At 75.2% G+C, this 230,686-nt stretch carries 189 protein-coding genes, 1 tRNA gene, 1 pseudogene and 2 riboswitches (2 of these 193 cut by a window edge); of the genes and pseudogenes, 73 read left to right on the top strand and 118 right to left on the bottom strand.

The features are described from left to right. Positions 1-1,427 carry the 5' portion of an ATP-dependent helicase gene (locus AB2L28_RS08090; protein WP_370718236.1) on the bottom strand. Its footprint begins 685 nt before the window's first position, so only the first 1,427 of its 2,112 coding nucleotides appear in the window; its start codon is at positions 1,425-1,427; the stop codon falls past the left edge of the window. Between the two features lie 199 nt (positions 1,428-1,626). Here AB2L28_RS08090 and AB2L28_RS08085 point away from each other — a divergent pair, with 199 nt between their 5' ends. Further along, a complete protein-coding gene (locus AB2L28_RS08085) occupies positions 1,627-1,887 on the top strand; it encodes a mycoredoxin (protein WP_367639428.1) in 261 nt (86 codons plus the stop codon). A gap of 5 nt (positions 1,888-1,892) precedes the next feature. Continuing rightward, complete coding sequence (locus tag AB2L28_RS08080; protein WP_370718235.1) at positions 1,893-2,525, top strand: nucleoside/nucleotide kinase family protein; 633 nt, start codon at positions 1,893-1,895, stop codon at positions 2,523-2,525. Positions 2,526-2,541: 16 nt separating this feature from the next. Here the strand turns inward: AB2L28_RS08080 and nudC are convergent, their stop codons facing one another. Then, positions 2,542-3,513: an NAD(+) diphosphatase gene (gene nudC / locus AB2L28_RS08075; RefSeq protein WP_370718234.1), complete on the bottom strand. Its 972-nt coding sequence runs from the start codon at positions 3,511-3,513 to the stop codon at positions 2,542-2,544. Between the two features lie 41 nt (positions 3,514-3,554). Here nudC and AB2L28_RS08070 point away from each other — a divergent pair, with 41 nt between their 5' ends. Genes AB2L28_RS08070 through AB2L28_RS08060 form a run of 3 tightly spaced genes read left to right on the top strand, consistent with a single transcriptional unit; the run spans position 3,555 to position 6,084 of the window. Continuing rightward, positions 3,555-4,469 (top strand): macrolide 2'-phosphotransferase, encoded by a 915-nt coding sequence (locus tag AB2L28_RS08070; RefSeq protein WP_370718233.1) that lies wholly within the window; start codon positions 3,555-3,557, stop codon positions 4,467-4,469. Between the two features lie 5 nt (positions 4,470-4,474). Continuing rightward, complete coding sequence (locus AB2L28_RS08065; protein WP_370718232.1) at positions 4,475-5,302, top strand: endonuclease/exonuclease/phosphatase family protein; 828 nt, start codon at positions 4,475-4,477, stop codon at positions 5,300-5,302. Continuing rightward, the gene (locus AB2L28_RS08060; RefSeq protein ID WP_370718231.1) at positions 5,299-6,084 is read left to right on the top strand and encodes an NAD-dependent epimerase/dehydratase family protein; all 786 of its coding nucleotides are present in this window, start codon (positions 5,299-5,301) and stop codon (positions 6,082-6,084) included. Before AB2L28_RS08065 ends, AB2L28_RS08060 begins: the two co-directional genes overlap by 4 nt. A gap of 36 nt (positions 6,085-6,120) precedes the next feature. On the opposite strand, the gene AB2L28_RS08055 is transcribed toward AB2L28_RS08060, so the two are convergent. From AB2L28_RS08055 to AB2L28_RS08040, 4 genes are all read right to left on the bottom strand, one after another. Then, the gene (locus tag AB2L28_RS08055) at positions 6,121-9,504 is read right to left on the bottom strand and encodes an ATP-dependent helicase (RefSeq protein ID WP_370718230.1); all 3,384 of its coding nucleotides are present in this window, start codon (positions 9,502-9,504) and stop codon (positions 6,121-6,123) included. Continuing rightward, on the bottom strand, positions 9,504-12,977 hold the full coding sequence (locus AB2L28_RS08050; RefSeq protein ID WP_370718229.1) for an ATP-dependent helicase: 3,474 nt from the start codon (positions 12,975-12,977) through the stop codon (positions 9,504-9,506). Before AB2L28_RS08050 ends, AB2L28_RS08055 begins: the two co-directional genes overlap by 1 nt. Positions 12,978-13,044: 67 nt before the next feature. Beyond that, positions 13,045-13,953 (bottom strand): methylenetetrahydrofolate reductase, encoded by a 909-nt coding sequence (locus tag AB2L28_RS08045; protein WP_370718228.1) that lies wholly within the window; start codon positions 13,951-13,953, stop codon positions 13,045-13,047. Then, positions 13,950-14,309, bottom strand: coding sequence for an MGMT family protein (locus tag AB2L28_RS08040; RefSeq protein ID WP_370718227.1), 360 nt, complete (start codon positions 14,307-14,309; stop codon positions 13,950-13,952). Before AB2L28_RS08040 ends, AB2L28_RS08045 begins: the two co-directional genes overlap by 4 nt. A gap of 55 nt (positions 14,310-14,364) precedes the next feature. Here AB2L28_RS08040 and AB2L28_RS08035 point away from each other — a divergent pair, with 55 nt between their 5' ends. After that, positions 14,365-14,601: a hypothetical protein gene (locus AB2L28_RS08035; RefSeq protein ID WP_370718226.1), complete on the top strand. Its 237-nt coding sequence runs from the start codon at positions 14,365-14,367 to the stop codon at positions 14,599-14,601. 3 nt (positions 14,602-14,604) lie between these two features. Here the strand turns inward: AB2L28_RS08035 and AB2L28_RS08030 are convergent, their stop codons facing one another. Then, on the bottom strand, positions 14,605-15,402 hold the full coding sequence (locus tag AB2L28_RS08030; protein ID WP_370718225.1) for a DUF3152 domain-containing protein: 798 nt from the start codon (positions 15,400-15,402) through the stop codon (positions 14,605-14,607). Positions 15,403-15,569: 167 nt separating this feature from the next. On the opposite strand from AB2L28_RS08030, the gene AB2L28_RS08025 reads away from it, so the two are divergent. Then, positions 15,570-15,794 carry a DUF3107 domain-containing protein gene (locus AB2L28_RS08025; RefSeq protein ID WP_370718224.1) on the top strand — a complete coding sequence of 75 codons (225 nt, stop codon included), beginning with the start codon at positions 15,570-15,572 and terminating at the stop codon, positions 15,792-15,794. A gap of 274 nt (positions 15,795-16,068) precedes the next feature. Continuing rightward, positions 16,069-17,727 (top strand): DEAD/DEAH box helicase, encoded by a 1,659-nt coding sequence (locus AB2L28_RS08020; protein ID WP_370718223.1) that lies wholly within the window; start codon positions 16,069-16,071, stop codon positions 17,725-17,727. A gap of 75 nt (positions 17,728-17,802) precedes the next feature. Here the strand turns inward: AB2L28_RS08020 and AB2L28_RS08015 are convergent, their stop codons facing one another. From AB2L28_RS08015 to AB2L28_RS08005, 3 genes are read right to left on the bottom strand one after another with little or no spacing between them, the layout of a single operon-like run. Continuing rightward, positions 17,803-18,408 (bottom strand): MarC family protein, encoded by a 606-nt coding sequence (locus tag AB2L28_RS08015; RefSeq protein WP_370718222.1) that lies wholly within the window; start codon positions 18,406-18,408, stop codon positions 17,803-17,805. Next, positions 18,405-19,253: a PHP domain-containing protein gene (locus AB2L28_RS08010; RefSeq protein ID WP_370718221.1), complete on the bottom strand. Its 849-nt coding sequence runs from the start codon at positions 19,251-19,253 to the stop codon at positions 18,405-18,407. Before AB2L28_RS08010 ends, AB2L28_RS08015 begins: the two co-directional genes overlap by 4 nt. A gap of 46 nt (positions 19,254-19,299) precedes the next feature. Beyond that, positions 19,300-19,968, bottom strand: coding sequence for a DUF6758 family protein (locus tag AB2L28_RS08005; RefSeq protein WP_370718220.1), 669 nt, complete (start codon positions 19,966-19,968; stop codon positions 19,300-19,302). A gap of 121 nt (positions 19,969-20,089) precedes the next feature. On the opposite strand from AB2L28_RS08005, the gene AB2L28_RS08000 reads away from it, so the two are divergent. Then, positions 20,090-21,661, top strand: a complete 1,572-nt coding sequence (locus AB2L28_RS08000; RefSeq protein ID WP_370718218.1) for an aminopeptidase P family protein — start codon at positions 20,090-20,092, stop codon at positions 21,659-21,661. A 60-nt stretch (positions 21,662-21,721) separates the two neighbouring features. Here AB2L28_RS08000 and AB2L28_RS07995 read toward each other — a convergent pair whose 3' ends face one another. Together AB2L28_RS07995 and AB2L28_RS07990 are read right to left on the bottom strand one after the other, a co-directional pair. Continuing rightward, positions 21,722-22,525: a YflT domain-containing protein gene (locus tag AB2L28_RS07995; protein WP_370718217.1), complete on the bottom strand. Its 804-nt coding sequence runs from the start codon at positions 22,523-22,525 to the stop codon at positions 21,722-21,724. 140 nt (positions 22,526-22,665) lie between these two features. Next, positions 22,666-23,268: a Dps family protein gene (locus AB2L28_RS07990; RefSeq protein ID WP_370718216.1), complete on the bottom strand. Its 603-nt coding sequence runs from the start codon at positions 23,266-23,268 to the stop codon at positions 22,666-22,668. 64 nt (positions 23,269-23,332) lie between these two features. Between AB2L28_RS07990 and AB2L28_RS07985 the strand changes: the two genes are divergently transcribed. From AB2L28_RS07985 to AB2L28_RS07975, 3 genes are read left to right on the top strand one after another with little or no spacing between them, the layout of a single operon-like run. Continuing rightward, positions 23,333-24,640, top strand: coding sequence for a magnesium transporter MgtE N-terminal domain-containing protein (locus tag AB2L28_RS07985; protein WP_370718215.1), 1,308 nt, complete (start codon positions 23,333-23,335; stop codon positions 24,638-24,640). Then, positions 24,633-25,289, top strand: a complete 657-nt coding sequence (locus AB2L28_RS07980; protein WP_370718214.1) for a DUF1003 domain-containing protein — start codon at positions 24,633-24,635, stop codon at positions 25,287-25,289. Before AB2L28_RS07985 ends, AB2L28_RS07980 begins: the two co-directional genes overlap by 8 nt. Beyond that, positions 25,286-27,085 carry a GspE/PulE family protein gene (locus AB2L28_RS07975; protein WP_370718213.1) on the top strand — a complete coding sequence of 600 codons (1,800 nt, stop codon included), beginning with the start codon at positions 25,286-25,288 and terminating at the stop codon, positions 27,083-27,085. Before AB2L28_RS07980 ends, AB2L28_RS07975 begins: the two co-directional genes overlap by 4 nt. Before the next feature lie 41 nt (positions 27,086-27,126). Here AB2L28_RS07975 and AB2L28_RS07970 read toward each other — a convergent pair whose 3' ends face one another. Continuing rightward, a complete protein-coding gene (locus AB2L28_RS07970; protein ID WP_370718212.1) occupies positions 27,127-28,488 on the bottom strand; it encodes a Gfo/Idh/MocA family protein in 1,362 nt (453 codons plus the stop codon). A gap of 109 nt (positions 28,489-28,597) precedes the next feature. Between AB2L28_RS07970 and AB2L28_RS07965 the strand changes: the two genes are divergently transcribed. Then, entirely contained in the window at positions 28,598-29,752 is a 1,155-nt protein-coding gene (locus AB2L28_RS07965) for a P-loop NTPase (RefSeq protein ID WP_370718211.1), read from the top strand. 21 nt (positions 29,753-29,773) lie between these two features. On the opposite strand, the gene AB2L28_RS07960 is transcribed toward AB2L28_RS07965, so the two are convergent. Genes AB2L28_RS07960 through sigE form a run of 4 tightly spaced genes read right to left on the bottom strand, consistent with a single transcriptional unit; the run spans position 29,774 to position 32,882 of the window. Beyond that, the gene (locus tag AB2L28_RS07960; protein WP_370718210.1) at positions 29,774-30,163 is read right to left on the bottom strand and encodes a twin-arginine translocase TatA/TatE family subunit; all 390 of its coding nucleotides are present in this window, start codon (positions 30,161-30,163) and stop codon (positions 29,774-29,776) included. A gap of 9 nt (positions 30,164-30,172) precedes the next feature. Further along, positions 30,173-31,549: a S1C family serine protease gene (locus AB2L28_RS07955; protein ID WP_370718209.1), complete on the bottom strand. Its 1,377-nt coding sequence runs from the start codon at positions 31,547-31,549 to the stop codon at positions 30,173-30,175. Next, a complete protein-coding gene (locus AB2L28_RS07950; RefSeq protein WP_370718208.1) occupies positions 31,546-32,166 on the bottom strand; it encodes an anti-sigma factor family protein in 621 nt (206 codons plus the stop codon). The genes AB2L28_RS07955 and AB2L28_RS07950 overlap by 4 nt, the downstream gene beginning before the upstream one ends. Beyond that, positions 32,163-32,882 carry an RNA polymerase sigma factor SigE gene (gene sigE, locus AB2L28_RS07945; RefSeq protein WP_370718207.1) on the bottom strand — a complete coding sequence of 240 codons (720 nt, stop codon included), beginning with the start codon at positions 32,880-32,882 and terminating at the stop codon, positions 32,163-32,165. Before sigE ends, AB2L28_RS07950 begins: the two co-directional genes overlap by 4 nt. Positions 32,883-33,115: 233 nt before the next feature. Between sigE and AB2L28_RS07940 the strand changes: the two genes are divergently transcribed. After that, entirely contained in the window at positions 33,116-33,772 is a 657-nt protein-coding gene (locus AB2L28_RS07940) for an O-methyltransferase (protein ID WP_370718206.1), read from the top strand. Between the two features lie 29 nt (positions 33,773-33,801). Here the strand turns inward: AB2L28_RS07940 and AB2L28_RS07935 are convergent, their stop codons facing one another. From AB2L28_RS07935 to dapE, 7 genes are all read right to left on the bottom strand, one after another. Next, the gene (locus AB2L28_RS07935) at positions 33,802-35,376 is read right to left on the bottom strand and encodes a leucyl aminopeptidase family protein (protein WP_370718205.1); all 1,575 of its coding nucleotides are present in this window, start codon (positions 35,374-35,376) and stop codon (positions 33,802-33,804) included. A 107-nt stretch (positions 35,377-35,483) separates the two neighbouring features. Beyond that, a complete protein-coding gene (locus AB2L28_RS07930; protein ID WP_106210338.1) occupies positions 35,484-35,651 on the bottom strand; it encodes a DUF3117 domain-containing protein in 168 nt (55 codons plus the stop codon). A gap of 168 nt (positions 35,652-35,819) precedes the next feature. After that, on the bottom strand, positions 35,820-37,061 hold the full coding sequence (locus tag AB2L28_RS07925) for a putative hexosyltransferase (protein WP_370718204.1): 1,242 nt from the start codon (positions 37,059-37,061) through the stop codon (positions 35,820-35,822). Beyond that, positions 37,058-37,579, bottom strand: coding sequence for a hypothetical protein (locus AB2L28_RS07920; protein WP_370718203.1), 522 nt, complete (start codon positions 37,577-37,579; stop codon positions 37,058-37,060). Before AB2L28_RS07920 ends, AB2L28_RS07925 begins: the two co-directional genes overlap by 4 nt. After that, positions 37,576-37,854 carry a DivIVA domain-containing protein gene (locus AB2L28_RS07915; RefSeq protein ID WP_370718202.1) on the bottom strand — a complete coding sequence of 93 codons (279 nt, stop codon included), beginning with the start codon at positions 37,852-37,854 and terminating at the stop codon, positions 37,576-37,578. Before AB2L28_RS07915 ends, AB2L28_RS07920 begins: the two co-directional genes overlap by 4 nt. Next, the gene (locus AB2L28_RS07910) at positions 37,851-38,489 is read right to left on the bottom strand and encodes an LOG family protein (RefSeq protein ID WP_370718201.1); all 639 of its coding nucleotides are present in this window, start codon (positions 38,487-38,489) and stop codon (positions 37,851-37,853) included. The genes AB2L28_RS07915 and AB2L28_RS07910 overlap by 4 nt, the downstream gene beginning before the upstream one ends. Beyond that, positions 38,486-39,640, bottom strand: a complete 1,155-nt coding sequence (gene dapE, locus AB2L28_RS07905) for a succinyl-diaminopimelate desuccinylase (RefSeq protein ID WP_370718200.1) — start codon at positions 39,638-39,640, stop codon at positions 38,486-38,488. The genes AB2L28_RS07910 and dapE overlap by 4 nt, the downstream gene beginning before the upstream one ends. A gap of 43 nt (positions 39,641-39,683) precedes the next feature. Here dapE and dapD point away from each other — a divergent pair, with 43 nt between their 5' ends. Both dapD and AB2L28_RS07895 read left to right on the top strand, forming a co-directional pair. Next, entirely contained in the window at positions 39,684-40,682 is a 999-nt protein-coding gene (gene dapD / locus AB2L28_RS07900; RefSeq protein ID WP_370718199.1) for a 2,3,4,5-tetrahydropyridine-2,6-dicarboxylate N-succinyltransferase, read from the top strand. A gap of 1 nt (position 40,683) precedes the next feature. Then, the gene (locus AB2L28_RS07895; RefSeq protein ID WP_370718198.1) at positions 40,684-41,622 is read left to right on the top strand and encodes a hypothetical protein; all 939 of its coding nucleotides are present in this window, start codon (positions 40,684-40,686) and stop codon (positions 41,620-41,622) included. Positions 41,623-41,646: 24 nt separating this feature from the next. Here AB2L28_RS07895 and AB2L28_RS07890 read toward each other — a convergent pair whose 3' ends face one another. The 3 genes from AB2L28_RS07890 to fdxA form a co-directional block, all read right to left on the bottom strand. Then, positions 41,647-42,933, bottom strand: coding sequence for a citrate synthase (locus AB2L28_RS07890; RefSeq protein ID WP_370718197.1), 1,287 nt, complete (start codon positions 42,931-42,933; stop codon positions 41,647-41,649). Between the two features lie 60 nt (positions 42,934-42,993). Beyond that, positions 42,994-44,121, bottom strand: coding sequence for a succinyldiaminopimelate transaminase (gene dapC / locus AB2L28_RS07885; RefSeq protein WP_370718386.1), 1,128 nt, complete (start codon positions 44,119-44,121; stop codon positions 42,994-42,996). A 67-nt stretch (positions 44,122-44,188) separates the two neighbouring features. After that, positions 44,189-44,515, bottom strand: a complete 327-nt coding sequence (gene fdxA / locus AB2L28_RS07880; protein WP_370718196.1) for a ferredoxin — start codon at positions 44,513-44,515, stop codon at positions 44,189-44,191. Positions 44,516-44,614: 99 nt separating this feature from the next. Between fdxA and AB2L28_RS07875 the strand changes: the two genes are divergently transcribed. Then, positions 44,615-45,631, top strand: coding sequence for a GNAT family N-acetyltransferase (locus AB2L28_RS07875; protein WP_370718195.1), 1,017 nt, complete (start codon positions 44,615-44,617; stop codon positions 45,629-45,631). 10 nt (positions 45,632-45,641) lie between these two features. On the opposite strand, the gene AB2L28_RS07870 is transcribed toward AB2L28_RS07875, so the two are convergent. The 4 genes from AB2L28_RS07870 to typA form a co-directional block, all read right to left on the bottom strand. Next, complete coding sequence (locus AB2L28_RS07870) at positions 45,642-46,919, bottom strand: acyl-CoA dehydrogenase family protein (RefSeq protein ID WP_370718194.1); 1,278 nt, start codon at positions 46,917-46,919, stop codon at positions 45,642-45,644. Positions 46,920-46,983: 64 nt separating this feature from the next. Then, positions 46,984-47,095: riboswitch (SAM riboswitch) on the bottom strand. A 216-nt stretch (positions 47,096-47,311) separates the two neighbouring features. After that, on the bottom strand, positions 47,312-49,294 hold the full coding sequence (locus AB2L28_RS07865; protein WP_370718193.1) for an AAA family ATPase: 1,983 nt from the start codon (positions 49,292-49,294) through the stop codon (positions 47,312-47,314). Between the two features lie 167 nt (positions 49,295-49,461). Next, positions 49,462-50,529 (bottom strand): N-acetyl-1-D-myo-inositol-2-amino-2-deoxy-alpha-D-glucopyranoside deacetylase, encoded by a 1,068-nt coding sequence (gene mshB / locus AB2L28_RS07860; RefSeq protein ID WP_370718192.1) that lies wholly within the window; start codon positions 50,527-50,529, stop codon positions 49,462-49,464. Between the two features lie 178 nt (positions 50,530-50,707). Then, positions 50,708-52,600, bottom strand: coding sequence for a translational GTPase TypA (gene typA / locus AB2L28_RS07855; protein WP_370718191.1), 1,893 nt, complete (start codon positions 52,598-52,600; stop codon positions 50,708-50,710). A gap of 252 nt (positions 52,601-52,852) precedes the next feature. On the opposite strand from typA, the gene AB2L28_RS07850 reads away from it, so the two are divergent. Continuing rightward, positions 52,853-54,457: a BCCT family transporter gene (locus AB2L28_RS07850; RefSeq protein ID WP_370718190.1), complete on the top strand. Its 1,605-nt coding sequence runs from the start codon at positions 52,853-52,855 to the stop codon at positions 54,455-54,457. Between the two features lie 27 nt (positions 54,458-54,484). Here AB2L28_RS07850 and AB2L28_RS07845 read toward each other — a convergent pair whose 3' ends face one another. The 9 genes from AB2L28_RS07845 to ychF form a co-directional block, all read right to left on the bottom strand. Then, positions 54,485-54,916, bottom strand: a complete 432-nt coding sequence (locus AB2L28_RS07845) for a (deoxy)nucleoside triphosphate pyrophosphohydrolase (RefSeq protein ID WP_370718189.1) — start codon at positions 54,914-54,916, stop codon at positions 54,485-54,487. Between the two features lie 10 nt (positions 54,917-54,926). Next, positions 54,927-55,583: a DUF305 domain-containing protein gene (locus AB2L28_RS07840; RefSeq protein WP_370718188.1), complete on the bottom strand. Its 657-nt coding sequence runs from the start codon at positions 55,581-55,583 to the stop codon at positions 54,927-54,929. Next, positions 55,583-56,242, bottom strand: coding sequence for a thioredoxin-like domain-containing protein (locus AB2L28_RS07835; protein ID WP_370718187.1), 660 nt, complete (start codon positions 56,240-56,242; stop codon positions 55,583-55,585). The genes AB2L28_RS07840 and AB2L28_RS07835 overlap by 1 nt, the downstream gene beginning before the upstream one ends. Positions 56,243-56,345: 103 nt before the next feature. Beyond that, positions 56,346-56,504: a hypothetical protein gene (locus AB2L28_RS07830; RefSeq protein ID WP_370718186.1), complete on the bottom strand. Its 159-nt coding sequence runs from the start codon at positions 56,502-56,504 to the stop codon at positions 56,346-56,348. 96 nt (positions 56,505-56,600) lie between these two features. Further along, on the bottom strand, positions 56,601-58,337 hold the full coding sequence (locus AB2L28_RS07825; protein ID WP_370718185.1) for a dipeptide ABC transporter ATP-binding protein: 1,737 nt from the start codon (positions 58,335-58,337) through the stop codon (positions 56,601-56,603). Next, the gene (locus AB2L28_RS07820; protein ID WP_370718184.1) at positions 58,334-59,308 is read right to left on the bottom strand and encodes an ABC transporter permease; all 975 of its coding nucleotides are present in this window, start codon (positions 59,306-59,308) and stop codon (positions 58,334-58,336) included. The genes AB2L28_RS07825 and AB2L28_RS07820 overlap by 4 nt, the downstream gene beginning before the upstream one ends. Beyond that, positions 59,301-60,227 carry an ABC transporter permease gene (locus AB2L28_RS07815; RefSeq protein ID WP_370718183.1) on the bottom strand — a complete coding sequence of 309 codons (927 nt, stop codon included), beginning with the start codon at positions 60,225-60,227 and terminating at the stop codon, positions 59,301-59,303. The genes AB2L28_RS07820 and AB2L28_RS07815 overlap by 8 nt, the downstream gene beginning before the upstream one ends. 151 nt (positions 60,228-60,378) lie before the next feature. Beyond that, on the bottom strand, positions 60,379-62,031 hold the full coding sequence (locus AB2L28_RS07810; RefSeq protein WP_370718385.1) for a peptide ABC transporter substrate-binding protein: 1,653 nt from the start codon (positions 62,029-62,031) through the stop codon (positions 60,379-60,381). 595 nt (positions 62,032-62,626) lie between these two features. Continuing rightward, the gene (gene ychF / locus AB2L28_RS07805; RefSeq protein ID WP_370718182.1) at positions 62,627-63,712 is read right to left on the bottom strand and encodes a redox-regulated ATPase YchF; all 1,086 of its coding nucleotides are present in this window, start codon (positions 63,710-63,712) and stop codon (positions 62,627-62,629) included. Between the two features lie 90 nt (positions 63,713-63,802). Between ychF and AB2L28_RS07800 the strand changes: the two genes are divergently transcribed. After that, a complete protein-coding gene (locus AB2L28_RS07800) occupies positions 63,803-64,984 on the top strand; it encodes a DNA recombination protein RmuC (RefSeq protein WP_370718181.1) in 1,182 nt (393 codons plus the stop codon). Here the strand turns inward: AB2L28_RS07800 and AB2L28_RS07795 are convergent. Beyond that, the gene (locus AB2L28_RS07795) at positions 64,971-65,987 is read right to left on the bottom strand and encodes a 4-hydroxy-3-methylbut-2-enyl diphosphate reductase (RefSeq protein ID WP_370718384.1); all 1,017 of its coding nucleotides are present in this window, start codon (positions 65,985-65,987) and stop codon (positions 64,971-64,973) included. The two genes, AB2L28_RS07800 and AB2L28_RS07795, sit on opposite strands and share 14 nt — an antisense overlap. 147 nt (positions 65,988-66,134) lie before the next feature. Between AB2L28_RS07795 and xseA the strand changes: the two genes are divergently transcribed. The 4 genes from xseA (at position 66,135) to AB2L28_RS07775 (ending at position 69,773) form a co-directional block, all read left to right on the top strand. Continuing rightward, complete coding sequence (gene xseA / locus AB2L28_RS07790) at positions 66,135-67,394, top strand: exodeoxyribonuclease VII large subunit (protein WP_370718180.1); 1,260 nt, start codon at positions 66,135-66,137, stop codon at positions 67,392-67,394. A gap of 34 nt (positions 67,395-67,428) precedes the next feature. Next, a complete protein-coding gene (locus AB2L28_RS07785) occupies positions 67,429-67,656 on the top strand; it encodes an exodeoxyribonuclease VII small subunit (RefSeq protein WP_370718179.1) in 228 nt (75 codons plus the stop codon). A 16-nt stretch (positions 67,657-67,672) separates the two neighbouring features. Continuing rightward, the gene (locus tag AB2L28_RS07780) at positions 67,673-68,482 is read left to right on the top strand and encodes an aminotransferase class IV (RefSeq protein ID WP_370718178.1); all 810 of its coding nucleotides are present in this window, start codon (positions 67,673-67,675) and stop codon (positions 68,480-68,482) included. A gap of 70 nt (positions 68,483-68,552) precedes the next feature. Further along, positions 68,553-69,773, top strand: coding sequence for a saccharopine dehydrogenase family protein (locus AB2L28_RS07775; RefSeq protein WP_370718177.1), 1,221 nt, complete (start codon positions 68,553-68,555; stop codon positions 69,771-69,773). Here AB2L28_RS07775 and AB2L28_RS07770 read toward each other — a convergent pair. The 5 genes from AB2L28_RS07770 to AB2L28_RS07750 form a co-directional block, all read right to left on the bottom strand. Then, complete coding sequence (locus AB2L28_RS07770; RefSeq protein ID WP_370718176.1) at positions 69,751-71,715, bottom strand: chorismate-binding protein; 1,965 nt, start codon at positions 71,713-71,715, stop codon at positions 69,751-69,753. The two genes, AB2L28_RS07775 and AB2L28_RS07770, sit on opposite strands and share 23 nt — an antisense overlap. An 18-nt stretch (positions 71,716-71,733) precedes the next feature. Beyond that, positions 71,734-72,123: a dihydroxyacetone kinase phosphoryl donor subunit DhaM gene (gene dhaM, locus AB2L28_RS07765; RefSeq protein ID WP_370718175.1), complete on the bottom strand. Its 390-nt coding sequence runs from the start codon at positions 72,121-72,123 to the stop codon at positions 71,734-71,736. Further along, positions 72,120-72,752 (bottom strand): dihydroxyacetone kinase subunit DhaL, encoded by a 633-nt coding sequence (gene dhaL / locus AB2L28_RS07760; protein ID WP_370718174.1) that lies wholly within the window; start codon positions 72,750-72,752, stop codon positions 72,120-72,122. Before dhaL ends, dhaM begins: the two co-directional genes overlap by 4 nt. Then, entirely contained in the window at positions 72,740-73,765 is a 1,026-nt protein-coding gene (gene dhaK, locus AB2L28_RS07755) for a dihydroxyacetone kinase subunit DhaK (RefSeq protein ID WP_370718173.1), read from the bottom strand. Before dhaK ends, dhaL begins: the two co-directional genes overlap by 13 nt. Positions 73,766-73,961: 196 nt before the next feature. After that, positions 73,962-75,164 (bottom strand): osmoprotectant NAGGN system M42 family peptidase, encoded by a 1,203-nt coding sequence (locus AB2L28_RS07750; RefSeq protein WP_370718172.1) that lies wholly within the window; start codon positions 75,162-75,164, stop codon positions 73,962-73,964. 561 nt (positions 75,165-75,725) lie between these two features. On the opposite strand from AB2L28_RS07750, the gene AB2L28_RS07745 reads away from it, so the two are divergent. The 6 genes from AB2L28_RS07745 (at position 75,726) to AB2L28_RS07720 (ending at position 79,224) form a co-directional block, all read left to right on the top strand. After that, positions 75,726-76,079, top strand: coding sequence for a hypothetical protein (locus AB2L28_RS07745; RefSeq protein WP_370718383.1), 354 nt, complete (start codon positions 75,726-75,728; stop codon positions 76,077-76,079). A gap of 111 nt (positions 76,080-76,190) precedes the next feature. Beyond that, on the top strand, positions 76,191-76,421 hold the full coding sequence (locus AB2L28_RS07740) for a FitA-like ribbon-helix-helix domain-containing protein (protein WP_370718171.1): 231 nt from the start codon (positions 76,191-76,193) through the stop codon (positions 76,419-76,421). After that, complete coding sequence (locus AB2L28_RS07735; protein ID WP_370718170.1) at positions 76,408-76,800, top strand: type II toxin-antitoxin system VapC family toxin; 393 nt, start codon at positions 76,408-76,410, stop codon at positions 76,798-76,800. Before AB2L28_RS07740 ends, AB2L28_RS07735 begins: the two co-directional genes overlap by 14 nt. A gap of 248 nt (positions 76,801-77,048) precedes the next feature. Then, positions 77,049-78,185, top strand: a complete 1,137-nt coding sequence (locus tag AB2L28_RS07730) for a hypothetical protein (protein WP_370718169.1) — start codon at positions 77,049-77,051, stop codon at positions 78,183-78,185. Between the two features lie 141 nt (positions 78,186-78,326). Beyond that, the gene (locus AB2L28_RS07725; RefSeq protein WP_370718168.1) at positions 78,327-78,851 is read left to right on the top strand and encodes a nucleotidyltransferase domain-containing protein; all 525 of its coding nucleotides are present in this window, start codon (positions 78,327-78,329) and stop codon (positions 78,849-78,851) included. Positions 78,852-78,891: 40 nt separating this feature from the next. Further along, a complete protein-coding gene (locus tag AB2L28_RS07720; protein ID WP_370718167.1) occupies positions 78,892-79,224 on the top strand; it encodes a HepT-like ribonuclease domain-containing protein in 333 nt (110 codons plus the stop codon). 752 nt (positions 79,225-79,976) lie between these two features. On the opposite strand, the gene ngg is transcribed toward AB2L28_RS07720, so the two are convergent. From ngg to AB2L28_RS07705, 3 genes are all read right to left on the bottom strand, one after another. Continuing rightward, on the bottom strand, positions 79,977-81,704 hold the full coding sequence (ngg, locus tag AB2L28_RS07715) for an N-acetylglutaminylglutamine synthetase (RefSeq protein ID WP_370718382.1): 1,728 nt from the start codon (positions 81,702-81,704) through the stop codon (positions 79,977-79,979). 82 nt (positions 81,705-81,786) lie between these two features. Continuing rightward, on the bottom strand, positions 81,787-83,571 hold the full coding sequence (locus tag AB2L28_RS07710; RefSeq protein ID WP_370718166.1) for an N-acetylglutaminylglutamine amidotransferase: 1,785 nt from the start codon (positions 83,569-83,571) through the stop codon (positions 81,787-81,789). A 22-nt stretch (positions 83,572-83,593) separates the two neighbouring features. Beyond that, a complete protein-coding gene (locus AB2L28_RS07705; protein ID WP_370718165.1) occupies positions 83,594-83,959 on the bottom strand; it encodes an HIT domain-containing protein in 366 nt (121 codons plus the stop codon). A gap of 188 nt (positions 83,960-84,147) precedes the next feature. Here AB2L28_RS07705 and AB2L28_RS07700 point away from each other — a divergent pair, with 188 nt between their 5' ends. Continuing rightward, positions 84,148-84,669, top strand: coding sequence for a SigE family RNA polymerase sigma factor (locus AB2L28_RS07700; protein ID WP_370718164.1), 522 nt, complete (start codon positions 84,148-84,150; stop codon positions 84,667-84,669). Next, positions 84,666-85,787, top strand: a complete 1,122-nt coding sequence (locus AB2L28_RS07695; RefSeq protein WP_370718163.1) for a Gmad2 immunoglobulin-like domain-containing protein — start codon at positions 84,666-84,668, stop codon at positions 85,785-85,787. Before AB2L28_RS07700 ends, AB2L28_RS07695 begins: the two co-directional genes overlap by 4 nt. A 55-nt stretch (positions 85,788-85,842) precedes the next feature. On the opposite strand, the gene dnaJ is transcribed toward AB2L28_RS07695, so the two are convergent. Beyond that, positions 85,843-86,964, bottom strand: a complete 1,122-nt coding sequence (gene dnaJ / locus AB2L28_RS07690; RefSeq protein WP_370718162.1) for a molecular chaperone DnaJ — start codon at positions 86,962-86,964, stop codon at positions 85,843-85,845. 84 nt (positions 86,965-87,048) lie between these two features. Further along, positions 87,049-88,089 (bottom strand): heat-inducible transcriptional repressor HrcA, encoded by a 1,041-nt coding sequence (gene hrcA, locus AB2L28_RS07685; protein WP_370718161.1) that lies wholly within the window; start codon positions 88,087-88,089, stop codon positions 87,049-87,051. 114 nt (positions 88,090-88,203) lie between these two features. Between hrcA and AB2L28_RS07680 the strand changes: the two genes are divergently transcribed. Together AB2L28_RS07680 and AB2L28_RS07675 are read left to right on the top strand one after the other, a co-directional pair. Beyond that, positions 88,204-89,091, top strand: a complete 888-nt coding sequence (locus AB2L28_RS07680; RefSeq protein ID WP_370718160.1) for a DUF3097 domain-containing protein — start codon at positions 88,204-88,206, stop codon at positions 89,089-89,091. Positions 89,092-89,113: 22 nt separating this feature from the next. Continuing rightward, complete coding sequence (locus AB2L28_RS07675) at positions 89,114-89,527, top strand: DUF4870 domain-containing protein (RefSeq protein WP_370718159.1); 414 nt, start codon at positions 89,114-89,116, stop codon at positions 89,525-89,527. Positions 89,528-89,530: 3 nt separating this feature from the next. On the opposite strand, the gene AB2L28_RS07670 is transcribed toward AB2L28_RS07675, so the two are convergent. Both AB2L28_RS07670 and hemW read right to left on the bottom strand, forming a co-directional pair. Further along, positions 89,531-90,562 (bottom strand): LLM class F420-dependent oxidoreductase, encoded by a 1,032-nt coding sequence (locus AB2L28_RS07670; RefSeq protein WP_370718158.1) that lies wholly within the window; start codon positions 90,560-90,562, stop codon positions 89,531-89,533. Positions 90,563-90,585: 23 nt separating this feature from the next. Continuing rightward, positions 90,586-91,791 carry a radical SAM family heme chaperone HemW gene (gene hemW, locus AB2L28_RS07665; RefSeq protein WP_370718157.1) on the bottom strand — a complete coding sequence of 402 codons (1,206 nt, stop codon included), beginning with the start codon at positions 91,789-91,791 and terminating at the stop codon, positions 90,586-90,588. An 89-nt stretch (positions 91,792-91,880) separates the two neighbouring features. Here hemW and AB2L28_RS07660 point away from each other — a divergent pair, with 89 nt between their 5' ends. Genes AB2L28_RS07660 through AB2L28_RS07650 form a run of 3 tightly spaced genes read left to right on the top strand, consistent with a single transcriptional unit; the run spans position 91,881 to position 94,599 of the window. Then, positions 91,881-92,171 (top strand): metal-sensitive transcriptional regulator, encoded by a 291-nt coding sequence (locus tag AB2L28_RS07660; protein WP_370440473.1) that lies wholly within the window; start codon positions 91,881-91,883, stop codon positions 92,169-92,171. Further along, positions 92,171-92,386, top strand: a complete 216-nt coding sequence (locus AB2L28_RS07655; protein ID WP_370718156.1) for a heavy-metal-associated domain-containing protein — start codon at positions 92,171-92,173, stop codon at positions 92,384-92,386. The genes AB2L28_RS07660 and AB2L28_RS07655 overlap by 1 nt, the downstream gene beginning before the upstream one ends. Then, positions 92,386-94,599: a heavy metal translocating P-type ATPase gene (locus AB2L28_RS07650; RefSeq protein ID WP_370718155.1), complete on the top strand. Its 2,214-nt coding sequence runs from the start codon at positions 92,386-92,388 to the stop codon at positions 94,597-94,599. The genes AB2L28_RS07655 and AB2L28_RS07650 overlap by 1 nt, the downstream gene beginning before the upstream one ends. A 93-nt stretch (positions 94,600-94,692) precedes the next feature. On the opposite strand, the gene AB2L28_RS07645 is transcribed toward AB2L28_RS07650, so the two are convergent. From AB2L28_RS07645 to AB2L28_RS07620, 6 genes are all read right to left on the bottom strand, one after another. Next, positions 94,693-95,877 carry a glycoside hydrolase family 1 protein gene (locus tag AB2L28_RS07645; RefSeq protein WP_370718154.1) on the bottom strand — a complete coding sequence of 395 codons (1,185 nt, stop codon included), beginning with the start codon at positions 95,875-95,877 and terminating at the stop codon, positions 94,693-94,695. A gap of 1 nt (position 95,878) precedes the next feature. Further along, positions 95,879-97,570, bottom strand: a complete 1,692-nt coding sequence (locus tag AB2L28_RS07640; protein WP_370718153.1) for an ABC transporter ATP-binding protein — start codon at positions 97,568-97,570, stop codon at positions 95,879-95,881. Next, complete coding sequence (locus AB2L28_RS07635; RefSeq protein WP_370718152.1) at positions 97,567-98,508, bottom strand: ABC transporter permease; 942 nt, start codon at positions 98,506-98,508, stop codon at positions 97,567-97,569. Before AB2L28_RS07635 ends, AB2L28_RS07640 begins: the two co-directional genes overlap by 4 nt. A 5-nt stretch (positions 98,509-98,513) precedes the next feature. Then, positions 98,514-99,485, bottom strand: coding sequence for an ABC transporter permease (locus tag AB2L28_RS07630; RefSeq protein WP_370718381.1), 972 nt, complete (start codon positions 99,483-99,485; stop codon positions 98,514-98,516). Between the two features lie 83 nt (positions 99,486-99,568). Beyond that, the gene (locus tag AB2L28_RS07625; protein WP_370718151.1) at positions 99,569-101,167 is read right to left on the bottom strand and encodes an ABC transporter substrate-binding protein; all 1,599 of its coding nucleotides are present in this window, start codon (positions 101,165-101,167) and stop codon (positions 99,569-99,571) included. A gap of 113 nt (positions 101,168-101,280) precedes the next feature. Beyond that, positions 101,281-102,432 carry a LacI family DNA-binding transcriptional regulator gene (locus tag AB2L28_RS07620; RefSeq protein ID WP_370718150.1) on the bottom strand — a complete coding sequence of 384 codons (1,152 nt, stop codon included), beginning with the start codon at positions 102,430-102,432 and terminating at the stop codon, positions 101,281-101,283. 133 nt (positions 102,433-102,565) lie between these two features. On the opposite strand from AB2L28_RS07620, the gene AB2L28_RS07615 reads away from it, so the two are divergent. The 7 genes from AB2L28_RS07615 (at position 102,566) to AB2L28_RS07585 (ending at position 108,673) form a co-directional block, all read left to right on the top strand. Continuing rightward, positions 102,566-103,372, top strand: coding sequence for a DUF1206 domain-containing protein (locus tag AB2L28_RS07615; RefSeq protein ID WP_370718149.1), 807 nt, complete (start codon positions 102,566-102,568; stop codon positions 103,370-103,372). A gap of 162 nt (positions 103,373-103,534) precedes the next feature. Beyond that, a complete protein-coding gene (locus tag AB2L28_RS07610; protein WP_370718148.1) occupies positions 103,535-104,410 on the top strand; it encodes a GTP-binding protein LepA in 876 nt (291 codons plus the stop codon). A 29-nt stretch (positions 104,411-104,439) separates the two neighbouring features. Next, the gene (locus tag AB2L28_RS07605) at positions 104,440-105,426 is read left to right on the top strand and encodes an acetylxylan esterase (protein WP_370718147.1); all 987 of its coding nucleotides are present in this window, start codon (positions 104,440-104,442) and stop codon (positions 105,424-105,426) included. Beyond that, positions 105,423-106,118 (top strand): hypothetical protein, encoded by a 696-nt coding sequence (locus AB2L28_RS07600; RefSeq protein ID WP_370718146.1) that lies wholly within the window; start codon positions 105,423-105,425, stop codon positions 106,116-106,118. Before AB2L28_RS07605 ends, AB2L28_RS07600 begins: the two co-directional genes overlap by 4 nt. Position 106,119: 1 nt before the next feature. Beyond that, entirely contained in the window at positions 106,120-107,136 is a 1,017-nt protein-coding gene (locus AB2L28_RS07595) for an LLM class flavin-dependent oxidoreductase (RefSeq protein WP_370718145.1), read from the top strand. Between the two features lie 136 nt (positions 107,137-107,272). Continuing rightward, a complete protein-coding gene (locus AB2L28_RS07590; RefSeq protein WP_370718144.1) occupies positions 107,273-107,725 on the top strand; it encodes an STAS domain-containing protein in 453 nt (150 codons plus the stop codon). A gap of 156 nt (positions 107,726-107,881) precedes the next feature. Continuing rightward, the gene (locus AB2L28_RS07585) at positions 107,882-108,673 is read left to right on the top strand and encodes a GAF and ANTAR domain-containing protein (RefSeq protein ID WP_370718143.1); all 792 of its coding nucleotides are present in this window, start codon (positions 107,882-107,884) and stop codon (positions 108,671-108,673) included. 300 nt (positions 108,674-108,973) lie between these two features. On the opposite strand, the gene AB2L28_RS07580 is transcribed toward AB2L28_RS07585, so the two are convergent. Further along, complete coding sequence (locus AB2L28_RS07580) at positions 108,974-109,318, bottom strand: hypothetical protein (protein ID WP_370718142.1); 345 nt, start codon at positions 109,316-109,318, stop codon at positions 108,974-108,976. A gap of 1,058 nt (positions 109,319-110,376) precedes the next feature. On the opposite strand from AB2L28_RS07580, the gene AB2L28_RS07575 reads away from it, so the two are divergent. Continuing rightward, complete coding sequence (locus AB2L28_RS07575) at positions 110,377-110,766, top strand: hypothetical protein (protein WP_370718141.1); 390 nt, start codon at positions 110,377-110,379, stop codon at positions 110,764-110,766. Positions 110,767-110,853: 87 nt separating this feature from the next. On the opposite strand, the gene AB2L28_RS07570 is transcribed toward AB2L28_RS07575, so the two are convergent. Then, entirely contained in the window at positions 110,854-111,237 is a 384-nt protein-coding gene (locus AB2L28_RS07570) for a MarR family winged helix-turn-helix transcriptional regulator (protein ID WP_370718140.1), read from the bottom strand. Between the two features lie 182 nt (positions 111,238-111,419). Here AB2L28_RS07570 and AB2L28_RS07565 point away from each other — a divergent pair, with 182 nt between their 5' ends. Further along, positions 111,420-112,322 (top strand): alpha/beta fold hydrolase, encoded by a 903-nt coding sequence (locus AB2L28_RS07565; protein WP_370718139.1) that lies wholly within the window; start codon positions 111,420-111,422, stop codon positions 112,320-112,322. A gap of 125 nt (positions 112,323-112,447) precedes the next feature. Here AB2L28_RS07565 and AB2L28_RS07560 read toward each other — a convergent pair whose 3' ends face one another. The 13 genes from AB2L28_RS07560 to AB2L28_RS07500 form a co-directional block, all read right to left on the bottom strand. Then, on the bottom strand, positions 112,448-112,705 hold the full coding sequence (locus AB2L28_RS07560) for a phosphopantetheine-binding protein (RefSeq protein ID WP_370718138.1): 258 nt from the start codon (positions 112,703-112,705) through the stop codon (positions 112,448-112,450). After that, positions 112,702-113,952: an enterobactin transporter EntS gene (entS, locus tag AB2L28_RS07555; protein ID WP_370718380.1), complete on the bottom strand. Its 1,251-nt coding sequence runs from the start codon at positions 113,950-113,952 to the stop codon at positions 112,702-112,704. The genes AB2L28_RS07560 and entS overlap by 4 nt, the downstream gene beginning before the upstream one ends. A gap of 11 nt (positions 113,953-113,963) precedes the next feature. Further along, positions 113,964-114,992, bottom strand: coding sequence for an ABC transporter substrate-binding protein (locus AB2L28_RS07550; protein ID WP_370718137.1), 1,029 nt, complete (start codon positions 114,990-114,992; stop codon positions 113,964-113,966). Continuing rightward, positions 114,989-128,230, bottom strand: coding sequence for a non-ribosomal peptide synthetase (locus AB2L28_RS07545; protein ID WP_370718136.1), 13,242 nt, complete (start codon positions 128,228-128,230; stop codon positions 114,989-114,991). Before AB2L28_RS07545 ends, AB2L28_RS07550 begins: the two co-directional genes overlap by 4 nt. 41 nt (positions 128,231-128,271) lie before the next feature. Then, positions 128,272-129,054, bottom strand: a complete 783-nt coding sequence (locus AB2L28_RS07540) for a siderophore-interacting protein (RefSeq protein ID WP_370718135.1) — start codon at positions 129,052-129,054, stop codon at positions 128,272-128,274. A gap of 26 nt (positions 129,055-129,080) precedes the next feature. Then, a complete protein-coding gene (locus tag AB2L28_RS07535) occupies positions 129,081-129,296 on the bottom strand; it encodes an MbtH family protein (RefSeq protein ID WP_370718134.1) in 216 nt (71 codons plus the stop codon). Between the two features lie 16 nt (positions 129,297-129,312). Then, entirely contained in the window at positions 129,313-130,602 is a 1,290-nt protein-coding gene (locus AB2L28_RS07530) for a lysine N(6)-hydroxylase/L-ornithine N(5)-oxygenase family protein (protein ID WP_370718133.1), read from the bottom strand. Beyond that, the gene (locus tag AB2L28_RS07525; protein WP_370718132.1) at positions 130,599-131,153 is read right to left on the bottom strand and encodes an isochorismatase family protein; all 555 of its coding nucleotides are present in this window, start codon (positions 131,151-131,153) and stop codon (positions 130,599-130,601) included. Before AB2L28_RS07525 ends, AB2L28_RS07530 begins: the two co-directional genes overlap by 4 nt. Positions 131,154-131,182: 29 nt before the next feature. Further along, positions 131,183-132,913 (bottom strand): (2,3-dihydroxybenzoyl)adenylate synthase, encoded by a 1,731-nt coding sequence (locus tag AB2L28_RS07520; RefSeq protein WP_370718131.1) that lies wholly within the window; start codon positions 132,911-132,913, stop codon positions 131,183-131,185. After that, on the bottom strand, positions 132,910-134,304 hold the full coding sequence (locus AB2L28_RS07515; protein ID WP_370718130.1) for an isochorismate synthase: 1,395 nt from the start codon (positions 134,302-134,304) through the stop codon (positions 132,910-132,912). The genes AB2L28_RS07520 and AB2L28_RS07515 overlap by 4 nt, the downstream gene beginning before the upstream one ends. A 526-nt stretch (positions 134,305-134,830) precedes the next feature. Further along, positions 134,831-136,042 (bottom strand): MFS transporter, encoded by a 1,212-nt coding sequence (locus AB2L28_RS07510; RefSeq protein ID WP_370718129.1) that lies wholly within the window; start codon positions 136,040-136,042, stop codon positions 134,831-134,833. A 201-nt stretch (positions 136,043-136,243) separates the two neighbouring features. Then, complete coding sequence (locus AB2L28_RS07505) at positions 136,244-137,989, bottom strand: ABC transporter ATP-binding protein (RefSeq protein ID WP_370718128.1); 1,746 nt, start codon at positions 137,987-137,989, stop codon at positions 136,244-136,246. Further along, on the bottom strand, positions 137,986-139,785 hold the full coding sequence (locus tag AB2L28_RS07500) for an ABC transporter ATP-binding protein (RefSeq protein ID WP_370718127.1): 1,800 nt from the start codon (positions 139,783-139,785) through the stop codon (positions 137,986-137,988). The genes AB2L28_RS07505 and AB2L28_RS07500 overlap by 4 nt, the downstream gene beginning before the upstream one ends. A 73-nt stretch (positions 139,786-139,858) precedes the next feature. Between AB2L28_RS07500 and AB2L28_RS07495 the strand changes: the two genes are divergently transcribed. Genes AB2L28_RS07495 through AB2L28_RS07470 form a run of 6 tightly spaced genes read left to right on the top strand, consistent with a single transcriptional unit; the run spans position 139,859 to position 146,680 of the window. Further along, positions 139,859-141,427, top strand: coding sequence for an ABC transporter substrate-binding protein (locus AB2L28_RS07495; protein WP_370718126.1), 1,569 nt, complete (start codon positions 139,859-139,861; stop codon positions 141,425-141,427). Beyond that, positions 141,424-142,377, top strand: coding sequence for an ABC transporter permease (locus AB2L28_RS07490; protein WP_370718125.1), 954 nt, complete (start codon positions 141,424-141,426; stop codon positions 142,375-142,377). The genes AB2L28_RS07495 and AB2L28_RS07490 overlap by 4 nt, the downstream gene beginning before the upstream one ends. Further along, positions 142,374-143,189 carry an ABC transporter permease gene (locus AB2L28_RS07485; protein ID WP_370718124.1) on the top strand — a complete coding sequence of 272 codons (816 nt, stop codon included), beginning with the start codon at positions 142,374-142,376 and terminating at the stop codon, positions 143,187-143,189. The genes AB2L28_RS07490 and AB2L28_RS07485 overlap by 4 nt, the downstream gene beginning before the upstream one ends. Further along, positions 143,186-144,592 carry an ABC transporter ATP-binding protein gene (locus tag AB2L28_RS07480; protein ID WP_370718123.1) on the top strand — a complete coding sequence of 469 codons (1,407 nt, stop codon included), beginning with the start codon at positions 143,186-143,188 and terminating at the stop codon, positions 144,590-144,592. Before AB2L28_RS07485 ends, AB2L28_RS07480 begins: the two co-directional genes overlap by 4 nt. Further along, positions 144,586-145,062: a Fur family transcriptional regulator gene (locus AB2L28_RS07475; RefSeq protein WP_370718122.1), complete on the top strand. Its 477-nt coding sequence runs from the start codon at positions 144,586-144,588 to the stop codon at positions 145,060-145,062. Before AB2L28_RS07480 ends, AB2L28_RS07475 begins: the two co-directional genes overlap by 7 nt. A gap of 10 nt (positions 145,063-145,072) precedes the next feature. Further along, a complete protein-coding gene (locus AB2L28_RS07470; RefSeq protein ID WP_370718121.1) occupies positions 145,073-146,680 on the top strand; it encodes an FAD-dependent oxidoreductase in 1,608 nt (535 codons plus the stop codon). 206 nt (positions 146,681-146,886) lie between these two features. On the opposite strand, the gene AB2L28_RS07465 is transcribed toward AB2L28_RS07470, so the two are convergent. Genes AB2L28_RS07465 through AB2L28_RS07410 form a run of 12 tightly spaced genes read right to left on the bottom strand, consistent with a single transcriptional unit; the run spans position 146,887 to position 167,669 of the window. Continuing rightward, positions 146,887-147,645 carry a class I SAM-dependent methyltransferase gene (locus AB2L28_RS07465; protein ID WP_370718120.1) on the bottom strand — a complete coding sequence of 253 codons (759 nt, stop codon included), beginning with the start codon at positions 147,643-147,645 and terminating at the stop codon, positions 146,887-146,889. Further along, positions 147,642-148,328 carry an isochorismatase family protein gene (locus tag AB2L28_RS07460; RefSeq protein WP_370718119.1) on the bottom strand — a complete coding sequence of 229 codons (687 nt, stop codon included), beginning with the start codon at positions 148,326-148,328 and terminating at the stop codon, positions 147,642-147,644. Before AB2L28_RS07460 ends, AB2L28_RS07465 begins: the two co-directional genes overlap by 4 nt. Beyond that, a complete protein-coding gene (locus AB2L28_RS07455; RefSeq protein WP_370718118.1) occupies positions 148,325-149,422 on the bottom strand; it encodes an isochorismate synthase in 1,098 nt (365 codons plus the stop codon). The genes AB2L28_RS07460 and AB2L28_RS07455 overlap by 4 nt, the downstream gene beginning before the upstream one ends. Further along, on the bottom strand, positions 149,415-150,182 hold the full coding sequence (locus AB2L28_RS07450) for an SDR family oxidoreductase (RefSeq protein ID WP_370718117.1): 768 nt from the start codon (positions 150,180-150,182) through the stop codon (positions 149,415-149,417). Before AB2L28_RS07450 ends, AB2L28_RS07455 begins: the two co-directional genes overlap by 8 nt. After that, positions 150,179-150,373, bottom strand: a complete 195-nt coding sequence (locus AB2L28_RS07445) for a ferredoxin (protein WP_370718116.1) — start codon at positions 150,371-150,373, stop codon at positions 150,179-150,181. Before AB2L28_RS07445 ends, AB2L28_RS07450 begins: the two co-directional genes overlap by 4 nt. Beyond that, positions 150,370-151,605, bottom strand: coding sequence for a cytochrome P450 (locus tag AB2L28_RS07440; RefSeq protein WP_370718115.1), 1,236 nt, complete (start codon positions 151,603-151,605; stop codon positions 150,370-150,372). Before AB2L28_RS07440 ends, AB2L28_RS07445 begins: the two co-directional genes overlap by 4 nt. A 23-nt stretch (positions 151,606-151,628) precedes the next feature. After that, a complete protein-coding gene (locus AB2L28_RS07435) occupies positions 151,629-152,372 on the bottom strand; it encodes a class I SAM-dependent methyltransferase (RefSeq protein WP_370718114.1) in 744 nt (247 codons plus the stop codon). A 41-nt stretch (positions 152,373-152,413) separates the two neighbouring features. Further along, positions 152,414-153,184: a thioesterase II family protein gene (locus AB2L28_RS07430; protein WP_370718113.1), complete on the bottom strand. Its 771-nt coding sequence runs from the start codon at positions 153,182-153,184 to the stop codon at positions 152,414-152,416. Further along, on the bottom strand, positions 153,181-154,230 hold the full coding sequence (locus AB2L28_RS07425; RefSeq protein WP_370718112.1) for a Gfo/Idh/MocA family oxidoreductase: 1,050 nt from the start codon (positions 154,228-154,230) through the stop codon (positions 153,181-153,183). Before AB2L28_RS07425 ends, AB2L28_RS07430 begins: the two co-directional genes overlap by 4 nt. Further along, positions 154,227-155,450, bottom strand: coding sequence for an NAD(P)H-binding protein (locus AB2L28_RS07420; protein ID WP_370718111.1), 1,224 nt, complete (start codon positions 155,448-155,450; stop codon positions 154,227-154,229). Before AB2L28_RS07420 ends, AB2L28_RS07425 begins: the two co-directional genes overlap by 4 nt. A gap of 8 nt (positions 155,451-155,458) precedes the next feature. Further along, positions 155,459-161,008, bottom strand: a complete 5,550-nt coding sequence (locus AB2L28_RS07415) for a non-ribosomal peptide synthetase (RefSeq protein ID WP_370718110.1) — start codon at positions 161,006-161,008, stop codon at positions 155,459-155,461. Between the two features lie 43 nt (positions 161,009-161,051). Further along, entirely contained in the window at positions 161,052-167,669 is a 6,618-nt protein-coding gene (locus AB2L28_RS07410; protein ID WP_370718109.1) for a non-ribosomal peptide synthetase, read from the bottom strand. 147 nt (positions 167,670-167,816) lie between these two features. Here AB2L28_RS07410 and AB2L28_RS07405 point away from each other — a divergent pair, with 147 nt between their 5' ends. Then, positions 167,817-169,439, top strand: a complete 1,623-nt coding sequence (locus AB2L28_RS07405; RefSeq protein ID WP_432525672.1) for a (2,3-dihydroxybenzoyl)adenylate synthase — start codon at positions 167,817-167,819, stop codon at positions 169,437-169,439. Positions 169,440-169,449: 10 nt separating this feature from the next. Further along, positions 169,450-170,136 carry a 4'-phosphopantetheinyl transferase family protein gene (locus AB2L28_RS07400; protein ID WP_370718107.1) on the top strand — a complete coding sequence of 229 codons (687 nt, stop codon included), beginning with the start codon at positions 169,450-169,452 and terminating at the stop codon, positions 170,134-170,136. A 37-nt stretch (positions 170,137-170,173) separates the two neighbouring features. On the opposite strand, the gene AB2L28_RS07395 is transcribed toward AB2L28_RS07400, so the two are convergent. After that, the gene (locus AB2L28_RS07395; protein WP_370718106.1) at positions 170,174-171,268 is read right to left on the bottom strand and encodes a CobW family GTP-binding protein; all 1,095 of its coding nucleotides are present in this window, start codon (positions 171,266-171,268) and stop codon (positions 170,174-170,176) included. Positions 171,269-171,339: 71 nt separating this feature from the next. On the opposite strand from AB2L28_RS07395, the gene AB2L28_RS07390 reads away from it, so the two are divergent. Then, a complete protein-coding gene (locus AB2L28_RS07390; RefSeq protein ID WP_370718105.1) occupies positions 171,340-171,702 on the top strand; it encodes a hypothetical protein in 363 nt (120 codons plus the stop codon). A gap of 67 nt (positions 171,703-171,769) precedes the next feature. Here AB2L28_RS07390 and lepA read toward each other — a convergent pair whose 3' ends face one another. Beyond that, positions 171,770-173,638 (bottom strand): translation elongation factor 4, encoded by a 1,869-nt coding sequence (gene lepA / locus AB2L28_RS07385; protein ID WP_370718104.1) that lies wholly within the window; start codon positions 173,636-173,638, stop codon positions 171,770-171,772. Positions 173,639-173,789: 151 nt separating this feature from the next. Here lepA and AB2L28_RS07380 point away from each other — a divergent pair, with 151 nt between their 5' ends. Next, complete coding sequence (locus AB2L28_RS07380) at positions 173,790-174,734, top strand: DUF4349 domain-containing protein (protein ID WP_370718103.1); 945 nt, start codon at positions 173,790-173,792, stop codon at positions 174,732-174,734. 45 nt (positions 174,735-174,779) lie between these two features. Here AB2L28_RS07380 and AB2L28_RS07375 read toward each other — a convergent pair whose 3' ends face one another. Genes AB2L28_RS07375 through AB2L28_RS07365 form a run of 3 tightly spaced genes read right to left on the bottom strand, consistent with a single transcriptional unit; the run spans position 174,780 to position 178,193 of the window. Further along, positions 174,780-175,622: a transglutaminase family protein gene (locus AB2L28_RS07375; RefSeq protein WP_370718102.1), complete on the bottom strand. Its 843-nt coding sequence runs from the start codon at positions 175,620-175,622 to the stop codon at positions 174,780-174,782. Beyond that, positions 175,622-176,563, bottom strand: a complete 942-nt coding sequence (locus tag AB2L28_RS07370; protein WP_370718101.1) for an alpha-E domain-containing protein — start codon at positions 176,561-176,563, stop codon at positions 175,622-175,624. The genes AB2L28_RS07375 and AB2L28_RS07370 overlap by 1 nt, the downstream gene beginning before the upstream one ends. Positions 176,564-176,567: 4 nt before the next feature. Then, a complete protein-coding gene (locus AB2L28_RS07365) occupies positions 176,568-178,193 on the bottom strand; it encodes a circularly permuted type 2 ATP-grasp protein (RefSeq protein WP_370718100.1) in 1,626 nt (541 codons plus the stop codon). Between the two features lie 291 nt (positions 178,194-178,484). On the opposite strand from AB2L28_RS07365, the gene rpsT reads away from it, so the two are divergent. After that, positions 178,485-178,745 carry a 30S ribosomal protein S20 gene (gene rpsT, locus AB2L28_RS07360; protein ID WP_370718099.1) on the top strand — a complete coding sequence of 87 codons (261 nt, stop codon included), beginning with the start codon at positions 178,485-178,487 and terminating at the stop codon, positions 178,743-178,745. A 72-nt stretch (positions 178,746-178,817) separates the two neighbouring features. Here rpsT and holA read toward each other — a convergent pair whose 3' ends face one another. The 5 genes from holA to AB2L28_RS07335 all read right to left on the bottom strand — a co-directional run bounded on the left by holA (position 178,818) and on the right by AB2L28_RS07335 (position 185,374). Beyond that, positions 178,818-179,840, bottom strand: coding sequence for a DNA polymerase III subunit delta (gene holA / locus AB2L28_RS07355; protein ID WP_370718098.1), 1,023 nt, complete (start codon positions 179,838-179,840; stop codon positions 178,818-178,820). A 43-nt stretch (positions 179,841-179,883) separates the two neighbouring features. Beyond that, a complete protein-coding gene (locus AB2L28_RS07350) occupies positions 179,884-181,329 on the bottom strand; it encodes an amidohydrolase (RefSeq protein ID WP_370718097.1) in 1,446 nt (481 codons plus the stop codon). Between the two features lie 69 nt (positions 181,330-181,398). Beyond that, entirely contained in the window at positions 181,399-183,834 is a 2,436-nt protein-coding gene (locus AB2L28_RS07345) for a ComEC/Rec2 family competence protein (protein WP_370718096.1), read from the bottom strand. Then, the gene (locus AB2L28_RS07340) at positions 183,831-184,697 is read right to left on the bottom strand and encodes a ComEA family DNA-binding protein (RefSeq protein WP_370718095.1); all 867 of its coding nucleotides are present in this window, start codon (positions 184,695-184,697) and stop codon (positions 183,831-183,833) included. Before AB2L28_RS07340 ends, AB2L28_RS07345 begins: the two co-directional genes overlap by 4 nt. A gap of 95 nt (positions 184,698-184,792) precedes the next feature. Next, positions 184,793-185,374, bottom strand: coding sequence for a TetR/AcrR family transcriptional regulator (locus AB2L28_RS07335; RefSeq protein ID WP_370718094.1), 582 nt, complete (start codon positions 185,372-185,374; stop codon positions 184,793-184,795). A gap of 59 nt (positions 185,375-185,433) precedes the next feature. On the opposite strand from AB2L28_RS07335, the gene AB2L28_RS07330 reads away from it, so the two are divergent. Continuing rightward, positions 185,434-187,701, top strand: a complete 2,268-nt coding sequence (locus AB2L28_RS07330) for a glycoside hydrolase family 3 C-terminal domain-containing protein (RefSeq protein ID WP_370718093.1) — start codon at positions 185,434-185,436, stop codon at positions 187,699-187,701. A gap of 21 nt (positions 187,702-187,722) precedes the next feature. On the opposite strand, the gene AB2L28_RS07325 is transcribed toward AB2L28_RS07330, so the two are convergent. From AB2L28_RS07325 to AB2L28_RS07310, 4 genes are all read right to left on the bottom strand, one after another. After that, positions 187,723-188,235 (bottom strand): GNAT family N-acetyltransferase, encoded by a 513-nt coding sequence (locus AB2L28_RS07325; protein WP_370718092.1) that lies wholly within the window; start codon positions 188,233-188,235, stop codon positions 187,723-187,725. Then, on the bottom strand, positions 188,235-190,754 hold the full coding sequence (gene leuS / locus AB2L28_RS07320) for a leucine--tRNA ligase (RefSeq protein WP_370718091.1): 2,520 nt from the start codon (positions 190,752-190,754) through the stop codon (positions 188,235-188,237). Before leuS ends, AB2L28_RS07325 begins: the two co-directional genes overlap by 1 nt. Positions 190,755-190,965: 211 nt before the next feature. Then, positions 190,966-191,877 (bottom strand): GGDEF domain-containing protein, encoded by a 912-nt coding sequence (locus AB2L28_RS07315; RefSeq protein ID WP_370718090.1) that lies wholly within the window; start codon positions 191,875-191,877, stop codon positions 190,966-190,968. A gap of 108 nt (positions 191,878-191,985) precedes the next feature. Then, a complete protein-coding gene (locus AB2L28_RS07310; RefSeq protein ID WP_370718089.1) occupies positions 191,986-192,858 on the bottom strand; it encodes a shikimate 5-dehydrogenase in 873 nt (290 codons plus the stop codon). A gap of 47 nt (positions 192,859-192,905) precedes the next feature. Between AB2L28_RS07310 and AB2L28_RS07305 the strand changes: the two genes are divergently transcribed. Then, entirely contained in the window at positions 192,906-193,931 is a 1,026-nt protein-coding gene (locus tag AB2L28_RS07305; RefSeq protein ID WP_370718088.1) for an LLM class flavin-dependent oxidoreductase, read from the top strand. A gap of 88 nt (positions 193,932-194,019) precedes the next feature. Here AB2L28_RS07305 and AB2L28_RS07300 read toward each other — a convergent pair. The 5 genes from AB2L28_RS07300 to AB2L28_RS07280 form a co-directional block, all read right to left on the bottom strand. Continuing rightward, a tRNA-Ala gene (locus AB2L28_RS07300) sits at positions 194,020-194,092 on the bottom strand. 102 nt (positions 194,093-194,194) lie between these two features. Then, entirely contained in the window at positions 194,195-194,827 is a 633-nt protein-coding gene (locus tag AB2L28_RS07295) for a histidine phosphatase family protein (protein ID WP_370718087.1), read from the bottom strand. Further along, positions 194,824-195,204 (bottom strand): ribosome silencing factor, encoded by a 381-nt coding sequence (gene rsfS / locus AB2L28_RS07290; protein WP_370718086.1) that lies wholly within the window; start codon positions 195,202-195,204, stop codon positions 194,824-194,826. The genes AB2L28_RS07295 and rsfS overlap by 4 nt, the downstream gene beginning before the upstream one ends. A gap of 44 nt (positions 195,205-195,248) precedes the next feature. Continuing rightward, positions 195,249-195,902 (bottom strand): nicotinate-nucleotide adenylyltransferase, encoded by a 654-nt coding sequence (nadD, locus tag AB2L28_RS07285; RefSeq protein ID WP_370718085.1) that lies wholly within the window; start codon positions 195,900-195,902, stop codon positions 195,249-195,251. 17 nt (positions 195,903-195,919) lie between these two features. Then, positions 195,920-196,078: a hypothetical protein gene (locus tag AB2L28_RS07280; RefSeq protein WP_370718084.1), complete on the bottom strand. Its 159-nt coding sequence runs from the start codon at positions 196,076-196,078 to the stop codon at positions 195,920-195,922. A gap of 92 nt (positions 196,079-196,170) precedes the next feature. Between AB2L28_RS07280 and AB2L28_RS07275 the strand changes: the two genes are divergently transcribed. Then, positions 196,171-197,139: a glycosyltransferase family 2 protein gene (locus tag AB2L28_RS07275; protein ID WP_370718083.1), complete on the top strand. Its 969-nt coding sequence runs from the start codon at positions 196,171-196,173 to the stop codon at positions 197,137-197,139. Positions 197,140-197,142: 3 nt separating this feature from the next. Here the strand turns inward: AB2L28_RS07275 and AB2L28_RS07270 are convergent, their stop codons facing one another. The 7 genes and pseudogenes from AB2L28_RS07270 to AB2L28_RS07240 all read right to left on the bottom strand — a co-directional run. After that, positions 197,143-198,435: a glutamate-5-semialdehyde dehydrogenase gene (locus tag AB2L28_RS07270; RefSeq protein ID WP_370718082.1), complete on the bottom strand. Its 1,293-nt coding sequence runs from the start codon at positions 198,433-198,435 to the stop codon at positions 197,143-197,145. 63 nt (positions 198,436-198,498) lie between these two features. Continuing rightward, the gene (locus AB2L28_RS07265) at positions 198,499-198,885 is read right to left on the bottom strand and encodes a DUF8830 family protein (protein WP_370718081.1); all 387 of its coding nucleotides are present in this window, start codon (positions 198,883-198,885) and stop codon (positions 198,499-198,501) included. A gap of 36 nt (positions 198,886-198,921) precedes the next feature. Next, on the bottom strand, positions 198,922-200,034 hold the full coding sequence (gene proB, locus AB2L28_RS07260) for a glutamate 5-kinase (RefSeq protein ID WP_370718379.1): 1,113 nt from the start codon (positions 200,032-200,034) through the stop codon (positions 198,922-198,924). Between the two features lie 24 nt (positions 200,035-200,058). Next, the gene (gene obgE / locus AB2L28_RS07255; protein WP_370718080.1) at positions 200,059-201,609 is read right to left on the bottom strand and encodes a GTPase ObgE; all 1,551 of its coding nucleotides are present in this window, start codon (positions 201,607-201,609) and stop codon (positions 200,059-200,061) included. A gap of 98 nt (positions 201,610-201,707) precedes the next feature. Continuing rightward, complete coding sequence (gene rpmA / locus AB2L28_RS07250; protein WP_106207788.1) at positions 201,708-201,962, bottom strand: 50S ribosomal protein L27; 255 nt, start codon at positions 201,960-201,962, stop codon at positions 201,708-201,710. A gap of 6 nt (positions 201,963-201,968) precedes the next feature. Then, positions 201,969-202,280: a 50S ribosomal protein L21 gene (gene rplU, locus AB2L28_RS07245; RefSeq protein ID WP_179749490.1), complete on the bottom strand. Its 312-nt coding sequence runs from the start codon at positions 202,278-202,280 to the stop codon at positions 201,969-201,971. Positions 202,281-202,412: 132 nt separating this feature from the next. After that, positions 202,413-205,517 (bottom strand): annotated as a pseudogene (locus tag AB2L28_RS07240) (Rne/Rng family ribonuclease); the annotation flags it as partial. A 388-nt stretch (positions 205,518-205,905) separates the two neighbouring features. Next, positions 205,906-205,996, top strand: a riboswitch (SAM riboswitch). 240 nt (positions 205,997-206,236) lie between these two features. On the opposite strand from AB2L28_RS07240, the gene AB2L28_RS07235 reads away from it, so the two are divergent. From AB2L28_RS07235 to AB2L28_RS07215, 5 genes are read left to right on the top strand one after another with little or no spacing between them, the layout of a single operon-like run. After that, complete coding sequence (locus AB2L28_RS07235; RefSeq protein WP_370718078.1) at positions 206,237-207,616, top strand: ABC transporter substrate-binding protein; 1,380 nt, start codon at positions 206,237-206,239, stop codon at positions 207,614-207,616. Further along, positions 207,613-208,578: a carbohydrate ABC transporter permease gene (locus AB2L28_RS07230; protein WP_370718077.1), complete on the top strand. Its 966-nt coding sequence runs from the start codon at positions 207,613-207,615 to the stop codon at positions 208,576-208,578. Before AB2L28_RS07235 ends, AB2L28_RS07230 begins: the two co-directional genes overlap by 4 nt. Continuing rightward, positions 208,575-209,405, top strand: a complete 831-nt coding sequence (locus tag AB2L28_RS07225) for a carbohydrate ABC transporter permease (protein ID WP_370718076.1) — start codon at positions 208,575-208,577, stop codon at positions 209,403-209,405. Before AB2L28_RS07230 ends, AB2L28_RS07225 begins: the two co-directional genes overlap by 4 nt. 23 nt (positions 209,406-209,428) lie before the next feature. Next, a complete protein-coding gene (locus tag AB2L28_RS07220; RefSeq protein WP_370718075.1) occupies positions 209,429-210,814 on the top strand; it encodes an LLM class flavin-dependent oxidoreductase in 1,386 nt (461 codons plus the stop codon). Positions 210,815-210,854: 40 nt separating this feature from the next. Next, the gene (locus tag AB2L28_RS07215) at positions 210,855-212,027 is read left to right on the top strand and encodes an acyl-CoA dehydrogenase family protein (protein WP_370718074.1); all 1,173 of its coding nucleotides are present in this window, start codon (positions 210,855-210,857) and stop codon (positions 212,025-212,027) included. Between the two features lie 6 nt (positions 212,028-212,033). On the opposite strand, the gene AB2L28_RS07210 is transcribed toward AB2L28_RS07215, so the two are convergent. The 5 genes from AB2L28_RS07210 to AB2L28_RS07190 all read right to left on the bottom strand — a co-directional run bounded on the left by AB2L28_RS07210 (position 212,034) and on the right by AB2L28_RS07190 (position 219,147). Beyond that, entirely contained in the window at positions 212,034-213,995 is a 1,962-nt protein-coding gene (locus AB2L28_RS07210) for a DUF6807 family protein (protein ID WP_370718073.1), read from the bottom strand. A 61-nt stretch (positions 213,996-214,056) separates the two neighbouring features. Next, positions 214,057-215,124: a M24 family metallopeptidase gene (locus tag AB2L28_RS07205; RefSeq protein ID WP_370718072.1), complete on the bottom strand. Its 1,068-nt coding sequence runs from the start codon at positions 215,122-215,124 to the stop codon at positions 214,057-214,059. After that, the gene (locus AB2L28_RS07200) at positions 215,121-216,233 is read right to left on the bottom strand and encodes a mandelate racemase/muconate lactonizing enzyme family protein (protein ID WP_370718071.1); all 1,113 of its coding nucleotides are present in this window, start codon (positions 216,231-216,233) and stop codon (positions 215,121-215,123) included. Before AB2L28_RS07200 ends, AB2L28_RS07205 begins: the two co-directional genes overlap by 4 nt. Further along, the gene (locus AB2L28_RS07195) at positions 216,230-217,165 is read right to left on the bottom strand and encodes an NAD-dependent epimerase/dehydratase family protein (RefSeq protein WP_370718070.1); all 936 of its coding nucleotides are present in this window, start codon (positions 217,163-217,165) and stop codon (positions 216,230-216,232) included. The genes AB2L28_RS07200 and AB2L28_RS07195 overlap by 4 nt, the downstream gene beginning before the upstream one ends. After that, positions 217,162-219,147: an alpha/beta fold hydrolase gene (locus AB2L28_RS07190; RefSeq protein WP_370718069.1), complete on the bottom strand. Its 1,986-nt coding sequence runs from the start codon at positions 219,145-219,147 to the stop codon at positions 217,162-217,164. Before AB2L28_RS07190 ends, AB2L28_RS07195 begins: the two co-directional genes overlap by 4 nt. A gap of 397 nt (positions 219,148-219,544) precedes the next feature. On the opposite strand from AB2L28_RS07190, the gene AB2L28_RS07185 reads away from it, so the two are divergent. Genes AB2L28_RS07185 through AB2L28_RS07165 form a run of 5 tightly spaced genes read left to right on the top strand, consistent with a single transcriptional unit; the run spans position 219,545 to position 225,043 of the window. Continuing rightward, positions 219,545-220,858 (top strand): ABC transporter substrate-binding protein, encoded by a 1,314-nt coding sequence (locus AB2L28_RS07185; protein WP_370718068.1) that lies wholly within the window; start codon positions 219,545-219,547, stop codon positions 220,856-220,858. Positions 220,859-220,904: 46 nt separating this feature from the next. Further along, positions 220,905-221,852 (top strand): carbohydrate ABC transporter permease, encoded by a 948-nt coding sequence (locus AB2L28_RS07180; protein WP_370718067.1) that lies wholly within the window; start codon positions 220,905-220,907, stop codon positions 221,850-221,852. Beyond that, positions 221,845-222,756: a carbohydrate ABC transporter permease gene (locus AB2L28_RS07175; protein ID WP_370718066.1), complete on the top strand. Its 912-nt coding sequence runs from the start codon at positions 221,845-221,847 to the stop codon at positions 222,754-222,756. Before AB2L28_RS07180 ends, AB2L28_RS07175 begins: the two co-directional genes overlap by 8 nt. Before the next feature lie 59 nt (positions 222,757-222,815). Then, entirely contained in the window at positions 222,816-224,234 is a 1,419-nt protein-coding gene (locus AB2L28_RS07170) for a Gfo/Idh/MocA family protein (RefSeq protein WP_370718065.1), read from the top strand. Then, positions 224,231-225,043, top strand: a complete 813-nt coding sequence (locus AB2L28_RS07165; RefSeq protein WP_370718064.1) for a sialate O-acetylesterase — start codon at positions 224,231-224,233, stop codon at positions 225,041-225,043. Before AB2L28_RS07170 ends, AB2L28_RS07165 begins: the two co-directional genes overlap by 4 nt. Here AB2L28_RS07165 and AB2L28_RS07160 read toward each other — a convergent pair. Then, positions 225,006-226,595 carry a pectinesterase family protein gene (locus AB2L28_RS07160; protein ID WP_370718063.1) on the bottom strand — a complete coding sequence of 530 codons (1,590 nt, stop codon included), beginning with the start codon at positions 226,593-226,595 and terminating at the stop codon, positions 225,006-225,008. The genes AB2L28_RS07165 and AB2L28_RS07160 overlap by 38 nt on opposite strands. A 58-nt stretch (positions 226,596-226,653) precedes the next feature. Here AB2L28_RS07160 and AB2L28_RS07155 point away from each other — a divergent pair, with 58 nt between their 5' ends. The 4 genes from AB2L28_RS07155 to AB2L28_RS07140 all read left to right on the top strand — a co-directional run. Continuing rightward, on the top strand, positions 226,654-228,279 hold the full coding sequence (locus AB2L28_RS07155; protein ID WP_370718062.1) for a glycoside hydrolase family 43 protein: 1,626 nt from the start codon (positions 226,654-226,656) through the stop codon (positions 228,277-228,279). After that, the gene (locus AB2L28_RS07150; RefSeq protein ID WP_370718061.1) at positions 228,276-229,211 is read left to right on the top strand and encodes a DUF6807 family protein; all 936 of its coding nucleotides are present in this window, start codon (positions 228,276-228,278) and stop codon (positions 229,209-229,211) included. Before AB2L28_RS07155 ends, AB2L28_RS07150 begins: the two co-directional genes overlap by 4 nt. Next, positions 229,208-230,350: a Gfo/Idh/MocA family protein gene (locus AB2L28_RS07145; RefSeq protein WP_370718060.1), complete on the top strand. Its 1,143-nt coding sequence runs from the start codon at positions 229,208-229,210 to the stop codon at positions 230,348-230,350. The genes AB2L28_RS07150 and AB2L28_RS07145 overlap by 4 nt, the downstream gene beginning before the upstream one ends. Positions 230,351-230,436: 86 nt before the next feature. After that, positions 230,437-230,686, top strand: partial view of a 5-dehydro-4-deoxyglucarate dehydratase gene (locus AB2L28_RS07140; protein WP_370718059.1) — the 5' portion only. It continues 671 nt past the right edge of the window; only the first 250 of its 921 coding nucleotides appear in the window; its start codon is at positions 230,437-230,439; the stop codon falls past the right edge of the window.

The following is a 230,686-nucleotide window of genomic DNA, read 5'->3' as shown; positions in this document are numbered from 1 at the left end:
CCGGGCCGCTTCTGCGCGAGCTCGTCGGCCAGGACCACGAGGGCCTGCAACGACTCCCAGCGCTCGCGGGTCGCTCCGCCCGCCGTCGGCGCGGTCGAGGACCAGCCGGCCGAGCCGAGCACCGCGCGGGTCTCCTCCCCCAGGTCGTGCCCCGGCAGCGCGGACCGAGCAGCCCCGCGCAGCAGCACGACGGCGTCGCGCACCTCCTTGCGGGAGAAGAACCGCTCCCCACCCCGGACGACGTACCCGACGCCGGCGTCGGCGAGCGCCGACTCCAGCGCCTGCGACTGCCCGTTGGTGCGGAACAGGACCGCGACGTCCTTGGCCGACCGGCCGGCGCGGATCTCCGCGGCGATGCGCGCGGCGACCCCGGACGCCTCGGCCACGTCGTCGTCGTAGGCCGTGAACGACGGCGGCGGGCCGGAGGGGCGCTGGGCGATGAGTTCGAGGCGGGCGCGGGCGTGCAGGCCCGTGGCCTGGGACAGCACGGAGTTCGCCAGCTGCACGACCTCCGGGGTGGAGCGGTAGTCGCGCACGAGACGCACGACGGTCGCGCCGGGGTGGCGGCGCGGGAAGTCGAGCAGGTGCTCGGGCGTGGCGCCCGCGAAGGAGTAGATCGTCTGGCTGGCGTCGCCGACGACGCACAGGTCCTGCCGGCCGCCGAGCCACAGGTCCAGCAGCCGCTGCTGCAGCGGCGAGACGTCCTGGTACTCGTCGACGACGAAGTGGCGGTACTGCTCTCGGACGGTCGCGGCGACGTCCGGCCGCTCGTCGAGGATGCCCGCCGTCAGCAGCAGGACGTCCTCGAAGTCGATGACGGCGCGGTCGGTCTTGACGTCCTCGTAGGTCCGCACGAGCCGGGCCACGGTCGCCAGGTCCAGCCCGCCCGGCTCCCCACGGCCGGCCGCCGTCGCCGACCGCACGTAGTCGTCGGGGTCGACGAGCATGACCTTGGTCCACTCGACCTCGGCCGACAGGTCGCGCACGCGGGCCCGGTCGGCCTGGATGCGCAGGCGGTGGCACGCGTCGGCGACCAGCGGCGCCTTGTGCTCGACGAGGTTCGGCAGCGTGCCGCCGATCGACTGCGGCCAGAAGAACTGCAGCTGGCGCAGGGCGGCGGCGTGGAACGTGCGGGCCTGGACGCCCGCCACGCCCAGGTCGCGCAGCCGGGTGCGCATCTCCCCCGCCGCCCGCGCGGTGAACGTCACCGCCAGCACGCGGTTGGGGACGTAGGCGCCGGAGTGCACGCCGTAGGCGATGCGGTGGGTGATGGCCCGCGTCTTGCCCGTCCCGGCCCCGGCCAGCACGCAGACCGGCCCGTCGAGCGTCGTGGCCACCTGGCGCTGCTCGGGGTCCAGCCCCTCGAGCACGCCGTCGGCGTCCTGGTGGGTCCTCGGGGTCGTCGGGGTCGTCGTCACGTCCGTCATCGCCCGGGCATCTTCCCCCACGGCGCGGGTGCTCCGCCGCACCCGGGGCGGCGCGTTGTGGACGGGGGGTCGGACCGGACGCGGTCGCCCGGCGGGCCCGGCGGGGCAGGACCGGGGAAGATGCGGGTGGGCGCCGCCGTTGCAGGAGGCGTCAGCGATCCACAACCCGTGGTGAGGACGAGCGAAGGAGCGGGACGACGTGTCCACGATCGAGGCCCCGGCGGCCGGCAGCGTCACCATGTTCACGACGACGTGGTGCGGGTACTGCCGCCGCCTGAAGTCGCAGATGGACCGCGAGGGCATCAGCTACTCCGAGGTCAACATCGAGGAGGTCCCCGACGCGGCCGAGTACGTCATGCAGGTCAACGGCGGCAACCAGACCGTGCCGACCCTGCTGTTCCCCGACGGCTCCGCGGCCACCAACCCCTCGCTCGCCGAGGTGAAGGCCAAGCTCTCCTGACGACCGTGCCGACGAGCACCTTCCGGCCCACCGGTCCGCGCGAGTTCGCCGACCGGTGGGCCTCGTCGTTGCCGCCGGGGGCCCGGGTGGGCGTGGACGGGGCCGTCGACGCCGACACCCGCTGGTACGCCGAGCACCTGGCGCAGGCCCTGCGCGACGTCGCACGGCCGGTGCTGCTGACGACGTGGCAGGGGTTCTGGCGGCCGCGCTCGCTGCGGTTCGAGTTCGGCCGCGACGACCCCGACGCCTACCTCGACGGCTGGCTCGACGTCCCCGGCCTGTACCGCGAGGTGCTCGAACCCCTCGCCGCCCCGACCGGGCGGTGGTGGGTGCCCTCGCTCTACGACCCCGACACCGACCGCGCCTCCCGCGCCCGGCGCGAGGACGTCCCCGACGACGCCGTGCTGGTGCTCGCCGGGTCGTTCCTGCTGACGAACTCCCTGCGGTGGGGCTTCGACGCCGTCGTGCACCTGTCGACGTCGGAGGCGGCGATCCGCCGGCGGGTCCCGGCCGAGGACGCCGACCGCGTCGCGGGCGGCTGGCAGCGGTACCTGGCGACCGAGGACCCGGCCGACGCCGCGACGGTGGTCCTGCACTGCGAGGACCCCCGCCACCCCGCGGAACTGCTGCAGGAGTAGCGAGAACGCGGGCGGTTCAGACCCAGGGCCGGTCCTCGACGGGCAGCGGCCCGCCGTACCAGGCCTCGATGAGCCGGCGGGCGATCGAGACGCCCGGGGGCGGCAGGACCCCACCGGTCCGCAGCTCCTCGGTCAGTTCCTCCCGGGAGAACCAGCGGGCCAGGGCGATCTCATCGCCGTCGACCTTGATCTCCGTGGTCACCGCGCGGGCCGCGAAACCGACCATGAGGCTGGCCGGGAACGGCCACGGCTGGCTGCCGAGGTAGCGCACGTCGTCGGGGTCGGTGCCGACGACGATCCCGGCCTCCTCGAAGGCCTCCCGGCGCACGGTGTCCTCGAAGCACTCGCCGGGTTCGACGAAACCCGCGAGCACGGAGTAGCGGTTGGCCGGCCAGATCGGCTGGTGCCCCAGGAGCAGGCGGTCGTCCGGGGAGATGATCGCCATGATGACCGCGGCGTCGGTGCGCGGGAAGTGCTCGCGGCCGTCCGGCTCGGTCTTCACCCAGCCCGACGTCGTCGCGGTCAGCGGCTGACCCGTGCGCGGGGAGAACCGGGTCACGGCGTGCCAGTTCCCCATGGACAGCGCCTCGGTGAACAACCCCGCGTCGCGCGCGGGCAGCTGCTCGCCCACCTCGCGCAGACCGCGCCACTCCTCCCCGCCGGCCGCGCCGTCCGTGCTCTCCGGTTCGGCCTCGGTGGAGATGACGGCGACGTGGTGCACGCCGTCCTCGACGCCCAGGTACAGCTGGAGGTCCTCCGGCCCCGGTGCCGGGACCTCGGTGGGGGCGCGCAGCACCAGCCGGGGCCCCTCCGGGGTGCCCACGACGGGAGCGCGGCCGGCGTGCACCCGCAGGACGCGGGTGCCCGGCGAGGCCCACAGGTCGGCCAGCCGCGAGGCCGGCACGCGGTCGACCCCGTTGCGGTCCAGGTGCTGCCGGGACAGGGCGAGGTTGCTCAGCGGAGGGCTCGGGAGCGGCACGGGGGTCACACCTGCACCCTAAGCAGGCCGCCGCGCAATACCGTGGGGGCGTGCCAGCCCGCTCGCCCCGCGTCCTCGCCGCCCTCGCCACCGCCGCCGTGCGCAACCTGGACGTGGTCGCGGCCGGCCCGGTCGAGGCCGACGGCGCGGACTTCGACGTGGCGCTGGTGGTGGGCGCCGACGGCACCCGCTACGTCGTGCGCACCCCCCGCCGCGCCGCCGCGGCCGCCGCCCTCGACGCCGAGGTCGAACTCCTCGGGGGGCTCGTCGACCCGCTCCCGTTCGCGGTGCCCGAGGTCGCCGGGACCCTCGCGCTGCCCGACGGCGGGCGCTGCGTCGTGCACCCCGAGCTGCCCGGCCACCCGCTGGACCCGGGGTCCCTGCGGCCCGGTCCGGGACTGGCCGCCTCCCTCGGCACGGGCCTGGCGGCCCTGCACCAGATCGACGGGTCGGTGTTCAGCGAGGCCGGCGTCCCCGTCTACGACGCCGAGGAGTACCGGCGCCGCCGGTTGTCCGAGCTGGACCGCGCCGCCGGGACCGGGCACGTCCCGCCGCGACTGCTCACGCGCTGGGAGGCGCTCATGGAGGACGTGACGCACTGGCGGTTCGCGGCCACCCCCGTCCACGGCGACCTCGTGGGCGAGCACGTCCGCACCGACGGCGACCGGCTCACCGGCATCACCGGGTGGGTGGACGCCAAGATCGCCGACCCCGCCGACGACTTCGCGTGGCTCGCGGTGGGGGCCGACCCGGACGCCCTGGAGTCCGTCCTGGAGGCCTACGCGCACGCCCTGCCCGAACCCCCCGACCCCGACCTGCTGCTGCGGGCCCGGCTCGCCGGTGAGCTCGCCCTGGCCCGCTGGCTGCTGCTGGGGTTGCGCATCGAGGACCCCGAGATCGTCGAGGACGCCCGGCGGATGCTCGACGAGCTCGCCGCCCACGCCGACGCCACCCCCCTGGGCTGAACGACGTGCGCGTGCGCCTGGCCTCGGTGAACGCGGCCTCGGGGCGCGACCTGCGCACGGGCCGGATCGACACCGACGCCCTCGTGCGGGCGGTGGCGCGCCTGGACGCCGACGTCGTGGCCGTCCAGGAGGTCGACCACCTGCTGCCCCGCAGCGGCGGGGTCGACCAGACCGCGCTGCTGGCGGCCGGGCTCGGGGCGCACGGCTGGTTCGCCGCCACCGTCCACGGCACCCCCGGCGCGCCGCAGGGGGTCCGGGACGCCCACCGGACCGTCCCGGACGAACCGTCGTACGGGATCGCCCTGCTCGTGCGCGGCGGCCACGACACCGCCCTGGGGTTCCGGGAGTTGCGGATGCCGGCCGGGCGCGGACGGCTGCCCGTCCTGGACCCCGCGTCCGGTCCCCGCCTGGTGCCCGACGAGCAGCGGGCCGTCGTGGCCGCCGTCGTGGACACCCCGGCCGGACCGCTGAGCGTCCTGGGCACCCACCTGTCCTTCACGCCCTGGCACGCGGGCCGGCAGTTGCGCTCGGTGCGGGACTTCGCCCGGACCCTGCCCCGGCCGCTGGTCCTGCTGGGCGACCTCAACCTGCCGCCGGGGATCGTGCGGCGCGTCCTGCCGTGGCGTCCCCTCGTCACCGGCCCCACGTTCCCGGCCCCCTCGCCCAAGGTGCAGCTCGACCACGCCCTGGCCGACGGCCTCGACGAGCGGGTCCGCGTCGAGGCGCGCATCGAGCAGGTCGGGGGCAGCGACCACCGCGCCGTCGTGGTCGACCTGCACACCTGTAACCTCCCGGCACCCGGTCGCCGGGAGCGTGCCAGGGTGGGGACGTGACCGCTCCCCTGCTCCTGACCGGCGCGTGCGGGCGCGTGGCCCAGCTGCTGCTGCCCGGGCTGGGTGAGCGGCCGCTGCGGCTGCTGGACCGCACGACACCGGCCGACCCCGCCGACGTCCCCGCGGACGCGGAGGTGCTCACCGGGGAGCTGACCGACCGGGACCTGCTGGCCCGCGCGGTGGAGGGGGTCGAGGCCGTCGTGCACCTGGCGGGCGACCCGAGCCCGACCGCGACGTGGGAGGAGCTGCGCAGTCCCAACGTCGACGGGTTCGCGGCCCTCCTCGGCGCCGCGGCCGACCACGGGGTCCGCCGGGTCGTCTACGCGAGCTCGGTGCACGCGATGGGCAGGTACGAGGCGACCGGGCGGGTGCCCGTCGACCCGGCGTGGGCGCCGGCCCCGTGCTGCCCGTACGGGGCGACGAAGGCGTTCGACGAGGCCGTCGCCGGGGTGTTCGCCCACCGCTGGGGCCTGAGCACGATCGGTCTGCGGCTGGGGGCCACCGTCCCGGTCCCGACGAAGCGCAGCCAGCTCACCGGCTGGCTGGGGCCGCAGGACCTGCGCGACCTCGTGACGCGGGCCCTGACGGCCTCCGTCGTCACCGGGGTGTACCCCGCCGTGTCGGGCGCGGAGCGCTCGCACTGGGACCTGCGGCTCGCCGCGGACGAGCTCGGCTACCGGCCCTCGCTGGACTCGCGCGACCACGCCGGCGCCGTGGAGGACGACGGGACGGACGTGACGACGTGCCCGCCGCCGGACGTCCCGCGAGCGCCCGGCGGCTGAGTCCGGTCACCCCCCGGTCACACCGCTCGCCGCCGGTCACCCCCGCTCGCCGCCACCCACCGTCGGCACGGACCGGACCAGCCGTTCGAGGTCGTCCGCGTCCAGGAGGTCCACCGGCCGCACGGTGTCCCCCGTGGAGGCGTAGAAGAAGGCCGCGCTCACGTCCTCCAGCGGGACGCCGTGCCAGCGCGACCAGGCGAGCCGGTACACGGCGAGCTGGACGTCGCGGGCCCGCGCCGCGGCCCCCTCCGGGGGTCGGCCCGTCTTCCAGTCCACGACGTCCCAGCGCGTGCGCCCCTGCGGGCCCGACGCGGCGAAGACGGCGTCGATGCGCCCGCGGACCACGAGGTCCGCCACCGGCGTCTCCACGGACACCTCCACCGCGACGGGGTCGCGCGAAGCCCACTCCGAGGCGAGGTAGGTGCGCTGCATCGCCGCCAGGTCGCGGTCGTCGCCGGCGTCCTCGTCGGCCGAGCCGGGCAGGTCCACCAGGTCCAGCAGCGAGCTGGCGGTGAACCGCTGCTCGAGCCAGGCGTGGAAGGCCGTGCCCCGCCGGGTCGCCGGTCGCGGTTCCAGCGGCACGGGCCGGCGCAGCTGCAGCGCCAACGCGTCCGGGTCCTGCGCGAGGGCCACGAGGCGGGACGCCGACAGGTGCGCCGGCAGCAGCACCCCGGGGGTCTGGTGGGCCGCGGCCCGCTCGGCGAGCAGGAGGGCGGTCTGCTCGCTCCAGGCGCGCGCCTCCTCGTCCTCGGTCTCCTCGGTCTCCTCGGCCCCTCCCGCCAGCGCGGAGCGGACGAGCCGAGCCCCGGCATCGACGTCACCGCGCCGCGCGGCCAGCGGGTCCACGGGCCACACGACGCGCTGCGGGTTCGCCGTCCGCGGGTTGACCGCGTCCGGCTCGGGCCGCGGCGCCGGCGGCAACGACACCAGCCCCGGGACGGTGCCGGGCGGCGCCTGCAGGACCTCCAGGAGGAACCGCGACGGGTCCCGGGGCCTGGTGGCCTCGTCCCAGGAGGCCCCCGACAGCAGCAGCTCCTCCCTGGCCCGGGTGAACGCGACGTACGCCAGCCGGCGCTCCTCGGCGAGCTGGTGGTCCCCGCAGGCCGCGAGGAAGTCCTCGCGCGCCACGTCGAGCTCCTTCTGCGTCGCGGCCGAGGCGAGGGCGAACTCCGGCAGGCTCGCGCGGTCCCCGCGCAACGGGTAGGGCAGCACCCCGAGCGAGCTGGCGCCGCCCAGCCATCCCGGGGCGGTGTCGCCGGAGGCGGGGAAGCTCTTCTCCACCAGCCCCGGCACGGCCACGACGTCCCACTCCAGGCCCTTGCTCGCGTGGACGGTGAGCAGCTGCACCGCATCGGTCGCCACGTCGGCGGCGCCCGGTTCCAACCCGCGCTCGCGGACCTCGGCCGCGTCGAGCCAGGACAGGAAGCCGCCCAGGCCCGGCCGCTGGGCCCCGGCCGAGAAGGAGGCCGCGGCGTCGGCGAGGGCGTCGAGGTTGCCGCGCTCGGAGGACGGCGAGCTGCCCGGACGGGCCGCGACCTCCACGTCCAGCAGCAGCGAGCGCTCGACCTCCCCCACCAGGTCCGCGACCGGCAGGTGGGTGCGCGTCCGCAACCGCCGCAGCGTCCCGGCCAGGCGGGCCAGGCGGCGCAGGGCCCGCGGGGACAGGCCCCGGCCGTCCGGTCCCGTCCACCCGGCGGGCGGCAGCTCGTCCAGGGCCTCGACCAGGCTCACCGCCTCGACCTCGTCGGGCAGCACGACGACGTCGACGGGGTCGAGCAGGTCGACCGGGTCCGTCCCGTCCGGGTCACCGGCGTGGGTGCGACGGCGCTGCAGCTGCCGGGCCCACGCGCCGAGCGCGGCCACGTCCCGCGGGCCGAGCCGCCAGCGAGCGCCGGTCAGCAGCCGGGCCAGGTGGTCGCCGCGGCCCGGGTCGTGCAGGACGTGCAGCGTGGCGACGACGTCGGCGACCTCCGGGGTCGACAGCAGACCGCCGAGCCCGACGACCTCGACCGGCAGACCGGCCTCGCGCAGCGCGCGCTGCAGGACGACGAACTGGGACCGCTTGCGGCACAGCACGGCCGCGGTGCGGCGGGGCCGCACCGCGGCACCGGGCACCCGGCGGGCGGCGGCCAGGCGTTCGGAGTCGGCGCGCCACACCTCCGCCAGCCGTGCCGCGACCTCGGCGGCCTCCTCCTCCACGGTGGCCGCGAAGGCCGTGCGGACCCGGCCCGTGCCGGCGCCCGGGCGCGGCCTGAGCACCGCGACGCTGCCCGCGTCGAGGGCGTCGTTGAGCGGCCCGGCGACGACGTTGGCCGCGGCGAGGACCCCGACGTCGTTGCGCCAGCTCGTCGCGAGCGGCAACCGCGCGGCGGGCGTGTCGTCGGCGCGGCGGAAGTGCGCGGGGAAGCTCACGAGGTTGCCCGCGCTGGCACCGCGCCACCCGTAGATCGACTGGTGCGGGTCGCCCACGGCCGTCACGGGGTGCCCGTCGCCGAAGAGCGCGCGCAGCAGCGCCAGCTGGGCGTAGCTCGTGTCCTGGTACTCGTCGAGCAGGACCACGCGGTGCCGCGCCCGTTCGGTGGCGGCCACCGCCGGCACCTCCCGCGCCAGCCGGGCCGCGGCGAGCACCTGGTCGCCGAAGTCGAGCTGGTCGGCCTCGCGCTTGCGCCGCCGGTACTCCCGCAGGAGCGGCACGACCTGCTTGCGGGCCTGCTGGACCGCGAGCAGCGCCGAGACCTTGGCGTAGGGCTCACCGGGCACGCCCGCCCCGTACCGGGCGACGGCCTTGTCGTCCTTGGGCAGCGTGCGCACGAACGCCTCGACCTCGTCGACGAAGCCGACGAGGTCCCCGGGCTCGACGAGGTGCTCGGCGCACTCCCCGGCCAGCTGCAGGAGGGCCGCGGCCAGCGTCGTGGGGGCGGCGTCGACGGCGGGCAGATCCCCGCGCCACGTCTCCACCACCTCCGAGGCCAGCTGCCAGGCCCCGGCGTCGGACAGGACCGTCGACTGCGGCTCGATCCCCAGGCGCAGGCCGTGGTCGCTCACGAGCGAGGCGGCGTAGGCGTGGTAGGTCGAGACCACCGGTTCGCCCTCGCCGAGCCCGTCGGGCGCCGCCGCGCCCACCGCCCGGTCCGCCCGGGGAGCCAGGTCGTGGGCCCGCAGCGACCGCAGCCGGCGGCGGACGCGTTCGGCCAGCTCCCCGGCCGCCTTGCGGGTGAAGGTGAGCCCCAGGACGTCCTCGGGGGCGACGAGCCCGTTGGCGACGAGCCACACGACCCGCGACGACATGGTCTCCGTCTTGCCCGACCCCGCGCCGGCGACGACGAGCAGCGGCTCGACGGGGGCCTCGATGACGGCCACCTGCTCGGGGGTGGGCGCGGGACGGCCCAGCCGCTGCGCGATCTCCAGGGCGCTGAGCATCAGCGGTCCCCCTCGTGCACGACGCTGCGACCGGCGTCCTGCGCCGGGCAGGAGCCGATCACCGGGCAGGACCCGCAGTGCGGGCCCACGACGGCCTCGAAGGTGCCCGCCGCCATGCCGTCGGCCGCGCGGGTGAGGAGGTCGCGCGCCCAGCCGGGGTCCTCGTCGTCGTCGAGGGCGACCTGGTGCTGCTGGGGCGCCGTCTTCTGGGTCCCGCCGAGCTGGACCAGGGCGGCCCCGCCCGACCCCGCGGCCGACGTGCGCGTCGTGGGGAAGGCCCCCTCCTGGGCGGCGAGCTGGTAGACGCCGAGCTGGGGCAGCCGGGCGAGGTCGGCCTTCGACGGCTGCACCCTGCCCGTCTTGAGGTCGACCACGACGGGCCGGCCCGCCGCGTCGCGCTCGAGCCGGTCGACCCGGCCCCGGATGCGCGCCCGCCCGACGGTGACGTCGACGTCGAGCTCGACGCCCACGAGGGTGCGGCCCTCGCGGCGGGCCTGCCGGTAGTACTCGGCGAGCTTGTCGACCATCCGCTCGGCCCGGGCGCGGGCGGTGTCGGCGACCCACCCGTCGGGCAGGCCGAGGGTGGGCCACAGCACGTCGAGGCGCCGGCGCAGCTCGAAGGCGTCGGCCTCGGGCGCCTCGGCGGCGATGCGGTGCACGAGGTTCCCGATCGACTGGCCCGCGGAGTCCCCCGGCCGGGCGCCGGAGCTCTCCAGCAGCCAGCGCAACCCGCACCGCTCGAAGCTCTCCACGCGGGAGGGGGAGACCGCCACGGGGTCCTCCGGCGCGCGCAGCGGTCCGTCGTCGGTGAGGTCCTGCAGCCCGTACCAGTCGGCCGGGTCGGCGCCGGGGACACCGGCCCGGGCGAGCTCGGCCAGCCGGGCGGCGGCCGCCGCCCGCCGCTGCGGGGTGTGCAGCGCGGCGGGTGCGCAGACCACCTGCCGCAACCGGGCCACGAGCGCGGGCAGCGAGACGGCCCGCGGGACGGGGGTGAGCGGGCGCTCGTCCTCGCCGTCGGCCCCGGCGGGGGCGGCGACGGTCGCGAGGTCGGCGACGAGGTCGACGAAGGCGGAGGGCCGCTCGTCCTCGGCGCGCACGGCGGTCACGACGAGCTCCTCGCGGGCCCGGGAGACGGCGACGTGGAACAGCCGCAGCTCGTCCTCCAGGACGGCCCGGCGCGCGCCCGGCCCCTCGCTGTCGCGGCCCTCCAGGACGTCGACGAGCGCCTGGGCCCCCAGGAGGGACCCGCGCAGGCGCAGGTCGGGCCAGACCCCCTCCTGCACCCCGGCCACGACCACGAGGTCCCACTCCCGGCCCACGGCGCCCTGGGGGGTCGTCAAGGTCACGGCACCGGCGTCCGGGGCCCGGTCGGCGAGCGTGTCCGAGGGCACCTCGGCGGTCCGGAGCTGGTCCAGGAACCGCTGCGCGCTGCCCGTGCCGGGGAAGCGGTCGACGAAGCGCCCGGCCGCCTCGAAGAGGGCGAGCACCGCGTCGAGGTCGCGGTCGGCGCGACCGGAGTCGGCCCCCTCCAGCGCGCTGCCCGCGAGCGCTGACCGCTGCCACCGCGCGGCGAGGCCGGTGGCGTCCCACACCGCCCACAGGACCGTCTCGGCGGAGGCGTCGGGGGCCAGGGCGGCGCGGCGACCGGCGCGCAGGACGGCGGCGACGCGCCGGGCGGGCAGCAGGGCGGGGTCCTCGCCGGCCAGGCGGGCCAGGTCGGAGCGGGACCCGGCGTCCTCCCCACCGGAGGCCACGTCGTCCATGCCGTCCACGCCGTCCACGTCGTCCGCGCCGTCCGCGTCGGGCTCGGTCCACGGGTCGGCGAGGACCTCGGCGAAGGCGGCGGCCAGGACGACGTCGCTGCTGCGACCACCCCCGCCCGCCCGTTCGGCGCGTCGCAGCGACTGCCGCAGCCGGCGCAGGGCGACGACGTCGGCGCCGCCGACCGGGGAGGTGACGAGGTCGTGGGCGACGGTCCCGGTGAGCTCCGCGGGGTCGAGCACGACGGCGAGGGCGGCCAGCAGCGGGCGGACCGCCGGTTCGTCGCGCACGGGGACCTCGGCCAGCGGGACGGCCAGCGGGACGCCGGCGTGGGTCAGCCCGCGCCGCAGGGCCGCGGTGTGGCCCGCCGAACGGACCACGACCGCCATGCCGGACCAGGGGACCCCGTCGAGCAGGTGGCGCCGTCGCAGGCGCTGGGCGACCCAGGCGGCCTCCTGCGTCGGGGAGGCGAGCACCGCGACCTCGACGCGCCCCTCGCCGCCGCGGGTGGAGGTGGCGGCGCGCTGCGGGGCACCGCCGAGGGCGCCGACCCGCCCGGCCACCGCGCGGGTGAGGGCGCGCAGGCGGGGCCGCTGCCGGTGGTCGGTCGCCAGGACGACGGTGCGGGCCGGCTCGCCCCGCAGGGCGAAGCGGTCGGCCAGGAGCGAGGCCGTCCGCGCGTCCGCCCCGCGGAAGCCCTGCGTGACGCTGTCCGGGTCCGTCGTCAGCACGAGGTCGCGCCCACCGGCGACGGCCTCGAGCAGCCGCAGCCCGGCTTCGGACAGGTCGTGCGCGTCGTCGACCGCCACCAGGTCCCAGCGGTCGCGCTCGGCGGCCAGCAGCGCCGGTTCGGCGCGCAGCGCGACGACAGCCTCGTCCACGACGGCGGCCGGGTCGTACGCCTCGGCCCGACCGAGGGCGTTGACCTCCAGGTACTCCTGCAGCACCGCAGCCCCGGCGACCCACTCGGGCCGGCCGTGGCGGCGGCCGAGGTCGACGAGGTCGGCGGCGCGCAGCCCCCGTTCGACGGCGCGCATCAGCAGGTCGCGCAGCTCGTTGCGGAAGCTGCGCAGACCCCACGAGGCGCGGGGGACGTCGCGCGGCCACCCGGGCGCGGCGAGCGCGGCCGCCCGCGCCGGTGCTCCCCCGTCGTCGGGGTCCGCGCCGGGATCGCCGCCGGGATCGTTCCCGGGGTCCGCGTCGGGGAACTCGTCGGACGTGGCGTCCAGGTGGCCGCGGAGCAGGTCGGCGAGGATCGCGTCCTGCTCGGCGCCGGAGATGAGCCGGGGCGGCGGCACGTCCTCGTGGACGTGCACGCGCCGCAGCACGCCGAAGGCGTAGCTCTGGGGGGTGCGCGCGGCGGGCTGGCCCGTCGTGCGGCGCAGGGCGTCGGACAGGTCGTCGCGCAGCAGGTCGGCCGCTCGGCGGGTCGGGGCGAGGACGAGGACCCGGTCGGGGTCGACGCCGTCGCGCTCGACCCGGGCCGCGACGAGGGCCCGCAGGGTGCGGGTCCGTCCCGTGCCCGGCGCGCCGACGACCACGAGCGGGCCGCTGCCGGGGCGCGTGGCGACGACCTCGTCCTGGCGGGCGTCGGACGAGGACACGGCCGCGGCGACGGGTGCGGCGCGCCGCAGCCGCGGCACCGGCGGCCGGCGCGGTCCCCCGCCGCCGGTCCCGCCACCCGTCGCGCCCGCGTCCTCCACCCTCACCACCCCGCCATCGGACCACACGGGTCCGACACGGCACCGCCCACGGCACCGGGCGGGTCAGGCGGGCGGGTCAGGCGGGCGGGTCAGGCGGCCCGGCCAGGCCGAGCTCGGCGACGAGCCCCTCGACGTTGGAGGCGGCGTTGAGGGAGTACAGGTGCAGCACCTCCACCCCCTCGGCGAGCAGGCGCCGGCCGTCCTCGAGGGCCACCCGCATCCCCTCCTCGCGGAAGGCGCCGCGGTCGTCGAGGAACGGGTCGAGCCGGCGGTGCAGCCACGACGGCTCGTGACCGTCGGTCAGGCGCCGGGTCACCTCCAGCACCCGGGGGCTGGTGACGGGCAGCAACCCCGGCAGGAGGGGGGTCCGGCACCCGGCGGCGGCGAGCCGGTCGCGCAGGCGCAGGAAGTCCTCGACGTCGAACGTCAGCTGGGCGACGGCGAACCGGGCACCGGCGGCGAACTTGCCCAGGAGGTGGCGCAGGTCGGTGTCCAGGTCGGGCGACTCGGGGTGCCCCAGCGGGAAGGCCGCCACCCCGACGGTGTCCGCCCCGTGCTCCAGGGCCAGCCGGACCAGCTGGTCGGCGTGCTCCAGACCCTCGGGGTGGGGTTCCCAGGTGGCGCGCGGATCGCCGTCGGGGTCGCCGCGCAGGGCGAGGACGTCGCGCACGCCACCGGCCACCAGGTCGTCGAGGACGCCCGCGAGCTGCGCGGCGGACTGGCCGACGGCCGTGAGGTGGGCCAGCGGGCGGACCGGCGTCTCGCGCGCCAGCCGGGACGCCAGTTCGACGCTGCCGCCGCGGTCACCGCCACCGGCCCCGTACGTCACCGAGGCGAAGACGGGGCGCAGGGGCGCGAGCCGCTGCACGGCCCGCCACTGCCGGGCGGCCGTGTCCTCGTCGTGGGCGGGCGAGAACTCCACGGAGAAGCGGCGGCGCGCGGCGCGCAGGTCCTCCACCAGCGTCCGGCCCTCGACCTCGCTCACGGGGTGGGCACCTCCTCCTCCCAGGGCGCCGTCCAGGCCCCGGCGTCCCAGCGGGCCCGCAGGAGGTCCACCCGCACGTCGACGGGGTCGTGGGCGAGCCGGCGCAGCGGGGTGCCCTCGGCGCGCCAGCGGTGCAGCGCCTCGGGGGCCAGCGGCGGCGGCGCGCTGCCGTCGGCGCGCAGGACCCGCCACCACGGGGCGTCAGAACCGAAGCGGCGCAGCACGTTCCCGACGAAGCGGGGACCCCGGTCACCGACGCGGGCGGCGACGTCCCCGTAGGTCAGGACGTGACCGGCGGGGATGGCGTGCACCACCTCGAGCACCTCCTCGGCCCGGACGGGCAGCTCGCGCTCCACAGCCGGAGCCTGCCACGCGCACCGCGGTGCCGGACCCCCGGTGCAGGCTGCGGCCGTGAGCACCGCAGCCGCCCCTGCCGACCCCGGTCCCCGCCGGTGCGACGTCGAGCGCGCCGGCGCCGTCGAGGACGCCGACGTCCTGGCGGCCCGGCCGGCCGACCGGCACCCGCCGGAGCCGCCCGTCCTCCTGCGCCCGCACCCGGCCGAGGTCGCCCTCACCGAGCTCGCCGGGGAGCGGCTGCGCCCCACGACGTGGCGCGACGGCGCGGGGCTGCGGACGCTGACCCGGTGAGGCTCACGGGTTCGGCCAGGGGTTCGGCAGCGCCCCCCGCAGCCCCTTCGTCTGCTGCATCATCACCGGCGCGAGGCGCCCGGGACCGGGGGCGGGGTCGTGCCCGTGCCCGAGGACGTGACCGATCTCGTGGTTGACGACGTACTGCCGGTAACCGGTCCGGTCCTGGCCGTAGTCCGGGATGGCCTCGACCCACCGGTACCAGGTGAGGACGGCGGCATCGCCCGAGCGGCACGACAGCGTCCCCAGCGTGCGCAGCGGCCGGCACAGCGCGGCGGACGTGTCGGGCGTGGCGAGGACGAGGCGCATCTGCGCGTCGCCGTCGGTGCGGGCGAAGCTCATCACGCCCCCCGCGCCCCAGCCGCGCGGGTCGTTGAGGACGCCGAGGGCGAAGTCGGCGAACGCGACCGGGTCCAGCAGACCGGCGTCGACGAGGTCCTGCTCGACCTCGACGCGCACGGTGCGGACGCGGTCCGAGGGCGGGGCGGGCGAGGACCCGGGGACGACGGTGAGGACCCCGCCGCCGGACTGCGGCACCTGCCCGCGCAGCACCCCGGCGCGCACGTCCTCGGCCATGAGGCCGGGGGGCGGGGCGGGCGTGGACGACGTGGTGGGCGTCGTGGGCGTGGACGGCGTCGCGGGGGCGGGGGTCGACGGTGCGGCGGGGGCCGTGGAGGTCTCGGCCGGAGCCGTCGAGGACGGGGCGGCCGTCGGCGCCCCGCTCGTGCAACCGGTCAGCACCAGCCCCGCACCCCCCAGGAGCAGGGTGCGGCGGGCGGGACCGGGAACGGCGGGAGGCACCCGCGCAGCATGCCAGCCGCGCCCGGCGGGCGGTCGCGGAGCGCGCCGACCGTCCGCCGGCAGCGAACCGGGCGATCGCCGGGCGCGGGCGGCGACTAGCGTGGAGCCGGAGCCGTCTCGGGCGAGACGGCGGCAGGTCAAGATCGGCGACCCGGGAGGGGACTGCGGTGGAGGTTCGGATCGGCGTGCAGAACGTGGCGCGCGAGCTGGTGTTCGAGTCGGCCCAGACCAGCGAGGAGATCACGACTGCCGTCTCGCAGGCGCTGTCCGCGGGCACGGTGCTGTCGCTGGCGGACGAGAAGGGCCGGCAGGTCGTCGTCCCGGCGGCCTCGATCGGGTACGTCGACATCGGCGCGCAGGAGAAGAGCCGGGTCGGCTTCGGCCTGAGCTGACCGGCGGCGGCCGCGGCGGCGCGGGGGTGGCGGGAGGGCCCGTCACCCCTGCGCCGCGCCGCGGACCCGCCTGATCGTCACCCCGGCGACGCAGCCGGTTACGATGGCCGGGTTCAGGGTTGCCCGGTCGCCAGTCACGATCGGCTGCCGACTGCCGCGACGCGGCTGCACGCCCGCCTGACGACGTTCCCCGCCGGTGGCTCCGACTTCTCGCCGAGCCGCTGGGACGGGTCCTCCGCGGACGCGGCCGCGCTCGCCCCTCCACGGGAGACGCATGACCGACACGAGCACCACCAGCGACGACCTCGAACCCGTCGTCCCCGCCGACGAGGCCCCCGCGCCCCGCACCTTCGCCGAGCACGGCGTCGAGCCCCGCATCGCCGCGTCCCTGGCCGGTGCGGGCATCACGACCCCGTTCCCGATCCAGTCCATGACGCTGCCCGTGGCGCTGACCGGGCACGACATCATCGGCCAGGCCAAGACCGGGACCGGCAAGACCCTCGGCTTCGGCGTCCCGCTCCTGCAGCGCACCGCCGTCCCGGGTGACCCGGACCACGACGCGCTGCCCGCACCGGGCAAACCGCAGGCCCTCGTCATCGTCCCCACGCGCGAGCTCGCGACGCAGGTCGCCGGCGACCTCACCACCGCCAGCCGCTCCTACCCCGCGCGCATCCTCACCGTCTACGGCGGGCGCGCCTACGAACCGCAGATCGAAGCCCTCACCAAGGGCGTCGACGTCGTCGTCGGCACGCCGGGGCGACTGCTCGACCTGGCCCAGCAGCGGCACCTGGACCTGTCGCACGTGATGTGCGTCGTGCTCGACGAGGCCGACGAGATGCTCGACCTGGGTTTCCTGCCGGACGTCGAGCGCCTGCTCGCGCAGACGAACCCGGCCCGTCAGACGATGCTCTTCTCGGCGACCATGCCCGGCCCGGTCGTGGCGATGGCGCGCTCGTACATGCGCCAGCCCACCCACATCCGTGCGGTCGACCCGACGGACGACGGCGCGACCGTCGCCGCCATCACGCAGTTCGCCTACCGCACCCACGCCCTCGACAAGGTCGAGGTGCTGGCCCGGATGCTGCAGGCCACCGGCCGGGGTCTGACGATCGTCTTCAGCCGCACCAAGCGGACCGCCGCCTCCGTCGCCGAGCAGCTCACCGAGCGCGGGTTCGCCGCAGCCGCCATCCACGGCGACCTCGGCCAGGGCGCCCGCGAGCAGGCGCTGCGCGCGTTCCGGACCGGCAAGGTCGACGTGCTCGTCGCCACCGACGTCGCCGCCCGCGGCATCGACGTCGAGGACGTCACCCACGTCGTCAACTACCAGTGCCCCGAGGACGAGAAGACGTACCTGCACCGCATCGGCCGCACCGGTCGGGCGGGCAACACGGGGGTGGCCGTCACCTTCGTGGACTGGGACGAGCTGCCCCGCTGGAGCCTCATCGACAAGGCGCTCGGCCTCGGCTTCGGCGAACCCGTCGAGACGTACTCGACGTCGCCGCACCTGTTCGAGGACCTGTCCATCACCGCGGGCACGACCGGTCGGCTGCCGCGGACCCAGCGCACGCGGGCCGGGCTGGGGGCCGAGCAGGTCGAGGACCTCGGGGAGGTCGGCGCCGCCAAGGGCCGGCGCGCCCGCTCGGGCGGGTCGGGCGCGTCCGGTCGCGGCGGGCGCTCGTCGGCTCCGCAGGAGCAGGCCGAGGAGGGCGTCGTCGAGGAGCGGGTGGAGCGGCCCCGCCGCACCCGCACGCGTCGCCGCACGCGCTCGGGCGTCGAGGTGACGGGTGAGGTCGCCGCCGAGAGCGCGGCCACGGGCGGCGCGACCCCCGAGGTCGCCCCCGCGAGCGCCGGGGAGCCGCCGGAGAAGGCCCCCCGCCGCCGTCGCCGCACCCGCACGAGCGGTGCCGAGGCCGGCGCGGCCGACGCCGGCTGACGGGCGCGCCCGCACGCGCCACGGGTCCCCTCCCCGGCGGGGAGGGGACCCGTGGCGCGTGCGGGGGTGGCGCGCTCAGGCGCCGCCGACGACGAAGGTGCGGACGGCGTCCGCGACGAGCTGGACGGCGATGGCCGACAGCAGCAGACCGGCGACCCGGGTCACGAGCAGGACACCGGAGTCGCCCAGGACGCGGTGCACGATCCCGGCGAAGCGCATGGCCAGCCACAGCGTCACGTGGACGGCGACGACGCCCAGGGCGATGGCCGCGCGGTCCCCCCAACCCTGCGCCTGCTGCACGAAGACCATCGTCGCGACGATGGCACCGGGCCCGGCCAGCAGCGGCGTGCCCAGCGGCACCATCGCGACGTTGACCCCGACGGTGCTCGTCGGCTCGTCCCCCTTGCCGGTCAGCAGCTCCAGGGCGATGAGCAGCAGGAGCAGCCCGCCCGCGGCCTGCAGCGCGGGCAGGCTGATGTGCAGGTAGTCCAGGATGCGCTGGCCGAAGACCGCGAAGGCGACGATGACGCCGAAGGCGACGAGGACGGCCTGCCGGGCGGCGCGCGAGCGCTCGGCGGTGCTGAAGCTCGCGGTGAGCCCCAGGAAGATGGGCACGGTCCCGAGCGGGTCCATGATGACGAAGAGCGTGACGAAGCTCTCCCCGAACAGCTGCCAGTTCACGCCGGGTGCGCCAGGCGGGACGCGGCGGCGACCTCGTCGATGCGGGCGAGCGAGGCGGGGTCGGTCGTGTTCTCCCCCAGCAGGTTCCGCTTGCCCGCCCCGTGGTAGTCGCTGGACCCGGTGACGAACAGCCCGAGGGCGGCGGCGAGGTCGCGCAGGTGGGCGCGCTCGGCGTCGGAGTGGTCGCGGTGGTCGACCTCCAGGCCGGCCATCCCGGCCTGCGCCATCGCCTCCACCTCGGCGTCGTCGAGGCAGCTGCCGCGCTTGGAGGCCGCCGGGTGCGCGATGACCGGGACCCCCCCGGCGGCGCGCACGACGCGGACGGCTTCGACGGGGTCCGGGGCGGTCTGCGGCACGAAGTACTTGCCCCGCCCGGACAGCAGGGTCGCGAAGGCCTCGTCCCGGTCGGCGACGACACCGCGCGCCACGAGGGCGTCGGCGATGTGCGGGCGGCCGATGGTCGCGGTGCCGTGGACCTGCTCCTGCACATCCTCCCAGCGCAGGCCCGTGTCGGGCGTGAGCCGGTCGACCATGCGCCGGGCCCGGCTCTCCCGGGACGTGCGGGACTCGGTGAGCATCCGCACCAGGGCGGGGTCCTCGGGGTCGTGGAGGTAGGACAGCAGGTGCACGGACACCCCACGGAGCAGACAGCTGATCTCGACGCCCGGGACGAACCTCAGTCCGCGTCGGTCGGCTTCGGCCGTGGCCTCCGGCCAGCCCGAGCTCGTGTCGTGGTCGGTGAGGGCGACGACGTCGAGTCCGGCCTGCGCGGCGGAGGCGATCACGTCGGCCGGGGATTGTGTCCCGTCGGACGCCGTGGAGTGCGTGTGCAGGTCGATGCGCACCGCACGAGCCTACTCCGCGCGCCGGCCCTGCCCGGCCGCGCCGGGGTCAGGCGCGGGCGGGGACCGCCTGCCCGGCCCAGCGCAACCGCGGGGACAGCGCCCCGCAGGGGACGTCGAGCTCGTGGGCGGGGTCGCGCAGGTCCACCAGCTCGAGGTCGTCCAGCACCGTGACGCCCGCCGCGGCGGGCCACAGCAGCGCCCAGAGCCACACGGCCCCGGCCTCCCCCACGAGCACCGCCCGGTCCCCCTCGGCGGGTACCGACCACAGCGGCGTCGACGCCCCCGCCGCGTGCAGCCGGGCGGCGGGACGGCCCGTCACGAGACCCTCGCCCGGGTCGAGGTCGTCCCGGCCGGCGAGGTGCGCGCCCAGCCCCGTGCCGGGCTGCTCGGCGACGAGCAGGACGTCGGCCACCGGTGGGCACCCGGCAGGACCGTGGTGCGGGCCGGAGACGGCGACGACGACGGCCTGCGCCTCGTGCTTGTCGTCGCGCACGCAGCGGGTCCCGGTGACGAGCCAGCCGTCGGGCAGCGGCCACGGGAGCCACACGGGCACGTCGGCGTGGTGGGAGACCCACGCCAGGTGCTCGGCGTCGGCCGGGTGCGGGGGCTGCAGGGGGACCACCTCCCCGTGCACCGCGCAGGTGTGACCGGAGTGCCAGATGCTGGGTGCCCTCACCGCGCCGTCGCAGCGGGGGCACTGCGCTGTACCGCCCATGCTCCACGGTGCTCCCGGCGGCGGCCGATCGTCAACCTCCCCTCACGCAGCGTCGCCGGCCGGGCCCTGGACCCGCCGGGGTGGAGCGGCAGCGCGACCCGACCGGGGCGATGATGAGCCGGTGAGCTCGCAGACGACCGACCAGACCACCGGCCCGGACGTGGACCGGGGGGTCGAGGACCTCCTGGACCGCCGGGCCCCCGAGGGCGAGGGCCCCGTCGTGGGGGGTGGGGCCGAGGGTGAGGACGACACCGAGACGTCGCACCGCTCGACGCCGCGCTCGGCCGCCTTCCGGGCGTTCATCGCGCAGGGCTGGGGCCCGCGCCCGGCCGAGGACGTGCGGGCCGCCGGGTCGGCCCCCTTCGCCGCCCGCCGCCGCCAGGTGCTGTCCTCGCTGTTCCCGGGCGAGGTGCTCGTCGTCCCCGCCGGCCCGCTCGTGCAGCGGTCCAACGACACCGACTACCGCTTCCGCCCGCACTCGGCCTTCGCCCACCTCACCGGGCTCGGCACCGACCGCGAGGCCGACGCCGTCCTGGTGCTGCTGCCCACGGCCGACGGCCACGACGCCGTCCTGTACGTCCGCCCGCAGGCCACGCGCGACACCGAGGAGTTCTTCGCCGACGCTCGCTACGGCGAGCTGTGGGTCGGGCCCCGCACGACGCTGCCGGCCCTCGCCGCGCAGACCGGCCTCACCTGCCACGACGTGGCCGTCCTCACCGACGAGCTGACCGCCGGTCTCCAGGACGCCCGTGGGCTGCGCGTCGTCCCCGACGCCGACCCGGCCGTCACGGCCCTCCTGACCCCGCTGCGAGGGCAGGTGCCGGAGAAGGCCGACGAGGAGTTCGTCACGGCGCTGTCCGAGCTGCGCCTGGTCAAGGACGAGTGGGAGGTCGACCAGCTGCGGCAGGCCGTCGCCGCGAGCGCCCGCGGGTTCGAGGAGGTCGTGCGCTCCCTCCCCCGCGCCGTCGGGCACCCCCGCGGCGAGCGGGTCGTGGAGGCCGCCTTCGACGGCACCGCGCGCGTGGAGGGCAACGGCGTCGGGTACGAGACGATCTCGGCCGCCGGTGACCACGCCTGCACGCTGCACTGGATCCGCAACGACGGGGCCATCGCCCCGGGGCAGCTGCTGCTGCTCGACGCGGGGGTGGAGGTCGACTCCCTCTACACCGCCGACGTCACGCGCACCCTGCCCGTCGACGGCACGTTCACCCCGGCCCAGCGCCGGGTCTACCAGGCCGTGCTCGACGCCGCCGAGGCCGCGTTCGCCGTCGCCAGGCCGGGCGTGCGGTTCCGCGAGGTGCACGAGGCGGCCATGCAGGTCGTGGCGGACCGGTTGTCCGCCTGGGGGATGCTGCCCGTCGACGCGGCGACCTCGCTCGGTGAGGACGGGCAGTTCCACCGTCGCTGGATGCCGCACGGCACGAGCCACCACCTCGGCCTCGACGTCCACGACTGCGCCCAGGCCCGCAAGGAGATGTACCTGGACGCCGAGCTGCGCGAGGGCATGGTGTTCACCATCGAGCCGGGCATCTACGTCAAGGCCGAGGACGAGCTGGCCCCCGAGGAGCTGCGGGGCATCGGGGTGCGCATCGAGGACGACGTCCTCGTGACGGCCGACGGGGTGGAGAACCTGTCCGCGGCGCTGCCCCGCACGCCCGACGAGGTCGAGGCGTGGATGGCGTCGCTGCGCTGACCACCTCGACGCGGTCCCACCCGGCTCACGGGTCGAGCCGGGTGGGTCCGGTGGGTGGCGTCAGCGCTCGGAGCGCTCCCGGTCCTCGCGCTGCTGGTCCTCGCGCGCCTGGGCTTCGGCGGCACGCCGCTGGCGGCGCGCCTCCTCCATCTTCTCGGCGTACGTGGGACCGGACAGGTCGTGGACCGGTTCGGACTCGGGCGCCTTCTCGAACGAGGGCGGGGGCGGGGGCTGGTCCGCGGGCCCCGACCCGGGCCGCGGCGGCGGCATCGACGGCTGGGTGCCCCCGGGCGGCGGACCCCACGGGCGCTGCGTCGGGTCGGGCGCACCCCACGGCGCCTGGCCCGACGGCGAACCGCCGCCGTCGCGGCCCAGGCCGTTGGGCAGGCGGGACAGCACCTCGCGCGCCTGGCCGGCCATCTGCGGCAGGCACAGGACGGTGTACTCCCCGGCCACGATCTGCGAGGACGACGTGAAGTCGCGGCGGCCGCCGGTCAGGGCGTAGGAGATGACCCCGAAGAGCATCCCGAACCCGGCCCCGACGAGGATGCCCGTCAGGAGCGCACCGCTGCCGCCCGGCCCGAACACCGACAGCATGAGCCCGATGAGCAGACCGAACCAGGCACCGGAGGCGGCCCCGGCGCCCGCCGCGCGACCGTAGGTGAGCCGGCCCGTGACCCGCTCGACCATCTGCAGCCCGGTGCCGACGATCGTCACGTTCTGCACCGGGAAGTGCTCGTCGGAGAGGAAGTCCACCGCCCGCTGGGCCTCGGAGTACGTGGCGTAGCGGCCGATCGTCTCCCCCGAGGGGGGCGTCGGCGTGGTGATCCGGCGCGGACCACCCATGGGCCCGAGGTTCGACATCAGACTCCCTCACCTTCCTGGACCGTCCCGCGGCGTCGGCGCAGGATCGGCGACGGCACCTCCGCGGAGGTGCCGTCGTCCTGCTCAACGCCGCGGGGACGTGCTCGGTGCCCGGCGGGACCAGGACCGCCGGGCGGTGCTCAGGCGGACTTGCGCTTGGCGCCCGCGCGGCCGGCCTGCTGCTTGGCCTCGACCTCGCTGCCGGCCCCGGCGGTGGTCAGCTGACCGCCGGTGGTCTCCAGGTGGGCGCGGACGAACCAGTGGAACTGCTCGAGCTGGCCGGCCTGGGCGATGAGCATGTCCTGGGTGACGAGGTCGAGGTCGTCCGTGGCCTCGATGGCCTTGCGGTGGTCCTCGATGACGCCGCTGTAGACCAGGTCGAGCGCCCCCAGGTGCTCGATGGCCCCGGCGCGGCCCAGGGAGTAGTCGTCCCAGCCGCGGTCGGCGACGAGGGCCCCGGGCGTGCCGACGGGCGACAGACCCAGGGTCGCGATGCGCTCGGCGGTGGTGTCGGACATCTCGCGGACGGCGTCGACCTGCGGGTCGAGCATCTCGTGGACGGCCACGAAGTGCGGCCCCACGACGTTCCAGTGGATGTGCTTCAGCGTCAGGTGCAGGTCGGTGAGGGCGTTGAGCCGGTCCTGCAGGAGGGTCGCGATCTCCGCGCCCTGCTCCGTCGTCAGCCCCGGGATGGTGTAGAGCGGGGTGCCCTCGTTCTTCATCTTCTTGCTCTCCTTGGCCATGCCGTCACCGTAGGAGCCCAGGTCCGGCGCCGCGAGCTGGAAACCGCCCCCTAGATTGGAACGTGTGACCGGACCCACCACGCGTGTCTTCGCCGCCCGGCTGGCGGGAACCTCGGTCTTCGACCCGCAGGGCGACCAGGTCGGCCGGGTCCGCGACGTGGTGGGGATGCTGCGCCCGCGCGGGCCGGTCCGCGTCATCGGCCTGGTCGTCGAGGTCCCCGGCCGCCGCCGCGTCTTCGTGCCCATGACGCGCGTGACGTCCGTCGACGCCGGCCAGGTCATCACGACCGGCCTGGTCAACATGCGCCGCTTCGAGCAGCGCGGCACCGAGACGCTGCTGCTGGCCGAGCTCCTGGACCGCACGGTGGAGCTCGCCGACGGCAGCGGGGAGGCGACGATCGAGGACCTGGGCCTGGACGCCGTGCGCCCCCGCGACTGGCAGCTCACGCGGTTGTTCGTGCGCCGCGGCAGCGCACCGCGCGGGTTGTCCGGCCGGCTGCGGCGGCGCGGGGAGACCATGACGGTCCCCCTGGAGGGCGTCCTCGGGGGCGTCGTCGGGCTCGCCTCCCCCGACCTGGACCAGGGCGCCACGAACCTGCTCGCGGCGTTCGAGGAGCTCAAGCCGACCGACCTGGCCGAGGTCATCCACGAGCTGACGCCCAAGCGGCGCCGGGAGGTGGCCGCGGCCCTGGACGACGAGCGGCTCGCCGACGTGCTGGAGGAGCTGCCCGAGGACGACCAGGTCGAGATCCTGTCCGGTCTGGAGGGCGACCGCGCCGCGCACGTGCTGGAGGAGATGCAGCCCGACGACGCGGCCGACCTGCTCTCGGAGCTCCCGGCGGAGCAGGCCGAGCGGCTCATGGCCCTCATGGACCCCGAGGACGCCGAGCCCGTCCGCCGGCTGCTGGCCTACGACGACTACACCGCCGGCGGGCTCATGACGACCGACCCCGTCGTCCTGGCCCCCGACGACACCGTCGCCGAGGCGCTCGCGCACGTGCGCCGGATCGAGCTGAACGTCCCGCTCGCGACGGCCGTCTACGTCTGCCGGCCACCGCTGGAGACGCCCACCGGGCGCTTCCTCGGTACCGCCCACCTGCAGCGGCTGCTGCGCGAACCCCCGCAGACCCCGCTGGGGCAGCTGCTGGACGACGACATCGACCCCCTCGCCCCCGAGGAGACCCTGCAGGCCGTGACCCGGCGGCTGGCCGCGTACAACCTCGTCTCGCTGCCCGTGGTCGACGAGGACGGGCACCTCCTGGGGGCGGTGACCGCCGACGACGTGCTGGACCACCTGCTGCCCGACGACTGGCGCGACGCGGAGGAGGAGGTCTTCGAGGGGCCGACCGGACAGGAGACGACCCGTGGCTGAACCCCGTCAGAGCCGCCGCACCCAGCGCCGCGAGGCGGCGGTGTCGCTGGACACCCCGCGCGAGACCCGGCGCAAGCTGCTGTCCCGCCCCCAGGTCGACCCCGACGCGTTCGGCCGGGCCTCGGAGGCGTTCGCCCGCTTCATGGGCACGGGCCGGTTCCTCGTCTACATGACGGGGTTCGTCGCGATCTGGCTGGCCTGGAACACGTTCGCCCCCGAGTCGGCCCAGTTCGACCCGCGGTCGCTGAACTACACGCTGCTGACCCTCATCCTGTCGCTGCAGGCGTCCTACGCGGCGCCGCTCATCCTGCTCGCCCAGAACCGGCAGGACGACCGGGACCGCGTCCTGAACGAGCAGGACCGGGCCCGCGACGAGCGCGGCCTGGCCGACACCGAGTACCTGACGCGGGAGGTCGCGGCCCTGCGCATCGCGCTGCGCGAGGTCGCCACGCGCGACTTCGTCCGCTCGGAGCTGCGCTCGATCCTGGAGGAGCTCACCGAGGAGGGGGTCGCCCCGGCCTCGCCGTCGCGCGACGCCAAGCGCAAGGGCGGCAAGAAGCGCAAGCGGGTGGGCGAGCAGGCGGCGCCGGCCCCGGTTCCCGGGGCGGGCTCAGGTCCGGAGCGCGAGGTGCCGACACCTGAGGGGTGACGACTCTCGACGATGGCCCCGGTGCGGGCCCCGGCGTCCCGACCGCCACGACGCAGGTCCCCCTCCAGACCGGCGACCGGGGCGGCGACCAGGGCGGCAGCCAGGTCCGCAAGCGCCTCGGTGACGTCCTCGTCGAGAAGGGTCTGCTGGTCCCCGAGGACCTCGAGGTCGCCCTCGCCGAGCAGCGCACCGTCGAGGGCCCGCGCCGGCGCCTCGGGCAGATCCTCGTCGAGCTCGGGATGGTCTCCGAGGCCGAGCTCGCGCAGTGCCTCGCCGAGCTGCTGAGCCTGGAGCACGTCGACCTCTCGCGCATCACCCTGGCCCCGGACGTGGTGCGCGTCCTGCCGCGCGCCGTCGCCGAGCGCTGCCGTGTCCTGGTGCTGGACAGGACCCCGGAGTACCTGCTCGTGGCGGCCGCCGACCCCACGAACGTCCTGGCCCTGGACGACGTGAAGCTCTACACGCGCACCCCCGAGCTGCACGTCGTCGTCGCGATGGACTCCCAGATCCGCGACCACCTGGCGCGCGCGTGGTCGCTCACCGAGGACACCTCGCAGGTCTCGCGGATGGTCGAGGACGCCACCGACGACGAGGACGAGGACCCGCTGGCCGCGCTCAACGGCTCGGTCGACGACGACGCCCCCATCGTCAAGCTCGTCAACCGGATCCTGTCCGACGCCGTGCGCCTGCGCTGCTCGGACATCCACCTGGAGTCCCAGCGCGACCAGTTGCGCGTGCGCTTCCGCGTCGACGGCCTGCTGCGCGACGTCATGAGCGCGCCCAAGCGGGTCGCGCCCAGCGTCATCAGCCGCATCAAGATCATCTCCGGGCTGGACATCTCGGAGCGACGCATCCCCCAGGACGGCCGCACCCGCGTCGTGGTGGACGGCTCGGCGATCGACTGCCGCGTCTCGACGCTGCCGGCGCTGCACGGCGAGAAGATCGTCATCCGCCTCCTGACGCGCGGCGACGACGTCCCGTCGCTGCCGTCCCTGGGGTTCGAGCCCGAGCAGCTCGACATCTTCGAGAAGGCCCTCGGCGTGCCGCAGGGGCTCGTCCTCATCACCGGCCCCACCGGGTCGGGCAAGACGAACACCCTCTACGCCGCCATCCACGCGACGATGTCGCCGGAGAAGAACATCATCACGCTGGAGGACCCGGTCGAGGTCCAGCTGCCCGGCATCACGCAGGTCCAGGTGCACGCCAAGGTGGGGATGACGTTCTCGGCCGGCCTGCGCTCGGTCCTGCGCCAGGACCCCGACATCGTCCTCATCGGTGAGGTCCGCGACACCGAGACCGCCGAGCTGGCGCTCAAGGCGTCGATGACCGGCCACCTCGTGCTGACGACCCTGCACACGAACTCGGCCGTCGGCGCGCTGACGCGCCTGGTGGACATGGGCGCCGCCCCGTTCCTCGTCGCGAGCTCCCTGACGGCGGCGATCGCCCAGCGCCTGGTCCGCAGGCCGTGCGACTCGTGCGCCGACGGGTACATCCCCGACGAGAACACCCTGGCGCTGCTGGACCTGACGATCGAGGACATCCTCGACGCGACGCCGCTGAAGGGCACCGGCTGCCCCGAGTGCGGCGGGACGGGCTACCGGGGCCGGACCGCGGTCTACGAGGTGCTGGACGTCACGCCGAGCATGCGCAAGGTCCTCATGCACGACGCCACGGAGTCGGCGCTGCTGGCCGAGGCCGAGCGCATCGGCATGAAGACGCTGCGGCAGTCCGCGCTGGCCAAGGCCATGCGCGGGGAGACGACCTTCGAGGAGGTCATCCGCGTCACCGCGGGCTGACCGGCACCCCTCGTCCTGCGGGGCGCCCGCGCGGGGAGGGGTCAGGGCCGGACGAGCGCCGCGGCGGCGAGACCGAGGTCGAGGTCGTCGACGCGGACCGCCTGCCCCGTCTCCAGCGAGCGGTTGGCGGCGACCCCGACGACGACCGAGCGGATCCCGTCGCGCCAGGACGCCGTGCGGTGCAACGGGTCGGGGACGGGGCCGGCGAAGACGTCGCGCAGCAGCAGGGCGTCCCCACCGCCGTGTCCGCCCTCCCCGGCGGGGATCTCGACCTCGTGGGCGGCCTCGAAGTGCCGCTGGAGGAGGAGGCGCTCGCGGACCGGGCGGACGCCCGCCCCCTCCGCGACGTCCTCGGGGTGCATGCTCGGGTCGACCTGCCGGCGCCCCTCGGCCAGCGGCACCTCCCCGCGCTCGACGACGGTCAGCTCCGCGCGGCCGCGGGTGCCGTTGACGGAGACGACGTAGCCCTCCCACGGGGAGTGCGCGTTGAGGGCGTAGGACAGCGTCGCCGTCCCGCCCGGCACGGCGGAGTCGACGACGAGGGCGAGGTTGTCCTCGATGGTGATGCCCTCGTCGAAGACGTCCCGGTCTCGCAGGTACCCGTCGTGCTGCTCGTTCTCCAGGTACAGCTCGCGCAGCTTGGGGTCCGCGGCGAGGTCCAGGGAGAAGGCGTCGGCGCGCCCGGCCTCCGACGTCCCGCGCTCGGGGCGGGCCCCCAGACCGCGCGCGGCGGCGTTGGCGGCGCCGTAGAACCGCAGGCCCCCGCTGGCGAAGACGCGTTCGGGCACCCCCTGGGTCCACCAGTTGACGAGGTCGAAGTGGTGCGAGCTCTTGTGGACGAGCAGGCCGCCGGAGTTCTCCTTCTGCCGGTGCCAGCGGCGGAAGTAGTCGGCCCCGTGGGCGGTGTCGAGGACCCACTCGAAGTGGACGGAGGTCACGGTGCCGATCTCGCCGTCGGCGATCACCCGGCGCAGCGCGGTGTTCCGCGGCGCGTAGCGGTAGTTGAACGTCACCAGCACGTCGCGGCCCGTCCGCTCGACCGCCTCGGCGATGCGGCGCAGGCCGTCCCGCGTCGTCGTCAGCGGCTTCTCGACGACGGCGTCGGCCCCGGCGTCCAGGGCGGTGACGACGAGGTCGGCGTGGGTGTGGTCGGGGGTGGTGACGACCACGCGGTCGACGCCGAGGCGGCGGACGGCGTCGGCGAGCTGCGCGGGCTCGAGGACCTCGGGGGCCGGACGGCCCGCGGCGGCGTACCGGCGGGCGTGCACACCGGCCCGGCCGGGGTTGGTGTCGGCCAGGGCGACGAGCTCGCCGTCGCCGGCGTGCGGGCCGGCGAGCGCGTCCACGTACATGGTGGCGCGGGAGCCGGCCCCCACGAGGGCGTAGCGACGGGGGCTGGGCACGGGACGTCCTCCTCGACGACGGGAACGCGCCCACGAGTAGGCAAGCGCTTTCCCAACCACCCTGTCACCGCCCCGGAGCCAGGTCAAGAACCCCCCGTACGCTGGTCCCATGTCCGCCACCCCGCCCTCTCCCGGTCCCGAGAGCGTGCGCGAGGAGGTCCTGCGGGCCCTGCGCTCCGTCGACGACCCCGAACTGCACCGCCCCATCACCGACCTCGGCATGGTCGACGGCGTCGACGTCGACGCCACCGGTCACGTCGACGTCCGCGTCCTGCTGACGACGGCCGGCTGCCCCATGCGCGACACGCTGACGCGCGAGGTCACCGCGGCCACCCGCACGGTGCCGGGCGTGCACGCCGTCCGCGTCCACCTCGGCGAGATGACCCCCGAGCAGCGGCGCGAGCTCACCGCCAAGGTCCGCGGCACCACGGGCGCCGCACCGACGATCCCCTTCAACGACCCGGGCAACCTCACGCGCGTCTACGCGGTGGCCTCCGGCAAGGGCGGTGTCGGCAAGTCGAGCGTCACGGCGAACCTCGCGGCCGCCATGGCCGCCGACGGGTTGCGCGTCGGCCTGCTCGACGCCGACGTGCACGGCTTCTCGGTCCCCCGCCTGCTCGACGTCCAGGGGACGCCGACCAAGGTCGGGGACATGATCATCCCGCCCGTCGCCCACGGCGTGCGGGTCATCTCCATCGGGATGTTCGTGCCCGGCAACCAGCCCGTCGCCTGGCGTGGGCCGATGCTGCACCGCGCGCTGCAGCAGTTCGCCTCCGAGGTCTTCTGGGGGGACCTCGACGTCCTCCTGCTCGACCTGCCCCCCGGCACCGGCGACATCGCCATCAGCGTCGGGCAGCTGCTCCCCCGGGCCGAGGTGCTGGTCGTGACGACCCCGCAGGTCGCCGCCGCCGAGGTCGCCGAGCGCGCCGGGTCGGTCGCCACCCAGACCGAGCAGCGCGTCGTGGGCGTCGTGGAGAACATGAGCTGGCTCGAGCTGCCCGACGGGCAGCGGCTGGAGGTCTTCGGCTCCGGCGGCGGTCAGGCCGTCGCGACGTCGCTGACCGAGCGCCTCGGGACGTCGGTGCCGCTGCTGGCGCAGGTGCCGATGGACGTGGTGCTGCGCGAGGGCGGCGACGCGGGCACACCGGTCGTGCTCTCCAACCCGGACTCCCCGGCCGCGGTCGTCCTGCGCGACCTCGCGCGGACGCTGGCGCAGCGACCCCGCGGCCTCGCGGGTCGCCGGCTGGGCGTCAGCGTCGCCTGACCCGCAGGCCCCGGCGAGGCGTCAGGTGGCGTCCTCGTCGTAGGGCGCCGGGGCGGCCTTGGCCGGCTCGGCGGACTTCTTGCCGAGGTCGACCCCACCGCCCGTCGCCCCCGCGGACGTGGACTTCCTGGCCGGGGTCGCGTCGTCGTCGTCGTTCCACGCCTCGGTCAGCGCCTCGCGCACGATGCGCCGCGGGTCGTACTGCCGCGGGTCCAGCTTCTGCCAGTCGATGTCGTCGAACTCGGGACCGAGCTCCTCGCGCATCTGGGCCTGAGCCCCCTTGGCGAAGCGACGGGCGGACTTGACCAGACCTGCCAGTTGCTCGGCGTAGTGCGGCAGCCGCTCGGGACCGAGGACCACCAGCGCCACGACGAGGAGGACGAGGAACTCGCCCCCGTTGATGCCGAACACGGGGCGATCCTAACCGTCGGCCTCGAGGGTGACCGGCACGTCCACGCTCTCCGGCCCCCTGCGGACGGACAACGTCACCGTCTCCCCCGGTTCCCGGGCCCGGATGTCCACGATGAGCTCGGAGGGTTCGGTGACCGGGCGCCCGTCGATGGCCAGGACGACGTCGCCCGGCTGCAGGCCCGCGCGGTCGCCCGGACCGCCCGCCTCGACGGCGCCGGGCTGGTCGACGATCCGCACGCCCTGGCCGCGGTAGGTCCCGTCGAGGGAGACCTTGATGACGGGGTGCACCGCGCGACCGGTCCGGATGAGCTGCTCGGCGGTGCGCCGGGCCTGCTCGGAGGGGATGGAGAACCCCAGGCCGATGCTGCCCGTGGGGGCCTGCCCACCGAGGCCGGGCAGCGCGGCGATGGCCGAGTTGATGCCGATGACCTCACCGGCCGCGTTGAGCAGGGGCCCGCCGGAGTTGCCCGGGTTGATGGCCGCGTCGGTCTGGATGGCCTGGATGTAGGACGCGTCGTCCTGCGAGGCCCCCGCCGTCACCGGCCGGTTCAGCGCCGAGACGATCCCCTCGGTGACCGTCCCCTGCAGCCCCAGGGGCGCACCGACCGCGACGACGGGGTCCCCGACGACGACGCCGGAGGAGTCGCCGAAGGGCAGTGCGCGCAGACCGGTGCGCTCCACCCGCACGACCGCGAGGTCGTAGGAGGCGTCGGCGCCGACGACGCGGCCGGGGGCCTGCCGGCCGTCCTGGAAGACGACGACGACCCCGTCGGGATCGGCGCCGGCGATGACGTGGTTGTTGGTCAGGACGAAGCTGCCGCCGTCGGTGGGCGCGTCGAGGACGAAACCCGATCCCGTGCCGGCGCCCTGGGAACCCTGGACCTGCAGCGCCACGACGCTGGGGAGGGCGGCCGCGGCGATGCCGGCCACGGATCCGGCGGGCCGCTCGGTGGACCCGGCCGAGGGCGAGGGCAGCGACACCGCGGGGTAGGTGCCGTCCCGGGCCTCGGACAGCTCGTCCTGCAGCAGCCCACCGGCGAAACCGCCGACGACGCCCAGCACCAGCACCAGGGACCCGGCCCCGATCCACCGCGCCGGCGACCGGCGGGCCGGGGACGGGGAGGGCGGGTGGGGCTCGCCCCCGGGGCCGGGCGACGGGCCGAAGGCCTCGGTGCGGGCGGCGTCCGGCGCGGGGGGACCGGCGCGGTACGGGTCGTACGGCGGGGGGAAGGCGTCGTGCCCGGCGGGAGCCTGGCCCCAGGGGTCACCGGACCAGCGGCTGCCGCTGGCGGAGCGGTCCTCGTGCCCCGGGGCCGCCCACGGGTCGGGCCGGCCGTCCCCGCCGTGTCGCGACGCGTCCCCGGCCGGGCCGTGGGGCTCGCTCACGGAGCGGTCGAGGTGGGGCTCGCGGTCGGCGTCGCCGGACCGGTGGGCTGGACCCGGCTGACGGTGGCCGTCTGCGGCAGGGCGGGGACCGGACCGGGAGAGCCGGTGGTCGAGGCGGCCGGGGCGCTGGACGGCGTCGTGCGCAGCTCGGCGACCGGTGCCTGGCCGCCCCCGGGCAGACCGCCGAGGACGAGCACCCCGGCGACCCCGGCGCCGAGCAGGGACAGCGTCCCCGCGAGCGCCACCGCCACCGGGCGCCGGCGCGCGCGGCGGCCGGCCCGCCCGGCCGGTCCGCGGGTCGAGCGCGAGCGCACGGGGTCGGTGCGCGAGGGCGGGGCGGTGCCGACGACGGGGCGGGCCGGGTTGGCGATGGGCGCGTCCCGCGGGGGCAGCGGGCCGCAGGGACCACCGATCTGCAGCAACCGGACGACGAGGTCGTCGGACGGTTCCGGTTCGGCCAGCGCGCGCAACCGGGCCCGGACGAGGCGCTCGGCCTCCAGGGCCTCGGAGCACTCACCGCACGTCTGCACGTGCTCGTGGGCGCGGGCCTCGGCATCGGTCGCCAACCGCCCGTCGGCGAGCGCGGTCACCCGCGCGCCGAGGTGCGGTCCGCTCACGGCCGGTCCTCGCCGCAGACCAGTTGCGGGGTCGCGCCGGAGCGGGGCGCGCGGTGGGCGAGGGCGGCGCGCAGCTGGGCCCGGCCGCGGTGGATGCGGGAGCGGACCGTCCCGAGCTTGACGCCCAGGGTGGCCGCGATCTCCTCGTACGACAGGCCCTCGATGTCGCACAGGACGACGACGGCGCGGAAGTCCGGCGGCAGGGCGTCGAGGGCGCGCTGCACGTCGTCGTCGAGGTTGCGGTGCTCGTAGGCGCGCTCGGGCCCGACGTCGGTGCTGGCCAGCTTCTCGCCGGCGTCCTCGGCCAGGGCGTCGAAGCGGATCCGCTGCTTGCGCCGCACCTGGTCCAGGAAGAGGTTCGTGGTGATGCGGTGCAGCCAGCCCTCGAAGGTGCCGGGCTGGTAGCTCGACAGGGAGCGGAAGACGCGCACGAAGACCTCCTGGGTGAGGTCCTCGGCGTCGTGCCGGTTGCCCGTCAGGCGGTAGGCGAGGCGGTAGACACGCGTGGAGTGGTCGCGGACGACCTCCTCCCACGTGGGGGGGACCCAGGTCGAGGCGGCGACGGCCGGGGACAGCGTCGCGGGGTCCTCGACGTGCGGCAGCGCCGGCGTGACCGGCACCGGGCGACCGGTGGTGGCACCGGTGTCGTCGCTCACGGGGTTCCTCCTGGAACGGGCGGGGAAGGGGGCCGCGAACGGCACCGCCAGTGCTCCCATGCTCTCCCACTCCCATCGTCTCGGCCAGTCACCGCCGGCAGGTCCATCCGGTCGGCGTCGGAGGGTCCAACGGAGGTCTGACCTGCGCGGTTCCCGGCTCCGCCCGCGGACCCGCCGGACGGGTGCCCCGCACGGCTCCCACCCGGGCCCGGTGCACCACCGCCACCCGTCATCACGCCGAGCCACCGCCCGAGCACACCGGGTCGACGGAGCGGGTGCTCTACAGTGCGCACGTGCCGACGCCCTCGTCTCGCCCGTCCAGCAAGCAGCCCGCCAGCTGGGCCTACGCCGAGCAGTTCGTCCCCGAGGACGAGGTGCTGCAGCGGGCCAGGGCCCGGGCCGCGGACCTCGGCGTCGACCCCGTCTCCCCCGGCGTCGCCGCCACCCTCACGGTGCTCGCGGCGGCCGCCCGCGCCCGCACGGTCGTCGAGGTCGGCACCGGCACCGGCGTCTCGCTGCTGAGCCTGCTGCGCGGCGCCGGCGAGGACGGCGTCGTGACGACGATCGACCCCGACGGGGAGGCCCAGCGCGCCGCCCGCGAGGCCGTCGCCGAGGACGGCATCCGCAGCAACCGCGCCCGCTTCATCAACGGCCGGGCCCTGGAGGTCCTGCCCCGCCTCACCGACGCCGCCTACGACCTCGTCCTGCTCGACGGCGACGAGCGCGAGAACGCCGCCTACCTCGAGCAGGCCCACCGGCTGCTGCGGACCGGCGGGCTGCTCGTCGTGGACGACGCCCTGTGGCGCGGCCGCGTCCTGGACCCGGCGGCGCGCGACGCCTCCACGGCCGCCCACCGCGAGGTGGCCCGTGTCGTGCTGGAGGACGGCAACTGGTTCCCCACGCTCGTCCCCTCCGGCGACGGGCTCCTGCTGGCCGTCAAGAACGGCTGACCCACCCCCGGGGCGCTCCCACCGCCGGCTCACCGCCCCCGCGCGGCGACCGAGGTCTCGAGCCACTCCAGCAGCAGGCGCGCACCGTAGCCGGTGGCGCCCTTGCCGACCTCGTGCTCGGGGCCGTCGGCCCGGCCCGTCCCGGCGATGTCCAGGTGCGCCCAGCGCCGGCCGCCGGTGAACGGCCGCAGGAACAGCGCGGCCACGATGGACCCGCCCCCGTGCCCCGGCGTCGTCGTCACCTGGCGGGCGTCGGCGACGTCGGACTCGAGGGCCGCGGCGTAGTCCTCCACCAGGGGCATGTGCCAGACCCGCTCGCCGGAGGCGGCGGCCGCCGCCTCGAGCTGGGCGACGAGGCCGGCGTCGGGCGAGTACAGGGCGGCGTGGCGCTTGCCGAGCCCCAGCGTCGCCGCGCCCGTGAGGGTCGCGACGTCGACCAGGACGTCGGGGCGCAGCACGGCGTCGGCGTAGGCGAGGGCGTCACCGAGCACGACCCGGCCCTCGGCGTCGGTGTTGTTGACCTCCGTCGTGCGCCCGCCGTAGTGGGTGATCACGTCCCCGGGGCGGTAGGAGGCGGCGCCGAAGGCGTTCTCCGCCAGGGCGAGCAGCCCCGTCACCTTGACGGGCAGCTTGAGCCGGGCGGCCGCCGCGACGACGGCCAGCACCACCGCCGACCCGGCCATGTCGGTCTTCATGGCGACCATGCCCTCGCGCGGTTTGACGCCCAGCCCGCCCGTGTCGTACGTGATGCCCTTGCCCACGAGGACGACGTGCGGGGCGTCGGGGCGGGCGCGCGGGGTCCAGCCGACCTGGACGAGCGCGGGCGGGGAAGCCGAGCCCGCGCCGACGGCCAGCAGCCCGCCGAACCCCTCGCGGCGCAGCCGGTCCCCCTCGCGCACGTCGACCTTCAGGCGCAGCCCGGCCGCGACCTCCCGCACCTGGGCGGTCATCCACCGGGGGTCCTTGAGGTTGGACGGCGTGGCGGCGAGGTCGCGCGTCAGGACCGTCGCCCCGGCGCTCACCTCGGCGTGCCGGACGTCGGCCGCGTCGACGGCGCCGAGCAGCAGCAGGCGGCGCGGGGCGGGCGCCTGGGCGGCGCGCCGCCCGCTCACCGGCGGGGTGTGGGAGGCCAGGAGGAACCCCTCGACGAGGGCGCGGGTGCCCGCGCTGCCGACCCCGTCGGCGAGCGTGGTGGCGACGTCCCCCGGCGCGCCGGCGACGGCGCGGGCCAGGGCGGCCCCGCTGCGGCGCAGCGCCGTCGGGGAGGAGTCGCCGACGCCGACGACGAGGAGCCGGCGCGGGCTGCCCGCGGGGGCGGGGACGGGCAGGCGGGTCGTCTGGGCCGCGCGGCCCGTGAACCCCTCGGCGGCGCAGGCGGCGGCCAGGTCGATCCCGTAGCGGACGGCGGCGTCGGCGGCCCCGGGGCGCGGCTGGAGCGGGGCGTCGGCGCCCTCACCGGCCGCGACCGGGACGGCCAGGACGTCGAAGCCCGCCAGGTCGGCGCCCACGACACCGCCGCGGCGCACCTCGACGGTGGGAGCGGTCCAGCGGCGCAGCTCGGGGGCGGCGGCGGTCACGGTCCGGAGGTCTTCGGCGGTGTTCACGGGGCGGTCCTGACTCTCGCTGGTGGGCGCTGACGCGGGCGGCGGGGGTGGTGCGCAGACGTGTCGGGGCGGGTACCCCTCAGCAGGTACCCGCCCCGTGCCGTCCCTCAGCCCACGACCGAGGTGATGGCCTCCCCGAGGGCCTTGGCCTCGTCGGGCGTCATCTCCACCACGAGCCGGCCACCGCCCTCCAGCGGCATCCGCAGGACGATGCCACGTCCTTCCTTGGTGACCTCCAGCGGACCGTCCCCGGTCCTCGGCTTCATGGCCGCCATCGGCGTGCTCCCTCTCGTCGTCGCGTGCGCGCGCCACCCGCGGCCGGGTGCCGCGGGCAACGTCTTGGACAGCGTGTTGGGGTACATCATCCCCCACCGCACCCCCGCGGCGGGCGCAGGGGCTCGCCGGACGATCACCGGCAGGTCACGGGCGGAGGCGCCCGCGGGTCACGGCGGCCAGTCCGCCGGGGGTGAGAAACGCCACAACCACGCCGTCCAGACCACCTGCAGCGCCAGGCAGCACACGACCCAACCGGTCAGCGGGACGCGACGCCCGGGGCGCAGCGCGACGAGCGCCCCGAGCGGGAAGAGGAGGACGAGGTAGCGGAACAGGCTGGTGAACGGGTCCAGGACGAGGAGCAGGTACCCGACGTAGGCCAGGCACCAGGTGCGCAGCTCCGGTCCGAGCGCGCGGGTGCGGGGCGAGAGGAGCCAGGCCGCGTACGCGACGACGGCGGCCACGAGCACGAGCGGGCCGAGGGGCCCCAGGACGTACTGCGAGATCCCCCACCACGGCTCCAGCGGCACCACGTCGCCGCCGGCTCGCCAGGCGCCCATCGTCGCGGTGTAGGCGTCCGGCCGGCCCGTGAGCTGCCAGGCCGTGAACGGCCACAGCAGGCCCGCCGCCCCGGAGGCCGCGAGCAGCCCCAGGCCGCGCACGGCCTCCCGGCCCCCGAGGACCGTCCCCGCGCGGTGACCGGCCCACGCCCGCAGCCCCAGGTGCACCGCGACGACGACGGACAGCGGCACGGCGACGGGCCGCGTGAGCCCGAGCAGCAGCGCCAGCAGCGCGGCGGGCAGGTACCGGCCGCGCTGCAGGCACAGCAGGAAGCCCACGAGCAGGGCCAGCGCCGGCCCCTCGGTGTACGGCACCTGGTAGACGAGCGAGGGCGGGGCGAGGCAGAACAGGACGGCCGCGGCCCAGGCGCCGCGACGGGCCGCGGTGGCGCTCACGCGCCGGCGCAGCGTGCGGCGCAGCAGCGCCTCGATCCCGACGGCCGCCGCGGCGCCCGCGACGAGCGAGACGAGGGCCCCGGCGGCACCGAACGACAGGCCCGTGGTCGTGAGCAGGCGCGCCAGCAGGGGCGCGACGGGGTAGAACGCGAGCGCCGACTGCTGCGGGTCGCCGCTCGAGCCCAGCGGGACCGCGTCGGGGTATCCCTCGGTCGCGATCCGCTCGTACCAGGTCGCGTCCCAGAGCCCGAGCATGTCGCCGTAGCCGGGGTCCGCCGGGGTCCACGTGCTGGCCGGCTGGAAGCGGGCCACCTCGGCCAGGACCGCGGCGGAGAACAGCCGCGCCGCGACGTAGACGGCGAGGACGCGGCACGCCACGGGCAGCCGCAGCCACCGCAGCAGGAGCCGGTGGCGCACGGGCAGCCGGGTGCCGCCGGCGGCCTCGAGCGCCGTCACGACGGTCCGCGCAGGTCGTCCGAGGCGGTCCGCAGCACCGCCTCGAAGGCGAGCTCGCCGACGACCCCGGGCAGCGGTCCGCCGAGGGCGGCGAGCCGGGCCAGCCAGCGGGGGCGGACCAGGACGCGCTCGGTCCAGTCCACCCGGACGCGGCCGCCGCCGGCGGGGGCGACCACGATGTCGACGTCGCCGCCGAGGACGTCACCGGTCTTGACCACGCGGACGCGGCCGACCGCCCCCGGCCCCTCGGTCCCGTCCGGCGGGACGCGCTCGAGGACCTCCATGGCGTCGACGAGCGTGAACGGGCCGAACGTCGTCGTCCCGGCGAAGCGCTCCCCCACGGCCGCGACGGGGCTGCCCTCGGCGCGGGCGACGACGGTCGCCGGCACCCAGGCCGTCTGCCGCGGCCAGTCGGTGAGGACGTCGAACACGTGCCGGACGCGGCCGGTGACGAGGGCGGACGCCGTGAACTCCACCAGGTGCCCCCCGTGCCGGACCCGGGAGCGAGCGCGGCTCACTCCTCCTCCCGCCACGCCGCCAGCTCCTCGTCCCGTTCGCGGATCTCCTCGCGCAACCGGTCCAGCACCGCGTCCACCTCGTCCATCCGGTACCCGCGCAGCCCCAGGGAGAACCGGACCGCGTCGACGTCCCCGGCGCTCACGGGCCCCTCAGGCAGCCCCCGGTACGGGCGGGTGGAGGTGGCCGGCCCCATCGCACCGCCGATGCGCCCCGTGACGACGGCGACGACGGCCCCGATCGCCGCCAGCACGAGGACGAGCAGCAGCAGGGTCACCTCCCCGCTCCCCCGCCCGCTCCGGCCGGCCCGTCGGTGGGGAAGTCGGCGAACGAGCCCACGATCTCCGAGCTCGGCAGCGAGATCCGTTCCCGCGGAGCGCGTTCGAGGTGGTCCAGCGCCTCCTCGGGGTCGTCGGTCCAGCAGATGCAGTCGAAGACGAGGGGGCGGGCGAACCCGGAGTCGACGAGCTGGTCCAGCCACGTCCGCAGCCCGGCGTAGTGGCCCGCGCGGTCGAGGACGGCCAGCGGTTTCGTGTGCAGGCCGATGGTCCGGGCGACCCAGATCTCGAACAGCTCCTCCAGGGTGCCCAGCCCGCCGGGCAGGACGACGAAGGCGTCGGCGCGGGCGTCCATCTGCGCCTTGCGCTCGCGCATGTCGCCCGTGACGACGAGTTCCCCCAGGCCCTCGGGGGGCAGTTCCAGGTCCAGCAGGGCCTGGGGCATGACGCCGGTGGTGCGCGCGCCCGCGGCCCGGGCGGCGGCCTCGGCGGCCCCCATGACCGACGTCCCGCCACCGCCGTAGACGAGGTCGTGACCGCGTTCGCCGATGCGGCGGCCCACGGTCGCGGCCAGTTCCACGTGCACGGGGTCGATCCCGCCGGAGGCGCTGCCGTACAGGCAGATCGTGCTCACCGGGCGCCGTCCAGCAGCCAGCCGGTGAGGACCTCCAGGCACTGCTCGACCTCGGCCGTGCGGCAGCGCTCGTCGTCGGCGTGGGCGGTGGCGTTGTCACCGGGGCCGTAGTTCACGGCCGGTACGCCGAGCGCGGAGAAGCGCGCGACGTCCGTCCAGCCGTACTTGGGCAGCGGGGTGGTGCCGGTGCGAGCGACGAAGTCGGCGGCGGCCGGCAGGTGCAGGCCCGGCCGGGCCCCCTCGGCGACGTCGGTGACCTCGACGGCGAACCCGTCGAAGACCTCCCGCACGTGCGCCTGCGCGCCGGCGGCGTCCAGCGACGGCGCGAACCGGTAGTTCACGGTGACGGTGCAGCGGTCGGGGATGACGTTGCCCGCGACGCCGCCGCTGACGAGGACGGCGTTGAGGGCCTCGCGGAACACCAGGCCCTCGACGTCGACCTCGCGCGGCGCGTAGGCGGCCAGGCGCGCCAGGACCGGCGCCGCGTCGTGGATCGCGTTGTGCCCGCGCCAGGGTCGGGCCGAGTGCGCCGCCGTGCCGGTCGTCGTGACCTCGGCGCGCAGCGTGCCGTTGCAGCCGCCCTCGACGACGGCCGAGGACGGTTCCAGCAGGACGGCGAAGTCCGCGGCGAGCAGGCCGGGGTGGTTCCGGGCCAGCCGGCCCAGCCCGTTGCGGGCGGCCTCGACCTCCTCGTGGTCGTAGAAGACGAACGTCACGTCGCGGGCGAGGTCCTCCCCCGCGGCGGCCGCGCGGCGGGCCAGGGCCAGCTGCACCCCCACCCCGCCCTTCATGTCGCACGTGCCGCGCCCGACGAGGACGTCCCCGTCGACGGGGTGCTGCTCGCGGCGCACCGGCAGGTTCGGGGGGTCGGTGAGCGGAACGGTGTCGAGGTGGCCGGCCAGCAGGACGCGCTCGGGGCGGCCCAGCGTCGTGCGGGCCACGACGGCGTCACCGTCGCGCGTGACCTCGAACCCGGCCAGGGCGGTGAGCGCGGCCTCGACGGCGTCGGCCAGGGCGCGTTCGTCACCGCTGACCGAGGGGGTGTCGCAGATCCGCCGGACCAGCTCGACGACGTCGAGGCCCGGGTCGGTCAGGTCGGTCGGGTCGGTGCCGGGTCCGGCCGAGGGGGGCGTGGAGGTGGGGACGCTCACGCGCCTCACCCTAGCCAGGGGCCCCGCTTGTAGGGTCGGGCGCGTGAGCGAGCAGAGCACCCCGTCCCCCGACCCGACCTCCGCGCAGGCCGCTGGGCAGCGGCGCGCGTGGGGCCACGGCCTGGCCACGTACGCCGAGGACGGCACGGTGCTCGACGTCTGGTTCCCCTTCCCCGCCCTCGGCCCCGCACCGACGACGAGCTCCTACGGCGTGCCGGCCGAGCTGGCCTCGCTGGAGTCCGACGACATCCACCGCCGCACCCGCCAGCGGGTGCTGACGGTCGACGTCGACCTCGACGCGGCGCCGGCGGACACCGCCGACGCCTACCTGCGCCTGCACCTGCTCTCGCACCGCCTCGTCGCACCGCACGGCGCGAACCTCGACGGGATCTTCGGCGTCCTGACCAACGTCGTGTGGACCAACCACGGCCCGTGCGCCGTGGCCGACTTCGAACGGGTCCGGTTGGCGCTGAGGGCGAACGCCGGGCCGGTCACCGTCTTCGGGGTCGACAAGTTCCCGCGCATGACCGACTACGTGACGCCCGCCGGGGTCCGCATCGCCGACGCCGACCGCGTCCGCCTGGGTGCGCACCTGGCGGCCGGGACGACCGTCATGCACGAGGGCTTCGTGAACTTCAACGCCGGCACCCTGGGCACCTCGATGGTCGAGGGCCGCGTCTCCGCGGGCGTCGTCGTCGGCGACGGCTCCGACGTCGGCGGCGGCGCCTCGATCATGGGGACGCTGTCCGGGGGCGGCAAGCAGGTCGTGAGCATCGGGCAGCGGACGCTGCTCGGCGCGAACTCCGGCACGGGCATCAGCCTGGGCGACGACTGCGTCGTGGAGGCCGGGACGTACGTCACGGCCGGGACGAAGGTCAGCCTGCTGGGCGAGGACGGCACGGTCCGGCAGACGGTCTCGGCCCGCACGCTCTCGGGCTCGGACGGGTTGCTGTTCCGCCGCAACTCCCAGACCGGCCAGGTCGAGGCGCTGCCGCGCAAGGGCGTCCGGGTGGAGCTGAACCCCGCGCTGCACGCCAACTGAGGTGGCCCGGACCGCACCCCCGTCCCGGCGCACCCCGCCCGGCGTCCGCCGGACCCGCCGCCTGCGGCTGGTGACGGCGCTCGTCGCGGTGGGGGTCGTCGTCGCCGGCGGGGTCGTCTGGCTCACCCGCGACCCGGGGGCACCCGTGGTCGTCGAGCGCTGCCGCGCGAGCGTGGACGGGGAGTCGACGTCGATGTCGCCCGAGCAGGCGGCCAACGCCGCGACCGTCGTCGGCATCGCCGTCCGCCGCGGCCTGCCGGCGCGGGCGGCGACGATCGGGATCGCGACGATCGTGCAGGAGTCCGGGATGCGCAACCTCGACCACGGCGACCGCGACTCCCTGGGCCTGTTCCAGCAGCGGCCCTCGCAGGGCTGGGGGTCCCCGGAGCAGGTGCGGGACCCGGTGCACGCGACCAACGCGTTCTACGACGCGCTGGTGGACGTCGAGGGGTACCGGGACCTGCCGGTCACCGACGCCGCGCAGCGCGTGCAGCGCAGCGGGTTCCCGCTGGCCTACGGCGACCACGAACCGGAGGCGCGGCTCGTCGCCTCGACCCTGACGGGGTACACCCCGGGGGGTTTCACGTGCCACCTGCGGCCCGCGCCGGTCTCGCAGGAGTCCGGCGACGACGTGCAGCCGTCCCCCGTCGCGCAGCGCTTCGCCGACGCCGCCGCGACGCAGGTGACGACCACGACGCCGCAGGTCGTCGCGGGGACGCGCGGCCGGGCGCTGGAGTTCACCCTGACCGGCACCGACGCCGAGGCCGAGCGCCTCGCCTGGGCCGTCGCCGGGTGGGCGGTGGCCAGCGCCTCGGTCTACGACGTCACGGAGGTCAGCGTGCAGGGTTCGCGGTGGAGCCGGGACGAGTCCGGCCGCGGCTGGACGGCGACCGCCACCGGGTTGCCCCGGGGCGGGGTCCAGGTCCGGCTGGGCGTCTGAGCCGGCGCAGCCGCCGGGCGGGGGTCAGCGGGACTCGAGGGGGACGTAGTCCCGCGCGCCCTCGCCGACGTACACCTGGCGGGGGCGGCCGATCTTCGTGGCCGGGTCGTTGATCATCTCGCGCCACTGCGCGATCCAGCCGGGCAGGCGCCCCAGCGCGAACAGCACCGTGAACATCTTCGTCGGGAAACCCATCGCCTTGTAGATGATGCCCGTGTAGAAGTCGACGTTCGGGTACAGCTTGCGCTCGATGAAGTACTCGTCGTTCAGTGCGATCTCCTCGAGCCGCAGCGCGATGTCGAGCATCTCGTCGCGCTTGCCGAGCTTGGACAGCACCTCGTCGGCCGTCTTCTTCACGATGGCCGCGCGCGGGTCGTAGTTCTTGTACACCCGGTGGCCGAAGCCCATCAGGCGCACGCCCTTCTCCTTGTTCTTGACCCTCGTCATGAACGTGTCGACGTCGTCGTCGGAGTCGCGGATGGTCTCGAGCATGTCAAGGACGGCCGAGTTCGCCCCGCCGTGCAGCGGACCGGACAGGGCGTGGATGCCCGCCGAGACCGAGGCGAAGAGGTTCGCCTGGCCGGACCCGACGAGCCGCACCGTCGAGGTCGAGCAGTTCTGCTCGTGGTCGGCGTGCAGGATGAGCAGCTGGTCCAGCGCCTTGACCAGGACGGGGTCGAGCTCGTAGTCCTCGGCCGGGTTCCCGAACGCGAGCCGGGTGAAGTTCTCGACGAGCCCCAGCCGGTTGTCCGGGTACAGCAGGGGCTGGCCGAGGGACTTGCGGTGGGCGTAGGCCGCGATGGTCGGCAGCTTGGCCATCAGCCGGACGGTGGACAGCTCCACCTGCTCGTCGTCGAACGGGTTGAGCGAGTTCGGGTAGAAGGTCGACAGCGCGCTGACGGCGCTGGACAGGACGGGCATCGGGTGCGCGTCGCGGGGGAAGCCGTCGAAGAACCGCTTGAGGTCCTCGTGCAGCAGCGTGTGCCGCTGGATGCGGGCCGTGAAGTCGGCGAGCTCCGACTCCGAGGGCAGGTGCCCGTGGATGAGCAGGAAGCTCGTCTCGACGAACGTGGAGCCCTCGGCCAGCTGCTCGATGGGGTACCCGCGGTAGCGCAGGATCCCCTCGTCGCCGTCGATGTAGGTGATCGCGCTCTCGCACGAGGCGGTGTTCGTGAAGCCGGCGTCGAGGGTGACCAGCCCGGTCTCCTTCAGCAGGCTGCCGATGCCGAAGCCGGCGGCGCCCTCGGTGGCAGGGGACACGGGGAGGTCCAGTTCCCCACCGTCGTGCTTCAGCGTCACGGAGTCAGCCATGTCGCGACCGTACCCGCCCCCGTCGAACGCTCGCGACACAGGTCCTGCACGGGTGGACCCTCACGCGAGGTCGGCCAGCCGCTCCCCCGCGCGGGCCACCCGCTCGTCGCTCGCCGTGAGCGCGACGCGGACGTGCTGCTCCCCGGGCGGACCGTAGAAGTCACCGGGGGCCACGAGGACCCCGCGGTCGGCCAGCAGGTCCACGGTCGTGCGCGCCGGCTCGCCCCGGGTGCTCCACAGGTACAGGCCGGCCTCGCTGGCGTCGACGCGGAACCCCGCGCCCCGCAACGCCTCCCGCAGCACCTCGCGCCGGGCCCGGTAGACCTCGCGCTGCGCGGCGACGTGCGCGTCGTCGCTCACGGCGGCCTGCAGCGCCACCTGGACGGGCCAGGGGACGATCATCCCGGCGTGCTTGCGCACCTGCAGGACCTCGGCCACGAGCGCCGGGTCCCCGGCCAGGAACGCGGCCCGGTACCCGGCGAGGTTGGACTGCTTGGACGTGGAGTACGCCACGAGCAGGCCGGTGTGGTCGCCCCCGCACACGCGCGGGTCCAGGACGGAGGGGACGAGGCCACCGACCGTCGTGTCGTGGGCCGGGGCCCAGCCCAGCTCGGCGTAGCACTCGTCGGAGGCCACGACGACGTCGTGCGCCCGCGCCCACGCCACGAGGGCCGTGAGCTCGGCGACGGTGCGCACGGCGCCGGTCGGGTTGGACGGGGAGTTCAGCCACAGCAGCCGGATCCGCGCGCCGCCGTCCCAGGCGGCCTGCAGCTCCTCGACGGTGTCGGCGCCCAGCGGGGTCGCCCGGGCGAGCCGGGCACCGACGTCGTACGTCGGGTAGGCCACCGCGGGGTGGGCGACGACGTCGTCCCCGCCCAGCCCCAGCAGGAACGGCAGCCAGGCCACCAGCTCCTTGGAGCCGACGGTCGGCAGGACCCCGTCGGGGTCCAGCCCGGGGACGCCGCGGCGCCGGGCGAACCAGGCGGCGACGGCTTCGCGCAGCGGCGCCGTGCCGTGCGTCTGGGGGTAGCCCGGCGCGTCGGCCGCCGAGCGCAGCGCGTCGGCCACGACGGCCGGTGTCGGGTCGACGGGCGTGCCGACGGAGAGGTCGACGATCCCGCCGGGGTGGGACCGGGCGCGGTCCTTGGCGGCCGCGAGGGAGTCCCAGGGGAAGTCCGGCAGTGACACCCCGGCTGACGCGCCGACCCGGCCGCGGGCCCCGGACGCCGGCTCGTGGTGGGTCGGCGCGCTCACGTCAGTGCCCCTCGGCCTGCGGGGGCAGCGCGGTGACGACCGCGTGGTCGCCGGCGATGACACCCATCTTCGCCGCGCCGCCGGGTGAGCCGACGGTGTCGAAGAACTCGACGTTGGCCGCCGTGAAGGCCGACCACTGCTCCGGGACGTCGTCCTCGTAGTAGATGGCCTCCACGGGGCAGACCGGCTCACAGGCACCGCAGTCGACGCACTCGTCCGGGTGGATGTACAGCGACCGCTCACCCTCGTAGATGCAGTCCACGGGGCACTCTTCGATGCAGGCCTTGTCCTTGACGTCGACGCAGGGTTGCGCGATGACGTAGGTCACGGGATGTCCTCCTCCTCCGGCGGGCGGGCGGCCGGGACGCCCTCCGTAGTATCGCCGACGCCTGCGGCACACCGCACACGCACCACCCCCGGGAGAGCAGTGACCGACCCCACGCCCGAAGCGCTCGTCCGCCCGCTGACCGTCGGCGGGCGCGTCGTCGTGCGCCACCGGCTGCCCGACGGGTCGGCCACCGACGCCCTCGGGGACCTGCTGGCCGCCGACGAGCGGTCGCTGCGCATCGCCACGCGCCGCGGGGAGGTCGTCGTGGCCCGCGCGGACGTCCTGGCCGCCAAGCCCGTCCCGCCGCCCCCGGCCCGCAAGGGCCCGCCGCACACCGCGATCGGCACCGACGACCTCGAACGCGTCATGGCCGAGCACTGGCGGCCGCTGGAGCGCGTCGACCTCGGCGGCTGGCGGCTGCGCGCGAGCGAGGGGTTCACCGGCCGGGCGAACTCCGCCCTGGCCCTGGGCGACCCGGGGGTCCCGCTGCGCGAGGCGGTCGCCGCCGTGGTGGACTTCCACACCACCCGCGGGCTGCAGCCGCTGCTCGCCGTCGCCCACCCCGACGGCGGGCTGGGCGAGGGCACCGCGCTCGTCGACCTGCTGGCCGCCACCGGGTGGACCGTCCGGACGCCGACGGTCGTGCTGACCGCCGCGACCGACGACCTGCCCGGCGCCGCGGAGGTCCCGCTGCCCGGCGGCCTGCGCGTCGAGACGGCCGCCGAGCCGGACGACGCGTGGCTGGCGCGGTACCACTACCAGGGGCTGCCCACCGTGCCGCCGGCCGGTCGCCGGGTCCTCGTCTCGGCCGACGAGCAGGTGTTCGTCCGGGTGGTGGACGACCAGGTGGACGGCGGGACGACGGTGGCGATCGCGCGCGGGTCCCTGTCCCCCGGCTGGGCCGGCGTGACGGCCGTGGAGACGCTGCCCTCGCACCGGCGCCGCGGCCTCGCCCGGCGGGTGCTGGCCGAGGTCGCGGACTGGGCCCGCTCGCGCGGCGCCGCGTCGACGTACCTGCAGGTGCAGGGCGACAACGCGGCCGCGCGGGCGCTGTACGCGGGCGTCGGGTTCACCGTCCACCACGCGTACCACTACCGGGTCGCGCCGCCGCGCTGAGCGCCGCGGGCTACCGGCCGGGCGCCTCCTGGGCCCGCACCGCGGCCGGGTCGACCGAGGCGTGGGTGCCGATGTCCCAGACGAAGGGCGGCTCGGTCCCGTTGACCGAGAAGTCCCCCACGATCCGCTGCTTGTAGATCACCGGGTTGTGCGAGGCGACCGTGCGCGCGTTGCGCCAGTGCCGGTCCAGGTCCCGGCCCCGCGAGGTGCCGGAGGCGCCGAGCGTGTTGAACAGCAGGGTCGCCGCCCGCGGCACGGACTCCGAGAGCACGACCTGGGCCTGGGCCGTCCGGATCTCGGCCAGCACGTTGGCCTCGCGGTCGGCGTCCGTGCCGGGCAGGTGCGCGGTGTCCGCGGCGGCCTGGACGGCCTGCGCCGCGGCCCGCACGAGGGCGCGCGCGGTGAAGGCGGTGGAGGAGATCTCCCCGACGACCGACAGCACCTGCGCGTCGTCGCGCACCAGCGGGGTCAGGCCGTGCGTGTAGCTGCGCGTGCGGGCGCGCACCTGCGCGCCCGTGTCGCGCTCGACGGCCGCGGCGATGCCGGCCTGCACGGCGAGCAGCACGAGCTGGTACAGCGCCGTCTGGTAGCGGAACCGGTCGGTGAAGGGGGCGACGTCGGCGGGGTCGACCTCCACGTCGTCGAGGACGAGCGTGCCGGTGCCCGTCAGCCGCTGGCCAAAACCGTCCCAGTCGTCGGACACGCTGGCGCCGGCCCCGTGGACCGGGACGAGCGCGGTGACGACCTCGAAGCCCCCGTCCGGGAGCGCACGACGGGCGGTGGCGTCGGTCCAGTCCGCGAAGATCGTGCCGGTCGTGTAGTACTTGCGGCCGCTGACGCTGGTGCGTCCGTCCCGCGTGGTGACGACGGTCTGCTGCTCACCGGTGACACCGTCCCCGACCTCGCTCCAGGCGTTGCCGACGAGCTCACCGGCGACGATGCGCTCGACCCAGCGGGAGCGGTGCTCCCCCGGCGGCAGGGTCAGCACCTGCTCCACCCAGGCGATGTGCCCGCGGAACACCTGCGGCAGCGCCGAGTCCGCGGCCGCGAGGTCGACCAGGAGGTCGGCGAACTCGACGAGGTCCAGGCCCTCCCCGCCCTCGGCCACGGGCAGGCGCAGCCGGCCGAACCCGGCCTCGAGCAGCTCGCGCACCTGCGCGCGGGGCAGCTCGTGGTCCTGCTCGCGGGCGACGACACCCTCGGCGCAGCGGGCGAAGAGCGGGGCGAAGCGCTCGGCGGCGGACGGGGCGGTGGAGGGGGTGGGGGCGGTCAGCGTGTCACTGGTCACTGCGAGGTCTCCTCGGTCGCGGACGCGGCGGCGTCCGGGCGGGAGGACCGGCCGGTGCGAGGACCGTTCGTCCTTACCCGGGCCGGAGCACCAGGGTCAGGTCGTCACCCGGGGCACCCCACGACGAGGAGGGTTGCCGGCCAGCGAGCCGGGGCTTCGCGCTGGCGCTCATGACCTGGCAGCAGCAAAGCAGACCGCGCGCTCGGGTTCAAGGCGGTGCCCCGTCCAGCGCACGGCCGAACGGGAGCGGTGCACCCGGCCCCCCGGGGTGCCCCGCTCCCGCGCCCCGCTCGCGACGGCCGCCCCCCGGAGCCGGCCCCCGGCTCCGGTGCCGTCGCGAGGTCCTGCGCCGCGACCGGGACTCCCCTCCTGCGTCCCGGTCGCGACGAGCCTCAGACCCGCCGGTCGGCGGGGTCGCGCAGGTCGACGACCCGCTGCGGGGGAGCTGACGCGTGCTCGGCCTGCGCGGCCTCGAGCACGTCGGTGATCTCGTGGCCGATGAGCTCGTGGCGCTCCAGCAGCGCGTCCCGCAACGCCTCGACGAGGTGGCGGTGGCGGCCCAGGAGCTCGCGGACGGCCTCCTTCTGCTCGCTCAGCAGGTTCTCCACGAGGCGGCGGCCCTCGGAGTCGCCCAGGACGCGGGCGACGAGGTTGCCGTCGGCGAAGGCGCCCTGCTGGACGGCGGCGAAGGAGACGAGCGTGCCCGCCATGCCGGCGGACCCGACCATCTGCGCGGCGACCGACGTCGCCGACTGCAGGTCCCCGGCCGGGCCGGTGGAGACGTCGCCGAAGAACAGCTCCTCGGCCACCTGGCCGCCGAACGCGATCCCGATCATGCCGGCGAGCTCGGTGCGCGAGCGGGTGTAGACGTCCTCGGCGTCGCCGTGGGCGAGCAGGCCCAGGGCGCCGGCGCGCTTGACGATCGTGAGGATCTCCAGGCGCCGCTGCGGGGCGACGAGCCACGCGACGGCGGCGTGCCCGGCCTCGTGGGTCGCGATGAGGCGCGCCTCGTGGTCGGTGTAGGCGACCGGCTGGCCGAGACCGACCTCGGTGACGAGGCGGGCGTGCTCGAGGTCGGCCCAGTTCATCCCGTCGCCGCCGCGGCGGACGGCGTTGACCAGGGCCTCGTCGAGCAGGTTCTCGATCATCACCGGCGAGTAGCCGTTGGTGATGCCGGCCAGCGCGTCGCGCCGCTCGGTCTCGTCCAGGGGCGCCTCGTGGGCCTTGCGGGCCAGGAAGTGGTCGACGAGCTGGCGGCGGCCGGTCTTGTCGGGCAGGCCGAAGCTCATCCGGCGGTCGAAGCGGCCGGGCCGCAGCAGCGCCGGGTCCAGGGCGTCGGCGCGGTTGGTCGCGGCGATGAGGAGGACCTCGACGGGCTCGCCGACGGGGCGCCGGAGGCGGCGGTGGGCCGGCAGGAACCGGTTGGCCGCGTCGACGAACCAGCCCTGCAGCCGTTCGGTCGCGGTGGGCTCGTCGAAGGACTGCATCTGCACGAGCAGCTCGTTGACGACACCGCTGGCGCCCTCGCTGGAGGCGAGGCGCTCGGTCCGCAGCGCAGCGTGCCCGGTCGTCGTCCCGGTCCCGGTCCCGGACATCGGCAGGTTCGTCAGGCCGCCGCAGCCGACGACGCTCGAGTGGGCGGAGGTCGCGGCGGAGGTCGTCGCGCTCATGCCGCCGCGGGCTCCGGCGATCGCGTCGATCTCCTCGATGAACCCGATGGCCCCGCCCTCGCGGCGGGCGGCCTTGCGCAGGGCCTTGAAGTAGGAGCGCAGCTTGCGGGCCGTCGCGCCGTACCACATGGACTGGAAGCTGGTCGCGGAGACGAACAGGAACGGGACGCCGGCCTCGCGCGCCATGGCCTTGGCCATGTGCGTCTTGCCCGTGCCGGGCGAGCCCTCGAAGAGCAGCCCGCGGCGCGGGCGCCCGCCCATGCGGCTGCGGAACGTCCGCGAGCCGAGGAACAGGTCCAGGCTGCGCTCGACGTCCTCTTTCACCGGGTCCAGGCCCTTGACGTCGTCGAGGGAGACGTCGATCTGCTCGGGCCGGTAGACGACGTGCGGGGAACGGCCGGAGACGAGGGTCTGCCCGAGCAGCAGCGCGATCATCACGGCGAAGAAGAGGCCCACCATGACGTAGATCGGGTCGACCGCCGGCAGCGACGGGACGAGGGACCCGCCGGTGGCGAGGCGGACGTCGAGGACGAGCAGCACCGCGAGCACGACCAGCAGCAGCGTCTGCGTGCGGCGCCGGCGGTTGCGCTCGCGCAGCCGCCCGACGTCGGCGCTGTCGCGACCGGCGCGGGGCGCGCCGGGACGGTCGGGTCGCCCGGGCGCGGGCGTGCGCGGGGCGTGGGGGGCGCGCAAGACGTGGGCCACGGGCCGCTCCTCCTCGGGTCCCGCCCGGCGGGTTCCGGACGTGGGCCCAGCCAACCCCGCCCGCTCACACCCGACCACCCACCGTGACGCGTTCGGACGATCGCGTTCACCCGCCCGGAGCAACGGAGCGTGTCGGGTCGATCACCCGGCCCGGGCGTGCGCGTGCGCTACCCGGCGGGTGCCACGCCGGCGAAGAGGTCGGTCTCCCGGCCCTCGGGGTCGAACGGGCCCGAGGCCACCCCGTGCCGCAGGCGGAAGTGCTCGGCGGGCCAGACCGGTTGCGGCACACCGTTGGACAGGCGCATGACGGGCACCTCGGCGTCGAGGTCGAGCTCGACCTGGGTGGCGTGGGCCCGCAGGGCGGCGAGCTTGGCGGGCAGCTGACCCGTCCCGTCGACCGTCGTGGTGACCTCCCCGTCGGGCACGACGACGCTCGGCAGCGTCCCCTCGGGGTCCCCGGCCCCCGCGGCACCGGTCCGGGCCAGGGAGCGCAGCGCCACCCGGACGGCCGACTCCGGCTGGACGATCTCGTAGACCTTGGCCACCTGCCACGGGACCGCCTCGTCCTGCTGGTCACCGGCGGCGAGCACCAGGGCGCGCGCGGTGGCCTCGTGGACCCGGACGTGGTCGGGGTGCCCGTACCCGCCGCCGGGTTCGTAAGTGACGACGACCTGCGGGCGCACCTCGCGCACGACGGCGGCGATCTGCGCGGCGACCTCCTCGGGGTCGGCCGCCGTGAGCGCGCGCGGGTCGACGTCCCCGCCGTCCGTGGTCGTGGAGGCGGCCTGCCCCGGCGCGAGCCACACCATCCCCGAGTCCCGGTAGCCCGACCCGTCGGGACGCGTCAGGAAGCGGTGGTCGGTGACGCCGAGCGCCTCCATGGCCGTCGCGAGCTCCAGCGTGCGGTGCTCGCCGAGGGCGTCGGGGTCGAGGTCGGCGAGGTCGGCGGGGATGACCTCCCCCAGCTCCCCGCGGGTGGCGGTGAGCAGCGTGACGGTCGCCCCCGCCTCGGCGTACCGGGCCATCGTGGCGCCGGTGCCGATGGTCTCGTCGTCGGGGTGGGCGTGGACGAACAGGATCCTGCGCGGTTGGTCCAGGTTGTCCATCGCCGCGAGCGCCTCGGGGTCGAGCTCGCCCAGCGCGTCCTCGACGACGTCGGCCGCGATCTCCAGGGGGTCCCGCCCCGCCACCGCCGCGCCGGTCTCGTCGGGCCGTTCGGGAGGGTTGGTCGTCATGGCCCCATCCTGGCCCGCGCGCCCCCCGCCCGCGATCACACCCGCGCCCTCCCCCTCCCCGGGCGGGCCGTGCCCGCGCACCCGCCGAGGGTGACGCAGAGGTGACCGCCCCGGCGCCCGCCGCACCCGACCCGGGGACACCCCCGGGCCGGGCGCAGCGCTGCGGCGGCGGGGAGCTTCAGCCCTTCTTCGCCTTCGACGCCGCGCGGGCGCGCTGCGTCTGGTCCAGCTCGACCTTGCGGATCCGCACGGCCTCCGGCGTCACCTCGACGCACTCGTCCTCGCGGCAGAACTCCAGGGCCTGCTCCAGGGACAGCTTGCGCGCCGGCACGAGCCGCTCGAGCTCGTCACCGGTGGAGGAGCGCATGTTGGTGAGCTTCTTCTCCTTGGTGATGTTGACGTCCATGTCGTCGGCGCGGGAGTTCTCCCCGACGATCATGCCCTCGTACACCTCGGTGGTCGGCTCGATGAACAGCGAACCGCGCTCCTGGATGTTGGCGATGGCGAAGCCGGTCGCCGCGCCGGAGCGGTCGGCCACGAGGGAGCCGGAGGCGCGGGTGCGGATCTCACCGGCCCAGTGGTCGTACTGCGCGAAGAGGGCGTGGGCGATGCCGGTGCCGCGGGTCTCGGTGAGGAACTCCGTCCGGAAGCCGATGAGCCCGCGGGAGGGGACGTAGAACTCCATGCGCACCCAGCCGGTGCCGTGGTTGGTCATCGTCTCCATGCGGCCCTTGCGCGCGGCCAGGAGCTGGGTGATCGCCCCCAGGTACTCCTCGGGGGAGTCGATCGTGAGGTTCTCGAACGGTTCGAGCAGCTTGCCGTTCTCGTCCTTGCGGGTGACGACCTGCGGCTTGCCGACGGTCAGCTCGTAGCCCTCGCGGCGCATCTGCTCGACGAGGATGGCCAGCGCGAGCTCACCGCGCCCCTGGACCTCCCACGCGTCCGGGCGGGCGGTGGGCACGACGCGGATGGACACGTTGCCGACGAGCTCGGACTCCAGGCGGTCCTTGACCAGGCGCGCGGTGACCTTGGCGCCCTTGACCCGGCCGGCCATCGGGGAGGTGTTGGTCCCGATGACCATGGAGATGGCGGGCTCGTCGACGGTGATGAGCGGCAGCGGCCGCGGGTCCTCGGGGTCGGCGAGGGTCTCGCCGATGGTGATGTCCTCGATGCCGGCGACCGCGACGATGTCGCCCGGGCCGGCCTTCTCGCCGGGCACGCGGGTGACGGCCTCGGTGACGAGCAGCTCGGTGATGCGGACGCGCTGGACGCTGCCGTCGTGCTTGCACCACGCGACGGTCTGGCCCTTGACGAGCTCGCCGGAGAAGACGCGCAGCAGCGCGAGGCGGCCGAGGAAGGGGGACGCGTCGAGGTTGGTGACGTGCGCCTGCAGGGGCGTCTCGGGGTCGTACGTGGGCGCCGGGATGGTGTCCAGGATGGTCTGGAACAGCGGGACGAGGTCCTCGGAGTCCGGCAGACCGCCGTCCTCGGGCTGGTTGAGCGAGGCGCGCCCGTTCTTGGCGGAGGCGTAGACGACGGGGACCTCGAGCAGCGCGTCGGCGTCGATGCCCTCGGCGTCGGCGGCGAGGTCGAGCAGCAGGTCGTAGCTCTCCTCCACGACGGCGGCGATGCGCGCGTCGGGACGGTCGACCTTGTTGACGACGATGACGACGGGCATGTGCGCGGCGAGGGCCTTGCGCAGCACGAAGCGCGTCTGCGGGAGGGGGCCCTCGGAGGCGTCGACGAGCAGGACGACGCCGTCGACCATGGACAGGCCGCGCTCGACCTCACCGCCGAAGTCGGCGTGCCCGGGGGTGTCGATGATGTTGATGGTCATGCCGCCCTCGGGAGCACCGGGGCCGGAGTACCGGACCGAGGTGTTCTTGGCGAGGATGGTGATGCCCTTCTCGCGCTCGAGGTCACCGGAGTCCATGACCCGGTCGGCGACGTCGGCGTTGGCGCGGAAGGCGCCGGACTGCCAGAGCATCGCGTCGACGAGGGTGGTCTTGCCGTGGTCGACGTGGGCGACGATCGCGACGTTGCGCAGGTCCTCGCGGGTGCTCAGGGGCATCAGGTTCTCGATCCGCTTCTCGTGGTCGGGTCGTCGGCGTGCGCGACGTGCTCCACCCCGCTGCGCGGGGACGTGCGCGGCCGGGTCGGGAGGGTTGACGACCCAGTCTATCCGCGCCCCGCGACCCGCTGGACGGGCGAGCGGTCCTTGACCGTCGAACGACCCTCTGACCTGCGGGAACGCTCTCCGGGCGCAGCACGTTGGTCCTTCTCGGCTAGCCGCGGGCAGGATGTTCGTGCGACCCTCCCCCTCATGTCCGCACCTCCTGAGCACCGGAACGACACGTCAGCGACAGTCCCCGAGCAACCCTCGGACGGCCCCACCCGCTTTCCCGTCGACAAGGTCGTCTTCGGTGTCAGCGCCGCCGCGGTCATCGTCTTCCTCGCGCTGGCCCTGGCCTTCCCGAACGGCTTCTCGGACGTCTCCGGCAACGTGCTGGGCTGGCTGACCGGCAACTTCGGGTGGGCCTTCGTGCTGTCGGCGACGGCCTTCGTGGGCTTCTCCTTCTGGCTCATGCTGTCCCGGCACGGCAAGATCCGCCTGGGCCGCGACGACGAGACGCCGGAGTTCTCCACCGTCTCGTGGTTCGCGATGATGTTCTCCGCCGGCATGGGGATCGGCCTGCTCTTCTACGGGGTCAGCGAGCCCATCACCCACTTCCTCACGCCTCCCGAGGTGGGCATCGCCCCCGGCACGGACGACGCCGAGCGCGCGGCCATGACGTACTCGATGTTCCACTGGGCGCTGCACCCGTGGGCCATCTACGCCGTGGTCGGTCTGGCGCTGGCCTACGCGTGGTACCGCAAGGGCCGCACCGGCGGCTTCTCGGCCCCCTTCGCCCCCCTGCTCAAGGGCCGTCAGGGCCCGGCGAAGATCATCGACGTCCTCGCGATCTTCGCGACCCTCTTCGGCACGGCGACCTCGCTCGGCCTGGGGGCCGCGCAGATCAACGGTGGGCTGGACCAGGTCTTCGGCGTGGCCATCGGCCGCGAGGCCCAGGTGGCGATCGTCGCGGTCCTCACGGTCTGCTTCGTGCTCTCGGCCTTCTCGGGCATCGAGAAGGGCATCAAGTGGCTCTCGAACACGAACCTGCTGCTCACCGTGGCCCTGATGTTCTTCCTGTTCGTCGTGGGCCCGACGGTCTTCATCCTCGACCTGGCCCCCGCCACGGCCGGCAACTACCTGTCCGCGCTGCCGCGCATCTCCTTCCGCACCGGCGCGTACGGCGGCCAGGAGTGGCTGTCGGGCTGGACGATCTTCTACTGGGCCTGGTGGATGTCCTGGGCGCCCTTCGTCGGCACCTTCCTGGCCCGCATCTCGCGCGGTCGCACCGTGCGTGAGTTCGTCCTCGGCGTGGTGGCCGCCCCCAGCGTCGTCGCCCTGGTGTGGTTCTCGGTCCTGGGCGGCACCGCGCTGACCACCGAGCGCAACGGGACCGACCTGAGCCAGCTGGCCCAGGAGAGCCAGTTCTTCACGCTGCTGGACACGCTGCCGCTGTCCTCGATCAGCTCGGTGCTCGTGATGGTGGCCATCGTCATCTACTTCGTCACCAGCGCCGACTCCGCCTCGATCGTCATGGCCTCGCTCAGCTCCCGCGGGGCCGACGAGCCCAACAAGGGCGTCACGGTCGCCTGGGCGATCCTGACCGGCGCGACGGCGGGCATCCTGCTGTGGGTCGGCGGAGCCACCGGCGGCGGCATCGCGGCGTTGAAGAACGTCGCGATCATCGTCGCGTTCCCGTTCATGTTCGTGATGATCGCCCTGTGCGTGGCGCTGGTGAAGGACCTGCGCGCCGACCCGGCCTCCGCGCGCACCCGCCGCACCCCGGCACCGGCGGACCGGGCGCACCAGAACTGACCCGACCCGCCCCGCTCGGCCCCCCGCTCACCTCGAGCGGGGGGCCGACGTCGTGGTGCGGGCCGACCGCTCCAGCTCCGCCACGAGCGGCACGTCCCCCGGCAGCCAGTCGACGGCGCCCCAGGAGCCGCGTACCAGCCAGCGCAGCTCGTCGTGGTCCTGCAACGGGGCGGGCTCCCCCTCGACGACCACCCCCCACCACACCCGCATCCGCAGCGTCGGCGTGAGCGGCCACGCCCCGCCGGGGTGCGCGACCTCCGCCCCCAGCCGCACGGCGACCCCCAGCTCCTCGCGCAGCTCCCGGTGCAGCGCCTCGTGCGGCGTCTCGCCGGCCTCGACCTTGCCCCCCGGCAGCTCCCACCGGCCCGCCAGCGCCGGTGGTGCGCTGCGCCGCCCGGCCAGCAGCCGGCGGGGGGCGGTGAGGTCGTCGACGAGCGCGGCCCCCACGACGAGCGTCACGGGCGCTCCCTCACGGTGCGGGCAGCGGGGCGGCCCCGCGCTCGGACAGGTGGGACGTCAGGAGCTGCGCCTCGGCCTGCTGGCTGCGCGCGATGGCGTCGGCCAGGTCGCGCACCTGCTCGGTGGTGGCGTGCTCGGCGCCGTACCGGGCCATGTCGAGACCGCCGGCGTGGTGGCGCAGCATGAGCTGCAGGAAGTCGACCTCGAACTGCTCGCCGCTCTCGGAGTTCAGCCGCGCCATCTCGGCGGCGGTCGCCATGCCCGGCATGGTGCGTCCCTGCGCCAGCGCGCTCTCGTGCCGCTCGTGCAGGTCGGTGCCGGCCATCCACGCCATGACGGGCCGCCCGGCCGAGGACAGCGGCTGGTCCCAGGACAGCAGGAGCTGCTCCATGCGCCCCGTCTGGTTGCCCTGGGTGGAGGCGATGTCCACGGCGAGCTGGCGGACCTCGTCGGAGGGGGCTCGCTGCAGGGCCGTGTACGCCATCGAGACGGCCTGCGCGTGGTGGGTGGTCATGTCGCGGGCGAAGCCCACGTCGACGGAGTTGGCCCCCGGGGTCGTGGGCAGGGCCCGGCCGGCCAGGAGACCGACGACGGCGGCCGCCAGGAGACCCGCCGCCAGGAGCAGGACCCGTCGGGGAGCACGGGCCCGGGGGGTGCGGGCGGGCATCAGCCGGTCGGGGTCCCGACCCCGTTGGAGCACAGGGCCCCCGGTTCGGGGGTCTGCGCACCCTGCACGTACCTGGCCAGGAACGCCTCGACGCGCGGGTCGTCGGCCGAGTCCACCGCCAGCTGGTGGTTCCAGGCCGACAGCACGACCGGCGAGGGCAGCCCCTCGTACGGGGACAGCACCGTGTACGTCTCCCCGGCGACGGTGGCCTCCAGCTCCTCGACCTGCTCGGCGGGCAGGTCGGGCCGGTAGGTGATCCAGACCGCCCCGTGCTCCATGCTGTGCACGGCGTTCTCGTTCGGCACCGGCGCGTCGTAGACCCCGCAGTTCAGCCAGACGGGGGCGTGCTCGCCACCGACGGGCGGGTTCTCCGCGTAGTCGACGGGGGTGGAGACGTGCTGCCCGCCCTGGTAGTCGAAGGTGGCGACCGCCTCGAGCGAGGGGGGCGCGGGCCGGGTGACGAAGACGGCCGTCACGACGCCGGCCACGGCGAGGACGACCACCGTGGGGACCGCGACGAGGACGGCCCGCCGACGGCGGGCCCGGGCCTTCTCGGCCCGCTGCATGGCCGCGACGCGGGCCGCGCGGTCGGCGCGGCCCGTCCCGCGGCCCTCGGGGTGCCCGGGCGCCGTGGAGGCCGTGGGGGGCGTCTCGCTCAACGTGCTGGTCCTTCCCGTCGTGGCGCCTGCTGGCGTCGTCGTGTCCAACGGCGCGGACGACGGGTTGGTTCACCCCGCGGCCGCTGACCGAGGGTGAGGAGGGTCACACGTCGTGGCGACGGGCCGCCTCCCGGGCGCGGCGGGCGCGGTCCCCGTGGTCCCCGCGGGCGACCGCCGCCACCCGGTGGCGCGGGCTCGTGCGCCAGTAGACGACGGCGATGCCGACGACGACGGCGACCAGGACCACGGCGATGTAGTGCATCCACCCACGGTAGACCCCGCAGGCGCTGCGGCCCAGACCCGCGGACGGGTCCCGGGGTGGTCACCGGGAGCCGTCCGCGGAGGTCGTCCGGGTCGCTCAGGCCCCCAGCTGGAGGCTGCCCCCGGGGATCGCGTCCAGCAGAGCCCTGGTGTACTCCTGCTCCGGGGAGGCGAACACCTGGTCGACGTCGGCGTGCTCGACGAGCCGCCCCTTCTGCATGACGACGACGTCGTCGGCGATCTCGCGCACGACGGCCAGGTCGTGCGTGATGAACAGGTAGGTCAACCCCATCTCGGCCTGCAGGTCGTTGAGCAGCGTCAGGATCTGCCCCTGCACCAGCACGTCCAGGGCGGAGACCGCCTCGTCGCAGACGACGACCTCCGGCTGCAGCGCGAGCGCGCGGGCGATGGCCACGCGCTGGCGCTGACCGCCGGACAGCTCGTTGGGGTACCGGCGCAGGGAGCTCTGCGGGAGGGCGACCTTGTCGAGGAGGTCGCGCACCCGCGCCTCGCGGCTCTTGGCGTCCCCGACGTCGTGCACGCGCAGCGGTTCCTCGATCGAGCGGAAGATGCTCCAGCTCGGGTCCAGCGACCCGTAGGGGTTCTGGAAGATGGGCTGCACGCGGCGGCGGAAGGCGAACTGCTCCCTCCCGTCGAGGGTGGTGATGTCGACCCCGTCGAAGAGGACCTCGCCGGACGTGGCGGGCAGCAGGTTCAGGACCATCTGCGCCACGGTCGACTTGCCGGACCCGGACTCCCCCACGACGGCGAGCGTCGTGCCGCGCCGGACGGAGAAGCTGACGTCGTCCACGGCGAGCAGCTTCTCGCCGCGCACGCCGGACCCGCGCAGGACGAACTCCTTCGTCAGGTGCCGGACCTCGATGACGTCCTCGGGCTGCCCGGCGGCGCCCTCGGGCGCGGCTGCGTCGGCGGGGGCGCCGGCCTGCTGCGCGTGGGCCTGCGCCTGCTCGGTGACCTGGGCGCGGTGGCTGGACTGCATGCGCCGGGAGGCCAGCGAGGGGGCCGCGGCCACCAGCCGCCGGGTGTAGGGGTGCTGGGGGTCCTGGAGGATCTCCAGCGCCGGCCCGGACTCGACGACCTGGCCCTTGTACATGACGACGAGGTGCTCGGCCCGCTCCGCGGCCAGGCCGAGGTCGTGGGTGATGAGGAGCACCGCGGTGCCCAGGTCGGCGGTGAGGGAGTCGAGGTGGTCCAGGATCCCGCGCTGCACGGTGACGTCGAGCGCGGAGGTCGGCTCGTCGGCGATGAGCAGGCGCGGCCGGGAGGCCAGGCCGATGCCGATGAGCGCGCGCTGGCGCATGCCGCCGGAGAACTCGTGCGGGAACTGCCGGTAGCGGCGGGCCGCGTCGCCGAGGCCGGCCTCGCCGAGGACCTCGATCGCGCGCTTCTTCGCCGCGGCGCCCTTGGCGATCCCGTTGGCCTCGATGGCCTCCTTGACCTGGAACCCGATGTTCCAGACCGGGTTCAGGTTCGACATCGGGTCCTGCGGGACGAGCCCGATGTGCTGGCCGCGCAGCGCGACGTACTCGCTGCGCGAGGCGTGGGCGATGTCCTTGCCGTCGAACACGATCTGCCCGCCGACGACCTTGCCGGATCCCGGCAGCAGCCCGATGACGGCCATCGCCGACGTCGACTTGCCCGACCCGGACTCCCCGACGATGGCGACGGTCTGCCCGGGGTAGACGGTGAAGTTCGCCCCGCGCACCGCGTGGACGGCCCGGCCGCCGGAGGTGAAGTCGACCTGCAGGTCGCGCACCTCCAGGACCGGCTTGCTGCGGTCGACCGGCGAGGACGGGCTGTTCTGCGGGCTCATCGGGTGCGGCCCTTCGGGTCGAGGGCGTCGCGCAGGGCGTCACCGAGCATGAGGAAGGACAGGACCGTGATCGACAGGCCGATCGAGGGCCAGAGCAGCACCATCGGGTTGGTGCGCAGGGTGGCGCGCGCGTTGGAGATGTCCCCGCCCCACGACACGATGCTCGGCGGCAGCCCCAGGCTCAGGAAGGACAGGGTCGCCTCGGCGGCGATGAACGTCCCCAGCGAGATGGTCGCGACGACGATGACGGGCCCTAGGGCGTTCGGCACGACGTGCCGGACCAGGGTGGCCATCCGCGACAGACCCAGGGCCTTGGCGGCGGTCACGTACTCGTTGCTGCGGACCTGCAGCACGGCCCCGCGCATGATGCGGGCGATCTGCGGCCAGCCGAACAGGGCCAGGGTGAGGGCCACGGTCCAGACGTTGCGGCCCCTGATGGTCTGCAGCAGGACGATGGCACCCAGGATGAGCGGCAGGGCGAAGAAGATGTCGGCCACGCGGGACAGGAGCGCGTCGAGCCAGCCCCCGTAGAAGCCGGCCAGCGCGCCGACGATCCCGCCGACGAGGACGACCATGATCGTCGTGATGATGCCGACGCTCACCGACGCGCGGGCGCCGTAGATGAGCCGGGCGTACACGTCGGTGCCGCCGCGGGTGACCCCGAGGGGGTGCTCGGCCGAGGGGCCCTGCAGCGCGATGGACAGGTCCACGAACCGCGGGTTCGTCGAGGTGAACAACGACGGGAACAGCGAGACGACGACCAGCAGGAGGATGATGAGGCTGGCGACGATGAAGATCGGCCGCCGGCGCAGCTGCTTCCAGGCGTCGGTGAACAACCCCCCGGCGGGTGCGGACTCGTCGACGGCGTCGACGTCCGCCAGCGGGGTCTCCTCCAGCGGTGCGACGAAGCGCTCCTGACCGGGACGCACGGCGGCACCGGGGGCGCGGCCGGAGGTGGTGGGCTCAGACATAGCGGATCCTCGGGTCCAGGACGGCGTACAGGAGGTCGACGACGAGGTTGGCGACGAGGTAGACGAGCACCAGGATCGTCACCACCGACACCACGGTCGGCCCCTCCTGCCGGATGACGGACTGGTACAGCAGGTTCCCCACCCCGGGCACGTTGAAGATGCCCTCGGTGACGACGGCCCCGCCCATGAGGGCCCCGAGGTCGGTGCCCAGGAACGTGACGACGGGGATGAGGGAGTTGCGCAGCACGTGCACGGTCATGACCCGCGGCCGCGACAGCCCCTTGGCCGTCGCCGTCCGGACGTGGTCGGCCGACAGGCCCTCGGCGACGGAGTTCCTCGTCAGCCGCAGGACGTAGGCGAACGACAGGGCCCCCAGCACCGCCCCCGGCAGGAGCAGGTCCACGAGGGCCGGGTCACCGCCGACGGTGGAGCGGACGATGCCCCACTTCACGCCGATGAAGTACTGCCCGAGGAAACCCAGGACGAAGACCGGGATGCCGATGACGATGAGCGAGAGGAACAGCACCGTCGAGTCGAAGATCCCGCCGCGGCGCAGCCCGGCGATGAACCCGAAGACGATGCCGAAGACGGCTTCGATGACCAGGGCCACGACCGCGAGCTTGATGGTGACCGGGAACGCGCGGGTGATCTGGTCGATGACGGGCTGGCCCGAGAAGGACTGCCCGAAGTCGAGGGTGAAGATGCCCTTGAGGAAGAGCAGGTACTGCACGATGAACGGCTTGTCGAGGTTGTACTGCGCCGTGAGCGTCGCGCGCGCCGTCTCGCTGACCGGCTTGTCCCCGAACAGCGCCAGGATCGGGTCCCCGGGGAGCAGGAACACCAGGGCGTAGATGAGGAGCGTGGCTCCGAAGAAGACGGGAACCATCTGCAGCAGACGGCGCCCGATGTACCAACCCATCACGAGCCTCCTCGGGGGAACGGCCTTCCCTGGCCGCCCCGGTCAACAGGGACGAACACGGCGGAACACGGTGAGCAGGGTCGCGCACCGGGATCCCGACGCGCGAACGGGGGTGGGTCGCGCCTGGCACGACCCACCCCCGGACCCGACGTCAGGACTTGGTGATCTGGTAGTACAGCGGAACGCTGTTCCAGCCGAACTCGACGTCGTTGGCCTGCTCGCCGAAGCCACCGCTGGCGTTGGCGTACCACAGCGGGAGGACGGGGAGGTCGGAGAAGAGGATCGTCTGCGCCTGCTGCAGGATCGCGTTGGACTGGTCCTCGTCGGTGGTGCCCGCCGCCTGCTGCAGGAGGGCATCGAACTGCGGGTTCGAGTAGTCCCCGTCGTTCGACCCGGCGCCCGTGGCGTACAGCGGGGCCAGGAAGTTGTACAGCGCCGGGTAGTCGGCCTGCCAGCCGGTGCGGAACGCGCCCTCGATCGTCCGGTTCGTGATCTCGGTGCGGATCTGGGAGAAGGTCGGGTACGGCCGGCCCTCGGCCTGGATGCCCAGCACCTGGCGGATGCTCGCGGTCACGGCGTCGACCCACGCCTGGTGGTCACCGTCGGTGTTGTAGGCGATGGTGAACGTGCTGCCGTTCCACGGCGCGATGGCGTTGGCCTGGTCCCACAGCTGCTTGGCCTGGGCCTCGTCGTAGCTCAGGACCTCGTTGCCCGGGATGGTCTCGGAGTAGCCCGCGATGACCGGGGAGGTGAAGTCCTTGGCCGGGGTGCGGGTGTCGTTGAAGATCGCCTTGCAGACGGCGGCGCGGTCGAACGCGTAGCTGAGGGCCTGCCGGCGCAGCTTGCCCTCCTCGCCACCGAAGCCCGCCAGCCCCTCGGGGATGCAGAAGGACTGGAAGATGGCGGCGGGCTGGTTGACGGCCCGGTCACCGAGGTCGTCGCGGTACGTCAGCAGCGCCGAGCTGGGGATGTTGTCCAGCACGTCGAGGTCGCCGCCCTGCAGGGCCGAGTACGCCGCGTCGTAGGTCTCGTAGAAGATGAACGCCAGGGAGTCGTTCTGCGCCTCGCGCGGACCGCCGTACGTCTCGTTGGGGACGAAGTCGATCCGGACGTTGTGCTGCCAGGCGCCCTGCTCCCTGAGCTTGTAGGGGCCGTTGCCGATCGGGTTCTCGCCGTAGGCCGCGATGTCGGAGTAGGCGGACTCGGGCAGCGGGTAGAAGGCCGAGTACCCCAGGCGCAGGCGGAAGTCGGACTCCGGCTGCACGAGCTTGACCGTGAAGGTGGTGTCGTCGACGACGGCCAGCCCGGACATGGTCTGGGCGGTCGGCGGCTCGGCCTGGACGGCCTCGTAGCCCTCGATCGGCTCGAAGAAGTAGCTGGAGAGCTGGGCGTTGGTGCCCAGGGCCCCGTAGTTCCACGCGTCGACGAAGGACTTCGCGGTGACCGGCGTGCCGTCGGAGAACGTCTGGTCCGACTTGATCTTGATGGTGTAGTTCTGCGCGTCGGTCGACTCGATGGACTCCGCGACGTCCATCTCGGGGCTGCCGTCGGCCTTGTAGTAGACGAGACCGGCCCACAGGGAGTCGAGCAACCGGCCGCCGCCGACCTCGTTGGTGTTCGTCGGGACCAGCGGGTTCTGCGGTTCGGTGCCGTTGACGACGACGTCGCCACCGGAGTCGCCGGAGCCGCCCTCGCCCGAGCCGCTGCCACCGTCGTCACCGCCGCCGCAGGCCGCGAGCGTCGTCAGGGCGGCGATGCCCAGGACGCCCTTGAGGCCGTTGCGCCGGCTGAACGGGGACTGCAGGCCCCCGGTGACGATGCCGATGCGCTCGACGGCCGCGCGCTCGTCCTTCTCGAAGCTGCTCAAGGTGGAACTCCTCCTCGCAAGCGGAACTGGGGTGGGCAGGTTGCCCATCTGCGGCGACTCCTGACGAGCAGGATGTCCACCTCTACAGGTCGGGCAGCACGTTAACACCCGGTCAACGCATTTCCGGACGCCCGTGAACGGCGGCGGACGTCGAGGACGCCCACCATCGTCCAGTGTCCCCCGCGCCGCGACGCGGAAGACACTCCCAGTGACTCAGAGTCTTCACAGCATGACACGTCGTCGCAGGTCACCGTCGTGATCCCGCCCGTCGAGCCCCCAGGTAACGATGTGGTGTCGGTCTGGCCACCCGTGGACGGCGGCCGGCCCTCGACCCGCCGGCACCGCCCCGGGAACGTGAGAGCGGTGAGATCCCCGTCGACCTCACCGCACCGCGAGCATGACCCACTCCACCCGTTCACCCCAACGATTCCCGGGGTTTGCGGGCACATCGAGACACAATCGTTTCCGGCGCGCGTCCGTCGTGTTTCCGTGACGTTTCAGATCGGACACGGACGGGCAGTCCCGGACCGTTTCAGACGTTGAACCGGAACTCCACGACGTCCCCGTCGGCCATGACGTAGTCCTTGCCCTCGATGCGCACCCGGCCCGCGGCCTTGGCCTCGGCCATCGAGCCCGCGGTGAGGAGGTCCTCGAAGGAGACGACCTCGGCCTTGATGAACCCCCGCTGGAAGTCGGTGTGGATGACCCCGGCGGCCTGCGGGGCGGTCCAGCCCCGGTGGATCGTCCAGGCGCGCGACTCCTTGGGCCCGGCCGTGAGGTACGTCTGCAGGCCCAGCGTGTCGAAGCCGACGCGCGCGAGCTGGTCCAGCCCCGACTCGGTCTGCCCGACCGACTCCAGCAGCTCGGCGGCCTCCTCGGCCGACAGCTCGGCCAGCTCCGACTCCAGCTTGGCGTCGAGGAAGACGGCCTCGGCGGGGGCCACGAGCGCGCGCAGCTCCTGCTTGCGGGTCTCGTCACCCAGGACGGTCTCGTCGACGTTGAAGACGTAGAGGAACGGCTTGGTCGTCAGCAGCCCGAGCTCCTTGAGCAGGGCCACGTCGACGTCGTCGGCGGCGGTGGCGGCCGACAGCGGCCGGCCCGAGTCCAGGACGGCCTGCGCGGCGACGGCGGCCCGCAGCACGGCCGGGTCGGCCTTCTTGCCCTTGACCTCCTTCTCCAGGCGCGGCACCGCGCGCTCGAGGGTCTGCAGGTCGGCCAGCACCAGCTCGGTGTGCACCGTCTCGATGTCGTCGGAGGGGTCGACGGCCCCCGCGACGTGCACGACGTCGGGGTCGGCGAAGGCGCGCGTCACCTGGCAGATCGCGTCGGCCTCGCGGATGTTGGCCAGGAACTTGTTGCCCAGCCCCTCCCCCTCGCTGGCGCCCTTGACGATGCCGGCGATGTCGACGAAGGACACGGTGGCCGGGACGGTCTTCTCGCTGCCGAAGAGCTGCGCGAGCCGGTCCAGCCGGGGGTCGGGCAGCGCCACGACCCCGACGTTCGGCTCGATCGTGGCGAAGGGGTAGTTCGCCGCGAGCGCGTCGTTCTCGGTCAGTGCGTTGAAGAGCGTGGACTTGCCGACGTTGGGCAGTCCGACGATGCCGATGGTGAGAGCCACGGGAACGGCATCCTACCCGCCCGGGGCCCCCGTCCCCGTGCCCGAGGCCTCGCCCGGGGCCTGTCCGAGACGGGTGGCACAGTCCCCGGCATGGACGTCCCCGCTCTCCTGCTCGGTCTGCTCCTCGGCCTGCTCGTGGGCGTCGTCACGGGGGCCCTGCTGCTGCGGTGGCTGCTGCGCGCCCGGGCCGCCCCCGAGCAGGCCGCGCTGCGCACAGAGCGCGACCTGCTGAGCGCCCGCGTCGCCGAGCTGGAGGAGCGCGTCGCGACGGGCCACGCCCTCACGGCCACCGTGACGCCCGTCGCGGCGACGCTCGAACGGGTCGAGGCGCAGGTCGCGGCGCTGGAGCGGGACCGGGTGCAGCAGTACGCCCGGCTGAGCGAGCAGCTGCGCGCGGTCTCCGCCGGGACCGAGGCGCTGCGCGACCAGACGGCCTCCCTGGCCGGTGCGCTGCGCGCCTCCAGCTCGCGCGGGTCGTGGGGGGAGGTGCAGCTGCGCCGCGTCGTCGAGCACGCCGGGATGCTCGACCGGGTCGACTTCACCGAGCAGGCGACGCTGACGACCCGCAGCGGCGGCCGGGTACGCCCGGACCTCGTCGTCAACCTCCCCGGCGGCAAGCACGTCGTCGTCGACGCCAAGGCCCCGCTCGCGGCGTTCCTGCGCGCCGGCGAGACCACCGACGACGGCGAGCGCCGCCGCGAGCTGGCGGCCCACGCCCGCGCGGTCCGCGGGCACGTGGACGCCCTGGCCGCCAAGGAGTACCCGAGCGCGGTGGAGGACTCCCCCGACGTGGTCGTCTGCTTCGTGCCGGGTGAGGCGTTCCTGGCCGCGGCGTGCCAGGCGGACCCGGCGCTGCTGGAGCACGCGATGTCGCGCCGCGTGGTCCTGGCCACGCCCACGACGTTGCTGGCCCTGCTGCGCACGGTGGCCCTCACCTGGCAGCAGGACGCGGTCGCCGGCAACGCGCGGGAGCTGTTCGAGGTGGGGCGGGAGCTGTACGAGCGGCTCGGCACGCTCGGGGGGCACACGGCCTCGCTCGGGCGGACGCTGCACCGGGCGGTGGAGGACTACAACCGGTTCGTGGGCACGCTGGAGCGGCGGGTGCTCGTCTCGGCCCGGCGCATCCGCGACCTCGACCTGGCCGACGAGGAGCTGGCGCAGCCGGTGCCGCTGGAGGACGCCGTGCGGCCCCTCACCGCGCCGGAGCTGCTCGACGCGGTCCCCGGGGACGACGCCGGGCAGCGCACCGGCGAGGGGGTCAGACGGGGGTGACGGGCAGCGACCGGCGACCACCGGCGGCGGCCTTGAGGTCGCGGCGCAGGTCGGTCGGCAAGGCGAACTGCAGGTCCTCCATGGCCGTGGTGACCTCCTCGACCGCGCCGTAGCCGCGGTCGGCGAGCAGGGCCAGCACCTCCTGCACGAGCACCTCGGGCACGGACGCGCCGGAGGTGAGCCCGACGGTCGTGACGCCCTCGAACCAGGCGTCGTCGACCTCGCCGGCGTTGTCGACGCGGTGCGCGGCGCGGGCCCCGGCGTCGAGGGCGACCTCGGCCAGCCGCACGGAGTTCGAGGAGTTCGCGCTGCCCACGACGATGACGAGGTCGGCCTCGGGGGCGATCTTCTTCACCGCGACCTGCCGGTTGGACGTGGCGTAGCAGATGTCGTCGCTGGGCGGGTCCTGCAGGTGCGGGAACCGGGCGCGCAGGCGGCGCACGGTCTCCATCGTCTCGTCGACGCTGAGCGTCGTCTGGGACAGCCAGACGAGGTTGCCGGTGTCCTCGACCTCGATCGTGTCGGCGACCTCGGGGCTGTCCACGACGGTGATGTGCTCGGGGGCCTCCCCGGCCGTGCCCTCGACCTCCTCGTGACCGGTGTGGCCGATGAGCAGGATGCGGGCGTCCTGGGAGGCGAAGCGGACGGCCTCCTTGTGGACCTTGGTCACCAGCGGGCAGGTGGCGTCGATGGTCTGCAGCGAGCGGGCCGTGGCGGCCTCGCGCACCGCGGGGCTGACCCCGTGCGCGGAGAAGACGAGGTGGGCCCCCTCGGGCACGGCGTCGGTCTCCTCGACGAAGACGGCCCCGCGCTCGGTCAGCGTCCGGACGACGTGCTTGTTGTGCACGATCTCCTTGCGCACGTAGACGGGGGCGCCGTAGAGGTCCAGGGCCTTCTCGACGGCCACGACGGCGCGGTCCACCCCGGCGCAGTAGCCGCGCGGGGCGGCGAGCAGGACGCGCTTGCCGCCGTCCCAGGACCCGCGCTCGGCGGGGCGGGCCAGCAGCGAGGTGTCGCCGCAGTCGTCGGCCCCGTCGAGGACTGCGGTCGTGGCGGCTGCGGTCTCGGCGGTCTGGCTCACAGCACCCATGGTAGGTCGGCGCACCCGCCCCGGCCCCACCGCGGGAGCAGGCCGGGAGAGGATGCCCACGTGCCCGCCGCGCCCGCCGACCCGCCCCCGCGCCGTCCCACCACCGCCGGGGAGACGACCGCCGAGAACCCGTGGCCCGTGCGGCTGCTCGCCGCCAAGATGGACGCCTACATCGCGAAGATGCCGTGGACGTGGGTCGAGGGGCAGGTCGTGCAGGTCACCGACCGGCCCGGCTCCTCCGTGGTCTTCGTGACGCTGCGCGACGCCGACACCGACATGTCCCTGCCGGTGACGATCGCGCGCCGCGCGCTGGGCCGGCTGCGCGAGGCCCTGCCGGAGGGCGTGACCCACGGCACCCGCGTCGTCGTGCACGCCCGGCCGGAGTTCTTCGCCAAGCGCGGTTCGCTGAGCCTGGCCGCCGACGACGTGCGACCCGTCGGGGTCGGTGAGCTCCTGGCCCGCCTGGAGCACCTCAAGCGCGTGCTGCGCAGCGAGGGCCTGTTCGACGCCGACCGCAAGCGGCCGCTGCCGTTCCTGCCCCGCACCGTCGGCCTGGTCTGCGGGCGGGCCTCGGCCGCCGAGCGCGACGTCGTGGAGAACGCCCGCCTGCGCTGGCCCGCCGTCCGCTTCGAGGTGCGCGAGGTGGCCGTCCAGGGCCCGAACGCCGTCCCCGAGGTCGTGGCCGCGCTCGCCGAGCTCGACGCCGACCCCGCCGTGGAGGTCGTCGTCCTGGCCCGCGGCGGCGGCGGTGTCGAGGACCTGCTGCCCTTCAGCAACGAGACCCTCGTGCGCGCTGTGGCCGCCGCCCGCACCCCCGTGGTCTCGGCCATCGGGCACGAGGTGGACAACCCGCTCGTCGACCTCGTCGCCGACGTGCGCGCCTCGACGCCGACGGACGCGGCCCGCCTCGTGGTCCCGGACGTGGTCGAGGAGCTGGCCGGGGTGCGTCAGCTGCGGGCGCGGGCACGGCGCGCGGTCGCGGGCCGGGTCGGGCGCGAGGAGCACGCGCTGGCCGCCCTGCGCAGCCGGCCGGTGCTCGCCGCTCCCCACGTCCTGGTCGACACGCGCGCCGCGGAGGTCGACGGGCTGCGGGAGCGGGCGCGCCGGGCCCTGGCGGCCCGCCTGGACCGGGCGGCCGTCGACGTGGAGCACCTGCGCACGAGCGTGCGCGCGCTGTCCCCGCGCTCGACGCTGCTGCGGGGGTACGCCGTCGTGCAGCGCGCGGACGGGCCCCTCGTGCGCGAGCCGGCGGACGCCCCGGCCGGCACCGCGCTGCGGCTGCGGCTGGCCGACGGGGAGGTCGCGGCCACCGCGGGGTGACCGGCCGGGCCCGGCGGCTGGGTAGCCTCCCGGGGTGCCCGAGGAGACCACCCAGACCCTGCCCGACCCCGGCGAGCTGAGCTACGAGCAGGCCCGCGACGAGCTGGTGGACGTCGTGCGCCGCCTGGAGACCGGCGGCACCGGCCTGGAGGAGGCGCTGGCGCTGTGGGAGCGCGGGGAGGCCCTGGCCGACCGCTGCCAGGTGTGGCTCGACGGCGCCCGCGAGCGCCTGGACGCCGCCGGTGGGACCGACGACGAGTGACCCGCAGCACCGCGGGGTGAGCGCTCCACGACCCCGGACGGCGGTCCTCGGGACCGGCGAGGTCCCCTGGGACGCCCCGGTGGTGCCCGCCGACGACCCGGGGCTGCGCGGGGACGGGGTCTTCGAGACCCTCCTCGTCCACGGCGGGACACCGCCGCGCGTCGTCCGGCTGCCCGAGCACCTGGACCGCTTCGAGCGGTCGGCCGCGGTGCTCGGCCACCGGCTGGACCGCGCCGCGTGGGCGGACCTGGTGGTGGGGATCACCGACGACGTCCCCGCCGGCGCGGAGGCCGTGCTGCGGCTGGCGGCGTCGGCCGGGGTGTGCACCGCGACCCTGCGCCCGCTGCCGGCGGGCGTCCGGCGCGGCCGGGACGGCGTCCACGTCGTGACGCTGGCGCGCGGCGCGAGCACGGTCCCGGACGCGCCGTGGCTGCTGAGGGCCGCCAAGACGTCCTCGTACGCCGTGAACTCCGCCGCGCTGCGCGAGGCGCGTCGCCGCGGCGCCGACGACGCCCTGTTCCTCGACGGCGCCGGTGAGGTGCTGGAGGCCCCCACGGCGAACCTGCTGTGGTGCGCGCGGGGGCGCTGGTGGACCCCGCCGCAGGCGGGCCGCGCCGTCCTGCCGGGCACGACCCTGGCGGCCCTCGCCGTGGAGCTCGCCGCGCGCGAGGCGTCCTGCCGTCCCGCCGACCTGCTGCGCGCCGACGGGGCGTGGTTGCTGTCGAGCCTGCGCGGAGCCGCCCCCGTCCGTTCGCTCGACGGCGCGCCCCTGCCCGTCGACGCGACCCTCACCGGGAGGCTGCAGCGCACCGCCGTGGGGCTCTGAGCCCGGCGGTCCCCGGACCCGATCGCCGGGACCGCACCGGTCGCCGGGACCGACGGGCTAGCGTGCGGTCGTGGCTCGCGACGTGGACATCGTGCTGTTCGGCGCCTCCGGCTTCGTCGGCCGGCTCACCGCGGCCCACCTCGCCGCGCACGCGCCGGCCGGGACGCGGATCGCCCTGGCCGGCCGCTCCCGCGAGCGCCTGGCGGCCGTGGCCCGCGACCTGGGCCCCGCCGCCGCGGGGTGGCCGCTCGTGGTCGCCGACGCCTCCGACGACGGGTCGCTGCGCGCGCTCGCGGAGTCGGCGCGCGTGGTGGTCTCGACCGTCGGCCCCTACCTGCGCCACGGCCTGCCGCTGGTGCGGGCGTGCGCCCGCGCCGGCACCCACTACGCCGACCTGACCGGTGAGGTCCTGTTCGTGCGCCGCAGCATCGACACCGTCGAGGAGGAGGCCCGGGCCGGCGGGGCGCGGATCGTGCACTCGTGCGGCTTCGACTCGGTGCCCTCGGACCTGGCCGTGCTGCTCGCGCACGAGTGGGCTCGCCGGCGCGACGACGACCCGCTGGTGAGCGCCACGCTGGAGGTGCTGTCCGTGCGCGGCGGGTTCAGCGGCGGCACGGTCGACTCCCTGCGCCTGCAGCTGGACACCGCGCGCCGGGACCGGCGGGCGCGGGCCCTGGTGGCCGACCCGTACGCCCTGAGCCCGGACCGGGACGGCGAACCCGACCTGGGCGCCCAGCCGGACACGTTCCGCCCGCACCGGCGCGAGGGGGCCGGCGACTGGGTGGCGCCTTTCGTCATGGCCTCGTACAACACCCGGGTGGTGCGGCGCAGCAACGCCCTGCTGGACCACGCCTACGGGCCGCGGCTGCGGTACGCGGAGGTCGTGGCGTTCTCCGGGCGCACCGCGGCGCTGCGGGCGAGCGCGGTCACGGGGGTGCTGGCCGGGCTCACGGGTCTGCTGGCCGTCCAGCCCCTGCGCCCGCTGCTCGACCGCGTGCTGCCCTCCCCCGGTGCAGGTCCCAGCGAGCGCACCCGCCGCACGGGGCGCTTCCGGCTGCGCCTGGACGCGCGCACGGAGTCCGGACGGCGCGCCACCGTCACCGTGGCCGCCCAGGGCGATCCCGGGTACGCCGCGACCGCGGTCATGCTCGGCGAGAGCGCCCTGGCGCTCGCCCTGGACGGCGACCGCCTGCCCGCGCGGGCGGGGGTCCTGACGCCCGCCACGGGCATCGGCACCCCCCTCGTGGACCGTCTGCGCCGCAGGGGGTTCACGCTCGACGTGGCGGACTGACGTCCCGGCGCGGGACGCCGGGAGGTGTGCCCGGGACCCGTCGCGTCGTGAGCGCCGCGAGGGGGGCCCGCAGCTTCAGCAGCACCTCCGCGACCTCGGCGTCGGGGTCGGAGTCCAGCACCACGGCACCGCCGGCCCCGACCCGCCACTCCCGCCCCACGCGCACCGCGGTGCGGATGACGACGGCGAGGTCGGCGGCGCCGGTGAGGGAGAACCAGCCGAGGGTCCCGGAGTAGATCCCCCGCGGGCGCTGTTCGAGGGCGTCGACGATCTCGGTGGTCCGCAGCTTCGGCGCCCCCGTCATCGACCCCGGCGGGAAGCAGGCGCGCAGGCACTCGACGGCGGAGACGTCGGGGCGCAGCCGGCCGCGGACGGTCGTCACGAGCTGGTGCACGGTGGCGAGGGTCTCGGTCGCCATGAGGTGCGGGACGGTGACCGAACCGGGCGAGCAGACCCGGCCGAGGTCGTTGCGCAGCAGGTCGACGACCATGAGGTTCTCGGCGCGGGTCTTCGGGTCCGCGCGCAGCGCCGCGGGGTCGGTGTCCACCGGCGCCGTCCCCTTGACGGGCCTCGTCTCCACCTGCCCGTCCCCGCCGACGCGCAGGAAGCGTTCGGGGGAACTGCCGACGACCTCCACGCCACCGGAGCGCAGGTACGCGGCGTAGGGGGCGGGGTTCGCCCGGCGCAACCGCCGGTAGGCCGCCACCCCCGCGTCCGGGGACGGGTCCACGGGGACCCGGGCCTGCGTCGTGAGGCAGACCTCGTAGCTCTCCCCGGCCCGCAGCTGCTCCTGCGCGGCCACGACGTCGTCCCGGTAGCGCCCCGGCGCCGTGTCGAGGACGACGGGCAGGTCGGGGGCCGGGGCGGGGTCGGGCAGAGGTTCGAGGGCGTCGAGGGCGTCGGCCGTCCCCTCCAGCCACCCGGGCGTCGGGGAACCCTCCTCGGCCAGCGCGCACACCCAGGTGGCGTCCTCGTCGTGGTCCAGGGCCAGGAACCGGTCGACGAACACCCAGCGGGCCGCGGGCGTCCCGGCGTCGCGGGACCCGTCACGGGCGACGGGGAGACCGCACTCGTCCTTGGCCTCGTACCCGGCCCACCCGACGTACCCGCCCGCGAACTCGAACGGCACATCCTGCGCACCGTCGACACCGACCTCGCCCAGCCGCTCGGACAGCGCCGCGAGGGACGTCTCCGCGGGTCCGGTGAGCGGCCCGAGGAAGGAGAACCGGCCCGAGCCGGCGCCGCGGGTCGCCGAGTCCAGCCAGAACGCGTCGTCCCCGGCCAGCAGCCGCGCCAGCACAGCCTCGGCGTCGACGAGCCCCGGCCGCCGGCGGGCGTGCAGCCGGTACCGGCGGGGGTGGCCCCACCGGCGGCACCAGCGCACGAAGTTCTCCACGATCCGCGGGCCGCACGCGCTGGCGACCGACTCGGGGTGGAACTGCACCCCGACCTGCGGGCGTTCCCGGTGCCGCAGCGCCATGAGCACGCCGTCCTGGCCCCAGGCGAGGGGTTCCAGGACGTCCGGCAGGGGTTCGGCGACGCGGAACGAGTGGTACCGGGTGGCGTCGAAACCCTGCGGCAGCCCGGCCAGGACGGACCCGCCCGTGTGCCGGACGTGCTCGACGAACCCGTGCCGCGGCTGCGGTGCGGCGTCGACGACGGCCCCGGCCGCCAGCGCGATCCCCTGCATCCCCAGGCACACCCCGAGGACGGGCACCTGCGCCCGGGCCAGGACGTCGGCGGACAGCGCGAAGTCCCGCGGGACGGCCGGGTGGCCCGGTCCCGGGGAGACCACCACCCCGGCGAAACCCCCCAGGTCCAGCTCCCCCGGTGCCACGTCGTCGTCGCTGACGACGACCGGTTCGGTGCCCGAGGCCACGGCCAGCAGCTGCACCAGGTTGTGGGTGTAGGAGTCGTGGTTGTCCACGACGAGCCAGCGCACGGGGGGATCCTGCCAGGCTCAGCCCTTGCGCAGGTCCCGCGCGAGCTCGGCCTGCGCGACCACCTCGGCGAGCGCGGCGCCCGTCGAGGCCGTCACGACGGCGGCGACGGCCCCCTCGACGAACGGGGCGTCGACGAGCGCGACGGGCGCCTGGTCGGGCAGGTCGGCGAGCACGGTCCGGGCCGTGAGGACGGCGCTGCCGAGGTCGACGAGCACGGCGACCTCCGCACCCGCGTCCAGCCCGGCCGTCACGGCCGCTTCGAGGGCGTCGGCGTCGGTCCCGAGGCGGCCGTCCGCCGTCCCGCCCACGGGGACGACGGTCGCCGAGGGGGCCATCTGCCCGGCGAGGTCGGCGACGCCGCGGGCCACGTCGGCGCTGTGCGACAGGAGCACGACGCGCACGCTCACGAGCCGTCCTCCGCGGTCGACCCGGCGAGCGCCGCGAAGAGCAGCGCGATCGAGACGGCCCCGGGGTCGCGGTGCCCGATCCCCCGCTCGCCGAGGTAGCTCGCGCGGCCCTTGCGGGCCACGAGGTCGTCGGTGGAGGCGGCCCCGCGCTCGGCGGCCCCGGCGGCCTCCTGCGCGGAACCACCGGCCTCCAGCGCCTCGACGGCCGGGGCCAGCGCGTCGACGAGGGTCGCCTCGCCCACCTGCGCCCCGCCGAGGGCCGTGACGGCGTCCAGACCCGCCCGCAGCCCGGCCGCGAGCGCCGCCGCGTCGACGGGGTCGGCGTCCCCCAGGGCCTTGCCGGTCCGGCGCAGCAGCGTCCCGAACAGGGGCCCGCTGGCGCCGCCCACGGTGCTGACGAGGGTGGACCCCGCCTTGACGAGCGCTGCCCCCGGGGTGGCGGGGTCGGCGGCGTCGAGCGCGGCGAGGACGGCGTGCGTCCCGCGCTGCAGGTTCACCCCGTGGTCGGAGTCCCCGATGGGGCGGTCGAGGTCGGTCAGCTCGCCGGCGTGCTCGTCGACGGCGGTCGCGAAGCGCTGCAGCCAGTCCCGCACCCCGGCGGCGGTGAGCGCGGCGCTCACGCGCCCCACCGCAACGCCGGGGTGCGGACGGGGGCGTCCCACAGCTGCAGCAGCTGCGGGGTCGCGCGGCACACGCTCACCATGGCGCCCGCCATCTCCAGACTCGTGACGTGGTTGCCGACCAGGGCCCGCGCGATGCGCGCCCCGCGCCCGGTGAGCTCGGTGACGACGTCACCGGCGAGCACCTGCAGCTCCAGCAGCGGGGTGCCGCCCATCCCGTTGACGAGCAGCAGCAGCTCCTCGCCGTCCAGCGGCACGTCGTCGGCGATGGCGGCGACGGAGACCCGCGCCACCTCCCGGGCCACCCCGGTGGCCGGGACGGGCACGCGCCGGCGGCCGGGTTCGCCGTGGATGCCGATGCCCAGCTCCATCTCCCCGGGTTCGAGGTCGAAACCGGGACGGTCCGACCCCGGTGTCGTGCAGGGGCTCAGCGCCACCCCGAAGCTGCGGCTGCGGGCCACGACGTCCCGGCCGAGAGCGGCGACGTCGGCCAGCGCCATGCCCTGCTCGGCGGCGGCGCCGAGGACCTTCTCGACGAACAGCGTCCCGCCGGTGCCGCGGCGGCCGGCGGTGTAGAGGCTGTCGGTGACGGCGACGTCGTCGTCGACGAGGACGGTCTCGACGGCGATGTCCTCGTCGTCGGCGAGCTCGGCGGCCATCTGGAAGTTCAGGACGTCGCCGGTGTAGTTCTTCACGACGTGCACCACCCCGCCGCCGCTGGAGGCGGCCGTCGTCGCGGCCAGCACCTGGTCGGGCACGGGTGAGGTGAACACCGCCCCGCAGGCGGCCGCGTCGAGCATGCCGAGACCGACGAACCCGGCGTGCAGGGGTTCGTGCCCGGACCCGCCGCCGGAGACGAGGCCGACCTTGCCGGGCCGGTGGTCCCCGTGGTGGTCGTGGTTGCGGGAGACGACGTGGTGCTCGAGGTCGACGGTCAGCTCGGGGTGGACCGCGGCCAGCCCGCGCAGCGCGTCGGTGACGGCGTCGGCGGGGTCGTCGAGCAGCTTCGTGGGGACGTGCATGGGAGCTCCTTCGCCCGGGGGCGCCCAAGCTATCCCTCCGCGCCGGCGTCCGGAACCGCCCCCGGGCGTGCTCGACACGTCCCGCCGGTTCCGCGACGCACTCCCCGGCCGGCCCGGTGACGCGGTGCGGGCCGGTGACCTCCACCACCGGCAGGCGGCGCCCGGACTCCCCGCCGCGGCGGGACCGGGCGCCCGGTCAGTCCGCGACGACGGTCCGGTCGAGGGGTTCGGGGTCGGCCGGCTGCACGCTGAGGCTGGGGAAGTCGGCCAGGGAACCGGAGTCGGACTGGTCCCAGTCGTCGAAGGTCAGCCCGCTCTGGAGGTACACGACGAGCAGTCGCGCGAGGGCGACGAGCCCGTCGACGTGGGCGCGCTCGTGGCCGTGGCTGGAGTCCAGCCCGAACCCGAGCAGGGCGTGCCGGGCCTCGATCCCGGCCTCCAGGGCGGGGGCGGCGTCGGAGCGGTAGTGCCGGTAGACGTCCCGGACGGCGGGGATGTCGTGCTCGCGGGCCAGGCCCTGCAGGCGGCGGGACAGGTGGTAGTCGAAGGGTCCGGTCATGTCGAGCATGGCGACGCTGACCATCTCCTCGCGGGAGTTCTGCCCCTCGGCCACGACCGCGTTGTCCACGGCGACGAGTTCGGCCACGTCACCGGCGAGGCCGTGGGTGGCGCCGAACCCGACCTCCTCCCCGATCGTGACGAGGAACTGGGCGCTGACGGCGAGCGGCAGGTCCGCGTCCCGCAGCGCCTTGAGCGCCGCCAGGCACGCGGCGAGGCCGGCCTTGTCGTCGAGGTGGCGGGACTTGACGTAGCCGCGGCGGGTCAGCTGCGGGGCCGCGTCCAGGGCCACGTAGTCGCCGACCTCGACGCCGAGCGCGCGCACGTCCTCGGCGGAGTCGACGGGTTCGTCGATGCGGATCTCGACCTGCGGCCACCCGACGCCCTGGGTGTCGATCTCGTCGCCGAAGGTGTGCCCGCTGCTCTTCAGCGGCAGCACCGTGCCCGTGTACACGCGGTCGTGGTCGTCGGTGAAGATCGTCACGTGCGCCCCCTCGGAGAAGCGGGCGCTGTGGCTGCCGACGGGCACGACCTCGAGCCGGCCGGACGCCTTCACCCGCTTGACCATGAGCCCGATGGTGTCGGCGTGCACGACGACCGCCCGGCGCACCTTGTCCGTGCGCCCGCGCAGGGTCGCGCGCAGGATGCCCCGGCGGGTCAGGTCGAACGGGATCCCGAGGGCGGCGACGTGGTCGCCGACGGCCTGCATGACGGCGTCGGTGCGCCCGGAGGGGCTGGGGATCCGGAGCATCTCCATGAGGGTGCTCGTGAGGTACTCGACGTCGATCGGGGCGTCGACGGTCGCGAGGCTGGGGGCGCTGGTGCGGGTCTGGCTGCTCATCACGGGTGATGCTCTCAGGACTCCGGCGAGGACGTCCCGGTGGACCTCGTGGACGGGCCGAGGGGCCACCGGCGCCCACCGGGGTGACGACCCCGACCGTCCGCGAGCGCGAGGAGGGTGTCGAGCAGCTGCTGCGGCTCGGCCGCCCGCGCGGCGAGGGGACGACGGGGCGCGGCCGGGGCGGCACGTCCCACCCCGCGATCACCCGGTGGGGTCGTCCCCGACTGCACCGCCCTCGTCGTCCTCGCGACCTCCCCTCTCTGGCGGGGTCTGATCTGCGGCGTCGTCGCCGGCAGAGCGGTTCGGGCCGGTCGGCCCCGATCGAGTTCGAGACCGTCATGACCTCCGACGGTCGCTCCGCCCGCGTGACGCAGTCGTCACCTGATCACGCAGCAGGCCCGAACGCTGCCCAGTTGATGTCCGCGACCCGCCCCTGGCAGGGGCGGGTCAACGCCACCAACCATCCGGTCATCCCGCTGGCCATCGCTTCAGACGACCCGTCGACATGGCGGCGAAAAATCGGGGTGCTTCCACTGACGGCCTCGTAATCTCAGGCTGGTGATGAGAGCCGCCGGACGAAGCGCGCTGCACGCTCCACCACCCCACGTCCTCTTCGAGGCGCTGATCCGCCCCGACCAGGACCCGAACCGTTCCTGGCTGCTCCTGCACCCTGACGAGCAGCAACCGCGTGTCATCGCAGCCGAGGAACCCACCTCACTCACCTGGTCATCGTTGTGGCCCCGGTTACCCACTGCGCGCATCCACTTCGAGCTGTCCAGCGACCCTCGAGGGGGTCGACTCACCTGGACGCTGCTGTTGCAGGACCCCCTGGCCAACGCTGGCGAGGTCCGTCAGCTGCGGTACCGCATCGATCAGCTCGTCAACGGCAACCTTCGAGACCGCTTCGACAACTGACGACCGCGAGGTCACCCCGCGTGGCGCGTGATCGTCAGCGACCGGCGACGTCACGGCCTTGTCGGTGACCACGTCATTGTCCGGTGGCGCCGGCAGCGCCAGAATGGCGCCATGCCCAGCGTGCAGATCGAGGACGTCCCCGACGAGACGCACACCGTCCTGCGCCGCCGCGCGGCCCTGGCCCACCAGTCCCTCCAGGAGTACCTCCTGGCCAAGCTCATCCAGGACGCCAGCAGCCCTTCCCTCGACGAGGTGCTCGACCGCGCCGGCGGCCGAACCGGCGGCAGCCTGTCCTTCCGCGACGCGGTGAAGGCGGTGCACGAGGACCGTGATCGTCGTTGACGCCAGCGTCCTCGCCCCAGCCCTGGCCGACGACGGACCCGACGGAGACCAGGCCCGGGACCGGCTCCGCGGAGAAGTCCTCACCGCCCCGGAGGTCATCGACCTCGAGGTGGCCTCGGTCCTTCGCCGCGCCGCGAACGGAGGTCGTCTACCGGAACGTCGCGCCGACCTGGCGCTGAACGACCTCGTCGACCTGCCCCTGCGACGCGCCGGTCACCGGCCGTTGCTCTACCGCTGCTGGCAGCTGCGCCACACCACCACCAGCTACGACGCCGCCTACGTCGCACTGGCAGAGGCGCTGGGCGTCGTCCTGGTGACCGCCGACGCTCGCCTGTCCCGTGCACCGGGCCTCACCTGCGCGGTGGAGGTCCTGCGCTGATCACGGCGCTGAAGCCGCCGCTGAACGGGACGTCGGCGACGTCGCGCACACGTTGATGGCCGGCTGCTGCGTACGCGTGGGTCGACCGGATCTGGGCGCGGGCAGGCCAGCCACCAGGACGTGACGTCGACGTCACCTTCGGGCCGGCAACCGGGTGAACCACCCGGACACGGCCGCCGCCGATGCTCCCGCCGGGCACAGTGGAGCCGCCCTGCAGCGGCCAGGGCCCGGCGAAAGGGTGCTCTTCCGTGGTCACGGTGCTGTTCGACGACCAGGTCCCCGTCCACTACGGCTTCATCAACCTGCAACCCGACGACGCCGAAGTCGAACTGGACCACACCAGTTCCCGCGGTGGACAGGCGAACGGACTGTGCGGCGCGACCTTCCCGGGCCAACTGCACATGGTCACCGGACTGCACACCGGTCCGGTTGCCCTGCGCCTTGAACTGCACCCCGCTCAGCCGCCTGTTCCTGTGCAGTGGGAGGACGTCGTGGAGGTCCCCTTCACCGCCACCACCGGCTCGTACTGGCTCAGCGCCTTCGACTGGTGGCACGAGATCGGCATCCTCCCCGACACCTACCGCGTCCGTTGGTGCGCCAACGGCATGGACCAGGCCCACGACCGCACCCGCATGGACGGCGAGCCGACCCTGGACCAGTACCTGCTGCAGCTGTGGCCGGCGCCCTCGACCCCGGATGCGGTGATCCGCCTGGGCAGTCAGAGCGCCGCCTACTGGCACCGCGAAGCCGCCACGACCCAGCCGCCACCCACACCGCAGGAACGGGCTGCGCAGCGCGCCGAGCAGGAACAGCAGGAGCTGGCCGCCCAGACGCAGCGGGAAGCGGCTCAAGAGGTCGAGGAGTGGGGTGGGCGGGCTCCCACCGCCCAGCTGCGCGCCGTCGGCGGGCGCACCGGCCAGCTGGCCCACCTCGACCGTGACGTGGTCGACGCGCTGGCCGCCTTGAACGGCGCGCAGCAACGTGCGGTCGCGGTGTGGGCGGCCCGCCGAGCCTGCGACGTGGCCGGCATCACCACCCTGGACTGGATCGAGCAGGCCCTGGACTCCGCCTTGCGCGGTGAACCGCTACCTCAGGAGTGGGCCGACTTCGACCAGGTCTGGAACCGCCTGTTCCCGGCTCCAGAAAGCCAGAGCGAGGTCGAGATCGTCTACACCGGCCGCTACCTGGCCGCTGGTGAGGAGTACGTCCACGAGCCGCTGGCACCGGAGGCCACCGCGATCGACGCGGTCCTCCAAGCCGGCGAACAGGATGCGGCTCAGGCGGTCATGGGCGCGGTCGACGCGTTGGCCCGTGGTCACGTCGACCCAGCCGTCGTGCTGCTCGAGGTTCGACGACTGGCGGAAGGATCGTGGCCTTCTCGCTGAAGGCCCCCACCGGGCACTCCACGCGAGGTCACGGTCATCCCGCGTGGTAGGCGGCCTCGGGGGGCCAGCGACGACCCCGCACGGCGATTCCCACGCGCTCTCGTCGACGACCTGGCATCGACGATTCGCTATGATGATGACGTGCCCGTCATCGAGTCCGCCGGGATGTTGCTGAAGGACGCGCGTCGACGCGCCGGACTGACACAAGCCCAGCTGGGCCAGCGCGCAGGAGTGACCCAGAGCGTGATCAGCGCCTACGAGTCCGGGCAGCGTCAGCCCTCCCTGCCGACGTTGTTGCACCTGCTGCGCGCCAGCGGCCACCTGCTCGACGCCTCATTGATCACCGCCGACTCCCCACCCACCGCCCCGCTCTCCGGCCCTCTGGGACAGCGCCTGCGCCGGCACCGGCGCAAGGTCAAGACGATCGCGGCCACTCACGGCGTGCACCACGTCCGCGTCTTCGGCAGCACCGCCCGCGGGACCGAACGCCCCGGCTCCGACGTCGACCTGCTCGTGGACCTACCGGCCGGGACAGGGCTGTTCGCCCTGGGACGTCTACGACAGGACCTGGAGCACCTCCTCCACGCACCGGTCGACCTGGTCCCTGAGGACGGGCTCAAGCCCGACGTGCGGGCGAACGTGGAAGCGGACCTGGTGTCACTGTGAGCGAGACGACAGCGACGACGGGCAGGGCCGTGGTGTTCACGTGAGCCGGCACGCCCGCCAGCGACTGCTGGACGTGCAGGCGGCGCTGGAGGCCATCGACGCTCACACCCGCCGCGGTGACCTGTCCGACGGTCTCGTCTTCGACGCCGTCCGAGTGCGCTTGATCGAGATCGGCGAGGCAGTCAAAGCCGTCCCGGACGACGTGCTGACCGGTGAGCCGGACCTTCCGTGGTCGCAGATCGCCCGCATGCGGGATCACCTCGCCCACCGCTGCTTCGACACCACCCACGCCATCGTCGCCGCCACCGTCACCCAGGACCTGCCCGAGCTGCGGCGAGCTGTCGAACGGCTCCTCGAGGGCCTCGGCGACTGACACCGGAACAGGTGCTCATCTCTCGGTGCGAGAGCTGTCGCCGGCGGCCGCGCTGTCACCAGACCCCTGTCCCCGGCGGAACAGCGGGCTGAGGTCTGCTCGTTCAGAGTGGGTAGATGGCCAAGGCACCGCGGTGGAAAGCGACTCGGACCAAGAAGCAGTCCATCGGTCTTGGAATCGTGTGGGCCGTTCTGGCCATCGTGACGTGGCTCCTGGTGGCTCTACCCAGTGATGCCGGGTGGTGGTCGTACGTCCTCGGGGTCATCTTCACCGTCCAAGCGGTCTTCTACCTGAACTCCTGGCGCCTCTGGCGTCCTGAGTGGGACGCCGGGTGACAGACGCCGATCCCGGTTCACGCAACGCACGGTCACCCCGCGTCGTGGGCGTTGACGACGCGGTCTCGTCGTCGACCACACGTAGGGGTGTTTTCAGTCCCCTGGTCCTGGCGCAGGAGGCTGCCCCGTCTGCCGCACGTGCTCGATCACCGTGGACCGCCTCGACCTCCACGACACCGGTGACGCCGACGAGCAACTGCGCGCCGCCGTCATCGCGGCGTCACCGCGCGACCGGTCGGGTGGCTGCCCAGCGACGGCGTGGAGTGGGTCACCGGGCAGACCACCGCCTCCGGCGCAGGCTGGTCCGCGCGCTGACCTCCCGTGGGTGGGCGGTCGCGCGCACGTCCGACGTCGACGCAGCGGGGTCGGCACCGCCAGCCCGTGTTCCCGGACGGCCCGGACGGCCGACCCTCCCCGTCACCCGTTCCCGGCCCGGCGCGTCTCGGGGAACAGCAGGTCCAGGAACCGTTGCGCCGTAGGCCGGGGCGAGTGGTTCGCCAGCCCCGGCCGTTCGTTGGCCTCGATGACGACGTGCTCGGGTCCGGAGACGTCGGGGACGAGGAAGTCCAGGCCCGTGACGGGGATGCCGATGGCCCGGCTCGCCGCGACGGCCGCGTCGACGAGGTCGGGGTGCAGGTCGTCGGTGACGTCGTCGATGGTGCCGCCGGTGTGCAGGTTCGCCGTCCGGCGCACCTCCAGGCGCCGCCCGCGCGGCAGGACGTCGTCCATCGCGTACCCGGCGTCGGCCACGACGTTCTCGGTGGTGGCGTCGAGCGGGATGCTGGACTCGCCACCGGTCGCGGCCTGCCGCCGCCGGCTCTGGGCGGTGATCAGCGCGCGGATGTCGTCGTGGCCGGTGCCGATGACGGCGGCGGGCCGGCGCACGGCGGCGGCGACGACCTCGTGGTCGATGACGACGACCCGCAGGTCCTGGCCGGTGACGAGTTCCTCCACGAGGACGTCGGGGCAGTGCGCCGCCGCCGCCGCGACGGCCTCGCGCAGATCGGTCCCCCCGCGCACCCCGACGGTGATGCCCTTGCCCTGCTCCCCGCGGGCGGGTTTCACCACGACGGGTCCGGTCTCGGCCACGAGGCGTTCGCACTCCGCCAGTCCCTCGCCGTCCTGCAACGGGTCCTGGTCCAGTTCGACCGCCCGGGGGACGCGGACCCCGTGGCCGGCGAGGAGCCGGCGCGTGACGCGCTTGTCGTCGCAGCGCGACATCGCGACGGCGCTCGTGAGTTCGGAGAGGGATTCGCGGGTCAGCAGCGACCGGCCCGCGTACGTCAGCCGCACCTCGCCGGACGGCGCGTCGGTGACCTCCACCCGCACCCCGCGGCGCAGGGCCTCGTCGGCGATGATCCGGGCGTAGGGGTTGAGGTCGCCGAGCCCTTCGGGCTGGGGGGAGAACAGCGGCCGGTTGATGGGGTTCTTGCGCTTGACGACGACGGGGGCCGCGGGCCGGAAACCCAGCCGCCGGTACAGCGTGATGGCCCCGGTGTTGTCGTGCATGACCGACAGGTCCAGGATCGCCCGGCCCCGCGCGACGTAGCGTTCGGCCAGCACCCGGACGAGCGCCTCCCCCGTGCCGCGCGGAGCGGTCTGCGGGTCCGCCGCCAGGCACCACAGGCTGGCGCCCTGGTCGGGGTCCCCGAAGGCCAGGACGTGGTCGACCCCCGTGACCGTGCCGACGACCTCCCCCGTGCGGGTGTCCTCGGCGACGAGGTAGGTGAAGGTCCGCGTCCGGTGGTTGGCCCACATCACGTCGACGTCGGAGGTGACCATCCCGCACGCGGCGTAGATGCGGTTCACCTCGTCGAGCTCGGCACGCCGGCGGACCATGCGGACGAACACGTCGGGGTTGCGGTCCCGCGGTGCGCGGTAGCGCGGCAACGGCAGCCGGAACGTGATCGAGGGGTCCAGGAACAGCTCGTGCGGGGCCAGGCCGACGAGCACCTGCGGCTCGCGCACGTACATCGCGATGTCGCGCTCGCCGGTCTCCTCGGCCCGCAGGGCGTCGACGACGGCCCGCTGGTCGGTGAACGTCTGCCCCAGGACGAGCCGGCCCCAGCCCATGTCGAGGACGACGTCGCGCGTCATGTCCTCGGTGAACCACTGCGGGGGCCGCTGCCAGGTGCGCCCGGAGATGGTCGGGACGTCCAGGCCGCGTTGGCGTAGGCCCGCGACGGTGGTGCGGCGCTTGGTGTTCGACACGTGCGTCCTCCCCGCGTCAGCCGATGCCGTGCTGCTGCAACCACATCTCGAGCAGGCCCAGTTGCCACAGCTTGTTCCCGCGCAACGGGGTGAGCTCACCGTTGGGGTCGCCCAGCAACCCCTGGACGTACTCGGGGCGGAACAGGGCGCGGTCGCGCGCGGCCTGGCTGGACAGCGCGTCGCGGACGAGGCCGAGCACCTTGCCCTCGAGGTGGGTGATGGCCGGGACGGGGAAGTACCCCTTGGGGCGGTCGATGACCTCGCGCGGGATGACGCGGTACCCGACCTGCTTGAGGATCCCCTTGCCGCCGTTGGCGAGCTGCAGCTCCGGCGGGATCGCGGCGGCGAGCTCGACGAGCTCGTGGTCCAGGAACGGGACGCGCGCCTCCAGCCCCCACGCCATCGTCGTGTTGTCGACGCGCTTGACCGGGTCGTCGACGAGCATCACCTCGGTGTCCAGCCGCAGCGCCGCGTCCACGGCGGTGTCGGCCCCGGCCCGGGTGAAGTGGCGCTCGACGAACTCACGGGACACGTCGCCCGCCGTCGTCCACTGCGGGTTCAGCACCTGCGCCACCTGCGCGTGGTCGCGGTCGAAGAACGCCCGCGCGTAGGCATCGACGCCCTCGGCGGGGCTGAGCCCGGTCAGCGGCGGGTACCAGTGGTACCCGCCGAACACCTCGTCGGCGCCCTGCCCCGACTGCACGACCTTGATGGTCTGCGAGACCTGCTGGGAGAGCAGGTCGAAGGCGACGACGTCGTGGCTGACCATGGGTTCGGCCATCGCCCCGACCGCGTGCGAGAGGGCCCCGACGAGTTCGTCGCCGGTGACGCGGATGCGGTGGTGGTTCGTCCCGAACCGCTCGGCGATGACGTCGGAGTAGGCGAACTCGTCGCCCTCGCGGCCGCCGACGGACTCGAACCCGATGGAGTACGTCGCGAGGTCCTGCTGGCCCTGCTCGGCGAGCAGCGCGGTGATGAGGCTGGAGTCCAGGCCGCCCGAGAGCAGCACCCCGACGGGGACGTCGGCGACGGTGCGCCGGCGCACGGCGGTCCGCAACGACTCCAGGACGGCGTCCTCCCAGTCCCGCTCGGAGAACCCCGCGAACTGCTCGCGCCGCACGTGCTCGGGGGACCAGTACCGGTGCTCGCGGGAGGTCCCGTCGGGTTCGACGACGCGGACCGTCGCCGGCGGCAGCTTGCGCACGCCGGCCAGCACGGTGTGCGGGGCCGGGACGACGGCGTGCCAGGTGAGGTAGTGGTGCAGCGCGACGGGGTCGATGGTGGTGTCCACGTCGCCGGCCGCCAGCAGCGCGGGCAGGCTCGAGGCGAACCGCAGCCGGCCCGGCGTCTCGGCCAGGTACAGCGGCTTGATGCCGAGGCGGTCGCGCATCAGCACCACGCGGCCGGTGTCCCGCTCGTGGACGACGACGGCGAACATGCCGACGAGGTGGTCCACGACGTCGGCGCCCCAGCGGTGGTAGCCCTTGACGATGACCTCGGTGTCGGACGTGGACACGAACCGGTAGCCGTACCCGGTGAGCTCCTCGCGCAGCTGCGGGTAGTTGTAGATGCAGCCGTTGAAGACGGCCGTCAGCCCCAGCTCGGGGTCCTGCATGGGCTGGGCGCCGCACGCCGACAGGTCGATGATCGACAGCCGGCGGTGCCCGAAGGCCACCCGGCCCTGGGACCACACGCCCTCCCCGTCCGGTCCGCGGGGCGCCAGCGTCTGCGACATCCGCTGCACCGCCGCGACGTCGGCCGCCTTCCCGTCGAACCTGACCTCACCGCACAGACCGCACATGGCGCCCCATCCAACCCTGTGATCAGCCGGGCGGCCAGGTGAAGTCCCGGCCGCCGAGCACGTGGCCGTGCACGTGGAAGACCGACTGGCCCACCGCGGTGCCCGTGTTGAAGACGAGGCGGTGCTCCCCGCCGCAGCGCTCGTCGGCGATGCGCTGGGCCACCTCGACGAGCCGCGCGAGGGCCTGCGGCGAGGCCGCCGCGAGCTCGGCGACGTTCTCGTACCGCTCGCGCGGGACGACCAGGACGTGGACCGGCGCCTGCGGGTTCACGTCCTCGAAGGCGACGACGAGGTCGTCGGAGTGCACGATCGTCGCGGGGACCTCCCCGGCCACGATCTTGAGGAACAGGTCGTCGGGGGCGCGCTGCACGCGGGAGACCTCGGCCATGCCCCCGAACGCTACTCGCGCGGCCCCCGGGCCCGGGTCGTCGGCCCCTGGCTCCCGACGATCGAGAGCGAGGGGCCGACGGTTCGGACCCCGAGCCTGCGCGGTGCGGCGAAGATCTTCCGGTTGGATGTCAACCGTGACCCTGCGTGACTCGTCTACACGGTGTGATGGTGATGAGGGAGCGCGCGGTGGTCGCTGACGACCCGCGCTCGTGGTCGGCCGACGAGGCCGTCGGGGCGCTGTACGCGGCGCACTGGCGGCGCTTCGTGGCGCTCGCGACCTCGCTCATGGGCGAGTCCGCGAGCGCCGAGGAGGTCGTCGCCGACGCCTTCGTCACCCTGCACCGGCGCTGGGACCGGCTGGCGGACAAGGGGTCCGCGGTCGCCTACCTGCGCACGAGCGTCGTCAACGGGGCCCGGGACGTGCTCAAGCACCGCGTCGTGGCCGACCGGCGCCGCCCCCTGCCCGACCCCGCGCCGGAGGGTCCGGAGGAGCACGCCGTGCGCGCCTGGGAGCACCGCTCGGTGCTGGCGGCCCTCGACGGACTGCCGGTCCGGCAGCGGGAGGTCCTGGTGCTGCGGTACCAGGGCGAGATGTCCGAGCAGGACATCGCCGACGTCCTCGGCATCAGCCGGGGCGCCGTGAAGACGCACGCGCACCGCGGGCTGTCCGCGCTGCGCGAGGTGATGAGCGGGGAGGACCAGCAGTGAACGAGGTGACCCCGTCGGGTCCCCTGCCCGACCCCGACGGTGACGACGACCTGAGCCCCACCGCGCGGCAGCTGCGCGACGCCCTGGCCGCCCGCGCGGCCGCGGCACGCCCCACCGACCGTCTCGAGGAGATCCGCATGACCAGCCGAACCACCCGTCGCCGTTCCCGCGCCTGGGCCGCCGTCGCCGGGGTCGCCGCCGTCGTCGTCGTGGGCGGGGGCGCCTACGCCGTCACCCTGCGCGCCGACGACGACGTCAGCACGGTCGCCGCGAGCACGTCCGCCGCGCCCGAGTCGTCCTCCGCGGCCCCCTCGACGTCCGCGGCCACCGGCGCCGCCCCGTCGACGACGACGGACGCCCCCGCCACCTCCTCCGGCGCGGGGACCAGCGCGGGGACCGGTGCGGCCGCCGGGTCGCTGCCCTCCGGCGCCGCGACCGTCCCCGTCTACTGGGTGGGCGGGCAGCCGGCGAGGTTGTTCCGCGAGTACGTGGAGGCCGGGACCGGCGGGAACGACCCGACGAACGCGCTGCGCGCCATGCTGGCCGGCGAGCCGTCGGACCCGGACTACTCCAGCCCGTGGTCGGCGGACCCGGACGCGACCGTGACGTCCGGCGACGGCCGCCTCGTCGTGGACCTGTCGGCCGCGGCCGTCGGCGGCGGCGCCGGGCCCGGCGGCGGCGAGCTCGCCGTGCAGCAGCTCGTCTACACCGTCACCGCGGCCGCGGGTGCGAACGACCCGGTCGAGGTCCGCGTCGACGGGCGGGTCCGTCCGGACCTGTTCGGGACCAGCGTCGCCGAGACGGTCTCGCGCGCCCCGCAGGCCGACGTGCAGGCCCCGGCGTGGATCACGTCGGTCACCCCGGCCCGCGGTTCGGTGACGGTCGAGGGTGTCGGCACCGCCTTCGAGGGCACGCTGCTGTACACGCTCACGAACACGGCCGGCACCGAGGTCGCCCGGGACGCCGTGCAGGCGGGGGCGAACGGGACGTTCGGCGAGTTCAGCTTCACGGCGCAGGTGCCCGCGGGCACCTACGTGGTCGCCGTCTACGCCCCGGACGAGTCCGGTGGCGAGGCCGGCCCGGTGACCGGGGACACCAAGACGGTCACCGTCCCCTGAGCGGGGTCCGGCGGGTTCCCCCGGGGGGACCCGCCGGTCGCGTCCGGAGCCGGGGTCAGCGGCCGGAGAAGCGGTCGCGCAGCTTGGAGAAGACGCCCTGGTGCGTCTCGGACAGCTTCCCGGCCGGCCGGACCTCCCCGCGCAGCTCGGCGAGGCGGCGCAGCAGCTCCTCCTGCTCCTCGTCGAGGTCGCGGGGGGTGAGGACCTCGAGGGTGATGAGCAGGTCGCCGCGGCCCTGCGCGCGCAGGTGCTCGGCCCCCTTCTGCTTCAGGGTCACGACCTCACCGGCCTGGGCGCCGGGGCGCACGTCGACCTGCTCGTCGCCGTCGAGGGTCTCCAGCGGGATGCTCGCGCCGAGCGCGGCCGCGGTCATCGGCACCTGCAGCGTGCAGAGCAGGTCGTCCCCGGAGCGGGAGAACACCGGGTGCGGGCGCTCGTGGATCTCGACGTAGAGGTCCCCGGGCGGGCCACCGGCCGTGCCGACCTCGCCCTGGGAGGCCAGCTGGATGCGGGTGCCAGTGTCGACGCCCGCGGGGACGCGGATGGTCAGGGGGCGGCGCGCGCGCACGCGGCCCTCCCCCGAGCACTCCAGGCACGGCGAGGGCAGCACGGTGCCGAACCCGCGGCACGTCGGGCACGGCTGCTGGGTCATGACCTGCCCCAGCAGGGAGCGGACGACGCGCTGGACCGAGCCCTGCCCGTGGCAGATGTCGCAGGTGGCCGGGCTGGTCCCGGGCTGGCAGCAGGACCCCTTGCACGTCGGGCACAGGACCGCGGTGTCGACCTGGATGGCGCGCTCGCCGCCGAAGGCCGCCTCGGCGAGGTCGACGTCGACGCGGATGAGGGCGTCCTGGCCGCGCTGGGTGCGGCTGGCCGGGCCGGGACCGCGGCCGCCCCCGCCGCCCTGGCCGAAGAACGCGTCCATGATGTCGGAGAAGCCGAACCCGGCCCCGAAGCCGCCCGCCGCGCCGCCGGGCGCGGCGCCGCCCCGGTCGTAGGCCGAGCGCTTGTCGGGGCTGGACAGCGTCTCGTAGGCCTGCGAGACCTCCTTGAACTGCTCCCCCGCGTCGGGGTTGACGTCGGGGTGCAGCTTGCGCGCGAGCTTGCGGTACGCGCGTTTGATGTCCTCCGTGGAGGCGTCGCGGGAGACGCCCAGGACGTCGTAGTAGTCGCTCACGAGGTCGGGGTTCTCCTGTCGGTTCTCTTCCGGGTGCGGGTCGGGGGGCGGGTCACTACCGGGTCACCACCGGGTCACCGCCGCTCACGAGGCGAGGATCCGCGAGACGTAGCGTGACACCGCCCGCACCGCGGCCATCGTCGTCGGGTAGTCCATGCGGGTCGGACCCAGGACGCCGAGGCGGGCCAGGACCGTCTCGCCGCCGTAGCCGGTGGTGACGACGGACGTGCCGTCGAGGCCGAGGTGGAGGTTCTCCGCGCCGATCCGCACGCTCAGGGCACCGCGCTCGGTGAGGTCCTCCTCGGCCAGCTCCTGCACGAGCCGCAGCAGCACGACGTGCTCCTCCAGCGCCTCCAGGACGCTGCCCAGCGACAGCGACAGGTCGGACCCGGACCTGACGAGGTTCGACGTGCCGGCGATGACGACGCGCTCCTCCAGGGAGGCGGCGAGGCAGTCGCCGAGGGCGGCGGCCACCTCCGCGGCGATGGCGATGTCGGCCGGCGGCGTCTGCTGCACGAGGTCGGTGAGCGCCTCGCGGGCCTCGCGCAGCCGCTTGCCCGCGACCGAGGCGTTCACGCGCGTGCGCAGCGCCGCGAGCGAGACCCCGAGCGTCTCGACGTCGACGGCCGAGCGGACGTCCAGGACGCGCTGCTCGACCCGGCCGGAGTCGGTGATGAGCACGAGCAGCGCGCTGCGCCCGCCGACACCCACGAGCTCGACGTGGCGCACGCTGGCCCGCGACAGCGAGGGGTACTGCACGACCGCGGCCTGCCGCGTGATCTGGGCCAGCAGCCGCACGGTCCGGTCCACGACGTCGTCGAGGTCGTCGGCGCCGTGCAGGAACGTCTCGATGGCGCGCTTCTCGGCCGGCGTCATGGGCTTGACGTTGGCGAGGCGGTCGACGAACAGGCGGTAGCCCCGGTCGGTGGGGATGCGCCCGGCGCTGGTGTGCGGCTGGGTGATGTACCCCTCGTCCTCCAGCACGGCCATGTCGTTGCGGATGGTCGCCGGGGACACCCCGAGCTGGTGGCGCTCGACCAGCGCCTTGGACCCCACCGGTTCGTGCGTGGAGACGTAGTCCTCCACGATGGCCCGCAGCACTGCGAGCCTGCGGTCGTCGCTCATCCACCCCTCCCGGTCTCGCTGTTGGCACTCATCACCTGCGAGTGCCAAGTCTAGGACGTGCGCCCCGGCCGCGCCTCCACCCTCCGGCGCGGGTCGCTCGTTAGCGTGCCGCGGGTGAGCCCCACGCCCCGCGCCAGCGACAGCGCCCACGACCGGTACGGCACCGACGTGCTGTCGTCGGACCCGCACGCCCGCACCCGCGCCAAGCCCGTCCACCGCGACGAACCGGCCGTGCGCGGGCTCGTCGTCGAGGACGTCGACACCGGCTGGGTCGGGGCCGTGGTGCGGGTCGAGAAGAGCGGCGGGGTCCACGTCGTCGTCCTCGAGGACGCCAGGGGCCGCACCCGCACGTTCCCCCTCGGCCCCGGGTTCTGGGTCGACGGCCAGCCCGTCCGCCTCGTGGCGCCCACCGCCGCCGGCCCGGCCCGGCCCACCCGCACCGCCAGCGGCTCCGTCGCCGTGACCGGGGCCACCGCCCGCACCGCTCGCGCCTCCCGCATCCTCGTCGAGGGCCGGCACGACGCCGAGCTCGTCGAGAAGGTCTGGGGCGACGACCTGCGCGTCGAGGGGGTCGTCGTGGAGATGCTCGACGGCGTCGACGACCTCGACGCCGCGATCCGGGAGTTCGGGCCCCGCCCCGGCCGCCGCATCGGCGTCCTCGTCGACCACCTCGTGCCGGGCTCGAAGGAGTCCCGCCTCGTGGCGAAGGTCGCCACGAGCCCGCACGTCCTCGTCCTGGGGCACCCGTTCATCGACGTCTGGCAGTCCGTCCGGCCGCAGCGGCTGGGCTGGACGCGGTGGCCGACGATCCCGAAGGGACAGGACTGGAAGCACGGGATCCTCACCGAGCTGGGCTGGCCGCACGCGACGCAGGCCGACGTCGCGCACGGGTGGAAGCGCATCCTCGGCACCGTCCGCACCTACGCCGACCTGGAGCCGGCGCTGCTGGGCCGGGTGGAGGAACTCGTCGACTTCGTCACCGCCGACCTGGCGGACCGCTGAGCGAACCGGGAGGATCGAGACCGTGAGCCAACCGCCGTACCCCCAGCAGCCGCCGCACGTCCCCGCGCCGATGTCGCCGTCCGACGAGCGGATGTGGGGGATGTTCGGGCACCTGTCCGCGATCGCGGCGAGCTTCATCAGCCTGCCGTTCCTCGGCCCGCTGATCATCTTCCTGGTCTTCAAGGACCGCAGCGGGTTCGTGCGCGGGCACAGCGCCGAGGCGCTGAACATGACGATCTCGGTGATCGTCTACGAGCTCGCGCTGGGTCTCGTGCTAGGGCTCTTCACCCTCGTGACGTTCGGCGCAGGTTTCATCTTCTTGTGGGTGGCGTGGATCCCGCCCGTCGTGTTCCTCGTGTTCACGATCCTGGCGGCCGTCGCCGCGAACCGCGGTGAGGTCTACCGCTACCCGCTGATCTTCCGGCTGGTGCGCTGAGGCTCACGCCACGGCGCCCAGGTCCGCCACGGCGTCCGTGCCGAGCGGGACCAGCGCGACGGTCGTGACGCCGGCCCGCTCGTAGTCCGCGAGCCGCCGGCGCACGGCGTCGACGGACCCCACGAGGCTGGTCGCCTCCACCAGACCGGCCGGGACCCGCTGCACCGCCTCGTCCTTGCGGCCGGCGAGGTAGAGGTCCTGGACGGCGTCGACGGCCTCGCCGAACCCCAGGCGGCGGCCGAGGTCGGCGTAGAAGTTCGCCTCCTTCGAGCCCATCCCGCCGACGTAGAGCGCGATGAGCCGGCGCACCGGCAGTTCCGCGCGTTCGCGGTCCTCCCCCGTCGCGCCGGTCAGGACGAACGGCACCGACGCCGTGACCTCGAACCGCTCCGGGGGGCTCGCCCGGCGCGCGAAGCCCGCGGCCAGGCGCTCGGTGGACTCGGAGACGTTCTCGGGCACGAGGAACGAGGGCAGCCAGCCGTCCGCGATCTCGCCCGCCAGTTCCACGTTCCGCGGTCCGACGGCCGCGAGGTGGATCGGCAGGTCCGCCCGCGGCGGGGGTTGCATGAGCTTCAGCGGGATCCCCGGCCCGCCCGGCAGCGGCAGCGTGAGGTGCTCTCCCGCGAACGTCGAGTCCTGCCGGGCCAGCAGCTGCCGGACGAGGGCGACATACTCGCGGGTGCGGGCGAGGGGTTTGGCGAAGGGCTGCCCGTACCAGCCCTCGGCGACCTGCGGCCCGGACACCCCCAGGCCGAGGCGGAACCGGCCGCCGGACAACCCGTCGAGGGTGGCGGCCGTCATCGCGGTCGACGCCGCAGCCCGTGCGGGGACCTGCAGGACGGCCGACCCCAGGCCGATGCGGCTCGTCTGCCCGGCCAACCAGCCGAGGACGCTGACCGCGTCGGTGCCGTAGGCCTCGGCGACCCAGACGGAGGAGAACCCCGCGTCCTCGGCCGCGCGGGTCAGCGCCAGCGCTCGCGCGGCGGCGGGCCCGACCGGGCCGGTGAGGTAGCCGACGCTGAGCCCGAGGTCCATGGCCCGCACGCTACCGGCGCCGGTCAGTCCAGCAGCCGCCGCACCACCGCGTCGGCGAGCAACCGCCCACGGCGGGTCAGGGCGACCCGGCCCCCGGCGGCGGGGGCGAGCAACCCGTCGAGCAGGAGCTGCGCCGTCTGCGGCCGCACGCCCCACCAGGCGGGGTCGAAACCCTCGGCCAGCCGGGAGCGCAGCAGCACGTCCTCGACCCGCCGGTCGTCGGCCGACAGGCGTTCGCGGGCGTGGGCGGGGGACGTCGCCGCGTCCAGCCGTCCCGCGTAGGCGCTGGGGTGCTTGACGTTCCACCACCGCACCCCGCCGACGTGGCTGTGCGCCCCGGGCCCGATCCCCCACCAGTCCCCGCCGCGCCAGTAGGCGAGGTTGTGCCGGCACGCGAACTGCGGCTCGCGGGCCCAGTTGCTCACCTCGTACCAGCCGTACCCGGCGGCGGTGAGGGCGTCGTCGACGACCTCGTACTTGTCGGCCTCGTCGTCGTCGGAGGGTTCGGGGACCTCCCCGCGGCGGACCTGGGCGGCCAGCTTCGTGCCCTGCTCGAGGATGAGCGCGTAGGCCGAGACGTGGTCGGGGGCGCAGTCCAGGGCGGCGTCCAGGCTGGTGCGCAGGTCGTCGACGGACTCCCCGGGGGTGCCGTAGATGAGGTCGAGGCTGACGTCGAGGCCCGCCTCGCGGGCCCAGCGGACGGCGAGCGGGACGCGGGCGGGGTCGTGGGTGCGCTCCAGGACGGCCAGGACGTGCGGCACGGCCGACTGCACCCCGAACGAGACGCGGGTGAACCCGGCCTCGCGCAGCCGGGCCAGGCCCTGCGGGGTCACGGAGTCGGGGTTGGCCTCGGTGGTGACCTCGGCGCCGGGGGTGAGGCCGAACTCCTCCCGGACGGCGCAGAGCATCGTCGCGAGGTCGTCGGCGGGCAGCAGCGTGGGGGTGCCGCCGCCGAAGAACACCGTCTCGGCGGGGCGCACCGCCTCCCCCAGCACCCGCGCGGCCAGCCGGACCTCGGCGGTGGCCGTGCGCGCGTAGGCGGCCTGCGACGCACCGCCGCCGAGCTCGGTGGCGGTGTAGGTGTTGAAGTCGCAGTAGCCGCAGCGGACGGCGCAGAACGGGACGTGCAGGTAGACGCCGAACGTGCGGTCGCCGGCCCCGGCGAGGGCCTCGGCCGGCAGGGCGCCGTCGGTGGGGACGGTCTCGCCGTCGGGCAGGGTGCTCGGCACGCCCCCAGTGTCACCCCTGCCCTCGGGTGCCCTGGTACCCGTAGGGGGTAGGGGTTGCGAAACGTACCCCCGAGGGGTACCAAGGAGGCATGGAGCACGGACCGGGGTACGCCGGGGAGAAGGACGAGGTCCTCAAGCGGTTGCGCCGCGTCGAGGGCCAGGTGCGCGGGCTGCAGCGCATGGTCGAGGAGGACGCCTACTGCATCGACGTCCTCACCCAGGTCTCCGCCGCGACGAAGGCCCTGCAGGCCGTGGCCCTGTCCCTGCTCGACGACCACCTCGGGCACTGCGTCGCGCACGCGGCGGCCGAGGGCGGTGCGGTGGCGGACGAGAAGATCAAGGAAGCGAGCGCGGCGATCGCGCGGTTGGTGAGGTCCTGATGAGCACGAACCAGTTCCAGGTGAGCGGCATGACGTGCGCCCACTGCGTCGGCGCGGTCACCGAGGAGGTCTCGGCGCTGCCGGGCGTCGAGGCGGTCCAGGTCGACCTCGTCCCCGACGGCACCTCGACCCTGACCGTCACCAGCACCACCCCCCTCGAGGAGTCCGCCGTCGCGGCCGCCGTCGACGAGGCGGGCTACGAACTGGTGCGCTGATGGCCGCGCCCGTGGACGGGTTCGCCCCGGTCGAGCTCACGATCGGCGGGATGACCTGCGCGTCCTGCGCGAACCGCGTCGAGAAGAAGCTCAACCGCATGCCGGGTGTCGAGGCGAGCGTGAACTACGCGACCGAGAAGGCCACGGTCCGGCTGCCGGCGGGCACGGACGTGGCCGAGGCCATCGCCGTCGTGGAGAAGACCGGGTACACGGCCACCCTGCCGGACCCTGAACCCGCTGCGCCGCAGGACGACCCGGTGACGACCGAACTCGGCCGCCGGCTCGCCGCGACGGCGGCGCTGGCCCTGCCGGTGCTGCTGCTGTCGATGGTCCCGGCCCTGCAGTTCACGAACTGGCAGTGGCTCGCCTTCGCCCTCGCCTCCCCCGTCGCGGTGTGGGGCGCGTTCCCGTTCCACCGCGCCGCCGTCGTGAACGCGCGGCACGGCGCGGCCACGATGGACACCCTCGTGAGCATCGGCGTCGCCGCCGCGTGGTTGACGTCGTGCGCGGCCCTGTTCCTCGGCGACGCCGGGATGCCCGGGATGCACATGGAGTTCCGGCTCTGGGGCTCGACCGGCGACGAGCTGTACCTCGAGGTCGCCGCCGTCGTCACGGTGTTCGTCCTGACCGGCCGGTACCTGGAGGCGCGGGCCCGGCGCCGCTCCGGCGCCGCGCTGCGGGCGCTGCTCGCCGTGGGCGCCAAGGACGTCGGCGTCCTGCGCGACGTCGACGGGCGCAGGGCCGAGCACCGGGTCGCCGTCGCCGACCTGCAGCCCGGCGACGAGTTCGTCGTGCGCCCCGGCGAGACGGTCGCCACCGACGGGACGGTCCTCGACGGCAGTTCCGCGGTCGACGCGTCCGTCGTCACGGGCGAGTCCGTGCCCGTCGAGGTGGCCGCCGGTGACGACGTCGTCGGCGGCACGGTCAACGCCGGGGGCCGGCTCGTCGTGCGCGCCACCCGGGTCGGCGCCGACACGGCCCTGGCCCGCATCGGCCGGGCCGTGGAGGAGGCCCAGTCGGGCAAGGCCGCGGCCCAGCGCCTCGCCGACCGCGTCTCGGGCGTGTTCGTCCCCGTCGTGCTCGTCGGCGCCCTCGCCACGTTCGGCGCCTGGTGGCTGTCGGGGGCGAGCGCGGCCGGGGCGCTCACGACGGCCGTCGCCGTCCTCGTCATCGCCTGCCCCTGCGCGCTCGGGCTCGCCACCCCGACGGCGCTGCTCGTCGGCACCGGCCGGGGCGCCCAGCTCGGCATCCTCGTCAAGGGGCCCGAGGCGCTGGAGGCGACCCGGCGCGTCGACACCGTCGTGCTCGACAAGACCGGCACCGTCACCACGGGCCGGATGACCCTCGCGGCCGTCGTCCCCGTCGACGGGGTCGACGCCGCGGAGCTGCTGCGGCGCACCGGGTCCCTCGAGGACGCCTCCGAGCACCCCGTGGGCCGGGCCGTGGCCGCCGCGGCCCGCGAGGCCGGCCCGCTCGCCCCGGCCGGCGACGTCGTCGTGACCGCGGGCGCCGGGATCGCCGGCACGGTCGAGGGCGTGGCCCTGCGCGTGGGCCGGCCGGACTGGTCCGCAGCCGACCTGCCGGCCGGGGTGCGCGACGCTCTGGCCGAGCACGAGTCCGCGGGCCGGACGGTGCTCGTGGTGGTCGCGGACGAGCGGCCGGTGGGCGTCCTCGCCGTCGCCGACGCCGTGCGCCCGACGAGCCGCGACGCCGTCACCGGGTTCCGGGCCCTCGGTCTGCACCCCGTGCTCCTCACCGGCGACCACGAGCGGACGGCCCGCACGGTCGCGGGCGCGGTCGGGATCGACGACGTCGTGGCCGGGGCCCGTCCGGAGGACAAGCTCGCCCACGTCCGGTCGCTGCAGGCGCGGGGCAGGGTCGTCGCGGTCGTCGGGGACGGCGTCAACGACGCCGCCGCGCTGGCCGTCGCCGACCTCGGCATCGCCCTGGGCAGCGGGACCGACGTGGCCGTGGAGGCCGGCGACCTGACCCTCGTTCGCGCCGACCTGCTCGCCGCCGTCGACGCCGTGCGGTTGTCGCGCCGGACGCTGGCCACGATCCGCGGCAACCTGTTCTGGGCGTTCGCCTACAACGTGGCCGCGCTCCCGCTCGCCGCGGCGGGACTGCTGAACCCCGTCGTCGCGTCGGCGGCGATGGCGTTCTCCTCGGTGTTCGTCGTCACGAACTCCCTGCGGCTGCGCCGGTTCCGCTGACCCTCCACCGCCCCGGGGCGAGAACGCCTCGTTGGCCCCACTCGGCCGATCACCGACCCCGTGGGGCCAACGAGGCGAACCCCCGGCCGGGCGTCAGGGCAGCGCGTTGGCCCGCGCCACCCCGCCGTACCAGTGGGCGCTGGGCTTGGGCGTGCGCTCGAACGTCTCCCGGTCCCACGCGACGAGACCGAACGTCGGCCGGTACCCCGAGGCCCACTCGTAGTTGTCGAGCAGGCTCCAGTGCAGGTACCCGCGCACGTCGATCCCCTCGGCGAGGCAGTCGTGGATCCCCTCCAGCGACGCCTGGGTGTAGGCGATCCGCCGGGTGTCGTCGGCCGTCGCGATGCCGTTCTCGGTCACCACCAACGGGACGCCCCCGGTGAGCTCCCACGCCGCGCGCAACCCGTCGGCGGCGGCCTGCGGGTAGAACTCCCAGCCCGTGAGCGTGGTCTCGACGTCCTCGCGCACGGGCAGCGGGCCGTCGGGCCCGACGAAGGTGCGGGTGTAGGCCTGGACGCCGACGAAGTCGTTGCCCTTGGCGGCCTCGAGGTACCAGTCGTCGCGCGGGTGGCCGTACTCCGCGGTCGCGTCGTCGGCGCCGGGCTCGCCGGTGCTCTTGAACGCCTGGGTCGCGACCGTCCAGCCAGTCTTCGCCCCCGGCAGCTGCGACAGCACGTCCCGCGCCCGCTCGTGGGAGGCGAGCAGCTGGTCGGCGACGCGCAGGTCCGGGTTCGGCAGGCCGTGCGCGACGAGGTTCGACGCGTCCTCACCGCCGGCGAGCATCGCGGCGATGTTCGGCTCGTTGACGGTGCAGATCCACTCCACGTCGCGGACGACGGGCAACGCCGCCTCGACGTACCGGCCGAACAGGTCGGGGGCGTCGTCGGCCCGCCAGAACCCGTCGCGCTCGAACCAGCGCGGCACCGTGAAGTGCATCAGCGTGACCACGGGGTCTACGCCGAACTCCCGGCAGGTGTCGACCATCCGCCGGTAGTGGTCGACGGCGGCGCGCGAGAAGAACCCCCGCTCGGGCTCGATCCGGGCCCACTCGATGCTGAACCGGTAGGAGGTCAGCCCGAGGTCGGCCAGGATCCGGACGTCCTCGCGGTAGCGGTGGTAGCTGTCGGCGGCGTCACCGGAGGGTTCCACGATGCCCCACGCCGCGGCCAGGGCCGGGTCGTGCTCGTGGACCCACCAGTTGCCGGCGACGTTGCCGCCCTCGACCTGGTGCGCGGCCGTGGCCGCGCCCCAGAGGAAACCGTCGGGGAAGGTGCGCATCTCAGGACTCCTGGCGGATTCGGGCGGGGTTCGGGACGGCGTCCAGCAGGGACACCGTGTAGGGGTGGGTGGGGTGCTGCAGCACCTGCGCCGTCGGTCCGCGCTCGACGACGCGCCCGGAGTGCAGGACGAGCAGGTCGTCGGTGATGAGGCGGGCGCTCAGCAGGTCGTGGGTGATGTACAGCAGCGACACCCCGAGGCGTTCGCGCAGGTCCTCCAGCAGCGCCAGGACGCCCGCCCGCAGGGTGACGTCGAGCATCGAGACGGGTTCGTCGGCCACGATGACCTGCGGTTCGCACGCCAGGGCGCGGGCGATGACGACGCGCTGGCGCTGGCCCCCGGACAACTGGTGCGGCAGCTTCTGGGCGAACTGCCCCGTCGGGGTGAGACCGACCGTCTCGAGCAGTTCGTGGACGCGGCGGCGCGCGTCCGCCCCCGTGAGCCCGGTGTGGTTCAGGACCGGTCGGGTGAGCGCGTACTCGACGGTGTGCAGCGGGTTCAGGGCCGCGTACGGGTCCTGGAACACCATCTGCACGCTGCGGTGCAGCGTCTTCACCTCTCGCCGCTTGAGCCGGCCGACGTCGAGGTCGCCGAACCGGACCGAGCCCGACGTGGGCGCCTCGACCCCGGTCACCATCTTGGCGATCGTCGACTTGCCCGACCCGCTGGCCCCGACGAGGGCCAGGGCGGCACCGGGTTCGAGGGTGAAGGAGACGTCGGAGACGGCGTGCACCTCCGCCTCCCCGCGCCGCGGCGGCGGGTACGTCTGGGAGACCCCCTCGACGACGACGGCCTCGCCGCCCGCCGGCGGGGCCGGCCGCGGCCGCAGCGACCGGTCCGGGAACCCGGGCAGGGAGACGGTCTGCGCGCGCGGGTCGGCGTAGTGGCTGAGCAGCATCCGCGTGTACTCGTCCTGCGGGGAGCGCAGGACGTCGTGCGAGGGCGCGTCCTCCACGATGCGCCCCTCGTGCATGACGAGGACCCGCTCGGTGGCCTCGAGCACGATCCCGAGGTCGTGGCTGATGAGGACGGCCGTGAACCCCTCGGTGCGCTGCAGGTCGACGATGGTGTCCATGACGGCGTGCTGGACGAGGACGTCGAGCGCCGTGGTGGGCTCGTCGAACACGACGAGCTGCGGGTCCAGGGACAGGGCCAGCGCGATGGACACGCGCTGGCGCATCCCGCCGGACAGCTCCCCGGGGTAGCGGTCGAGGACCTTCGGGTCCAGCTCGACCTTGGCCAGCAGCTCGGCCGACCGCTCCTCCCACCGCTGCTTGGGCACGTGGCCGTGCGCGCGGTAGATGTCGGCGAAGTGGTCACGGACCCGGCGCACCGGGTTCAGCGCGTTCATGCCGGACTGCAGGACCATGGCGAACCCGCCCTGGCGCTGGCGGCGCAACCCCTCCGCGTCCAGGTCGCGCACGTCGTGGCCGCCGAAGAGGATCTGCCCCCCGTTCGTGCGGGCCGGCGGTTTCTGCAGCCGGGTGATCGCGTAGCCCAGGGTCGACTTGCCCGACCCCGACTCCCCCACCAGCCCGACGAACTCCCCGCGGCGCAGGCCGAAGGAGACGTGGTCGACGGCCTGCACGGCGCGCTGCCCGTGCGACTCGTAGACGACGGACAGGTCGCGGACCTGCAGCAGGTCCTCCTGCACGGTGGTGGGGCTTCCGGTGCTCGTGGCCTGCGTGCTCATCGGTCCGCCTTCCGGGCCCGCGACCCCTCGCGCAGTCGCGGGTTGCTCACGGCGTCGACGCCGAAGTTGACGAGGGTGAGGGACAGGGCCAGCAGCGCGATGCACAGACCGGGCGCGAACAGCAGCGCCCACTGCCCCGTGAGCAGGGCGCTGGAGTTCTGCGCCCAGTAGATCATCGTGCCCCAGCTGACGACGGACGTGTCGCCGAGGCCCAGGAACTCCAGGCCCGCCTCGGCCAGGATCGCCGCCGTGGCCGCCCCGAAGAAGCTGCCGGCGATCAGCGAGGTCATGTTCGGCAGGATCTCCCGGAACACGATGCGCGGGGCGCTGTCGCCGGAGAACCGGGCCGCCTCGACGAAGTCGCGCGAACGCAGCGACTGCGTCTGCGAGCGCAGGACGCGGGCCCCCCAGGCCCAGCCGGTGATGACGATGACGGCGACGATGACGGCGACGCCGCCGTTCTGCAGGTACGCCGCGATGACGATCATGAACGGCAGGGCGGGGACGACGAGGAACAGGTTCACGACGAACCCGATGACCTCGGCGACCCAGCCGCGCGTGTACCCCCAGGACAGGCCGATGAGCACGGCGACGGCCGTGGCGAGCAGGCCGGCGGTGAACCCGACGAGCACGCTGGTGCGGGCGCCGTGGACGAGCTGGGACAGCACGTCCTCCCCGGCCGCCGTGGTGCCCAGCCAGTGCGCCGTGCCGGCGTCCTGGCTGCGGGGGAAGGTGTTGTCCTTCGCGCCGTACGGGGCCAGGAGGGGGCCGACGAGGGCGAGGAGCAGGAAGAACGCCAGCAGGACGAGACCGACGCGCGCCTTGCGGTTGTCCCACAGCGTCGCGAGGACGCGGCCGACGCTGCGCCACGCGCTGGGGGCGTGCTGGACGTCGGGTTCCGACGTCGACGGGGTCGTGCCCGTGTGCGGGGTCGCCACGCCGCTCACCTCCGGGTCCGCGGGTCGAGGAGGCCGTAGAGCACGTCGACGAGGAAGTTCGCGACGAGCACGCTGACCGTGATCATGAGGAAGAGCGCCTGCATCAGCGGGTAGTCCTGGCCGATGACGGCGTTGAAGAGCAGGTACCCGATCCCGGGGTACCCGAACACCTGCTCGACGAGGACGGACCCGCCGACGACGCCGCCGAGGGAGAGCCCGAACCCGGTGAGGTTGGGCAGGATCGCGTTGCGGGCCGCGTAGCGCAGGGCGACCGTCCGCCCCCGCAGGCCGTTCGCCTCGGCGAAGGTCACGTAGTCGTCGCCGAGGGTGTTGATCATCGCGTTGCGCATCCCGAGGATCCACCCGCCCAGCGACGTCAGCAGGATCGTGATGGCCGGCAGCGCGGCGTGGGCCAGGGCGTCGCCGAGGAACGCGAGGGTGAACCCCGGGGTCGTCGTGGCCGAGTAGGCCCCCGTCGTGGGGAACCAGTGCAGCACGAACCCGAGGAAGAACAGCAGCAGCAGCGCGGTCCAGAAGTACGGGAACGTCGACAGGAAGCTGCCCGACAGGGTCGGCAGCGCGTCCAGCCACGTCCCGCGCTTCCAGGCCGACAGCACGCCCACGAGGGTGCCGAGGACGAAGGCCAGGACGGTGACCAGCCCCACGAGCAGCAGCGTGTACGGCAGGGCCTGGGACACCATCGAGGAGACGGTCTGCGGGTAGAACGTGTACGAGACCCCGAAGTCCAGGGTCGCGACCTGTCGCAGGTACGACCCGTACTGCGCCAGCAGGTTCCCGTCGGGCACCCCGAGCTGAGCCTCGATGGCCGCGCGGGTGGCCTCGCTCACCGGGCCGTTCTGGGCGAGCTTGGCGACGGCCGCGTCGGCGGGCGTGCCGGGCATGAGCCGCGGCAGGACGAAGTTCACGGTGACGGCGGCCCACAGGGTCAGGACGAACAACCCGAGCCGGCCGAGCAGGTACCGGCCGGGGAAGGACCCCCGGCCGGTCCGCGCGGCGGGGGCCGCGGCGGTACCGGGGTCCGTGGTGGGATCCAGGACGGTCACGCGGCACCTCCGGCGAGCTTGAGCCGCGTGAAGATCCCCAGCGGCGCGGAGTCGTAGTTCTGCGGGGCCATGTAGGGGTCCTCCGCCGTGGGCCAGCCGATGAACTTCTCGTCGTTGTACAGGCCCCAGAGCCCGCCGTAGTACAGGCCGATGGCCGGGAGCTCCTCGTAGACCTTCCGCTGCAGGGACCGGGCCGCGGCGAGCTGGCGGGCCGGGTCGGTGCTGGACCTGAACTCGGCGAGCAGGGCGTCGACCTCGGGGTCGGAGAACCGCTCGTAGTTCGCCTGGGTGGAGGTGCCCACGTCGGTCAGGAACTCGCTGGACATGAGGTCGTTGAAGGCGCGGAACACGTCACCGCCCCCCATGCCGCCGAGGGCCACCTGGAACTGGCCGTTGGCGACGGCCGACTGGTACCCGGCCGGTTGCGGGAGCTGGAGGCTGACCTCGATGCCGAGGGCACCGAGCTGCCCGGCGACCTCCTGGGCCGCGCGGGTCCAGTCGGTGTAGCCGTTCGCCGAGGTCAGGGCGAACGCGAACTGCCGGCCGTCGGGGCCGACGAGCCTGCCGTCGCGCTGGGTGTACCCGGCCGCGGCGAACGACTCCAGGGCCGCCGCGGTGTCCTGCGCGACCATCCCGGCGTCGGGGATGGCGGGGTCGAGCCAGTCCTGCTGGTTGGGCAGCACGAGGCCGGTCTGACCGGCGGGCTGCATGTACCCCTCGCTGGCCACGTCGGCGATGCGTCCCCGGTCCAGCGCCAGCGACAGCCCGCGGCGGACGGCCACGTCGTCGAAGGGGGCGACGGTGTGGTTGGGCAGCAGGGCGACGATGCCACCGGGCGGGAACCACCAGCGGTTGTGCGGGCTGGCCGCGCCCCACGTCCCCTGGACGTCGGAGATGAACGAGTAGCTCCAGTCGTACCCGCGCGTGACGGTGTCGAGCTGGTTGTCCGTGGCGGGCAGCACGAGGTGTTCGATCTCGACGCTGTCGGCCTGCCAGTACCGGGGGTTCCTGTCCATGGAGTACTGCTGCGGGTTGTAGTTGCCCAGCACGAACGGCCCGGTGCCGACGGGGTTCTCGTCGCGGTACGTCCCGGGGTCGGCGACCTCGGCCCAGCGGTGGCGCGGGACCACGTAGGTGACGCCGATGATCGGCAGCGCGGGCACGTCGTCGGTCTGCAACCGGCACACGACGCGGTCGCCGTCGGCCTCGACGGAGGCCAGGTGCTGCCAGACCCCCTTGCCGTCCAGCGCCGGGACCTGCTTCAGCAGTTCGAGGGTGAACACGACGTCGTCGGCGGTGAACGGCTCCCCGTCGCTCCACTGCGCCTCGCGCACCGTCAGGACGATCGTGCGCGCGTCGGGCAGCTCCCACGACTGCGCGAGCCACGGGATCTGCTCGCCGTCGAGGGGGTTGACGAGGATCAGCGGTTCGTAGATCCACTTCGCCGCCGTCCTGGTGTTCACCAGGAACGGGTTGAAGACGCGGTTGAACAGGGGGTTCCCCTTGTCCGCGTTGATGAGCATCGTGTCCTGCCCGATCGTCGGATCGGGTCGGCTGCGCACCTGCACGCTGCAACCGCTCAGTCCGGTCCCCACGAGGGCGGCTCCTGCACCGAGCCCTGCGAGGATCCCCCGGCGTCCCAGCACCGGTCCCTGCCGAAGCGTCATCGCTCGACCTCCACGTTCGTCGTGGGAGTCAGCGTATGCGCTTACATCGGTGTGTCAACCGGGGGGCAGCTCTCCCGCAGCAACACCTCGACCGGCAGCCGGGCGGACAGCGGCGCGGCGGCGGGGTCCGTCAACCGCGCCACGACGGCCCGCACGGCGGCCCGGCCCAGCTCGGCCATCGGCTGGGCCACCGTGGTCAGCGGCGGCTGCGTGAACCGCCCCACGTCCAGGCCGTCGAAGCCGGTCACGTAGACGTCGTCCGGCACGCGCAGCCCCCGCCGCCGCAGCGCGTCCATCGCACCGAGCGCCGACTGGTCGTTGGCGCACACGAGCGCCCGCGGCACCCGCCGCCCCAGCAGCCCGGTGACCGCGACGTCGGCCGCGTCCCGCCGGAAGTCGCCCCGCACGTGCTCGACGGCCGCGCGGTCCAGACCGGCCGCGTCGAGGGCGGCGAGGAGCCCGCGCTGCCGCTCGGCGTCGTCGGGGGAGTCCGCGGGCCCCGCCACGTAGACGACGTCGCGCACCCCCAGACCGCTCACGACGTGGGCCACGAGCGCCTGCATGCCGGCGGCGTTGTCGACGCTGACGTGGTCGAGGCCGTCCGGCAGGTCCCCGCCGGCACGGGCCGCGTCGGCCAGCAGGACGACGGGCAGACGCCGGGCGACGTGGGTCAGCAGCTCGTCGGAGACGGTGCGGGCCAGGACCGCCAGCCCGTCGCAGCGGCCCGCGACGTCGTTGACGACGACGTCGCGCGCCGGACCCCGGCCCGCGGCGACCATGAGGGCGAACCCCCGCCGCCACGCCTCCGCCTCCGCCCCGCGCAGCACCTCGTCGAAGTACAGGTTGGGACTGCTCGGCGCGGCGCCGCGCCGACGGTCGTCGACGACGCGGACGCCGCCCGCCCCGGCACCGGCGGGCCGGTCCTCCTCCTCCAGGGCGTCGTGGTCGGGGAAGCACAGCCCGATGACACCGGTCTTGCGGCCCGCGAGCGCCCGCGCGTTGCCCGAGGGGACGTAGCCGAGGTCGCGGACGGCGGCGAGGACGCGTTCGCGGGTGGCCTCGCGGACGGCCTCCGGGGTGCGCAGGACGCGCGAGACGGTCGCGATCGACACGCTCGCGCGGTCGGCCACGTCGTAGACGGTCGGGGTCCTGCCCTCGACGGCGGTCTCCCCACGGGACGGGTGGCGGGCCATGCCCCGGCCTCCTGCTCTGCTCCGGCACCGGACGGGTCGGCCGATGCTACGACGTGGGCCGGCCGCCACCTCACCGTGTTCACCGTGCTCCCGCCCGGTTGCGGAGCGGACGCGGCGACGATTCCCTGCTCCCATGGCAGGTTCGGCGCAGTCCCAGGTCAAGCAGCACGCCCGGCGCGGTGAGGCGTTCGCGCAGCGGCACGAACAGGGCCTGCGCAAGCTCGGGCGGGTGGGGGTGGCGGCCGAGGGGGTGGTGTACCTGCTCATCGGGTGGCTGGCCGCCCAGGTGGCGCTGGGCGGCGCCTCGACCTCGGCCGACTCCAGCGGCGCCCTGGCCCAGATCGCGCAGCAGCCGTTCGGGACGGTCCTGCTGGTGGTCCTCGCGGTCGGTTTCGGCGCCCTCCTGCTGTGGCAGGTCGTCGAGGTCGTCACCGAGGACGAGCTCCCGCACCGGGCGCGGGCGGTGGTCAAGGGCGTCGCCGCGGCCGCCCTGGGGTTCTCCTGCGTGCGCTTCGCCACGGGGGGCGGGTCCTCGTCGGGGTCCCAGCAGCAGACCGTCACCCAGCGCGTCCTAGAGGCCCCCGGCGGGGCGGTCCTGGTCGTCCTGGTCGGCCTGGCCGTCGTGGTGGTCGGGGTCGTCACCGCCGTCAAGGGCCTGAAGGGCGACTTCGAGGACAAGATCGAGGGGACCCTGTCGCCGGCGCTGCGCCGCCTGGGGATGGCGGGCAAGCTCGCCCGGGGCATCGCCTTCGCGGTGCTGGGGGTGCTGGTCGCGCTCTCGGCCACCGGGGACACGGGCAAGTCGCGCGGTCTCGACGCCGCCTTCCACGAGATCGCGGCGCAGCCGTACGGCGTGGTGCTGCTGCTCGTCGTGGCGGCGGGGGTCATCGCCTTCGGGGTGTTCCAGCTGGTGACGGCCCACCGCCGCACCCGCGCCTGAGCCGCGTCCCGGGCCTGGAGGGGTGATCCAGGCCACAACGACTCAGGGAACCCATCCGGTCACCGATCGGTTGCGAACTGAGGGTGCCCTCACACCGGTGCGCGTCTCGGTGCACACTGTGCGGGGGCTCTCGTCCGGTTCGACCTCGAAGCAGGAGTGCACGTGTCGCGAAAGATCATCACCCCCGGGGACATCCGCGACCACGTCCTCCGCCTGGGCGAGAAGTACCCGCCCATCGCGCTGGACTCCGTCGACCGCACGGTCCACGACCCCCGCGGCGTCCGTGAGCGCTTCGGGCACGTCATCGACTACCTGGCGCGCGTGGAGCTCGAGGTCGACCGCAACGTCCTGGAGCTGCTGACGCTGTTGCCGGACGTCTCCGAGACCGACCGCCTCTTCTACGCCGACGTGTGGCAGCCGCAGGAGATCCAGCACGGCCTGATCCTCGACCGGCTGCAGCAGGACATCGACCTGTCCCCGGCCGACCCGAACACCGACCACGTGAGCCCCAAGATCCGCATCCTCGGCTCCCTCGCCCACCTCAAGCCGGTGCAGGAGGTCGCGCGCCTCCTCTACTACCTGACGGGGGCCGCGACGGAGAAGGCCGCGGTCGTGGCCTACAACCTCCTCGTCGACGGGCTCGACGACATGGGCGAGGAGGCGGTCTCCCGGACGATCGTGCAGCCCATCCGCCGGCAGGAGCCGGGGCACTTCGCCTTCTACCGGCTGTCGGCGACGGAGATGTTCCAGCAGAACGTCCTGTCCCCCTGGCAGCTGCGGCTGGCCAGGGTGCTGCGCCGCGCCTCCTTCAGCCCCGTCGGCGCGCACACCCCGCAGCACCGCGCGCAGTTCGGCGGTGTCCTGACGACGCTCGGCCTGGCCGAGAAGGTCGAGGACTTCGGCGCGCAGATCGGGCTCGTCGAGCGCGAGCTGCTGTGGGCCCGGGACCAGGGGATGCGGGTGCCGGACTACATCCTCGCCGCCCTGCGGGACACCATCGAGCAGTTCCGCGCGAGCGCGGTCCCCGCCCCCGCGTGAGCGGGCGGGGCGGGCAGTAGCGTCAGCACGTGCCGCTCACCGACCTGCCGCTGGACGCGCTCCGGACCTACCGGGGGGACCTCGCCGAACCCGCCGACCTCGACGCGTTCTGGGCCGGGAGCCTGGCCCGGGCCCGCCGCCACGACCTCGCCGTCGAGCTGACCCCGTACACCGGTCCGGCGCTGCCCGCGCTGCACGTGGACGACGTGCGGTTCGCGGGGTGGGACGGCGACCGCATCGCGGCCTGGCTCCTGCGCCCGGCGCACCTGCCCGGGCCGCTGCCCGTCGTGGTGGAGTTCATCGGGTACTCCGGGGGCCGTGGACTGCCCGTGGACCGGACCGCGTGGGCGGCCGCCGGTTTCGCCCACCTCGTCGTCGACACCCGGGGCCAGGGCCACGACACCCCCGACCCCGACCCCGACGTCACCGGCGGGCAGTGGGCGCGCGGGTTCATGACCAAGGGCATCGAGGACCCGACGACGTACTACTACCGCCGCGCCCTCGTCGACTGCGCCCGCGCGGTCGACGTCGCCCACGCGCTGCCCGGCCTGGGCGTCGAGGTCGACACCTCCCGCGTCGTGGTGCGCGGGGGCAGCCAGGGCGGGGCGTTCTCCATCGCCGCCGCCGCGCTGTCCGGGGACCGCGTGGCGGCCGCGCTCGTCGACGTCCCGTTCCTGTGCCACGTCCGCCGCGGCACGCACGTCGCCGGCGACGGCCCCTACCTCGAGGTGGTCGACTACCTGCGCCGGCACTCCCCCGAGAACGTCGAGCGCGCGTTCGCCACCCTCGCCCACGTCGACGGCGCGAACCTCGCCTCCCGCGCCCGCGTCCCGGCCCTGTTCAGCGTCGCCCTCATGGACCCGGTGTGCCCGCCGTCGACGGTGTTCGCGGCCTACAACCGCTGGGGACACGAGGACCGCGAGATCGACGTGTGGGAGTTCGCCGACCACGCCGGGGGCATCGGGTTCCAGGTCCAGCGGCAGCTGCGGTTCCTCGAGCGGCGCGGCCTGCGGTGACCCGGCCCCCGACCCGGCCCCTGCCGCCGCCGGACGACGAACCGGACCCCTGGTCGCTCTCGCTCGTCGCCCGCGTCGAACGCGACGCCCCCGGCCGCCGGCGGCCCGCGCACACCGACGTCCTCGTCGCCGCGGCCCGCGCCGTCGTGCTGCTCCTGGACGACCCGCGCGTCACCGACCCCGACGGGGAACTGCACGCCGCGGTCCAGGCGTGGCGGGACCGGCGCATCCGCAAGATCTGCCGCCGCGCCCGCGGGGCGGCGTGGGAGCGCACGGCCGGGCTGCCGCACAGCGAGGCCGCCAGCGGCGACGCCGTCGTGCGGGTGTTCGCACCCCACCCGCGCGAGGAGGTCCCGGACCTGCTGCGCCCCCTGCAGGTCGGCGGGCTCGACCTCGACGACCCCGACGGCCTCGCGGTCCCCGGCCCGGACGACGTGCTGACGGTCCGGCTGACGCCCGGGGTCGCGATGACGACGGGCAAGGCCGCGGCCCAGGTCGGTCACGCCGCCCAGCTCGCGCACGAGCGGTTGCCGCGCACCGACGCCTGGCGGCGCGGCGGTTTCGGCGTCCGCGTCCTCACCGGCCCCGTCGTGCTCCCGCCCGCGGACCGGGTGGACGTGCGCGACGGGGGTTTCACCGAGGTCGCTCCGGGGACGGTCACCGCGAGCGCAGGTTTCGAAGGGACGGTCTGACGTGCCGCAGCAAGGAGCGCCGTTGCGACGCATGGGGTTCCTCACCATCGGGTCGTTCGACCCGACCGACCCGCGACCGGGGCACGAGAGCACCCTGCGCGTCGTGGAGCTCGGCGAGCGCCTGGGGTTCGACAGCGCCTGGCTGCGCCACCGGCACCTGCAGCCGGGGATCTCCTCCCCCGTCGCCGTCCTGGCGGCGCTGACGCAGCGCACGAGCCGGATCCACCTCGGCACCGCCGTCACCCCGCTCGGGTGGGAGAACCCGCTGCGGATGGCCGAGGACCTCGCCACCGTCGACGTGCTGGCGGGCGGGCGGTTGCAGCCGGGCGTCAGCGTCGGCCCGCCGATGCAGTTCGAGCACGTGAGGGGGGCCCTGTACCCGGACACGGCCGACGTGGAGGACTTCGGCTACGAACGGGTCCTACGGCTGCACCGGTTCCTGCGCGGGGACCGGGCCAGCGACTTCGCCGGGACGCAGGGCATCGAGGTGTTCTCCGACCGCGTCGAACCGCACTCCCCCGGCCTGGCCGACCGGCTCTGGTACGGCGGGGCGAGCCTGCGCTCGGCGCAGTGGGCCGGTAAGCAGGGCCTGCACCTGCTGGCCTCCAGCGTCGTGCGCGCCGAGGGCGGCTCCACGGACTTCCCCTCGATCCAGGCGTCGCACCTGCGCGCGTTCGGCGAGCTGCACCCCGCCGGCCGCACGTCCCAGGGCCTCGTCGTCATCCCCACCGACTCCGCGACCGCGGCGCAGCGCGAGCGGTACCGCGCCTACGTCGAGCAACGGTCCGCGCGCGTCGGGACGCCCCAGGGACCGGGGCGGTTGCTCTTCGCGCAGGACCTGCTGGGGACGAGCGGGGAACTGGCCGAACGGCTGTGGGCCGACGAGGGGTTCCAGCTCGTCCAGGAGGTCGTCTTCGCGCTGCCCTTCGGGTTCGAGCACGACGACTACGTGCAGATCCTCACCGACATGGCCGCCCACCTCGGGCCCCGGCTCGGCTGGGCACCCGCGACGACCTGAGCGCCGGGACCGGCGCGGCCGGTGCGCGCCTCGGGACGACCGGTGTCGGTGACGGTCTGTCCGAACGGGTGCGCGTGCTCTAGGCTGATCGCGTCCTACCGAGGGCACCCATGCGATGGACCTCCCTGGAGGACGCATGACGTTCAGCATCTGCTCCCGCCCCCGCGCCGGCGTCGTGACGGTCGAGGTCCGCGGCGACCTGGACCTCACCACCGCGCACAGCGCTCACCTGTGCCTCACCGGCGCCGTCCACGACGGCCGCACGGTGGTCGTGGACCTGTCCAGGGTCCCCTTCGTGGACGGCGCCGCCGTCAGCGTGCTCCTGTCCGCCGCCCGCGACGCCTCCCGGCGAGGCGGCCGCCTCGTCCTGGCCGAGGCCCGTCCAGTGGTCCAGCTGCTGCTGGACGCCCTGGACCTGACACCTCTGCTGGGTGGGCGGGGCACCGTCGCCCAGGAACGGGCCGCCGCCCTCGCCGCCTGGGCCGAGACCAGCCCCGTTGCCGACGCCGACGCCGACGCCGACGGTGGGGTGAGCGGTGAGGTCCCACCGCGGCAACCGGCGTTCGCGCTGACGACCTCCTGGGAGTGAGCGGCAGCCGGAGTTCGCACCCGCTCCACCGGCTCGATCGCCCACGTCGATTCGTCGGGGTGGTCCGGCCCCGTGCGGGACCGCTACCGTGGGCCACGCCTCGGGGCCGGTGTCCAGAACGGTGCACACGAGCCCCACCACGGGCAGGAGGACGTCGTGACCTCTCCCACCGACCAGGTCCTCACCGGCACGACCGGGGAGGCCCCCGGCCCGGACACGACCGGTGATCGCCGCTCCCGCCACCACCGGCAGGGGGCCCCGGCCAGTGAGCTGGCCAGCCACTTCGGTGAACTGGCCCGTCAGCTGCGACGCCAGGACACCCCGCAGCAGGTGCTGGACCGCATCGTCGAAGCCGCCGTGGGCCTGGTCCCCGGCGCCCACCAGGCCACCATCAGCCGCGCCCGACGCCGTCAGCAGGTCACCTCGGTCGCAGCGACCAGCGAACAAGCCGGTGGTTTCGACACCGTGCAGACGCAGGTGGGGCAGGGCCCGTGCCTGGACGCCCTGTTCGAGGCACGCACCATCCGCGTGGAGGACCTGACCGAGGACGCCCGCTGGCCCGACCTGGCCCACCACGCCGGCGAGGTGCAGGTGCGCAGCGCGCTGTGCTTCCAGCTGTACGTCGACGGCGACAACCTCGGCGCGCTGAACCTGCTCTCCCCGCAGGGGTTCGCCTTCGACGACGAGTCCGAGGACATCGGCGCCGTCCTGGCCTCCCACGCCGCCGTCGCGGTCGCCGACGCCCAGGACCTGGCCAACGTGCGCGTCGCGCTGGACAGCCGGGACCTCATCGGGCAGGCCAAGGGCATCTTGATGGCCCACCACCGGCTCACCGCCGACCAGGCGTTCGCCGTGCTGGCCCGGTTCAGCCAGGACACCAACCGCAGACTGCGCGACGTGGCGTGGGACGTCGCCGCCACCGGCGCCCTCGACGAGCCCCCGCGGTGAGCGCGTCGAACGCCTACCGGTCGCCTCGCCGGACTGCCGGCGACCGGTAGGCGTTCGACGCGGTTCTCGCTCGTGGCGGCCACCAGATCGTCGATGCTGTCGTCGGCACCGGTCGTCACCGGCTCGCCGTGCCCGAGGCGGTTCCTGCGCAGCCGTTCTCGGTCGACGTTCTCGGCTCTGGTGGATCTCCACCTCCGCACCGCACGTGCGACCGCGGGCCCACGGTTTCGCGGTTCTCCCGCCGCCCCTCCCCGTGGTCCTCCTGCTGCACCTCCGACCGGTGCAGAACCCCGGGCCCGGCTACCCGACCCTCCGGGACCCGATCTCCACCCGTCGGCTGCCGCCCACCGGAGCTCCACCGCCACCCCCGCCCAGGTGCAGCGTCACGGGTGGGACCGTCCAGTCGTTCGTCGTGGACACCCGACCTCCCGAACGCCGGGCGCGGTCCCGCAGTTCGGCGAGCACGCCGGGCACACAGCCGTCGGCCGACGTGGCACCGCACAGGTCGACGACGAGGTGTGGGCTCCACCGCAACGCGACCTCGGCACAGGCGAGCACCAGGCAGCCGGTCTCCGCGCTGAGTCCGCCGCTGACCCGCACGACGGAGAAACCGGGGCGACGGTCGCAGGAGACGGCGAATTCCATGAGGGGTTCCTCGCGATCGGGCGAAGCGGGACGCCGACAGCTCGACGCTCAACACCTCTGCGGCCCACACGGTAACCCCGATCCGCACTCGGCACCAGGGTGTTTCGCGCCGTCGGCCGGTGCGGGTGGAGCAGTTCGACGTCCGACGAGCGCGTGCAGACCCGCGACGAACGGCGCCCCCACCCACGGGTGGTCGGCGAACGCACCGCAGACGGGTTCCCGCGGCGGGGCGCGAACAACGGGGAGCGCACCCCGGCGGTGGAGACGGACACGACCGTGTCGGAGGTCGACAGGTTCTCCCCGCCGGTCACCGCGCGACCCGCCCCACCCCGAACGGGAACTGCCACGTCCCCGGTGCACGGTTCCCGGGCGCGTGCCCTCCCCCTTGCGCGGGGTCACCGCATCCGGCCGAACCCTCGCGGTCCGACCGCCCTCGGGGAGGTCGACGCCGACCGCGCACCCCGTGGCGATCGGTGCCGGGCCCGAGGCACTGATCGCGGCAGCCCGGTCGGCCAGAGCGCCGCCGACGCCGCTGGACCAGCACGGCGCCCGGTCCTCACCACGAGACGCCGACCGGGCGCACGACCCCGACGAACAGGAGTTCCCGTGTTGTCCAGGCACCGCACCCGCACCACCGTCCCGCGCAGCCTGTTGCCCGCTGTTCTCTGATCTCTCCCCGTCTGACGCGATCGCTCCCACGTCTCACGTGACCCTTCACAGCCTCTCGACGACCAGGTCTGCTGAACATTCGAGCTACTGCCTCGACGAAGCGGTACCGGGAGCGGTGACGGTGGCCGGGCTCGGCGGACTCGCTGCGCTGCTCGGTGGTGGCGGGTGCTGGACGTGGCGCCACCCGGCTCGCCGACGCCTCACGAGTACCCGTCCACCGGGCTCGCGGCACGCTCGGTCTGGAGGTGGACGCTCGACCATCCCGCAGGCCGGGCGCTCTTCCACAGCGTGATCCCGGGAACGCGGTTGCGAGGAGCGCACGGTCCCGTGAGGCGCCCACTGAGCATCAGACTGGCGTGGTGGACAGGAAGCCTCCGAACGCTGAGTGCGTGACCACGACGTTGCGGGGCCGGAACCGCTGGGCTGTCCTCGGCCTGGCTGTCTGGTACACGGTGCTGATCCTCTGCTTCGGCCACGACGATGCCTCCCTGTACGTCTTCGCGGTGCTTGCCTGGACGGCCGCCGCCTTGGCGCTGCGGATGCGTGTCGAGGTCACTGCCCGGGAACTGCGCCACGTCGGTTTCTGGCGCACTCGCGTCCTCGACGCCGCTGAGGTGAGCGCCATCGAGCCGGCTCTCCGGTGGGGCGCGGCTGCACCACTGCTCCACGTCGACGGCCGACGACCGTTCTTCCTGTACGCGCTCAGCAGCGGCAGCACCCTGGCTGAGGAGCAGACCACCGTGCTGCACCGGCGCCTGCGCCGCCCTCACCCACGCTGACCTGCATCAGGAGCGGACGCCCTGTCGTCCCGCGGTGCGCGGGTGGGCGGTCGTCCCGCGGGCCGGGGACGTGCGAACGGGCGCGGTTCAGGTGGGGGTGCGGGTCGCACCTCCCGCTCCTCGAAGGCCGGCCCCCAGGGCGTCGATGAGATCGGTGAGCAGTTGCGTGAGCGACTCGAGCTGCCGGGGCGGCCGCCCGGTGAGGGCCGTGTCCACAGCTGACGCGGTCGGCGCGAAGAAGGCTGCCGCGTCGGCGTGGACCTTCGCGGTGGTGTGCAGGCTGACGAGTCGTCGGTCCTGGTGGTCCCGGGTCCGGACGACGTGGCCTGCTCCCTCGAGACGGTTGAGCGCCGCGGACGTCGCGTTGGCGCTGAGCCCGATCCGCTCCGCGAGCCGAGCGGGTGTGATCGAACCGCCGCCGCGCTCGGTGTCCAGGATCGCCACGACGGCCGCGGCGTCGGTGGGGTGCATGCGCTGCTGCCTGGCGAACTGCCGGCCGAGGGCTGAATCCGCGGCGCTGAACGCGCAGCAGGGCGATCACCTCCGCGCGCTGATCCGGACTTGACCTCACGTCACCCTCAGCACCAGGAGAGGGTACTAACTAGGCTTGGACCATTCCAGCGTGGAAGTACCTCGGGAACCAGGAGGTGGTCGTGGCGACAGCGTCCCCGACCTCGCCACCGACGGCAGAACACGTCCGCTCGCGAGACGGCACCCGGATCGGTTTCCTGCGCCGCGGGAGGGGGCCGGGCGTCGTCCTGGTGCAGGGGGCGATGGCGGACGTGCACGCCTACCGCGACCTCGCGGCGGCACTGTCGACCTCGCACACCGTCGTCTCCGCCGAACGCCGGGGCCGCGGTGCGAGTCCGCACCCCTACGACCCCGGGCACGACATCCGGCGCGACGTCGAGGACCTCGACGCGGTCATGGCGGCCACCGGCGTACGGGCCGTGTTCGGGTTGAGCTTAGGGGCGGTCATCACCCTCGAAGCCGCCCGGGTCCTCGGGGTCGTCGAACGCGCGGTGGTGTACGAGCCCCCGTTCTACCTGGGTCCCCCACCGGCGGACGGCATCGACCGGGCCGCGATCGCGCGCCTGTTCGCGGACCTGGAACGCGGGGACCTCCCCGCCGCGCTCATCGACTCCCTCCTCGCGGCAGGCACCGCACCGCCCCTCCTCCGGCGCGCACCCCGGCCCCTCGCGCGCGCGGTGGCGCAGGCGGTGCTCGCCGCCGACACCCTCCGCCGCGGTCCGGCATCGACCTCCCGGGACCTCCTGCCCGGGGTCCGGTTCGACTTCCACGACGTCGCCGGTGTCGAGGGCCGCATCGGGCAGTACGCCTCCCTGACCCAGCCGGTGCTGCTGCTGAGCGGCACGAGGAGCCCGCTGTTCCTGCGGCGAGCCGTCGCGACCCTGCACGACCTCATCCCGCAGTCTCGACGGACCGAGTTCGAGGGCCTCGGCCACGACGGCCCGTGGAACACCGGCGCCCCGACCACCGTCGCCGCCGCCGTCAGCACCTTCCTGCAGCACACCGGAGCACCGGGTGCACCGTGACCTCCCCGACCTCTGCGCCCCGGACGTCCCCGCCCCGCCGTGAAATCAGGAACCGGTTCCCGAGGTGCTGCACCGGTGTCCGCCGCCCGGGATCCGCTCCGACACCGGGGCCACGACCGGGCCGGTCAGCGTGTCCACGTCGACGTCACCAGTCTGGCCCAGTGCCTCAGCTCGGGCTGCTCGGCGAGGTCGGCGAACTCCAGGTCGCCCACCCCTGCCGCGCGCCAGCGCCCCAACAGGGCCATCAACCGCACGGAGTCCATCCCGCGGTCGAACAGGTCCTCGTCCTCGGTCAGTTCCGCAGGGTCCAGTCCCAGGATCTCCGCCACGTCGGTGCGCAGGCGTGCCGCGTCCACCTCGTGGGTCCCCGTCCCGTCCGTCATCGTGCTCCTCCTGTCGTCGTCGTCATCTCTCCTGCCTGGACGGCCCGCCCGTCGGGCGGCCGCCAGGTGCGGCGCAGGCAGACCGCGACCACCGCGGCCGCCACGACCCCCACCGCACCGTGCACCACGAGCGCGGTCGCCGGGTCGAACCAGCGCCCCAGCAGACCCGCCAGTCCCGAGCCGATCGCCGTGCCCGCCAGGACCTGGACCTGCCACAACCCCGACACCCGGCCGCGGACCGCGTCCGGGATCCCCGCCTGCAGCAGCGCGAACCGCACCACGTCCCCCACCGCCCGGGCGGCACCGTGGACCGCGAGGGCCAGCGCCGCGACCACCGTCGTCCCGGCGACCCCCGCACCGAGCGGACCCGCCGCCATCACCGCCACCGCGAGGACCGCGACCCCGCCGCTCGCCCGGGCGGTCCACCCGCTGGTGAGCGAGGCGAGGACGGCGCCGACGGCGGGGGCCGCGTAGAGCAGTCCGAGCGTGCGCGGTCCGGCGCCGAGGACCTCCTCCACGTAGGCGGGCAGCAGCACGAGCGGTCCGGCGAGCACGACCGCCAGGGTGCCCACCACGAGCACCCCCCGCGCGAGGCGGTGCCGGGCCGCGAACCCGATCCCGTCGGCCACCGCGCGCAGCGCCCCGGAGGTGTCCCGCCGCGGCGGGGGCGGGCACGGGCCGAGGCCGCGCAGCAGCAGCACGGTCGCCGCGGTGGCCCCCGCCGCGGCGAAGTAGGTGGCCGCGGTCCCGCCGGCGGCGAGCAGGACCCCGGCCAGCGCGGGACCGGCCACCGTGCCCACGTCGGTGGTGAGCACGATGAGCGCCCCCGCCGCGGCCAGCTGGTCGCGGCGCACCAGCGTGGAACTCACCGCCATCAAGGCCGCACTGCTGACCCCACCGGCCGCCCCGTCGACCGCGGAGGCCAGGTAGACCACCAGCAGCGACGGTTGCGGCAGCAGCGCGTTGACCCCGAGGGCCACGAAGCAGAGTCCGGCCACCGCCCGCGCCCACGAGATCGTCCGCCGCCGCTCGCAGCGGTCGGCGAGCACCCCACCCCCCAGGGCACCGAGGAACACCCCGGCGGCCGTCACCACCGACACCGCCGCGACGTGCAGGCTGGACCCGGACAGCGCGTAGGTCTGGGCGGGCACGGTCACCACCAGCAACCCGATGCCGACCAGCGACACCGCCCGCGCGGCGAACGCCGCGCGGAACGGGCCGCTGTCGCGCAGCGGACTGGTGTCCAGCAGCAGCCGGGTCAGGACGAGAACCGCTCGGCGAGGGCGTCCAGCGCGGTCATGGCCCCGTCGTAGTCGGGGCGGTAGCTGACCGCGGGGAGTTCGTGCACCTGACCGGAGGCGAAGGCGGGCAACGCCGCGTAGATCGGGTCCTGCTGGAGTTCGGCCAGGCTGCGACCACCCAGGTTCACGACGAACGCGTTCGGGGCGTCGGCCACCTGGGACAACAGCTCCGCACTCACCTCGAAGGAGTCACCGCTGCCGTACAACTGCGGGTTCCCCGCCTTGGTGACGACGTCGTCGGGGGTGAACCCGAGTTCGGCGGTCAGTTGCGGCAGCGCCGCCGTCGCCGGGATCAGGTAGGGCTTGCCGTTGGGCAGGGACAGGATGAACACCGCGTTCCCCTGCGGCACGGTGATGGCGGACCTCACCTGCGAGACCTTGTCGTCGTAGGCGTCGGTGAGAGCCTCGACCCCGTCGGTCCGCCCCGCCGCCTCGGCCACCGCGGCCAGCTGGTCCTGCCAGGCCGTGGTGGTCGTCGGGACCAGGACGGTGGGCGCGATGGTGGTCAGCTGGTCGTAGGACTCCTGCGCCTGCACAGCCGTGATGCCCTGCCCCCCACCGATGATGAGGTCGGGAGACGCGGCGGCGACGGCCTCGACGTTCAGTTCCTCACCGGCCGGCAGCGCGGTCGTGCCCTGCTCCTGGGCCGCCTGCGACCACGACGGCGGGAACCCGCCCTCGAGGTCGGTGACGCCCAGGACCCGGGTGTCGGTGGCGACGACGGGCGCGTCGAGGGCGAACAGGTAACCCGCCAGACCCCCGCTGAGCACCACGATCCGCTGGGGGTCGCCCGGGACGGTGACCTCGCCCTGCTCGGTGCTGATCGTCCGTTCCTCCGGGGCCGTCGAGGAGGTGGCCGCGGCCGACGGTTCACCACCTGCCGTGTCACCGGAGCCCCCGCAACCGGCCAGCAGCAGGGCCAAGCCGGTGACCCCGGCGAGAACGCCCCGCCGCCGCAGCGGGCGGGGGGTGGTGGGCGAGTTCATCGTGCGTCTCCGTTCGTCGTGTCTTCCTGGGGTCGCACCGCGAGTGCCGCGTCGAGCAGGGGGACGACGTCGGCCCAGCCGGCGTCGCTCACCAACCCGTCGTGGTCGTGCGGGACGTGGTGGGTGACGAGGGGGCCGCGGTGGGCCCGGGACCACGCCGCGGTCACAGCGGCCGGACCCTCCCCGTCGTGGGGTGGCGCGGGAACCCCCGCGGTGACCAGGGTCACTTCACCGCCGAACTCGGGAGGTCCAGCCTCGGCCAGCAACCGGACGCAGGTGCGGTGGGCGCGCTGCACGGCGGCGGGCCAGGCGGGGTCCACCGGGGTGGTCACCGCCCGCGGGGACCCGTCGACCGGCGCGGCGTCCAAGACCCCCACGAACGCGACCTCGGCCCCGGTCGCCGTCAGCCGCTCGGCCAGGGCGAGCGCGACGTTCCCCCCGAAGGAGTAACCGAGCAGGTGGTAGGGCCCGACGGGTTGGCGGCCGCGGACCAGGGCGGCGTAGCGGTCCACGAGGTCGTCGAACGTCTCCGGTTCCGGGGCCGTGAGCTGCAACCCCAGCACCGGGCGGTCGGCGCAGGACCAGGCGGCGAACCCCGCGAACGGCCAGGCCGAACCCCCGGCCGGGTGGACGCAGAACACCGGTTCCGCACGTCCCTCGGACCGCAGCACGACGAGCGCCTCGGAGGCCGGGGGACCTCCCGCCGCACGGGCCCGGCGAGCGATCCCGGCGATGGTGGGCTGGGCAAGGAGGTCGGTGACCGGGACGGTCGTCCCCGTCCGGGCCTCCAACGCGGCGACCAACCGCATGGCGGTCAGCGAGTCCCCGCCGAGGTCGGAGAAACCGGCGTCGGGGTCCACCTCGGTCAGCCCCAGCACCTCCCCCACGACCTCGCACACCCGCCGTTCGGCGTCGTCGGCGGGCGGACGGGCCGGGCGGTCGGCAGCGGGGGCGGGCAGGGCGGCCCGGTCCAGCTTCCCGTTCGGGGTCAACGGCATCTCCTCGACCACGACGACCTGCGACGGGACGGCGTGCGCGGGCAACCACGTCCGCACCGCAGTGCGCAGGTCGCTCGGCGCGGTCGTCCCGGGGGCCAGCACGACGTGGGCGACCAGGCGCGGGGCGGGGCCTTCGGTCCGCACCGAGGCCGCGGCCTGCACCACCCCGGGGCAGCGGGCCAGCGCGGCCTCGACCTCACCGAGTTCGATGCGGAAACCGCGCACCTTGACCTGACCGTCGGACCGGCCCAGGTACTGCAGTTCCCCGTCGGGGCGGCGTCGGACCAGGTCTCCCGTGCGGTACATCCGGGACCCGTCGGCCGCGAAGGGGTCGGCCACGAACGCCGCGGCGGTCGCACCCGGCCGTCCCAGGTAGCCGTGGGCGGTCCCGTCCCCGGACAGGTGCAGTTCACCGACCGCCCCGACCGGGACGGGGCGCAACCCGGAGTCCAGGACGTGGGCCCGGGCGTTGCGGACCGGCCGCCCCAGGCACGGGGTCGCGCTGTCGCGGACCGACGACCCGAGGGCGTTGACGGTGAACTCGGTCGGCCCGTACAGGTCGTACCCCTCGACCCCCTCCTGCTCCCGCAACCGGTCCCACAGCCCCGGGGGGACGGCCTCCCCGCCGAGCAGCACCAGCACCGGGGTGCGGTCGCCGTCCAGCAGACCGCCGGCCAGCAGTTCCCGGGCGTAGGACGGGGTGACGTTCACGACGTCGATCCCCACCTCCCGGTAGTGCTGGACGAGACGGGCCGGGTCGAGGCGGGCCTGCTCGTCGACGACGTGCACCTCGTGCCCGGCGAGCATCCAGAACAGTTCCTCCCACGACATGTCGAAGGAGAACGAGACGGTGTGCGCGATCCGCAACCGGCGGTTCCCGGCCGCGCGGGTGGTGGGGTCGAAGATCTCCGCGGCGTGGTTGTGGAACATCGTCGTCAACCCGCGGTGCCCGACGACGACCCCCTTGGGAGTTCCCGTGGAACCGGACGTGTAGATGACGTAGGCCGGCTGGTCGGCGCAGAGGGGTCCGGCGACGGCGCCGTCCGCGACCGCGGGTGCGGGCCGGGTGCCGTCCAGCACCTCGGCCAGGACCGGGTCGTCGAGCAGGAGGAGCTCCGCGTCGGCGCCGCGCAGGGGCGCGCAGCGGTCGGCGGTGCCGACGACGAGGTCCGCCCCGGCGTCGGCGACGAGTCGCCGGGCGCGTTCCGGTGAGGCGCCCGCCTCCAGCGGGAGGTAGGCCGCACCCGTCCGCAGCACGGCGAAGATCGCGACCACGTGGTCGGCGGTGCGGGGCAGGGCGAGGGCGACGACCGTTCCCGCTCCCGCACCGCGCGCGGCGAGCAGCCGGGCCAGCCGATCCACCCGCGTGTCCACCTGAGCCGCGCTCAGCCGGGTGTCCCCGCAGGTCAGGGCGGGTCCGTCGGGGTCGTCGGCGGCCCGCTGCCGCAGCAGCGCGTCCACGCTGCCCCCCGCCTGACCGGGTCCGGGGACGGCGACCGGCTCGGGCGTGAACCGCTCGTCCGCTGCCACCGCGACAGCCGTGTCGGCCACCCGCGCGCCGGGGGTGAGCACCCGGGTCAGCACCGTCACGAAGCGGTCCAGCACCTCCTCGGCCACTGCGTCGGGGACCAGGTCCGGGCGGTTCTCCAGGGTCACCCCCAGCCCCGCGCCCCCGTCCAGTTGCGGGTCCACGTCCAGCGTCAGGGCGTAGTGGGTGCCGTCCACGGCCTCCACCGCGTCGACCCCGGACGCCGACAGGAGCACGTCCCGGGCCGCGGGGTCGCGGTGCAGGTTGCGGAACACGAACAACGTGTCGAACAGGACCGGGTGCCCGCTCGCGCGCTGCAACCGGCCCAGACCCAGCTGGTGGTGGGCGCTGAGGAGGCCCTGCTCGCTGCCGGTGCGCCGCAGCAGGTCCGCCACGGGTTCCCCCGGCGTCGTGGCGATGCGCACCGGGACGGTGTTCAGCAGCAACCCGACGATCTCCTCGACCCCGGGCACCTCCGGGTCGCGCCCGGAGACGGTGGAACCGAACACGACGTCGTCACGACCGGTGAGCCCGCGCAAGGTCAGGCCCCACGCCGCGGCCACGACCGTGGACGGCGTGCAGCCCACCTCCCGGGCCTTGCGCGTGAGGGCCCCGGCCGTCGAGTCCTCGACCCGCCGACGCCGCCGGTGCGGCAACGGGACGGCGTCCGGCTCCGGGCCGGGACCCCACGCACCCCCGACGAGCGTGGGTCCCTCCAGACCGTCCAGGTGCTCGCACCAGCGGTGTTGCGCTGCGACGGTGTCGATCCCCGCCACCCGCTCCAGGTGCGCCCGGACCTGCGGGGCGGGCGGGAGCTCGGTCTCGACGTCACGGCCGCCGCGGGCGGCGTCGTGCAACCGCAGGAGTTCGGTCAGGAGGATCCCCTGGGACCAGGCGTCGGTCAGCAGGTGGTGCTGGGTGAACAGCAGCCGCGCGCGCCCGTCCGGGAACCGGGCCAGGACGAACCGGACCAGCGGGGGTGCGGCCAGGTCGAAACCCGCGGTGAACTCCGCCGCCGCGAGGTCGCAGGCCGCTGCCGGGCCGTCCACGTCGACCTCGCGGAACGGGACGGGACCCGGGGCCGCGACGAACTGCACCGGGCCGTCGAACCCGGTGTGGGTGAACCCGGCCCGCAGGGCGTCGTGGCGGAGGAGCAGGCCACCGACCGCGCGCCGCCAGGCGGTCGCGTCGTACCCGGGTGCGAGGTCCAGCGCGTGCTGCACCAGGTAGCGGTCGGCGCCGGGTTCGGTGACGGACTGGAAGTACATCCCCTCCTGCAACGGCCCGAGGGGCAGGGTCTCCCGCCAACCGGGGCTGAGCCGGTCCAGCCGGGCCCGCTGCTCGCGGGTCGGTCCGGGGCGGGCCGACCCCACCTCCTCGGCTCGCGGGGCGTCGGCCCGCACGGGTTCGGCCAGACCCGCGAGGTCCCCGAGCGTGGGCCGTTCGAACACGTCGGCCACCCGCACCGCCCACCCGTTGTCCCGCAACGCGGCGACCAGGCGCACCGAGGAGATGCTGTCCCCGCCCAGACCGAAGAACGTGTCGTCGGGTCCGGCCCCGGAACGGTGGAGCAGCCCGTCGACGAGGGTGCACACGAGTTGCTCGACCGCGGTCCCCGGTCGGCGACCGACGACCGCGGCGTCCTGCGGGACGGGCAGCCGACGCCGGTCCACCTTGCCGTTCAGGGTCAGCGGGAGGTCGTCCAGCACGGTGACCACCTGCGGGACCATGTACTCCGGCAGCACCTCGGCCACCGCCGCCCGCACGCGCTCCCCCTGCGGCGCCACACCCGGGTCGAGCACGACGTGGCCGAGCAGGCGCCCCGCACCGGACTCGTCGGCTCGCACCGTGGCCGCGGCCCGGGCCACCCCCTCGACCCGGGACAACGCCGTCTCGACGTCACCGAGTTCGATGCGGAAACCCCGCACCTTCACCTGGTCGTCGACGCGGCGCAGGAACTCCAGGCGGCCGTGGCGGCGGCGCACCAGGTCCCCGGTCCGGTACAGCCGCTCCCCCGCCGCGCCGGGGTCGGCCACGAACCGGGTGGCGGTCAGCCCCGGGCGGTCGAGGTAGCCGCGGGCGACCTGCGCGCCACCGAGGTGGAGTTCGCCGGCGACCCCGTCGGGGACCTCGCGCAACCCTGCGTCCAGCACCCGCACCCGCACGTCGGTCCAGGGTTCCCCGATGGTGACCGGTTCCCCCGCCCGCAGTCGCGCACCGGTCGCCCAGACGGTCACCTCGGTGGGGCCGTAGACGTTGCGGACCCCGCCGCAGACGGAGAGCAGCTGCGCGGCCAGGTCCTCCGGCAGCGCCTCCCCGCCCACGAGGGCGCGGACCCCGCCCAGCTCCGCGGCTCGCTCGTGCTCCACCAGCGGCCGCCACAACGAGGGGGTGGCCTGCACGACGGTCGCCCGCTGCGCGGCCAGCAGGTCGTGCAGGGCGTCCGGGTCCCGCACGGTGCGCCGGTCGGCCAGGACGACGCTCGCCCCGGTGGTCAGCGGCAGCAGCAGTTCCAGCACGGCGATGTCGAAGGACACCGTCGTGACGGCCACGAGCCGGTCCCCCGGGCCCACCCAGCCGTCGGCCACCACGGTGGCGGCGAAGGAGGCCAGGTTCGCGGTGGTCACCAGGACGCCCTTGGGCCGCCCGGTCGAGCCGGAGGTGTGCAGGACGTAGGCCAGGTGCTCCCCCGCCGGCGGGGGCGGGGGCAGCACGACCCCGTCGGGGGTCCGCCGCTCCCCGACGGTCCCGGCCGCGGCCGGGGCGTCCACGGCCACGACGGGCACGTCGGGCACCAGCGCGCCGATCGCGGCCGGGGTCCCCGGGCCGGTGAGCAGGCACAGCGGACGGGCGTCGGTCAGGACCTGCTCCAGCCGGTCCCGCGGGTGGTCGACGTCCAAGGGCAGGTACGCCGCCCCCACCCGGAGCACGGCCAGCAGCGAGACGACGAGGTCAGCGCCGCGGGGCACCCCGACGGCGACCAGTCGTTCGGGTCCGGCCCCCGCGGCCACCAGCCGCGCGGCCAGCGCGTCGACCCGGGCACCGAGCTCGGCGTAGCTCAGCGACACCCCGTCGGCGACGAGCGCCTCGGCGTCGGGGATGCGGGCGACCTGGGTGGCGAAGTCCACCGCCACCCCGGCGGGCAGCTCCGGTCGCCGCGGCGGGTCGGTGCGCTGCGCGGTGCCGGCGAGGGCGTGCTCGTGCACCCCGCGCTCGGGCTCGGCCACGGCCTGCGTCAGCAGGCGCAGCACCGCGTCCAGCAGGAAACGGGCGGTCGGCGCCTCGAACAGGTCCGCGTCCACGACGAGCCGGATCGCGGAACCCCCCGGACCGTCGACCAGCCACCACGCGGTGTCGAACCGGGAGGTGTCGACCTCGGGGGTCACCACCGCGGTCTCCAGGTCCCCCAGCCGCGGGGGCTCGGCGGGCAGCACCTCGTGCGAGACGAGGGTCTGGAACAGCGGCGCCCGGGCCGGCGACCGGGGCGGGTCGAGGAGTTCCACGACCCGCTCGAAGGGCACGGCGGCGTGCTGCACCGCGTCCAGGACGGCGCGCCGGACCCGGTGCAGCACCGCGGAGAAGGTCGGGTGGTCGGTGAGGTCGCAGCGCACCACGAGGGTGTTCACCCGGTACCCCACGGCCCGCGGTTCGTCCTCGTCCTCGCGCTGGGTCACCGTCGTGCCCAGGGGCACGTCGTCCCCGGCGCCGAGGGCCTGCCAGGTGGCCGCGACCGCGGACTGCAGCACCATCAACGGGCTGACCCCGTGCGCGGTGGCCAGCGCGGTGATCTCGTGCCGCACCGCCGCGGGCAGGTCCTGCTGCAGCACCCGCCCGCGGTGGGCGGGCGAGTCCGGTCGCGGCCGGTCCACCGGGAGGTCGAGTTCCGCGGGCAGGTCGGCCAGCTCCGAGCGCCAGAACTCCTCCCCCGCGGGGTCGCCCGCGGCGGCCCGCTGCCGTCGGGCGTGCTCCAGGTCCGACGGCGCGACGGTGCTCCAGCGCGGGGCGGTGCCGGCCCTGCGGGCGGTGAGGGCCACGTCGAGGTCGGCCAGCAAGGGCGCGAAGGACGACTCGTCGACCGCGATGTGGTGCACGACGAGGACCAGCAGCGCCTCCCGCGGGCCGGTGCGCAGCAGGTGCGCCCGGGCGGGGGCGGTCGTCGTCAGGTCGACGGGGTCGGCGAGGACGGCGCGCGTCACGGCGGGCACCTCCTCGGGGGTGGTGTCGTGGACCTGCAGCTCCCGGACCGCGCCGGGGTCCAGCACGCGGCGGGTGGCCACCCCCGACACCTCGGGGTAGGTGGTGCGCAGGACGGCGTGACGCTCCAGCACGTCGGCCCAGGCTGCCCTCAGCGCGGGGACGTCCAGGGCGGGCCCCGGGGCCCGCAGCCGCAGCAGCAGGGGGACGTCGTAGCTGGTCGAGGGCCCCTCCAGGCGGTGCAGGAACCACAACCGCTCCTGCGCCGGGGACAGCGGGTCACCGGTCGCGGTCGGCGGGACCGGTGCGGGGGCGAGGGCCGGGGACGGTGCGTCGGCCGGTGCCCCCCCGACCCCGGCCACGGCCGCCAGCGCGAGCGGGGTGCGCGCGTCGAACACGTCGGCGACGCGCACGACCACCCCCCGGCGGCGCAGCCGGGACACCAACCGCAGGGCGAGCAGCGAGTGCCCGCCGAGGGCGAAGAAGTCGTCCTCGGCGCCCACGAGGGCCGGGGCCGCCACCGGCAGGACGGCGGCGAACTCCGCGCGCACCACCTCGACCGGTCCGGGACCGTGCGGGCCGGGGGCCGCGGGCCGGTCGAGCGCGGTCCGCTCCCCCGCCGCGGGAGCCTCGACCACCCCCGGCCGCGGCCCCAGGTCCAGCGCCGGACCGGCGCCGGGGCCCTCGAGGAGCCCGGCGAGGAGCGCGGCGAACCGGTCCACCAGGGCCCGGGCCCGCTCGACGTCCACGGCGGCCGGGTCGTGCTGCAGCTGGACCGCGAGGTCGCCGCCGGGCAGGACGAGCAGGGTCAGCGGGTAGTGCGTACCCCCGCGGTTGACGATCCCCAGGAGTTCCGGGTCCGCCCCGTCGTGCGGCGCGGCGGCCGGGAAGTTCTCGACCACCAGCAACGTGTCGAACAACCGCCCGAGACCGGTGTCGCGTTCGATCTCGGCCAGGCTGGTGAGTTCGTGCTCCTGGGCGGCGAACCTGTTCTCCTGCAGTGCCGGGAACTGCTCCAGCAGCGGACGGTCGGGGTCCAGGCGGACCCGGACCGGCACGGTGTTGCTGAACAGCCCGACCATGCGTTCCACCCCGGTCAGGTGGGCGGGGCGTCCGGAGACGACGGCCCCGAACACGACGTCGGGATCGCCCGTGCTCTCGGCCAGCACCGCCGCCCAGCAGCCCTGCACGAGGGTGGTGAGGGTGAGGCCGTGGTCGCGGGCGAAGCTCTCGACCCCGGCGGGGACGGGGACGGGGACGGTCTCGACCGACCCGGGACCCGCGGGCGAGGGGGCCAGCAGCGTGGGCCGCGCCAACCCCGCCAGCTGCGCGGCCCAGAACTCCCGGTCGCCCGCGCGGTCGTGGCCGGCCAGGGCGCGCAGGTGGACGCGGACGTCGGCCGGGGCCGGCAACGTGCCGCCCCGCAGCAGGGTCAGCAGCTCGGCGACCACCACCGGGGTGGACCAGCCGTCGGTGACCAGGTGGTGGGTGCCGAGCAGCAGGTGGTGCCGCGCCCGTCCCGACTCCTCGGGCAGCCGCACCAGGACCGCGCGCAGCAGCGGCGCGGCGGTGACGGCCGGGGTGTCGGCGGCCAGCTCGTCCTCGACGGCCCGTGCGGCCCGCTGCGCCGCGCGGGCGGGCAGCGCGGACAGGTCGAGGCTGCGCCAGCCCACCCGCGGGTCGCGGGGCAGCACCTGGACGGGGACGTCGAGCAGGTCCGGGACGAAGGCGCCCCCGAGGTTGGGGTGCCGGGCCAGGACGGTGTCCAGGGCCGCGCGCACCCCGTCGGGGTGCAGGTCCCCGGCCAGGTCGAGGCGGGCGGCGAGACCGTAGGCGTCCGCGGCACCCCCCTCCGCCGCGAGGACGGCGTGGAACAGCAACCCCTCCTGCAGCGGGGTCAGCGGGAGGACGTCGTCGAGGGGGCCGTGGGTCGCCTCGAGGCTGTCCAGGTCGTCCTGGGTGAGGTCCGCGGTGGTGTCCGAGGGGCTCAGGCCCCCCGCGCTGCGGCCGGCGTGCACGGCCAGCGCCGCGACCGCCTCGTGCCAGTGCTCCTGCAGCGCAGCCGTCTCCGCCGCGTCGAGCACGTTCCCGGCAACGGACCACTCGACGTCCAGCGCCCCCTCGGGGGTCACGACCACGTTCACGACGAGGCACTCGGTGAGCGACTTGGCCGCGGGTTCGGCGACGGACAGGTCCGACGGTGCGTTCCCGAGGTAGTTCAGCAGGACCTGCGGGGTGGGCCGGGCGGAGAACTCCGGCGTGGTGCGCGGGTCGAGGCGGCGCAGCACCCCGAACCCCGTTCCCGCGCCCGGGGTGGTGACCACGGCCTCCTTGGCCGCGCGCAGCAACCGCCCGGCGGCCGGTCCCCCGCCCAGGGCGTCCAGGAGCGTCGCCGGGGTGCCGATCGCCGTGGTCGGGACCCGCACGGGGAACTCGGTGGTGAACCACCCGAGCGTGCGCGAGGTGTCCAGACCCGCCTCGGCGTCGCGTCCGTGCCCCTCCAGCCCGACGAGCGCCGACGTCCCGGCCCCGTCGCGCCAGGCGGTGAGCGCCAGCACGAGGGCCGCGAGCAGGACGTGGTCGGGGCCGCAGCGGTAGGCCCGCGGCAGGTCGTCCAGCAGGGGCCGGGCGAGGGGGGCGGGGGTGGTGGTGCGCTCGGTGCGCAGGGTGGCGGCGGTGTCGCGCACCGGGTCCAGCACCCGTGCGCCGAGCACGTCGTCACCACCGGCGAGGACGCCCCGCCAGTGCTCGACCTCGTCACCGCGGGCGCCGGTCCGGCCCTGCTCGGCGAGGGCGGCGGTGTGCTGCGGCCACGAGCTGGCGACCGGGGCGAGGCGCGGTGCAGCACCCCGGCGGGCGTCGGCGCAGGCCGCGGCGAGGTCGGGCAGCAGGGTGCGCCAGGACGCCCCGTCGACAGCGAGGTGGTGCACGGCCACGACGAGCCGCGCCCGGTCGGCGCCGGGGACCAGCACCACGTGCAGGACGTGGCCGCGGCGGGGGTCGAGGGTCGCGGCGGCCCGGGCCCCCGCCTCCGGCAGGTCTCCCGCGTCCGTCACCGACACCAGGTCCCTCGCCCGCACCGCCCCGGGCGCGCGGACGAACAGCTCACGGGTCCCGGCCCGCAGCACCAGCCGCAGCGCGTCGTGGTGGTCGAGCAGGGCCTGGACGGCCACCCCGACCTGCTCCTGCGTGGTCTCCTCGACCTCCAGGACGGTCCACTGCGCGTAGCCGACGAGGGCGGCGGCGTCGGGGGTGGCGGCCAGCAGGTCGCGGACGACGGGCGGGGCCTCCACACGGCCGACCCCGTGGTCCTGCGCCGCGGGTGCGGCCGGGGCCGCCCCCGGGCCGCCGTCCGGCGCCCCCACCAGCGGCCGGGCGGTCGCTGCGGTGAGGGCGAGGTCGCGGCGGGCCAGCACCTCCCGGGGCCGCAGGTCCAGACCGTCGGCCCGCAGCCGGGCGCTCACGCTGATCGCGGAGATGCTGTCCCCGCCGAGGGCGAAGAAGTCGTCCTCCGGACCCACCGCGGGCACCCCGAGCACCTGCCCCACGACGCGGCAGACGGCCTCCTCCGCGGGGGTGCGGACCACCCCGCCCGACGTCGGGACACGCTGCGGCGCAGGTAGTGCGGCACGGTCGAGCTTCCCGTTCCCGGTCAGCGGCAGGACGTCCAGCACGACGACGGCGGCGGGCACGAGGTGGTCGGGCACGACCCCGGTCAGCTCGGTCCGCAGCACCGTCCCGGTGAGTTCCCGGGCGCCGGTCGGCACGACGTACCCGACCAGCCGGGGGGCGGGGCCGTCGGTGCGGACGACGGCGGCCGCCGCGGCCACCCCCGGCAGCGCGCCGAGGGCGGTCTCGACCTCGCCCAGCTCGACCCGGTGTCCACGGACCTTGACCTGCCCGTCCCCGCGGCCCAGCACCTGCAGACCCCGCCCGGGCACCCAGCGGGCCAGGTCCCCGGTGCGGTAGAGCCGCTCGCCGGGAGCGCCGAAGGGGTCGGCGACGAACCGTTCCGCGCTGGCCCCGGGGCGGTCGAGGTAGCCGCGGGCCAGGTGCGGACCCGCCAGGTACAGCTCCCCGCGCTGCCCGTCCGGGACGGGGCGCAGGGTCTCGTCGAGCAGGTGGGCGCGAGTGCCGGCCAGCGGTCCGCCGACCACGACGTCCGGCCCCTCGACCCGGCCGAGCAGGGCGTCGACGGTGGCCTCGGTGGGGCCGTACACGTTCCACACCACCGCCCCCGCGGCACCGGCCGCGTCCGCGAGCCGTCGCCACAGCGCGGCCGGGACCGCTTCTCCCCCCACGAGAACGGTGCTCAGCGGGGCCGCGTCGGCGAACAGCCCGTGGTCCAGCAGCTGCCCGGCCATCGCGGGGGTGGTGTCCAGCACGTCGACGGCGTCGGCGCGCAGGGCCCGCACCAGCGCGGCGGCGTCGCGGACGACGTCCTCGTCGTAGAGGTGCACCTCGTGGCCGGTGAGCAGCCACAGCAGCTGGTCGATCGCGGCGTCGAAGGCGAAGGAGGCCGAGTGCGCGGTCCGCAACCGGTGCCCGGCCCGGGCCGCGGCGTCGGCGTGGACGGTGCCGCGCTGGTGCTGCAGCAGGGCGGTCAACCCGCCGACCCGGGTGCCGACCGCCTTGGGCCGCCCGGTCGAACCCGACGTGCAGGTCACGTAGGCCAGGTGCTCGGGGTGCCGGGGGGCGGCCAGCTCCTCGGGGCGCACCGGGGTCGCGTCCCCGTCCCCGGTCCCGTCGAGCCCGAGCACGGGGACGGGGCAGTCCTGCTCCGCGCCCAGGACGAGGACGGCACCGGACTCGACGACGAGCTCGCGGCGACGGGTCGGCGGGTGGGTCAGGTCCAGGGGCAGGAAGGCGGCACCGGCCTCCAGGACGGCGAGCAGGGCCACGACGAGGTCCCCGGTCCGGGGCAGGGCCAGCGCGACCACGTCGTCGGGGCCGAGCCCGCGCAAGCGCAGCACCCGGGCCAGCCGGTGCACCCGCTGCGCCAGCTCGCCGCGGCTCCAGCGGACCGCGCCGGCGGTCAGCGCGGGCGCGTCGGGGTCGGCCAGCGCCAGCCGCACGAGGGCGTCCACGGGGTGCTCAGGCACCGCGCCGGGAACCAGGGGACCGGCGCCGGGGACGGCGCGTTCGGCCAGCACCTGCGTGCGCCGCTGCGGGGTGAGCAGCTCGACGTCGGCCAGCGAGACACCCGTGGCGGCCTCGTCGGGGCCGCCCAGGCCGAGGAACCGGTCCAGGACGTGGACGAGGGCCTCGGTGCGCCGGTCCAGGCTGATCTGGTCGGTGCCCGCGGCCGCGACCTCGAACCCCAGCAACAGCTCCCCCCCGGGCAGCGGGGTGACGGTCAGGCCGAGGTCCTCCGGGGGCCCGCCGGCGACGTTGCGCAGCTCCCCCCGCGCGCCGGCGAAGTCGAAGTGCAGGTCGAACGCCTTCACGTTGATGCCCACCCCGTGCAGCAGGTCCGCGGCGCGGGGGTCGCCCAGGTCGGCGGGCAGGTCCTCGCCGCGGTAGCGCTGGTGGCGGCGCAGGGTGGTCAGGTCCTCCCCGACCCGGGCCACGAGGTCGGCGGCGGTGTCCTGCCCCTCGACCCGGACCCGCAGCGGCAGCACGTTCACGGCCATCGCCGGGGTGCGCAGCAGCACCCCGGAGCGGGCCATCACGGGCAGGGCGAGCACGACGTCGCGCCACCCGTGCCAGCGGTGCAGGAACCCGGCGTACCCGGCGATGAGGACGTCCGCCCAGGTGCTGCGCAGCCCCTCGGCGACGGCGTGCAGCCGCTGCACCTGCTCGACGCCGAGCACCGCGCGACTGCGCAGGGTCCGGCGCGCGGCGTCGGGACCGGCGAGGGGGACGAGACCGGCGCGGTCGGTGGGCAGCGGGCTGAGGGCGCGCCGCCAGTGCTCACGGTCGACGCCGGCGCGCTCGCCGGCGCGGTAGGCGGCGTCGGCGGCCACGACCTGCTCCAGGGTGCCGAAGGTGCAGGGCGCGACCGGTCGGCCGGTGACCAGCGCGGTGTGGTGCGCGGCGACGCGGCGGGTGAGGACGGCGGCGGAGTACCCGTCGACGACGAGGTGGTGGTAGAGCTGCACGCACCACACCTCGGTGTCGGACAACCGCAGCAGGACGTGGGTGTGCAGTTCACGGTCCACCACGGCCCGGCAGGCCTCCGAGGCGCGGGCGCGTTCGGCCTCGACCAGGGTCTCGGCGAGCAGCCGCGGGTCGCTCTCCCCGCGCAGGTCGATCACGTCGGGCCCCGTCGCGGGGGCGGGGTCGACCACCTGCCGGGGGCCGTCGGGGGTCTCGTGCACCCGCACCCGCAGGGTCTCCGCCTCGTCCACGGTGCGCCGCACCGCCTCCGCGAACGCGTCCACGTCGACCGGGCGCTCGGAGCGGACCTCCAGCACCTCCCCGACGAGGTAGTCGCGGGAGGCCGGGTCGAGGCGTTGGGCGTTCCAGATGCCGAGCTGGGCCGCGGTCAGCGGCAGGCCGGTGCGGGTGGGGTCCACGGAGTTCACGGTGTTCCTGTCTCCCGGGGGTTCCGGGGTGGTCAGTCCTCGTCGTAGTCGGCGACGCCGCGTTTCCAGTAACCGGTGACGAGGTGGTCGGAGCGGGGCAGGCCCAGGTCGTGGCGGACCCAGCGGCGCAGGGGTTTCAGGACCCCCGCCTCACCGGCGATCCAGAGGAAGGTCCGGGCGCCCCCGTCGAGCGGGAGCGAACGCAGGACCCGCTCGAAGGCACCGCCGGGGTGCACCGGGACGTCGCCGCGGTGCACCCAGCTCACCTGCACCCCGGCGGGTGCGGTCATCGGGAGTTCCTCACCCGCGTCGACCACGTCGAGCACGGCCCAGCCGGTCGCGGTGGACGGCAGGCGTTCGAGGTAACGGGCGATCTGGGGCTGGGCGGTGAGGTCCCCGGCGAACAGGAACCGGTCGAAGCCCCCGGGCAGCACCATCCCGCCGGGAGGACCCGCGACGTGGACGCGGGTCCCCGGGGCCGCGGCCACGGCCCAGTCCGAGGCCAACCCCCCGGGGTGCACGGCCAGGTCGATCCACAGTTCCCCGGCGTCGGGGTCGTGGTGGCGGACGGTGTACTCCCGCGAGGTCGGCAGCGGCCGGGGCCAGCGCAGGTCGGGTCCCTCGGGGACGGGCAGCCGCAGGCTCCCGTCGGGATCGGGGAACAGCAGGCGCACGTGCTCCTCGGGGACCCGGCTGCAGAAACCCGCGAGGTCCGCACCGCCCAGCACCACGCGCAGCAGCGACCGGTTCAGCTGTTCCCGGCGCAGCACGACGAGTCGCCGCAGGCCGACGGGGTACCCGACCTTGGTGGGCACCTCGGGCGACGCGGCGAGACCGGCCCTCACGACCGGTCGGCCATCGCCTCGCGCAGGCTCCGCGGGCGCAGGTCGGTCCAGTGCGCCTCCACGTGGGCCAGCGCGTCCTCGCGGGAACCCGGCCCGAAGACCGTGTCCCACCCGGCGGGGACGGCGGCGAACGCGGGCCACAGGGAGTGCTGGTCCTCGGCGTTGACGAGGACCAGGAAGCGGCCGTCGGGGTCGTCGAAGGGGTTGGTCACAGGTCTCTCCGTTCGGTCAGGGGACGAGGGCGGGGCGGCCGGGACGCGCGGGCGCCGAAGCGTCGGCCAGCACGGCGTCCAGCACCTCCCCCGCCCGGGGGGCGACGTTGGACAGCAGGGACGAACTCAACCCGTGGGTGTGCTCGGTGCCGCCCAGGAGGTGGATCGCCGCGGTCACGTCGTCGGTGGTGACCAGTCGGTGGTCGCGGCGCACGCGGACCCGCCCGGCGGCGTCGCGCAGGACGGACCCGGCCAGGTCCGTCAGCAGTTCCGCGGGGTCGAGGTGGTCGTACCCGGTGGCGCAGAACACCCGGTCGGCCCGGACGTGCTGCACGGCACCGGTCGTGCGTTCCCGGACCGTCACCGCGACCGCGTCGGTCGTCTCGGACACGTCCACGACCTCACTGGCGCGGTGCAGGTGCAGGCGGTGGGTCCCGGCCACGCGTTCGGCGTACTCCAGGCGGTACAGCTCCTCGATGAGGTCGAGGTCCACCACGGAGTAGTTCGTCCCCGCGTGCCGGCGCAGCAGCTCCTCGCGCACCGCCGCCGGTGCGGCGTGGAACTCCTCGACCGCCTCGGGGTCGAACACCTGGTTGGCGAACGGGCTGTCGTCGGCCGGGGAGAACCCGTAGGAGCGGAACACCGAGTGCACGTGGGCGGTGGGGAACCGCTGGTGCAGGTGGTGCACCACCTCCGCGGCGCTCTGCCCCGAACCCAGGACGACGAACACGGGTCGCTGCGCGCCGGTGGCCTCGAACTCCTCGACGTCCGGCAGGAACGTCGCGGTGTGCCGCAGCCGGTCGCTGTGGGTCAGACCCTGCGCCAGCCGCGGACGCAACCCGGTGCCGAGGGTCACCGACCGGGCGCGGGCGAGCGAACCGTCGGACAGTTCGGCCTCGACGGCGACGACCCGCCCGTCCTCGCGCACCCCGCGCAGCGCCGTGACCGACGTGCCGTAGCGGACGGGGGTGCGCACCCGGGCGGCGGCCCACTCGAGGTAGTCGTGGTACTCCAACCGCGTCGGGTAGAAGGTGCGGGCGTTGACGAAGTCCGCCAGCCGGCCCCGCTCGTGCAGGTAGCACACGAAACTCGCCGGGCTGGTCGGGTTCCGCTGGGTCACCAGGTCCTTGAGGAAGGACACCTGCAGCGTGGCCCCGGGCAGCAGCATCCCCCGGTGCCAGCCGAAGGTCGGCTGGCGCTCCACGAACAACGCCTCGAACGGGGTGGTCACCTCGTCCACGGCGAGGGCGAGGGCGAGGTTGGCGGGGCCGAGACCGACCCCGAGCAGGTCCAGGGTGCCGCTCACGCGAACACCTCGTCCACCCGGTCGGCCGACAGCACGACCCCGCAGGTGGCGCTCACCCAGCCCAGCGCCCCGTCGTGGCGGGCGCGGTCGACGTCGGCCACGGCGTCGCCGACGAGGAACGGCTGCACGTCGCCCGTGAACGCCTCGCAGGCGCTGACCTGGCGGCCGGTGCTCGCGCAGACCCCGGTGACCAGGAGCTGGTCGCGCCCGGACCGGGCCGGGTCCGCGCCGGGGGTGGAGCGGTGGGAGGCGGAGTGGCGCCGCTCGGGCAGGACGGTGTCCCCACCGCGGGGGGCGACCTCGGCCGCGGTCCCGGCGCGTTCGGGACGGCGCCCGCTCCCCCGCACCCGCCGGACGGCGGCCGGCGGCTGCGCTCGCGACGTGGGGGTGGGGGCGTCGAGGGAGTGCTCCTGCAGGTCGTGCAGGAGCAGGACGGCACGCGCGGGGTCGGGGGCCCGGTCCACCCGGGGCGCGGGCAGCTCCGCCGGCCGCGGGAGGGGGTGGTCGACGAGGGTGGGGATCGTGGTCCCGGGCAGGGTGGTGCTGGTCACGGTGGCTCCTGGGTGGACGGGGCTGCGGGTCACGCGCGGGCGCGGACGAGCTCGGCGAGGGCGGCGCGCAACCGGCGCCGGCTGGTCTTGCCCACGGCCGTGGGCGGGAAGGAGTCGAGGAGTTCCACGCGGTCGGGGACCTTGTACTCGGCCAGGCCCGCGGCCCGCACGTGCCGGCGGACGTCGCCGACGGTGGGGCTCGCACCGGGCCGGGGGACGACGAACGCGCAGGTGCGTTCGCCGAGGAACTCGTCGGGCAGGCCGACGACGGCCACGTCGTGCACCCCGGGCAGGGTGAGCAGCACGTCCTCGACCTCCTCGGCGGACAGCTTCTCCCCGCCGCGGTTGATGCGGTCGGCGTCCCGGCCCTCCACGACGAGGTTCCCGTCGGGACGGCGGCGGACGAGGTCACCGGTCCGGTAGAACCCGTCGGCCGTGAACGCGGTGCGGTTGTGCGCCTCGGCCGAACCGTCGGCCGCGACGTACCCGCGGATCGTGTACGGGCCGCGGGTGAGGAGGAACCCGGGTTCACCGTCGGGGACGTCACGGTCCTGCTCGTCCACGACGCGGATCTCGTCCCGCGGGCTGAGCGGGCGGCCCTGGGTGGTGAGGACGACGTCGTCGGGGTCGTCCAGGCGGGTGTAGTTCACCAGCCCCTCGGCCATCCCGAACACCTGCTGCAACCGGGCCCCGAGGAGTTCCTGCACGCGGCGGGCCAGTTCGGGGGTGCACTTGGCCCCGCCGACACCGACCACCCGCAGCGACGACAGGTCGGGCGCGCCGGCACCGGTACCGCGCTCGTCGGCACGGGCCTCCGCGGCCGCGGTCCACAGCAGGGCCAACGGCGGGACCAGGGAGGTGTGCGTGACGCCCTCGCGGGCGATGAGCTCGAACGCGGCCGCCGGGGACGGGTCGGCGGCCAGGACGACCGTGCCTCCGGCGCACCAGGTGCCCAGGATCCCGGGGGAACTCATGGGGTAGTTGTGCGCGACCGGGAGCACGACGAGCATCACGCTGTCCGGCGTCAAGCCGCAGAGCCGGGCGCTCTCCGAGACGGTGTACGCGTAGGTCCCCCCGGTCCGCGGGATGAGCTTGGGCAGACCGGTGGTGCCCCCGGACAGCTGCAGGAACGCCGTCGCGGCGGGTCCGGGCGGGGCGGGCAACGCGGCCTCGGCGGCCTGCACGTCGTCCACCGCCACCTCGGCGAGGTCTGCGAACTCCTGCGCCACCCCGGCGACCAGCACGGTCCGCACGGCGCTGTCGTCGGCGGTCGTCAGGTCGCGCGCCAGGTCACGGTGGTCGCAGGCCGCCCGCCCGCTGCCGGTGACGTCGGCGGTGACGAAGACCTCGGCGCCGCTCGTCCGGGCCACGTGGCGCAGTTCGCCGGAGCGGTGCGCCGGCAGGGCGAAGACGGGCCGGGCGCCGAGCCGGAACGACGCCAGGACCAGGACGGCGAACTCGGCCCGGTTGGGCAGCTGCACGAGCACGGGGTCGCCGGGGGCCGTGCCGGACCGCAGCAGGCCGGCCGCGGTCCGCACCGCACGATCGCGCAGCTCGGCGTAGGACCAGCGGACGTCGTGGCCGTGGGCGTCGGAGGCGACCAGCGCGAGCGCCCCGGGCCGTTGCTGCGCGCTGCGGTCGAACTGGCCCCACAGCGTCTGCTCCCACGACGCCTGCTCCCACGACGCCTGCTCCCACGACGCCTGCTCCCACGACGCCGGGTCCACCGGCGCGGTGCTCCCGGTCGCGGTGGTCCTCACGCGCCCACCCCCAGCGCCGCGAGGGAGGTCCGGAACTTCGCGGCCGTCTCGGCGACCTCGGCGTCGGGGTCGGACGCGGCGACGATGCCGGCGCCGGCGAACAGGGTCACCGTGCGGTCGTGGACCTCGGCGCACCGGATGGTGACCGCCCACTCCCCGTCCCCGTCGGCGTCGCACCAGCCGACGGCACCGGTGAAGTACCTGCGGTCGAACGGTTCGAGGTCGCCGATGAGCCGGCGCGCGGCGTCCACGGGGACCCCGCACACCGCCGGGGTCGGGTGCAGGGCAGCCAGCAGGTCCAGCGAGGTCGTGCTGGAGGAGGCGAGCACACCGGTCACGGGGGTGGCCAGGTGCCACAGCGTGGCGCTGCTGCGCAGTTCCGGGACGGCGGGCACGTCGAGGTCCCGGCACCAGGGCGCCAGGGCGCCGCGGACGGCGTCGGCGACGACGGCGTGCTCGGTCAGGTCCTTGGCCGAGCTCAGCAGGGCGCGAGCGCGGCGGGCGTCCTCGGCGGGGTCCTCGCAGCGCGGCGCCGAACCGGCCAGCGGGCACGCGGTGACGGTGTCGCCGTGGCGGGCCAGCAGGAGTTCGGGGCTGGCCCCCACCAGAGTGCGCGGACCGCCGCCCGGCTCGTCGCGGGCAGGGTCGCGGGGCAGGTCGACGGCGTACACGAACGCGTCGGGGTCCGCGGACAGCAACCGGGTCAGCAGCACCCGGACGTCGACGGGGGCGGGGGTCCTGGCCCGCAGGGTGCGGCTGAGCACGACCTTGCGCAGGTCGTCGTCCTCGGCGCGCAGGCGCAGGAGGGCGGTGGCGACGGCGTGCGCGTAGTCGGCCTCTCCCGGGTGCGGGACCAGGTCGACGAGATCGGCGGGCAGCCCGGCGGTGACGTTCCCGACGGTTCCGGCAGCTCGGTGCACCGTGTCCGGGATGCGGAGCGCCGCGGGGGTTCCGGGACCGAAGGGCAGCGCGCCCAGGGCGATGCCGGGGCCACCGTGGTCACGGTCGTGACGCAGGGCAGACGTCGTCGACGCGCTCAGGCCGGGACCGATGCCCTCGGCGCTGGAGAGTTCACGGCGGGTTCCCGTCCCGAGGTGGTGGCGCCGGTCGGCCGAGAACCACACCGAGCCGTCGCGGTAGTCGGCGAGGAGTCGGCCGGCGTCTCCCGCGGGCCGAGGGGCGCGGGTCGGTCCCGGCGCGGGTGTTCCGGCTGGTGTCGGTGCTGGTCCGGTGAGGGGCATGACGCTCCAGGAGTAGGGCGGTCGGTCGCGCAGCGGGGCGCCGTCGTCGACGAGCAGGTCGGTGAGGGCGGTGTGCCGGGCCGCGTCGGCGGACGGGGACCCGACGGCCCCGGCCACGGGACGGGCCGCGCACCCCGGGGGGGCGCCCACCCGACAAGCCCGCGGAACCCCGCGCGGACGGTCCTGGCGGCACCGTCCAGCGCGTCGCCGTCCCGGTCGACCGGGACGAGGGGGGACACCGCCGGGCGAGCACGTCGGCCACGGCGGAACCGGCGGCTCCGACGACGCCCGTCACGACCGCACCCCCTCCCTCGCTCACGAGGTAGAAGGCTAGGCTTACCTCACTGACCACCGTCAAGCCGAGGCGACATGACCTGCGTCTCACTCCCCGCCGCCGCAGACCTCACCTCCCGGGCCGCGGCGCCGGACCCGCCCGCACCCGACGGGAACGCGCGCGACGCGCTGTGCGCGAACAGGTTCGCGCTCGCTCGCACGCCGCCTCGCGCGGTTCTCCCCGCCGGCCTCGACGCGGGACCCGCCGAGGCCACCGTCGACGAGACCCTCGACCCGACCCGCGGGGAAGCGGACCCGGGGCCCGGCCCGGCCCGGCCCGGACGAGGAGCTGTTCGGCGCCCACGACGGGCGCGGCGCGGGGCGGGGAACTCCCGGCGGCGCGTCAGACGGTGGCCCGCTGCGCCCGGGCGCACACGGCCGCGAGCGCCACCACACCGGCCAGCAGGAGGAACCCCCCACCGAGGGAGGAGGCCGCGGCGACGGCTCCGAGCACGACGGGGCTGACGGTCGAGCCGAGACCCTTGGCGACGGAGTCGGCGGCCGTGACGCTGCCGCGCAGGTCCGGGTGCCGGCCGACGAGGACGGCCGGGCTCAACGGCATGAGCACCCCCAGCACGGTGCCGAGGCCGACGAGGAGCGCGAGCAGGAGCGCCACCGCCCCGTTCCCGCGGCCCCCGACGACGAGGGCCAGCAGCGCGCAGGCGACCGGCAGGACGGGGTAGGCGCGGCGGAACAGGTCCTCGGCGCTGCGGCGGCCGAGCACGACCTGGTTCGCGCTCGCCCCCAGGAACACCCCGGCCGGGATCATCACCGACAGCGCGACGCGCTGCGCCAGCGGCGGGTCGAGCTCCTGGGCGAGCAGGCTCACGGCGTAGTGGGTGGCCTGGATCGCCCAGCCGACGCCCGCCGCGGCCAGCAGCAGCGCCGCCGTCCGCGGGACCCGCAGCGCCACCGACGCCTCCCGCACGACGGTCCGCAGCCCGGCCCGGGCCGCGGGACCCCCGACGTGGGACCGCACCGGGGGCATCCGGCGCACGGTGAGGGGGGTCAGCGCCAGGACGAGGAGCCCGTAGGCGACCACCGTCCACGACCACACCTCGGGCGCGCCCAGCCCGGCGGCGGCGGCGCCGAGGCCGAGACCGGCGACGGCGCCCAGGCTCGTGAAGGTCTGCAGGACCGAGAACCCGCGGTCCCGCCCGCCGGGGTCGTCGCGGTGGGCGTCGGCGACGACGACGGCCGCGCACAGGACGAGCGCGCTGTTGGCGACGCCGGACAGCACGCGGGCCAGGAGGATCCCGGCGTACCCCGGTTCCAGCAGCAGCGCGGCGGACAGGAGCACGTTGGCGGTGACCGCCACCGGCAGCACCCGGCGGGGCGCGACGAGGTCGACGACCGGGCCCAGGACGGCCGTCGCGACGGCGGCGGCCGCGGCGTAGACGCCGACCGTCAGCCCGACCTGCCCGACGCTCAGGTCGAGCCGCTCCCCCAGCACCACCGACACCGGGGTGAACCCGAGCTGGGAGACGGGCGACAACGCGACGAGCAACCCCGGCAGGACCCCGACGCGACGACGGGGACGGGGTTTGCGGGGCACGGTCCCGAGCGTAGGGCGCCGGGCACCCGGTCAGGTCCGGGTCGTCGCGGGACCGCGAGGAGGCCGTGCCGGTCGCGCCGAACCGGCCGCTCAGCGCACCCCGACGACACGACCCGCGAGCGCGGGGTCGAGCGTTCGTCGCCGGCCGGGGACGTTCCGGGGACGTTCGGGGAGCGGCGAGGTCGGGCGCGGTGGGGCGGCTCACGGCGCAGCGCTCCTGGTCCGGGTGCCCAGGCGCCAGCCGCCGGAGCGGCGGTCGGCGTCCAGCAGCCTGCGGTAGGGCCCGGGCACCCCGGCGAGTTCCCCCGGGGCTCCCGCCGCGGCGAGCCGGCCCCCGTCCAGCACGAGGACGTGGTCGGCCTCGGCGACCTGCCCGACGCGGTGGGTGACCAGGAGCACCGACCGTTCGCGCGCCAGTTCCCGGGCCGTGGCCCGGACGACGGCTGCGCTGATCCCGTCCAGCGCCGAGGTCGGTTCGTCGAGCACGACGACGGGGGCCGGTTTGAGCACGGTCCGCGCCAGGGCCACCCGTTGGCGCTGCCCGCCGGAGAGCTGGGCACCGCCCGGTCCCACCGGGCTGTCCCACCCCTGCGGCAGCCCGGCGACCAGTTCGGTGAGCCCGGTCAGCTCCGCGGCCCGGTCCAGGTCGGCGGTGCCGGCGTCCGGTGCACCGACGCGGACGTTGTCGGCCAGGGTCCCGGCGAACAGGTGCACGTCCTGGGAGGCGTAGCTGACGAGGTCGACGAGGTCCTCGTCGGGGATCTGACGCACGTCGACGTCACCGATGCTGACACCGCCGGCGGTGACGTCGAGCGCGCGCTGCACCAGCCCGACCAGCGTCGACTTGCCCGCCCCCGACGGGCCCACCACGGCGGTGAGCCCGGGGTGCGGCAGCGTCGCCGAGACCTCGTGCAGCACGGTGTTCCCCGCGACCTGCACGGACACGTCCCGGAAGGCGATCCGGTGCCCGGACGGTCGTGCCGGTGCGGTCGGCGCCGGGAGGGCGGGTTCGGCCAGCACCTCCTCCACCCCGGCGAGGGCGTTGGACGCCAGCCGCAGCGAGGCCCCCGTCTCACCGACGGTGCCCAGCGGTTCCAGCGCCCGCACCACGAGGACGAGCAGCCCGGGGACGAGCACGGCGTCCACCACCTCCCCCGTGGCGAGCAGGACCACGACGGCGAGCAGGACGAGCAGGGCGGTCCGCACGGCGGCCGCGGTGGCCAGCAGCGCGGGGGTGCCCCGCAGCAGCAGGCGACGGTCCGCGTCGTGCTCGGCGACCAGCGCCGCGTCCAGCTGCCCCAGCCCGTGGGCGTCCCGGCCCGTGCTGCGCAGGACGGGTTGCAGCCGGGCGAACTCCAGGACCCGGCTGGACGCCTCGGCGCGGGCGCCGTCGCGGGCGGCGTCGAAGCGCTCGACCGCCCGGGTGCTCCAGCGCAGGACGGGGACGACGAGCAGCCCGCACGCCAGGGCGACCAGGCCCAGCCGCCACTGCACGACCAGCAGGCCCAGCACGACGGTGGCGGGCACCACGACGGCGTCGACGAGCGGGCGCACGAGGTGCGCGGGCACGCTCATGAGGGCCGGGACGTTGCGTCCCGCCACCTGGCTGAGCGCACCGGTGCGCGCCGGGGTGAAGAAGGCCAGCGGCAGCCGCAGCAACGCGTCGGCGAGCTCGTGGTGCACGCCGGCCGACAGCCGGGCACCGACGGAGAAGGCCGCGGCCTGGGTGCGGGCCCGGACGGCGGCGAAGACGGCGGACGCCAGCAGCAGGGCCGCGAGCCACCACCACGCGGCACCGGTGTCCCCCTCGACCAGGGCCTGCAGCAGGGGCAGGAGGGCCAGGGCGGCCAGTCCCTGGGCGAACGCGGCGACGGCGAACCCGGTGATGACGCGCCGCAGGTCCCGTCGGTGCTGCGGGGGCAGGACGGCGAGGAGTCGGGTGATCACGGCGTCCCCCCGGTGGTCGGTCCCTGCTGGCTGCGCCACAACCGCGCGTAGGCGCCGTCGGCGGCCAGCAGGTCCTCGTGGCGGCCGCGCTCGACGACGCGACCGGCGTCCAGGACCACGATCTGGTCGGCGCCGGTGGTGGTGGCCAGCCGGTGCGCGACCACGAGCACGCTGCCGCCCCCGTCCATCCGCTCGCCGACGAGCGCGGACAGCGCGTCCTGCACCGCGGCCTCCGCCTCGGGGTCGGCCGCGGACGTCGCCTCGTCGAGGACGACGAGGTCGTTGTCCCCCAGCAGGGCGCGGGCGATCGAGACGCGCTGGGCCTCCCCCCCGGACAGGACGACGTCCTGACCCACGACCGCGTCGTAGCCCTGGGGCAGGCGCGAGATGCGCTCGTCGATCTGCGCCACCCGGGCGGCGGCCCTGACCTCGTCCAGGGTGGCCTCGGGGCGGCCGAGACGGATGTTGTCGGCGAGGCTCGCCCGCAGGAGCTGGACGTCCTGCAGGACGAGCCCGACGCGGCGCAGCAGGTCGCGCGAGGTCGTGTCCCGCACGTCGACGCCCCCGACGCGGATCGCGCCGGCGTCGACGTCGTGGAAGCGGGCCAGCAGGGAGACCAGGGTCGACTTGCCCGCGCCGGAGGCGCCGACCAGCGCGGTGAGGGTGCCGGGGGCCAGGTCGAGGTCGACGCCGTCGAGGGCGGGCCGGTCGGCCCCGGGGTGGGTGAAGCGGACCTGCTCGAAGCGGACGGCGGACCCGCGCGGCGAGGTGGCCGGGCCGGGGGGTTCGGCCAGCGGCTCCTGGGCGAACAGCTCGTCGATGCGGACGGCGGCATCGCGCGCGGCGGTGATCTGCTGGACCCGCCCCCCGACGGCGGCCACGGGGGCGGTGACGGCCGGGGCCAGCAGGAGCGGCAGCACCAGGTCGAGGGGGTCGGCGTACCCGGTGCTCACCAGCACCGTCCCCGCGGTGGCGACCGCGGCCAGCACGACGACCGGTGACAGGACGATCTGCGAGGCCGCGGTCACGGCGGTGGTGGCGCGCACCCAGCCGGAGAAGAAGGTGGCGAAGTCGTCGGCAGCGGCGGTGTAGGCGGCGTGCGCGGCACGACCCCGTCCGAACGACTTGACCGTCCGGATGCCCTGCACGAACTCCGCGACGGCCGACCCCGTGGCCGCCGCCGCCGTTCCGAACTCGGCCATCCGGGCCCGGCCGCCGGACATCGCACGGGCGAACAACCAGCTGCCCAGCACCAGCAGAGCCACCGTCAGCACCGCCAGGCGCCAGTCGACGACGGCGAGCAGGACGACGGCGACCACGGTGGTCACGGCGAGGTTCACGACGTCGAGCAGCGTGTGGGCGATGAGCACGTGGACGGCGGCGACGTCGCCGTGCAGCGCCCGCTCGACCGCACCGGCGCCGCGGCTGGTGGTCCACCCCAGCGGCAGGCGGCCCACGTGGCGGGCCAGGTCGCGGCGCACGCGCAACTGGTGGTCGTTGTCGGCCAGGTGCGTCAGGACGGTCGCCAGCTCGGCGAGCAGCAGGGCGCCCAGCGCTCCTCCCGCCGCCACGAGCAGAGCCCCCCACAGTCGGTCGGTGCCGAGCTCGGCCGGGGTGCCGGCCGCCAGGGCGGTGCGGGCGACGTCGGCGAGGGCGACGAAGGGCACGACCCCGAGGACCGATCCGACCGCCTGCGCGACAACGGCTCCCGCCAGTCGCGGTCGTTCCGCACGCAGGTGGGCGGCCAGCCCGGGGGTCGGTGGCGGTGGTCCGGTCTGCACCGTGGTTGCCGTCATGGCACTTGATGATACTGATTATCAGTCTGCTACGGTCCGGCCGACCCCGCCAATCCTCTTGGAGGTTCCCCTCGTGCGCACGTCCCCCACCCGCCGGCACCTGCTCCTCGGCGGCGGCCTCACGGCCCTGACCGGAACGACGCTGCTCACGGGGTGCTCCGGCGAGACCGGACCGGCGAACTCCCCGTCGGGCTCGGACGCGTCCTCCCCCACCACCGGCGGGACGCTGCGGGCCGCGTTCGTCGGCGGCGGCGCCGCGGAGACCCTGAACTACTTCAAGGGCCCGACCTCCGTCGACTACGTCCGGGCCCGGGCCGCCCACGGCGCTCTGGGGGTCCTCGACCCCGAGGCCGAGGACGGGGTGCGCTACCTGCTGCTGGAGGGGATCGACGCCGCCCCCGACCTGTCCAGCTACACCCTGCGGGTCCGCCCCGGCCTGACGTTCACCGACGGCAGCCCGGTCACCGCCACCGACGTCCTGTACTCCCTGCAGGCCGCGACCACCCTCGGCGCACTGCCGTTCCTGCTGCCCCCCACCCGGTTGTTCACCCTCGACGCCGCGCAGGTGACCGACGAGAACACCCTCGTCCTGCCGACCGCCGCCCCCATCGCCGACGGCCGGGAAGTGCTGTGCCAGAGCACGTTGGTCATCAAGGACGGCACGACCGACTTCACCGTGGACACCCCCACCTGCGGCCCCTTCCGGCTCACCTCCTTCGAGGCCGGGCAGGGCGCGGCCTACGAACGCCACGACGGGTGGACGGTCGACGGCGGCGCGAAGCTCGACGGCCTGGAGATCCTCACGATCGCCGACTCCGCGGCACGCTCGAACGCCCTCACCGGCGGACAGGTCGAGTACGCCGACGGGTTGTCCCCCGTGTCGGCGCGCACCCTGTCGAACCAGGACGGCATCACGACGACGACGTCGGAGGTCCCGTACGTGACGCCGATCGTGTTCGCCCTGAACGCCGCCACCGTCCCGGAGTTCGGCGACGTCCGCGTGCGCCGGGCGTTCAAGCTCGCCGCCGACCGCCAGGCGATGGTCGACAGCGTCCTCTACGGCGCCGGTGTCGTCGGCAACGACCTGCCCGCCATCGGTTTCCCGGGGTACGCCGGGGACCTCGAGCAGCGTGAGCACGACCCCGAGCAGGCCCGAGAACTGCTCGCGCAGGCCGGCGCGGACGGGATGTCCGTCACGTTCACGACCGGACCGGAGATCAGCGGGATGCTGGAGACCGCGACGCTGTACGCCGAGAACCTGCGCGGGATCGGTGTCGACGTCACCCTCGACGAGCGCGCCCCCGGGCAGTTGTTCAGCGACCCGAACTACTTCACGCTGCCGATGACGACGAGCTACTCCCCGCCCCAGCCGCTGTTCCTGGCCTCGGCGTCGGGGTCGGCCGGTTCTCCCGCGGCGTTCGGGTACGCCGACCCGCAGGCCGACGCCCTGTTCGCGCAGGCCCGTTCGACGGCCGACGCCGCGGAACGCGCGTCGCTGCTCGAACAGGCCCAGCGGCTGCGGTGGGAGAACGGGAACACCGTGATCCCGGTGTTCACCCGGACCGTCAGCGCGCAGAGCAGTTCGGTCACCGGCATCGGCGTGGCGAACTTCACCGACTTCTCCTCGGCCACGGTGCGGTGAGCTGGGTCCGCCTCCTCCTGGGCCGGGTGCTCGGCGCGGCGGGCGTCCTCCTCGCCCTCTCGGTGCTCGTGTTCGCCGCCACCGACGTGCTGCCGGGTGACGTCGTCGCCCGGCTGGCCGGCCCGACGGCCACGGCCGGCGAGCGCGCGGGGATCCGGACCGAGCTCGGCCTGGACCGCCCGGTGGCGGTCCGGTACCGGGACTGGGCCACGGACACCCTGCGGGGGGACCTGGGGACGTCGTTCGTCGGAGGTCGGCCCGTCGCCGAGGTCCTCGCGGCGCGCCTGCCCGCGAGCGCCCTGCTGGCCGCGCTGTCCCTGGTCCTGGCCACGGCCGTCGCCGTGGCGGCGGGGCTGTCCGCGGGGATGCGCCCGGGCAGCGCGACCGACCGGCTGGTCTCGACGGTCGCCCGGGTGGTGGTGGGGGTTCCGGAGTTCCTCGCCGCGACCGTCCTGCTGCTGGTGCTGGCCACGTGGGCGGGGTGGTTCCCGCGGGTTTCGCTGGTACCGCTGGGCAGTTCGCCGGTCGCGGACCCGCGGGTCCTGGTGCTGCCGGTGCTGAGCCTGTCCCTGACGGCGGCGGCGGTCGGTGTGCGGATGGTGCGGGCGAGCGTCGTGGACGTCGTCACGACCCCGTACGTGGACGCCGCGCGGCTGGCCGGTGTGCGCGGGTGGCGGCTGGGGCTCCGGCACGTCCTGCCGGGCGCCGTCGCTCCGCTGGTGCAGGTGGTCGCGGTGACCGCGGTGGGGTCCCTGGGTGGGGCCGTCGTCGTGGAGACCCTCTTCGACTACCCCGGCATCGGGCGGGAACTGCAGCAGGCCGTGCTCAACCGGGACGTGCCGCTGGTCCAGGGGACGGTGCTGGCGTTGAGCGCGGCCGGTCTGGTCGTGCTCCTGGTGGGAGACGTCGTAGCCAGGGTGCTGGACCCGCGCGCGGGGTCGTCCCGGTGAGCCGGGCGAGGCGCACGGCGACGGCCCTGCTCGTCGTGGGCACCGTCGTCCTGGTCGCCGGGGCGCTGACCGGGCCGTGGTGGTCCCCGGGGTCGCCGACTGCGCCTCGGGGCCTGCCGTACCTGCCCCCCGGCGACACCTCCGGGGAGGGGTTGGCGCTGGGCACCGACGGCATCGGCCGCGACGTCTGGGCCCGGGTGCTGCACGGGGGGCGCGACGTCGTCCTGGTGGCCCTCGGGGCGACGGCGGTGTCGGGGCTGCTGGCCCCGGTGCTGGGGACCGCGGCGGCGATGGCGGGCCGACGGTCCGGCGAACTGCTCGTCCGGGTGCTGGACGTCGTGACGGTCGTCCCGGCGCTGCTGGTGCTGCTCGTCCTGGCCACGGGGTGGCCGGGCAGCCCGTGGGCCCTGGTGGTGGGGATCGCGGTAGTGAGCGTGCCCTACTCGACCCGCATCGTCCGGGCCGCCGTGACCTCGGTGCTGCGCACGGGGTTCGTCGAGGTGGCACGGGCCCGCGGCGACTCGGCCCGGGCGGTGTTCCGGTACGACCTCCTGCCGTCGGTGGCCCGTCCGCTGCTGACCGACACCGCGATCCGCTTCGTCGCCGCGCTGCACCTGAGCGCGACCGCGGGGTTCCTCGGGCTGGGGCGCGGGGCGCCGGCACCGAACTGGGGGCGGATGGTGTCCGACGACCTCCCGGGCATCGAGCTGAACCCGTTCGCGGTCCTGGTCCCCGCGGCGCTGCTCGTCGCGTCGTCGCTGCTGGTGGGGACCCTGGCCGACACCGTCGCGGACCGGGTGGGTCGGGGGTGAGCGACCACGTGGTCCAGGTGCGCTCCCTGTCGATCCGTTCCGCGGCGGGCGCCCACCTCCTGGACGCGGTCGACCTCGCGGTGGCGCCCGGGGAGGTCGTGGGGTTGGCGGGGACGTCCGGTTCCGGCAAGACGACGCTGGCCAGGGCCCTGCTGGGCGATGTGCGCCCGGGGCTGGAGCGCACCGGGGGGTCGGTGGTGGTCGCCGGGCACGACCCGTTCCGTCCCCGCGGACGGGACGCCCTGCGCGGACGGCGGGTGACGTACCTGGGGCAGGACCCCGCCGCCGGGCTCAACCCCGCGCGCCGGGTCGGTGACCTGGTGGGCGAACTCGTCCGCCTGCGCACCGGTGCGGCCCGCGGGGAGGTGCACACCCGGGTGCACGCCCTGTTCGACCTCGTGGGCCTGCCGACCGACCGGGGTTTCCTGCGCCGCCGGCCGCACGAGGTCTCCGGCGGGCAGGCCCAACGGGTGGCGCTGGCCTCGGCCCTCGCGGGGGACCCGGACCTGCTGGTGCTCGACGAACCCACGAGCGGGCTGGACCCCGTGCTGGTCGACCGGGTCGGGCGGCTCGTCGCCGGCCGGGTGCGCGGTGGCGACGGGCGCGCGGCGCTGGTCGTGAGCCACGACGCGCGGTTCCTGGCGAGCACCGCCGACCGGGTGGTGCACCTCGAGCGCGGCCGGGTCGTCCCCGCGCCGGCGGTTCCTCGACCCGTCGCTGCAGAACGGGTCTCGGCGTCGTCCGAACAGGTCCTGAGGGTGGTCGTGACGGCGGGGCACGGGCGTGGGCCGGTCCTGGACGGAGCGGAGCTGTCGGTGGCGGCCGGGGAGTGCGTGGCGGTCACCGGGCCCTCGGGGTCGGGCAAGAGCACCTTCCTGCGCGCCCTGGCCGGGCTGCACCCCGACGCGCGCGGCACCCTGCACCTCGCCGGCCGCCCCCTCCCCTGGCCGGCCGGCCGGCGGGGGCCGGACCGGCGGGCCGTCGCCCTCGTCGCCCAGGACTCCGCCTCGGCGCTGAACCCCCGCGAGAGCGTGCGCACCTCGCTGTCGCGGCCGCTGCGGGGCCTGGACCCGCGAGCCGTCGAGCAGGAGGTCGCCCGGCTGCTGGAGCGGGTGCGGTTGTCGCCGGACGTCCTGGACCGCCGGTCCCCGCAGTTGTCCGGTGGCCAGCGCCAGCGCGTGAACCTGGCCCGGGCCCTGGCCGCCGGCCCCCGGGTCCTGCTGTGCGACGAGGTGACGTCGGCGCTGGACGAGCGGACGGCGAGCGCCGTCCTGGACCTGCTGGCCGGTCTGCGCGCCGACCTCGGCCTGGCCGTCGTGCTCGTCACCCACGACCTCGAGGTCGCGAGGCGCAGCGCCGACCGGGTGCTGCGCGTGCACGAGGGACGGTTCGCACCGTGCTGAGCGCTCCCGCGGACGGGTCCCCGCAGCGGACCGAGGTGCTCGAGCTGCTGCGGGGGTCGACCACGTTCCTGTCCGCGCGCGCGGTGCACCGCAGGTTGCGGGCGCAGGGGTCGGGCATCGGGCAGTCGACGGTGTACCGGGTCGTCCAGGCCCTGGCCCGGGACGGGCTGCTGGACGTCGTCCGCGCCCCTGGGCGCGAGGCGGTCTACCTGCCCTGCAGCAGTTCCCGGCACCACCACGTCCGGTGCGATGCGTGCGGGCGGGCCGTGGAGGTGGCTGCGCCGGAGGTCCAGCGGTGGGCGCACGACGTGGCGGCCGAGCACGGGTTCGCGGTGTCGCAGGTGGTGGTGTCGCTGACCGGGCGGTGCGACCGGTGCCCGCTCGGGGAAACGCCGGCGGCACGGCCCGACCACCGGTCCGGCGTTGCCGGACCGGCAACGCCGGACCCGTCGTGCGCAGAACCCGCCTAGCGTTCCGGTCATGACCTCGAACGACCCCGCAGAACGCGGGACCACCACGCCCCCGGCCTTCACCCGCGCGTGCGACGTCGCCGTCATCGGCGGTTCGGCCGCGGGCCTGGCCGCTGCGCTGCAACTGGTCCGCCAGCGCCGATCGGTCCTCGTCGTGGACGACGGCACCCCCCGGAACGCCCCGGCCACGCACGTGCACGGTTTCCTCGGCCACGAGGGCGTGCCGCCGGGAGAACTGCTGGCGAAGGGCCGGGAGGAGGTGCGCAGCTACGGCGGGGAGATCCTCACCGGGCGCGTGCTGGGGGTCCGCGCGGAGGCCGACGGCAGGTTCCACCTGGACCTGACGGGCGGGAGCGGGCTGCGCGCCCGCCGGGTCCTGGTCGCCACCGGCATCGTCGACGAACTGCCCGACATCCCCGGCCTGGCGCAGCGCTGGGGCCGGCAGGTCGTCCACTGCCCCTTCTGCCACGGCTACGAGGTCCGGGACCGACGCGTCGTCCAGGTCGTCACCTCACCGGTGGGGTTGCACCCCACGTCCCTGGTGCGGCACCTGACCGACCGCCTCACCGTCGTCCTGCACGACGGTGCGGGTCTGGACCGCGCCGCGGTCGGTGCGGTGGCCGCCTCGGGGGTCCCGGTGCTCGAGTCCGCCGTGACCCGTGTCGGCGACGGCCCGGACGGCGCCCTCGTCGTGGAGCTGGCCGTCGGGACGTCGTTGCCGGCCGACGCCGTGCTGGTCGGGACCCGCTTCTCCCCCCGCACGGCGGTGCTCGACGGTCTCGGGGTGGACACCGCCCCGCACCCCAGCGGTCTGGGCGACGTGCTCGTCGCCGACCCGACGGGCCGCACCGGCGTGGCCGGCGTCTTCGCCGCCGGCAACGTCACCGACCCCGGCCTGCAGGTCCTGCCGGCGGCGGCGAACGGGAGCTGGGTGGGCGCGCAGATCGCGTTCGACCTGGCGGGCGAGGACGTCGCCGCCGGCGTCCGCCCCTCGGCCGCGCAGGTCGAGTGGGACGAGCGGTACGGCGACGCCGACCGCGTCTGGAGCGCCAACCCCAACGGCACGCTGGTCGCCGAGGTCACCGGGACGGCCCCCGGCCGGGCGCTGGACGTCGGCGCCGGCGAGGGCGCGGACGCGTTGTGGCTCAGCGAGAACGGCTGGGAGGTCACCGCCTCCGACGTCTCCGACCGGGCCCTGGCCCGCCTCCGGGACGAGGCCGCCCGCCGCGGGACCCGCGTGGAGACGCTGCACCGCGACGCCGACGACGCGGCCGGCTACGACGGTCGGACGTACGACCTGGTGAGCCTGCAGTACGGCTCGTTCCTCCGGACGCCGGAGCAGCGTGCACTGCGGAACCTGCTCGACGCGGTCGCCGTCGGGGGGACCCTGCTCGTCGTCGGGCACGCACCGCACCGGGCCGGCGAACCGGTCGACCCCGCCGAGCGGACGGTCCTGTGGGACGCGCAGGCGTACGTGGGGATCGACGAGATCGCCGCGGCCGCGGCGGCGTCCGGGCGGTGGCGCGTGGAGGTGCACGAGACCCGCCCGCGACCTGCCGGAGCGGTCAGCTCCCACCACGTCGAGGACGTGGTGTTCCGCGCCGTCCGGACCGCCTGAGCCCGCGCGTGAGGACCCACCCCTGCGCCGGGGTGGGCCGACGGCCCGTCGGCGGGCCCGGTCCAGGGCCTCCTGCACGCGAGGGACGCAGTACGAGGGCTCGGGCCCGGAGGACGGCTGCAGGTCGTCGAAGCGTTGGGCCAGGTCCACCCACCAGCCGGACCTCTCCCCGGCCTCTCCCGGACCCGCCACCCCGGGCGCGCCGCTCACCGCCGGGCCCGCCGGCCCTTCTCCAGCAGCAGGCAGCCCTCCGGCGCCGCCGGCGCGGCCGGGACGAGACCGTGCGCGGCGGCCTCCGTCCGCACCCGCCGGGGACCGACGACCCACCAGTCGTAGGACGCGACCCGCTCCTCGATCACCCGGTCCCCGCCGTCGGCTCCGGTGGTCGGCTCCAGGACCTGGTACCTCATCCGCCAGCGGACCGTCTGCAGGCCCGTGACGTCGCACGTCGCCCACGCCTCGTAGCGCCGTCGCCCGACCTGCACCGGCACCGCACCGGGCGCTTCGGGCGAGGGGGACGGGTCCTCGTGGGCTGCGACGTCGACCAGGACTCGGCCACCGGCGGGCAGCACCTGCGCGCACTGGCGCCAGAACTCATCGCGCTGGGCGGGGTCGAAGTGCCCGAGGGCGTTGCCGACGACGACCGCGGCCAGGTCGGTCGGCAGCGGGTCTCGCGGGAAGGTCCCGTCCAGGACCGTGACCCGGGGCCGCAGCCCGTCGTCGCCGGCGACGAGGGCCAGGAGCACGGCCCGTAGCCCCTCTTCCGGTTCGACCGCGAGAAGGTCCCGGCCGGGAGCGGCGGCCGCGATCCACGGCAGGGCGGCGCCCGTCCCGCTGCCCAGGTCCAGGACGCGTCCCGGGGGCGAGTCCGCCAGCACCTGCACCAGCCCGGGTCCGGTGCGCTGCCACGCCGCGCGCAGGAAGAGGTGGACGAACGGGGTCGCTGGACCGTAGGTGCTGGTCACCGCTCCTCCCCGCCGGCCCGGGCGGCCCGGCCACGGCCCCCCGCGGCGAACGCCGCCAGCACGTCCCCCGCCGTCACCACCCGGCCGCAGCGCCGGGCGACGTGGTCGAGGGCGGCGACGTGGTCGGCGGCGTCGAAGTCGGCCGTGGCGTCGGCGACGACGAACGGCTGCACGTCCTCCATGAACGCGTGCAGCGCCGTGGCCCAGCAGCCGATCGAGGTGTAGACGCCGGTGACGACGAGCTGGTCCCGTCCCGCGGCCCGCACGAGGTCCAGCAGCTCGGTGCGGACCAGGGCGCTGTACCGGTGCTTGGTGAGGACGACGTCACCCGCGGCGGGGGCCACCTCGTCCACGATCCGGGCCGCGGCCGCCGGGGCCGCCCCGAGGCCGGGGCCCCAGAAGTCCTGCAGCAGCGCGCGGTCGGTGGCGCTCTGCACGGCCGGCTGCGCGGAGTAGACGACGGGGACCTCCCGGGAGCGGGCCGCCGCCACGAGGTCCGCGACGGCCCGCAGCATGGGCGCGCAGGGGGTCCCGACCCGGTCGAAGGGACGCAGGAAGTGCTCCTGCAGGTCGTGGACCAGCAGCACGGCCCGTTCGGCGTCCACCCGCCACGGCACCCGGGGGGCGGGGAGGTCCTCGATCGTGGGCAGCGGGTACTGCGCGACCCGGGGCAGTCCGCTCACGCGAGCACCTCCGTGGTCCGTTCGCGCGCGAGGGCGGCCAGGACGGTCCGCAGCTTCGCCGTGGTCTCCGCGTGCTCCGCCGCAGGATCGGAACCGGCGACGATCCCACCACCGGCGTGGGCCCGGACGGTCCTCCCGTCGACCAGGGCGCACCGGATGGCGACCCACCAGGCCCCGTCGCCGGCGCGGTCCTGGAAACCCACCGCGCCCGCGTACCCGCCGCGCTCACCCTCCTCCAGCCGGCGGATGACCTCCGCCGCGGCGCGACGCGGGGTCCCGCACACCGCCGGGGTGGGGTGCAGCGCGAGGGCGAGGTCCAGGCTGTCGGTCGCCTCGTCCCGCAGGTGGGCGCGGACCTCGGTGCCCAGGTGCCACATCGCCGGTGTGCGCACCAGCCGCGGCGGTCCGACGGGCGCGACCACGGCCAGCGGCCCGAGCCGTTCGACGATGTCGGCCACGACGACGGCGTGCTCGCGCAGGTCCTTGGCCGAGACCGCCAGCCGGGCCCCGGCCTCCTCGTCGAGCACCGGGTCGGCCTGCCGGGGGACCGACCCGGCGAGCGGGTGCGAGAGCACCTCCCGACCCGAACGACGGCACAGCAGTTCCGGGCTGGCCCCCACCAGGGTCCCCACGGGCAGGTCGGCGCAGAAGCCCTGGGCCGCGGGGTTCACCGCGGCGAGGCGGTCCAGCAACGCCTGCGGATCGACGGGGGTCGTGGTCTCGAACCGCACCGACCGGCTCAGCACGACCTTGTCGACCTCACCGGAGTCGATGCGGCGCAGGACGTCCGCGACGGCGGAGGTGTACCGATCCCGCGCGCCGGGGTCCTCGACGAGCCGGCCGGCGGGGAGGTCGGCGCGGGGTTCGGGAACCCGTTCGCGGTGCCCGGTGAGGAACGTCCCGGCCACGTCGACGTCGAACGGCAACAACCCGGCCAGGACCGTCCGGTCCCCGTCCCGCAGCGCGTTCCGCGCGGCACCGGCCTGGACGCGGGCAGGCGCGCCGGGGTCGACGGGGGTCGCGGTGACCGACCACCGGGCCCGCGGACCGGCGAAGGTCACCGTCCGCGGCGGGGGTGTGCGGGGTTCACGCACCGAGACCAGCTCCTCCGTCGACGACGACGTCCTGCAGCGTGACGTGCCGCGCCCGGCCCGAGACCAGGAACGCGACGACGGCGGCGACGTCGCGCGGGTCCGCCCGGCGGCCCAGCGGGATCCCCGAGCGGAACCGCCCGGGGTCACCCGTCACCACCCGGTCCAGGACGGCCGGGTCACCCCCGCCCGGCAGCGAGCGCTGCATCGCGGTGTCGGTGGCGCCCGGGCTGACGGTGTTGCACCGGACCCCCGAGGCGGCGACCTCGAGGCCGAGGCTGCGCACGAGGGCCACGACCGCGGCCTTCGACGCGCAGTAGGCGGCCATCCCCTGCCGGGCGGTCCGGGCGGCGTCGGAGGCCACGGCCACCACCGACCCGTGGCCGCGGGCGGCCATCGCCGGGACGATCGCCCGGCACAACCGGAACAGCGCCGTCGTGTTCACGGCGAACGTGGCGTCCCAGTCGGCGTCGGTGGCCTCGGCCACCGGCGCCGGGCGCAGGACACCGGCGCAGTGGACGAGGGCGTCCACCCCGCCCAGTTCCCCCGCCACGTCCGCGACCTGCTGCGCCGCAACCGCTCCGGTCAGGTCGAGCGCCAGGGGCGTCACCTCCGCCGGCAGGCGCGCCAGGCCGTCGGCGTCCCGGTCGACGGCCAGGACGCTGGACCCGGTCCCCGTGAACTCGGCCACGACGGCCGAACCGATCCCCCCGGCGGCCCCCGTCACCACCACGACTCCCGCACCGGCCCCCGCGCCGCTCACGCCGACCAGCTCAGGGCTCGGGACGGGCAGGCGTCGACGGCCGCCAGGACGTCGAGGTGCTCGGCCGGCGCGGGCTGGCGACGGACGACGACGAGCCCGTCGTCCCCCTGGTCGAAGACGTCGGCGGCGGCACGGACGCACTGCCCCGCACCCGTGCACACCGAGCGGTCGGCGGCGAGGGGGGCGCTCACCAGGTCACCGGGAGCTCGTCGACGCCGAAGATGGAGGAGTTCAACGCCAGCGGCAGGTCCGCCGCGGGCCGCGCCAGCCGCAGGTCCGGCAGTTCCTCGACGAGCCGGCGCAGCGCGGTCCGCAGTTCCACCCGGGCCAGGTGCTGCCCCAGGCACTGGTGCGGCCCGAACCCGAAGGCGAGGTGCCGGTTCGGGCTGCGGCGCAGGTCGAACTGCCCGGCCGTCACGTCGTCGCGGTCGAAGGAGGCCGGGTCGTGGTTCGCCGCGGCCAGCGGGACGACGACCCCGTCACCGGCGCGGACGGTCCGCCCACCCACCTCCAGGTCGGCGGTGGCGACCCGCAGGGGGACGGTGTCGGCCACGGACAGGTGGCGCAGGAGTTCCTCGACGGCGTCCGGCCACCGCTCGGGTTCGGCGCGCAGCAGGGCGAGCTGGTCGGGGTGCTCCAGCAGGGTGAGGACCGACAGCGCGATCATGTTGCGGGTCGTCTCGTGACCGGCGTTGAGGGTGATGCCGATCTGGCTGAGCAGCGACGGCCGGCTGATCTCACCGCGGGCGAACGGCCCGGTGACCAGGCGACTGATGAGGTCGTCACCGGGGTCGGCGGTCCTGCGCTCCACGAGGGCGTCGAGCAGGCCGAACATCTCCCGCAGCGCCGCACCGACCTCCTCGGCGCTGGAGTTCCGGCCGCCGGACACCGCGGTGACCCCGCGGAAGAACGCGGTGTCGTCGCCGGGGACGCCGAGCAACCGCAGGATGAGCCGGGTGGCGACCGGCGCGGCGAACCCGTCCACCAGGTCGGCCGGTCGCGGTCCGGTGCTGAACCGGCGCAGTTCCTCGTCGACGACGGCACGGATCCCGGGTTCGCGGGCCTCGCTGCGCCGGACGGTGAACTCGCCGAGCAGCATCCGCCGGACGTCGGTGTGCTCCGGGGGGTCCATCCGGATGAACGGCCGCAGTTCGGCCGCGACGGCCTGCTCCCCCGCGCCCAGCCCCGGGAACCCGGGGTTCCGCGCGTCGGAGGAGATCCGCGGGTCGGCCAGCACGGCCCGGGCGTCGGCGTACCGGGTGATGACCCAGGCCCGCTTCCCGCTGGGCAGCACGACCTGCGGCAGCCGGGGTTCCGCGCGCCACCGCGCGTACTCCGGCGGCGGGGCGAACGGACAACGCCGGGCTGCGGGGAACGCACCGGACGCCTCGAGGGGGTGCGCGGGGGTTTCGGTGGTGGACACGGTGGCCTCCAGGTCTGAGGTGGTCAGGGGGCGAGCAGGACGCCGATCTCGGGGGTCGCACCGCGTCCCGAGACGGCCAGCGGCCGGTGCTGCAGCCCGGACTCGGCGACGAGGTCGGCCACGCCGAAGGTCTCCCACTCGTAGGAGTCCTCGACCTCGCGGACGAGGTCGCCGTCACGGAAGACCTTCCACCGCGTGGACCAGTGGATCGTCCGGGGGCCGGAGGGTTCTCCGCTCATCCACCACTCGTAGGTCTGAGCGCCCACGAGCTCGCGCACCATCCGCACCGGTGGGATGGACCGCGGCCGGTCCACCCCCATGAGTTCCACGACGATCGGGGCCCCCGACGGCAGCGCCTCAGCGAGCCTCTTCCACAACTGCCGGCGTTCGTCCTGCGTGAGGTGCCCGGCCACGCCGAACACGACGGCGGCCGACAGGGCGGTGGGCAGCGCCTGCCCGGCCGCGAGCTCCTGGGCCGACTCCGGGACGACCGTGACCCGTCGGCGCAGTTCCGGGTCCGTCGCGACCCGGCTGGTGAGGATGGCCCGCATCGTCGGGGAGGGTTCGGCGCACACGAACTCGGCGTCCGGCAGGAACCCCGCCATCAGCGCGGTGACCAGGCCGGTCCCGGCCCCGACGTCCAGGACGGGACCGCGGGAGGTGTCCAGCCCGGCGAGGGCTGCGCGCACCGCCGGCCCGCTGGTGCTCATGTGCCTCGGCCCGACGAGGTCGAAGAACTCGGCGGCGGGGCTGTAGTAGTCGATCACGAGGTGGGACCTCCGGGTCTGCTCGGGAGCTGCTGCGACGTTCAGGGGGTTTCCGGCCACTCCGGCCGGACCAGGTCGGGCGCGGTGCGGCGCAGCAGGTCCGCGACCACCGCCCGGCGCTGCGGCACGAGGTAGAAGTGGTCGCCGGGGAACGTGCGGACGTCGCACCCGGCCGCGGTGACGTCGGCCCAGCGGGCCGCCTGCTGCGGCGTCACCTCGGGGTCGGCGTCGCCGACGTAGGCCGTCACCGGGCAGGTGAGCGGGACGCGCCGGCGCGGCACGTACGTCTCGACGAGGCGGTAGTCGGCGCGGACGTACCCCAGGACCAGACGGCGGAAGCCCTCGTCGGCCAGGACTTCCGGCGAGGTCCCTCCCAGGCGCACCACCTCGGCCACCAGGTCCTCGTCGTCGCCCAGGTGCAACCGGCCGCCGAGGTCGTCCTGCGGGGGCCGGCGACCGGACACGACGAGGTGGTGGGGCACCGGTGCCCCCGCCGCGACGAGGGCGTGCGTGACGTCGTGGGCCAGCAGGGCGCCCATGCTGTGCCCGAACACGACGTACGGGGTGCGCAGGACGGGCAGCAGCGCGGCTGTCACGTCGCCCACCAGATCCTCGACCGTGCGCGCGAACTCCTCGCCGCTGCGGTCCTCCCGGCCGGGGTACTGCACCGCCAGGAGCTCCACCGACGGAGGCAGGAGCGGCGCCCAGCCGCGGAAGCTGCCCGCGCCTCCGCCGGCGTGGGCGAAGCAGACCAGTTGCAGCGCGGGCGGTCCGGACTCCCGCGTCCAGCGACGAACCCAGGGGTTGTTCACGCGAGGGCCTCCAGCCGTGCGGGGTCGACGGAGGGCGGGGTGCTCACCCGGACGAGGTCCGGGCGTCCCAGCAGGACGGAGGTCTCCCGCCAGGTGCCGGCCACGGCGAGGTCGCCCGCCCCGGCGCGCAACGGGTCGAGCCCGGCCGCGGCGTCCCGCAGGACCTCCCGGACACCGGCGGCCCCGGCCGCCGGCCAGTCCCGTCCGAAGACCTCCGCCCAGGAGGGGACCACCACCGGCCCGAGCACCCCGGTGGCCGGGCCGGGGGGCACCGTCGCCGAGACGTCGAGGCGGCCGGCGCCGTCGCGGGCCACGTGCAGGCGGGGGGACCACGTCACCGGTCCGTGGACGTCCGAGAGCCCCAGGACACCGGCGTCGAGGGTCAGCGCCGCCCGCAACCACGGGGCGGCCCCGTTGTCCCCGTCGGCCGGGTCGAGCTGGTGCTGGACGCGCAGCGAGACGGCGACCCCGCCGAGGTCGGCGGTGAGCAGCCGGAAACCGCCGACGCCCAGCACGCCGGTCGTGCTCCACGGGCGGGTCCGGCCCACGGCCCGGGTGACCACGTCGAGGACGGGTTGCAGCAGCTGAGTGCCCGCGGACGCCTCGACGGCGACGACCCGGTGGGCGGTGGCCAGGTCGCCGGCCAGCCGCAGGAACCGGTCCAGCGCGCGGGTGTGCCGGTGGAAGGTCGACACCCGGTACTGGCCGCCGTGCCGGCGGGCCAGCGCGAGGAGCTCGGCGACCTCGTCGGGGTGGACGGGCTGCTCCTGCAGGACGCTGGTGCCGCGGCGCAGGAACTCCCGGGCCAGCTCCGTGCCGTGCCCGCCGAGGACCCCGCCGGGCACGGCGACGTGGGCCAGGTCCACCGGGCCGGTGAGGTCGTCCACGCGGTCGACCGCACGGACCCCCACCTCGGCGGCCAGGCGCTGCGTCGCGGCGCTGCCCCGGCCCAGCACCGCGACGAGCTCGAGGTCGTCGGCAGCCGCCACCCCGCGCGCGGTGTAGGACCCGAAGCCGCTGCCGCACACGACGATCCGCGCGGTCACAGGACCCCCTCCTCGACACCGGAGAGTTCGGGGGCGGAGGTCAGGACGCGGATCGTGGTGCCCGGGACGGCGGCCACGACGGCGTCGCGGGTCGCCCCGGGGTCCAGGACGTCGCAGGCCCGGTGCACGCCCGGCGGGACACCGCCGGCCAGGACGGCGCGCGCGGTGAGCGCCCCGACCGTGCCGGTCACCCGGTAGCTGTCCGGGGTCCGCAGGACGACGGTGCGCCGCACCGGTCCCCCCGCCGCGTCGATCCCCTCGACCTCCCCCTCGACCTCCCCCTCGACCTCCCCCTCGACGTCGACGACGAGCAGGTAGTACGGCTCGCGCCCGGCGAGGTCGGCCTCGGCGGCGGCGCGCAACCGCTCGCCGAGCGCGTCCGGTCCCGCGAACCGCGCCTGGGACAGGACGCCGTGCACCCGGGGTCCGGGGTAGACGATCCTCCAGTCCGCGTCCTCGGCCCCCAGGGAGCGGGCGAGCCGTTCGACCTCGGTGGTGAGGAACGGGTGGACCGCGACGGGCCGGGGGTGGAACGGCGACCGCACGCCGGTGGCCGCCCGCAGCACCCGGGCCCTGCGCACTCCCCCGCGCACGGCGGCCAGCGGTTCCCCCAGGGCCGCGCCGGACCCGTCGCGCACGTCGATCGACAGGACGACGTCGGCCGCGGCGGCGGGGGTGGCCCGCTCCAGGCCGCCGGAGGTCCCCCCGACGCGGTGGACCCGGGTCAGACCGTCGGTGGCCAGGAGCGGCAGCAGCGCCCCGAGCCCGGGCAGCAGCCCGGCGGCCACGACGGCGGTCCGCCCCGGCCCGGGCAGGCCGCGCCGGCGCAGCTCGTCGACGACGGGGTCGTCACCGGTGACGTCGACGCTGTCGGCGCCGGCCGCCGCGGCGGCCACGGCGACGGCCGCGCCGATGCGGTACGAGGGCCCGGCGCAGGTCAGGACCACCCGCGCCCCCTCGCAGAACCGCGTCAGCGAGGCCGGGTCGTCGACGTCGGTCACCTGCGCGTGCGCGCCGGGGACCGCCGCGGCCAGCTGCTGCAGGGGTGGGACGGTGCGGGCTCCGAGCCGCAGGTGCAACCCGCTGCCGCGCAACGCCTCCACGGCGGCCCGGCCGACCGCGCCGGTCGCCCCCAGCACCGCCACGTCGATCTGCGGGTCGATCTGCGGGTCGACCTGCGGGTCGACCTGCGGGCCGTTCCGGGCTCCGGTGGTGTCCACGGGCCCGCTCACCGCAGCAGGTCCCCCGCGGTCAGCCCGTCGAGCATCCGCGCGATGCCGGGGGCGTAGGGCACGCTCAGCAGGCTGAAGTGGTCGCCGGGGACGTCGACGACGTCGAGCGTGCCCAGGGTGAGCCGTTCCCAGTAGTCGGTGACGCTCTCCTTGTTGCCCGGGAAGGGGTAGGACCCGGAGTGCCGCAGGAACGTGATGTCGCCCGCGTACGGTTCGGGTTCGTACCGCGAGATCGCGAAGACGCTCTGCCGGAACACCGCGAACATCGACTCCAGCTGTTCGGGCGTGTAGCTGCCCCCGGACGCCGGGACGGCCGCGCAGTACCGGGCGATGCGCTCGGCGCGGGGCACGGCGCCCAGCGCGCGGAAGCTCTCCGCGACGTCGGCGAACTCCCCCTCCAGAGCGGCCACGGCCCCGTCCCCGAGCAGCCCCGGGGTCGCGGCCAGGACGGCGTCGGAGGCGGCCGACACCCGGTCCTCGTCGGCGGGGAAACCCACCTCGGTGGGGTCGATGCCCATCATGACGGCGAACGCGTACTCGGAGATGAGTTCGTCGTCCAGGCGGAACGGGGGCCGGTGGGTGCTGATCGCGGTGAGGGACTCGACCTGGGCGCCCGCGTCGGTGAGCGAGCGGGCGACCTCGGTGGCGATGAGCCCGCCGAGGCAGTAGCCCACGACGTGGAACCGCCGGGCACCGCTGTCCAGCAGCGACCGGGCGTACCCCTCGGCCCAGTCGGTGATGATCCGCGCCGGGTCGGCGGACAGGAACTCCGCCACGTCGGGCAGTTCCAGCCCCACCAGCGACGAGCCCCCGCCGCTGCGGCGGCGGACCTCGGTCATGAGGGCGCGGTACGGCGTGAGGGTTCCCGTGCCGGCGTGCACGAGCGCCGTCACCGGGTCCGTGCCGGCACCGTGCAGCACCACGTACGGGGACGCGGGACCCTCCGGCGAGGTGCCGGCGTCCTCGACCGTGGACCGCAGGTACTCCGCGAGCCCGGCGACCGTCGGGGTGCGCAGCATGTGCCGCAGCACCACCTCCCACTCCAGGTCGGCGACGCCGGGGACGTGGGCACCGACCCGGTCGCGCAGCTGCCCGACCATGCGTGCCACGAGCAGGGAGTCCCCGCCGAGGGCGAAGAAGTCGTCGTCGCGACCGACCCCGCCCTGTTCCAGCAGGTCCGCCCACAACCGGGCGAGGTCGCGTTCGAGGTCGTCGGCCGGCGGAGCGGACGTCCCCGCCGCCGCACCGGAGGTCGCACCGGACGACGCGGGGTCCGGGAGCAGCAGCCCGGCCAGGGCGCTCCGGTCGACCTTGCCGTTGGCGGTGTGGGGCAGGGCGTCCAGCAGGTGCCAGGCCGTGGGCACCATGTGGTCCGGCAGCTGCTGGGCGGTGTGCCGGGCCAGCGAGCCGGTGCTGACCGGTTCGCGGTCCAGGCCGAACTGCGCGAGCAGCAGGTGCTGGCCGACGGCGTCGAGGGGTTCACCGGCCCGGGGCAGCACGAGGTGCTCGGCGGCCCCCTCGGCGGCGAGCAGGGCGCGCCACTGCTCGAGGGTGACGAACGTCTGGTCCTCGGCGGCCCGCAGGTCGTCGTGGGCCTGCGTCAGCCCCTCGACGAACTCCATCGAGACCAGCAGCGCAGGCTGCAGGTCCCGCGTCGTCTCCAGCAGGACCAGCCACCCACCGGGGGCCAGGACCTGCCGGACCCGCTGCAGCGCCAGGGCGACGTCGGCCGCGTCGTGCAGGACGTTGGCGGCCACGACGACGTCGACGGAGTGCGCGGCGACGCCCTGGGCCGCCGGGTCGACGTCGAGGTCGTAGGTCGCGTACCGCAGGAAGTCGAAGTCGGCGAACTGCTCGCGCGCCTCACCGACGAAGAACGGCGAGACGTCGGTGAACAAGTAGTCGACGCCGAGGTCGGCCAGGGCCGGGACGAGGGCGGACGTCGTGCCGCCGGTGCCGCCGCCGATCTCCAGGACCCGCAGCGGGTCCTCCCCGGCCTCCGACCGGGCCCGCGCGATCCGGCGGACGGCGGCCGCCGTGGCCGCGTTGAGGTGGCGCACGGCGAGGTTGTCCCGGTAGGCCGAACCGGCGACGTCGGTCTGCGCCCCCGGGAACAGGAGAGAGCGGGCGTCGAGGGTGCCGCGCAGGAGCTCGGGCAGCCGCTGGACGCAGGTGCGCACGTACTCGACGAGGTCGGTGCTCCAGCCGACCCGGCGCTCCAGCGCGTCGAGCACGTCCGCGCCGGGTGCCGGTCGTGCCGGGTGCTGGTCCAGCGCCCGCCGCCAGCGCCCGACCAGCCGGTGGTGCCGGGGGTCGACCTCGTCGGCGGGGACCTCGGCCAGGGCGGTGCGCGCCGCGTCCAGCGCGAGGTCGTCCAGGGCGGTGAGGAACTCGGTGAGCGCTGCCCCGTCGACGTCGCGGGTCAGGTCGGCGGCGGCCGCCCCGGCCGCCGCCACGGCTTCGTCGCTGACGCGGCGCTGCACGGCGTCCGCCCCGGCACGGCGGGCGGGTTCGGCGAAACCGACGAGGCGGCGCGCACCGCGCGGGTCGCCGACGGCCAGGACGGCGGCCGCCGCGACGCCCGGGTGGCTCTGCACGGCGGTCTCGACCTCGGCGAGTTCGATGCGGTGACCGCGGACCTTCACCTGGGTGTCCTCGCGGCCGAGGAACTCCAGGGTCCCGTCGGGCAGGTACCGGCCCAGGTCACCGGTCCGGTAGAGGCGTTCCCCGGTGCGCGGGTGGTGGACGAACCGGGCCGTGGTGCGCTCGGGGTCGCCGAGGTAACCGCTGGCCAGGCCCGCCCCGGCGATGAACAGCTCGCCGGGGACCAGGTCGGGCCGTGGCCGGAACCCCTCGTCCAGGACGTGCCAGCGCTGCCCGGTCAGCGGCGTGCCGTAGGGGATGCTCGACCAGGTGGGGTCGACGGCGCCCACCTCGTGCACGATCGACCAGATGGCGGCCTCGGTCGCCCCGCCGAGGCTGACGACCCGCAGTCCCGGGACCCGCCGCCGCACGGCGTCCGGCAGCCCGACGGGCAGCCAGTCCCCGGACAGCAGGGCGACCCGCAACGAGGCGAGGTCCTCGTCGGGACCCGTCCCGTGTTCCGACCCCCCGAGGTAGTCGTGCAGCATCTGCAGCTGCGCCGGGACGGAGTTCCACAGCGTGACGCGGTGCTCGGCGACGAGGTCGGCCCAGTGCGAGGGGTCGCCGCGGCGGGCGGCCTCGGGCAGCACGAGGACCCCGCCGGTGCCGAGGACCCCGAACACGTCGAAGACGGACAGGTCGAAACCGAGCTGGGCCAGCCCCAGGACGCGGTCGCCGGCACCGACGCCGAACCGCTGGACGACGTCGCTGAGGGTGGCCGTCGCGGCCGCGTGCGAGACGACGACCCCCTTCGGGGTGCCCGTGGAACCTGACGTGTAGATGACGTACGCGGCCTGCTCGGGGGCCACGTCGCCGGTGTCCGGCAACCGCTGCGGCAGGTCCGGCGCGGGCGTGGTCAGGTCCACGGCGAGGTGGGGCCGCCCGCCGGCCGGGTCCAGCCACGGCTGGGTGAGGACCAGCGCGACCCGGGCGTCGGTGAGCACGGCCTCGCGCCGGGCCTGCGGCTGGTTGGTGTCCACCGGCAGGTACACCGCGCCCGCCAGCGACGTCGCCAGGACCGCGACCACCTGCTCGGGGCCCTTGTCCATGACGACGGCGACCCGGTCACCACGTTCGACCCCGTTCTGCTGCAGCACCTGCACGAGGCGTGCGGACCGGGCGAGGAGTTCTCCGCGGGTCATCGCCCCGCCCCCGGCCAGGGCGGGGGCGCCCGGGTCGGCCAGCGCCTGCCGGACGACGTCCTCGTGCAGCAGACCGCGGTCGGCAGGAGGTTCACCGGTGGCGTTGACGGCCGCGCGCACGGCGGCCTGCGCCCGCGGCAGCGGGACCTCGGCGGGCTCGGACCACCGGGCGGCGGCCTCCTCCCCGTCGGCGGCCAGGGCGTGCAGGAGTTCCAGGAAGCTCTCGTGCGCGGCGGCCGCGACCCCCTCGGCCAGCACGCCGTCGCGGACGTCGAAGGCGAGGAGCACCCCGTCCCCGTCCGCCGTCACGTCGGGCCGCACCTGGCAGTCGAGCCAGACCTGCGGGGTCTGGGTGATCGAGCACGTCTCGCGACCCCAGCCCGCCCCGGTGCTGGGACCGGCCAGGGCGCTGGTGAACACGACCGGCATCAGGGCAGCGCCCTGACCGCGCCGGCGGGCCAGTTCGGCGAGCACCTCGGTGCCCCCGAAGGCGGCGTGGGCGAGGTCGTCGAGGAGCTGCCCGGCCAGCCGGCGGGAGCGGTCGGCGAAGGGCAGCTCTTCGCCGAGGTCCACGGCGAGCAGGTCGACGTCGGTGAACTCGCCGACGACGGCGGCCGCCTGCGGGTGGCCGGTCGGCCGCCGGCTGACCGGCACGTCCAGGGTGAACCGGCGGGTGCGGCTGAACCGGCCGACGACCTCGGCGAAGGCGGCCATCACCGCCGCCGTGGGGGTGATGCCCGCGGCGGCCGCCCGGTCGCCGAACCGCCGCCACTGCTGCGGGTCGAGCCGGCCGGCGTACCGCGAGAACCGCACCGGGCCTCTTCCGCGTGCGCCGCGGGCGGCCAGCGGGAGTTCCGGGGCGGCCGGCAGGTCGTCGAGGCGGGCGAGCCAGTGCTCGCGGTCGGCGCGGTACCGGGCCGTGGTCGTGGCCCGCTGACCGGCCAGCACGAGGTCGCGGAACCCGACCTGCAGCACCGGGAGCTCGGCTGCCGGGTCGTCGTGCAGGGTGCGCAGCTCGCCGAGCAGGATCCGCACGCTGTCCTGGTCGGCCACGAGCAGGTCCACCGACAGGTGCAGCACCGCGGTGCGGTCGGTGCGCGTGACGCGCAGGACCACCAGCGGCCAGCGGTCGGTGGCGGCCACCCGGTGGTCGAGCTCGGCGCGGGTCCGGGCGAGCTCCGCCCGCACGCTCGCCTCGTCCCGGCCGCGCAGGTCCTGCACGGCGACGACGGGCAGGTCGGTCCCGGCCAGTGCCGCCCGCAGCGGGACGGTCTGCTGGTAGCCGTCCGGCGAGACGACGGTGCGCAACGCGTCGTGGCGTTCCAGCAGCCGGTGCCAGGCGGCGCTCAGGGCGTCGGGGTCGAGGTCGTCGACCTCGATCTCGGCGTAGGCGTGGCAGGCCGTGCCGCCGAACTCGTAGGCGTCGCCGCGGCCGAGCAGGTAGGCCGACTGCATCTCGGTGAGACCGAAGGGGCGCAGGCGGTGCTCGGGTGCCGGGGTGATCTCGACGTCGTCGGGGGCCGCCAGGACGGCCAGGACCGCCTCGCGCTGGGCGCGCACCACGGCGCGCCGGTCGTCGGTGAGGACCCCGGCGGGAGCGCGGAACCTCAGGCCGCCGTCCTCGACCCACAGCTGCACCCCGTCGTCGTGCAGTTCGGCGACGAGGCGGCGGGCGCGGTCCAGGTCCAGGTCCGGGTTCAGGTCCAGGTCGCCGGACCCGGCGCGGTCGGTCGTGGCGGGGTTCTGGTCGGTGGTGGTCATCGCGGGGTGGCGCCGAGGCGCCGTCTCCTTCCGGGAGGGTGGTTCAGAGGGTTCCGGTCTCGGTGCCGGGTTCGTCGGGGGTCGCGGGGGCGCGGCGCAGGGTCGCGGCCAGCCCGGCCACGGTCGGGGCCGACAGGAACTGCCGGGCCTCGACGACGCGGCCGGTGCGGCCGCGCAGGGTGGCGACCAGGCGCAGCGCGGTGAGGCTGTCGCCACCGGCGGCGAAGAAGTTCTCGGTCGCCGACGCGGGGCCGCGGCCGAGTTCGGCCGTCCACGCCGCGACCACGGTCCGGGTCGCGTCGTCGACGTCCCCGCCGGGCAGCTCGTCCCCCACTGCCGGGACGGCGAGGGCCGTCCCGGCCAGCCGCGCCCGGTCCACCTTGCCGTTGGCGGTCAGCGGCAGGGTCCCGAGCACGTCCAGGGCGGCCGGGACGGCCCACCCGGGCAGGCGGTCGGCGAGCGCCCCGAGCACGGAGGCGACCTCGTGGGGCGGGAGCGCCCCCGGGTCGCTCGGGACGACCGCGGCGCGCAACGTCCGCGCCCCCCGCCCACCGACGGTGTACGCGACGGCGGCGAGCACCCGCTCGTCGGCGAGCAACGCGGCCTCCACCTCGCCCAGCTCCAGCCGGTGACCGGACACCTTGACCTGCCCGTCGAGGCGGCCGAGGAACTCCAGGACCCCGCCGGGCAGGTACCGGCCGCGGTCGCCGGTGCGGTACCAGCGCTCGCCGTCGGCGGCGGTGACGAACGCGGCGGCGGTGCGTGCGGGATCGCCGCGGTAGCCCCGGGCCACCCCGGAACCGCCGATCCACAACTCCCCCGCCACGAGGTCGGGGCAGTCCCGCCCGCCGGGACCGACGACGCGGAACCGCTGACCGCGCAACGGCCGCCCGTAGGGGACCGACGTCAGCTCCGCGGCGCTCGCGGGGTCGGGTTCGTGGGCGTTGGACCAGACGGAGGCCTCCGTGGCGCCGCCGAGGGCGACGAGCCGCCCGCGACCGGCGGTGGCCGCCGCCAGGCGGCCGGCGAGGTCGGTGCCGACCCAGTCGCCGGAGACCAGCGCCAGGCGCAGGGAGCCGAACGCCCCGTCCCGGGTCCGCAGGAGGACGTCGAGGAGGGCGGGGACGGAGTTCCACACCGTGACGGCGTGCTCGTCCACGAGTTCGGCCCACCGGGACGGCTCGCGCCGCTCGTCCTCGTGGGGCAGGACGAGGGCGCCGCCGGTGGCGAGCGCGCCGAACACGTCGAACACCGACAGGTCGAAGTCGAGGGCGGACAGCGCGAACACCCGGTCGGTCTCGCCGAGGTCCCAGCGCGAGGCCACCTCGGCGACGGTCGCGACGGCGGCGCGGTGGGTGATCTCGACGCCCTTGGGGACCCCGGAGGAACCGGAGGTGTGGATGACGTAGGCCAGCGACCCCGGGTCACCGGGCAGCGGCCCGGGCAGGGGGTCGTGCGTCAGGGCCGCGGGGACGTCCAGGCCCGGCACCGGCCCCGGTGCGCTGCCCGGGGGGTGGAGGACGGCGCGGACCCCGGCCCGGGCCAGCACCTCCTCGCGCCGCCGGTCGGGGACGTCGACGCCGATCGGGACGTAGGTCGCGCCGGCGGCGAGGACCCCGAGGACGGCGGCGACCTGTTCGGGCCCCTTGGGCAGGACGACCGCGACGAGCTCCTCCGCGGCACCGCGCGCTCCGAGGACGCCGCGGACGGCCGCCCCCACGCGCAGCGCCCGGTCGGCCAGCTCGGCGTAGGTCCAGGTGGTGCCGGCGGCCAGCACGGCGGGTCGTCCGGGGTCCTGCCGGGCCCGGTGGAAGAACCCGTCGTGCAGGCGGGGCCCGTGGGCGGAGGCGGCACGGGCGGCCCCGCCGGTGCGGGGTTGCGCCGCGGCGGCCTCGACCGCGCGCCGGACGCGGACCTGGTCGGCGGGCAGCAGGCCGTCCGGTGCGAGGTCGAGGTCCCAGTCGGCGGTCTCGGCGAGGTGTTCCACGAGGCGGCAGTGGACCTCGAACATCCCGTCCAGGACCCCGGCCGGGAACACCTCCTCGACGGCGTCCCAGGCCACGAGCAACCCGCCCCCGTCCACCTCGAGCACCTGGTCGTCCAGCAGCACCTGCGGGGTCTGCGACAGACCCGCGACCCGGCGGCCCAGTGCGCCCTGGGCCCCGCCGGGTCCGGCGGCGCCGCCGCTCAGTCCGACGGAACTGGTGAAGACGACGGGGACCGGCAGCGGTCGGCCCTCGCGACGGGCCAGGCGTCGCAGCACCTCGGTGGCCGGGACCCCGCGGTGGTCGAGGTCCTCGGCGAGCCGGCGGGCCAGGGCCGCGATGCGCGCCACGCGTCCCGTCCTGCCGTCGGCGCGGGGGTCCGCGTGCCAGGACGTCAGGGCCAGGGAGGTGAAGTCACCGACGACCCGGTCGACGTCCGGGTGGACGGCGCGGCGGTCGAACACCGTGAGGGTCAGGCTCAGGGCGTCCTGCCCGCTCCACGCACCCAGCACCTGCGCGTAGCAGTCCAGCAGAGCCGCCGACGGGGTCAGCCCGTGCCGCCGCGCGTTCTCCTGCAACCGGTCCCACCGGTCGGCGTCGAGGACGAACTCGCGCCGCGCGGTGCGGGGGGCCCGCACCGTCGTCGGGTCCAGCGCCGTCGGCAGGTCGGGTGCGGGGGGCAGTTCGGCGCTGCGCCGGTCCCAGTACGCCTCGGCGTCCGCGGAACCGCGCTCGGCCCCGACGTGGCGCTGGTAGTCGCGGAACGTCAGCCCGGCCGGTTCCGGCAGCGAGCGCCCCGCGCACAGGGCGTCGAGCTCGGCGTGCAGCAGCAGGATGCTCGTCGCGTCCAGGACGAGGTAGTCCAGGCTCACGGCCGTGCGGGTGCGCACCAGGCCCGCCCGCCAGTACCGCACCGCCCGCAGGGCGTGCAGGGGGAACCGGGCCGGATCGCCGGCCCAGTGCGAGTGGTCCGCCCGCAACCCCGCCAGCGCGGCCTCGACGGTCGCCTCGTCGGCGTCGGTGACGTCGACGACGGGGATCCGCGTCGGCGGCACGTGCGGCAGGACGCGCTGGCGCGGCGTGCCGTCGGGGTCCGCGACGACGACGGCGCGCAGCATGTCGTGCCGCTGCACGAGCGCGTCCCAGGCGCGGGCGACGCGGTCGAGGTCGACGTCGACGCCGTCGTACTCGGTGTAGTGGTGGGTCCCGACACCGCCCAGCGGCAGCTCGGGGTCCCTGCCCGTGAGGTAGGCGCGCTGGACGTCGGTGAGCTCGAACGGTGCGAACCGTCCCCGCGGGTCGGCGGGCACCACCACCGGGACCGGCCCGTCGCCGCGCACCAGCCGCGCCGCGAAACCCGCGAGGTCCGGCGCCTGGAACAGGTCGCGCAGGCGGCCGTCGAGACCCCGGGCGCGCAGCGCGGCCAGGCACCGGGTCCCCAGGAGGGAGTCACCCCCGAGCACGAAGAAGTCGTCCTCGCGGGCCGGGTCGGCCGCGCCCAGCAGGTCCGACCAGACGGCGGCGACGGCCCGTTCGGCGGGCGTGCGGACCGGGGTCCGCCGCGCGAGGTCCGTCCCGGCCGGTCGGGTCAGCAGCTGCCGCACGGCGTCCGCGTCGACCTTCCCGTTGCGGGTCAACGGGATCGTCTGCACCGGCAGGATCGTGCGCGGAACGGCCGCAGCGGGTAGACGCAGGCCCGCCGCGGCGGCGAGTCCCGCCGTGGAGGGCAGGTCGCGCCCCACGACGACGGCACCGACGGCCGGGGAGGGTTCGGTGAGCAGGACCGCGGCGGCGGCTTCCACGCCGGGCTGCGCCTCCAGCGCGGCGACGACCTCGCCGAGCTCGATCCGCACCCCGCGGACCTTGACCTGGCCGTCGGTGCGGCCGACGTAGCCCAGGCGGCCGTCCCCCGTCTCGACGACGACGTCACCGCTGCGGTACCACCGGCCCGCCTCTGGACCCCCGTCCCGCTCGTCCTGGACGAAGCGCTCCGCCGTGAGGTCCGCGCGGCCGCGGTACCCGCGGGCGAGCCCGGTGCCGGCGACCTCGAGCTCACCGGCGACGCCCCGTGGACGTCGACGCCCGCGGGGGTCGACGACGCGGCAGGCGACGCCGGGCAGCGGGGTCCCCCACGGCACGCAGGTCCAGCCCGGGTCGACGGCGTCGGGACCGCGGACCTCGTGCATCGTGGAGTGCACGGCGGCCTCGGTCATCCCCCCGAGCGCCAGGAAGCGCGCCCCCGGCGCGAGCTCGGCGAGCCGGCCCACGAGGGCGGGGGCGATCCGGTCCCCGCCGAGCAGGACGGCGCGCAGCCGGGGCAGGGGCGTGCCGGACGCCCCGGCGAGCAGCGCGTCGAGCAGTCCCGGGACGCAGTTGACGACCGTCGCACCGTGGCCGACAGCGGTGCGGGCCAGCGCCGCTCCGTCCCGCCGACGCTCCGGGGACACCAGGACGGCCGCCGCACCGACCGACAGCGGGGCGAAGAGGTCGAACACCGACATGTCGAACTCGAGGTCGGCCAGCGCCAGCGTCCGGTCCCCCGGCCCGAGACCGAGGTCGGCGCTCAGCGCGTCGAGGGTCGCGGCGGGGGCGCGGTGCGGCAGTTCGACCCCCTTCGGTTCCCCGGTCGAGCCGGAGGTGAACAGGACGTAGGCGAGGTCCTCGGGTGCGACGTCCACGCTCGCCGTCAGCGGTGCGTGCGCGAGGGCCGCTGCGAGGGTGGTCGGGTCCAGCGCGGCGCTCGCGGCGGCCGAGGCCCGGACGGCGTCCCGTCGCGCCTGCGGCCAGGCGGCCCCCAGCGGGACGTAGGCCGCCCCGGCGGCCAGCACCCCGAGGGCTGCGGCGACTTGGCGGCGGTCGCGGGGCAGGTCGAGGAGCACCGTCGTCCCCCGGGTGACACCCCGGGCGGTGAGGTACCCGGCGATGCGCAGGGCGTCGTCCGCGAGCTCGCCGTAGGGGACGTGCTCCCCCGTCTCCTCGACCAGGGCGGTCGCGTCCGGTGCGCGGCGGGCGTGCTGGAAGAAACGTTCGTGCAGCGTCCGGGGTCCGGGGGTCTCGTCGCGGCGGTCGAGGTTCCCGGGACCGGCGGGGTGGTCGCTGCGCGGGTCGAACGGGACGCTCCAGGCCGTGCCGTCGATGAGACCGCGCACCAGGTCGACGTACCCGGCGAACGCCGTCTCGAGCAGGCCCGTGGGCAGCACCTCGGCCCGGGCGTCCCAGTTCAGCAGCAGCCCGCCGTCGAGTTCGGTGACCTGCGCGTCGAGGACGACCTGCGGCCCCTGCGAGATGATGAACGAGGGTTCTCCCAGGGCGGCGCGGACCGGCCCGGTGAACAGTTCTCCGAGGCCGATGGCGCTGGTGTAGACCACCGGGGCGATGACCTGCGGGATTCCCCGGTGCCGGGCCAGGTCGCGCAGGACCTCGACCCCGGAGTACGCGCCGTGGCTGACGGCGGTGCGCAACCGTTCCTGCACGCCGCGGGCCTGTTCGCCGAACTCCCGGTGCCGGCTGACGTCGGTGTCCAGGAGCACGGAACTGGTGAAGTCACCCACGAGCGCGTCGACCTCTGCGTCGACGGGGGCGCGGTGGAACAGCGGGAGGTTCAGCAGGAACCGCTGGGACGACGTGGTGGTGGCCAGGGCCTCCGCGAAGGCGGTCGCCAGGGCGGCGGCGACGGTGACCCCGTGGCGGCGGGCGTGGTGCTGCAGCGCCGAGACCTCCGCCGCGGTGAGGTGGTGGTGCAGCCGGCGGGAGCGGGTCGGGTCGACACCGGCGGCAGCGGGGCTGAGCGGGAGTTCCGGCGGGTCGGGCAGGTCGGCCAGCACGGACCGCCAGTGCTCGCGGTCGCGGGCCACGTCCGGCGCGAGCGTCCGCTCCGCGTCGGCCCGGTACCGGCGGACGTCGTACCGCAGGTCCGGCAGCACCTGCCCGGCGTAGCGGCGGCGGAGGTCGTCCAGCACGACGCGCAGGCTCAGCGCGTCGGCGGCGATCATGTCGAGGTCGACGTGGACCCGGGAGGCCCCGCCGGGGAGCAGGCTGAGGTGGACGTCCAGGACGTGGCCGGCCGCCACGTCGAGCCGCTGGTGGGTGAGCCGCCGGCGCAGCACCTCCAGTTCGGTCTCGACCTCCGCCGGCGCGTGCTCGCGCAGGTCGTGCACGACGAGTCCCGGCCACACGTCGGGGGCCCCGGTGCGCTGGCGGGACCCGTCGAGGACGACGGTGCGCAGCATGGGGTGGCGGGCGACGACGTCCCGCACCGCGGACTCCAGGCGTCCGGGGTCCAGACCCTCCCCGGCGGGTCGGTCGAACTCGGTGAAGAAGTGGGCCGCCACTCCGCCCAGGGGTTGTTCGGGGTCCCGGCCGACCCAGTAGGCGTGCTGCAGCGTGGCGAGCTCGAACTCCTCCGCAAGCTCCGCGGCGGTGGCGGGCACGCTCGGCCGCGGTCGTGGTGCGGCCTCACCCAGCAGCCGGCTCCAGGCGGTGAGCGTCGGGTTCCCGGCGAGTTCCTCGAACGACGTGTCGTACCCCGTCCGCCGCAGCCGCTGGACGAGGCGGATCAGGGTGAGGGAGTCCAGGCCGGCGGCGAAGAGGTCCTCGTCGGGGTCGAGGTCGTCGACGCCGAGGGTTTCGCGCACCTGGGTCGTCAGCTCTGTGGTGAGCGACGCAGATCGGTCCACGGGCGCTGTCGTCATGAGCTCGTTTCTGATAATGATTCTCGTATGCGAAAAGGCCATGCAACCACACCCTCGATCCGGACCACCAGCCCCCCTCCCCCCGCCGGCCGCCCCGGAACCGTCGACGTCTCGGGTTTCGAGGACCCCCGCGTGGCCGCCGCGACCTACCGGGCCGCCGGCCTGTGGACGGGACGGACTCTCGGGAACCTGCTGCGGGACAGCGCGTCACAACACCCGAACCGCACCGCCGTGGTGGCCGGCGGGCGGCGCTGGACCTACGCCGAGCTGGACCGCCGGGTCGACGCGATCGCCGCCGGAACGCGGTCCCGCGGTCTGGACCGGGGTGAGCGGGTCGTCGTCCAGCTGCCCAGCGGCGGTGAGTTCCTGCCCGTCCTGTTCGGGCTGGCCCGCGCCGGGGTCGTCCCCGTCCTGGCGCTGCCCGCGCACCGGCGCACCGAGCTCACGGCCGTCGCGCGCGCCGCGCAGGCCGTGGCGCTCGTCGTCCCCGGTGTGCACGCCCGCTTCGACCACCGCCCCCTGGCGCGGGCGGTGCAGCAGGACGTGCCGTCGGTGCGGACCGTCGTCGTCGCCGGTGACCTGGCCGGCCCCGAGGACGACGGCCGGGACGGCTGGTGCACCCTGTCCGACCTCGAGATCGGTGGTCGTCCCGCGGCTCACGTCACCGGCCCCGGTGGGCCGGGCCCGGAACCGTCGGACACCGCGCTCGTCCTGCTGTCCGGTGGGACCACGGGAACCCCCAAGCTCATCGCCCGCACCCACGACGACTACGCCTGGAACGCCGTCGCCAGCGCGGACGCCGCCGGCCTGGACGCGACCTCGACCTACCTCGCGGCGCTGCCGGTGGCGCACAACTTCACCCTCGTCTCCCCCGGGACGGTGGGCGCGGTCGCGGTCGGGGCGACGGTCGTCGTGGCCCCCTCCCCCGACCCGGCGACGGTGTTCGGCCTCGTCGCCCGCCACGGGGTGACGCACACGGCGGCGGTGCCCTCGTTGCTGGCGACGTGGCTCGACGAGCGGCTCGCACCGACGGGCCCGGTCGAGGACCTGTCGTCGCTGCGCGTCGTCCAGGTGGGCGGGGCGCGGCTGGACGACACGACGGCGGCCGGCGTCCAGGGCCTGCTGGGCGCCCGGTTGCAGCAGGTGTTCGGCATGGCCGAGGGCTTGAACTGCTACACCGCGCTGGACGACCCCGACGACCTCGTCACCACCACCCAGGGCCGTCCGCTGTCGGAGTGGGACGAGATCCGCGTCGTCGACGACGCCGGCCACGGCGTTCCCGACGGGGCGCCCGGGCACCTGCTCACCCGCGGTCCGGCGACGATCCGGGACTACCTGGCCGCCCCGGCGGGCACGGACGGCTTCACCGCCGACGGGTTCTACCGGACCGGTGACCTCGTGCGCCGGCTGCCCAGCGGCCACCTCGTCGTCGTCGGCCGGGCCAAGGAACTGGTCAACCGCAGCGGGGAGAAGATCTCCCCCGCGGAGGTCGAGGGTCACCTGCTCGCCCACCCGGGGATCACGGCGGCCGCCGTCGTGGCCGTGCCGGACCCCGAGCGCGGCGAGCGCACCGTGGCCGTGCTCGTCGGCGGCGCCGGCGTCCCCGACCGCCGGACGATCGCCGTGTTCTTCGCCGAGCGCGGCGTAGCCGCCTACAAGGTCCCCGACGCCGTGGTCCGTCGCGAACGGCTCCCCCTCACCGCGATCGGCAAGATCGACCGGGCAGCGGTGCTGGCCGACGTCGGCTCGGGGTGAGCCCGAGGTGATGGGCGTCCACGTCCTGGTCCGACCACCCGTGCCCGACGTCCCGGACTGGCTGCCGGTCGGCGAGGTCCACCGCGCCGACCGGTCGCACCGCGACGTCGACCGGTCCCGACGCCTGACGGCGGCCGTGCTGCTGCACGAGGTCGCGGGCCGGCTGTGCGGGCTCCACCCCGGCGACGTGCGCCTCGTGCGCGTGTGCCCGGCCTGCGGGCCGGGCGACCACGGTCGCCCCACCGTCCTCGGCGACCGCACCGTCCACCTGTCGAGCACGCACTCCGGGCAGGTCGTCGCCGCCCTCGGCGCCGTCGGCGCCCGAGTCGGGGTGGACGCCGAACCCCTGGGGCGGACGGAGTTCCCGGGGTTCGACGACATCGCGCTGCACCCGGCCGAGCGGCGCCGGCTGGCGGGCGTGGACGTGCAGGAGCGCTCCTGGTGGCGCACCCGGCAGTGGACCCGCAAGGAGGCGCTGTTCAAGGCCCTCGGGACGGGCCTGACCCTCGATCCCCGCGGCGTCGACGTCCGCGACGACGGCACGCTGGCGTGGGTCGGCCGCGCACCGGTCACCGGCGCCCCTCGCCCACGGAGGTGGCAGGAGGTGACGCTCGACAGCGGCGATCACGTGATCACGTGCGTCGCCCTCCCGAGGGGGTCGGGCCCGTCGACGCCGTGCTCGGGGCACCGGCGCTGAGGGGACGCAGGACCTGCGGGGAGGACGCCCGGGGCGCTCACTCGACCTCGAGCGGGTCGTGCAGGAGGTGGGCGTCGCGGTCGCCGAGCCAGGGTTCGAAACCGTCCTCGACACCGACGGTGGCGGCGACCGCCTGCTCCTCCTCCCGGGTGGCCAGGACCTCGGCGAAGGCCTGCTGGATCCGCCGGCGCTCACCCCAGTCGGTGCCGGTGACGACCAGGTGCGTCCCGCGGTCGCCGGGGCTCCACGGTCCGACCTCCCCGACGCTGAGCTGACCCCCGGCGCCCTCCCACGCGCACACCACGTGGGGGCGGGTCGTGATGCGGAACGTCCCGCGGGCCCGCAACCGGCCGGCACCGAGGTCCTCGATGCGTTCCAGCAGGCGGGCGGAGTGGAACGGGCGCGGCGACACGAGTTCCAGGGTCCACACCTGCGCCGTGTCCGTCACGGGGTGACGGCGGGCGGTCAGCGGATCGGCGCGCGCGGCCGAGCGCACCTCACCTCCGCAGGGCATCGTCAGCACGCGGGGGTCGACCCCCTCCAGACCCAGGACGGGGACCCGCGGACCGCACACGTGCGCCATCAGGTCGCGGCCGCGCCGGTCGGCGACGCCGTCGGTCAGCACGACGTCGGCCTCGGCGAGCTGCTCGGCCAGCGCCTCCCCCACGGCGCGCTCGTCGTCCTCGCCCAGCCCCAGGCCGCGCTCGGACAGCAGGTCCTCACCCAGGAGGTCGTCGACCAGCTGCCCCGCGTCGACCGCGGCGACCACGCCGCGGAGGACGGCGACGTCCTGCAGCTCGGGGGCCGCCGTCAGCGCGGCCACGACCGGGGTGGGGTCGCCACCGACCGGCAGGGCGAGCACGAGGGTGGACCAGCGCTCGTTCGCGGCGATCGCCGCCACCGTCGGGACGATCTCCTCGCGCTGGGCACACCCGAGGCAGGCGTGCTCCAGCGGGACCCGGACGTCCTCGACCAGGCCCCCGAAGTCGCTGACGACCCGGCGCAGACCCTCCGCCCCCAGGTCGTACCGGAGCACGACCGCGTCGGGGACGTCGCAGACGACGGCGGCCGTCGTCAGGTCTCGGGGCAACGGGTGGACGGACGTCACGATCGTGACCTGGAGCCGGGGCACAGACACCTCCAATGAGAACCATTATCGCTAGGATGACAGTACCCCAGCCCCCGAGACCCCCTGGAGACCCCGTGGACCCCTCCCCCGTCGTCCACACCTGGATCCTGGTCCCGGCCGACCAGCCGGGCCTGGAGCACCGCGCGCGTCGCGTCGTCCGGCGCGCGGAACGTCAGGTCCTCCTGCGCACCCACCCGGGCGCGAACCCGCCCGGGACGTCCGTCGGCATCGGCTTCGAGTACCGGTGGAGTTCACCGCAGGTCGGGTTCGTGGCGTGGTTCGGCGACCTGAGCGCCGTCGAGGTCGGCCTGCTGGAGACGTGGTTGGCCGGCGAGCCCGTCGACCTCGACGGGCTGCCGGCTCCCCTGGAGGCCCGCATCACGGCGAGCAGCGGAGCCCGCGTCCCCGACGGCCCCCCGTCCCCGGCGGGCCGCTGACCACCGCGCGGTCGACCACCACCGGGGTGGTCAGACCGCGCGGGCCGGGGTGGCGGCACCCCGCGCCTCACTTCTTGGCGTTCTTGTCCTTCGCCTTGTCGCCCGCGGCGTCGGAGGACAGCGCGGCGATGAAGGCCTCCTGGGGCACCTCGACCCGCCCGACCATCTTCATCCGCTTCTTGCCCTCCTTCTGCTTCTCCAGCAGCTTGCGCTTGCGGGTGATGTCACCGCCGTAGCACTTGGCCAGGACGTCCTTGCGGATCGCGCGGACGTTCTCGCGGGCGATGACCCGGGCCCCGATGGCGGCCTGGATGGGCACCTCGAACTGCTGGCGCGGGATGAGGTCCTTGAGCTTGCCGGCCATCATGACGCCGTAGCCGTACGCCTTCTCGCGGTGCACGATCTGGCTGAACGCGTCGACCTGCTCGCCCTGCAGCAGCACGTCGACCTTCACCAGGTCCGCGACCTGCTCACCGTCCACGTCGTAGTCGAGGGAGGCGTACCCGCGGGTGCGGGACTTCAGCTGATCGAAGAAGTCGAAGACGATCTCGGCCAGCGGCAGCCGGTAGCGCATCTCGACGCGGTCCTCGGACAGGTAGTCCATGCCCTGCAGGTCACCGCGGCGCTGCTGGCACAGCTCCATGATGGCGCCGATGAAGTCCGACGGGGCGAGGATCGTCGCGCGCACCACGGGTTCGCGGACCTCGGCGATCTTCCCCTCGGGGAACTCCGAGGGGTTCGTCACCTCCACGACCCGCTTGTCCTCCAGCGTCACCTCGTACGGCACGCTCGGCGCGGTCGAGATGAGGTCGAGGTTGAACTCGCGCTCGAGGCGTTCGCGCACGATCTCCAGGTGCAGCAGGCCGAGGAACCCGATGCGGAACCCGAAACCCAGCGCCACGGACGTCTCGGGTTCGTACGTCAGCGCGGCGTCGTTGAGCTTGAGCTTGTCGAGCGCGTCGCGCAGCAGCGGGTAGTCCGACCCGTCGATGGGGTACAGGCCGGAGAACACCATCGGCTTGGGGTCGCGGTACCCGCCGAGGGCCTGCGCGGAGGGTTTCTGCGCGTTCGTGACGGTGTCGCCGACCTTGGACTGCCGGACGTCCTTCACCCCGGTGATGAGGTACCCGACCTCACCGACGCCCAGGCCCTGCGACGGGGTCGGCTCGGGGGAGCTGACCCCGATCTCCAGCAGTTCGTGGGTGGCCCGCGTCGACATCATCGCGATGCGCTCGCGCGGGGCGAGCTTGCCGTCGACGACGCGGACGTACGTCACGACGCCCCGGTAGGTGTCGTACACCGAGTCGAAGATCATCGCCCGCGCCGGGGCGTCCGGGTCGCCCACCGGGGCCGGAACCTGCTGGACGATCTGGTCGAGCAGGACGTCGACGCCGACCCCGGTCTTGCCCGAGACGCGCAGGCAGTCGTCGGGTTCGCAGCCGATGAGCTTGGCCAGCTCCTCGGCGAACTTCTCCGGCTGGGCCGCGGGCAGGTCGATCTTGTTCAGGACCGGGATGATCGTGAGGTCGTTCTCCATGGCGAGGTAGAGGTTCGCCAGGGTCTGCGCCTCGATGCCCTGCGCGGCGTCGACGAGCAGCACGGCGCCCTCGCACGCGGCGAGCGAACGGGACACCTCGTACGTGAAGTCGACGTGGCCCGGGGTGTCGATCATGTTCAGCGCGTACGCCGTGCCGTCGACGTCCCACGGCATGCGCACGGCCTGCGACTTGATCGTGATGCCGCGCTCGCGCTCGATGTCCATCCGGTCGAGGTACTGCGCCCGCATGGCCCGCTCGTCGACGACGCCGGTCAGCTGCAGCATCCGGTCGGCCAGCGTCGACTTGCCGTGGTCGATGTGGGCGATGATGCAGAAGTTGCGCAGCAGCGGCGGCGCGGTCGCGGCGGGTGCCGGTGCGTCGGCGGCTCTCGGGGACACGGGCGGGGAGCACCTCTCGGTCGGGACGGCGGGCAGCCCCCATGGTCGCACGGGTGGGCCCCCGCCACGGGGCCGCGCCACCGGAACCGCGGGGGCGGCCACGGCGTCCGAGGGCTGCGGTCACGGCGACCGCACCCGACGGAGGTGCCCGATGCGTCCCACCACCCCCTCCCCCGCACCGGCACCGCACGCGGCCCGTCGCTGGGCGGCGCCCGTCCTCGCCCTGAGCCTGCTGCTGGGGGCGGCCGCCTGCAGCGGTGGCGGCGCGGGTTCCTCGGGTTCGTCGGGCTCGTCGGGTTCCTCCGCGCAGGACGCGGACGCCGCCGGCGGTGACGCCGTCGCGGCGTCCGGCGGCGGGTCCACGGGCGAGGTGCAGGGGCTCGCCGGCACCGACGTCGCCGCCCAGGGCCGCGCCGTGGTCTCCACCGCCACCCTCGCCGTCCGCGTCGGCGACCTGCCCACCGCGGTCGAGGCCGCCACGACCCGCACGGTCCGGGCCGGCGGGATCGTCGCGGCCAGCCGGTCCGGCGGGGTGGACGGTGCCGAGACCGCGCACCTCACGCTGCGGGTGCCCGCACCGGCCTACCCCGGCGTCCTCGACGACCTCGCCGGGCTGGGCCAGGAGACCGACCGCACCACGACCAGCACCGACGTGACCGCCGAGGTGGCCGACGTCGACAGCCGCGTCACCTCCGCCCAGGCGGTCCTGGCGACCTTCCGGGCCCGGCTGCCGGAGGCGAGGACGATCCCGGACGTCCTGGCGATCGAGGGCGAGATCGCCCGTCGCCAGGCCGACCTCGAGGCGCTGCAGGCCCGGCAGCGGGTCCTGGCCGACCAGACCGCCCTGGCCACCGTGGACGTCGACCTCACGCGCGGGGCCCCGCTGACCGCCGTCACCGCCCCCGACCCCGGCTTCGTCGGCGGGCTGACGGCCGGGTGGCACGCGCTCGGCGCGGCGGGGCGCGTCGCGGCGCTCGTCATCGGCGCGGTGCTCCCCTTCGTCCTGCCGCTGGCCCTCGTGGGGGCGCCCCTGTGGTGGGTGCTGCGTCGGCGCCGCACCCGGTCCCCGCAGGACCCGGCCCGCGCGACCTCGTGACCGCAGCACCCCGCCCCGCTCGTCCGGGACGTCCCGATCGCCCGCTCAGGCCACCCGCGTGACGAGCACCTGCGCCGCGACCGTCGACCTCGGCCCGGAGTAGACGCCCCGCAACGGGGAGACGTCGGAGTAGTCGCGGGCGCGGGCGACCACGACGTGCCGGTCCCCGACGGGGATGTCGTTCGTGGGGTCCCACGCCGTCCACGCCCCGTCGAAGAAGTCGATCCAGGCGTGGCTCTCGCCCGCGACCTCGACCCCCACCTCGGGTTCCCGACGGGGGTGCAGGTAGCCCGAGACGTAGCGGGCGGGGATCCCGACCGTGCGCAGACCGGCGAGGACGAGGTGGGCCAGGTCCTGGCAGACGCCGCTGCGCTGGGCCCACGACTCCTCCGCCGTGGCGTGCACCCCCGTCGCGCCCGGGACGTACTTCACCTCGTCGTGGATCCAGCTGCAGACCCGGTGCGCCGCCTCGCGGGGGTCGGCCCCGGCGACGAGGTCGCGCACGGCGTCGGCGAAACCCTCCGCCGGCGCCGTCGTCCGCGGCGTCGGGGCCAGGAACTCCGCGAGGGAGTCGACGACGTCCGGTCCCGCCAGGTCCTCCCACGTCGCCGACCGCCGCGGGCTGTGGCCGGTGCGCCGCTCGGTCTCCAGCAGCGACGTCGCGGTCGTCACGAGGCGGTCGTGGCGGGTGTGCAGGTCGAAGGCCGTGACGTGCGTGCCCCAGTAGTCCCAGTAGCGCGAGACCGACGCCGGCGGGCTCACCTCGACGCGGGTGTCCAGCGCCGTCTGGTCCGGCAGCGTCAACGGCGTCATGCGCGCCTCGTTGAAGCTGGCGATGACCTCGCCCTGGTAGGTGTGCGTGCTCGTGTGCACGATGCGCAGCCGCATCAGGACCTCCCCGCCGTCCAGGAAACCGCCCCCGCCATGGGGAAGAACCGCATCGCGACCGCCTCCGAGGCCGCCGAGCAGGCCTCGGTGACCAGTCTCATCTGGTGGTGCAGGTCCCCCAGGAGGTCCTCGGGGCTCTGGAACTCCAGCCGCGTGCGGGCCATCCCGACGATGCGGCGGGCGTCCTCGGTGTACCCCGCGCGACGCTGCGGCGGGTCGATCGCGTCCAGGCACGCCTCGGCCGTCTCCAGCGCGTTGACGACCGAACGCGGGAACAACCGGTCCAGCAGCAGGAACTCCGCGGCGTGCAGTTCTCCCGCCGCCCCGGTGCTCGAACCGTGGTAGGCGCGCAGGAACGCCTCGTAGGCACCCGTGGAGCGCAGCAGCAGCGGCCACTGGCTGCCGGAACCGGACACCGCGCGGGTGTCGACGAGGCGGGCCGTCATGTCCGCCCGTTCCAGGGACCGGCCCAGGACGAAGAACTGCCAGGAGTCGTCCCGGCTCATCGTGGCGTCCACCAGACCGGAGACGACGGCGGTGCGCTCGCGGACCCAGGAGAAGAACCGGTGCGGGCTGGCGGCGCGCCACCGTCCCGAGGCCAGCGCGTTCCACGTGGTGTTGAGGGATTCCCACATGTCGCTGGAGACGGTCTCGCGGGCCCGGCGGGCGTTCTCGCGCGCCGCGCCCAGCGCCCCGGTGATGGAGCTGGGGCTCACCGGGTCGTGGGCGAGCGTCTCCAGCAGTTCCCTGCGCCCGACGCGGCGGTCGGGGTCGGCGGGCGAACCCATCACCGACAGCAGCGAGGTCGAGACGGCGCTCTCGTCGATCCACGGGTCGGCGAGGGTGCGCTCGACGTGGACGTCGAGGATGCGGGCCGTGGAGTCGGCCCGCTCGACGTAGCGGCCGATCCAGAACAACGACTCGGCGATGCGGCTGAGCACGGCGTCACCCCTCCCGGGTCGCGTGGTCGGTGGTGCGCTCGCAGGACTGCTGCTGCTGCTGGGCCTGGTCCGAGCCGGCACCCGGGCCCGGGTCGGTCACGGGGTGCTGCTCCGCCGGCGACGGCGCGGCCGGGGCGGGGACCGGCACGGGGTCGGGAACGGGGTCGGCGACGGTGTCCGGACCCGCCAGGACCCACGTGTCCTTCGACCCCCCGCCCTGGCTGGAGTTCACGACGAGGGATCCCTCGCGCAGCGCGACCCGGGTCAGCCCACCGCGCAGGACCCGCACCGACCGGCCGTCGTTGACCGCGAAGGGCCGCAGGTCCACGTGCCGCGGCCGCATCTGCGTACCCGCCAGCGTCGGCACCGTCGACAGCGCCACGACGGGCTGGGCGATCCACCCGCGCGGGTCGGCGAGCACCCGCCGGCGCAGGTCCTCGACCTGCTCGGGCGAGGCGTCCGGGCACACCACGAGACCCTTGCCGCCGGAACCGTCGACGGGTTTGACGACCAGCTCGCCCAACCGGTCCATCGCCTCGGCGCGCTCGTCGGGGATCTCGAAGCGGTAGGTCGGCACGTTGTCGAGCACGAGCTCCTCCCCGAGGTAGTACTTCGTGAGCTCCGGGACGTAGGTGTAGACGAGCTTGTCGTCGGCCACGCCGTTGCCGACGGCGTTGGCGATGCTCACCCCGCCGGCGCGGGCGGCGTTGAGGATGCCCGCGCAGCCCAGGACGGAGTCGCGGCGGAAGTGGAGGGGGTCGAGGAAGTCGTCGTCGACGCGCCGGTAGACGACGTCGACCCGCCGGTCCCCCGAGGTGGTGCGCATGTAGACGCGGTTGCCGCGGCAGACGAGGTCGCGGCCCTCGACGAGCTCGACGCCCATCGCGCGGGCCAGCAGCGAGTGCTCGAAGTAGGCCGAGTTGTAGACCCCGGGGGTGAGGACGACGACGACCGGGTCGTCGATCCCGCTGGGTGCCGCCGCGCGCAGGGCGGTGAGGAGGTTCTGCGGGTAGTCGGCCACGGGCTGCACGCGGTGGGCCTGCAGCGCCTCGGGCAGCACCTGGGTGAGCGCCTGCCGGTTCTCCAGGACGTAGCTCACCCCGCTCGGGACGCGGACGTTGTCCTCCAGGACGCGGAAGTCGCCGTGCTCGTCGCGGACGAGGTCGATGCCGGCGACGTGGATGCGGACGCCGCCGGCCACCTCGACGCCGACGGCGGCGCGGTGGAAGTGGCTGGAGGAGGTGATGACGCGACGCGGGACGACGCCGTCCTCGACGACCTGCATCGGCCCGTAGACGTCGGCGAGGAAGGCCTCCAGGACCCGCACGCGCTGGGCCACGCCCTTCTCCACCCGCGCCCACTGGGCCGCGTCGATGATCCGCGGGACGACGTCCAGGGGGAAGGGCCGCTCCTCACCGGCGTAGTCGAAGGTGACCCCGCGGTCGAGGAAGGTGCTGGCGAGCTGGTCGGCGCGGGCGTGCAGCTCGGCGGCCGGCAGGTCGGCCAGGGTGGCGGCCAGGGCCTGCCACTCCGGCCGCGGACGACCCTCGCCGTCGAACATCTCGTCGGCCGCCCTGCCCCCGGCGGCACCCGTCGGGGAGTCCTGGTAGCCCTCGAAGACGTCACCCATGGGGCGCACCCTAGGGAAGTCCACGTTTCCCGCGAGTTGCCTGCCGGTTTCCCCCGTGTGTCGTGGCGGGCGGGCTGCCCGGGACGGGTCCGGTGCGGGTCCGGCGCGGGTCCGGTGCGGGGTCGAGGCCGGCTGTCCCCGGCCCCGCGCCACCGCTGGTAACCTTGAGGACGCCTTCGCTCCGTGCGGAGGTCACGGTCACCCGCCGTCCCTCCCGGTGTCCCCACGCCGGAGTCCCCGGTGGAGCGACCGCCCTCTGACACCGATCAGACCAACAGGAAGACGGAGCACGTGGCGAACATCAAGTCGCAGAAGAAGCGCATCCTCACGAACGAGAAGGCGCGCCTGCGCAACAAGGCCGTCAAGTCGGAGCTGCGCACCGCCGTGCGCGCGTTCCGCGAGGCCCTGGCCGCCGGCGACGCCGAGAAGGCGCAGGCGACGCTGAAGGTCGCGAGCCGCAAGCTCGACAAGGCCGTCAGCAAGGGCGTCATCCACAAGAACCAGGCCGCCAACCGCAAGTCGGCCATCGCCAAGGCCGCGGCCAAGGCCTGATCCTCGGATCCTCCACGGAGGGCCGGTCCCCGTCGGGGGCCGGCCCTCCGTGCGTCCGGCCCGCCCGAGCGCTCAGCGCCGGGCGGCGGCGACCACCCGGACGGCCTTCTCGAGCGCGTGCTCGGCGTGCGCACCGCCACCCTTGACCGCGTGGTCGGCGGCCGCGACGGCCAGGATCGCCTCGGCCATGCCGTCCGGGGACAGGCCGCGCACCTCCCGCTGGGCCTTCTCCACCAGCCACGGCGCCATCCCCAGCTCGCGCGCGAGGTCGGCCGGGCGCCCCCGGCCGGCGCCGGCGACCTTGGCCAGCTGCCGCAACCGGGACGCGAGCGCCGCCACGACGACGACGGCGGGCACCCCGGTCGCCTCGGCGTGGCGCAGCAGGACGAGGGCCTGCCCCTCCCGCCCCTCGACGGCGGCGTCGGCGACCTCGAAGCCGCTCGCCTCCCGGCGGCCCCCGTGGTAGCGGTGCACGGCCTCCTCCCCGACCGTGCCCTCGGTGTCGGTGAGCAGCTGGTCGACGGCGGCGGCGAGCTCGCCGAGGTCGCTGCCGAGGGCCGCCACGAGAGCGCGGGCGGCCTCGACGTCGATCGAGCGGCGGGCCCGCCGGACGTCGGACAGGACGAGGTCGACCTTGTCCTGGTCGCGCTTGAGCGGCTGGCAGGCCACCTCCGCCGCACCCGGCACCGCGCGGGCCTCGTCGAGGACCTTCTTGGCCCGGTTGCCCCCGCGGTGGCGCAGGACGAGGACGACCGTGTCGACGGGGGCCCGCAGGTACTCCAGGACGTCCTCGACGAAGGCGTCGCTGGCGGCGTCGACCCCGTCGACGAGGACGAGGGAGCGCTCGTCGAACAGCGAGGGGGACGTCCACGTCGCCAGCTGCCCCCGCTGGTACCCGGCGGCCGCGACGTCGGTGCGCTCGAAGGAGGGGTCGAGCTCGCGCATGCGCGTCAGCAGCGCGGTGAGGGCCCGGTCGGCGAGCGCCTCCTCCGAGCCCGCGAGGAGCACGACGGGGGCCGGGGCGAGGTCGTGCGGGGCGATCCCGGGTGCGGCACCGGCGGTCTTCTTCGCGGCGGTCTTCCTGGCGGTGGGCACGGCGTCACTGTCGCACGGACGTCGGACACGTCACGGGTCGTGGTCACCCCGGCCGGTGCGTGAACGCGCCACCGACGAGGGTGGCGACGACCTCGCTGCGCCGCAAGGCCTCCGCTCCCCCGGCGGCGAACGCGCCCGCCGGGTCGTCGGCGACGAGGACGAGGTCGGCCACGTCCCCGACGAACACCGAGCGCCGCCCCCCGCACGCGGCGGCGAGGGCGACGTCGAACGGCAGGTGCTGCTCGGGGTGCCAGGGCTCCCGGTCGTCGACCGTGCGGTGCACGGCGCTGGCGAGGGCATCCCACGGGTCCAGCGGCGCGACCGGGGCGTCCGAGCCCAGCCGCAGCTCGGCGCCCGCGGCGTGCAGGTCGGCGTACCGGTAGGCGCGCCCGGCGCCCTCGGGCCAGTGCACGTGGACGGCGTCGCGGTCGTCGACGACGTGCCGGGGCTGGACGCTCGCGACGACGCCCAGCCGCGCGAACCGCGGCACGTCGTCGGGGTGGACCTGCTGGGCGTGCTCCAGGCTGCCGCGGCACCCGACGGCGGCGAAGGCGTCGAGGCTGACCCGGACCGCGTCGTCGCCGATCGCGTGGACGGCGACCCCCAGCCCGCGCGACGTGGCCCGCCGCAGCGAGGCCTCCAGCTCGGCGGGCGGGATGCGCAGGACGCCGTGGCCACCGGTCGGGTACTCCTCGTGGCAGAACGCCGTCCGGGTCCCGAGGGACCCGTCGACGACGAGCTTCACGGGCCCGACGCGGACGCGCTCGCCCGCCAGGACGTCCCCGCTGCGGCGTCCGGCGGCGATCGTCTCCTCCAGCCAGTCCGGCCACACGCCGGCGGCGACGCGGACGGCCGGTTCGGCCCGCCGCGTCCACTCCTCGACCGGTGCGTACTCGAGGTCGACGACGCCCGTGACGCCGCGGGCGGCCGCGGCCGCCGCGGCCTCGGCGATCCACCGGTCCTGCACGGCGTCCCCCACGGTGCTCGCGCGGGCCAGCAGTTCCATCGCCGGGCCCTCCGTCAGCACCCCGGTCGGCTCCTGGACCCCGAACCGGCGGGCGGCGGCGGAGTTCACCCAGACGGCGTGCAGGTCCGCGCTCACGACGACCGCGGGGCGCTCGCCGAACCGGGCGTCGAGGACGTCGCGGTGCGGCGGGGAGTTCCACAGCGCGTCGCGGTACCCGTGCCCGACGACGAGGTCGTCCCCCGGGCCGGCGCCCACGCGCACGAGCTCGGCGGCCTCCGCGGCGGACCGGGCGCTCAGGACGTCGACGCGCCGCCGGGCGGCGGCCCACTGCGTGAGGTGGACGTGGTGGTCGACGAAGCCGGGCAGCAGCACCGCACCGCGGGCGTCGAGGCGTTCGGCCGCCGACCACGGCGCGGTGCTCGCCAGGCCCGCGCCCATCGCGACGACGCGGCCGTCCGCGAGCGCCACGTCGAGGGGCCCCGGCCCGCCGAGGGGGTGGCGGACGTCGTGCAGGACGAGCACAGGGGCCTCCTGTCGGTGGTTCCGTCCGGACATCGTGCCGCCCCGCACCGGGCACGGACGGCCCGGGTCTCACCCGCTGCCGTACCGGGCCCGCCGTCCGGCCTCGCGCGGGTCCGGTCCGCGTTCCAGCGTCCGCAGCGCCGCCGCCGTCCCCGCCACGGCGAGGTCCCCGCCGGTGTCGGTCCGCAGCACCCGCGCGCCCGTCGCGGCCAGCACGTCCAGCGTCGAGGCGGCGGGGTGGCCGTAGTCGTTGACCGCCCCCACCTCGACCAGCGCCACCCGCGGCCGGGCCGCCGCGTACAGCGCCGGGACCTGGGTCGGTGAGCCGTGGTGGGCGACCTTGACGACGTCGGCGACGACCCCGGCGGGCCAGCGCGCCAGCACCTCCCGCTGCTCGTCGCGTTCGGCGTCACCGGTCAGCAGCACCCGCACCCCCTGCACGTCGGCCAGCAGGACGACGCTGGAGTCGTTGACCTGCGCGGAGTCCGGGGCCCGCACGCGCGCCACGTCCGGCTCGGGCCCGAGCACCGTCCAGGTGACCTGCCCGGCGCCGCCGGTGTCCCCCGCGCCGAGCGGGACCACCGGGGTGGACCCGGACAGTTCGCGCACCCGCCCGGCGGCCGGTTCCACCGCGAGCGGGGAGACGTGGACGACCCCGGCGTCGCGACCGGCCAGGGCCCCGGCGAGGCCGCCGACGTGGTCGGCGTGGAAGTGGGTCAGCACGACCGCGTCGAGCCGGTCCACCCCGAGCCGGTCCAGGCACCCGTCGACGAGGACGTCGTCGGGTCCGGCGTCCACCAGCACCGCCGAGGCCGGCCCGGACCGCAGGACGACCGCGTCGCCCTGGCCGACGTCGCAGCCGACGACGAGCCAGTCCGGCGGCGGCCACGGACCCGCCGGTCCGCCCCAGCGCGGGGCGCAGCGCACGAGCAGCGCGGCGGACAGGACCAGCGCGAGGGCGAGGGCCGGCCAGCGGCGGGCCGGACCGTGCCGCCACCGCAGCACGGCCGCCACGGCGCCCAGGACGAGCAGCGTCAGCAGACCCACCACGAGCGCCCCCGCGACGCCCGGTGGGACGGCGAGCGAGGTCGGCGCCCGCGCGGCGACCCGCGCGACCGCGGCGATCCACGCTGCGCACCAGCCCGCCGGCCGGGCCACGACGCCAGCCCCCGCCGGCCACACCGGGGACAGGAGCGTCGCGGCCAGACCGAGGACGGTCGCCGGGCCGACGGCGGGTGCCACGACGACGTTCGCCGGGACGGACACGACGTTCACCGCCGGTTGCAGCAACGCCACGACGGGGCCGCAGACCGCCTGCGCCGCCACGGGAACGGCGACCGCGTACGCGAGGACCCGCGGAACCCCCGCCCGCGTCAGCCGGTCCGCCCACGGCCGGGCGAGCAGCACGAGGGCCGTGGTGGCCAGCACCGACAGCACGAACCCGAACTCCCGCGCCAGCCACGGGTCGGCCACCAGCAGGACGAGCACCGCGGCCGCGACGACGGGGGTCCCCCGCACCGGCCGGCCCGTCGCGAGCCCGGCCATGCCCACGCCACCCATCACGGCGGCGCGGAGCACGCTGGGCTCGGGACGGGCCAGCACGACGAACCCGACCAGCCCGCACCCGGCCACGACGAGCCGGGCCCGACGCCCGAACCCGGCCCACGAGGCGGCCAGGACGAGGAACCCCACCACGAGCGTGGTGTTGGAACCGCTGACGGCGGTGAGGTGGGTGAGGCCGACCGATCGCATCGCCGCCTCCAGGTCCGGCGGCAGCGCCGAGGTGTCCCCCACGACCAGCCCGGGCAGCAACCCGCGCACGTCGGCCGAGCGCCCGGACACGGCCTGCCGCAACCCCGCCCGCAGGGTCTCGGACACCTCCAGCACCCCCGCCGGGCGGTCGGTGCCGAGGAGGTCCCCCGCCGAGACGAGGACCACGGACCGCCCGCCGGGGTCGGCGGGGCCGAGCCGGCCGCGGAAGGCGAGCCGGTCACCCCAGCGCACGTCCTGCCACCGGTCGGCGCGCGCGAACACCGTCGCCGGGGCGGCGAGCTCGCGCGCCGCGCCCCGCGCGTCCACCCCCGTGAGCCGCACGTCGAGGACGACCCGCGGCGGTTCGCCGTCGCGGCGGGCGGGCAGCGCGTGCGGGTCGGCGGTGACGACGGCGGAGAACTCCCCCGACACCCGCCGCTGCGCCAGGTCCTCGACCTGGCCCGCCGTGGACCGGCTGTACTGCACGCAGACCGAGAACAGGACGAGGGTGGTCGCGGTGAGGACCAGACCGGCGCGGGCGCCACGGCCGCGGCGCAGCAGCACGGCGAGGACGGTGACGAGCAGGGTGGCAGAGCCCAGCAGCACCCACCCCGCGACGTCCGGGTGACCGGTGGCGGCGAACGCGGCGCCCCAGGCGGCGGACGCCGCCGCCGCGAGCCGCAGGTCGAGGGGGACCGGTGGTGGTCCCACCGCGCGGTCCGGGCCCACGTCGAGCGGTCCCGCCGCGCTCACACGCTCACCAGGTCCCGCAGCCCGTCGAGCACCTTGGGGCCGATGCCCTGCACCTCGCCGAGGTCCTCGACGGAGGTGAACCGGCCGTTCTCCTCGCGCCACGCCACGATCCGGCCGGCGAGGACCTCACCCACCCCCGGCAGCGCGTCGAGGTCGGCGGCCGTGGCGGCGTTCAGGTCCACCCGCCCGGCCGGCGCCCCGGCGGTCCCCGCCACCGGTGCCGGGGCCGCCGCCGGCTGACCGGGCGCCGGGACGAGGACCTGCTCGCCGTCCTGCAGCACCCGGGCGAGGTTCAGCGCGTCCAGGTCGGCGTCGGCGGCCGGACCGCCCGCGGCCGTGAGGGCGTCGGCCACGCGGCTGCCCGCGGACACCGTGACGACGCCGGGGTGCAGCACCCGCCCGGCGACGTGCACGACGACCGATCCGGAGGTCGGCGCGGCACCGGCCGGCACCGACGGGGTGGGTGTGCTCGGCGCGGAGCCGGAGGCGACCGGGGCCGTCCGCGCGGGCACCGCCTCCCCCTGCTGCGCGCCGGGATCCGGCCAGGACCGCCACGCGGCGAACCCGAGACCGGCCGCCGCGAGGAGGCAGGCCAGGACCGCGCCCGCGACCGCGCGCGACCCGACGCGCAGCCGCACCGCGCGCCAGCCCGGCGGGGTGCGGTCGGCCAGGCGCCGCGACCACTCGCCGACCAGGCCGGGTCGGGTCCGCTCACCCACCGGGTCCCCGGACTCGTCGCCGAACCCGTCCCCGAACTCGTCGCCGAACTCGTCGTCGGGGTCCCCTCCGGCCGCCCGGAACTGCCGCACCGCCAGTTCGCGGGCGCGGGCCGCCGCGACGCGGCGAGGAGGGGGTGTGGGCACCCGGGAAACCTAGGCGGGCAGGCGGTCCCGGGGGCCGGGCGCGGCAGGACCTGTGGACGGGGGAGCCCCCGCGACGCGCTGTGGGGACCGGGACGTCACCGGCGGGCCGTGGTCCCCAGTTCCCGCTGCACCTGCGCCCGCACCTCCGCGACCATGTCGACGTCGTCGGGGTGCAGGAGCCACTGCACCTGCACCCCGTCCATGACGGCGACGAGCCGGCGCGCCGCGGACGCGGGCGAGGGGTGCCCGCAGGCGGTGAACGCCGCGCTCAAGGTGGCGACGACCCGCCGGTACCGCTCGTCGAAGAACGCGTGCGCGGGGTGGTCGGGGGAGGTCGCCTCGGCCGACAGCACGCAGAACAGCTCGACGACCCCCCGGCGGGCGGTGTTGCGGCGCACGACGTCCAGCAACGCCTCGAGCTGCTGCTCCCCCGGTGGCGGCACGTCCGGTCCCACGAGCTCGGCGTCCTCGGCGTCGCGCTGCTCCAGCACGGCCAGCAGCAGCGCCTCCTTGCTGCCGACGTGGTGCAGCAGCCCGGCGAGCGTCAGCCCGCAGCGCCCGGCGAGGTCGCGCAGCGACGCGGCCCGGTAGCCCGACTCGCCGAACAGCCCGACGGCCTCGGCGAGGATCTGCTCGCGCCGCGCCCTGCCCTTGGCGTACTCCCCGCGCGCGGCCACGGCACATCCCTACCACCAATACCTTCCAACCGGTAGGTGTTCGGGCGTACCCTCCCGCCATGACCGACACCGACGTCACCCGCTCCCCGGCGCGACTGCTCGCCGAACTGACGCTGGAGGAGAAGGCCGCCCTCCTCGACGGCTCCGACTTCTGGCACACCGAGCCCGTCGAACGCCTCGGCGTCCCGGCGCTCATGGTCACCGACGGCCCGCACGGGCTGCGCAAGCAGGCCGAGGGGGACGACCACCTGGGGCTGACGAACTCCGTCCCGGCCACCTGCTTCCCGCCCGCGGCCGGGCTCGCCTCCTCCTGGGACGTCGACCTGCTGCACCGCGTCGGGCAGGCGCTGGGCCGCGAGACGCGCGCCGAGGGCGTGGCCGTCCTGCTCGGCCCCGGCGTCAACATGAAGCGGTCGCCGCTGTGCGGGCGGAACTTCGAGTACTTCTCCGAGGACCCGGTGCTGGCCGGCGACCTCGCCGCCGCCCTCGTGCAGGGCGTGCAGAGCCAGGGCGTCGGGACCTCGCTGAAGCACTTCGCGGCGAACAACCAGGAGACCCAGCGCATGACGGTCTCCGCCGACGTCGACGAGCGCACGCTGCGCGAGGTCTACCTCACCGCGTTCGAACGGGTCGTCCGCACCGCCCAGCCGTGGACGGTCATGTGCTCCTACAACCGCATCAACGGCGTCTACGCCTCCGAGGACCCGTGGCTGCTCACCGACGTCCTGCGCGGCGAATGGGGTTTCTCCGGCCTCGTCGTCTCCGACTGGGGGGCCGTCAACGTCCGCGAGGACGGGGTCCGCGCCGGTCTGGACCTGGAGATGCCGTCCTCCTCCGGCGCCGGCACCCAGCGCATCCTGGAGGCCGTCAGCACCGGCAGCCTCACCACCGAGGACCTCGACCGAGCCGTCCTGCGCGTCCTGGAACTCGTCGAAAAGGCCCGGCCGGCGCTCGCCGACCCCGGCACGGTCGACGTCGACGCCCACCACGCCCTGGCCCGCGAGGCCGCCCGGGCCAGCGCCGTCCTGCTGAAGAACGAGGACCGGGTCCTGCCGCTGACCGCGACCGGCGGGACGATCGCCGTCGTCGGCGAGTTCGCCCGCACCCCGCGCTACCAGGGCGCGGGCAGTTCCCAGGTGAACCCCACCCGCCTGGACGACGCCCTCACCGCGCTGCGCGCGCAGTTCGACGGCTCCCGGGAGGTGACGTTCGCGGCCGGCTACGTCCCCGAGGCCGACCCGGACGACGCGGCGGGCGAGGGCGCGCGGGCACTCGTGGCCGAGGCCGTCGAGCAGGCCGCGGCCGCCGACGTCGTCGTGCTGTTCCTCGGCCTGCCCGCCTCCTACGAGTCCGAGGGCTACGACCGCGAGCACACGAACCTGCCGCCGGAGCAGCTCGACCTGCTGCAGGCCGTCGTGGCGGCGAACCCGCGCACCGTCGTCGTGCTGGCCAACGGGTCCGTCGTCAACCTCGAACCGTGGCAGCACTCGGTGCCGGCCGTCCTCGAGGGCTGGCTCGGCGGGCAGGCCGGCGGCGGCGCCGTCGCGGACCTGCTGTCCGGCGTCGCGAACCCCTCGGGCAAGCTCGCCGAGACGATCCCCGTCCACTACCGGGACAACCCCACGGTCGGGAACTTCCCCGGTGAGCACGGCCACGTCCGCTACGGCGAGGGCCTGCTCATCGGGTACCGCTGGTACGACGCGCACTCCCTGCCCGTCGCCGCCGCGTTCGGGCACGGGTTGTCCTACACGACGTTCGGGTACTCCGACCTGCGGGTGGAACCCGGCGCGGCAGGCGGCGTCGACGTGCACGTGACCGTGACGAACACCGGGGAGGTCGCCGGCGCAGAGGTCGTCCAGGTGTACGTCGCCGACCTGGACGCGACGGTGTTCCGACCGGACGCCGAGCTCAAGGGCTTCGCCCGCGTCCACCTGGAGCCGGGTCAGGCGCAGGAGGTCTCGATCGCGCTGGACGAGCGGGCGTTCTCGTTCTGGCACAGCGCGACCGGCCGCTGGGTCGTCGAGGGCGGCGAGTTCGGCGTCCGCGTGGGGGCGTCCTCGCGGGACGTGCGGCTGGCCAGCACCGTGACCCTGGCCGGGGACGGGGTGAGCGTCCCGCTGCAGGTCGACTCCGAGCTCGACGTGTGGCTGGCGCACCCGAGCGCCGGTCCCCTCGTCCGCGAACGCCTCGAGGACACCCCGTGGGCGGGCATGGTGTTCGACCCGCAGCACGGCGCGATGATGCGGGCCATCCCGCTGGTGCGGCTCACCCGCTTCCCCGGGTTCCCGATCGCGGAGCACGACCTGCCGGGTCTCATCCCCGGCTGAGCCGGGGCGGGCGGCCGCGCGTCACAGGTCCAGGACCATGACGACGTGCGGCCGTCCCTCGCGCTCGGCGCGCCACCCCTCGGTCATCCCCAGCCTGCCGGTGACGGCCAGGCTGGCGGCGTTGCCCGGGTCCACGACCGAGATGAGCCGGGGCAGGTCCAGCCCCCGGGCGTGCTCGACCCACGCGCGGGCGGCCTCGGTCGCGAACCCCCGCCCCCAGGCCGACCGGGCCAGGCGCCAGCCGATCTCGACGTCCTCGGGGTACCAGCGCATCCGGTGCAGCCCGGTGAACCCGACGAACTCCCCGGTGTCCCGGCGCTCGAGCGCGGACAGGCCGAACCCGAGCCGGTCGAAGCACCCGTCGGCGTAGTCGGCGAGCCGGTCCGAGCTCGCGCGGTCCGGGATCGCCGGGACGTACCGCACGACCTCGGGGTCGGCGTTCATCGCCGCGAACGGTTCGCGGTCGCCCGCCGTCCACCGCCGCAGCAGCAGCCGCGGGGTGGACGGCGGCAGGGCCGCAGGTGCTGCGGCCATCAGGCCGGGACGATGTTGACCAGCTTCGGGGCCCGGACGACGACCGTCCGGATCCCCGCACCGGCCAGGGCCGCCTGCACCTTCTCCGAGGCCATCGCCAGCTCCTGCAACGCCTCACTCGTGATGTCGGGAGCGACCTCGAGGCGGTCGCGGACCTTGCCCTTGACCTGGACGACGCACGTCACGGTGTCCTCGACCAGCAGCGACTCCTCCACCGCCGGCCACCCGGCCCGCGCGACGGCGGGTTCGTGGCCGAGCAGCGACCACATGTCCTCGGCCACGTACGGCGCGAACAGGGACAGCACGACCGCCACGGCCTCGGTGGCCTCGCGCACGGCGGGGTCGTCCGCGCCCGGACCGGAGTCGATGGCCTTGCGGGTCGCGTTGACCAGTTCCATGACGCGCGCCACGGCCACGTTGAAGCGGAACGCCTCCACGTGCCCGGCGACGTCGTGCAGCGTCCGGTGGGTCACCCGTCGCAGGCCGACGTCACCGCTCGCCGCGTCGGCCCCGACCGGCGAGGTGACGTCGCGCGCCAGCCGCCACGCGCGGCCCAGGAACTTCGCCGAGCCCGACGGGGAGACGTCGGCCCAGTCGATGTCGTCCTCGGGCGGGCCCGCGAACGCCATCGTCAGCCGGACGGCGTCGACGCCGTGCTCCTCGAGCTGGTCGGACAACCGGACCAGGTTGCCCTTGGACTTGCTCATGGCCGAGCCGTCCATCTGCACCATGCCCTGGTTCAGCAGGCGGGTGAACGGCTCGTCGAACGGCAGGTACCCCAGGTCGTGCAGGACCTTGGTGATGAACCGCGCGTACAGCAGGTGCAGGATCGCGTGGGTCACCCCGCCGACGTACTGGTCGATCGGACCCCACTGGGCGATGAGGTCGGTGTCGAAGGGTTTCGTGTCGTCGTCCGGGGACACGAACCGCAGGTAGTACCAGGACGAGTCGACGAACGTGTCCATCGTGTCCGGGTCGCGGCGCGCCGGGGACCCGTCGACCGGGCTGGGCACGTTGACCCAGTCCTGCGCCGCCCCCAGCGGGCTCGTGCCCTTCGGCGTGAGGTTCAGCCCCTCCGACGGCGGCAGCAGCACGGGCAGCTGGTCCTCGGGGACGGGGACCTCGCCGTGCTCGGTGTGCACGACCGGGATCGGGGTACCCCAGTACCGCTGGCGGGAGATGAGCCAGTCGCGCAGCCGGTAGTTCTTCGCCGGCCGGCCCCTGCCCTCGGCCTGCAGCAGCTCGATCGCCCTCGCGATGCCGGCCCCCTTGTCCAGGCCGTCCAGCGGGCCGGAGTTCACCAGCACGCCGTCGCCGGCCGTGGCCTCGCCGGACTCCGCCGGGTCGGGCAGCGGGTTCCCCTCGGCGTCGCGGACGTCGACGACGACCCGCACGGGCAGGGCGAACGCACGGGCGAAGTCGAGGTCGCGCTGGTCGTGGGCGGGCACGGCCATGACGGCGCCGGTGCCGTAGTCGGCCAGCACGTAGTCGGCGGCCCAGATCGGCAGGCGTTCGCCGTTGACGGGGTTCACCGCGACGCGGCCCAGGTCGACGCCGGTCTTCTCGCGCTCGGAGGAGAGGCGGTCGATCTCGGAGGTCTCCTGCACCTGCGTGCGGTACGCCTCGAACGCCTCGCGGACCTCGGGGGTGGCGCCGGCGGCCAGTTCCTCGGCCAGGTCGGAGTCGGCCGCGACGACCATGAACGTCGCGCCGTGCAGGGTGTCGGGCCGGGTCGTGTAGACCGTGACGGGTTCGGCGCGGCCCTCGATCGCGAACTCGACCTCGGCGCCGATCGAACGCCCGATCCAGTTGCGCTGCATCGAGATGACCTTGGCGGGCCACTGACCCTCGAGGCGGTCCAGGTCGTCCAGCAGCCGGTCGGCGTACTCGGTGATCCGGAAGTACCACTGGGTCAGCTTCTTCTTGACCACCTTGGCGCCGGAGCGCTCCGACGTGCCGTCGGGCAGGACCTGCTCGTTGGCCAGCACGGTCTGGTCGACCGGGTCCCAGTTGACGAGGGAGTCCTTGCGGTAGGCCAGGCCCTTCTCGTACAGCTTGAGGAACAGCCACTGGTTCCACTTGTAGTACTCCGGGTCCGACGTGTGCAGCACGCGGTCCCAGTCGAAGGAGCAGGCGTAGCGGCGCATCGAGGCGCGCTGCTGGGCGATGTTGTCGTACGTCCACCGCCGCGGGTCCAGGCCGCGCTTGATGGCCGCGTTCTCCGCGGGCAGGCCAAACGCGTCCCAGCCGATGGGGTGCATGACGTCGAACCCGCGCTGCACCCAGTACCGCGCGATGACGTCGCCCAGCGCGTACGCCTCGGCGTGCCCCATGTGCAGGTCGCCGGAGGGGTACGGGAACATGTCGAGCACGTACTTCTTCGGGCGCTCGTCGCCCGCCTGCCCGCTGCGGAAGGGTTTGAGGTCGTCCCAGACCGGCAACCACTTCTCCTGCAGCGCGAAGGCGTCGTAGCGCTGCTCGTCGTGCTCCTCGGTCTGCTCAACCGACACGTCAGTCATCCCGTCCTCCCGGTGCTCGCGTGCGTCCCGCACCTGCGACCTGCCCCTGACAGCGGAAGACCCCTCGCGCAGGAGGGGTCTCGGTGCGAGCACCTGCGAGGTCGCAGCAGCTCAGCACCGGCTGGGAAGTCGGCGGGAGGACACCCGCACAGCCTACTCCGTGGCGGCCGGGCGCCGACGGGGCGCTGCGGGGACGCGGACGAGGAGGGGGTCAGGCCCCGGGGCGTTCCGGGCGGGCGCTGCGGTCGCCGCGGCGACGGCCCCACCCGTGCTGCGGCACGCTGCGGCGCAGGGCGCGGCGCTGGGCCAGGGCCTGCTCGGCCCGCACGAGGAGGTCGCTGACACCGCCCTCGTCCCACGGGGCCAGCACGGCGGCCCCCGCCTCGACGGCCAGCCGCGGCGCGCGCTCGCCACCACCGGCGAGCCGGCCCTGGGCCAGCCCCACGCGGATGCGGCGCTCGAGCTCCTGCGCGTGCAACCCGGCGCCGGGACCGAGCACGACGAAGCGGCCCTCACCCTCGCGCGCGACGACGTCGGACGTGCGGGTCGCCCCGCGCAGGGCGGCCGCGGCCGCGGCCCACTCGGTCTCGCGCTGGGCACGGACCTCCTCGACCGACCGGCTGCCGCCGAGCTGGACCCCCGGGGTGACCTCCACGACGCACGCGTGCACCGCGCCCCCGGAGCGGCGCGCGGACTCCATCACCTGGTGCCCGACGAGGACCAGGCCGCGACGGTTCAGCAGCCCCGTGACGGCGTCCTGCACCGTCTCGTCCCGGGCGGCCTCCAGGGCCGCCAGCAGCGAGCCGACCGAGCGCTCGGCCTCGCGGTGGGCGCGGACGGTCACCGCGAGGGCGACGGCGAGCGCCGCGGTGACGGCCCCCAGCGCGAGGAGGGCCACGACGAGCACGACGGGTGTCGAGGCGAGGACCGCCGCGACGGCCACGGCCACGGCCCCGGCCACCGGGACGAGGACGAGCGCCGCGGTGCGGCCGCGACTGTCGAGGCCCCCCGTGCCGCGGCGGGCGGCGACAGCAGCGGGGGCCGCGGACGGGTCGGCGGACGCGGGCCGGGGGGCGGCGGGGTCGCCGGCGCCGTCGTCGCGGGGTCCGGGCGCAGTGGTCACCCCCTCCCCCTCGGCACCACCGGGGCCGGGCTGGAGACGGCGAGCGGGTGAGGACATGCCTCGATCATGCGGTCCTCGTCCGACCCGCGGGGCCCGACCGGGCGAGGTTCACACGGTGCGCCGCGAGAACTCACCCGCTCGGCGGACCTGGTCGGCGCTCGGGCGGACGCCGGTGTAGAGCGCGAACTGCTCGGCGGCCTGCCAGGCGGCGACCTCGGTCCCGGTGACGAGGGGGGTGCCGAGCTCGCGCGCGAGCCGCACCAGCGGCGTCTCCTCGGGGACGGCGACGACCTCGACGACGGCCTTCGCCGCGACGACGGCCTCACGGGGGGCGGGCAGGTCGCCCGCCGCGGGCCCACCGGCCATCCCGACGGGCGTGGCGTTGACCAGCAGGTCGGGTCCGGCGCCCTCGAGCGCGGGCAGCCAGCGGGCGCCGTACCGCGCGGCGAGCGGGGCGCCGGTGGCCTCGTTGCGGGCGACGACGAGCAGGTCGGGGAACCCGGCGTCGCGCAGCGCCGCGAGGCAGGCCTTGGCCATCCCGCCGCTGCCGAGGACCGCGGCGGTGCCGGGGGTGCCCTGCGGGGTGATGCCGTGCTGGGCCAGCAGCCCGGCGACGGCGAGGTAGTCGGTGTTGTGCGCGACGAGGTGCGAGCGGCCCTCGCGGGGCGTGTTGACGACGGTGTTGACGGAGTCGATGGCCGCGGCGGACGCCTCGAGCTCGTCGACGAGCGGGATCACGGCCTCCTTGAACGGCATCGAGACGCCTGCGCCGCGGATCCCGAGGGCGCGGATGCCCGCGACCGCGGCGGGCAGGTCGTCGGTGGTGAACGCCTTGTAGACGAAGTCGAGGTCCAGCTCGGCGTAGAGGAAGTTGTGGAAGCGGGTGCCGAGGTTGCTGGGCCGTCCCGACAGCGACAGGCACAGCCGGGTGTCCTTCGTGATGCGGTCGGGCAGGTCTCGGGAGGTCTCCGGCGAGTTCACCCCGCCATCATGGAACACGACGCCGTTGTTGATGGTTCAATGATGGCGTGAAGCGCATCGGTTTCCTGTCCTTCGGGCACTACCAACCGGTCCCCGGCTCGGCCGCGCGGACCGCGCGCGAGGCCCTCGTCCAGACCGTCGAACTGGCGGTGGCCGCCGAGGAGCTCGGCTTCGACGGCGCCTACGTGCGGGTGCACCACTTCGCCCGCCAGCAGGCCGCCCCGTTCCCCGTCCTCGCCGCCATGGCCGCCCGCACCAACCGCATCGAGCTGGGCACCGGCGTCATCGACATGCGGTACGAGAACCCCCTCTACATGGCCGAGGAGGCCGCGCAGACGGACCTGATCTCCGACGGCCGCCTGCAGCTCGGCGTGAGCCGGGGCTCACCCGAGCCCGCCCTGCACGGCCCTGCGACCTTCGGGTACGTCCCCGCCGAGGGCGAGACCGAGGCGGACATGGCCCGCCGGCACACCGACGTCTTCCGGCGCGCGATCGCCGGGGCCGGGGTCGCCGAGTCGAACCCGCGGATGACGGGGCGCAGCGTGCGGCTGCCGGTCCTGCCCCAGTCCCCCGGGCTGTCCGAGCGGATCTGGTGGGGGTCGGGAACCCGGGCCACCGCGCGCTGGGCGGCCGAGCAGGGCATGAACCTCATGAGCTCGACCCTGCTGACCGAGGACACCGGGGTCCCGTTCGACGAGCTGCAGGCCGAGCAGATCGCGCTCTACCGGCAGGTGTGGCGCGAGACGGGCTGGGCGCGCGAACCGCGGGTCTCGGTCAGCCGCAGCGTGATGCCGATCGTCGACGACCTCGACGAGGCGTACTTCGGCCGCGACCGCGGCTCGACCGACCAGGTCGGCTCGCTCGGGGAACCCGGGCTGGCGCGCTTCGGCAAGACCTACGCCGGCGACCCCGACCAGGTGGCCGAGGACCTGGCCAAGGACGCGGCCGTGCGCGAGGCCGACACGCTCCTGGTGACGATCCCGAACGCCCTGGGCGTGGACTACAACGCCCACCTCATGCGCTCGATCGTCGAGCACGTGGCCCCGGCCCTGGGCTGGCAGCCCGCACGCTGACGGGGACCCTCCCCGGGGCTGCACCGCCCCGGGGAGACGCCCCGGGAACGAGAGAGGGCCCGGACAACCGTCCGGGCCCTCGTCGGGGTGGAGCTGAGGGGACTCGAACCCCTGACCCCCTCCATGCCATGGAGGTGCGCTACCAGCTGCGCCACAGCCCCTCGCTCTCGTCACCGTGGGTTTCCCCCGGCAACGAGGACAACACTACCGCACCGGCGGCGGTGGTCGTGACCACCCGCGTCGCCCGGCCGGGCCGGTCCCGGTCAGCCCTCGGCGCCGACCCCGGCCCCCGCCGGCCCCGCGTCGTACTCCTCCAGCACCCACCCGTCACCGCGCCGGCCGAGGACCGCCCAGTGGCAGTTGCGCAACCCCGTGAGCGAGCCGCCCGCCGTCACGGGCAGGCCGACCAGGCGCACGACGGCGGCCTTGAGCGCGGCCCCGTGGGAGGCGACGAGGAGGGTGCCCTCGACGCCCGCGGCGTGGCGCTCGACGGCGTCGGCGACCCGCAGGCCGAGCTCGGTGCGGGACTCCCCACCCCCCATCCGGACGTCCTCACCGCGGCGCCAGGCGGCGTGCTCGTCCGGCCAGCGCGCGGCGATCTCCTCCCCCAGCAGGCCCTGCCACGCGCCGGCGTCGACCTCGCGCAGCGCGGAGTCCTGGACGAGCTCGTGACCGGTGAGCGCGGTGAAGGCGCGCGCGGTGTCGACGGCCCGGGACAGGTCGGAGGACACGACGGCGGCGACGTCCTGCGCCGTCGCCGCCAGGTGCGCCGCGGCGTCGGCGGCCTGGGCGCGCCCGACGTCGTCGAGCGGGACGTCGAGCTGGCCCTGGAAGCGGTTCTGGGCGTTGGAGGCGGTGCGGCCGTGCCGCCAGAGGACGACGCGGCGGGCGCTCACGCCTGCTGGTCGCTCGTCGCCGGCTGCGGCAGCTCCAGCAGCGGGCAGTCCTTCCACAGCCGTTCGAGGGCGTAGTACTCGCGCTCCTCGACGTGCTGGACGTGGACGACGACGTCGACGAAGTCGAGCAGGATCCAGCGGCCCTCGCGCTCACCCTCGCGCCGCACCGGCTTGGCGCCCAGCGGCAGCAGCTTCTCCTCGACGGCCTCGGCGATGGCGCGCACCTGGCGCTCGTTGGGCGCGGAGGCCAGCAGGAAGGCGTCGGTGATGAACAGCTGGTCGGAGACGTCCAGCGCCATCACGTCGGTCGCGAGCTTGTCGGCGGCCGCCGCCGCGGCGGCGTGGACGAGCTCGAGAGAACGGTCGGATGCGGGCACGGGACTCCTCGGGAAAGGCACGCGGTCAGGCGGGGTCGGGCGGTTCAGCCCCTCGATCCTCCCACGGCGGGGACCGCGGGACCGTCCACCGCCGCGGGGGCGTACAGGCGGTGCTTGGAGATGTGCTGCACGACGCCGTCCGGCACGAGGTACCAGACGGGCAGACCGTCGGCGACGCGCCGGCGGCAGTCCGTGGAGGAGATCGACAGCGCCGGGACCTCCAGCAGGCTCACCCCGTCCATCGGCAGGCCGTCGTCGCTCAGGGCGTGCCCGGGCCGGCTCACGCCGACGAAGTGCGCCAGCGACCAGAGCTCGGCGACGTCCTTCCACTGCAGGATCTGCGCCAGCGCGTCGGCCCCGGTGATGAAGAACAGGTCGGCCTCGGGCCGCAGGTCGCGCAGTTCGCGCAACGTGTCGATCGTGTAGGTGAACCCGCCGCGGTCGATGTCGACGCGCGAGACCGTGAAGCGGGGGTTGGACGCCGTCGCGATGACGGTCATGAGGTAGCGGTGCTCGGCGGGGGCGATGTCCCCGCGCGACTTCTGCCAGGGCCGGCCCGTCGGCACGAAGACGACCTCGTCCAGGGCGAACCGGGCCGCGACCTCGCTGGCCGCGACCAGGTGACCGTGGTGGACCGGGTCGAACGTGCCGCCCATCACCCCCAGCCGGGGCCGCCGCGACGGCGGGGGTCCGGGCACGTCCTGCGGGACGGAGGTCAGTGACGGGTCCCGACGCTGCGGAAGGCCACGGTCACGATGAGCATCGAGGCCAGGACGCAGAGGGCGACGATGCCGAAGACGTAGGGCGAGGGCAAGCCGGCGCCGTGGGTCTCCTCGGTCTGCTGAGCGGCTTCGGCGACGAGCGCGTGCAGCATGGTCGGGTCCTCCTGCGGGGTGCGACGAGCGGTGGGGCGGTGCGCGCCAGTCTCGCACGTCCCCCACCCGGGCGCTGCGGCAGGATCGGCCCGTGTCCTCCGCCCCGTCCCGCGACGCACCGGCCCTGTCCGTCGTCGTGCCCGCCTTCGACGAGGCCGAGGTGCTCCCCGCCTTCGCGGCCCGGCTGCGACCGGTGCTCGACGGGCTGCTGGCCGAGGGGCTCGGCGGGTACGAGGTCCTCGTCGTCGACGACGGCAGCACCGACGCCACCCCCGTCGTCCTGGCCCGGTTGCGGCGCGACTGGCCGCAGCTGCGGGTCGTGCGCCTGCGGGCCAACTCCGGGCACCAGGCGGCCCTGTCGGCCGGCCTGGCCCGCGCCCGGGCCCGGGCGGGCGTGGTGACCATGGACGCCGACCTGCAGGACCCGCCCGAGGTGCTCCCCCGGCTGCTGGCGGCGGCCGGGCGCGGGCACGACGTCGTCTACGCCGTCCGCGAGGACAGGTCGGTGGACTCCCGCCTCAAGCGGCTGACGGCTTCGGCGTTCTACCGCCTCGTCCGCACCCTCGGCGGCCGCGCCCCCGAGCAGGCCGGGGACTTCCGCTTCACCCACCGCAGCGTCGTCGACACCGTGCTGCGGCTGCCCGAGGCCCACCGCGTCCTGCGCCTGGTCATCCCGGAGCTGGGGTTCTCCTCCACGAGCGTCGGGTACGCGCGCCAGGCCCGCAGCGCCGGCCGGACGAAGTACCCCCTGGCCCGGATGGTGCGGCTGTCGATGGACGCCATCACGGGGTCCTCCACGGCCCCGCTGCGGCTGGCGTCCCTGTTCGGCCTCGGCGGCGCGCTGGCGACGTCGCTGCTGCTGCTGTACGTGCTCGCCTCGTTCGCGCTCGGCCGGACGGTGCCGGGCTGGACGTCCACCCTGGCCGTCGTCGCGGGCGTCGGCACGCTGCAGCTGCTGTGCCTGGGCGTGCTCGGCGAGTACGTGGGCCGGCTCTACGTCCAGCTGCAGCAGCGACCCACGTACCTCGTCGCGAATGACTCCCTCGACGAGGACGCGTGACCGTCAGCCGCGCACGTGCCCGTCGCCCAGGACCTGCCACGTCGTCGTCGTCAGCTCGCCCAGCCCCATCGGGCCGCGGGCGTGCAGCTTCTGCGTCGAGATCCCGACCTCGGCCCCGAGGCCGAACTCGCCGCCGTCGGTGAAGCGGGTGGAGGCGTTGACGGCCACGACGGCGGAATCGACGGCGGCGCAGAAGAAGTCGGTGACGCGGACGTCGGTCGCCAGGACCGCCTCGGTGTGCGCCGAGCTCCACCGCCCGATGTGCTCCACCGCGTCCTGCACGGAGTCGACGACCCCCACGGCGATCTCGAGGCCGTGGAACTCCGCGGCCCAGTCGTCGTCCGTCACGGCCTGCGCGGGCACGCCCGCCACCCGCGCCGCCTCGACCGCGCGCTCGTCGGCGTGCAGGACCACCCCGGCCCCGTGCAGGGCGGTCAGCAGCGACGGCAGGAAGTCGGCCGCGAGCGCCGAGTGGACGAGGACGGTCTCGGCGGCGTTGCAGACGCTGGGCCGGGAGGTCTTGGCGTTCAGGACGACGTCGACGGCCTGGCGCAGGTCGGCGGAGGCGTCGACGTAGACGTGGCAGTTGCCGACGCCGGTCTCGATGACGGGGACGGTCGCCTCGCGCACGACGCGCTGGATGAGGTCGGCCCCACCGCGCGGGACGAGCAGGTCGACCAGGCCGCGGGCGGTGAGCAGGACGCCGACGCCGTCGCGGCCGTGCTCGTCGATGCTCGTCACGGCGTCGGCGGGCAGCCCGGCGGACTCCAGCGCCCCGCGCACGACCTCGACGAGGACGGTGTTGGACTCCAGGGCCGCGGACCCGCCCCGCAGCACGACGGCGTTGCCGCTCTTGAGGGCCAGGACCGCCACGTCCACGGTGACGTTGGGCCGGGCCTCGTAGACGACGCCGAGGACACCCATCGGCACGCGCAGCTGCCGCAGCCGCAACCCGTTGGGCAGCGTGGACCCGCGCACGACCTCCCCCACCGGGTCGGGCAGGGCCGCGACCTCGCGCACGGCGGCGGCGACGGCCGCGATCCGGGCGGGGTCGAGGGCCAGCCGGTCCAGGAGGTGCTCGGAGGTTCCCTCGGAGCGACCCCGGGCCAGGTCGATCTCGTTGGCGGCCACGATGCGGTCCGTCGCGGCCTCCAGGGCGTCCGCGACCGCCTGCAGCGCAGCGTCCTTGGTGGCCCGCGTCGCGACCCGCAGCGGTCGGGAGGCGACCTTGGCCCGTCGGCAGACGTCGAGGACGGCGTCCTCGAGCGAGGTGTCGGGGGTCGCGGCGAGGGTCATGGCGATCAGCCTAGCCGCGACCCCCGATTGTTCAACAATGTTTCGGCGACACCGCCGGAACGGTCACCAGGGGGCGATGTCCCCGATGAGGTCCAGCGTCCGGGCCCGGCGGCCGGGCGCACCGCGCCGGGGCCGGGCCGCGGCCTGCGCCTCGGCGCGGTGCTCCACCGTGGCGCGGTCGACGACCTCGACGCCCACGACCGACCAGTCCGGCAGGCCGGCGCTGACCCGGTGCTCGGGCCAGAGCCGCAACGCCATGGCCGCGGCGTCGTCGACGTCGCGGGCCTCGTCCCAGTAGCGCAGCTCGGCGCGCGTGGCGCTGTAGCGCACGCTGGACAGGAACGGGTGCTCGGCCAGCAGCCGGTCCAGGGCCGACCGCACCTCCGTGACGTCCGTGGCGTGCCCCGCCACCGTCAACGTCACCGACCACAAGGGCAACGGCTCGCCCACCACGGTCCCTTCCGTTCGCGCCGGTCGCCGGTTGCTTCAGCGTCCCAGGAGGACCAGGTGGTCGCGGTGCACGACCTCGCGCTCGTAGGCCGGACCCCACTGCCGAGCCAGCTCGCGCGTCGTGCGGCCGAGCAGGTCCGGCAGTTCCTCCGAGGAGTAGTTCACCAGCCCCCGGGCGACCGCGTGGCCGTTTCCGTCGACCAGGTCGACCGGGTCACCCGCCCGGAACCGCCCGGACAGCCCCACGACGCCCGCCGGCAGCAGCGAGGACCGGTTCGAGCGCACCGCGCGCACGGCCCCCTCGTCGAGCACGAGACGCCCGGCGGGCGCGGCGGCGTGGGCGAGCCAGAGCTGGCGGGTGCTGCGCCGGGCCGCGCGCGTGGGCGGCACCGAGAACCACGTCCCCACGTCCTCGCCCGCCAGGGCCGGGGCGGCCAGCGCGGCCGACGTCACGAGCGCGGGGACGCCCGCGGACGTGGCGATGCCCGCGGCCTCCACCTTGGTCGTCATGCCGCCCGTGCCGACGCCCGCCGACCCCGCCGACCCGACCGTCACCCCGGCCAGGTCCTCGGGCCCGCGCACGTGCGCGATGCGCCGCGCGCCGGGGCGCGAGGGGGGCGCGTCGTACAGCGCGTCGACGTCGGACAGCAGGACGAGGGCGTCGGCACGGACGAGGTGGGCCACCAGCGCCGCCAGCCGGTCGTTGTCGCCGAAGCGGATCTCGTGGGTGGCGACGGTGTCGTTCTCGTTGACGACGGGCACGACGCCGAGGGTCAGCAGCCGCTCCAGCGTCCGCTGCGCGTTGCCGTAGTGGGTGCGCCGCACGACGTCCTCGGCCGTCAGCAGCACCTGCCCGACCGTCAGCCCGGCGTGCCCGAAGGCCCTCGCGTACTCGGCGAGCAGCAGCCCCTGCCCGACGCTCGCGGCGGCCTGCTGGCTCGCCAGGTCGCGCGGGCGCTTCGCCAGGCCCAGCGGGGCCAGACCCGCCGCGATCGCCCCGGAGGAGACGAGGACGACGTCCCCGCCCCCCAGCCGGCGGCGGGCCAGGACGTCGACCAGCGCGTCCAGCCGGGAGTCGTCCAGGCCCCCGGCCGCGGTCGTCAGCGAGGACGAGCCCACCTTGACGACGACCCGGCGTGCCGAGGCCAGGTCCTGACGACCCACCGGCGCTCCTCAGTCCTCGTCGCGGCCGTCGCCGTCGTCGCGGCCGTCGTCGTCCGCGGTCCAGTGCCCGGAGAGGCGCTCGGTCTCCAGCTCCCCGCGCGCGGCGGCCTTGGCGGCGCGGCGCTCGCGCTCCTCCTCGCGCTTGGCCGCGCGGGTGGGGCGGGACTGGTCCTCCAGGCGCAGGTCGGACCCGCGCTGGCCGAGCACCTCGGCGCCGGCGACCATCGTGGGCTCCCAGTCGAAGACGACGGCGTTCGCGTCGTCGCCGATGACCACCTCGGCGCCCGGCGTCGCCCCCTTCTTGAACAGCTCGTCCTCGACCCCCAGCCGCGCGAGGCGGTCGGCGAGGTACCCGACGGCCTCGTCGTTCGTGAAGTCGGTCTGGCGGACCCAGCGTCGCGGCTTCCCGCCCCGCACGCGGAACCGGACCTGCGGGCGCTCGGGGTCGCCGTACTCCTCGCGCGTGACGGAGAAGCCGGCGGCGTCCACGGCCGGCGGGTTGAGGACGACCCGCGTGGGGACGGCCTCGGGGGCGGCCGCCCGGGAGGCCGCGACGAGCTCGGCCATCGCGAAGGACAGCTCGCGCAACCCGGTGCGGGACACCGCCGAGACGACGAAGACGGGCGCGCCGCGCTTCTCGAGGTCCTCGCGGACGATGTCGGCCATGTCGCGGGCGTCGGGGACGTCGGCCTTGTTGACGACGACGATGCGCGGCCGGTCCTGCAGCGGGACGGTGCCGTCGTCGACGGTGTAGGCCGCGAGCTCCTTCTCGATGGCTTCGAGGTCGCTCACCGGGTCCCGGTCGGTCTCCAGGGTCGCGCCGTCGAGGACGTGGACGAGGGCCACGCAGCGTTCGACGTGCCGCAGGAAGTCCAGCCCGAGGCCGCGGCCCTCGCTGGCGCCGGGGATGAGCCCGGGCACGTCGGCGACGGTGAAGCGCGTCGACCCGGCCTCGACGACGCCGAGGTTCGGCACGAGCGTCGTGAAGGGGTAGTCGGCGATCTTGGGCCGGGCCGCGGACAGCGCCGCGACCAGGCTCGACTTGCCGGCGCTGGGGAACCCCACGAGCGCGACGTCGGCGAGCGTCTTGAGCTCGAGCACGACGTCGAGCTGCTCGCCGGGCTCGCCGAGCAGGGCGAACCCGGGCGCCTTGCGCTTGGTCGTCGCCAGCGCCGCGTTGCCCAGGCCACCGCGACCGCCGGGGGCCACGACGTAGCGCGTGCCCGGGCCGACCATGTCGGCGAGCAGGTCGCCCGAGGAGGACCGCACGATCGTGCCGTCGGGGACGCCGATGACGAGGTCGTCGCCCTCGGCGCCGTTGCGGTGGCTGCCCATGCCGAAGCGGCCGTCGGGCGCGCTGCGGTGCGGGCGGCGGTGCAGGTCCAGCAGGGTCGTCACCTGGGGGTCGACCTCGAGCACGACGTCACCGCCGCGACCGCCGTTGCCCCCGTCGGGCCCGCCGAGGGGCTTGAACTTCTCGCGGTGCACCGAGGCGCACCCGTTGCCGCCGTCACCGCCGGACGCGTGCAGCACGACGCGATCGACGAAGTGCGTCGACATGTCTTCTCCTCGAACTGGGGGTGGAGCCGCTGGTGGAACGCACGAGGGGCGGACCGGATCGCTCCGGTCCGCCCCTCGTGTTCACGACTGGTGGGTCGTCACTCGCCCGCGACGATGTTGACGACCTTGCGACCACGACGGGTACCGAACTCGACGGCCCCCGGGATCAGCGCGAACAGCGTGTCGTCGCCGCCGCGGCCCACACCCGCACCGGGGTGGAAGTGGGTGCCGCGCTGACGGACGAGGATCTCGCCCGCGCTGACGACCTGGCCACCGAAGCGCTTCACACCGAGGCGCTGCGCGGCGGAGTCACGACCGTTGCGCGAGGAGCTCGCGCCCTTCTTGTGTGCCATCTGACGTCACGCCCCGATGCTGGTGATCTTGACGCGGGTGAGCTTCGCGCGGTGACCCTGGCGCTTGCGGTACCCGGTCTTGTTCTTGTACTTGAGGATGGTGATCTTGGGGCCCTTGGCCTCCTCGACCACCTCGGCGACGACCTTGACACCCGCGAGCGCCGAGGCGTCGTGAGTGACGGTCTCACCGTCGACGAGGAGCAGGGGCTGCAGCTGCAGCGTCTCCCCGCTGGCCACGGGGACCCGGTCGATGGTCAGCACGTCGCCGACCGAGACCTTCTCCTGCCGGCCGCCGGCGCGGACGATGGCGTACACCACAACGAACCCGTTTCTCTCGTCACGAACTGGATCGCCGCCGGTCCGCAGACGCGGTCCGGGGCTCGCGCACGACGGCGCACCAAGGGGTAAGAGTACGGAACGCTTCCCCCCGGGGTCAAAACGACGCGCTCACTCCCCCGCCGGCGTCGCGGCCGGTTCAGGGACGGGCGCGGAGGTGTCCCGCTCGCGCCGCCCGGCCGCCGCGACCGCGGCGATGGCGGCGAGCACGGCCGGGTCCTTCACCGACTCCTTGGCGGGTTCCTGCCCGGGGTCCTTCGCGGTGGCGCCGTCGGAGCCGGCCGCCTCGGGGCGGGCCTCCTCGGCCGACCGGTCCCGGCCGCGGCGGCGACGGGACTTGCCGCCACCGCTCCCGCCACCGTTCCCGCCGCCGTTGCCACCGCCCTCGCCACCGGAGGACGGCGGCGGCTGCGGCGCGGGGTTCGCGTCGGCCGCCGCGTCGAGCTCCTCCAGGACCGCGGCCAGGCCCTGGCCGGTGCGCTTGCGGGTCATCTGGACCAGCCCCAGCGAGGTCACCTCGGCGACCTGGTGCTTGGTGCGGTCCCGGCCCAGGCACTCCACGAGCCGGCGCAGGACGAGGTCGCGGTTGGACTCCAGGACCATGTCGATGAAGTCGATGACGATGATCCCGCCGACGTCGCGCAGCCGCAGCTGCCGGACGATCTCCTCGGCGGCCTCGAGGTTGTTCCGCGTGACGGTCTCCTCCAGCGTCCCGCCGGCCCCGGTGAACTTCCCGGTGTTCACGTCGATGACGTGCATGGCCTCGGTCGGGTCGATGACGAGGGAGCCGCCCGAGGGCAGCCAGACCTTGCGGCCCAGCGCCTTCTGCAGCTGCTCGTCGATCCGGTGGTGCTCGAAGACGTCCCGGGACCCCTCCCAGCGCTCCAGCCGGTCGGCGAGGTCCGGGGCGACGTCGGCGACGTACCCGTGGACGGCCTCCCAGGCCTGCTCCCCGGACACGACGACCTTGGTGAAGTCCTCGTTGAAGACGTCGCGCACGACGCGGACCGTCAGGTCGGGTTCGCCGTGCAGCAGCTGCGGCGCGTTCTTGCTCCGGGACTTGGCCTGGATGGCCTCCCACGTCGCCTGCAGGCGCTGGACGTCGGCGCGCAGCTCGTCCTCGTGGACACCCTCGGCCGCGGTGCGGACGATGACGCCCGCCCCCGGCGGCACGACCTCCTTGAGCACCTTCTTCAAGCGCGCCCGCTCGGTGTCGGGCAGCTTGCGCGAGATGCCGGTCATGGACCCACGAGGCACGTACACGAGGTAGCGGCCGGGCAGCGAGACCTGGCTGGTCAGGCGGGCGCCCTTGTGCCCGACCGGGTCCTTGGTGACCTGGACGAGGACGGGGTCGCCGGACTTCAGCGCGGCCTCGATCCGGCGCGGCTGGCCCTCGAGCCCGGCGGCGTCCCAGTTGACCTCACCGGCGTACAGGACCGCGTTGCGTCCCTTGCCGACGTCGACGAAGGCCGCCTCCATGCTCGGCAGCACGTTCTGGACGCGGCCGAGGTACACGTTGCCGACCATCGTCGTCTGCGCCTGCCGGGCGCCGTAGTGCTCGACGAGCACCTCGTCCTCGAGCACGCCGATCTGCGTGCGGTCGTCCTGCTGACGCACCACCATGACGCGTTCGACGGCCTCGCGGCGCGCCAGGAACTCGGCCTCGGTGAGGATGGCGCGCTTGCGCCCGGCCTCGCGACCCTCGCGGCGGCGCTGCTTCTTGGCCTCGAGGCGGGTCGAGCCGCGCAGCGCCGTGATCTCGTCCTCGCCGGTGCCGCGCGAGCGCCGCGGTTCGCGCACCCGGGTGACGGTGTTCGGCGGGTCGTCGCCGGAGACGTCGTCCCCGTCGCCGGACCCCCCGCGGCGCCGGCGACGCCGGCGGCGCCGCGAGGAGCCCGACTGCTCGTCGTCGGGGGCGTCGGAGGCGTCGGTGTCCTCGTCCTCGTCGGAGTTGTCCGCACCCTCCGGGGCGGAGTCGTCCGCACCGTCGGCGCCGTCGTCGGCGGCGTCGTCCTCGGCGTCCCGGCCACGGCTGCGGCGGCCGCGACCCCCGCGGCGGCGACGGCGGCGGGGGGCGCCGCCGTCCTCGTCACGGGTGTCCCCGTCCTCGTCGCCCTCCTCGTCGGCCTCCTCGGACCGGTCCTCGTCGGTGTCCTCGTCGGTGTCCTCGTCGGTGTCCTCGTCGGTGTCCTCGGCGTCCCGGCGCCGGGTGCCGCGGGAACGGCGCAGGTCCCGCAGGCTGTCCAGCACCTCGCCGTCGCGCGGGGACCCGTCCTCGGCGCCGTCCTCGGCGTCGCCCTCGTCCCGGTCACCGGCCTCGCCCGCGCGGTGCTCGTCGAGGGGGCGGGCTCCCGGCGGCGGGCCCGCGGGGGCCGAGGCGCGGCGCCGACGCGGCGGGGTCTCGGCGTCGGGGGCCTGGAAGAACAGCGCGGTCGCCCGGGCCGCGGCGTCGGCGGCGCGCTCGGCGGTCTCCTCCCGGTCGTCGGTGCCGCCACGGCGGGTGCCGCGGGCGAAGCCGGCCGCGCGCAGCAGGACCGGGTCGTCCATGAGGTCGTCGGCCTCGGACGGTGCGTCCTGGGCGGCGGGCGCCTCCTGCTCGACGGGGGTCTGGACCGGCGCCTCCTCGACCGGGGCGTCCTCGGCGGCCGCGACGGCGGGGGCCGCCACGGTCCCGGCGCCGGCCTGGACGGCCTCGGTGGGCGCCTCGAGAGGTGCCTCGGCGGGCGTCTCGACGGCAGCCGGTGCGCCGGCGGTCTTGCGGGCCCGGCGACGGCGGGCGGGGGCCGGAGCCGGTTCGGCGACCGGTTCGGCGACCGGTTCGGCGACGGCGCCGGAGCCCGCCGCGGGTGCCTCGGCAGCCGGGACCTCGGGGGTGGTGACCTCGGCGGCCGGGACCTCGGGGGTGGTGACCTTGCGGGTGGCGCGGCGGGCACGTCGCCGCGGGGCCGGGGCGTCCTCGGAGGTGACCGGCGGCGCCTGCTCGGCGGGGGGCTCGGAGGGGGGCTCGGCGACGGCTGCGGCGGCGGGAGCCGGGACGTCACCCGCCCCGCCGGCGCCGGTGGTCGCGGGAACGCCCGGAGCGTCGGCGGAAGTGGTCGGGTCGGCCGCCTCCACGGAGGCCGGGGGGCCCGCGGGCCGGCTGGCCGCTCGCCGGCGGCGGGGCCTCGTCGGCGCCACCTCCGGCGTCGTGGTGGCGTTGTCGTCAGGTGTGCTCGTCACGGGTGCTCCGCACGGCCCGCAGCGCCCGCTCCACCGGTTGGTCCCCGCGGACGCCCGGGCGTCCTCGTCGGAATCGCCGGGCGGGTCGACCCGCGCCCGACGGAAGTCCTGGTGCACCGGAGGGGTCGCGCGGCGCGTGCTCCCCCCGGAGCCACCGACGGTCGTCGTCCGGGGCTCGGGCCGGGGCGCCTGCGAGGTCCTTCCACGAGACCGCGGCGCTGCCCGGGACCCACGCACCAGGCGACGGTCTCGACGGCGGACCGCGCGCCCGGTGTGAGGGACCGCACGGCCGTCCTCAGTGTGGCACAGCCCGTCCGAGGGGACCCTGCGCACTCGCGTCCGCCGGACTCGTCCCCACCGGCCGCCGCCGTCCGCTACGCTCGCTGCAACACCATCCAGAGTGGCCGAGAGACCTGGCTCGACGACGCCACAGCAACCACCGCGCGAGCGGCAGGTGCTCCCGCCAGGGGCGATGGAGGACTCGTAGTGGACAGCTGCACCCAGCTCACCCGGCGCTACCACGTCGACCTCGCGCGCACAGCCTCCATGGCCTGTCGCCCGGGCTCCTCGACGTGCCGGAGGACGTCGCCCGCGGCCTGACCGGCCGCCGCCACCTCCCCCGGGGTCCTCACCCCACGTCACACCCCGTCCCGCACGAGCGCGCCGTCCGCGCGCACCCCCCGACGGACGTCCCGTCCGCCTACTCCCGGAGCACAGCCATGTCCGCGCCCCGTCGCACCCACCTGCCCCAGCCCAGCACCGCCCGCCTCCTCGCCAGCCGCCGTCGCGTCCTGTCGGGCGCCCTCGGCGTCGGCGCCCTGGCCGCCACCGGTGGCCTCGCCGCCTGCGGCGAGGGCTCCGCGGCGTCGGGCCTGGCCGCGCAGAAGGCCGTCGACCTCACGGGTACGACGCTCAAGCTGATGGTCAACCAGCCGCACGTGCTGGCCTTCACCGAGCTGCTGGGCAAGAAGTTCGCCGACGAGTTCGGCGGCGAGCTCCAGGTCACCGCGATCCCCTACGACCAGCTGACGAGCAAGCAGATCCTCGACGTGCAGGGCGGGGACGGCGAGTTCGACGTCTTCGACTACTTCTACTTCGGCCTCGGCGAGCTCGTGGAGGCCGACGCCCTCGTCGACCTCACCGAGTGGATCGGCGCCAACGGCGAGATCGCCACCGACGACTTCCTGCCGTCGATCTACGACCCCTACACGCTCATCGACGGCAAGCGCTACGGCCTGCCCTTCGACGGTGACACGCACGTCCTCTACTACAACGCCGAGGTCTTCCAGACGTACGGCGTCGAGCCGCCGACGACGTGGGACGAGTACGACGCGGCCGCCGAGAAGATCACCAAGGACTCCGGCGGGACGGTCTACGGCGCCATCGTCGAGGGCCAGCAGGTCCCGATGATCCTGGGTTGCTCCTTCATCAACCGCCTCGCCGGGTACGGCGGGACGCTGGTGGACGGCGACGGCAGGCCGGCCTTCGCGGGCGAGGAGGGTCTCGCGGCGCTGCAGCACCTCATCGACGTGTCCCCCTCGGCGCTGCCGACGCCGCTGCAGACGGGCTTCGACCAGGCCAACTCGGCCTTCCTGTCGGGCCAGGGCGCCATGCTCGACACCTGGACCGACCTCGGCCTGAAGGCGCAGGACCCGTCGAGCTCCAAGATCGTCGACAAGTGGGGCGTCGTGACGCTGCCGGTCGGGGGGAGGAACACGACGCCGCGGACGGCTCTGGACGCCGGCTTCGGCCTCGGCGTCTCCAGCGCGTCGAAGCAGCAGGACGCGGCCGCGGCGTTCGTGCAGTGGGCGACGAGCAGGGAGAACAACCTCCTGCTCGCCTCGACCGCCGGGTCCGGCATCGACCCGGCCCGCACGTCCGTGCTGGACGCGGACTCCTACGCGCAGGCCGCCGGCAAGGCGACCGACGTCATCCGCGAGGGCCTGGACGGCACGCCGCTGGCGTGGCCGAGCCAGCAGGGGGCGCCCAAGGCGCTGCAGGACCTCGTCGACCAGCTGGCGCTGGCGATCCAGGGGAAGACCCCGCCGCAGGCCGCGCTCGACGAGGCCGCGCAGAGCTGGGAGAAGACGCTCGGATGACGCAGCTCGACGAACGGACCCGTGCGGGGCTGCCGCGGCCGCGGCGGGGGTCGCGCGCCGACGGCACCCGCCGCGCGGTCCCCGGCCGCCACCGCCCCGGGCACGTCCCGGCCTGGCTGGCGGCGCCCAGCCTGGCCGGGCTCGCCCTCATGCTCGTCTACCCCACGCTGTTCGTCGTCGCGCTCGCGGTGACGAAGTCGTCGCTGGCCCGGCCGCTGCAGCGCTTCACCGGGACGGACAACTTCGTCGACGCCTGGGAGTCCCTCGCCTTCGCCGGCTCCCTCCTGCGTTCGGTCGTGTTCGCCGTCGTCGCCGCGCTGGCGGCGACGGTGCTCGGAGCGGCGTTGGCCCTGCTGCTGCACGCGCGCGGGACGCGGTTCGGCGTCGTCGGGACGATCCTGCTGCTGCCGCTCGTCACCCCGCCGGTCATGGTCGGGGTGGCGTGGAAACTCATGCTGGCCCCCGTCGGCGGCGCCTTCGGCGGGTTGTTCTCCGCTCTGGGGTTCCCCGGCGCGAACCCCCTCGGCGACAGCGTCGGCGCGTTCGGCGCGCTCGTCGTCATGCACGTCTGGCAGTGGACCCCGCTGGTGACGCTGCTCGTGTTCGCGGCGCTGCTCGGGGTCCCCGAAGAACTGCGCGAGGCGGCCGCCCTCGACGGCGCGGGCCCGTTCCGGTCGTTCACGAACGTCGTCTGGCCGGTCATCGCCCCGAACGTGTTCTCGGTCCTGCTGCTCGAACTCGTCATCGGCCTGAAGGTGTTCGACCTGGTGACGGTCGTGACGCAGGGCGGGCCGGGGGTGGCCACCATCGTCTCCAGCTTCGAGATCTTCCGGACGGGCCTGCGCGGCAGCTACGAGATCGGCACGGCCGCGGCCGAGACCCTCGTCTTCGGCCTCGTCGTGGGTGTCCTGACCACCGTCGTCACGCTGCTGCGGGCGCGCGCCGTGAGGGCCGACCGGTGAGCGCCGCGAGCCCGGCGGCGACCCTGCGCCGCAGCGGGGTCCGCGTCGTCCTGGCCGTCGTCGCGCTGGTCGCGCTGCTGCCCCTGCTGTTCCTCGTCTCGCTGTCGCTGCGCAGCGTCGACGACATCGCCAACGGCGGCTGGTTGCCCAGCCGGCTCGTCTGGTCGAACTTCCCCGCGGCGTTCTCCACGGTCCCCCTGTCGACGATGCTCGCGAACTCGTGGGTCGTCGCGATCGGCGCGACCCTGCTCACGTCCCTCGTGGCGGTGCCCGCCGCGTACGTGACGGCCCGCGCCGGGGCGCGCGGGGAACGGCTGCAGGCGGTGCTGCTCGCCAGCTACTGCGCACCGCCCATCGTCGCCGTGCTGCCCTTGTACTACCTGCTCAAGCAGGCCGACCTCACGAACACCGCGACCGGGTTGATCCTGGTCAACGGCCTGGCCAACGTGCCGGTCGCGGTCTGGCTGCTCGACGGTTTCGTGCGGCGCGTCCCGGTCGAGGTCGAGGAGGCCGGCTGGGTCGACGGGCTGTCCACCACCGGCGGGCTGGTCCGCATCGTGCTGCCGCTGCTGGCCCCGGGCCTGGTGGCCGCGCTGCTCATCTGCCTGTTCCTGTCGTACAACGAGTTCCTGTTCGCCGTGTCGTTCTCGCAGAGCACCGACAGCCAGACCCTCCCGGTCGGTCTGTCGTTGTTCCAGGGCGACCGCACCGTGCAGTTCGGCCAGCAGGCGGCGGCCTCGCTCGTCGGGATCGTCCCGATGTACGTGCTCGCCGTCGTCGCCCAGAAGTGGCTCGTCGGCGGGTTGTCCGCCGGGGCCGTCAAGTGATCCCCACCGAGACGGAGAGTTCCGTGACGCAAGACCGCAGGGTGCACCTCAACGCCTTCGACATGACGTGCGTCGGGCACCAGTCCCCCGGCCTGTGGCGCCACCCCGACGACCAGTCGCACCGCTTCGACGACCTCCGCTACTGGACCGAGCTGGCGAAGCTGCTCGAACGCGGCAAGTTCGACTCGCTGTTCATCGCCGACGTCCTCGGGATCTACGACGTCTACCGGGGTGGCCCGGAGACGGCGCTGCGCGAGTCGACCCAGGTCCCCGTGGGTGACCCGCTGCTCGCCGTGTCGGCGATGGGCGCGGTGACCGAGCACCTCGGGTTCGGGGTGACGGTGTCGCTGACGTACGAGCAGCCCTACTCCTTCGCCCGCACGATGGCGACGCTGGACCACTACACGAACGGCCGCGTCGGCTGGAACGTGGTGACGAGCTACCTGGAGTCGGCGGCGAAGAACCTGGGCCTGTCGACCCAGATCTCCCACGACGAGCGCTACGAGCTCGGCGAGGAGTTCCTGGAGGTCGTCTACAAGCTGTGGGAGGGGTCCTGGGAGGACGACGCCGTCGTCCGCGACGCCGAGGCCGGGGTGTTCACCGACCCCGCCAAGGTGCACCCGATCGAGCACCACGGGCGGTTCTTCGACGTCCCAGGCATCGGCCTGACGGCCCCCTCGCCCCAGCGCACGCCGGTGATCTTCCAGGCCGGGGCCTCCCCGCGCGGGATCGCCTTCGCCGCCCGCCACGGCGAGGCGGTCTTCAACACCGCCACCCGTCCGGAGGTGATGCGCCCCTGGGTCGACCGGTTGCGCGCGCAGGCCGAGCAGGCCGGCCGCGACCCGCGCAGCGTCAAGGTGTTCACCCTCGTCACGATCATCACCGCCCCCACCGACGAGGAGGCGCGGGCCAAGTACGAGGAGTACGCGCAGTACGTCAGCTACGACGGCGCCCTGAACCTCTACGGCGGCTGGAGCGGGCTGGACCTCTCGAGCTACCCGCCGGACGAGCCGCTGGAGTACGCCGAGACGCAGGCCGTCCGCAGCGCCGTGGAGGCGTTCTCCACCGCCGACCCCGACCGGAAGTGGACCCCGCGCGACATCGCGAACTGGGTCGGCATCGGCGGGATGGGGGCGGTCGTCGTCGGGTCGCCGTCCACCGTGGCCGACGAGCTGCAGCGCTGGATGGACGTCGGCGACGTCGACGGGTTCAACTGCGCCTACGCCATCACCCCCGGCACCTTCGAGGACATCGTCGAGCTCGTCGTCCCCGAACTGCAGCGCCGCGGCGTCTACCCGACGGAGTACCAGGGCGAGACCCTGCGCGAGACGATCTACGGCAAGGGGCAGGTCCGCGTCCGCGACGACCACCCGGCGGCCGCCTTCCGCGCGTCCGCCGACGCCCGCTGACCCACCCCGAGAACCGCCCGAACACCCCAGGAGACCCCGCATGACCACCCGCGACCAGGTCCTCGACGCCGCCCGCGACGTCGCGAACCACCTCGGCCTCGACGCCCTCGAGCGCGACCGCGCCAACGCCGAACCGTTCACCGAGGCCGAACTGCTGCGCAAGGCCGGGCTGCCGGCCGTCCTCCTGCCGACGTCGATCGGCGGCGCGGGGCTGCCGTGGTCGGTCGCGCTGGACGTCGTGAAGGAGGTCGCCCGCACCGACGGGTCCATCGCGCAGCTGCTGGCCTACCACTACGTCAACGCCCACAACCTCGTGTGGGTGGCCGACGACGCGGGCCGGCAGCGGTGGGGGGTCCCGACGGCCGGGCAGCAGTGGCTGTGGGGCGACTCCGTGAACCCCGTCGACCCGGACCTGCAGTTGCGTCCGGACCCGGACGTGACCGGCGGCTGGATCCTGTCGGGCACGAAGAACTTCTCCACCGGGGCGAGCGTCGGTGACGTCACCGTGGTCGGCGGCCTGACCGACGACGGGCGCGACCTGCTCGTGGTCGTCCCCCGCGAGACCCCCGGTTTCGTCAAGGGCGGTGACTGGGACAACCTCGGCCAGCGCCTGTCGGCGTCGGGGTCCGTCCGGTTCGAAGACGTGCGGATCGCCCCGGACGCCGTCCTGGGCTCGGCGTCCACGAGCGGCGCGTTCGGGTCCCTCGTGACCCCGGCCATCCAGGCCGCGTTCGGGCACTTCTACCTCGGGGTCACCCGCGGGGCGCTGGAGACCGCCGCCGAGTACACCCGCACCACCTCGCGGCCGTGGCTGCTGTCGGACGTGCAGGACGCCGTCGAGGACCCGTACGTCCTGGCGACGTACGGCCGGCTCGTCGCGCGCCTGCGCGCGGCGGAGGCGCTGGGCCGCAGCGTCGGGGAGTCCCTGTCCCAGGCCCACGAGCGCGGTGCCGACCTGACGTGGTCCGAGCGCGGGGAGGTGGCCGAGGAGATCGCGGCGCTCAAGGTCGTGTCCTCCGACCTGGCCGTCGAGGCGACGTCGACGATCTACGAGGTGACAGGAGCCCGCGCGTCGTCGAACAAGTACGGGTTCGACCGGTTCTGGCGCAACGTCCGCACCCACACCCTGCACGACCCGGTGCAGTACAAGGCGCGCGAGGTGGGGAACCACTTCCTCACCGGCACCCACCCGGGGTTCACGCTGTACACCTGAGACCCGCTACGCCGAGCCGCGGGCCAGCCGGAGGAGGTCCTCGGCGGAGGAGGGCGTGAGGCACCGGTCCACCACGACCGTCAGCAGGGTCACGTCGAAGGGCGCGTCGGCAGGCAGGACGACCGGCGCGTCCCACGCGAGGGCGGGGCCGGCACCGACGTAGTCGACCACCCGGGCGAACCACGGGACGAGCGGGCCGCCGGGGTCCTGGGCGAGCAGCACGCTGGACCACGACCGGCCGTGGCGACGGGCGAAGGCCAGCCACGGGGTCCGGGACCCCATGACGGCCGCCTCCCCCTCGGCCTGCGCCGTGAACAGCAGGGTCTCGTCGGCGTGGGCCAGCCGCCAGTGGATCCCGCCGAACCCGGCGCCGACCCGTCCCCGCGCCACAGGGCTCGTGAGCGTCAGGTCCCGCCGCGGCACCAGCCGGCTGCGCCAGTCCAGCAGCCATGCCTGCTCCTCGGGCAGGACCCGCGCGGTCAGCGACCGGTCCTCGCGCAGCTGCAGCTCTCCGTCCCGGTCGATCCACCGGACGTCCGTCTCCAGGCGCGCGCCGGGGTGGGTCGCGTCCTCCCCGAGCCGCAGATCGGCGATCTCCTGCCGGCCGTGGTCCATGAGCAGCACCGGCCCCCGGTCGGCGACGTACGTCCGACCGCCCCAGTGGTTGGTGCCGTCCACGTCGGGCAGGGCGAGCGAGAGACCGTTCTGGTGGCGGTGGACGACCGAGCCGGCCGCGCTCACCGGGACCCCGGCCAGGGAGTGCACGGGGTGCACGAACGGCCGAGGGCTGTGGACCTTGGGCGTCGTCGAGCCGTCGGCGAGCCGGGCCAGCACCGTGCCCGCGGCCCGCAGGTGCGCGCCGGACCCCTCCAGGACCCAGCGCGCCGGGTCGTCCGGGGCCGACGCGGCAGCCCCGGACGGGACCGCCCGCATCTCGCGGCGGGCCGGGGGCACCGGGCCGGTGCTGGCGCGCACCAGCAGGCTCGGGACGAGGACGTCGACGCTGTAGACGACGTCCTCGCGACCGGCCACCAGGTCCAGCAGCCGCCGCATCGCCCGCCGGCCGAGGTCGGCCTGGTCGACGCTGGCGGTGGTCAGCGGCGGCGTCGCGAAGCGCGCCAGCTCGATGCCGTCGAACCCCGCCACGGACAGGTCGACGGGCACCGCGACCCCGGTCTCGTTGAGCCGGGCCAGGACGCCGAAAGCCACGAGGTCGTTGAACGCCACGACGGCCGTCGCCCCCGTCTCCAGCACCTGGTCGGCGACCGCGTACCCGTCGTCGAGCCCGGTACCCGCCGGCAGCGTCGTCACCCGCAGGCCGTCCCAGCGTCGGGCGGCTTCCTGCAGCGTCCGGGCGCGTTCGGGGGTCGCGGCCGCAGTCTCCGGTCCCGCGAGGTGCACGAGGTGCCGGTGCCCCAGGCCGGCGAGGTGCTCGACGAGCGCGTTCAAACCGTGGCCGTGGTCGACGACGACGGAAGGGGCCGGTGATCCGGGCAGCACCCGGTTGACGAGGACGGCGGGTGCCATCTCCCCCAACACCTGGTGCAGCTGGGCGTCCGACACGGTCGGGGACACCAGGACGAGGGCGTCGCACCGGGACCGGGCCTCGCGGACGATGTCGAGCTCGCGCCTCGTGCGGCCCGCCGTCTCGGCGACCAGGACCCGGTGGTCGGCCGCCTCGGCGGCGTCGACGGCCCCGCGCATGACGCGCTGGAAGACGGGGTTGGCCAGGTCGGGGACGACGAGGGCGACGGTCCCGGTGCGCCCCAGCGACAGGCTGCGGGCCGAGGTGCTGGGCCGGTAGCGCAGGGCCAGCGCGGCCGCGCGCACCCGGTCGGCGATGTCCGGGGCGACGGTGACGCGCCCGTTCATGACGCGCGAGACGGTGGCCTGCGAGACGCCGGCGGCGGCCGCCACCTCGCTGATGGTCGCCCCGGCCGCCGCGGACCGCCGTGTCACCCGTGGCACGACAAGATGGTAAGTGCCGTCGGGCGGACCGTCCGGGCGCCGGGCCCGCGGCGGTCCCGGGTCACCGCCGCAGCTCCGCCGGGCGCGCCAGGCCCCGCACGGTGACGGTCGGCCACGCCGGGTCGCAGGTCAGCACCTGCGGGTCGGCGCCGGGGGCCAGGACGAGGGTGTCCTCCACCTTGACGCCCGGCGCCGTGGGGTTCCAGGCGAAGGCCTGACCGGGGACCACGGTGTCGACGGCGTCCGGGGTGGCGCGGGGGTCGCGCCCGGCGTACCCGGTCGGACCCCCCTGGTGGTGCCGGGTCCACTCCTGCGCGTCGAAGCCGTGCCGGGGGTAGGCACGGGCGACGTCCTCGAGCACCTCGGCCAAGGTTCGGCTCGGCCGGCAGGCGGCGAGGGCGTCGGCCTCGACCTCGAGGACGGCTCGGGTGGCCTCGGCGGTGGCCGGGTCGGGGTCGTCGAAGGCCACCCACCGGGTGAGGTTGGCGACCAGGCCGTGCCGGCGTCCGCAGACCACGACCATCGCGCGCCGCCCCAGAGGGCCGGGCCCCGGCACGGGGTGGCGCAGCAGGACGCGGTCCTGCCCGGCGACGAGCACGACGAGCGGGTCGATCCCCTCGGCGAGCAGCAGACCGCCGACCCGCCCGGCGAGGGCGCGTTCGCTCTGCGCGGGCTCGGCCTCGTGCAGCGCCCGGGTGAGGACCTCCGCGCAGGCGCGGCCGAGGTCGGCGTACCGGACGCGCTCGCCCGGCAGCAGCCCAGCGCGGGCGGCGCGCAGCTCGAGCGCGAGGTCGTCCTCGCGGGGCAGGTCCCGCGCCGCCGCGAGCGCCGGGGGGACGGCCCAGGGCACCGGGCGGACGTCCACGTCGTCGGGCAGCTCCTCGGCGAGGAGCCGGTCGACCTCGTTGACGGCGCAGTGCACGACGTCGCCGCGACCGTCGGCAACGACGGCCAGGACCGGTGCCGCGCCGGCCCCGACGTCCACGCGGGCGCCGTCGAGGTACCACGCCAGGGTGGGGCCGGTGGTCAGCAGGACGCGCTCGTGCCCGGCGCGGTCGAGCAGCTCGCGCAGCCGGCGGCGCTTCTCGGGACGGTCGGCGCCGTGCGGAGGGACCGGGGCGGGGCTCACGTCGCGGTCCGGAAGTCGAACCCCAGGCCGGGGCGCAGACCGCCGCGGAAGGACCCGCCCGAGCACGTCCCGCCGGTGGGGACCCGCAGGACGCCGAGGTCGGCGAACCCCGCGTCCTCGACGTCCTCCACCCACGTGCGCCCGGGCAGGGCGAGGGCCAGCTGCCCGGACAGCTCCGGCAGCAGGTGGGGCGCCAGTTCCAGGCCGGCGTCGCGCACGAGCGCGGCGATCCTCAGGAACGGGGTGATGCCGCCGACCCGGACGACGTTGGGCTGCAGCACGTCCGCGGCGCCGGCCTCGATGAGGTCGCGGAACCGGTACCAGGTGTGGACGTTCTCCCCCATGGCCAGCCGGGCTCCGGTGCGGCGGCGCAGCTCCACCAGGCCGGAGGTGTCGTCGGCGCGCAGGGGTTCCTCCACCCAGGCCGGTCCGAACTCGGCCAGGGCCTGCACGGCGGTGGTCGCCCGCGGCAGGTCCCACCGCTGGTTGGCGTCCACCATGAGGGCTCGGTCGGGGCCGATGAGGTCGCGCACGATCGCCACGCGGCGCAGGTCGTCGGCGAGGTCGGGGCGCCCGACCTTGACCTTGACCCCGGCGTGGCCGACGTCGACCCAGCGACGCACCTGGTCGGCGAGCTCGGCGTCGGTGTAGTGCAGGTTGACGCCGCTGCCGTAGGTGGGCTGGTGCTGGTGCCGCCGGCCCAGCAGGTCGGTGAGCGAGGCGTCGGCCCGCCGGGCCGCGAGGTCCCACAGCGCCAGGTCGAGACCGGCCAGGGCGATCGTGGTGACCCCGCCGCCACCGGCCTCGTGCAGGTGCTCCCAGGCCTGCTCCCACCAGCCGGTGGTGGCGGGGCGGCCCAGCGCGAAGGCGCGGACGTCGTGGGCGAGCAGCGCCTCCACGGCGTGCGCCCCGATCGTGGGCGTCCAGGTGAACCCCGCGCCGGTGGCCCCGTCGGAGGTCTCGACGTGGGTGGCCAGGACGTGCACGACGGTGACGTCCGGGCCCCAGGGGCGGCGCAGGGGGACCGTGAGGTGCTCCACGCGCAGGTCGGTGACGACGGGCGCGGTGGCGCCGCCGGCCGCGCCGGGCCGCTCGACGACGGTGGTCACGAGCGCTCACCCCCGGCCAGGGTCGGGGCGGGCGCTGGGACGAGGTCGGGGGCGTCCTGCAGCTCGGTGCGCCAGCCGCGCCGCGGTCGCCAGCCGAGCAGCCGCTCGGCCTTGGCGCAGGAGAACGCGGCTGCGGTCCCGGGGAGGTTCTCGGCGGCGCCCGCGGCGGACGGCAGCGCCTGCGCGACGGCCTGCGCGGTCGGCAGGACGGCGAGCGCGTCCGCGGCGCCCACGAAGAAGCACTCCCCGGACACCGAGGCGTCGGCCACGTCCAGCCAGCGCAGGACGAACTCCCCCGCGTCGCGGGCGTCGACGTAGTTGAACAGCGACACCGCGGCCAGCGCCGGGTCCCGCAGCCGCTCGGCGATCGTGTGGCCCTGCTGGGTGGGGGCTCCCGCCCACTCCTCGGGGCTGACGACGAAGCACGGGCGGAAGCTGCCGAGCACCGCGTCGGTCGCGGTCCGCGCGTGCATCGCCACGACGCCCTCGACGACGCTCTTGGACAGGGCGTACGCGTTCCAGGGGGCCGTGGGGTGCTCCTCGTCCAGCGGCAGGTACTGCGGCGTCCAGCCGCCGGGGGCGCCGTAGCCGAGGACGGTCGGGCTGCCGGCGGCCAGCACCTTGCGGGCCCCGGCGCGCAGGGCGGCGTCGACGACGACCTGCGCGAGCCGGGTGTTGGTCGTGAGGATCTGCAGTTCCGGGGCGCTGAAGGGGACGGCGATCGCGGCGAGGTGGACGGCCGCGTCGGGCTGCAGCCGCGCGAACGCGTCGACGACGGCGTCCTCGTCGAGCAGGTCGAGGCGCACGTCCTCCACGGCGGGGTCGGGGTGGTCGAACCGGTCGACGCTGACGGCGTGGTGACCGGCCCGGTGCAGCACCGTGGCGACGCTGCGGCCGAGCCGGCCGGCGCCGCCGGTGACGAGAACCTTCACGGGTGTCCTCCAAGGGGTGGGGCGTCGGGCTGGTCGGTGGGGCGGCCCGCCGGCAGGTGCCGGGCGAGCCAGTCGAAGGCCTCGCCCTGCTGGGTTCGGCCGAAGCTGTGCGGCACGTCGTGCACGGTGCCGAGGAAGCGGTCGGGGGCACCGGCGTCCGCGTAGGCGTCGGCGAGGACGCCGCGGGCCCGGTTCATGCCCGCCGCGGGGAACAGCGCGTCCTGCGCGGCGAACTGCACCAGCAGGGGGGTCGGGGCGCTCGCGGCGACGACCTGCGGCCAGTCGGCGACGCGCCCCAGCCCGGGCGTCATGAGGGCCCAGGTGTGGCAGTGCAGGTGCTCAGGCAGCGCCTCGCGGAGGGTGGAGACCATGGCGGCCACGACGACCGCACCGACGGCACCGGCCAGGTGCGGCTCGTCCTGTGCGAGCGCCGCGGTGATCGCCGCGCGGGCCCCCCCGCCGGACAACCCGAGCACGCCCACCCCGCCGGGGGCGACGCCGGGGTCGGCGGTCAGCAGGTCCAGGGCCAGCAGGTCCTCGCGGGCGAGCATCCCGGCCCAGGAGGTGCCGAGGACCCCCAGCGCCTTGGCCACCGCGTCCTCGGCGGGGCCGGCGTGCAGGTCGTAGACGGCGGCCTCGTCGAGCCGTTCGCCCCGGGCGGTGCGCACGGCCAGCTCGTGGCCGGCCTGGGCCTCGCTGCGCGCGGGCAGAGCGGACAGCGGGGTCCGCCGGCTGCCCCAGCCGAACCCGTCGTGGACGAGGACGTGGACGCCGCGGCGGGCCAGGTCCTCCGCCGACGCGACACCGCCGTAGAGGCCGTCGCGGATCCCGGCGACACGGGGGTGCGCGGGTCGACCGTCCGCCCCGTCGGCGAGCTTGTCCAGCCCGACGGACTTCACCCCGCCGTGGCAGTGCAGGAACAGCGCCCCCGGCAGCGGGCCGGCCTGCCCCGCCGGGCGCAGGACCCGCCCGCGCACCCGCGGGCCGAAGCCCGCTTCCCAGCTGACCTCGGCGCCGTCCAGGCCGTCGCGGGTCCACCGCTCGTGGACGACGAGACCGGCCTCGGCGACGGTGGGGCGCAGCGGGACCCCGAGCGCGGCGCGCAGTCGGCCCCGGACGGTCTCCGGGTCCGGGGCGTCGGCGCCGAACAGGGGCCAGGACCGGGCCACGACGTCGTGCAGCCCGTCGAAGGCGCCGAGGCGACCGGAGGTGCTGGGCGGCGACGGCGGGGCGGGGTGCGCGCGAGCGGTGAAGTCCTCGACGAGCCGGTGGAACCGCGCTGGCTGCTCGAGCATCACGAAGTGACCTCCGCCCGCGATCCGTTCGCAGCGGATCCCGTTTTCCTGCAGCACGTCCCACTGCGCGTAGGTCCGGTGGCCGGCGATCAGCAGGGTCGGGGTCCGGGTCCGGGACAGGAGGTCGTTGAGAGAACCCCCGAGCGCGTCGCAGACCGTCCGGGCCCCGCGCACGAAGGCCAGCGGGTCGGTGGTGCGGACCTCGGCGCGCCGCTCGGGGTCCTCCCGGGCCAGCAGCCGCTCCCACCCGCCGTGCGCCAGCTCGGCCTCGTCCGTCGCGGCGACGTGGTCCGGGCCGACCGCCACCGGGTCCAGACCGGGCTCGACGAGCACCAGCGAGCGCAGGAGGTGGGGGTGGCGGTCGGCCAGCACGACCGCCACCGACCCGCCGAGGCTGTGGGCGATCAGGTCCACGGGGGCCCGGCCGCTCGCGGTCAGGGCCACCGCCACCGCGTCGGCGTGCTCGGGGAGGGAGTGGTCGAAGGAGGCCGGCCGGTCCGAGCGGCCGTGCCCGACGAGGTCGACGAGGACGCCCGGGCGGCCCAGCCGCGCGGCGGTGCCGGCCCAGCTGGCGAGCGAGCTGCACCCCAGGCCGTGCAGGTAGGCGACCGGATGGCCCGCCCCCGGGACCGACACCCAGCGGATGCTCCCGTCGTGCCGGGCCAGCCGCGCCGCACCGGTCGTCATCGCCCGAACCACCTCCGAGGTCTCCCGGCCATCCTCCCCGGCGGGGGCGACGGCCGCGTCGCCCGCTCCACCAAGAAACCGGTTCCCCAGACGGTACCCACACAACGCCCGCCGGGGAAGGGCAGCACGGTCTGCATCCACATCTTGTTGGGCTGCAAGAGTTTTTTTGATCCGGGTGGACGAGGGAGGCGCCGCGACCGGCTCGCGACCCCACCCCTGGACCGGGAGCGAGAAAGCGATTACCGTACCTGCTCACGGCGACCGAGGAGGGTCGCCGACCACCGCGCCACGGGGGGTCGAGGAGGACCACCCGTCCTCGCACCACCCGCTCCCGCACCGCTCACAGATCGTCCGGACAGGACCCGCGCCGCAGGCGCCCACACCCGAGGAGACCCCCGTGTCCGCTCGCCCCCTCAGTCGTCGCACCACCCTGGCCACCGGCGTGGCGACCGCCTCCGCCGTCGCCCTCACCGGCTGCAGCCGCTTCGGCGCCTCCGGCGGCGGGACGGACGCGGACGGCGTGGAGCTGACCGTCATGGCATGGGCCGACTCCAAGCAGGCGGCGGTCTACGAGAAGGCCTTCGCCGCCTACCACGAGGCCAACCCGGGCGTCACCGTGAAGCTGGAGTGGATGGACGTCGGGAGCTACCAGGACAAGCTCAACACCCGCTTCGCCGCGGGCAACCCGCCGGACGTCATGTTCCTCGTGGGGCGCTGGCTCGGGGAGTACGCCTCCCGCGGCGCCCTGGCCGACCTCGCGACCTTCCCCGACGCCCTCGACCTCACCGCGCTGGACGACAGCGTCCTGGCCTCCAGCCGCCTCGACGGCAAGCTCTACGGCGTGCCCACCGGCACCACCTGCCAGGGCCTGGTCTACAACACGAAGGTCCTGCAGGACGTGGGACTGACCCTGCCGGACACGAGCACCTGGACGTGGCAGCAGTTCCACGACTTCAACGTGGCCATCACCGAGGCCACCGGCCGGGCGACGTACGGCACGGGCTACAACATCCCCTGGGCCCCGACCGTGTCCCTGTGGGCCGGTCAGCACGGGGAGAGCCTGTACACCGAGGACGGAACTCTCGGGATGTCCGCGCAGACGCTGGCGGACTACTTCCAGATGACCGTCGACCTCCGCGACGCCGGCGGGTACGCCCCCGCGGGCAGCCTGGACGACCAGGCCACCACCGTGGAGGACTCCGCCCTGGGCAAGGGGTTCGTCGCGTCCCAGACGATCCCCGCCAACCTCTTCGGCGACTACAACACCGCGCTGGACGGGAACCTGACCCTCGTCCGCTTCCCCGGCGAGGTTCCCACCCACGGGTACCAGATCACGCCCACGCTGCTGTGGTCGCAGGCCAGCGGGTCGAAGCACCCGCAGGAGGCCGCCGCCCTCATCGACTACCTGACCAACGACCCGACGTCCTTCGAGTCGCGGGCGGCGCTGCTCGGCGTCCCGGTCAACCCCGACATCGCCACCGAGGTGGCGGCGACGCTGCCGGCCGACGGCAAGACCTTCGTCGACTTCCTCCTCGGCCTGCAGGACGAGGAGCTGCCCCCCTACTACCTCGAGCCCGCCGGGGCCGGGGAGATCTCCGACAACCTCGTGAGCCTCGCCACGGAGGTCGAGTTCGGCCGCATGACCCCGCAGCAGGCCGGTGAGCGGTTCGTCACCGAAGCCCAGGCCAGCCTCGCCCGCGCGTCGTCCTGATGCCGGTGCCGCCGGCCCCCCGACCGAGGAAGCAGCAGGAGGAACCATGAGCACCAGCACCACGTCCCCGGTGGCCGCCCCCGGGGTGGACAGGCCGCCACGCCTGCGGCGGCGCAGCTCGGCCGAGGCGTCGGAGGAACGGGCCGCTTACGTGTTCCTCGCGCCCTGGTTCATCGGGATGCTGTTCACGGTCATCCCGTTCGGGGTCTCGCTGTACCTGGCCTTCACGAACTACAACCTCCTGCAGTCCCCCGCGCTCGTCGGGCTGGAGAACTTCACCCGCGTCTTCGAGGACCCGAAGGCGGAGACGTCGGCCCGCGTCACGCTCACCTACACCTTCCTGTCCGTGCCCATCTCGATGGTGTCGGCGTTGGCGGTGGCCATGCTCCTCAACAAGGGCGTGCGCGGGCTCAAGTTCTACCGATCGATCTTCTACCTGCCCTCCCTCATCGGGGCCAGCGTCGCCATCGTCATGCTGTGGCGCTCGATCTTCGGCTACGGCGGGATCGTCAACTCCTTCCTGGGCTTCTTCGGCATCGAGGGCCCGGGCTGGGTGACCGACCCCGACTGGGCCCTCGTCACCCTCGTCACCCTCGGCGTCTGGAGCTTCGGCGCCTCGATGGTGATCTTCCTCGCCGGGCTGCGGCAGATCCCCGTCATGTTCTACGAGGCCGCCTCCGTCGACGGCGCCGGCTGGTGGCGGCAATTCCGCTCCATCACCGTCCCCCTGCTGAGCCCGGTGATCTTCTTCAACCTCGTGCTCGGGCTCATCGGATCCCTGCAGACGTTCACCCAGGGGTTCGTCTTCTCCGGCGGCACCGGCGGCCCGGCGGAGTCCACCCTGTTCTTCAACCTCTACCTGTACCAGCAGGGGTTCCAGCGGTTCGACATGGGCTACGCCTCCGCGCTCGCGTGGGTGATGTTCATCGTCATCGCCTTCTTCACCGCGCTCAACTTCCTCGTCTCCAAGTGGTGGGTGTTCTACGATGACTGACACGACCCTGACCCGCGGACTCCGCTCGGCCAAGGACCGCCTGCGTGGTGTCGAGGCCTACCAGGAGGAGCTGAGCGGGACGCCCCGCACGCGCTTCCTGCGCCACGTCGTCCTCGTCGGGGTGGGGCTGGTCATGCTCTACCCGCTCCTGTGGATGCTGTCGGCGTCGTTCAAGCCGAGCGCCAAGGTGTTCGCCGACAGCAACCTCGTCCCCTCGCAGGTCGAGCTCGGCAACTACGCGGCCGGCTGGTCGGCGCTGGAGCACCCGTTCCAGCTCTACCTGGTGAACTCGCTCATCCTGGCCGTGCTGAACATCGTCGGGAACCTGCTGTCGTGCTCGATGGCGGCCTACGCGTTCTCCCGGCTCCGCTTCCGCGGCCGCAAGACGCTGTTCGCGGCCATGCTCGGCACGATGCTGCTGCCGGCCCACGTCGTCCTCATCCCGCAGTACGTCATCTTCGCCAAGCTGGGCTGGGTCAACACCTACTTGCCGCTGACGGTCCCGGCGTTCCTGGCCACCAACGCGTTCTTCGTCTTCCTGCTCGTGCAGTTCATGCGCGCACTGCCCATGGAGCTGCAGGACGCCGCCAAGATCGACGGCTGCGGGCCCTACCGGACCTACTGGAAGGTGATCATGCCGCTCACCGTCCCCGCGATGGCGACCGTGGCGATCTTCACCTTCATCTCCAGCTGGAACGACTTCTTCGGGCCGCTGCTCTACCTCACCGACTCGGACCTGTTCACCGTGCCCCTGGCGCTGCGGCAGTTCATGTCGGCCGAGGGCGCCAGCGACTGGGGCCCGATGTTCGCGATGTCGGTCGTCTCGCTCCTGCCCGTCGTGGCGTTCTTCTTCATCGGGCAGCGCTATCTCCTCAACGGCATCGCCACCACGGGGATGAAGTGAGCACCCCCTGACGTGACCACCCGCAGGACCGCCGAACCGACCACCTGGAACGAGGAACGATGGACGAGGCACGAGTGACGACCCCCTCGACGGGACGGCGGCGCTACGCCGTCGTCGGCACCGGGGGACGGTCCCAGATGTACCTGGAGGCCCTGTCCTCCACCCACACCGACGTCGGGGAGGTCGTCGCCCTCGTCGACGGCAACGACGTCCGGATGGACTACTACGAGCAGTTCCTCCTCGAGCGGGGGCGGCGCGCCCCGCACCGGTACCGGCCCGAGGCGTTCGACGACCTGCTGCGCACCGAGCGCCCGGATGTCGTCCTCGTCACCAGCCCGGACCACACCCACGCCCGGTACGTCGTCGCCGCGCTGCGCGCCGGGGTCGACGTCGTGTGCGAGAAACCCCTGACGATCGACGCGCAGTCGCTGCTCCACATCGTGGAGGCGGCGCGCACCTCGACGGGCCGGCTCGTCGTGACGTTCAACTACCGGTACTCCCCCCGCAACACCCTCCTGCGGCAGGTCATCGCCGACGGGCGGGTCGGGGACGTCACGTCGGTGCACTTCGAGTGGTGCCTGGACACCGTCCACGGCGCCGACTACTTCCGCCGCTGGCACCGGGACAAGGCCAACTCCGGCGGGCTGCTGGTGCACAAGTCCACCCACCACTTCGACCTCGTGAACTGGTGGCTGGACGACGCCCCCGAGACCGTCTTCGCCCTCGGCGGGCTGCGGTTCTACGGCGAGGCCAACGCCGCGCGCCGCGGGCTGGGGCCGCGCCCGCTGCTCGGCCGGGACGCCGTGGGCCACGGCGACCCGTTCGTCCTGGACCTCGCCGCCGATGAGAAGATGCGCCGGCTGTTCCTGGAGGGCGAAGCCGTCGACGGGTACCACCGCGACCGCGACGTGTTCACCGGGGGCATCACCATCGAGGACAACCTGACCCTGGCGGTCGGCTACTCCCGCGGCGCGTCCATGGCGTACACGCTCAACGCCCACTCCCCGTGGGAGGGGTACCGGGTCGCCGTCAACGGGACCCGGGGCCGCGTCGAGCTGGAGGTCGTGGAACGCTCCCACGTCGCGGCCGCGGCCGTCGCCGCCGGCGCGACGCCCGGCAAGTCGGCGCCGGCCGTCGACCCGAGCGCCCAGCCCGACGACCCCGAGGTGGCCGCGCAGTCCCTGCGGCCGTGGGGGTCCCGCCTCCTGCTGCAGGAGCACTGGCAGCCGCCGCAGCTCCTGCCCATCCCCGAGGGGGCCGGCGCGCACGGCGGCGGGGACGCGATGCTCCTCGACGACGTCCTGCGCGGTGCGGCCCCGGACCCGCTGGGCCGGCAGGCCGGGTACCTCGACGGGGTCCGCAGCGTCCTGGTCGGAGTGAGCGGCAACGCCTCCCTGGCGAGCGGACAGGCAGTCCGGCTGGCCGACTTCGGGCTGCCCCTGGACGCCGGGGCGGTCATGGCGCGAACGGGGACGTGAACGGGGAACGGGCGGGTCGCGACCTCGTCGTCGTCCTCGGGCAGTCCAACGCCGCCGGGTCCAACACGGACTTCGACCCCGAGGGGGCCGACGCGTTCGACCCGCGGGTGGAGGTGTTCGCCGCGACCGGACCGGACGGGGGGCGGATAGTGCCGGCCCGCGAGCCGTTCTGGCCGCTGCTGGGGCACCCGCCGGGCGGCGTCGGACCCGGCGGCCCCTTCGCCGCGCTGCTGCTGCCGACCCTGCCGGCCGACCGGCGCGTCCTCGTCGTCCCGGCCGCCGTGGGCGGGACGGGCTTCCACGCCCACACGTCCTACCCCGGCGTCTGGAAGGTGGGCCTGGAGCGGGCGGACACCCCGAACCTGTTCGCGCGCGCCGTCGCGCACGTGCGGGCGGCCCTGGCCGCGGCAGGCCCGGACTCCCGCGTGCGGGTGGTGCTGTGGCACCAGGGCGAGACCGACGGCGGCCACGGTCGCAGCGAGGCCGAGTACGCCGCGGACCTCGACGAGCTCGTCGCCGCCTTCCGCGCGCAGGTCCCGACGGCGCAGGACGTCCCGTTCCTGCTCGGCGGCATGGCGCCGGAGCGCATCGCCGCGTACCCGAACCACGCCGGGGTGGCCGCAGCGCACGCAGCCACCCCGGGCCGGGTGCCGGGGACGGCGTTCGCACCGTCCCCGGCCGGCCACGTCAACGACGGGACGACCCACCTCACCGCGGCCGCTCAGCGACTGCTGGCGGCGAACCTGTTCGCCGCCTTCACCGCGGTGGAGCTCACCGCAGCAGGCCCAGGTCCCGCAGCCCGGCACTGACCAGTTCGGCGATCGCGACGGCCCCCGCCTCCGAGAGGTGGGTGTCGTCGCGTTCGCCGTCGGGGTAGCCGTCGTGGGCGCCGGGGCCGAACCACAGGAACGACGCCCTGCTGCCCTCCTCCCCCTGCTCCTGCCACAGCCGTCGGCTCGCAACGGTGAGGTCGAACCAGGGCACGCCGTCGCGCTCGGCCAACCGGCGCACGGCATCGGGGTACCCCTCGTGGGTGGACCGGGCACGGCCCTGCGCGTCGAAGGACCGGCGTTCGACCGGCGTCAGCAGCACGGGGTGGGCTCCCCGCGCGCGGGCGCCGACCACGAAGCGGCGCAGGTTCGCCGGGTAGGTCCGGTGGACGTCGGCGTGCCGCTCGTCCGTCTTGGCGTCGTTGTGCCCGAAGGCCACGAGGAGCAGGTCCCCGGGGCGGAGTTCCGCGAGGGCCTCGTCGGCCGCGCCGGAGGCGAGGAAACTCGTGGTGCTGGCCCCCGAGATCGCCCGGTTGACGACCTCGCCGCCCGTGCACCGGGCGAGGACCTGACCCCAGCCGGTGCGCGGAGCACGGTCGGCCGGGTAGTCCGAGGCCGTGGAGTCCGAGACGACGACGACGCGGCCGCTGAGGACCGGCGGGCCGTCCCAGCCCGCCAGGAACTCCTCGGGACGGGTCGGGGAACCGGGCGGGACGGACGGCCAGCCGGGGTGCGCGCCGGTTCCGCCGAGCACGCCGAAGCGGGCGTCGCGCCAGTCGAAACCGCTCATCTCGGTGAAACCCGCGGGGCTCAGGTGCGACCCGAACGCGCAGTCGACGAACAGGGCCTGGCCCACCGCGTCGGGTTTGCCCCCGGGGTGCCACGGGCGCCCCAGGTGGACGCTGCCCGAGGGCAGCCCGGGGCCGGTGAACCGCACCCCGGAGAACAGCAGGCCGCGGGGGTTCTCCCGCGCCGTGGACGGGGCCGACACCCAGCCCCGGCCGTTGCTGCGGACCTCCCCGCCCTCCAGGACGGCGGTGGCGCGGCCGTAGACGAAGTCGACGTCGCCCTCCACGAGGCAGTCCCGGAGGTGGACGTGCCGGACGTCGGACCACCCGGGGGCGTCGAGCAGGAGCGTGTCCTGCCGCGCGAGCAACCGGCAGCGCTGCACAGTGATCCGGTCCCCCAGCGTCCGCAGCGCGATCGCCTGCGCCTCGACCTGGCAGGGTTCGGCGAACCGGTCGAAGGTGTTCTCGACGGTGAGGTCGGCCAGGGTCACGTCGTCGGCGACGACGGTCAGGGTCGCGCAGTCCTGCCCGTAGGGCAGTCCCGTCCGGTCCCGGTCGCCCTGGCACAGGTCGAAGGTCAGGACGACGTCCTCGGCGCGCCCGGTGGCGGAGCGGATCGTCAGCGGCGCCGCACGGGGTTCGATCCGCAGGTGCTCGACGTAGCGGCCGGGCTGCACGACGATCTCGGTGACGGTGGGTTCGGCGAGGGCGCGACCGACGGAGGGCAGGAGCTCGGCGTCGTCCCCGACCACGACCGTCCGGTGCGCGGTCTGGTTCCGGGGGCGGTCCACGAGTCGGTCCATCGGGCGATCGTAGTTTCTCGCGGGCACCCGAGTAAACGCTTTCCGGTAGGGTTTCGGCATGTCCGTCACCGACGCCGGCGCGCCCGGGGACCCCGCAGGACCGGCGGCCCCGGGAACCCTCGAGAACCCGCAGACCCGTGAAACCCCTGCGGCCACGTACCGGAACCCGGTGCTCGCCGCCGACTGGCCCGACCCGGACGCGGTGCGCGTCGGGCCGGACTACTACCTGGTCGCCTCGAGCTTCAACCGCTCCCCCGGCCTGCCCGTGCTGCACTCCCGCGACCTCGTGAACTGGGAACTCCTCACCCACGCCCTGCCCCGGGTCGACGCGTCGGGCGCGTTCGCGCTGCCGCGGCACGGCGGCGGCGTCTGGGCACCGGCCATCCGGTTCCACGACGGGGTGTTCCACGTCGTGTACCCCGACCCCGACCGCGGCGTGTTCGTGGTGAGCGCCACCGACCCCGCCGGCCCCTGGAGCCCGCCCCGCCCGCTGCTGACGGGGCTGGGGCTCATCGACCCCTGCCCGTTCTGGGACGAGGACGGCTCGGCCTGGCTGGTCCACGGCTGGGCCCGCAGCCGCAGCGGCACTGGGAACCGGCTGTCGCTCGTCCCGGTCGACGCCGGGCTGACACGGGCCCTGGGCCCGGGCCGGGTGCTGGTCGACGGCCGCGACGTGCCCGGCTGCACGACGTTGGAGGGGCCCAAGCTGTACCGCCGGGGATCGTCCTACTACGTCTTCGCCCCCGCCGGCGGTGTCGCGACCGGGTGGCAGTCGGTGTTCCGGTCGGGCTCCCTGCAGGGCCCCTGGGAGCACCGCGTCGTCCTGCGCCAGGGCGGCACCGACGTCAACGGCCCCCACCAGGGGGCGTGGGTGGACACCCCCGCCGGGGACGACTGGTTCCTGCACTTCCAGGACACCGGGGCCGCCGGCCGGGTCGTGCACCTGCAACCGCTGCGCTGGGCCGAGGACGGGTGGCCCGTCATCGGCGCCACCCCCGGGTCCGGCGGGGACGGGGGGCAGTGGGGGGAACCGGTCGCGCAGCACCCCTCGCCGCACGGCACCGCCCAGGGCTCACGGCTGCCCGGGGGCGGGGACGACTTCGCGAACGGTCCCGGCCCGCAGTGGCGCTGGCAGGCCGACGTGCCCGCCGGGCAGGCGTCCGGAGGAGAGGACGGCGGGGGTCTCGTGCTGCGGGGGGACGCCAACGACACCGGGAACGTGCGGACGCTGCCGCAGGTCATGGGCCAGCCCCTACCCCTGGTCTCAACCCGGTTCACGACGACGGTCAGCCTCGACGGCCCACCCGGCGCCCGCGCCGGCGTGGCGGTCCTGGGGCGGTCCTACAGCTGGACGGGGGTGCGACGGCACCCGGACGGCCACGACGAGGTGGTCGTGGGACGACGCGGCCCCGACGACCTGGACGAGAGGGTCGAGGTGCACGGCGCGGTCCCCGCCGGCTCGGCGCTGGAGGTCGAGCTCGTCGTGCACGAGGGCGCCACGACGAGCACCGCGGTGCGCCGCCCCGGGCACGACCTGGAGGTCCTGGTCCGGGACGAGCCCGCGGTGGCCGGGCACTGGATCGGTGCGGAGACGGCCCTCTTCGCCGCCGCCCCCCTGGGCGGGTCCCCCGGCACCGGCCGGTTCGGGCCCGTCGAGCGCACCGTCGAGGAGGAGCGCCCGTGACCGGCCCCGTCCTGGCGGCGGACGTGGTCGAGGTCCGCCTCGGCGACGACCTGCCCCCGGCCGAGTCCCCCCGCCCGCACCTGCACCCCGTGCGCTCCCTGGCGGGCGTGGTCCTCAGCGACAGCGCACCGACCGACCACCCCCACCACCACGGGGTGGGGGTGGCCGTGGCCGACCTCGGCGGGACGAACCACTGGGGCGGACGCACGTTCGTCCGCGGCCGCGGGTCCGTCCTGCGAGACGACCACGGCCGGCAGCGGGTGACGGCCCGGCGCGACCACCCCGACGGAGTCGACCTGGAGATCGTGTGGACCGACGAGCGGGGGCGCCGGCAGGGCGTGGAGGCGCGGCGCCTGCGGACGTGCCCGCACCCCGCGGGCTGGGTCCTGTCCTGGCGCACCGCGTTCGTGCCCGACCGCCCGCTGTCGGTGGGGTCGTCGGCGACGAACGGGCGCCCCGGCGCCTTCTACGGCGGCTGGTTCTGGCGCACCCCCTTCCCCGGCGCGGTCGTGGCGACGACGGCGGGCACCGGTGTCGAGCACGCCCACGGCGTCCGCTCGCCCTGGCTGCTGGTCACCTCCGACGGCCCGGAGGCGGTGTCGCTGCTGGCCGTGCAGCGGGGCCGGCCCCGGCCCTGGTTCGTGCGCACGCAGGGGTACGTCGGGTTCGGCCCGGCCCTGGCCGTGGCCGAGCGCCTCGTCCTCACCCCGGCGGACCCGCTCGTGGAGGAGGTCGACGTGCTGGTCCTCGACGAGCGGCTCGAGGCCGCCGCGGCCGCGGGACTGGCGGCGGGGCTCCTCGGGGACCCTGGGCAGGGACGAACGGGGGAACCGGTGCGCGACCACGAGGAGGACCAGGAGATGGGAACGGTGACGGGAACGGTGACGGGAACGGTGGCGGGCGGCGCGGGCGTGACGGGGGTCCGCTCGTGAGCGGCCCGGCGCGACCGGCGGTCGCCCTCGTCGGCGTGCACGGGTACGGCCGGCGGCACGTGGACCGGTTGCTCGCCCGGCGCGAGGGCGGCGAGATCGACCTCGTCGCCGTCGCCGACCCCGTCCCGCCGGACGGGGCGCTGGAGGGCGTGCAGCGGTTCAGCGACCTGACGGACCTGCTGGCGGCGCACGAGCCCGACGTCGTCGTCGTGAGCACCCCGCTGCACACGCACGCCGACCTCGCCGGGACCGCCCTGCGGGCCGGCGCGCACGTGCTCGTGGAGAAACCCGCCACCGCGGACCTGCCCTCCTTCGAGGCGCTGCTCGCCCTGGCCGGGGAGACCGGTCGCTGGTGCCAGGTCGGGTTCCAGAGCCTGGGGTCGGCTGCGGTCCAGCACGTCCGCGACCGGGTGGCGGGCGGCCGGATCGGCACGGTGACGGGGTACGCCGCGGCCGGGTGCTGGGTGCGCACGCACTCCTACTACGCGCGGGCACCCTGGGCGGGCCGGCGCCGGCTGGACGGGCGGGTCGTCGCCGACGGCGCGCTGACGAACCCGCTGGCGCACGCCGTCGCCACCGTCCTGGCCGTCGCCGGGTCGCAACGCCTCGAGGACGTGCGGGCGGTCGAGACGGACCTGTTCCACGTCAACGACATCGAGGCCGACGACACCTCCACGGCCCGGATCGCGCTCGCCGACGGGCTCGACGTCCTCGTCGCCGTCACGCTCGCCGCGGCCGAGCCCGGTGAACCGTCCGTCACCGTGACGGGCACGGGCGGGTCGATCACGTTGTTCTACACGCTCGACACGGTCGTGGAGGAGGTCCCGGGACGGCCGCCGCGGGTCACCCGGCACGAGCGCGTGGACCTGCTCGACGACCTGCTCGACGCCGTGCGCACGGACCGCCGGCCCCGGTCCCCGCTGCAGGACGCCGGGGGTTTCGCCCGCGTCCAGGACGCCGTCGTCTCCGGCCCCGAGCCGCGCGCGGTGCCCGGGGAGTTCTGGGTCCGGCACGACCTGCCCGGCGGCGACGTTCACCGGCAGCTGCCCGGGGTGGAGGAGGCGGTCCACGAGGCGGTGACCCGGCGGCGCACCTTCACCGAGCTCGGCCTCGACTGGGCCCGCGCCGCCCACCGCTAGTGTCTACATCCTTGGATACTGTCCTTCTGCGTGGACACGAAGTAGGCTGGGAACGTCCCCACCGACCCGTGACACAGGAGAACCCCGTGACCGAGAGCACCTGCTCCCCCGACGACCTGCGCCGCACCCTCGGCGCGGGCCTGCTGTCCTTCCCGGTGACCCACACCCGCGACGACCTCTCCTTCGCCGAGGACGGGTACCGCGAACACGTCGCCCACCTGGCGCAGTTCGGGGCTTCCGGACTGTTTGCCGCCGGCGGCACCGGGGAGTTCCCCGCGCTCACGCAGGAGGAGGTCCAGCGGATCGTCCGCGCCACCGTCGAGGCCGGCGGGGGCA

Source organism: Kineococcus mangrovi, from assembly GCF_041320705.1.
Lineage (GTDB): Bacteria > Actinomycetota > Actinomycetes > Actinomycetales > Kineococcaceae > Kineococcus > Kineococcus mangrovi.
The sequence above is the reverse complement of the archived record's forward strand: the minus strand, read 5'-3'. Positions and strand labels throughout refer to the sequence as shown.

Excerpts from the sequence above, each read along its gene's own strand:
- AB2L28_RS08055 (WP_370718230.1), bottom strand. The coding sequence starts at position 9,504 with ATGCTCAGCGCCCTGGAGATCGCGCAGCGGCTGGGCCGTCCCGCGCCC.
- AB2L28_RS08020 (WP_370718223.1), top strand. The coding sequence starts at position 16,069 with ATGACCGACACGAGCACCACCAGCGACGACCTCGAACCCGTCGTCCCC.
- AB2L28_RS08005 (WP_370718220.1), bottom strand. The coding sequence starts at position 19,968 with ATGGGCGGTACAGCGCAGTGCCCCCGCTGCGACGGCGCGGTGAGGGCA.
- AB2L28_RS07995 (WP_370718217.1), bottom strand. The coding sequence starts at position 22,525 with ATGTCGAACCTCGGGCCCATGGGTGGTCCGCGCCGGATCACCACGCCG.
- AB2L28_RS07990 (WP_370718216.1), bottom strand. The coding sequence starts at position 23,268 with ATGGCCAAGGAGAGCAAGAAGATGAAGAACGAGGGCACCCCGCTCTAC.
- AB2L28_RS07965 (WP_370718211.1), top strand. The coding sequence starts at position 28,598 with ATGTCCGCCACCCCGCCCTCTCCCGGTCCCGAGAGCGTGCGCGAGGAG.
- sigE (WP_370718207.1), bottom strand. The coding sequence starts at position 32,882 with ATGGGAGCACTGGCGGTGCCGTTCGCGGCCCCCTTCCCCGCCCGTTCC.
- AB2L28_RS07930 (WP_106210338.1), bottom strand. The coding sequence starts at position 35,651 with ATGGCGGCCATGAAGCCGAGGACCGGGGACGGTCCGCTGGAGGTCACC.
- AB2L28_RS07890 (WP_370718197.1), bottom strand. The coding sequence starts at position 42,933 with ATGGCTGACTCCGTGACGCTGAAGCACGACGGTGGGGAACTGGACCTC.
- mshB (WP_370718192.1), bottom strand. The coding sequence starts at position 50,529 with ATGACGACCAACCCTCCCGAACGGCCCGACGAGACCGGCGCGGCGGTG.
- typA (WP_370718191.1), bottom strand. The coding sequence starts at position 52,600 with ATGCCCCTGAGCACCCGCGAGGACCTGCGCAACGTCGCGATCGTCGCC.
- AB2L28_RS07850 (WP_370718190.1), top strand. The coding sequence starts at position 52,853 with ATGTCCGCACCTCCTGAGCACCGGAACGACACGTCAGCGACAGTCCCC.
- AB2L28_RS07840 (WP_370718188.1), bottom strand. The coding sequence starts at position 55,583 with ATGCCCGCCCGCACCCCCCGGGCCCGTGCTCCCCGACGGGTCCTGCTC.
- AB2L28_RS07830 (WP_370718186.1), bottom strand. The coding sequence starts at position 56,504 with ATGCACTACATCGCCGTGGTCCTGGTCGCCGTCGTCGTCGGCATCGCC.
- AB2L28_RS07825 (WP_370718185.1), bottom strand. The coding sequence starts at position 58,337 with ATGAGCCCGCAGAACAGCCCGTCCTCGCCGGTCGACCGCAGCAAGCCG.
- AB2L28_RS07820 (WP_370718184.1), bottom strand. The coding sequence starts at position 59,308 with ATGTCTGAGCCCACCACCTCCGGCCGCGCCCCCGGTGCCGCCGTGCGT.
- AB2L28_RS07815 (WP_370718183.1), bottom strand. The coding sequence starts at position 60,227 with ATGGGTTGGTACATCGGGCGCCGTCTGCTGCAGATGGTTCCCGTCTTC.
- AB2L28_RS07800 (WP_370718181.1), top strand. The coding sequence starts at position 63,803 with ATGGACGTCCCCGCTCTCCTGCTCGGTCTGCTCCTCGGCCTGCTCGTG.
- dhaK (WP_370718173.1), bottom strand. The coding sequence starts at position 73,765 with ATGCACGTCCCCACGAAGCTGCTCGACGACCCCGCCGACGCCGTCACC.
- AB2L28_RS07750 (WP_370718172.1), bottom strand. The coding sequence starts at position 75,164 with ATGAGCAGCCAGACCCGCACCAGCGCCCCCAGCCTCGCGACCGTCGAC.
- AB2L28_RS07745 (WP_370718383.1), top strand. The coding sequence starts at position 75,726 with ATGAGAGCCGCCGGACGAAGCGCGCTGCACGCTCCACCACCCCACGTC.
- AB2L28_RS07740 (WP_370718171.1), top strand. The coding sequence starts at position 76,191 with ATGCCCAGCGTGCAGATCGAGGACGTCCCCGACGAGACGCACACCGTC.
- AB2L28_RS07710 (WP_370718166.1), bottom strand. The coding sequence starts at position 83,571 with ATGTGCGGTCTGTGCGGTGAGGTCAGGTTCGACGGGAAGGCGGCCGAC.
- AB2L28_RS07705 (WP_370718165.1), bottom strand. The coding sequence starts at position 83,959 with ATGGCCGAGGTCTCCCGCGTGCAGCGCGCCCCCGACGACCTGTTCCTC.
- hrcA (WP_370718161.1), bottom strand. The coding sequence starts at position 88,089 with ATGAGCGACGACCGCAGGCTCGCAGTGCTGCGGGCCATCGTGGAGGAC.
- AB2L28_RS07670 (WP_370718158.1), bottom strand. The coding sequence starts at position 90,562 with ATGGACCTCGGGCTCAGCGTCGGCTACCTCACCGGCCCGGTCGGGCCC.
- AB2L28_RS07660 (WP_370440473.1), top strand. The coding sequence starts at position 91,881 with ATGGAGCACGGACCGGGGTACGCCGGGGAGAAGGACGAGGTCCTCAAG.
- AB2L28_RS07655 (WP_370718156.1), top strand. The coding sequence starts at position 92,171 with ATGAGCACGAACCAGTTCCAGGTGAGCGGCATGACGTGCGCCCACTGC.
- AB2L28_RS07650 (WP_370718155.1), top strand. The coding sequence starts at position 92,386 with ATGGCCGCGCCCGTGGACGGGTTCGCCCCGGTCGAGCTCACGATCGGC.
- AB2L28_RS07645 (WP_370718154.1), bottom strand. The coding sequence starts at position 95,877 with ATGCGCACCTTCCCCGACGGTTTCCTCTGGGGCGCGGCCACGGCCGCG.
- AB2L28_RS07640 (WP_370718153.1), bottom strand. The coding sequence starts at position 97,570 with ATGAGCACGCAGGCCACGAGCACCGGAAGCCCCACCACCGTGCAGGAG.
- AB2L28_RS07620 (WP_370718150.1), bottom strand. The coding sequence starts at position 102,432 with ATGGCCCGCCACCCGTCCCGTGGGGAGACCGCCGTCGAGGGCAGGACC.
- AB2L28_RS07615 (WP_370718149.1), top strand. The coding sequence starts at position 102,566 with ATGGCAGGTTCGGCGCAGTCCCAGGTCAAGCAGCACGCCCGGCGCGGT.
- AB2L28_RS07590 (WP_370718144.1), top strand. The coding sequence starts at position 107,273 with ATGACGTTCAGCATCTGCTCCCGCCCCCGCGCCGGCGTCGTGACGGTC.
- AB2L28_RS07580 (WP_370718142.1), bottom strand. The coding sequence starts at position 109,318 with ATGGAATTCGCCGTCTCCTGCGACCGTCGCCCCGGTTTCTCCGTCGTG.
- AB2L28_RS07570 (WP_370718140.1), bottom strand. The coding sequence starts at position 111,237 with ATGCACCCCACCGACGCCGCGGCCGTCGTGGCGATCCTGGACACCGAG.
- AB2L28_RS07560 (WP_370718138.1), bottom strand. The coding sequence starts at position 112,705 with ATGACGGACGGGACGGGGACCCACGAGGTGGACGCGGCACGCCTGCGC.
- AB2L28_RS07550 (WP_370718137.1), bottom strand. The coding sequence starts at position 114,992 with ATGAACTCGCCCACCACCCCCCGCCCGCTGCGGCGGCGGGGCGTTCTC.
- AB2L28_RS07500 (WP_370718127.1), bottom strand. The coding sequence starts at position 139,785 with ATGACGGCAACCACGGTGCAGACCGGACCACCGCCACCGACCCCCGGG.
- AB2L28_RS07470 (WP_370718121.1), top strand. The coding sequence starts at position 145,073 with ATGACCTCGAACGACCCCGCAGAACGCGGGACCACCACGCCCCCGGCC.
- AB2L28_RS07415 (WP_370718110.1), bottom strand. The coding sequence starts at position 161,008 with ATGACCACCACCGACCAGAACCCCGCCACGACCGACCGCGCCGGGTCC.
- AB2L28_RS07400 (WP_370718107.1), top strand. The coding sequence starts at position 169,450 with ATGGGCGTCCACGTCCTGGTCCGACCACCCGTGCCCGACGTCCCGGAC.
- AB2L28_RS07380 (WP_370718103.1), top strand. The coding sequence starts at position 173,790 with ATGCGTCCCACCACCCCCTCCCCCGCACCGGCACCGCACGCGGCCCGT.
- AB2L28_RS07375 (WP_370718102.1), bottom strand. The coding sequence starts at position 175,622 with ATGCGGCTGCGCATCGTGCACACGAGCACGCACACCTACCAGGGCGAG.
- AB2L28_RS07365 (WP_370718100.1), bottom strand. The coding sequence starts at position 178,193 with ATGGGTGACGTCTTCGAGGGCTACCAGGACTCCCCGACGGGTGCCGCC.
- AB2L28_RS07330 (WP_370718093.1), top strand. The coding sequence starts at position 185,434 with ATGACCGACACCGACGTCACCCGCTCCCCGGCGCGACTGCTCGCCGAA.
- AB2L28_RS07325 (WP_370718092.1), bottom strand. The coding sequence starts at position 188,235 with ATGGCCGCAGCACCTGCGGCCCTGCCGCCGTCCACCCCGCGGCTGCTG.
- leuS (WP_370718091.1), bottom strand. The coding sequence starts at position 190,754 with ATGACTGACGTGTCGGTTGAGCAGACCGAGGAGCACGACGAGCAGCGC.
- AB2L28_RS07280 (WP_370718084.1), bottom strand. The coding sequence starts at position 196,078 with ATGCTGCACGCGCTCGTCGCCGAAGCCGCTCAGCAGACCGAGGAGACC.
- AB2L28_RS07270 (WP_370718082.1), bottom strand. The coding sequence starts at position 198,435 with ATGACCCTCGCCGCGACCCCCGACACCTCGCTCGAGGACGCCGTCCTC.
- obgE (WP_370718080.1), bottom strand. The coding sequence starts at position 201,609 with ATGTCGACGCACTTCGTCGATCGCGTCGTGCTGCACGCGTCCGGCGGT.
- rpmA (WP_106207788.1), bottom strand. The coding sequence starts at position 201,962 with ATGGCACACAAGAAGGGCGCGAGCTCCTCGCGCAACGGTCGTGACTCC.
- AB2L28_RS07235 (WP_370718078.1), top strand. The coding sequence starts at position 206,237 with ATGTCCGCGCCCCGTCGCACCCACCTGCCCCAGCCCAGCACCGCCCGC.
- AB2L28_RS07230 (WP_370718077.1), top strand. The coding sequence starts at position 207,613 with ATGACGCAGCTCGACGAACGGACCCGTGCGGGGCTGCCGCGGCCGCGG.
- AB2L28_RS07215 (WP_370718074.1), top strand. The coding sequence starts at position 210,855 with ATGACCACCCGCGACCAGGTCCTCGACGCCGCCCGCGACGTCGCGAAC.
- AB2L28_RS07190 (WP_370718069.1), bottom strand. The coding sequence starts at position 219,147 with ATGACGACCGGTGCGGCGCGGCTGGCCCGGCACGACGGGAGCATCCGC.
- AB2L28_RS07180 (WP_370718067.1), top strand. The coding sequence starts at position 220,905 with ATGAGCACCAGCACCACGTCCCCGGTGGCCGCCCCCGGGGTGGACAGG.
- AB2L28_RS07175 (WP_370718066.1), top strand. The coding sequence starts at position 221,845 with ATGACTGACACGACCCTGACCCGCGGACTCCGCTCGGCCAAGGACCGC.
- AB2L28_RS07170 (WP_370718065.1), top strand. The coding sequence starts at position 222,816 with ATGGACGAGGCACGAGTGACGACCCCCTCGACGGGACGGCGGCGCTAC.
- AB2L28_RS07160 (WP_370718063.1), bottom strand. The coding sequence starts at position 226,595 with ATGGACCGACTCGTGGACCGCCCCCGGAACCAGACCGCGCACCGGACG.
- AB2L28_RS07155 (WP_370718062.1), top strand. The coding sequence starts at position 226,654 with ATGTCCGTCACCGACGCCGGCGCGCCCGGGGACCCCGCAGGACCGGCG.